General features: G+C 42.0%; 149 protein-coding genes (2 of these 149 running past the window's edge). 73 read left to right on the forward strand and 76 right to left on the reverse strand.

Going from position 1 to position 230,686, the window contains the following annotated elements:
* The 25 genes from QTN47_RS11740 to QTN47_RS11860 form a co-directional block, all read right to left on the reverse strand.
* Nucleotides 1–1,948: the 5' portion of a glycosyltransferase gene (locus tag QTN47_RS11740; RefSeq protein ID WP_369329567.1), read on the reverse strand. 275 nt of this gene lie to the left of the window's left edge; the window shows 1,948 of its 2,223 coding nt (coding positions 1–1,948); its start codon is at nt 1,946–1,948; the stop codon falls past the left edge of the window.
* 777 nt (nt 1,949–2,725) lie between these two features.
* A complete protein-coding gene (locus QTN47_RS11745) occupies nt 2,726–5,539 on the reverse strand; it encodes a DUF6519 domain-containing protein (protein ID WP_369329568.1) in 2,814 nt (937 codons plus the stop codon).
* Between the two features lie 332 nt (nt 5,540–5,871).
* The gene (locus QTN47_RS11750; RefSeq protein ID WP_369329569.1) at nt 5,872–7,923 is read right to left on the reverse strand and encodes a hypothetical protein; all 2,052 of its coding nucleotides are present in this window, start codon (nt 7,921–7,923) and stop codon (nt 5,872–5,874) included.
* Entirely contained in the window at nt 7,920–10,607 is a 2,688-nt protein-coding gene (locus QTN47_RS11755; RefSeq protein ID WP_369329570.1) for a putative baseplate assembly protein, read from the reverse strand. The genes QTN47_RS11750 and QTN47_RS11755 overlap by 4 nt, the downstream gene beginning before the upstream one ends.
* Before the next feature lie 164 nt (nt 10,608–10,771).
* The gene (locus tag QTN47_RS11760; RefSeq protein WP_369329571.1) at nt 10,772–13,342 is read right to left on the reverse strand and encodes a baseplate J/gp47 family protein; all 2,571 of its coding nucleotides are present in this window, start codon (nt 13,340–13,342) and stop codon (nt 10,772–10,774) included.
* Nucleotides 13,343–13,345: 3 nt separating this feature from the next.
* Nucleotides 13,346–13,696, reverse strand: coding sequence for a GPW/gp25 family protein (locus tag QTN47_RS11765; protein ID WP_369329572.1), 351 nt, complete (start codon nt 13,694–13,696; stop codon nt 13,346–13,348).
* A gap of 164 nt (nt 13,697–13,860) precedes the next feature.
* Nucleotides 13,861–14,181, reverse strand: coding sequence for a hypothetical protein (locus QTN47_RS11770; protein WP_369329573.1), 321 nt, complete (start codon nt 14,179–14,181; stop codon nt 13,861–13,863).
* Between the two features lie 211 nt (nt 14,182–14,392).
* Complete coding sequence (locus tag QTN47_RS11775) at nt 14,393–14,905, reverse strand: phage baseplate assembly protein V (RefSeq protein WP_369329574.1); 513 nt, start codon at nt 14,903–14,905, stop codon at nt 14,393–14,395.
* A gap of 15 nt (nt 14,906–14,920) precedes the next feature.
* Entirely contained in the window at nt 14,921–16,048 is a 1,128-nt protein-coding gene (locus QTN47_RS11780; RefSeq protein WP_369329575.1) for a hypothetical protein, read from the reverse strand.
* 1 nt (nt 16,049) lies between these two features.
* Nucleotides 16,050–16,403 (reverse strand): LysM peptidoglycan-binding domain-containing protein, encoded by a 354-nt coding sequence (locus QTN47_RS11785; RefSeq protein ID WP_369329576.1) that lies wholly within the window; start codon nt 16,401–16,403, stop codon nt 16,050–16,052.
* Nucleotides 16,403–17,050 (reverse strand): hypothetical protein, encoded by a 648-nt coding sequence (locus QTN47_RS11790; RefSeq protein WP_369329577.1) that lies wholly within the window; start codon nt 17,048–17,050, stop codon nt 16,403–16,405. Before QTN47_RS11790 ends, QTN47_RS11785 begins: the two co-directional genes overlap by 1 nt.
* Nucleotides 17,051–17,297: 247 nt before the next feature.
* Nucleotides 17,298–17,561: a hypothetical protein gene (locus QTN47_RS11795; RefSeq protein WP_369329578.1), complete on the reverse strand. Its 264-nt coding sequence runs from the start codon at nt 17,559–17,561 to the stop codon at nt 17,298–17,300.
* Nucleotides 17,558–19,573: an ATP-binding protein gene (locus QTN47_RS11800; RefSeq protein ID WP_369329579.1), complete on the reverse strand. Its 2,016-nt coding sequence runs from the start codon at nt 19,571–19,573 to the stop codon at nt 17,558–17,560. Before QTN47_RS11800 ends, QTN47_RS11795 begins: the two co-directional genes overlap by 4 nt.
* Nucleotides 19,570–20,880: a Pvc16 family protein gene (locus QTN47_RS11805; protein ID WP_369329580.1), complete on the reverse strand. Its 1,311-nt coding sequence runs from the start codon at nt 20,878–20,880 to the stop codon at nt 19,570–19,572. The genes QTN47_RS11800 and QTN47_RS11805 overlap by 4 nt, the downstream gene beginning before the upstream one ends.
* The gene (locus QTN47_RS11810; protein WP_369329581.1) at nt 20,880–21,638 is read right to left on the reverse strand and encodes a hypothetical protein; all 759 of its coding nucleotides are present in this window, start codon (nt 21,636–21,638) and stop codon (nt 20,880–20,882) included. The genes QTN47_RS11805 and QTN47_RS11810 overlap by 1 nt, the downstream gene beginning before the upstream one ends.
* Nucleotides 21,635–22,363, reverse strand: coding sequence for a T4 family baseplate hub assembly chaperone (locus QTN47_RS11815; RefSeq protein ID WP_369329582.1), 729 nt, complete (start codon nt 22,361–22,363; stop codon nt 21,635–21,637). Before QTN47_RS11815 ends, QTN47_RS11810 begins: the two co-directional genes overlap by 4 nt.
* 10 nt (nt 22,364–22,373) lie before the next feature.
* Nucleotides 22,374–22,898 (reverse strand): phage tail protein, encoded by a 525-nt coding sequence (locus tag QTN47_RS11820; protein ID WP_369329583.1) that lies wholly within the window; start codon nt 22,896–22,898, stop codon nt 22,374–22,376.
* 11 nt (nt 22,899–22,909) lie between these two features.
* A complete protein-coding gene (locus QTN47_RS11825) occupies nt 22,910–24,508 on the reverse strand; it encodes a phage tail sheath family protein (protein ID WP_369329584.1) in 1,599 nt (532 codons plus the stop codon).
* Between the two features lie 336 nt (nt 24,509–24,844).
* Nucleotides 24,845–25,360, reverse strand: coding sequence for a transcription termination/antitermination protein NusG (gene nusG, locus QTN47_RS11830; protein ID WP_369329585.1), 516 nt, complete (start codon nt 25,358–25,360; stop codon nt 24,845–24,847).
* Between the two features lie 904 nt (nt 25,361–26,264).
* Nucleotides 26,265–26,564, reverse strand: a complete 300-nt coding sequence (locus QTN47_RS11835) for a hypothetical protein (protein WP_369329586.1) — start codon at nt 26,562–26,564, stop codon at nt 26,265–26,267.
* A gap of 92 nt (nt 26,565–26,656) precedes the next feature.
* Entirely contained in the window at nt 26,657–27,319 is a 663-nt protein-coding gene (locus QTN47_RS11840; protein WP_369329587.1) for a zinc ribbon domain-containing protein, read from the reverse strand.
* A 358-nt stretch (nt 27,320–27,677) separates the two neighbouring features.
* Complete coding sequence (locus QTN47_RS11845) at nt 27,678–29,642, reverse strand: OmpA family protein (protein ID WP_369329588.1); 1,965 nt, start codon at nt 29,640–29,642, stop codon at nt 27,678–27,680.
* A gap of 97 nt (nt 29,643–29,739) precedes the next feature.
* Nucleotides 29,740–30,705, reverse strand: a complete 966-nt coding sequence (locus QTN47_RS11850; protein ID WP_369329589.1) for a PorP/SprF family type IX secretion system membrane protein — start codon at nt 30,703–30,705, stop codon at nt 29,740–29,742.
* A gap of 46 nt (nt 30,706–30,751) precedes the next feature.
* Nucleotides 30,752–41,839 (reverse strand): CLIPPER-2 domain-containing protein, encoded by an 11,088-nt coding sequence (locus tag QTN47_RS11855; protein WP_369329590.1) that lies wholly within the window; start codon nt 41,837–41,839, stop codon nt 30,752–30,754.
* Nucleotides 41,840–42,008: 169 nt separating this feature from the next.
* Nucleotides 42,009–42,626 carry an L-type lectin family protein gene (locus QTN47_RS11860; protein WP_369329591.1) on the reverse strand — a complete coding sequence of 206 codons (618 nt, stop codon included), beginning with the start codon at nt 42,624–42,626 and terminating at the stop codon, nt 42,009–42,011.
* A 430-nt stretch (nt 42,627–43,056) separates the two neighbouring features.
* On the opposite strand from QTN47_RS11860, the gene QTN47_RS11865 reads away from it, so the two are divergent.
* The 7 genes from QTN47_RS11865 (at nt 43,057) to QTN47_RS11895 (ending at nt 52,330) form a co-directional block, all read left to right on the forward strand.
* Nucleotides 43,057–43,515: an NUDIX hydrolase gene (locus tag QTN47_RS11865; protein WP_369329592.1), complete on the forward strand. Its 459-nt coding sequence runs from the start codon at nt 43,057–43,059 to the stop codon at nt 43,513–43,515.
* Between the two features lie 174 nt (nt 43,516–43,689).
* Nucleotides 43,690–45,336, forward strand: a complete 1,647-nt coding sequence (locus QTN47_RS11870; protein WP_369329593.1) for a L,D-transpeptidase family protein — start codon at nt 43,690–43,692, stop codon at nt 45,334–45,336.
* 960 nt (nt 45,337–46,296) lie between these two features.
* Nucleotides 46,297–47,607 (forward strand): glycoside hydrolase family 99 protein, encoded by a 1,311-nt coding sequence (locus QTN47_RS11875; RefSeq protein ID WP_369329594.1) that lies wholly within the window; start codon nt 46,297–46,299, stop codon nt 47,605–47,607.
* Nucleotides 47,608–47,786: 179 nt separating this feature from the next.
* A complete protein-coding gene (locus QTN47_RS11880; protein ID WP_369329595.1) occupies nt 47,787–49,865 on the forward strand; it encodes a tetratricopeptide repeat protein in 2,079 nt (692 codons plus the stop codon).
* Complete coding sequence (locus QTN47_RS11885; RefSeq protein ID WP_369329596.1) at nt 49,852–50,250, forward strand: hypothetical protein; 399 nt, start codon at nt 49,852–49,854, stop codon at nt 50,248–50,250. The genes QTN47_RS11880 and QTN47_RS11885 overlap by 14 nt, the downstream gene beginning before the upstream one ends.
* 81 nt (nt 50,251–50,331) lie before the next feature.
* On the forward strand, nt 50,332–50,481 hold the full coding sequence (locus QTN47_RS11890) for a DUF5989 family protein (RefSeq protein WP_369329597.1): 150 nt from the start codon (nt 50,332–50,334) through the stop codon (nt 50,479–50,481).
* A gap of 4 nt (nt 50,482–50,485) precedes the next feature.
* Nucleotides 50,486–52,330, forward strand: coding sequence for a carbamoyltransferase family protein (locus tag QTN47_RS11895; protein WP_369329598.1), 1,845 nt, complete (start codon nt 50,486–50,488; stop codon nt 52,328–52,330).
* A 170-nt stretch (nt 52,331–52,500) separates the two neighbouring features.
* Here QTN47_RS11895 and QTN47_RS11900 read toward each other — a convergent pair whose 3' ends face one another.
* Nucleotides 52,501–55,062 carry a Kelch repeat-containing protein gene (locus QTN47_RS11900; protein WP_369329599.1) on the reverse strand — a complete coding sequence of 854 codons (2,562 nt, stop codon included), beginning with the start codon at nt 55,060–55,062 and terminating at the stop codon, nt 52,501–52,503.
* Between the two features lie 359 nt (nt 55,063–55,421).
* Between QTN47_RS11900 and QTN47_RS11905 the strand changes: the two genes are divergently transcribed.
* From QTN47_RS11905 to QTN47_RS11915, 3 genes are all read left to right on the forward strand, one after another.
* On the forward strand, nt 55,422–58,448 hold the full coding sequence (locus QTN47_RS11905; protein ID WP_369329600.1) for a SusC/RagA family TonB-linked outer membrane protein: 3,027 nt from the start codon (nt 55,422–55,424) through the stop codon (nt 58,446–58,448).
* A 56-nt stretch (nt 58,449–58,504) separates the two neighbouring features.
* Nucleotides 58,505–60,055: a RagB/SusD family nutrient uptake outer membrane protein gene (locus QTN47_RS11910; protein ID WP_369329601.1), complete on the forward strand. Its 1,551-nt coding sequence runs from the start codon at nt 58,505–58,507 to the stop codon at nt 60,053–60,055.
* A gap of 211 nt (nt 60,056–60,266) precedes the next feature.
* The gene (locus QTN47_RS11915) at nt 60,267–62,543 is read left to right on the forward strand and encodes a GH92 family glycosyl hydrolase (RefSeq protein ID WP_369329602.1); all 2,277 of its coding nucleotides are present in this window, start codon (nt 60,267–60,269) and stop codon (nt 62,541–62,543) included.
* Between the two features lie 187 nt (nt 62,544–62,730).
* Here the strand turns inward: QTN47_RS11915 and QTN47_RS11920 are convergent, their stop codons facing one another.
* Complete coding sequence (locus tag QTN47_RS11920; protein ID WP_369329603.1) at nt 62,731–63,111, reverse strand: VOC family protein; 381 nt, start codon at nt 63,109–63,111, stop codon at nt 62,731–62,733.
* 531 nt (nt 63,112–63,642) lie between these two features.
* Here QTN47_RS11920 and QTN47_RS11925 point away from each other — a divergent pair.
* A complete protein-coding gene (locus tag QTN47_RS11925) occupies nt 63,643–64,428 on the forward strand; it encodes an alpha/beta hydrolase (protein ID WP_369329604.1) in 786 nt (261 codons plus the stop codon).
* Between the two features lie 286 nt (nt 64,429–64,714).
* On the opposite strand, the gene QTN47_RS11930 is transcribed toward QTN47_RS11925, so the two are convergent.
* From QTN47_RS11930 to QTN47_RS12000, 15 genes are all read right to left on the reverse strand, one after another.
* On the reverse strand, nt 64,715–66,244 hold the full coding sequence (locus QTN47_RS11930; RefSeq protein WP_369329605.1) for a RagB/SusD family nutrient uptake outer membrane protein: 1,530 nt from the start codon (nt 66,242–66,244) through the stop codon (nt 64,715–64,717).
* Nucleotides 66,245–66,265: 21 nt separating this feature from the next.
* A complete protein-coding gene (locus QTN47_RS11935; protein ID WP_369329606.1) occupies nt 66,266–69,625 on the reverse strand; it encodes a SusC/RagA family TonB-linked outer membrane protein in 3,360 nt (1,119 codons plus the stop codon).
* Between the two features lie 38 nt (nt 69,626–69,663).
* The gene (locus tag QTN47_RS11940; protein WP_369329607.1) at nt 69,664–70,551 is read right to left on the reverse strand and encodes a hypothetical protein; all 888 of its coding nucleotides are present in this window, start codon (nt 70,549–70,551) and stop codon (nt 69,664–69,666) included.
* A gap of 41 nt (nt 70,552–70,592) precedes the next feature.
* Nucleotides 70,593–71,855, reverse strand: a complete 1,263-nt coding sequence (locus QTN47_RS11945) for a YdcF family protein (RefSeq protein WP_369329608.1) — start codon at nt 71,853–71,855, stop codon at nt 70,593–70,595.
* A 297-nt stretch (nt 71,856–72,152) separates the two neighbouring features.
* Nucleotides 72,153–72,596, reverse strand: a complete 444-nt coding sequence (locus QTN47_RS11950; RefSeq protein ID WP_369329609.1) for a carboxymuconolactone decarboxylase family protein — start codon at nt 72,594–72,596, stop codon at nt 72,153–72,155.
* A 1,001-nt stretch (nt 72,597–73,597) separates the two neighbouring features.
* Nucleotides 73,598–75,091, reverse strand: coding sequence for a RagB/SusD family nutrient uptake outer membrane protein (locus QTN47_RS11955; protein ID WP_369329610.1), 1,494 nt, complete (start codon nt 75,089–75,091; stop codon nt 73,598–73,600).
* A gap of 24 nt (nt 75,092–75,115) precedes the next feature.
* Entirely contained in the window at nt 75,116–78,382 is a 3,267-nt protein-coding gene (locus QTN47_RS11960) for a TonB-dependent receptor (protein ID WP_369329611.1), read from the reverse strand.
* A gap of 174 nt (nt 78,383–78,556) precedes the next feature.
* The gene (locus tag QTN47_RS11965; protein WP_369329612.1) at nt 78,557–79,684 is read right to left on the reverse strand and encodes a FecR family protein; all 1,128 of its coding nucleotides are present in this window, start codon (nt 79,682–79,684) and stop codon (nt 78,557–78,559) included.
* 74 nt (nt 79,685–79,758) lie between these two features.
* A complete protein-coding gene (locus QTN47_RS11970; RefSeq protein ID WP_369329613.1) occupies nt 79,759–80,358 on the reverse strand; it encodes an RNA polymerase sigma factor in 600 nt (199 codons plus the stop codon).
* A gap of 396 nt (nt 80,359–80,754) precedes the next feature.
* Nucleotides 80,755–81,675 carry a transporter family protein gene (locus QTN47_RS11975; protein ID WP_369329614.1) on the reverse strand — a complete coding sequence of 307 codons (921 nt, stop codon included), beginning with the start codon at nt 81,673–81,675 and terminating at the stop codon, nt 80,755–80,757.
* Nucleotides 81,676–81,686: 11 nt separating this feature from the next.
* The gene (locus QTN47_RS11980; RefSeq protein ID WP_369329615.1) at nt 81,687–82,715 is read right to left on the reverse strand and encodes a cytochrome-c peroxidase; all 1,029 of its coding nucleotides are present in this window, start codon (nt 82,713–82,715) and stop codon (nt 81,687–81,689) included.
* A gap of 4 nt (nt 82,716–82,719) precedes the next feature.
* Complete coding sequence (locus tag QTN47_RS11985; RefSeq protein WP_369329616.1) at nt 82,720–83,514, reverse strand: MbnP family protein; 795 nt, start codon at nt 83,512–83,514, stop codon at nt 82,720–82,722.
* A 193-nt stretch (nt 83,515–83,707) separates the two neighbouring features.
* Nucleotides 83,708–84,082 (reverse strand): hypothetical protein, encoded by a 375-nt coding sequence (locus QTN47_RS11990; RefSeq protein ID WP_369329617.1) that lies wholly within the window; start codon nt 84,080–84,082, stop codon nt 83,708–83,710.
* 148 nt (nt 84,083–84,230) lie between these two features.
* Nucleotides 84,231–85,574: a hypothetical protein gene (locus QTN47_RS11995; protein WP_369329618.1), complete on the reverse strand. Its 1,344-nt coding sequence runs from the start codon at nt 85,572–85,574 to the stop codon at nt 84,231–84,233.
* Nucleotides 85,575–85,607: 33 nt separating this feature from the next.
* Nucleotides 85,608–86,885: a glycoside hydrolase family 99 protein gene (locus tag QTN47_RS12000; RefSeq protein ID WP_369329619.1), complete on the reverse strand. Its 1,278-nt coding sequence runs from the start codon at nt 86,883–86,885 to the stop codon at nt 85,608–85,610.
* A gap of 291 nt (nt 86,886–87,176) precedes the next feature.
* Here QTN47_RS12000 and QTN47_RS12005 point away from each other — a divergent pair, with 291 nt between their 5' ends.
* From QTN47_RS12005 to QTN47_RS12030, 6 genes are all read left to right on the forward strand, one after another.
* A complete protein-coding gene (locus QTN47_RS12005) occupies nt 87,177–87,764 on the forward strand; it encodes an RNA polymerase sigma factor (protein WP_369329620.1) in 588 nt (195 codons plus the stop codon).
* 391 nt (nt 87,765–88,155) lie between these two features.
* Nucleotides 88,156–89,151: a FecR family protein gene (locus QTN47_RS12010; RefSeq protein WP_369329621.1), complete on the forward strand. Its 996-nt coding sequence runs from the start codon at nt 88,156–88,158 to the stop codon at nt 89,149–89,151.
* A gap of 287 nt (nt 89,152–89,438) precedes the next feature.
* On the forward strand, nt 89,439–92,960 hold the full coding sequence (locus QTN47_RS12015; protein WP_369329622.1) for a TonB-dependent receptor: 3,522 nt from the start codon (nt 89,439–89,441) through the stop codon (nt 92,958–92,960).
* A gap of 22 nt (nt 92,961–92,982) precedes the next feature.
* Nucleotides 92,983–94,776, forward strand: coding sequence for a RagB/SusD family nutrient uptake outer membrane protein (locus QTN47_RS12020; RefSeq protein WP_369329623.1), 1,794 nt, complete (start codon nt 92,983–92,985; stop codon nt 94,774–94,776).
* Nucleotides 94,777–94,944: 168 nt separating this feature from the next.
* A complete protein-coding gene (locus QTN47_RS12025; RefSeq protein ID WP_369329624.1) occupies nt 94,945–95,841 on the forward strand; it encodes a helix-turn-helix domain-containing protein in 897 nt (298 codons plus the stop codon).
* A gap of 35 nt (nt 95,842–95,876) precedes the next feature.
* On the forward strand, nt 95,877–96,335 hold the full coding sequence (locus QTN47_RS12030; RefSeq protein WP_369329625.1) for a DUF983 domain-containing protein: 459 nt from the start codon (nt 95,877–95,879) through the stop codon (nt 96,333–96,335).
* Nucleotides 96,336–96,779: 444 nt separating this feature from the next.
* Here the strand turns inward: QTN47_RS12030 and QTN47_RS12035 are convergent, their stop codons facing one another.
* A complete protein-coding gene (locus QTN47_RS12035; RefSeq protein WP_369329626.1) occupies nt 96,780–97,157 on the reverse strand; it encodes a VOC family protein in 378 nt (125 codons plus the stop codon).
* 227 nt (nt 97,158–97,384) lie between these two features.
* Between QTN47_RS12035 and QTN47_RS12040 the strand changes: the two genes are divergently transcribed.
* Nucleotides 97,385–98,221, forward strand: coding sequence for a universal stress protein (locus tag QTN47_RS12040; protein ID WP_369329627.1), 837 nt, complete (start codon nt 97,385–97,387; stop codon nt 98,219–98,221).
* A gap of 93 nt (nt 98,222–98,314) precedes the next feature.
* On the opposite strand, the gene QTN47_RS12045 is transcribed toward QTN47_RS12040, so the two are convergent.
* Both QTN47_RS12045 and QTN47_RS12050 read right to left on the reverse strand, forming a co-directional pair.
* A complete protein-coding gene (locus tag QTN47_RS12045) occupies nt 98,315–98,548 on the reverse strand; it encodes a hypothetical protein (protein WP_369329628.1) in 234 nt (77 codons plus the stop codon).
* A 27-nt stretch (nt 98,549–98,575) separates the two neighbouring features.
* A complete protein-coding gene (locus QTN47_RS12050; protein WP_369329629.1) occupies nt 98,576–99,112 on the reverse strand; it encodes a DUF892 family protein in 537 nt (178 codons plus the stop codon).
* A gap of 318 nt (nt 99,113–99,430) precedes the next feature.
* On the opposite strand from QTN47_RS12050, the gene QTN47_RS12055 reads away from it, so the two are divergent.
* Together QTN47_RS12055 and QTN47_RS12060 are read left to right on the forward strand one after the other, a co-directional pair.
* Nucleotides 99,431–100,129: a hypothetical protein gene (locus tag QTN47_RS12055; RefSeq protein WP_369329630.1), complete on the forward strand. Its 699-nt coding sequence runs from the start codon at nt 99,431–99,433 to the stop codon at nt 100,127–100,129.
* A gap of 10 nt (nt 100,130–100,139) precedes the next feature.
* Complete coding sequence (locus QTN47_RS12060) at nt 100,140–100,916, forward strand: Fpg/Nei family DNA glycosylase (protein ID WP_369329631.1); 777 nt, start codon at nt 100,140–100,142, stop codon at nt 100,914–100,916.
* On the opposite strand, the gene QTN47_RS12065 is transcribed toward QTN47_RS12060, so the two are convergent.
* On the reverse strand, nt 100,913–101,104 hold the full coding sequence (locus tag QTN47_RS12065; RefSeq protein ID WP_369329632.1) for a hypothetical protein: 192 nt from the start codon (nt 101,102–101,104) through the stop codon (nt 100,913–100,915). The two genes, QTN47_RS12060 and QTN47_RS12065, sit on opposite strands and share 4 nt — an antisense overlap.
* 492 nt (nt 101,105–101,596) lie before the next feature.
* Between QTN47_RS12065 and QTN47_RS12070 the strand changes: the two genes are divergently transcribed.
* Nucleotides 101,597–102,058, forward strand: coding sequence for a YbhB/YbcL family Raf kinase inhibitor-like protein (locus QTN47_RS12070; protein ID WP_369329633.1), 462 nt, complete (start codon nt 101,597–101,599; stop codon nt 102,056–102,058).
* A gap of 41 nt (nt 102,059–102,099) precedes the next feature.
* Here QTN47_RS12070 and QTN47_RS12075 read toward each other — a convergent pair whose 3' ends face one another.
* Both QTN47_RS12075 and QTN47_RS12080 read right to left on the reverse strand, forming a co-directional pair.
* Nucleotides 102,100–102,321: a hypothetical protein gene (locus tag QTN47_RS12075; protein WP_369329634.1), complete on the reverse strand. Its 222-nt coding sequence runs from the start codon at nt 102,319–102,321 to the stop codon at nt 102,100–102,102.
* A gap of 74 nt (nt 102,322–102,395) precedes the next feature.
* Nucleotides 102,396–102,593: a KTSC domain-containing protein gene (locus tag QTN47_RS12080; RefSeq protein WP_369329635.1), complete on the reverse strand. Its 198-nt coding sequence runs from the start codon at nt 102,591–102,593 to the stop codon at nt 102,396–102,398.
* A 240-nt stretch (nt 102,594–102,833) separates the two neighbouring features.
* Between QTN47_RS12080 and QTN47_RS12085 the strand changes: the two genes are divergently transcribed.
* The 3 genes from QTN47_RS12085 (at nt 102,834) to QTN47_RS12095 (ending at nt 107,556) form a co-directional block, all read left to right on the forward strand.
* Nucleotides 102,834–105,260 carry a TonB-dependent siderophore receptor gene (locus tag QTN47_RS12085; RefSeq protein ID WP_369329636.1) on the forward strand — a complete coding sequence of 809 codons (2,427 nt, stop codon included), beginning with the start codon at nt 102,834–102,836 and terminating at the stop codon, nt 105,258–105,260.
* A gap of 134 nt (nt 105,261–105,394) precedes the next feature.
* Nucleotides 105,395–106,369 carry a 2-hydroxyacid dehydrogenase gene (locus tag QTN47_RS12090; RefSeq protein ID WP_369329637.1) on the forward strand — a complete coding sequence of 325 codons (975 nt, stop codon included), beginning with the start codon at nt 105,395–105,397 and terminating at the stop codon, nt 106,367–106,369.
* A 149-nt stretch (nt 106,370–106,518) separates the two neighbouring features.
* Nucleotides 106,519–107,556: an aldo/keto reductase gene (locus QTN47_RS12095; RefSeq protein WP_369329638.1), complete on the forward strand. Its 1,038-nt coding sequence runs from the start codon at nt 106,519–106,521 to the stop codon at nt 107,554–107,556.
* A gap of 127 nt (nt 107,557–107,683) precedes the next feature.
* Here QTN47_RS12095 and QTN47_RS12100 read toward each other — a convergent pair whose 3' ends face one another.
* Both QTN47_RS12100 and QTN47_RS12105 read right to left on the reverse strand, forming a co-directional pair.
* The gene (locus tag QTN47_RS12100) at nt 107,684–107,830 is read right to left on the reverse strand and encodes a DinB family protein (protein WP_369329779.1); all 147 of its coding nucleotides are present in this window, start codon (nt 107,828–107,830) and stop codon (nt 107,684–107,686) included.
* A gap of 137 nt (nt 107,831–107,967) precedes the next feature.
* Nucleotides 107,968–108,486, reverse strand: a complete 519-nt coding sequence (locus QTN47_RS12105; RefSeq protein WP_369329639.1) for a DinB family protein — start codon at nt 108,484–108,486, stop codon at nt 107,968–107,970.
* 206 nt (nt 108,487–108,692) lie between these two features.
* Between QTN47_RS12105 and QTN47_RS12110 the strand changes: the two genes are divergently transcribed.
* Nucleotides 108,693–109,235 carry an SRPBCC family protein gene (locus QTN47_RS12110; protein WP_369329640.1) on the forward strand — a complete coding sequence of 181 codons (543 nt, stop codon included), beginning with the start codon at nt 108,693–108,695 and terminating at the stop codon, nt 109,233–109,235.
* A 432-nt stretch (nt 109,236–109,667) separates the two neighbouring features.
* Here the strand turns inward: QTN47_RS12110 and QTN47_RS12115 are convergent, their stop codons facing one another.
* On the reverse strand, nt 109,668–112,289 hold the full coding sequence (locus QTN47_RS12115) for a PKD domain-containing protein (RefSeq protein ID WP_369329641.1): 2,622 nt from the start codon (nt 112,287–112,289) through the stop codon (nt 109,668–109,670).
* A 629-nt stretch (nt 112,290–112,918) separates the two neighbouring features.
* On the opposite strand from QTN47_RS12115, the gene QTN47_RS12120 reads away from it, so the two are divergent.
* The 12 genes from QTN47_RS12120 to ligD all read left to right on the forward strand — a co-directional run bounded on the left by QTN47_RS12120 (nt 112,919) and on the right by ligD (nt 131,775).
* Nucleotides 112,919–113,503 carry an RNA polymerase sigma factor gene (locus QTN47_RS12120; RefSeq protein ID WP_369329642.1) on the forward strand — a complete coding sequence of 195 codons (585 nt, stop codon included), beginning with the start codon at nt 112,919–112,921 and terminating at the stop codon, nt 113,501–113,503.
* Between the two features lie 107 nt (nt 113,504–113,610).
* Nucleotides 113,611–114,618, forward strand: coding sequence for a FecR family protein (locus QTN47_RS12125; protein ID WP_369329643.1), 1,008 nt, complete (start codon nt 113,611–113,613; stop codon nt 114,616–114,618).
* 178 nt (nt 114,619–114,796) lie between these two features.
* Entirely contained in the window at nt 114,797–118,339 is a 3,543-nt protein-coding gene (locus QTN47_RS12130) for a SusC/RagA family TonB-linked outer membrane protein (protein WP_369329644.1), read from the forward strand.
* 11 nt (nt 118,340–118,350) lie between these two features.
* The gene (locus tag QTN47_RS12135; protein ID WP_369329645.1) at nt 118,351–119,760 is read left to right on the forward strand and encodes a SusD/RagB family nutrient-binding outer membrane lipoprotein; all 1,410 of its coding nucleotides are present in this window, start codon (nt 118,351–118,353) and stop codon (nt 119,758–119,760) included.
* Between the two features lie 224 nt (nt 119,761–119,984).
* Entirely contained in the window at nt 119,985–122,081 is a 2,097-nt protein-coding gene (locus QTN47_RS12140; RefSeq protein WP_369329647.1) for a S9 family peptidase, read from the forward strand.
* Entirely contained in the window at nt 122,078–123,088 is a 1,011-nt protein-coding gene (locus QTN47_RS12145) for an N-acetylmuramoyl-L-alanine amidase family protein (protein WP_369329648.1), read from the forward strand. Before QTN47_RS12140 ends, QTN47_RS12145 begins: the two co-directional genes overlap by 4 nt.
* Before the next feature lie 6 nt (nt 123,089–123,094).
* Entirely contained in the window at nt 123,095–124,666 is a 1,572-nt protein-coding gene (locus QTN47_RS12150) for a serine hydrolase (protein ID WP_369329649.1), read from the forward strand.
* A gap of 25 nt (nt 124,667–124,691) precedes the next feature.
* A complete protein-coding gene (locus QTN47_RS12155) occupies nt 124,692–125,594 on the forward strand; it encodes a serine hydrolase (protein ID WP_369329650.1) in 903 nt (300 codons plus the stop codon).
* An 18-nt stretch (nt 125,595–125,612) separates the two neighbouring features.
* Nucleotides 125,613–126,794, forward strand: coding sequence for a cystathionine gamma-synthase family protein (locus tag QTN47_RS12160; RefSeq protein ID WP_369329651.1), 1,182 nt, complete (start codon nt 125,613–125,615; stop codon nt 126,792–126,794).
* A 41-nt stretch (nt 126,795–126,835) separates the two neighbouring features.
* Complete coding sequence (locus QTN47_RS12165; protein WP_369329652.1) at nt 126,836–128,356, forward strand: serine hydrolase domain-containing protein; 1,521 nt, start codon at nt 126,836–126,838, stop codon at nt 128,354–128,356.
* Between the two features lie 213 nt (nt 128,357–128,569).
* The gene (gene ku, locus QTN47_RS12170; RefSeq protein WP_369329653.1) at nt 128,570–129,346 is read left to right on the forward strand and encodes a non-homologous end joining protein Ku; all 777 of its coding nucleotides are present in this window, start codon (nt 128,570–128,572) and stop codon (nt 129,344–129,346) included.
* Nucleotides 129,343–131,775 (forward strand): DNA ligase D, encoded by a 2,433-nt coding sequence (ligD, locus tag QTN47_RS12175; protein ID WP_369329654.1) that lies wholly within the window; start codon nt 129,343–129,345, stop codon nt 131,773–131,775. The genes ku and ligD overlap by 4 nt, the downstream gene beginning before the upstream one ends.
* Before the next feature lie 486 nt (nt 131,776–132,261).
* Here ligD and QTN47_RS12180 read toward each other — a convergent pair whose 3' ends face one another.
* Both QTN47_RS12180 and QTN47_RS12185 read right to left on the reverse strand, forming a co-directional pair.
* Entirely contained in the window at nt 132,262–134,223 is a 1,962-nt protein-coding gene (locus QTN47_RS12180; protein WP_369329655.1) for an SGNH/GDSL hydrolase family protein, read from the reverse strand.
* A 472-nt stretch (nt 134,224–134,695) separates the two neighbouring features.
* A complete protein-coding gene (locus tag QTN47_RS12185; RefSeq protein WP_369329656.1) occupies nt 134,696–135,874 on the reverse strand; it encodes an acyltransferase family protein in 1,179 nt (392 codons plus the stop codon).
* 1,002 nt (nt 135,875–136,876) lie between these two features.
* On the opposite strand from QTN47_RS12185, the gene QTN47_RS12190 reads away from it, so the two are divergent.
* From QTN47_RS12190 to QTN47_RS12215, 6 genes are all read left to right on the forward strand, one after another.
* A complete protein-coding gene (locus tag QTN47_RS12190) occupies nt 136,877–138,349 on the forward strand; it encodes a patatin-like phospholipase family protein (RefSeq protein WP_369329657.1) in 1,473 nt (490 codons plus the stop codon).
* A 3-nt stretch (nt 138,350–138,352) separates the two neighbouring features.
* Nucleotides 138,353–139,012: a hypothetical protein gene (locus QTN47_RS12195; RefSeq protein WP_369329658.1), complete on the forward strand. Its 660-nt coding sequence runs from the start codon at nt 138,353–138,355 to the stop codon at nt 139,010–139,012.
* Between the two features lie 166 nt (nt 139,013–139,178).
* Nucleotides 139,179–142,514, forward strand: coding sequence for a ThuA domain-containing protein (locus tag QTN47_RS12200; RefSeq protein WP_369329659.1), 3,336 nt, complete (start codon nt 139,179–139,181; stop codon nt 142,512–142,514).
* Nucleotides 142,515–142,563: 49 nt separating this feature from the next.
* Nucleotides 142,564–142,776 (forward strand): hypothetical protein, encoded by a 213-nt coding sequence (locus QTN47_RS12205; RefSeq protein ID WP_369329660.1) that lies wholly within the window; start codon nt 142,564–142,566, stop codon nt 142,774–142,776.
* A 181-nt stretch (nt 142,777–142,957) separates the two neighbouring features.
* The gene (locus tag QTN47_RS12210; RefSeq protein ID WP_369329661.1) at nt 142,958–144,043 is read left to right on the forward strand and encodes a glycoside hydrolase family 76 protein; all 1,086 of its coding nucleotides are present in this window, start codon (nt 142,958–142,960) and stop codon (nt 144,041–144,043) included.
* 10 nt (nt 144,044–144,053) lie between these two features.
* The gene (locus QTN47_RS12215) at nt 144,054–144,581 is read left to right on the forward strand and encodes a class I SAM-dependent methyltransferase (protein WP_369329662.1); all 528 of its coding nucleotides are present in this window, start codon (nt 144,054–144,056) and stop codon (nt 144,579–144,581) included.
* 107 nt (nt 144,582–144,688) lie between these two features.
* Here the strand turns inward: QTN47_RS12215 and QTN47_RS12220 are convergent, their stop codons facing one another.
* Complete coding sequence (locus tag QTN47_RS12220) at nt 144,689–145,387, reverse strand: hemerythrin domain-containing protein (RefSeq protein WP_369329663.1); 699 nt, start codon at nt 145,385–145,387, stop codon at nt 144,689–144,691.
* Between the two features lie 1,008 nt (nt 145,388–146,395).
* Here QTN47_RS12220 and QTN47_RS12225 point away from each other — a divergent pair.
* From QTN47_RS12225 to QTN47_RS12235, 3 genes are all read left to right on the forward strand, one after another.
* Nucleotides 146,396–149,476, forward strand: a complete 3,081-nt coding sequence (locus tag QTN47_RS12225; RefSeq protein WP_369329664.1) for a SusC/RagA family TonB-linked outer membrane protein — start codon at nt 146,396–146,398, stop codon at nt 149,474–149,476.
* Nucleotides 149,477–149,530: 54 nt separating this feature from the next.
* A complete protein-coding gene (locus QTN47_RS12230; RefSeq protein WP_369329665.1) occupies nt 149,531–151,057 on the forward strand; it encodes a RagB/SusD family nutrient uptake outer membrane protein in 1,527 nt (508 codons plus the stop codon).
* Between the two features lie 417 nt (nt 151,058–151,474).
* Complete coding sequence (locus tag QTN47_RS12235; RefSeq protein ID WP_369329666.1) at nt 151,475–153,328, forward strand: arylsulfatase; 1,854 nt, start codon at nt 151,475–151,477, stop codon at nt 153,326–153,328.
* A 579-nt stretch (nt 153,329–153,907) separates the two neighbouring features.
* Here QTN47_RS12235 and QTN47_RS12240 read toward each other — a convergent pair.
* Nucleotides 153,908–156,154 (reverse strand): hypothetical protein, encoded by a 2,247-nt coding sequence (locus QTN47_RS12240; protein ID WP_369329667.1) that lies wholly within the window; start codon nt 156,152–156,154, stop codon nt 153,908–153,910.
* Between the two features lie 206 nt (nt 156,155–156,360).
* Between QTN47_RS12240 and QTN47_RS12245 the strand changes: the two genes are divergently transcribed.
* Nucleotides 156,361–156,615, forward strand: coding sequence for a hypothetical protein (locus QTN47_RS12245; RefSeq protein ID WP_369329668.1), 255 nt, complete (start codon nt 156,361–156,363; stop codon nt 156,613–156,615).
* Nucleotides 156,616–156,830: 215 nt separating this feature from the next.
* A complete protein-coding gene (locus tag QTN47_RS12250; RefSeq protein ID WP_369329669.1) occupies nt 156,831–157,271 on the forward strand; it encodes a nuclear transport factor 2 family protein in 441 nt (146 codons plus the stop codon).
* A gap of 628 nt (nt 157,272–157,899) precedes the next feature.
* Here the strand turns inward: QTN47_RS12250 and QTN47_RS12255 are convergent.
* From QTN47_RS12255 to QTN47_RS12320, 14 genes are all read right to left on the reverse strand, one after another.
* Nucleotides 157,900–158,403, reverse strand: coding sequence for a DinB family protein (locus tag QTN47_RS12255; RefSeq protein WP_369329670.1), 504 nt, complete (start codon nt 158,401–158,403; stop codon nt 157,900–157,902).
* Nucleotides 158,404–158,647: 244 nt separating this feature from the next.
* Nucleotides 158,648–161,140: an alpha/beta hydrolase-fold protein gene (locus QTN47_RS12260; protein ID WP_369329671.1), complete on the reverse strand. Its 2,493-nt coding sequence runs from the start codon at nt 161,138–161,140 to the stop codon at nt 158,648–158,650.
* Between the two features lie 272 nt (nt 161,141–161,412).
* Nucleotides 161,413–162,714: a vanadium-dependent haloperoxidase gene (locus tag QTN47_RS12265; protein WP_369329672.1), complete on the reverse strand. Its 1,302-nt coding sequence runs from the start codon at nt 162,712–162,714 to the stop codon at nt 161,413–161,415.
* 38 nt (nt 162,715–162,752) lie between these two features.
* Nucleotides 162,753–166,115, reverse strand: a complete 3,363-nt coding sequence (locus QTN47_RS12270) for a VCBS repeat-containing protein (protein WP_369329673.1) — start codon at nt 166,113–166,115, stop codon at nt 162,753–162,755.
* A gap of 183 nt (nt 166,116–166,298) precedes the next feature.
* Complete coding sequence (locus QTN47_RS12275; protein WP_369329674.1) at nt 166,299–167,612, reverse strand: c-type cytochrome; 1,314 nt, start codon at nt 167,610–167,612, stop codon at nt 166,299–166,301.
* A gap of 1 nt (nt 167,613) precedes the next feature.
* The gene (locus QTN47_RS12280; RefSeq protein ID WP_369329675.1) at nt 167,614–168,195 is read right to left on the reverse strand and encodes a redoxin domain-containing protein; all 582 of its coding nucleotides are present in this window, start codon (nt 168,193–168,195) and stop codon (nt 167,614–167,616) included.
* A gap of 144 nt (nt 168,196–168,339) precedes the next feature.
* On the reverse strand, nt 168,340–170,001 hold the full coding sequence (locus QTN47_RS12285; protein WP_369329676.1) for a SusD/RagB family nutrient-binding outer membrane lipoprotein: 1,662 nt from the start codon (nt 169,999–170,001) through the stop codon (nt 168,340–168,342).
* Between the two features lie 25 nt (nt 170,002–170,026).
* Nucleotides 170,027–173,359, reverse strand: coding sequence for a SusC/RagA family TonB-linked outer membrane protein (locus tag QTN47_RS12290; RefSeq protein WP_369329677.1), 3,333 nt, complete (start codon nt 173,357–173,359; stop codon nt 170,027–170,029).
* Between the two features lie 80 nt (nt 173,360–173,439).
* Nucleotides 173,440–174,507, reverse strand: a complete 1,068-nt coding sequence (locus tag QTN47_RS12295; RefSeq protein ID WP_369329678.1) for an ROK family protein — start codon at nt 174,505–174,507, stop codon at nt 173,440–173,442.
* Between the two features lie 441 nt (nt 174,508–174,948).
* Nucleotides 174,949–176,538 carry a SusD/RagB family nutrient-binding outer membrane lipoprotein gene (locus QTN47_RS12300; RefSeq protein ID WP_369329679.1) on the reverse strand — a complete coding sequence of 530 codons (1,590 nt, stop codon included), beginning with the start codon at nt 176,536–176,538 and terminating at the stop codon, nt 174,949–174,951.
* Nucleotides 176,539–176,565: 27 nt separating this feature from the next.
* The gene (locus QTN47_RS12305; protein WP_369329680.1) at nt 176,566–179,886 is read right to left on the reverse strand and encodes a SusC/RagA family TonB-linked outer membrane protein; all 3,321 of its coding nucleotides are present in this window, start codon (nt 179,884–179,886) and stop codon (nt 176,566–176,568) included.
* A gap of 471 nt (nt 179,887–180,357) precedes the next feature.
* Nucleotides 180,358–181,425 (reverse strand): ROK family protein, encoded by a 1,068-nt coding sequence (locus QTN47_RS12310; RefSeq protein ID WP_369329681.1) that lies wholly within the window; start codon nt 181,423–181,425, stop codon nt 180,358–180,360.
* A gap of 249 nt (nt 181,426–181,674) precedes the next feature.
* On the reverse strand, nt 181,675–183,252 hold the full coding sequence (locus QTN47_RS12315; protein ID WP_369329682.1) for a SusD/RagB family nutrient-binding outer membrane lipoprotein: 1,578 nt from the start codon (nt 183,250–183,252) through the stop codon (nt 181,675–181,677).
* A gap of 24 nt (nt 183,253–183,276) precedes the next feature.
* Nucleotides 183,277–186,585, reverse strand: coding sequence for a SusC/RagA family TonB-linked outer membrane protein (locus tag QTN47_RS12320; protein WP_369329683.1), 3,309 nt, complete (start codon nt 186,583–186,585; stop codon nt 183,277–183,279).
* Between the two features lie 311 nt (nt 186,586–186,896).
* Here QTN47_RS12320 and QTN47_RS12325 point away from each other — a divergent pair, with 311 nt between their 5' ends.
* Nucleotides 186,897–187,760, forward strand: coding sequence for an AraC family transcriptional regulator (locus QTN47_RS12325; protein WP_369329684.1), 864 nt, complete (start codon nt 186,897–186,899; stop codon nt 187,758–187,760).
* Nucleotides 187,761–188,178: 418 nt separating this feature from the next.
* Here the strand turns inward: QTN47_RS12325 and QTN47_RS12330 are convergent, their stop codons facing one another.
* Complete coding sequence (locus tag QTN47_RS12330; RefSeq protein WP_369329685.1) at nt 188,179–190,482, reverse strand: glycoside hydrolase family 20 protein; 2,304 nt, start codon at nt 190,480–190,482, stop codon at nt 188,179–188,181.
* Between the two features lie 170 nt (nt 190,483–190,652).
* On the opposite strand from QTN47_RS12330, the gene QTN47_RS12335 reads away from it, so the two are divergent.
* From QTN47_RS12335 to QTN47_RS12345, 3 genes are all read left to right on the forward strand, one after another.
* On the forward strand, nt 190,653–192,854 hold the full coding sequence (locus QTN47_RS12335) for an apurinic/apyrimidinic endonuclease family protein (protein ID WP_369329686.1): 2,202 nt from the start codon (nt 190,653–190,655) through the stop codon (nt 192,852–192,854).
* Between the two features lie 372 nt (nt 192,855–193,226).
* Complete coding sequence (gene folB / locus QTN47_RS12340; protein WP_369329687.1) at nt 193,227–193,604, forward strand: dihydroneopterin aldolase; 378 nt, start codon at nt 193,227–193,229, stop codon at nt 193,602–193,604.
* Between the two features lie 55 nt (nt 193,605–193,659).
* Nucleotides 193,660–194,421 (forward strand): tetratricopeptide repeat protein, encoded by a 762-nt coding sequence (locus QTN47_RS12345; protein WP_369329688.1) that lies wholly within the window; start codon nt 193,660–193,662, stop codon nt 194,419–194,421.
* 455 nt (nt 194,422–194,876) lie between these two features.
* On the opposite strand, the gene tpiA is transcribed toward QTN47_RS12345, so the two are convergent.
* Nucleotides 194,877–195,638, reverse strand: coding sequence for a triose-phosphate isomerase (gene tpiA / locus QTN47_RS12350; RefSeq protein ID WP_369329689.1), 762 nt, complete (start codon nt 195,636–195,638; stop codon nt 194,877–194,879).
* Between the two features lie 97 nt (nt 195,639–195,735).
* The gene (locus tag QTN47_RS12355; RefSeq protein WP_369329690.1) at nt 195,736–196,890 is read right to left on the reverse strand and encodes a putative sugar nucleotidyl transferase; all 1,155 of its coding nucleotides are present in this window, start codon (nt 196,888–196,890) and stop codon (nt 195,736–195,738) included.
* Between the two features lie 182 nt (nt 196,891–197,072).
* Between QTN47_RS12355 and QTN47_RS12360 the strand changes: the two genes are divergently transcribed.
* The 6 genes from QTN47_RS12360 (at nt 197,073) to QTN47_RS12385 (ending at nt 206,021) form a co-directional block, all read left to right on the forward strand.
* Nucleotides 197,073–198,233, forward strand: coding sequence for a serine hydrolase domain-containing protein (locus QTN47_RS12360; RefSeq protein ID WP_369329691.1), 1,161 nt, complete (start codon nt 197,073–197,075; stop codon nt 198,231–198,233).
* A gap of 194 nt (nt 198,234–198,427) precedes the next feature.
* The gene (locus QTN47_RS12365) at nt 198,428–199,909 is read left to right on the forward strand and encodes an NAD(P)H-hydrate dehydratase (protein WP_369329692.1); all 1,482 of its coding nucleotides are present in this window, start codon (nt 198,428–198,430) and stop codon (nt 199,907–199,909) included.
* A gap of 168 nt (nt 199,910–200,077) precedes the next feature.
* Entirely contained in the window at nt 200,078–200,647 is a 570-nt protein-coding gene (locus tag QTN47_RS12370; RefSeq protein WP_369329693.1) for an NADPH-dependent FMN reductase, read from the forward strand.
* A 44-nt stretch (nt 200,648–200,691) separates the two neighbouring features.
* The gene (locus tag QTN47_RS12375; protein WP_369329694.1) at nt 200,692–201,987 is read left to right on the forward strand and encodes a flavin monoamine oxidase family protein; all 1,296 of its coding nucleotides are present in this window, start codon (nt 200,692–200,694) and stop codon (nt 201,985–201,987) included.
* 42 nt (nt 201,988–202,029) lie between these two features.
* On the forward strand, nt 202,030–202,617 hold the full coding sequence (locus QTN47_RS12380) for a peptidylprolyl isomerase (protein WP_369329695.1): 588 nt from the start codon (nt 202,030–202,032) through the stop codon (nt 202,615–202,617).
* A 1,190-nt stretch (nt 202,618–203,807) separates the two neighbouring features.
* Complete coding sequence (locus QTN47_RS12385) at nt 203,808–206,021, forward strand: sodium-translocating pyrophosphatase (protein ID WP_369329696.1); 2,214 nt, start codon at nt 203,808–203,810, stop codon at nt 206,019–206,021.
* Nucleotides 206,022–206,093: 72 nt separating this feature from the next.
* Here QTN47_RS12385 and QTN47_RS12390 read toward each other — a convergent pair whose 3' ends face one another.
* Complete coding sequence (locus tag QTN47_RS12390) at nt 206,094–206,291, reverse strand: hypothetical protein (protein ID WP_369329697.1); 198 nt, start codon at nt 206,289–206,291, stop codon at nt 206,094–206,096.
* Nucleotides 206,292–206,529: 238 nt separating this feature from the next.
* Between QTN47_RS12390 and QTN47_RS12395 the strand changes: the two genes are divergently transcribed.
* The 3 genes from QTN47_RS12395 (at nt 206,530) to groL (ending at nt 209,623) form a co-directional block, all read left to right on the forward strand.
* The gene (locus QTN47_RS12395) at nt 206,530–207,261 is read left to right on the forward strand and encodes a DUF4197 domain-containing protein (RefSeq protein ID WP_369329698.1); all 732 of its coding nucleotides are present in this window, start codon (nt 206,530–206,532) and stop codon (nt 207,259–207,261) included.
* A gap of 347 nt (nt 207,262–207,608) precedes the next feature.
* Nucleotides 207,609–207,890 (forward strand): co-chaperone GroES, encoded by a 282-nt coding sequence (locus QTN47_RS12400; RefSeq protein ID WP_369329699.1) that lies wholly within the window; start codon nt 207,609–207,611, stop codon nt 207,888–207,890.
* Between the two features lie 95 nt (nt 207,891–207,985).
* Nucleotides 207,986–209,623: a chaperonin GroEL gene (gene groL, locus QTN47_RS12405; protein WP_369329700.1), complete on the forward strand. Its 1,638-nt coding sequence runs from the start codon at nt 207,986–207,988 to the stop codon at nt 209,621–209,623.
* 481 nt (nt 209,624–210,104) lie between these two features.
* Here the strand turns inward: groL and QTN47_RS12410 are convergent, their stop codons facing one another.
* From QTN47_RS12410 to QTN47_RS12420, 3 genes are all read right to left on the reverse strand, one after another.
* Complete coding sequence (locus QTN47_RS12410) at nt 210,105–210,260, reverse strand: hypothetical protein (protein ID WP_369329701.1); 156 nt, start codon at nt 210,258–210,260, stop codon at nt 210,105–210,107.
* A 482-nt stretch (nt 210,261–210,742) separates the two neighbouring features.
* Nucleotides 210,743–212,740: a glycoside hydrolase family 97 protein gene (locus tag QTN47_RS12415; protein WP_369329702.1), complete on the reverse strand. Its 1,998-nt coding sequence runs from the start codon at nt 212,738–212,740 to the stop codon at nt 210,743–210,745.
* A gap of 319 nt (nt 212,741–213,059) precedes the next feature.
* On the reverse strand, nt 213,060–213,977 hold the full coding sequence (locus tag QTN47_RS12420) for a hypothetical protein (RefSeq protein WP_369329703.1): 918 nt from the start codon (nt 213,975–213,977) through the stop codon (nt 213,060–213,062).
* 80 nt (nt 213,978–214,057) lie between these two features.
* On the opposite strand from QTN47_RS12420, the gene QTN47_RS12425 reads away from it, so the two are divergent.
* The 12 genes from QTN47_RS12425 to QTN47_RS12480 all read left to right on the forward strand — a co-directional run.
* Nucleotides 214,058–214,381: a hypothetical protein gene (locus QTN47_RS12425; protein ID WP_369329704.1), complete on the forward strand. Its 324-nt coding sequence runs from the start codon at nt 214,058–214,060 to the stop codon at nt 214,379–214,381.
* Nucleotides 214,382–214,457: 76 nt separating this feature from the next.
* Nucleotides 214,458–214,952: an FKBP-type peptidyl-prolyl cis-trans isomerase gene (locus QTN47_RS12430; RefSeq protein WP_369329705.1), complete on the forward strand. Its 495-nt coding sequence runs from the start codon at nt 214,458–214,460 to the stop codon at nt 214,950–214,952.
* 66 nt (nt 214,953–215,018) lie between these two features.
* Complete coding sequence (locus QTN47_RS12435; protein WP_369329706.1) at nt 215,019–215,495, forward strand: FKBP-type peptidyl-prolyl cis-trans isomerase; 477 nt, start codon at nt 215,019–215,021, stop codon at nt 215,493–215,495.
* A gap of 200 nt (nt 215,496–215,695) precedes the next feature.
* Nucleotides 215,696–218,824 (forward strand): protein translocase subunit SecDF, encoded by a 3,129-nt coding sequence (secDF, locus tag QTN47_RS12440; RefSeq protein ID WP_369329707.1) that lies wholly within the window; start codon nt 215,696–215,698, stop codon nt 218,822–218,824.
* A gap of 427 nt (nt 218,825–219,251) precedes the next feature.
* Nucleotides 219,252–219,647, forward strand: coding sequence for a hypothetical protein (locus QTN47_RS12445; protein WP_369329708.1), 396 nt, complete (start codon nt 219,252–219,254; stop codon nt 219,645–219,647).
* A 228-nt stretch (nt 219,648–219,875) separates the two neighbouring features.
* On the forward strand, nt 219,876–221,174 hold the full coding sequence (locus tag QTN47_RS12450) for a TolC family protein (RefSeq protein ID WP_369329709.1): 1,299 nt from the start codon (nt 219,876–219,878) through the stop codon (nt 221,172–221,174).
* Between the two features lie 18 nt (nt 221,175–221,192).
* Entirely contained in the window at nt 221,193–222,308 is a 1,116-nt protein-coding gene (locus QTN47_RS12455; protein ID WP_369329710.1) for an efflux RND transporter periplasmic adaptor subunit, read from the forward strand.
* A gap of 340 nt (nt 222,309–222,648) precedes the next feature.
* Nucleotides 222,649–225,783, forward strand: a complete 3,135-nt coding sequence (locus tag QTN47_RS12460) for an efflux RND transporter permease subunit (RefSeq protein ID WP_369329711.1) — start codon at nt 222,649–222,651, stop codon at nt 225,781–225,783.
* A 192-nt stretch (nt 225,784–225,975) separates the two neighbouring features.
* Nucleotides 225,976–226,365 (forward strand): hypothetical protein, encoded by a 390-nt coding sequence (locus QTN47_RS12465; protein WP_369329712.1) that lies wholly within the window; start codon nt 225,976–225,978, stop codon nt 226,363–226,365.
* Nucleotides 226,366–226,529: 164 nt separating this feature from the next.
* On the forward strand, nt 226,530–227,837 hold the full coding sequence (locus QTN47_RS12470; protein ID WP_369329713.1) for a TolC family protein: 1,308 nt from the start codon (nt 226,530–226,532) through the stop codon (nt 227,835–227,837).
* A 23-nt stretch (nt 227,838–227,860) separates the two neighbouring features.
* Nucleotides 227,861–228,955 (forward strand): efflux RND transporter periplasmic adaptor subunit, encoded by a 1,095-nt coding sequence (locus tag QTN47_RS12475; protein WP_369329714.1) that lies wholly within the window; start codon nt 227,861–227,863, stop codon nt 228,953–228,955.
* Nucleotides 228,956–229,012: 57 nt separating this feature from the next.
* On the forward strand, nt 229,013–230,686 hold the 5' portion of the coding sequence (locus QTN47_RS12480) for an efflux RND transporter permease subunit (RefSeq protein ID WP_369329715.1). It continues 1,467 nt past the right edge of the window; 1,674 of the gene's 3,141 nt are visible here — the first part of the coding sequence; it begins with the start codon at nt 229,013–229,015; its stop codon lies beyond the right edge, outside the window.

Raw genomic sequence — 230,686 nt, forward strand, 5'->3', positions numbered from 1 at the left:
TCAAGCCGGCGCCCAAAATGTTCTTCTTAAATTCATTCAACGAAGGGGGATATTTTTTCAATCCCTGATCCACCGCACCCAGTTTCCCATCGTGCGGATCAACACTGGCAATTCTTGCGTTTGGAAAAAGGTCTTTTACAATAGTTCCTAATAATACCGTGGACTTCCCATGATAACAGCCGGTTTCAACTATGTATTGAAGTTGATCAGCGTTCTGCAGGGAATGGATACAACAGTTCGCTAATAACCTTGCTTCAGATTCGCTAAGCCAGCCTTGTGTATTACGCATTTTATCCAGTGCGGCTTGAATATCATAGCCGACATCTGCATGTTGCATTGTAATTGGCTGGCGTTCCGTTTCTGTAACATATTCGTTGAATTTGCCCCGGATAAATTTGCGAATGGGATCATGTGTTGAACGTGGAACAGGATGTACCCAGTACATATCAGGTTTAAGAAAAGCTTTATTAAGTTCATCCGTATGTACATCCTGCCGGTATCTCACCAGATTGTAACTACATGGATTTGCGCAGATATCATAACCGAGTAATTTTACTAAAGTTGGCAGGATCACTTCTTCACTCGCCCAGATCTTCGTATGCCGCATTATTTCCTGCAGCGTTGCATTGGTATTGAAAAGCTGCAGCAGATCCTTGCAGGCATCTTTGGTAAACACAGTTGAAGGCCAGAATGTCCAATGCACGAAATGATCTTCTCCGCCTTCAAATTGAGCTAACAACGGCTTCCATAAATCGAATTCACGAAAGGCCTGTAATGCAACATTATTTGTTTTATTATTTCTATCAACCCGGAGTGGATTGCTTGACAACATACCAGCACGACCATCAAGATTAGAGAAGAAACTACTCATAAATACTGTGTAGCCCGGCTTTATGCTTAGTTGGTCAGAGTCCACAATAGTAAGTATATCATTATCTAAACCCTCCAGCATATACTGCATGCTTCTTAATGCGAAGTCATGCAGGTATCCATGCTTTACTGGTCTGGGCGCGGGATGCCTTACTGCATTATATTTCCGCAATGGAAAATTTTCCGGGACCAGGTTGCTGTTGGTTCCACCGTTATACAGCAATATCGTTGATTCCGGGTCGTTATAATGAAGGTTTTCAACAAGATCAAGAATACAGTCCGGTTGTTCATGAACAAGGCAGGCATAAACATTTTTTATTGCCGGAAGCTCTTTCTTGTACTTCGTCAATTGTAGTCCGTAATCCGGTGCTGAAGGATAAGTGATATGACCATTGGTATAATATTGCCAGTCGTCAGACATTATGCGTTTGATCTTATCCGTACTATACGGATGCCACCACGCGCCGGACGTATTTTTGGGGCTGACATTATCCCTGTGGATCATATGTACGGAAAAATCGTATTGCGAAAGAACTGATACTTTTTCAGCTGGCGTGTTCCATACGAATAACCCATCCATACCCACATTAATGTCGGCAAACTGATTCTTTGCCCACAGTGTTTTTGTAAAACACAAAGAGCTTCCCAGCAGCCAGACACGTTGATTGGAGGGATATATATATTGATAGCCCGCTTTGCTACCCAAATCAAAGTAAAGCAAAGTGTTTATGCCACAAACCTGCGTATTGTTGTCCAGTAATGACTTTATTTGGTATTGTAAACGCCATGGAGCATACCAGTCGTCATCATCCCAATTGGCAATGATGTCACCAGCAGCATAACGACACGCCAGGTTGAGCTTTGCACCTAGTGTAATTTTTTGTGGCAGGCGGTAATAACGTATGCACGGTAAATCGGGTATGAGATCCTGGATATTGTCCTGCCCATCATCAATAACAATGAGTTCCTTGTTCTCATAATCCTGCCTGAGAAAATACCGTATAGCATGTGGTATAAACTCCCGCCGGTTATAGGTGGGCATTATACAGGAGACAAGCGGAACACGCATAGCAGACATTAATGAGAAGGTTTAACCACATTGTACGCAGAGTTGTTTTCACAGAGTTTCGCAGTATTTTTTACACCATGATTGTTACAGCAAATAGCGTTATTTTGCGGAGAATAAACGCTATGAGATAGTTTGCAAGTTTCAATTCTGTGCAACTCTGTGCGAAACTCAATGTAACTCTGTGGTGAAAATTTCAAATCTCAAATCTGAAATTCTTCTCCTTTTTAAAACAAAAAAACGAGGACAGTTAAGACCAACCTCGTTAAATGTGCAACGCGGGATTCGAACCCTTCACCTGTTTCACAAAAGTTACTATCAGAACAAACTTACGCATGCAGAGACCGCAACAACTGCTAACAACTGACCAATACCAAAGGAAAACGTCACACATAGTGAAGTTAGAAAATATTGCTGAAAGATCAAAGCGTAAAATACAATGCCGGCAAGGTTTTTTGATATTTTAATCTTATTATTAATTCAATACAAGTGAAACAATTTTCTTGGTCGGCAAGGTTCTGTTTCGATGACATACTTGCAAAGGACGAATTCACTTTGCAAAACCCTAAGCACCTAAAATGTCAACCCCTCGGGTTTTCGAATACAATTCTTGATAGCCACCATCTATAATAATTTCATCCCTTCGCGATTTACCCCATTGGCAGTTTTTTTTTCTCAACCATGCAAAACTTGTCTAGTATAAATATGACTCCAAAAATATCTGACATGCGATAGCTTAAATGTCACTCCTTACCTCATGCCTGATACCTGATACCTTACACCTCACTCCTAAGTATTATTCTGATAAACAACACCCGCCTTTACTGTCGTACTTGCAATTTTACCGGGCGTTACGTTCCACATTACAACCCACTGAGCAGTCCCTGGTTTAGCTTGCAAGGGATTTACATTGATGCCGAACGAAAAACTTTTTTTCTGATCTCCGTCGAAGCTTGTAGCCATATTCTGAGAGACTATTACTCTGAAGCCGAGGTTTCCCCAAACTCTTATGCCGTCAATATCTGTATTATCGTTGGCAACTAATCTTTCCAGTGTCAGTGTGTTGTTTTCTATCAGGATATTGCTTCCGTTCCCTGCAAAAATTCCATAGCGATCCAGCTTGCCAACGGTAGTTGGTAACGTTACTGCAATTGTATTATTGGAGATAGACAGATTTGAAATGCTATCCGGTTGTACCACCGCCGTTCTGTGACTTACACCCACATGAATACCCTGCAAAACATCTGTTATAACGTTGCCGGATATATGCAGATTCTTTCCCACCTGCCCACCAACAGTGATGCCTTGCGCGGCAATGCTCCTTGTTTGTGTGGCGGCAGCCTGAACAAAGATGCCAAATTGCCTGAACCTGTCCTGCAATACGCTTTCAGTAACAAATCTTGTTGCCAGCTTTTGTACGCGAATCTGCAATTCCTTCTCAGATTTTGCTGGTGCCGGATAAAGTGTTTCCATGGCCCTTTTCCATTCATTCTGTAACGATTGATCGCTTTTGAAGTTGACAGAAAAATTACCTGACGTAATGGTTACGTTGTTCGATCCTGCAGGCGGGCTACCCGCTTTACTTATCTGAAGATTTGAAGAGAGCAACTTGCGCAAGCCCAACTCCAGTTGTTTGTTGAGACCACCGGAAGCAGGTGTTGAATAAACTTTCAGGCTGTTCCGTTCAATCCAGCAGTTGGAAGCATTGATAACAAGTATGCCCTGTTGCAGGTTTCCTATTTGCAAATCGCAATCTTCAATGCGCACCGGGCAAGGAGTTGCAGCATCATTGGTCACTGTAATACAGGTGCAATTACGTGTTGCGCTTGCACCACTTTTTAAACTTAAATGATCAACATTTACAGCCTCACATCCTGTAAAGCTGAAAACGCCATTCAAGTGCACTGCCAATGCTGGTTGATTGGGGCTCACTGCCCCGCCTTCAGCATAAAGGTCACGTACGTTAACTGTCTTGCAATGATCAAAAATAATAGCAGTTTCAGCATTAGCAGAAACAATACGACTCGCAGGACCACATCCCACCATTTTAAGGTTGCCTTTATTTTTAAGCACCACCGGATTCGCAAGAGGATAAAGTCCGGATTGAAAACAGATCTGTGCGTCCATTCCGTCAGCTAGCGTGGTTAATGCGCTTTCCCAGCCTGCACCCGGCTTTACAACAATGGTACAGGAACCCCCGCCACTGCGCTGGCATAGCAAATCCAATGCCTGTTGCACAGTTGTGGCTTGCGGAAAATTACAGTTGGTATTATTAAAGCAAACATCTTCGGCGCAAATGCCGGTTAATGAAGGAAACTTAGGCCGGCAATCTATAAAATTTACCTGGCCGCCTTTAGCAACCAGCAGCCCCAATTTCCCAAAGTGTCTTTTTATTCCTGAAGGCGATTGAGGAATGGAAAACTGTAAATTATCAACAGGCCATTCAATATTTCCGGTAGCTGTTCTGGCAGGGATCAACCAATAGTCACCGGTGCGGTAAGTACCTGCACTGAACAAAACCTGTACCCCACTTTCAATGGTGATCCAGTCGTTCGTCATGGCGATCCCATTATCCATACCTGTTCCTGAAACATCCCATCTGCGGAGCTTTAAACCGGTCTTGCCTGCATACTGCGGGATCGCTGTTTTAAACGTTACTTTCAACAGATCCTGATCGATAGTATCAATCTGAACCAATGTACCTCCTGCCATTGTAGGCTCGATCTCTACAATTTCAACCCATTGACCGTTTGCAAATCCAAGGACATCATCTTTGCCAATATCAGCAACAGTTACTGCGCTGTCAAATACCTGCATAATATTTGTTTCAACAGATGCATTGTCCCGCGACCATGTGAATGTAGCCACGCTACGATCCCCGCCTTTAGCAATTTGAATCCGGTATAACTGATTCTCCAGGCCACTATATCCTGAACTCGGCGGAAGAACACAGGGCGTTTTCTGCGATGTGTTCTTTACGGCCTGCGCATTCATTTTGCCGGTTGTTGCAGCTATTGTATTATCCCATTCGCTGAAACCCGTAGCACATGAAGGAGAAATAACATCTGTTACTTTTAATATTTTTACCTGCCATACATTTTGCAAACGGGTTGTAGTATCTGCTTCTCCCAGTGCAACTTCCTGAATGTGCGGATCATCATGAAAATTTCTTTCCCGCTGCCAGCCTTCAACATACACAATATATGTTCCGTCTTTTAAGGGTGGTTTAACCGGACTTGCAGGCGAGCCGGGGGGGCTCGTTGGAATATTGAAATCAGACAGATCCGGATTGAGATAATACGGCTGTTGCAAATAAGTTGTTGTTCCAGGCTCAAGTTCAAATAACAGTCCATCCAGATATATACGGCCCGGCAATATGGTAAAGTCACTGCCATCAGCAAATGGAACAATAAAGAAACCATTATTCTGCTTAGGTATACCTGTTGCGCCGATAACATCTACCGTTTCAGTTGAAATGCGATATTGCTGAATGTCCACCTGCTCGTTCCAGTCAGCATCAACCTGTACCCTTCCCTGCTGCTCAAGCACTGCACTGTAGTGCTTTTTAGCATCGAATAGTTTTCTTGAATAATCGCCTGGCATAGTTAATAAGGTTTGTGAAATGATGTACGACTTTCTATGTATGATGTTAGATGTACGATGTTAGATGTAGGATGTCAGATGTAGGATGTTAGATGTATGAGGAACGTCTGATTTGCTAATGTCCGATCTCTGATTTTATGAGGACGTTTTGACCTGAATATATGCCTCACTATTTATGAGCATGTATTTAAAGTAAGTTAGACATCTATCAATCAGACATCAGAAATTTAAAAAATATGTTTGAAATATTTGCTGACAGAATTCTGTTACACGCTTGCCACAAAACGAATTCAGAGATCAGCAAATCAGATATCAGCGATATTCCTGATCTGTTACGATGCCAAAAATATCCCTGCCTGCAAGCTGAATCGCAAATATTCATTTAATCGCGTACGCAAGTTGGTCAAGCGTTGAGGTTGATATAAATCGCGGAATACGCCCATTTCGGCTTCGTTGTCTGCGCCTTCGGTTATTTCAACTGCACAAAGCCTGCTCAGTTGGCAATAAGCAGCATCCCCATATTTTAGAGAATTGAACATCGGCCGTATTCTTGTTGCGTCTGTATCATCTGCCGGCTGACAATTAAACCTGCGTGGCAATCTTGAGCCTGGCGGAATATAGGAGTATCTTACGCAGCCTTCCTGCAAACGTTGTGCAGTAACAGGAAGAATATCATTTGCGTCTTTCGCAGATGCAGCGTAAAAGATGACATTTGAAGCCAGCTGCATAATACGGGTGGCTACTTTACCAATGACGGTAGTATTTTCTACCTGCAATACAGCACCATAGCTATCAAGTCCGTTAAGACCACAATAAGCAACTGCGTTATCACTTAATGCATCAACAATTGAATTGGAAATATAAACAGTTGAAGAATCACTGGCCCGGATAGCACCCGTTATCGATTTATTTATTTTAACCGTAACATCGGCCATCTCTACAATTAATCTTGGCTGTTGCGATTGGGTTGCAACTGTTCCTATTTGTGCACTTGGTCCAGGTAATAAAGTACAGTGTGTTACCTGCAATGAATCAAGCTGGTTAACTTTTCCGGAGCCGTCCGTTTCCGGCAATCGTAAACATCCACCGCTTACCAGCAATCCATTCAGGCTAAGAACAGCGTTTTCTCCTCCAAAAATTTCCAGATCATCATCCAGTACCAAAACGGGCCGTTGTTTATCCTGGGCCCTTATTTCAATTTTTTTTCCATCAGCAATTTTTACTGAAGGTGTTTCAATGTAATAAGCATTGTCCGTAATTTCTATTATGCCACCTGTCTGTTCCAATACATTTAATGCCGCTTGTATGGTGGGATGCTGATTGGGTACCTGCACAACCGCTAACTCAGACATAAAACTATCTGAGCGAGCATATTCGCCGCCACCAATCTTATCACTGAATCCGTAATAATAGTTCACAGATACTTTTTGTGGAGGAGGCTGTAGCGCAGGAAATGCGATACGGCCCAGCACAGGATCTACAGCAACTTTACTTTGTGGCATATTAACCCAATCGCCGGATCCATCTGTGGCATCGCTCAGATTACAAATGCTTACAAATTCTTTATCATCAATAAACACACTTCTGTCTACACCATAATAGTCATCCGTATAATTGTACATTACGGTACGGCTAATGGGCATAGGTACATTTACCGGTGTGGACAAATGTGTTATTTCATCTTCAGGTACCGGATGATTGTACAACTGTGTGTCTTTACCCAATGCATCAAATTTGTAGCGGCGGTCATCTACTTTATAAGCTGGTGCGCTTGTAATTGAGTAGCTATCCAGTCTCCAAAGAAATATGCCAACATTGGGAATATTGTATTTCCCCCTGCGCGATTCAATATTACGCACATCGAGTGTACGTGTTAGTTTATCGAAAGGCGTATTTACATATTCCATTTTCTCCCAGTTGCGAAGTGCAGAAACGGAAAGGTTAGTGGGTCTAAGATGGTTAAGATATTGTGTTGTGGCAAGCAATTGAAAATATTCAACCACATTGGCTGTCCATCCGGTAACATCTCTCGCCAGTTGTTCCAGTACGGCTGCTGTTCCTTTACGGCGACGGTAAGATATTGTATTTGCCACCTGCGCCCTTTCGCTGAATGACGCACCGGGAAAAGTTATCAGTCCGCGTGTTCCGACCAGGCCACCAATATATGGAACCACCCATTCGGCGCAGGTTTCAATAAACTGATCATCATATAGCTGGTCGAAATTTTCTTCAAGCACTGCAATCTGCTCTGCAATCAATCCCAGCAACGCCTTTAACGGGCCATCAAATTCTTGTCCGGGAACCAGGCTGTTACCACTCTCCTGGTCGCGCACCTGGTTAAAGAGTGGCAGTAATTTGAATATGGTTTCTTTAGTAAAGCTCATGATATGACTTTAAGATCAACCGGTCGCGGATCGAGCGTTAACAATTCAGCACCCTTTACTGATGTTGTTGTAATAACAGGCATTGCAGCATCAATCACGTCAGGTATATTGGTTGCAGGATCTTCTGATCTTACCAATGAATTAATATTAACAGCTATTACGCCGGGTGTTTGTTGCATACAGGCAACCACTTCGCTATAGGTTACGGATTGCGCAAACTTTCTTGCTTTGAAAGAAAATGTATCACGCAGATTTTTTTCAACTGCAGCTATCACATTTGCAGCTATATAGTCAGGATCAACCACGACGTTAGCGGAGATCTGGAAATATCGCGGACTATATGAAGCAATTTTAATTGCCACACGTGGATCACCAGCTTTATTAATTGCAGCAAGAAGATTGATGCCCAGCTTACTGTCCTCAGGAACTTCAGCGCCATCGGTACCTGCAACAGTTATGTAAACATGTCGTCTTCCATTTACAAGCGTCCATGTTGCAAGTGTTTTTTCAATGCCTGCAAACGCCCTTGCAAAATCTTCGTAGTCTTGTAGCGATACTACGCGACCCAAAGTAAGAATGGTTAAAGACGCATTATTTCTTGCGCTATCCAATTGTTCTGCATCCTGTGCCCCGTTGGCCGAAACAGGGTTTATGGCGGATTTAACGCCTAATGGTTTTGTTTGAAGCTGCGATAACTGATTGGCTTTAACCAAGCCGCCAGTCCCTATTCCTTTTCTGTATGTTGCTTTAATGTTTTGTAAACCGGTAGGCACTCTCGCCCCGTTGATGCCATCGCCAAAGGTTACAATGGTATTGCTATCATTGTCCTGCCTTGTTATATAAATTCGTTCATCCTGACCATGATCTAAAAAGTAGGGCACTTCATGCCATAACAGATCATTTACGCGAATTTCCAAAGTTGATTGAACTCCGCTATCAGTATCTGCAGTGATAAAAGTTAATGGTGGTTGTTTTAATTTGAATGTCTGGAATATTGTACTGGCATCTCCGTTGCCAAGTACTTCCTGAACAGTTTCCCCGTGTGTTGCCATAGCAACATTTGCGTTGATGGCAACGGTTTTCCTGATGTAGGAATATTGAATACCGGGGTCAACAAATGTGAGTTCCGTAAAGCCGCCTATTATCTCAACTGTTTTTATAAAAAGCAATTCACTGCTCGAAACGCCCTGCAGATCACTGCGTTCCCCGCTAATGATAATTGCCTGTCCTTCGCGCAGGCCGGGATAATAACGGTCCAGTGTTAATGTAACGCCGGTTACTTCATCTTCAATCGGCAATTCCGCAAGATCTAATTGCTCGCTTTGTGCATATACAACAATAGAACGTAAGCTTGCCAACGTTGTACCGGATCCCCACCAATCACTCGTTGAATCAATAGATAGTTTTGTCGTTTTGGTACTCATGCCATATTCGGTTCTCGATGTAACGTTAACAGCATTCACTTTGTAAAAAGAAACACTTGGATTGGTAGCATCAGGATTCTGGATGGCAATGTAACTGTCGTCTACGATTTCTTCGTATGCATTGTCAAGATACACAATGTTGTTTTTTTCGATACCGGAAATATCCCATTCTGTCCAGCTGGATGGAGGGTTTGGAATATTGCCGTTATATGTTATCTTCTTTTGAGCGTTGTACCCAAATACCGGGGCACGTTTCCGGAAGACAAAAGCCGAAGATTCTGTTTCAGGAGGAAGACCCGCAGCTTGTGTATTTATACTTTGATAAACATCCTTTGGTACCCATCTGTTTGTATTCACCAGTATATTGAAGTCAGACTCTTTCCACGCAACCTTGTTAACCAGACCGAACACAACGTTCTGATTCAGCAAAACAGGATTCAATATTTGAGCAAGATTACCAAAGGCAAATACAGGCTTGCGATAATTGGGCAGTGTTGTTACCGTCTTAAGATTTAACCTTGTTGTCCTGGCATCATTATCTACAACAATATTGAAAATCGTTTTCAGCTTGATGCCGTTGTCAGGGTAGTTAACACGCAAAATATCGCCCTTCTTCAAATTAAGATTTGTGCCTTTTAAAAGAATTATATTGTCAGTTTCTACCAACGGATCCTGGGGTTGTGTAAGCCGGGGTTTTATATTATTCCATTCTGCTCTTGCAGATATGTTTTCAACCGTTTCAAATGTCTGTGCTTTCTCGCCTGGGCCAGGAATGCTTTGTAGTTTAATTCCTTTGTCAATCGTGATTGGCGGAAGGCTTTGCAATAAGCCAGTCAGATTATTAGATGGAAGCACAGGACCAAGCGCACTGGCAGAATCATCCAATGTAAATGCTATGTATGCAGTTGCCGCTACACCCGGACGCAATTCATAACCGATCAGCCTTGCAAGTTGCAGTATGGAAAATCTTTCAGTTGCGGTAGCGAGATAAGATTCATTGGCAATCCGTTCCTGGTAGAATGTAAGCACATCTGAAACAACAGACCATGCATCCAGCAATGCAATAGAGAAGTCATTGTCTTCTCTTGTTGTGAGATTCTTTAGCGTAGGCTGGTCCGCCAGTGACAACCTTGCTAAAAGACTCTCCTTAAATTGAGGATGCGTACCCACTCTGTAAGCAATAGCATTCAGGCCCGCCCGGTTATAAATTTCAACCGGCGTTTGAACGGATAAACCTTCACAGCAATGACAAGTATCCATGGGAATGTACGATGTTAGGTGTACGATGTTAGATGTGAGGAGGAGTTTTTAGTTGTACGTTTTAGCCTTTTTTTTGTGAAAATTATGTCGCCGGGCTCATTGTCAATTTTCAATTGTCAATTTTCAATTCTTTGTGTTTCTCCGTGCCCTTGTGCCTCCGTGGTTTATTTGCCGCCTTCTAACGTTAAGTTGAAAACGCCGTGTTCCGGAAAATTAGGATCGTTATCCAAACGAGCTATTTCGGTTCGTCCTATTAGCAGTGTGCCACTTAACAAAAACTCGTTCGTGTCTTTACCCTGCCGTTGGAATTTAGTTATGGTAACAGCACCGACTCCTGGCACTTTTTGTAACGCGGTATAAATGGGACTTAGATAAACCGGTTGCCCGAAGCTAAAATTATCAGGGTGAAAAACGCCTAAACTACCGTCAGGCAATTGGCGGTTACTCAGTACGTTTAAGAGTGCACTTTTAACCTGGCTTCTGAAATAATCCCGCAATACGCACACCGTTATATCAATTTGAAGTGATACAAATACCGGATTTTCTACCTCCAGGTCCTGTCCTGCCATGCGATATTTTTCAATGCAGTTCCGGAGCTGTGTTTCAAAATCATCTTTAATTACTGCCCCGCCCAATCTGTCCACAGTGAGAAAAACAGTGCGCCAGCTTCCCGTCCAGCGCAAAGTGGCTGCACTGCGTTGTATGTCTGGAGAACATATTCTGGACACATCTTCATAATCCTGCATGGTCACGGCTCTTTTTTGAGTTCTGAAAGCAATAGGAGCGCGTTTTCTTACCAGCTCTATGGTTTCAGCCTCCAGGCCGCCAGTCGCAGGCAGCGGATTGATAATGCTTAAAATTGAATCGTTTGATATAGCACCGTCGCTGCTTACCAGGTGCTTTAAAGCCTGTGCACCAATATTGCCGTTTAAGCCATTGCCAACGCGATACACAGCATCTAACGGCACATCGCTTGATGGTCTTTTGCCCTGCACATCATTTCCAAACCGCAGGTAAGAGATTCCATTTCCTTCCACTTCAGCAACAAAGTTTTTGTCATTGGCGTTGCTGCTTATCAGATCACGCAAAGGCAACCACCGGCTGTTATTGGCTTGTTCTTCCAATTTAATTGCAGGGAGCACATCTTTCATTTCCCACCGCAAGGCAGCGGTGGCAGACGCTGGTGGAGCATCCATATTATATGACGCAGCCTGGGTAAGCGGGCCTTTTTTCAACGCGGGATGGTAACGGGGAGCAACAGGTGTGATCGTTGTTTTTTCACAGGCATTGCAGCCTGGTTCTACTATATTTAATTCAACCTCACTATTGGTAGCATCGGGCACTGCCGGAAGTGGCTCATTTGGCAATGTAAGGCCATGATCTACTAAAACATTGTTACCTAAAACAACACTTACCACAACATCATTTCCGTCATCATCATCAGATGTGATACACAGGGGAAATGGCAGCGCATCAGCATCGCTCCATGTTATTTCAGTTACCAGTCTCGGCGCATATTGAGGTGGTGAGCTATTTACAAATCCGATGGGATCTGATGACAAGGCTACTTCTGTGAGCCGCACCGCATGCCTGTGCTTTGGGTCAGCATCGCCAGCCTTTCCCGTTCCTGGTCCAAGCACTTCCTGGAAGATCAGGATCTGGCCAACCTGTAATGCAGGCAGATGTGTATCCAATGTAGCACTGGTTGCACCTTTGGGCAGACAACAATTCTTTTGAGCCCATGTGTAGAAATACATTGTATTGTGCCGGGCATCGAGAACGGTGTCATGCATCAGCTCAAATATTTCTACTGAGCCATCATTAACCACATTATTGAATTCTTTATTGTCGGGCTTTAATACGTTCGGTAATTTAAAGGACTTAGTCAGTACCTTGGTTATAATGCCATTCGCTTCCTTTAGCAAAGGCAGGCCCGCTATGCCTTCAGCCACTTCTATATGCGCCCATGTGCGTGCATTACATCCGTCATGCATGTAGTAATCAACCAACCTGGCATGTCTGCGCACAGATATTCTTTTTCGCGCCGTACCAAGATAAGCTTCGGTAGCAATTGCATCCTGCCGGTAGCTAAGGTAGTCCCCCACCCACGCCAGCAACTCAACCAGCATTACACCAGGATCGGCAGCATTGTTTTCCCGCCATTGAGGAAACAACAACGCCATCCTGTCGAGCATTAACTGCCGGAATCCTTCATAATCCTTGGCCAGGTAATTGATATCCGGCGCCTGCTGTACCTCCGGAGAGCAGTTGCAGGAAGAATTACAATCAAAATCAGAAGGACATAAAACTTTAAACGAAAAGTCAACAGACGAGAGAATCGGATCAAAACCTGCAGGTGGATCCAAATGACCAATATCCTGAACTACCTTAAGTGTGTAAGTGGAAAAATCACCAGCTTGATCCACCTGTACGACCAGAATATTGTTATTGCTTTCCGGTGGAGACGCTGGCGGAGAAAGTGGTGAAGTGATCAGACCTACTGATACATTTTTAACTGAAATATGCTGAATACGCTCACCGCCTTGTATAATAATATTTGGGACAGAAAGTTCACCCGGAGCCAGGTCCTTCAGGAAATGTACCATCAGAACAGTCTGGCGCACATCATCCGGGTCGGACGGATTGTCAACCACTTCAAGGAAATCAATTCCATTCAGTAACGGATGATTGATTACCGCAGTACGACGTTCATCTGTACAACAAGAAAATTTCATACACTATCGGGTAAAAGTTGCCTGAGTTGTTTGTTGCGTCAGGCGAACAGTATAAACAACTGTTACAGTCAGCGTACCTTCATCATTGTCGACCCGGACCTCGTTCACGTCAATCAGGTTTCCCAGCCATTGCTGTAGTGAGCTTTGTACCAGGAATTGAGTCGTTGCAACGAGTTCATCGCTATTGGGCTCAAACACAAGCTGCATTAACCCACTACCAAAGGTTGGGCGGTTAACACGTTCGCCCGGAGATGTAAACAATACCTGCTCAATCATGCTGCGGATGTGCTTATCATCAGTGGTGCCGGCTGTTTTGCCGTTGTGTTCAAACTGTATGGGAAATTTGAGGTTCACGATGGAAAGTCAAAATTTAAAAGTAAAAAGTCAAAACCTTGCGTTGGGTAGACTTCGTTATCGTTTAAGCCAATGCAAATTCAAAGTCAAAAATTCAAAAAGCTAACTCCTAACCTTCGCTTCAATAAACGTACAACGTAAAACTTACAACTTACAACCCGTTTTCAGCTTCCAATCACCCTCACCTGTGTAGCCACAATCAACAAGGGTGTACCGTTAGGAATGCAGGTAGCCTGGCTATCCATCAACAGAACGGGCATGCCATTAGACAATATTCTTGCTGCAGCTGTCACCCATTGCCCCGTAACACATGGAACGGGTGCACCTGATACGTTAAAGGGGCAACCTGCTATAACATAAGGTGCAGGCTGCATCACAATCGGCTGTCCGCTTACCAATACCCGCGGATTGGGAGTGGTTGGCTGTGCTTGCCCACCGTGTGCACATAGTACTGTTGCTCCTACGTGAAGTAATGGTCCTGGCATGGGGTGAATGTTAGATGTACGATTTTAGATGCCCGCCCGAACGTTCCGTCGGAACGGGCGGGTACGATGTTGGAGGCAGGATGTCTGATACCTGATTTGATGATGTCTGATTTATTAAATACCCCTCCATGCATTTTCCCATTTGCATATTTGCAAATTTGCTCATTCGCACATTTAACTCCATTTTCAATTTTCAATTGTCAATTATCCATTAAGTAACAGTTAATGCTCCATTGTTGATCGTAATCATCGGCCCAACCATATAAATACTGGCGCCCTTGCCGTTATCGATGTAAATTCCGGTATCGTTGACAGTAAGGAAAGCTCCTGTGGGTGATTTAAGCATGATGCCCCCGACAGGGCCCGCTATTAAATCACTGATCACAAATGTATTCTGACTGGTAGATTGCATTACAATATTCGGCAGTCCCGGTACACCAGCCAGCGCCAATGCCGGTACTTCTGCAGCTGACCCCCAAAAGCCGCCGGTCCATATGGGATAGTCAGGATCCCCCCCTTCAAATTCAACCCATACACCAGCGCCGATAATGGGCAACACATACACGCCCATTTGCGGACCTGCTATTGGTACGCAAGGCATCGCCCAGCTTGAAACTGCAAGTCCTAATACATCCGGAACCTGGATAAGAAGTCTTGCTTTTTGCAAGGGATCGATATTATTTAGAACAAGGCCGCGGTATTTACCATAATATTTATCACTCATAAAAAATACAATTTATTAAGCAGGAACTTTTGGAACTGTAGATACCAGTCCGTTCCTTGTTAACGTAAAATCCTGTGTATATGTGCCACGCTGAATTTTATGCTTAACGCTTTTTACAAAATACAATCCGTCAAATGCATCACCAGCACCTCTTACACCAACAAGCCCCCGCGATTTAAGAACATGTCCGTAACGGACTACGTTTAATGTACCGTTGGCTGTCACCACATCCGATGTGCGTGATGATTGCGCTACGCCCAATGCCAATGCCTGCATCGGGCTAAGTTTGGCAGTATCTTTTAACTTGTCTAATTGAACGTCTATCGGCGGAATTAATCCTAATGGAGGCTGCAATGGATTAAGATCAGGAATTGGAATTGGTATCGGTGTTCTTGTTTCCTGTATCTGAATGAACACTAACGGAATACCCTTTGACGAAGCATCGAAGGTAAAATTCAATGATTCAATATTTGTATGTGCATCCATGTTTATGTTTAGTGCTGGTTGCGGCACACCAACTTTTATCTCAGGCCCCCAATATGCTACGCTTGTGCCTACAGCAGGTCCCGGTTCAAGATAAAACACGTAGCCATTATCATTTGCCAGCTGCTGAATGTAGGCGAGATCTTTTCCTTTTTGCGTTGGTATTTTATCTGTAACGATGGGTATATCCATAAACAGTGTTGGGATCACCAATGGGATAATTCCAAACACTGCATATTTTGCCAGGATTAACAGCACCCGCGCTTCTGCCGGCATGCAGGGAAACGGGAAACCGGAAAAGTCGATATAACCCATCAGGCTGGTGAGATCCGTCCCCATCACCGTAAATGTTGATTCACCTGTTTGCACATTTGGTGTTAACTGGTGATTGACGATCATGCCGTCCATCAACACATTTGGTGTTCCATTTATATTGACTGCGACGATTGTTCGTACAAAAGGACCGGCCTGTCCCACCAGCAAAAGCAACGTGTTTAAAGGCGACTTACTGCTGAAATTAAACACGAGCGAGAAGCCGCTTGCCTGCCCCGCAGAGGATGTTACTTCAATGCTGGACAACGCATCAACAATTGGTTTGGGAACCGGTATAGGTACACCAACTCCTATATATAACGAAACACTAATTTTCCCTTTAAGCATCTTAAAAAGTACGTATACCTGCAGGTTGTGTAATCCTTAAAACGGAACCGGGATGATCAGTCAGCTCCTCAGGCGCAATGGTTACATTGGCATCGGCAATTTGCCAGAACTGTCCCGGATCTCCAATAGTTGCAGTGGCTATATTGTCCAGCCTGTCTCCTTCTTTTACCACATAGATCTGCATTAACTCAAGTGATTCAGGCGGAGGGATAACGCGCCTCCGCAGATAAGCAACATTTGTACCGTCAGACTTCTGAAACGTTGCCGTACCTACCGGATAATAACGGCTTGTAGGCGACAGGTTATTGATTGGCTGGCTGCTTGCCTGCAACAATGTTTGAAGTGGATCTGCCATCAGATAGTATTTATGCCAAGGTCACTTAATGAACCTGCGCGGGCCAGCCCTGCAAGTTTTTCTTTATTCTGTTGATAGCTTAGATACAAGCTGGAGCCTTTGTGATCAAAGCCAAGATCATCAACACTCAGTACCCGAAGTCCCATACTCACTTTAGCACGTATGGGGTTAAGGTTCGCATCAAATGCTTCTTCTGTAACACTGAAATCTGTTATGCGCACAGGTATAATGCGATTTTTGTTCCAGACAAATAATGTTAATGGCGTTTCCATCGGAACAATTTCCAAAGTTCCTGATGATGCCTGGCTGTTATTGGAGATCAGTTGTGTGCTTGTCGGGTAAATTATTGTTTCCAATGCAGCCAACTGCGGATGAATACCGCTTTGCGCAGTAACACTGTCACCATTTTGCATCTGATCGGTCGCATCAATTTCCGCATCAAGCTTTATGGTTTCAACCGGCGGGCCGGTTAAGCGCAAGGGTTGCGACCTGTTATTGGCATCATGCAAGCTCTGCGCCTGTAATGTTCTGGTTAGCGTATCAGGGTTGTATTGAAGCGTAATGATCCTTATTACTTTTGAAGTAGTTGGATCGATAAGCACTAACCCTCCCCTGATAAGCTTGGGTGAACCGGGAAATGAAGACATTTGATGTTAGATGTTAGATGTACGATGTACGATGTAGTTGATGGCTGATATTAGATTTCTGATTTCTGATTTGAAGATCGCTGATTTATTAACACTTAGCCCGCTGTTTTTAGTTCTGTTGTCTGGTCAATAAAACCATGACACGAACGATACTGGTAGTGCTTCTCCGCAGTTTTTACTTTTTACTTTTGAATTTTTACTTCCTCCAAACCTGATACCTGAAACCTGATACCTTACACCTCACACCTCACCCCTTCCCCTTCAGCGTTGCGTGCACAGAATTTGCAACTGCTGCACCAACGCTAGCCGGCTTGCTGTTGGTTTGAAGTGAGAAAGTTCCGGCATTTACATAAGGAATATCTATCGAATGCTTTAGTAATGGTGTAATTCCCTGTTTGGCAAGCGCTTCAGTAAGTGCTGTCTGGAGCGCCTCTCCTATTTGAAGTTTGTCTCCGTGGGCAAAGCCGTGCAGGACAATTTGATCAATATTGATTTCAATATTTTGGTTCATTTCAGCAAACCTATTTCTGTATTGGTCAACGATTTTTCGATCTTTTCATATTCGCTGCGTAAGGCACGTTGCACATGTTGCATACTAACTGCGTCACCTTCGCTCGCCGCAATAAAAGCAGCATTCATAGCGATGTTTTTTATATTTCCGCCGGCAATGTTTAGTCTGGCGAGCTTGGCAATATCAAGATTATTTAATGGTGTTGCCGAAGGAAAAATGCGTTTCCATATTTCAGCACGCTGTTCAATATCAGGAAACGGAAATTGTACAACAAAACGGATCCTTCTCATCCATGCCTTGTCCATCACATTCTTCATATTCGTGGTTAAAATGGCAAGGCCGCGATAGGCTTCCATACGCTGCAGTAAATAGCTTATCTCAACATTGGCATAACGGTCGTGACTATCCTTAACTTCGCTTCTTTTGCCAAAGAGTGCATCGGCTTCATCAAACAATAAGATGGCACCACCATCCTCGGCAGCATCAAATATTCTTTTGAGATTCTTTTCAGTTTCCCCGATGTATTTATTTACTACCTGGCTTAGATCAATCCTGTAGAGGTCCAGCTTAAGCTCTTTCGCCAGCACCTCTGAAGCCATTGTTTTACCTGTACCGCTTTCTCCCGCAAATATGGCAGTAATGCCCAATCCGCGGTTATTACGTTGCGCAAAGCCCCAATCGTTATATACCTGTGCGCGGTACTTTGTGTGAATGATGAGATCTCTTAGTATTTCTTTTTGCGCTTCGGGAAGAATAAGATCATCCATTTGTGCAATTGCTTCAATACGATGGGCAAGCTCTCCTATATCAGGTCTTGAATGAATGCAACAGGTCTTCCATAAATCATTCAGTAGATCTTTAGCGTGATCGCCGTTTAAAGGTGTTTCGTTTTGAGTTACCAATTGTCTGCTGGCGTCTGTTATTGTTTTTGCACTGAAATTAAACTGAGCAACCAGCCTGTTCAATTCCCTGTCTGATATATTGGTACTTTCTTCAAGACTTTTTTTCCACAGATCAAGCTGTTCGGCTGATGTAGGTTTCGCCACCTCAAACAGACCATACCTGGTATTGTTACTCAGGGTTGCCCGGCTTACATTCACTATCATCGGGCTTTGTATGTTACCGATGAAACTATTCACTACCTGCATACGTTGCCTGTCTGATGTATCCACATCACTATTATCAATCATTAATGCATAGGATTTTAGTGCAGCTTCCCTGTTCCACAGCCTCGCCAACTCAACAATATCTTTGGTCGCCGAAGGAATTGCATGTACGGGTATTGTATAGGGGTAAAAACCAAGTTGCCGGCACACATATACAGCGATGTTATTTTTATCAGGTTTGTTATCACCACTTAGTTGTATTGGCTGAAATCCGCTGGTATTGAATTTCTCAAGACAAGTCTGAATTATATTTTTTGCAAGCTCAATATGTGAGGGTACGAGATCCTGCTGTAAAGATGCTGGCTCTATAATTCCTGTAAGCCTTTCATCAAGATGATTTACACCAGCAAGATAGTGGAGAATATGTTCATCAATCCTGATCGGTGCTTTTGAAATAAGCTGATCGGTATTTAACTCGATCAATCGCCAGTAACGCAACGGTGCATTGGGCGACAATGCGCTCCAATGTGCACCGGGAAGACTTGCGAGCACAAGACTGAAAGTGGGAAGACAGGCATTTACATTTCCCTGTAAACCGGCTATTAAAGATGCAAAACTGCTATCCAGTTCAACAGCGGCACATGTTACCAGCAGATCCTTCTCAAATGAAGACAATCCAAAGACATTTACAATGTTGTCCAACGCCGCAGGCACCTTCATTTCTACCGCCAATATGTTGAGTTGTTCCTGAAGATTATTGACAGCAGAAGTATTTTCTTCAATACCCACTCCGTTATCTTCCAGGGTTGCTTTGTACAAACTTAAGCGTGCATACAACAATGACATGGTCGCAGACAGATATTTCTGATTGCCGCTCACCCACTGCGTATTCGCACTATCTGTCATGGCACTATTACTTTAGGACTTTTGTAAACACCTGTACCTGGATCAGCAACCAGTTGGCTTTCCGCACCGTCCACTTGCAAACGCATCAGGTATCCGCCGGATGCAACACCTGCAACAGGAATATTAATTGTTTCCGCCGGAGGTCCGGCCACAGTCATTTTTTCCACCTCAAAAACATAGGATCCTGTAGTAGGCGTCAACCCGTTTAGCAACAAACGGACATTTTGTTTATTAACGATGCCCGGCTTTACTTTCACCTGTATGTTGCCGCCAAAAAAACCGCCTATCGTACTTCCTGATGCTGTTCCATCTGCAGTAACAAAAGGACTTAATATGAATGACTGCATGGGCGAAGCCTGACCGTTGTGTAGTTTTTGTGGCTGATCAATTCCCATTGGTATGGGATGTATCACCTGTACACCTTGCATGCCGGCTTTTAAACCTGCGGGCAAAGCTAGTTGGATGGTTGTATCTGTAACATCATCATCTGCAGGCGTTATTTCATTACCGCCTACAACCACCTTCAAATTCTCATCAAAAAGTCTTCTTCCTTCCAATACAAGTGTAGAGGATGAGAAGATCAATTGATTGGGTAATGTTGGTTCAGGCGGCGTTGGGATAGATATTATGTTTTCAATTATTGGTTGATTAAATGGCACTACATATACCCTTCTGTCCTGTACGGGCAATGCAGTCTTGGTTGGCCTTGTACTTTGTATCAACACAACAGTTACCCTGTACGCCGCAGTAGGCCTGTACTTGGCGCCAAAAGCCGTCCACAGTTTAGACATCTCTTCTGCATTCAACAACTCCGGTGTTATTTTCAGCATCTCCACCTGGTCGGCCAAACCGGTTGAAGCAAGCGCCTGTAAAGTTGGCGGCAGACTTGACAGATTTACATCATCGGGAGGAGTAAGCGATTTGTTGATTGCGTCACGTGATAATACCGGGTTCTCATGAAACAACTGCATTCCATAGCCTAGCAGTATCTCAGTATGCAATTGTGGCCCACTTGTGTAGGCCGAAAGAAGATAGTGCAGATCTAACGCAAGCGGTGGATTGCTTATACGATGACCATTTGTATTGAATGAGGGAAACCCCTCATTGCGCCATCCCTGGTTGGGTGTAGCCTGGTACATATACAGGTTTAACTGGGTTCCTTCTCCTGCAGTATCAATGCGATCAGGGGGAAGTGATGTAACAGTTACAGCAGCACCTACCGCTGTGGTAATGTTATTGATCACCCCGTCATTCAACAAGTCCTTCAGTACCTGTGTTACACCAGCTATGGCAAGCGCAGTACTCATTAATTACTGCCATTTTTCTTCTTTAAAAAATCATCCAGCGACATGCCCGCTTTTGGGCGTTGCATTTCTTTGGAGGGCGTTTGCTGGGTAACGGCCCGCACATCTATGCGGCCAATGTTCACTTTTATGGTAGGTGATGGTTGTGCTGTTATATTATCATCCGGCGGTTCATTTTTATACAACTGTTTGAATGCGTTGATAACTGCCATATTTATCTCTAACTGCGGCGTAAGCTGTATATTTTGTTGTAAGGAAAAAATATCCGGTTGATGCTCCGGTTTTTTGTCATCAATATTTGTCTGGTTATATCTCAGTAAAACCTGATCTGTCTGATCAGATTTGTCAACGAAAGTTGTAAGGCGCTTTTCAACAGGCTGTGTTACGTCTACATCTCTTGAAAATGGCCCGGGACTCTTTATATCTGCAACTGCTTCATTTATTTGGTCGTTGTTTATGCCAGATAATAATGGCTTTGCAAGCAATGAGCCTTCACTCGTTGCATCATTTTCGCGCAGGTCATCTGTAAACAGATCCGGTTGTTTTGGCAAACGTCCTTCCTGAATATTTGCAGAATCGTTTTTATCCGGATATACCGACTTGTTTGCCGACGGCGTTGCGCTTTCTTTTTCTGCTGCGACCTCATTAATTGATGACTGCTGAAAACCTGAAAAAGATTCAAATCTGCCCTTGAGCCTCGGAGAAATATTGGCTGCGGGATTTGTTTGTTTGCTAATCAGATGATTAAAAAAACCGTTCATGCAAAGATCATTTGAAGATAAAGCTGACGCCGTTGAGGACTCATGTTCAATATATCATGCTCTGACCATCCAAAATGTCTTGCCAGAACATACACTTCCTGCACCATATTTTTTGCCCAGGCATTTATTTCCGTCCATAGATAGCTTTGGATATCGAAATGAGAAAGCCATTCATGCGCACATGCAGGGCATGTAAGCAGAACAGTTATATCAGCCTGCGCATCTTCTTTGCTGATCCTTTCTTCCAATGCATCTAACACATATCGCGGCAAATCTTCAACAAGGCAGGGTTCGTTATCTCTTTTTATTTCAAGCAGGCATTGCCGCAATAAGATCAATTCATTTTCTTCATCCGTACAACCCTTTTGCACCTGCTTTATATCTGCACTTACAGGAAGACGGAAACGTAATTCAAAATCGTCGACTTTGATTTGAAAGTCAGAAGTAGCATGTGAATGCTGCAACATAAAATCATTGACATCATTCTCCCATTCAACTTTTTCACCGCACGATGGGCAGACCGCTGTGTTCAGCAATTTTGATCCGAACATCCACTTGCGAAGCTGCAGCAACCTGGCATCACGCTGACCAATACTTAACGTTGCCGGATTGGTATCATCCTTTGAAGACGCATATTGCAGCAGCGCCAATGACCTGTCCGTTTGCGAATGTTGCAAACCATTTTCCCAAACCTGCAATAATTCAGGAGCTGTAAGTGATCGCATGATCAGTTAATCAGGAAGGTTCAGTGAAAGATGGTTCGGAAGGTTCAGTTACCGCGTAGTCTCTTTCCCATCCTTCATTTTCCAGTTTAATGTGCTGTATGGCAACGGCATTGGCATTGGCATCAAGGTCAGACAATGCCTGGAATTCAGATACCCAGCATCTGAAAACGTTATATGCAATTACCAGCTGGCCTGCTTCATTATACAGCTCAATTGTAATGTCTTTCCGGAAATCCTTGAGTGATGTTTCTGCGCCCAGGCCGGATCCGAAGTTCCAAACCTTGTTGGCCCATTTTTCAAACTCAGTGTCGTGAGTAACACCCCGTTCAAGTGTTATTGCATCAAACTCTGTGCGTCCGGGACTTTTGCGGCTGCTGCTGGGATCGCCACCATCACGGTGTTTTACAACTTCAGTTGTCTTTTTCAACATACTTACTTTGCTTACACCTGCAACGTACCTGCCATCCCACTTAACCCTGAACTTAAAATTTTTGTACGGATCAAACCGTTGTGCATTTACTGTAAACTGTGGCATAACTTAATTTTTTAGGTGTCGATTTGTCCAGCTAGTTGCTGAATTTTTATAATTACAAATTCGGCTGGTTTCAGTGGTGCAAAAGCTACCAGTATATTTACAATGCCGAGATCAATATCGTTTTGCGTAGTTGTTTCCTTATCACATTTTACCAGGTATGCTTCTTTGGGTGTTTTGCCCTGGAAAGCTCCCTGGCGGAAAAGGTTCTGCATAAAGGCTCCTACGTTAAGTCTTATCTGCGCCCACAATGGTTCGTCGTTCGGTTCAAACACCACCCATTTTGTCCCCCTGAATAATGATTCTTCGATAAATAATGCAGTCCTTCTTACGGCAACGTATTTGTATTCATCCGCCAACTGATCTGCACCGCGCATGGTTCTGGCACCCCATATCACGCGGCCTATTACCGGGAATGTGCGGAAGCAGTTAATGCCCAGCGGATTTAATTGTCCATTCTCTTTATCTGATAAATTTATCTGAAGGCTTTGCACGCCATTCAATGCAACATCAATGCCTGCGGGAGATTTCCACACACCACGATTGGTGTCCGTTGTAGCCATTAACCCTGCAACAATTCCTGAGGGCGCAAAAAGATCAGGTTGATTCTCTCTTAACGGATCAGCCTTTACAACCAGCGGATAGTACAAAGCAGCATTCCTTGCATCAATGCCTGAAACACCAAGTGAACCCAGGTTTTGAATAGGATTGCTTACCGCCTTGTCTACATTTGCACCCCATGCAGCGGGCGGATCAACGATCAACATCGCTCTTTTTTCCACACATAATTTTACGGCTTTGGAATAAGTTGAGGCAGCGGTATCAACACCCCTTACGGGAGGTGGGATGCACAGCAGATTAAACAGGTCTGTTTTCAACAGCGCGTAGATGCCGGTTTTCAGGTTTTCATCGCCCTCATATTCTGCAAAAGTTAATTCATCTCCATCCGTAACTTCTGATGCGGCAACCGGACTGGTTGTTTCCAACGGGCGAACATTTGGCACAACCCATTTGCCATCACTGTCTTTTATTACGCCAACAACGGTTGAGTTCTGATCTAATACGCGTGGCAAAAAACGGGAAGAATCTTTCTTAAGTGAAACAAGCAGATATTCCTCCAGCTTTTGATTTTGCTGTGTTTCTTCATTTTTTTGATAGATCACCAGGTTGAAGAGATCCGGATCAGGTGCAGGTGGCGACAATGGAGAGGCCGTTGGGTCCTGTGTATTATAATTAACTTCAGCAAGAAGCGAGCTTCCCCACGCACCGGGGCTAGACGCTTCAAGGATCAGCATATCATTTGGAGATGCGGCACCGGTTGGCAAAGCGATCTGCGCCGTCCCTGCATTGTTATCAATGCGTACTATTACAGCCTGGCTACCACCATTAAGATAGAAATCCTGAACGGCGTAGCTCATGGTACTTTCTGTCCATAAACCTCCGAACTGCCGGTCATAATCTGCAAAACTGTTGATAATTGTCGGCTCATCTACCGGCCCCATTAAAGCTCTGCCAATAAACGCCGTTATGGAGGTAGCTACACCTGTAATTGTTCGTACGCCACTGGGAATCTCTTCGATATAAACGCCGGGATAAGTTGTTTGTACTGGCATAGCTGTAGGTTTTATTTAGTTATGTACGATGTTAGATGTACGGTGTATGGTGTTAGATGTACGATGTTAAGATGTTTGATGTTGGTGTGCGATGTACGATGTAGGAAATCGCTGATCGCTGATTTTAGGATGTCTGATCAAAATGTACGATGTGCGATTTTAGATGCCCGCCCGAACGTTCCGTCGGAACGGGCGGGTACGATGTCAAAAATCGCTGATGTCTGATTTTGGGATTTCTGATTTGAAATGCAGGCAGCACCTAAATCCTTATGCCTTACGCCTCAAACCTGATACCTGATACCTTAAAGCTCACGACCGATAGCTGATAGCCCACAGCTAAACAGCATTTACCTCCAAACAATACGAAGGCATATCAACCAATATATTCCGCTGAAGCAATTCGATCCTTACAAGTATCTTGTTCTTGCCGCGGTGTTCAATCACTTCACAGGAAAAACCTTTGAACGGGCCTGCGTGAATGTTTACTGTTGCTCCGGGATTAAAATGCCCGGAAAGAACTTCTATATCATCCAGCTTGTTGGAAATGATCGCCTGAAGTTTATGAATGATTGATTCCTTTATACTGGCTATCTGGTTACCAATTTTTACAAAGTATAACACACCCGGAATTTGCAGGCTATCAAAATAATGTTGAAGATTTTCCAGCTTAACAAATACATAGGAAGGAAAAAGCGGCATCTGCACGTATTTCTTTTTTGTGGGCCAGATCCTTAAAATTCTTGTCGTAGGCAGAAAATACTGGAGTTCCATTCCACCAAGTTGTTGCGCTACTTTTTTTTCGTGACGGGACTTCGTATAAATAACGTACCACCCGGTGCTGAAATCGTGCATAAGGCAAAGCAATTTTTAGGTGATGATAAGCCTTCCGCGTTTATCCTGGAACGGAAAGAATGCAGTTTGGTGGTGAGGGAGTAAAGCTATCGCTACTGCAACGTACTTGCAGCCATCCAAATAGTAAAATAAATTTCGAAAAACAATGCTTATACGAGACTTTAGCGGATCTGTATAAAGCTTTTGTTGTAATAGGTCTAACGTGTCATTCCATTGTGGGGGAAGAATGATACTTATAACTAAAACTAAACTAATAAAGTTTTTTTTAAAATTCAAGTAGCCGGAGCAGTTTTGTCAAATAATTAATTAGCGTTTGTACTTGCTTATCATGCGATAATGATGGATTTTGCGAAAGAGAATACAAGTAAAGAATGAAGTAAGGAAGGTTGTATTTTTTGAAAATAATTCGTAGAGATGAAAAGCCCTGCGCCCCACGTTGATGCCTGACGTGACAAAGGATCGAAACTTATTAAGGAGTTTAATTAATACCAGGATGTGGATAGTGCTTTCATTTGCGCTCGCCCTTACAGGGCTTATTTACATTTAGCTCTCAGAACCACAGGGCGTTGCCCAGTGCTAATGCCTGCGCCCTTTCAGGGCTTCTTAAATGCAATATTTATCGTGCCTGTTTCATAAAGAATGAGCGCTTTGGAGCAGGTGACCGATATTATATTGCATAATTTAATGTATGAAACGGCAATTCTCGTGTTACGCACAAGGCTGAAGGCCTTGGAGCATTAGCATGGGGCAACGCCCTATGGACAAAATAACAAATAACCATCAAGCCCTGAAAGGGCGCAAGCAAATTCTCACAATATTGTTTTTAGGTCGTTGTAAATGATATGGATACGTTTTTCTGCTGAAAATCACGCGTCATAATAGGTTTAGGGTTAAACAGTTCTTTTTACTCCTTACAGTATTTACCTATCAAACCTCCGCCATCCAAACATCCATCTTTATCTATTGTAAACACATGGTTCTCTCCCGCTATTGATATTGTTACTTTGTCTCCATCTTTTTTAAAAGTGCCGGATTGAGTAATACCCATCGCGGATATTTCAACGCCGTTTTTTGAGGTGAAAGCAATTTTTTCAAGAAATGCATCACCTTTGGCAACATAGGTACCAGACAATCCTTTACACCCTGCGATATATATTATCAGGATTAACAGACAGATAAATACGAGTAAATTTATCCTTTTCATAATCAGAACGACTTGAGGGGTTATGTATGATTTTACAGTGAAACTGACGCATTCGGTTCAAACGCATTATCAGTTTGTAGCCTGGCTATGTATCATTCTTTCCTTCCAAAATAAAAACTGGCGATTGTTCCGATCAGCGTGACATAAAAACCGAATCCCACCGACATCATGCTCCTTGCTTCCTTTGCCATTGCTTCTCCAAAGCCAAAAGCATCATTGCCGGCTTTAGGTACAGACGGATTGGCTGTTTTATACAAACCAATGCCGGCATAGATCACAAGTATCAGCGCGCCCACCAACAATGCCCTCTTATATTTTGCCAGTTGCGGAATGAATTGTGAAGCGATGATCGCAGCGAGACTTAACGGGATAAGGTAAAGCAGGAAAGGCACCAGTATACTATCAGGAGTCATGTCCAGCATTTTCGACAGTCCGAAACAAGAAAAACTTTGACTTGCAACGAACGCATTTAGTTTAAACCATGGCAGAAAACACCCCAGCAATGCCAAAGCTGCAAACAAAATGGATTTGTTCTTTAGTGCTGCGTTAATATCAATTTTTTGAAGCGCACTTGCGTCGAAAGAAAATGCAGGTGTAGAAAGCGCTGCGTTACACTTTGTACACATGACCTGGTTGGATGCAGTCGGAGAGCCACATGAGGGACAAAAACTTTTTTCGGTACGTGGATTAACTCCGCATTTGGGGCAGGCGATAGCTTTATCACTTACCTCGTTTCCACAATTTCTGCAATACATGATGATTGATTTTAATTGCTTGTTTTAATTATTGTTGCAACAGGCCGGCGAAGCTTTGTTTCGTGCTTCGCCATCATGCATCAAATGTATTCGCGCAGTCAGCGGATATCAATCTTGATTTATTTTTTGCGGCTGGTAATTTATTTTTTGATTTAAAATTTTTTTGTGTACTGCGGGCAGACCTGGATGCAAACAAATGCCCTGTGGTCCTCTGTGTCTGCTTTGTGCCCTTTGTGTAACTTTTTTTGTTACACAGAGAAACAGCCGGAGAAAGCACGGAGGACCACAGCGCTTGCGCCGAAGATTGTCCATCAGCTGAAGCAAACGGCAATGAAACGGAATTGCTGGACAACAATGCTTATTTATCCAATACTGTAAATTCAGTTCTCCGGTTCAGTTGATGTTCTTCTTCAGTACAAGGCACTCCGTTGCTACACTTGTTTACAAGCCTTGTTTCTCCATATCCTTTAGCAATCAGCCGTTCTGCATCAATCCCATGATCAACAAGATACTTCACAGTAGATTCAGCTCTTCTTTGAGAAAGCTTCATATTGTACGCATCAGGTGCGCGTGAGTCTGTGTGTGAAGACATTTCTATTTCCCATGTTGGATTGTCCTTCAAAAGCTTAACCAGTTTATCCAGTTCTTCCGCAGCGTCGGGACGAATATTCCATTTATCTAAATCGAAGTATATATTTTCCAGTTTAACCGGTTTCTTCACTTCAATCTTATCCAGGTAAACATCTTTTCTCAGCGTTTGCGATTCTGTGAGCCCTTTTGTCGTAAGTGCAATTCCCGTTACTGTAGTATATTCTGTTTTAACGGTGCTTAGATCGTAATCTGTTACGCTGTCCAACTTAAATATATAGCGGCCCTGATCGTCTGTAATTGTTTTCAGCGGAGTGTTGGTGATCTTATTTTGCAGGGTGATCACCGCCTCACGCAACGGCTCATTTGTTTTCCTGTCTCTGACTGTACCTTCCAGGGTAAAAAGAAGCATCTTTGCAACATCAAAGCGGTAAATATCGTCACTGCCTTTTCCTGCCAGCCTGTTGCTGGAAAAGTAAATAACAGAAGTTGATTTAAAGACCGGTGCAAAATCATCTTGCGGACTATTTACCGGCGCGCCAAGATTAACAACAAGCCACTCTCCGTTAGCGGACTTAACTGCTTTATAAATATCCAGTCCACCCATGCCCGCTCGCCCGTCGCTTGCAAAATAGAAGTTCCCTGCTTCATCAAAATACGGTGTGCGTTCATTTCCCTCCGTATTGATAGATGGCCCCATGTTCTTAGGTGCCTGCCATTTGCCATCCATATCTTTCTGTGTATAAAAAATATCGGTACCTCCTTTAATTTCATCACCATGATCGGCAGTGAAATAGAGTGTTTGTCCGTCTGGTGCTATCCATGGATCGCCGACAGAATATTTAAACACTTCATTATAGGGAAAATTAACCGCCTGCCCCCAGGCTTGCCTGGCCGTATCCCAACCGCTTTTGCGTATTTCAATATTCAAAGTATAAGGCTGATCCTTTCCTAAAAAACTGCCCCCTTTTTTCACCAGCGTAGTAACCGCATAGTACATTTCTTTACCATCAGCGGTATAAGTTGCGTTGGCGCTATGGTAATCGCCGTTAATTCCTTTGTTTAATAACCTTGCACTCATACTATCCTTCCCATTGCTTTGATAAAGATGCAGGTAGCTGTTTCCTGTCATACCATAGTAACGTCTTTTAATATTAGAAGTACTAAAGAATGGCTGGCGTCTGACAGAATCATAGGGTCTGTCTGATGCAAAAATGAATTGATTGTTATAGAATGCCGTGCCCCAATCTGAATACTGGCTATTCAGCGCCTGCATATTTTCCAGGTTTCCTTTAAGCGGATGCGCCATCCATGTCTGTGCTGAGTCGCAACCTGCCAACAGGTTTGCCGCACGCTTATCATCATTTTTTTTGCCCAGGTAAGCTTGTAATTGTTGTTTTGCTTCGCTGTATTTGCTGTTGTTCATCAATACCTCAGCATAATTCAATTCATCCTCAGCAGTATGATTGGGCATGGCTACAACCTTCGCGTACCAGGACTCAGCAAATACGTAATCTTTTGTTTCCGTATAAATCCCTGCCAGCCCGCGTGCAGCTTCAATCGTGTTCTTCCTTTTATAAGCTTTAGAGTATAGAGGTTTGGCAGCTGTATAATTGAACAGGCTGGCCTGTGTTTCTGCCTGCTTCAGCACATATTGTGCGTGCAGCTCTCCTCCCGGCATAAACACAGCAACCACAAGTAAAATCAAACTTATCCGTAGAATTAATTTATACATGAGTGGCGAGGTTTAAGTAATAATGATCACGTAGTGTTTCTTCATTGTCAATTATCCCCGCCTGAATGACGCTCAGTCGGGCAGGCGTTATCAATTGTCAAAAGTATCTCGGCGACATCATTCTTGCTCTTTGTGCCGGGAAGAAATAACTGAGCGATATTTCATGCGTAGTGTAATTGTTTGCGGCGGTACCGTTAATAGTTTGGTCGTAGGCGTAGCCAATCCTCAGTTTATCATTAACAAACACTTCCAGCATTCCGACGATGGCTCCAGATTTTGTTAGTGAATTATCGATAGCTGTTTTATTGAAAACTGCGGTACGGTAAGATGCACCGATCCAGATCATTTTATTGATCAGTAGAAACGCATTCAGATCAAAACTTGTTGGCCCGGCAAAGTCTTCTTTCAGCAAAAAGGATGGCTTTAACAACAACACGTCAGATAAAGGAACCAACCCTCCTACTGTAAAGTATAAATGAGGTTTTAACGGAAGATAAGTTCTTAATGCATCTCCTTTCTGAAAAACGTTTGTAATGAGATTATCAGCGGACAACCCCGCATACAGACGCTCGCTATTGTAAAATATGCCGAACCTTGCATCAGGCATAAGCGCAGTCTTCTTTGCATTCATCAGGAGCGGATCATCGTGATCCACCGGATCCAGTGCGGTTACATCCAGGCGTTGCTGAACAAAGCCCCCGCTGATGCCCAGTGCTAAAGTTTTATTGTTGTAATCGTCAAGTGGAATGCGATATGCATATGTTGCGTAAAAAGATGTGTTGTTTTGAGCACCGAGTTTATCGTTCATTACCTGCACGCCAAGGCCGACACGCTCATCGTTAGCAGACCCGTCGGCGGCGATAGAAAATGTTTTCGGCGCACCCGGAAAGCCAACCCATTGCGTACGATAGAACATATTTACGTTCCATTGCTGCCTATAACCCGCATAGGCGGGATTTATATACAGCCCGTTAAACATATACTGGCTAAACTGAGCGTCCTGCTGCGCAAAGGCAATCACAGTTGGAAAGCCAAGTAGTAATAAGATGAGTAAACGTTTCATGGTTAGTTCCTTCCTTTTAAATAAACACTATAAAACGGTTTCTGGTTTAATGCTTATCCTTCAACAGGGTGATATATCCCTTATAACTGTGCCATTGATTATTCCTGTCCTTCAGTTTGAGTTCATAGTAGTAAGTACCGGCGTTCAGGGTTGATCCATCCCAGTCGTTTGTGTAGCCCTTCTTTTCATATATTTTGTTATTCCAGCGGTTAAAGATGAGCAGTTGATTATCAGGATATAATTCGAGACCTTGTATTACAAATTTGTCATTGTGACCATCACCGTTTGGTGTAACCACATTCGGAATCTTAAGTTCCAGTACATCGGTGACGACAGAACTGATATTATCGAGTGGATTTGAATCCTGTTCCATGCTGGTCACAACAACCCTGTTGGCAACGATGCCGGATTGCTGCGAGCTGACAGTCACAATAAGATTACCCTGCTCACTTCCTGCAAGTGAATCAATTGTCCAGGTGATTACCCTCGAAGCCTGCTTAAAGGCTGCCGTACCTTTATCTGCACTGCTTTCACGGTAAGTTAGTACTGAAGCAAGCGTATCTGTAACAACCACATTGTGCGCTGTAACAGCACTATTGTTTGTTACTGCGATCTGATAATAGAAAGGATCATTCACGCCTATGATATTATTTCCCACTCCGGTGCTTGTATTGGTTGCGCGTTTAGTAATCTTTAAATCAACAAGGTTCAATACCGGGATCGCTGTCGAATCTCCGCCCGTGCATCCTGACGGAGTGCTGCAAGTCGGCTTATCGGGCCCTTCGCTGTTATCATGTATGTAACCGATATTCTTTATAACCCCGGCATTACCCAAATTGGTGCCGACATTTACTTTGAACGATAACAATGCCGAGTCACCAACAGGCACATTCACATTGCTGAATTCAACTCTTCCATTGCTGAGTGTTCCGCCACTTCCCTGCACATAAGTCGTAAGTGCCGGTATTGCATCATATACCAACAGACCTGTTAGCGCCACATTACCTGTATTATGTAAATGAATGATGTACGTAAGTGTTTCACCGGGTTCAGCCTTACCATCGTTGTCAGCATCTGAAACAGTCTTCCATGCAATATATGCGGAGTTACCAACAGGGATAATTGTAGTATCCCCGTTCGGACAAGCAACAGGAGCTGTACAGGTTGGCACATCTTTACCGCCCTGGTCGCGTACAAATGCGATATTCCTGATTGAGCTGGCATTGCTTAAATCTGCATCGGTTGTCACCTTAAACGATAGCAAAACAGAATCGTTAGCAGGCACATTAATATTACTGAATTCAACCCTTCCGCCATTCAATATACCACCACTACCGGCAACATAAGTTGTATAAGCCGGTAGCCTGTCATAAACCATCAGGCCTGTCAGAGCTGTGGCACTCATATTTGTGAGATGAATGGTGTATGTCAGTATTTCCCCCGGTTGCGCTTTGCCGTCGCCAGATGCATCAGAAACAGTTTTCCATGCTTCATATGTGATCGGTTGGGTAATGGGTATAACCATAGTATCACCACCCACACAGCCGTCCGGAGCAGTACAGGTTGGCTTGTCTTCACCACCGCCATTGTCATGCACAAAAGCAATATTCTTAATGGACGGAATATTCAAAAGACTGGCTGCTGCTGTTACTTTAAACTGTACTGTCACAGAATCTCCTATAGCTACATTTACATTACTGAACTCAACCCTTGATCCATTTAAAACGCCACCACTGCCTGCTACATAAGTAGTAAACATTGGGATGGTGTCATAAATAAGCAAACCATTCAACACTGCATTTCCTGTATTTTTAACATGAATGGAATAAGTGAGTTGTTCGTTCGCCTGAACACTACCGTTGCCATTGGCATCGGCAACAGTTTTCCATGCAATGAAAGAAAGTGGTTTAACAGGAATAATTGTACTGTCTCCATTGATGCATCCCGAAGGATCATTGCAGGTTGGTTTATCACCGCCATCACCAGGGATGTGTATAAAGGCAATATTGCTGATATGAAGCACATCTGCTGATAAGCCTGTACCTACCGTAACCTTAAATGACAACAATGCAGAATCACCAACAGGTATATTCACGTTGCTGAAGTCAACCCTTGCTCCGTTAAGTGTACCACCACTACCTGTTACATAAGTGGTATGATCCGGAATAGTATCATATATCAACAGGTTTTGTAACGGTACTACATCTGTGTTCCTGACATGGATGGTGTAAGTAAGTACTTCTCCCGGCTGGGCGCTTCCATCGCCACTGGCGTCATCAACTGTTTTCCATGCTATGTAATTAAATACCTTGGTCGGTATAGCAGTAGTATCACCACCCACACAGCCATCCGGAGCAGTACAGGTAGGCTTGTCTTCACCACCGCCATTGTCATGCACAAAAGCAATATTCTTAATAGCCGGAACACTCATAAGATCCACTGCTGCCGTTACTTTGAACTGAACAGTAACAGAATCACCTACAGCAATATTGATATTGCTGAACTCAACTCTCGGTCCGTTTAAGACTCCGCCACTGCCTGTGACATAGCTAGTATAAGCCGGAATGGTGTCGTAGATCAATAGTCCGGTTAATGCTGCTGTACCTGTATTCCTGACATGAATGGAATAAGTAAGTTGCTCATTTGCCTGAACACTACCGTCACCATTGGCATCGGTAACAGTTTTCCACGCAATGTAAGAAAGCCGTTTAACAGGTATAATTGTGCTATCTCCATTGATGCATCCCGAAGGATCATTGCAGGTTGGTTTATCACCGCCATCGCCAGGGATGTGTATAAAGGCAATATTGCTGATATGAAGCACATCTGCTGATAAACCTGTACCTACCGTAACCTTAAATGACAACAATGCAGAATCACCAACAGGTATATTCACGTTGCTGAAGTCAACCCTTGCTCCGTTAAGTGTACCACCGCTACCTGTTACATAAGTGGTATGAACCGGAATAGTATCATAGATCAACAAACCGGATAACGGAACCACATCTGTGTTTCTGACATGAATCGTATAAGTAAGTACTTCTCCCGGCTGGGCGCTTCCATCGCCACTGGCGTCATCAACTGTTTTCCATGCTATGTAATTAAATACCTTGGTTGGAATGATTGTAGTATCACCACCTATACAACCATCCGGAGCAGTACAGGTCGGCTTGTCTTCTCCACCGCCATTGTCATGTACAAAAGCAATATTCTTAATGGACGGAATATTCATAAGACTGGCTGCTGCCGTTACTTTAAACTGTACTGTCACAGAATCTCCTATAGCTACATTTATATTACTGAACTCAACTCTTGATCCGTTTAAAACGCCACCACTACCTGCTACATAAGTAGTATACATTGGTATGGTATCATAAATGAGCAGACCATTCAACACTGCATTTCCTGTATTTTTAACATGAATGGAATAAGTGAGTTGTTCGTTCGCCTGAACACTACCATCGCCATTGGCATCTGCAACTGTTTTCCATGCAATGTAAGAAAGCGGTTTAACTTGTATCTCAGTACTATCACCGCTGGGACACCCTGCAGGATTATTACATGTTGGCTGATCAGGCGTGCCCGGCTCATGTACATATCCGATATTTCTGATGGATGTAACACTGGCAGGCAGGTTTGTTCCGACTGTAACATTGAATGAAACAGACACAGAATCTCCAACAGGAATAGTGATATTGTTAAAGAATATTTTTCCACCGGACAAAATACCACTACTTCCACCCGCATATGTGGTGTATGCAGGTATGGTGTCAAACACCTGCACACCTGCAATGGTTACGGATCCGGTGTTCTTTACGTAAATTGTGTACGTCAATACTTCTCCCGGCTGGGCGCTACCATCATTGTTAGCGTCAGCAACTATCTTCCATGCGGTAAATTGGGTCGGTCCAACCGGGATCTTTGTTGTATCACCTCCAACACAATTATCCGGATTCGTGCAGGTTGGTGTATTTCCGTTTCCATTATTTGTGAATGCAATATTGCGAATCGAATCCTTGTTTGTAACGCTCGAATCTACCTGAACGTTAAATACAAATTGCGAAGTAGCGCCAACCGGAACAGTTATATTATTGAACTCAACTCTTGATCCGTTTATTGTTCCTCCACTTCCCGGCACATAACTGGTCAAGTGTGGTATAGTGTCAAAAACCTGGAGACCGGTAACAGCAACTTTACCAGTATTTCGAACATTTATTCTATAGACCAATTGTTCTCCTGCCGATGCAAATCCATCAGCGGACAAGCCATTGACTGTCTTCCATGCGATGTATGATTGAACGGCAACCGGAATAAATGTAGTGTCGCCGGTTTCAGGCGGACATCCATCGGGTCTGTTACAGGTTGGGATGTCCGGACCACTATTTGGAACATGCACATAGGCGATGTTTGCTATTGTATCCCGTCCTGTAGAGTTTTCCGTTATGTGTACCTTAAACTGTAACAATACGGAATCTCCAACTGCAATATTCAGTCCACCGAATTCAACTCTGTTGCCATTTACAACACCGCCGCTGCCCGCAACATATGTTGTTCTGACCGGAACAGTGTCATAAACAAGCAAATTGCTCAATGCCAGGTTACCTGTATTCCTCACATGTATCGAATAGGTCAGATCTTCTCCTGGTTGACCGAAACCATCGCCATCGGCATCAGCAACAGTTTTCCATGCGCTGAATGCATAAATAGTATCAGTCGGTATAATTGTTTCGCAATTACTGTTGGCAGTGGACTCACTGCATCCTGTTGGATGTGTTACCGTGTCGCCGGTCACAACACCCTTATTGCGTATTGTGTCGGCTGCTGTGATGTCATGATCAATCTTCACCTGGAACTGAACGGAAGTATCTTTATGAACGCCCAGATTCAGTATTCTGAAAATAACGGTGTTTGTTGCTATATCATATATTCCTCCGCTGTTGGCAACATAAGTTGTATGCGCAGGAATTGAATCTCTGACCGTAGTATTATTCAGGATAACATTGCCTGTATTCTTAACATGAATGGTATAAGTGAGTATTTCATCAGCCCCCGGTAGTCCATTACCACTGGCATCGGATACAAATTTCCATGTTTTGAAATCTTTAATGGCGTCAACCGGAATATCCGTCCTGCATACCCCATTGGCTTTATCTTCACTGCAACCGGTATTATATGTAAGTGTATCCCCATTAACCCTTGCTACGTTGCTTATAATACGTGCTCCTGTGAGATCATCCGCCACACGTACAGTAAATGTAAAAGATGTGTCCCGACCTACACCAAGATGAACTCCCGTAAATGTGATACTCTTTGATGCGCTGTCAAAAAGTCCATTTCCTGATAAGAATGAAGTATATGCAGGCATTGTATCACGAATCGTAATGTTGTTAATAAGTACATTTCCTGTATTCTTAATAAAAATGGTATACGTTAGCACTTCCCCGCTTTGTGCAAGGCCATCGCCGCTGGCATCTGCAACCAACTTCCAGGTCTTGAAGGATTTCACCTGATATGTTGGCATAACTGTCGGGCAGGCGCCATTGGGTGTAGCTTCAGAACAACCGGTTTCATGTGTAATGGTATCACCGGTAACGCTGGCCTGGTTGTGAATGGTGTCAACACTTGTGATATCAGCATTTACAGTAACTATAAATGTAACAGTGGTATCCTGCGCAACTTTGAGGTTAGTCCAGCTAAATGAAACCGTATTGGACACAGCGTTGTAGATTCCGCCGCTTCCTGCCAGGTAAGTAGTATGTAAAGGAATGGTATCAACCAAAGTGACATTATTAATAGCAACGTTACCTGTATTTTTAACGTGGATGGTATATGTCAGTTTTTCTCCGGCTGTAGCTTTCAAATCCCCGCTTTCATCACTCAGCAGCTTCCACGTGTCAAAGCTTTTTACGCGGGTCAGCGGTATTTCCGTTACGCAGCTATCGATTGCTGTTGCTTCTGCGCATCCTGTCGGGTGTCTCACTGTATCACTGGTCACAACAGCCTGGTTAAACAGCGCCGTATCAGCTCCTGTAAGATCATTGTTTACCCGTACAACAAAACTTACGGATGTATCTCTTCCTGTCAGCAGCCTGGTTATTGTAAAGTTGATGGCGCGGTTAGCCGGGTTGTATATGCCTCCATCTCCATTAACAAGCGTTGTATACGGCGGCAATGTATCCTGTACTACTATTCCTGTTAATATAATGCTTCCTGTATTTTTAATATGAATAGAATAAGTGAGTAGCTCGTTCGCCTCCGCACGGCCGTTCCCGCTGGCATCTCTAACACTCTTCCATGTGATAAATGCTTTCGTTTTCTGAACAGGAATAGTTGTTGTACAACTATCTTTTGCAGAGGCCTCGCTACAAGCGGTGTAACGCGTTAACGTGTCTGCACTTATAATTCCTCTGTTGCGAATAGAATCTACTCCTGTAAGATCCGCGTCTACCTTAACTCTAAAGCTAAAGCTGGTATCCTGCCCCACACGAAGGATACTCCATACAAAATTGACCGTATTCCTGAATGAATTGTGACTACCGCCGAGAAGGCCTGGAATGAAGGTGGTGTATTCAGGAATTGTGTCTGAAAGTATTAAATTGAATATATCAACATTCCCTGTATTCTTTACATGTACTGTATAAGTAAGCGTGTCGCCTGCGGATGCTTTTCCATCGCCATCACTATCGGCAACAGTCTTCCATGTAAAGAAATCTTTGATTTTATTAGCGGGAATGTCCGTATTGCAGCTATCACTGGCCGTTGCTTCGCTACAACCGGTAGGATGAGATACAGAGTCACCGGTAACAAATACCCGGTTCCTCACTGTATCAACGCCAGTGATATTACTATCAAGCCTTACAGCGAAACTTACAGCAGTATCAATACCCACTCCAAGGTTGCGGATAAGGAAGCTTACACTGCTGTCTAATGTATTGTATATACCGTTTCCTGCACTGCCGTCAACAAATCTTGTTCGTGAAGGTATAGTATCTTTTATTGTAACGCTGTCGATACTTCTGTTACCCGTATTCTTTACATGGATGGTGTACGTGATAAGCTCACCTGCATCTGCCAGACCATTGTTGCTACTGTCTGATACAGTTTTCCACGCTATAAAGTTCTTCGCAGCATCAACCGGTACACTTGTATTGCAACTATCTGCCGCAGTTGCTTCGCTGCAACCTGTAGGATGAGATATTGTATCTCCCGTTACCCTGGCATGATTAGAAATTGAATCGGCGCCGGTGAGATCTGTTGCAACATCTGCTGCAAACCTGACTGTGGTATCCTGTCCTACTTTCAGGTTCGTCCAGCTATATGTAATGGTTTTGTCTGTCGCGTTATATACACCATTTCCTGCACTGCCTGCCACGTAACTTGTATAAGCGGGAATAGTATCGGTTATACTAATATTTGCTATGTTAACACTACCGGTATTTTTAACGTGAATGGTGTAAATAAGCCTTTCACCAGGCTGTGCTTTACCATCGGGATTTTCCGCAGTAACAGTCTTCCATGTGTCAAAACTCTTTGTTCCAATGGTGGGTATATCGGTAGTGCAATTGCCATTGGCCTCAGATTCACTGCACCCGGTGCTATGTGTGGTTGTATCTCCTGTAATGGTGCCCTGGTTACTGATTAATGGCACGCCTGTTATGTTGTTGTCGACTCTTACCTGGAAACTTACAGTTGTATCCTGTGCCACTTTCAGGTTTTGCCAGGAGTAGGTTACGGTATTTGTGCCACCGTTATAATTGCCGTTGCCCGCGCTTCCGGTTATAAACGTAGTGTGCGCTGGAACTATATCTGTTACCGTAACATTATCGACGCTAACACTTCCAATATTTTTAATGTGAATTGTGTAAGTAAGTATTTCATTGGCGGCGGCTTTATTATCTCCGTCGGTATCCGTTACTGCTTTCCATGTGATGAATGCTTTATTGGGCTGTGTCGGAATGGTTGTCGGACATTCACCGTTTGTTCTGTCTTCCGCACATCCAGTGAGATGGCTGGTCGTATCTGTCTGAACAAGCGCCTGGTTGTAAATCGTATCTACACCGGTTATATCCGGGTCTATCTGCACAGTGAATACCTCATTTTCAGTAGCCCCCGGAGCGATCCCAGGAATTGTAAAACTTACAGTATTATCGGTCACATTGTGTATGCCTCCCGAAAGGTAAGTCGTGTGACCAGGGATAGTGTCCTTGATTTGTACATTAGTGAGGGGTACCGTTCCGGTATTCTTTACATAGATCGTATAGGTCAGTATTTCATTTGCCTGTGGTTTAAAATCTCCGTTAGCATCTGTTACAAGCTTCCACGTTTCAAATCGTTCTACATCAGGCAGTGTCACCGATCCCTGCGCATTGCTTTGACATCCTTTACTATTATAAGCAGCAACGGTGTAAGTTCCGGTATCAGCATGCGAGTATGAAGGTATAGTATAAGTAGCCGCAGTTGCACCAGGTATCAGCACGCCACTCTTATACCACTGGTATGAAGTTGCTCCCGCGGCATTTGCTGTAAGTGTAACAACTTTCTGATAACCCAGTTCACTCACAGGCCTGGAAAGAGAGATGGTTGGCGTAGCAGCGGATGGATCCACGGTAACTGTAAATACCTTCGCAACACCATTACATCCGTTTGCAATTGGCGTAACGGTAATATTGGCAACAATTGCCGTTGTTCCCGCATTTATAGCTGTGAATGAAGGTATGGTTGTACCTGTGCCATCGGGCATTCCTATTGTGGTCCCGCCGGTCCAGCTAAACGTTACCCCGGCCGGTGACCCTGAAAGAATTATTGGCGCTACGGCAGATGCATTACAGATGTTGATATTAACAGGCTGATTGACTATTGCACGCGGACTAACGGTAACCGCAAGGCTTACTGTAGTTGAACAAGCGCCGGCAACAGCAACTGTGTAAGTTATGTTTACAGTGCCTGTGCCAACCCCCTTAACCTTTCCGGTATTATCAACAGTAGCAATGGAAGCATTTGCGGAAGCCCAGGTACCGCCGGCTGTGGTATTGCTCAATTGTGTTGAGTCCCCTACGCAGGTAGCAGCGGTTCCGGTAATGTTATTAACAGTGGGCGCCGGATTTACGGATGTTACCTGAACGGCATTTGAAACTGCGCAACAATAAAACTTCTGCGCCGCAATATTAGCAGGGTTACCCACAACTACGCGGTAATATCCAACTGCCGAAGGTATACTTAATGTGTTGGTTGTGGCTCCGTTTACAGGCGTCCACGAATTCCACGACGTCAGGTCTCCTGAAGTACTATAGAACCATTGGTACACATATCCTGCTCCTAATGTACCATCGTCTGTATAAGCAGCTACCAGATTCAGGTTTTCTCCCTGGCAATAAATGCCTCCGCTTTTTAAACCTGTAACCGTTACAGGTGGAGTACAGGCATATACAGTAATATCATCTAAAGCCACGTCATTTCCGGTGCCCCCGGGGGCGTTATTCTTAATACTTAATGCAATGGATGAAAGTCCGGCGGGAACGGTAAAGTTCATGCCGTATTGCCGCCATACTTTATCTCCGTTAATGATGTCCCCGGCAAAGAATTTCGACACAGTGTCTCCGGTAACGGGATTGGTTAATGCAAAAGTCAGGTTTGGATTAATGCCTCCGGTTGCGTTTCTAAATAAGCTAATGGCCCATGCTGAAAAAAACAGCTGGGTTCCGGGACAAAGGTTTCTCAATGTATCGGTGAAAAATGTTCCGGGTTGAAGATCTGCATTAAAAACAGCCATATAGCCGCTGCCGGTATGGTCTGTGAGGTTTGTATACCATTGGGCAAAGCCATTCCCGTTAGGATTCTTTGTAAGTGAGTATTGATTTGTTTGGGGTGGAAAATTAGCGGCCCCCGAAGCAAATGTGTAAGTAGTAGTTCCATTGGGCAAGCGTGTGCTGCTGTAGTTTGGATCGGACGCGTTATTTCCGCCAAAATCATTCTTGATCAACAACGACCCGTTTGCCGAACAACCAGACGGCACATCGCTTCCACATGTACCGCTGATAGTTACGTCTACCCGTTTTGCTGTTCCTGGCTTATTCTCGCATGTAAAGGCGTTTTGAACAGTTACATAATAGGACGTACTTCCGGTAAGTTTTGGAGTTGTATAGGTTGGCCCGGTTGCTAACAGCGTGGTTAGACCACTATTTGAATACCATTTATACACAGGATTTCCGACCGTACTTGTTGCGGTTAATGTAGCGCTTACATTATTACACACAACAACATCTGCGGAATTGATAGGAATATTGGTTATAAACGGATTTACCGTCACAATAACTGTTGAATCAGGTCCGGTTGCAACTATCTGACCACCATCATTGGTTGTATAGATATACGATGGCGTTATTTTGTACGATACGGTTGCGGGTGCTGTTCCTGTATTTGTAAGCGTTTGGGGCAGTGTATACTGACCGGCTGCATTTGCAACAGCGCTGCCGCTTGTTGCGCCGGTTGCACTGCCTGCTGTAACCGTGGCGGTCCATGTAAGCGTCGCGTTCGCCATTGTGGTAAGCGCTATATCCGTTGAAGTACCACTGCAAATGGTTTTACTGGTCCCTTTCACTATAGGAATCCGGAAGGTAGTGGTACGGGACGTATCATTGGTTATATCAGGGTCCGTAAATCCTGATGGTGCTTTCGCTATCGCGGTATTCTTTAACTGCAAGGCCAGGCTATCAGTAAACTTTGCTTTTCCATAAACCGTAAGAATAGCATAGCTGTTGGGTTGTAAGGTGAGTGTGTTGTTTTTCAGCACGCCCTGGGCCATTGTTGTGCTTCCTTTTGTAAATGTATTGCCAGTCGTTCCGGCATTAGAAAAACCAATTGAGTCGTATTGAAAATTTGCCGGAAGCGTATCAGTAAACGGTATATTGGTAAGCGCTGAAGCACCATCATTGTATATGTTGATATTGTAGCTTAACCTGCTACCATTTGCAACGGTTAACGGTCCGTTTTTTTGTATACGCAGACCACCTGGTGTGGTAATTTGCAGATTTCTGATACCATGTACTCCCATGAATGTTCCTGTTGATGCAGCAAATCCCAGCTTTAAAAATTCCGGCGGCTTGGGCAGGGCATTGTATTCCATAACTTTTTGCATAGGGCCGGTTTGTGAAACCTGCATAAATAACGTAAAGGTGTAGGATGAACCTTTGGGGACCATTTGAATGCGGACCTTCCGGTAGAATTGTGAAGGGGATGGCCGTGATGTTGTGGCTGTCCCGTAACTGATTTTCGTTCCTGCTAAAGCTGTTCCTCCCAGGTCCGCATTAGTTCCCGTAAGGTAGCGGGTGTGATCGCTTATAGGCCCCCCGAAGTGTTATAGCATTCGCCCTGGCGCCAGGGGCGCTATTATCAACAGTGTTAAGTTGGGCGGCAAAGTTGCCAAGTTCGTCAAAACCAACACCAAAATAGCCTCCGGTTAATCCCGGGCCCATGGTATAGGCTGCCGGAGGTTTTGAGTTAGCGTCAACTTCAGCATAGCCAAGTGCTGCGCCACTTGGCCCCAATTTGAAGGTTCCGGGTCCGTAAGATGCATCAAATAAAAAAACAGAAAACCCATCCCCGTCCGGTAACTCACTCGACCAGTCAGAATATTCAAAATCGATTAACACACCCAGCGACGAAGGAAAGCGTTGATTTAAATATGCATAGCCCAGCTGGTTTGGCTGGTCATCAGTTAATCTTAACCAGCCCTGGCCCGGAGGATCAATGCCCCGCTCGGCTGTGAGAAATGCTGTGTCACCCAAAATAATATCCGGCGTAACTACAGTACCCGTAAATGTTTCGCTTATGGTGAACTGCGCGTGCAATTCGCGCAAACTAAACACACAAACCACAGTTATCAGGCAGGTGATCTTTTTTAATGTCTTTAAGGTTGGCAACATACTATTATGATATATGTATTTACAATATCATCATAGGGAACGCGCTCTGCATTCTGCTGCAAAATGGTTCCATGTTTGCTGTAGTAAGGGGTACCCGTTTTCCGGGTTATTATGTTTTTGATTTCTTTACCGAGGGCAGGACTTTGGAAGCTTAACACGTTGAGCCCACTAATTTTTAAAGATGTCCGTTGTCAGTTAATTTTTGGCATAACGGTTAGCAAAAAACTGGTATAAAAAAAATGATTTATACAAAAACTACAAATCTTTGGTTAGTTTGTTCAGTTAGTTTACAAAAATTTGAACAAATCAACGTCTTTTTAATGGCAATTTTGTAGTTATTAAACAGTTTGCAACAACCTTTGATTTTGTAGATCAATTACATAGACAAGAGATATCACAGCCTTCATTAAAACGATTAAACAAAAATTTTATGTCCCGTAAAAGTGCAGGATTACTTTGTTACAGGTTTGCGTCGGATGAGTTACAGGTACTATTATTGCATCCCGGAGGGCCTTTTTGGGCAAAGAAAGATCTTGGTTCATGGAGCATTCCCAAAGGCGAATTTGATGATAGCGAGTCTCCATTAGAAGCCGCTAAGCGTGAAGCTTTTGAAGAAACAGGGATCCGGATAGACGGCGCATTTATTGAACTGTTACCTGTTAAACAAAAAAGTGGAAAACAGGTTTTTGCGTGGGCACTTGAATATGACATCGATCCCGCGGCCATTAAGAGCAATCTGTTTGAGATGGAATGGCCTCCGCATTCGGGGAAGAAAGCTGAGTTCCCCGAAATTGATAAGGCCGGATGGTTTTCGATTGACGAAGCCAGGCAAAAGATTATTGAAGGTCAAAAACCTTTGATAGATGAACTGATTGAAAAGCTGCAATAGCAAAGTACCGGACTGATCAATCTAAATTCATAGCAGATATTATTTTTCAATTGCATTATACACTTGCGATTTTGCTTTCAATTATTCTTTGCTATTTTTAAAACCAGATTTATTTAATTGCATTAGGGCTGACAAGCAGAATATTCGCGGCCTTTTTACCGGAAAAAGCTTTCAATGAAAAACGTTTCATCTCGTATAACCAACTTTACTGCAAGCCAATTCATTAAAGTGGTAACCATACTCATTTTCATAAGTTGTAATGGGCAAACAAGTAACAAACAGCAACAACATCCAAAAGCAAAAACGACACATACAGATTCTCTTATCATTGGGAATTTCAATCCGGCATCCGGAATTCCGCTTGACAGTACACGTATAAGTGGGTTTGTGGCAGGCAGGCCCTTATTCAAAGAGTTCACGCCGGACATTTATAAATTCTATTCGTCCAATCATTACAACTATGTATGGTATGACAAGAAAGGGTTGTCCGAGCTTTCCAACATTCTGATCGGCCGGTTAATGAAAACGGATGAGGATGGCATCACTGACACTATTCCTTATAAAGAAGATTTCTTAAAGCTCATTCACTATAATGATACTTCGGGTTTGAAAAACGACAGCGCTCCGGATATTACAACAGAGCTGATGCTCACCGCACAATATTTTAATTATGCAAAGAACATTTGGGGAGGAAAGCTGAATAACCAGGCGGAGAACTTAAACTGGTATTTACCGCGCAAAAAGCTCTCTTACCCGGAACTGCTTGAAAAGAATCTTACAGCTGGTGCTATGACCCCTGATACGAACAATATAGTTATTGTACAGTACCGCGGTTTAAAAGATGCATTACAACGTTACCGTGATATTGAAAAACAAAATGCAGCGGTTACCATACCATCACTGAAAAAGCCGGCCACATTAAAACTTAATGACACATCAACTACAATAACACTCATCAGGCAGCAATTAACTTTATATGGATATGCAGGCGCACTACCTGGGGGAAATAAATTTGATACAGCTCTTGCCACCGCAGTAAATAAATTCAGGGTAACGCACGGATTAAAAAAGAGTGCAGTTATCGACAACAGCCTGATAAAAGAAATGAACGTGCCAGTTACTAAAAGAATTGAGCAGATCATAGTTAACATGGAGCGTCTTCGCTGGATTCCGGCGGACAGTATTTCGGATGAATTTATTTTAGTGAACATACCTGCATTTACACTTAGCTACTATGAAGACAAAAAGATAGCCTGGGGCTGCAACGTAGTTGTAGGCACGCCTATGAATAAAACAGTGATCTTTAGTGGCATGATGCAATACGTAGTATTCAGCCCTTACTGGTATGTGCCGCCAAGCATTATCAGGAAAGAAATTTTGCCGGGCATGAAACGCAATTCCAATTACCTTGCCAACCACAGGATGGAATGGAACGGTGGCAACGTAAGACAAAAGCCGGGAAAAAACAATTCTTTGGGACTGGTTAAATTCCTTTTTCCCAATGCCAATAACATTTACCTTCACGATACTCCGTCAAAATCGTTATTTGGAGAAGATAAGAGAGCGTTCAGTCATGGATGCGTCCGCGTGAGCGAACCGCGACAACTCGCTATCCGCCTGCTCCGTTATGATTCATCATGGACGCCTGAAAAAATTGATAAAGCAATGAATGCAGGCACTGAAAAATATGTAACGCTGAAAAAAAAGATCCCGGTTTACATTGGTTATTTCACCTGTTTTATGGATGCGAACGGCATGGTAAATTTCAGGGATGATGTGTATAAGAGAGATGACAGGTTGATGGAAATGTTGGTTAAATAAGTGACAATGGAAAATTCCTGCCCAACTGACGTCATTCAGGCGGGGATAATTGAAAATGGAGGGCAGGTCTCTGTGAAAAAAAACTATTTCATTCTTTTTACGACAGAAACCACAGAGTTTTTTTTCACAGAGACACGGAAGAAACTGCTTCTGTGCTTTGGTGGCAAAAAACGGTGAAACTCTGTGCATCAAATTCCCTTCACTCTGTGGTTAAAAAAAATGTAGTTGCTAAACAACTTTCAGAAGCTCTTTTTTACCACAGAAACCACAGAGTTTTTTTTCACAGAGGACACGGAAAGAAACTCAAGAAACCATCCCACAACAAACTCAGTGCTTCTGTGCCTCAGTGGCAAAAAACCGTGAAACTCTGTGCTCAAACTCCTTTCACTCTGTGGTTAAAAAAAAATGTAGTTGCTAAACAACTTTCAGAAGCTCTTTTTTACCATAGAAACCACAGAGTTTTTTTCACAAAAGACACGGAAAGAAACTGCTTCTGTGCTTCAGTGGCAAAAAACCGTGAAACTCTGTGCCTCAAACTCCCTTCACTCTGTGGTTTAAAAAAATGTAGTTGCTAAACAACTTTCAGAAGCTCTTTTTTACCACAGAAACCACAGAGTTTTTTTTCACAGAGGACACGGAAAGAAACTCGAGAAACATCCCGCAACAAACTCAGTGCTTCTGTGCTTCAGTGGCAAAAAAACGGTGAAACTCTGTGCTCAAACTCCTTTCACTCTGTGGTTTAAAAAAACATACAGTTGTTTAAACATCCTCCAAAAACCATACTTCTTCTTTCTTTTTCCTCTTTATTTTCAACATTTTTCGCCATTAACCGCTTATTAATTCTTTCATTAACCCTTCCGTTAAGGCCAAAAATTAGTTTTACAACCTGATTGCTTGTCCCACGCTTTAGTCAATTCCGGCTAACACTTTTTCCGGGACGGCTGTTTAAAACGATCTGCTATGAGCTTTAATGGTTACAAAACATTCTTCAGTTGTCTTTTACTTTTAGTTATTTCCGCAATTTCATCGGCGCAAAGCAAACACAGTTCCTCCACTTTGTATCCAACTTACGATGGACTCGTAATGGCAGGCTACCAGGGTTGGTTCCGGGCACAAGGTGACGGAAGCATGGGCAAGCGTTTTGTCTATGGCGATGAAAACAGATCCGGAATTGATGCATGGCCGGATGTTAGCGAATACGAAAAAACATATGAAACACCCTTTGTGCTGGCCGACGGCAAAAAAGCCCGTTTCTTCAGCTCATTGGACCAAAGCACCGTAGACCTCCATTTTAAATGGATGCAGCAATATGGTGTTGACGGCGTATTTATGCAGCGCTTTTTCAATAGTACAAAAGAAGGCGAGGGCAAAAAGGAATCAACTACGATACTCAAATATGCACTTGATGCAGCCTCTAAGTACAAAAGAGCCATTGCTGTTATGTATGACCTTTCCGGCTTAAAGGGAAGTGGAGAGGATTGCTCAGCTATTATCGAGGACTGGAAATACCTGGTTGACCAGTTAAAAGTCACCAACCAGCCAGGCGAGAAAACATACCTGCACCATCGCGGCAAGCCGGTGGTCGTTATATGGGGTGTTGGCTTTCCTGATCGCCCTTACGACATCAGAAATATTGGTTTGGAAAGGCTCATCAGCTTTCTGAAAAATGACCCGGTATATGGCAATTGCACTGTTATGCTCGGTGTGCCGACCTTTTGGAGGGATCTGAACTCAGATTGCGTACACGATGCTTACCTGCATGAACTGATTAAGCAGGCCGATATGATCATGCCCTGGGCTGTGCAAAGGTTCTCTCCGCTCCTGCACAATGATATGGATCGTTATCGGGACGTAATGTCCGATGACATGAAATGGTGCAGGCAAAACAATATCGACTATGTGCCGTGTGTATATCCCGGTTTTAGCTGGCATAACCTGAGTGTCCATGCCTTTCCCGATGATATAAAACCTGTTGGCAGCATCCCACGCCAGGGCGGACGCTTCTACTGGCAATTAATTACAACAGCAATAAAAACAGGCGCTAAAAGCCTGTATGTCGCCATGTTTGACGAGGTGAATGAAGGTACGGCCATCTTTAAATGTACAGATGCACCACCGGTGACAAAAGGTGGCACTGTTTCATTTTTATCGATGGATGGTAAACCTTCTGACCAGTATCTCTGGCTTACAGGTCAGGCAGCGAAAACTTTGCGGGGAGAAATTCCGCTAAACTTTGCGCTGCCGGAAAGGAAGCAGTCTGCGGTAAAATGATGTAAATGAGTGAATGTGCGAATGTGCAGATGTGCAAATAATAGACACTCTGTGTAACTCTGTGTCTTCTCCGTGGCTCTCTGTGTAACTGTATTTTTTGTTACACAGAGAAAAGACAAAAGAAGACACAGAGTTTATAATACCGTACTTAAATAACACAATAATAACCGGTTGCTTGCATGCATAACAATAACCATACTAATAAAAAAAATATTTCCCGAAAGAAATTGATAGCGTTTAAAGCCATCGGCATACTAATGCCATTTCTTATTTTAATGGTGTTAGAGCTTATACTGCGGCTGGCTGGTTATGGCTATAATCCGGATCTGTTTATTGAGTACAAAGCTGATAACAATTACCTTGTTTTAAATCCGGAAGCTTCTAAAAGATATTTCAGCAACCAGACAATTGCCACCACAGGCAATATCGAACCGTTTAAGAAAGAAAAAGATGAAAATACCATGCGCATTTTTGTGCTGGGTGAATCCACAACCATTGGCTATCCCTATTTTCACAATGGCTCATTCCACCGTTGGCTGCAATACCGCTTGATGCGCAGCTTTCCTGAAAAGAATTTCGAGATCATCAATCTCTCATTAACCGCTGTCAACTCATATACGGTGCTTGGCTTTGCGAAAGAGCTTGTAAACTATCAACCCGATGCTGTATTGATCTACTCAGGCCATAATGAATACTATGGCGCATTGGGAGTTGGCTCCACTGACAAGGCCGGCGGCTCACCGTTGCTTGTTTACTTAACACTTGCACTACGGTCCTTAAAAGTTGTACAACTTTTTACCAATACGTATGAAAAATTAGCCGGCACTTTTAAAAGCAAGGATATTCCTGCGCGTAAAACCCGCATGGAATTCATGGTTGCTGATCAGCAGATCCCCTATGGATCTGCACTTTATACCCGCGGAATAAAGCAATTTGAAACCAATATGGATGCAACGCTGGATGTGTTGAACCAGCACAACATCCCGGTATTCATCAGCACGTTGGTCAGCAACGAAAAAGACATGAAACCATTTATCAGCATTACGCCTGACAGCCTTAAACTTCCGGCTTTTCAACAACTGTTTAATGACGGCTTGAAAGCATTTGAAAAGAATGATTCTGCTGTTGCGTTCGCATCCTTCAGCCAGGCTGCCAAATTGTTTCCTGGTAATGCCGACTGTTCATTTTTTCTCGGAAGACTTGCCTATCAACAACAAAACTTCAATACGGCTGGCGCTAATTTCAACAAAGCAACCGACCTGGATGCATTGCGATTCAGAGCACCACAGCAAATAAACAATATCATCAGGCAATTGTGTAAGAAACATCCGAATACATTCCTCGTAGATGCACAGGCTGCTTTTAAGAACAGATCGCAAGGCAATATAATTGGAAATGAGTTTGTGCTGGAACATGTGCACCCCAATCTTCGTGGTTATGCATTGTTATCTGATGCACTCTATGAAGTGATGAAAAAACAAAGATTCATCACCGTTCAACAGCAAAACGAAATCAGCTTCGATCAGTTATTACAGTCGATGCCGGTAAGCCAGGTAGATTCTTTAGCCGGGCTTTATAAAATTGAACATTTAAAAAGAACCTGGCCCTTTAAAGGCACAGAAGTGCTGAATAGTACAGCAACCGGTGACTCATTACCCGTTAAAACTTTTGAAGAAAGACTTGCATATGATGTCGCCGGCAACACGCTGACCTGGCCTGATGCAAATGAAAAATTGTACGAACACTACATACAAATCAAGGACCTGGCAAAAGCCAGGCTTGTTATGGAAGGCCAGGTGCTTGAACATCCAACTGAAGAATTGTATTACACCAGCACCGCAAATTTGTGCGGGCAGTTAAATGACGAAGCTGCTGCAGCCTATTATTTTAAACGGTCGTTTGCGTTGTCGCCTACAGTGGACAAAGCCCGCTACCTGTTTGTTTTATATTTTAAACAGGACAGGCCCGCAGAAGCAATCCCATATCTTGATTTTGCAATACGCAACGGTGGCGGCAATGCACTTATGCCCATCAAAAATCTCGCGACAGATATTATCGGTCTCCAGAATAAATTTAACCGCGATTCCGTAAATGTCGAAGCGTTAAATCAAATTGCCGGTAATTACTATAAAATGGGCAATAAAGATGTGGCATCAAAATACGTGGAGAAAGTTTTGCGGGCCGATAGTAAAAATAAAGACGCCTTATTGTTACTTTCACAACTCCAAAACGTGCAGACACATCATGAAATCCATTAAGAAAATATTCGAACCTGTCACAAAAAAACAGTGTATTGAGTTCGGCGTTGTTGCCATACTCGTTATGGCGATGCTGGCTTTATTCAACAAACAAAATGGTTATGTAATAGTCATCATGCTGCTCTGTCTTGTCTCGCTTATTGTTCCATTAGCATTTTATCCGTTTACGGTTATTTGGTTTGGACTGGCTAAAATATTAAGCAGCATCAGCTCGCAGGTTATATTGACCATTATTTATTTTCTTGTAGTAACACCTGTTGGCCTGATCCGGAAATTACGTGGAGCAGACGGCATGAAAATAAAGGCGTTTAAGAAAAGTGGAGACTCTGTAATGTTAACAAGAGATCATGCTTATTCAGCCAAAGACTTTGAACATACTTTTTAGACTAATTAAATGAGTGTTCAAATCAAAAAAACAATTGCTGCAATATTTATTAACTTTCAGCATACATTTTAAGCTTGCGTTATGGAATTTGTAAAGGAGCTTTTATACTTTTTGAGAACAAGGAAGAAATTCTGGCTGTTGCCATTATTCATTATTCTTCTTTTACTCGCAGTTTTAACTGTCATGACAAGCGTGCCTGCCCTGGCTCCATTTATTTACACATTATTTTAAAGAATTGGGAAAAGCGATACTTGGCATTTCGGCATTTTATCATGATAGTGCAGCGGCATTGATTGTTGATGGAGAAATAATTGCCGCAGCCCAGGAAGAACGTTTTACACGCATCAAACATGATGCTTCCTTCCCCAAAAATGCTGTTGAATATGTGTTGCAAGAGGCTGGACTTGTTGCGGAAGATTTATACGCAATTGCTTTCTATGACAAGCCGTTGCTGAAATTTGAACGATTACTTGAAACATACCATGCATTTGCGCCGAAAGGACTTTCAAGCTTTCTTAAAGCAATGCGGGTTTGGATCAAAGAAAAATTATTCATAAAAAAAGCGTTACGAAAAGAATTAAAGCAGATCAGCAACAAAGTGCCGGTTCTGTTTCCAGAACATCATTTATCGCATGCCGCCAGTGCCTTTTATCCGTCTCCGTTTGAAGATGCTGCGATTCTTACGATTGACGGTGTGGGAGAATGGGCAACAACAACAATTTCCCATGGCAGTGGAAAATCCATTAAAATACTGCGTGAGCTGCAATTTCCTCATTCAATAGGTTTGTTGTATTCAGCATTCACCTACTACCTTGGTTTTAAGGTGAACAGCGGTGAGTATAAATTAATGGGACTCGCCCCTTACGGTAATGCGGCATCACTGGAAACGGAAAACTTTAAGAAAAAAATTTTTGAGGAGATTGTCGACCTGCGTCAAGATGGCTCCGTTATTCTTAATATGGATTACTTCAATTATGCAGCGGGGCTAACCATGACAAATGATGCCAAATGGGAGTCCGCTCTGCGTTTAGCAAGACGAGCACCGGAAGCCGCATTGAATCAATCTCACATGAACCTGGCACTTGCAGCTCAGCAAGCCCTTGAGGAGATTATAATAAGATTAGCACGTACGGCGAAAGAGATCACCGGAAGTAAAAACCTGGTAATGGCCGGTGGTGTTGCACTTAACTGTGTATCCAACAGTAAACTTGTAAATGAAAAGATATTCGAAAATGTCTGGATCCAGCCGGCAGCGGGTGATGCTGGCGGAGCTTTAGGAGCAGCGTTTGCTGCATGGCACATCTGGGCGAATGAAGAAAGAAAATATATTTCTACTGACAAGATGCAGGCTGCGTATCTCGGGCCTCAATTTGATGTTGCAAATATCAGCCGCATAATGCATAAGTATGGTGCGACTGCAGAACGCTATGATTCTTTCGAACAACTTACTTCCGCAATTAGTAAAAAAATAGCTGATGGCAAAGTTGTTGGATGGTTCCAGGGGAGAATGGAATTCGGGCCGCGCGCACTTGGCAACAGGAGTATTCTCGCCGACCCGAGAAATCCGGCCATGCAAAAACAGTTGAACCTGAAAATAAAATCACGCGAGGGTTTCAGACCTTTTGCACCAAGCGTTTTGGCCGAGGATGCTTCATGTTATTTCGAAAATGCATTTCCATCGCCTTACATGCTTTTTGTTGCTTACTTAAAGGAGCATCTGCGTAAGCCGTTGGTGTCATTTGACGAACAAACAGATATGTACGCAAGATTAAATTCTTTACGATCGGATGTTCCTGCTATTACTCATCTTGATTTTTCCGCGCGCGTACAAACGGTAGATAAAACCAGCAATCCAAAATTCTGGCAACTGATCCATGATTTTAAAAAGCTGACTGGCTGTAGTATGCTGATCAATACTTCATTCAATGTTCGCGGCGAGCCAATTGTATGCACTCCCATTGATGCTTACCGTTGTTTTATGCGAACCGAAATGGATTACCTGGTTATTGAAAATTATGTTTTCGATAAAACAACACAACCGGAATTTGTGGAGAGAACTTCGCTGTTTGAGCCGGATTAAGAAGTCAAAATTCAAAAGTAAACACTCAAGGAGAAATACAGTTACACAGAGTGCCACGGAGAACTAACAGAGTTACACAGAGATCACCCGGAAAGGTAATCGCAAATACATTTACTCTGCACATCCGGTGAGGATTTTTTTGAATTTTGACTTTTGAATTTTGACTTTCTCTACGCAATTACATCATGAAACGACTTACTAAAATCTTCTCCATAAATATCCTTATAATCCTTAATAAATTTCAGGTAACTGTTGTTGGCCAGCGTATGACGTTTTAGTTGGATAAAGCACTTGCATTTATAGATCAGCGCATCTTCATTCAGCTGATCAAAATGGAAAATGTAGTTGGTTACTTCAATAATAAATTCAGGCTCTTTGGAAATATCCTGTGTCTTAATAAAGCCAACACAAATATCAATAACAGAGTTAGAGATATCTGACTTAATATTATCCAGCCAGTTATATTCTGTTTGCGACAGGAATGAACCTCGTTTTATGATGTCGCTCACAAGTGCCATATACTCTTTTGGAGGCAACGATGTATTTTGGAGCAGCGCAGCATACTGTTCATAATCTATATGGACAGTTTTATTATCGTTTTGAATCTGCCAGTAACCCGATTCCTTATTGATTACACAGTCACCAATTTTCTCAAGTATCCCTTTCAGTTTCGCAATATTTACAGAACGGTTGTTTTTTGCATCCTTGATGGATTTATCATACCAAAGTATTTCATTTAATCCCTGTGATGAGATACCTCTTCCATTGTGAATGGTATATATTGATATGATGAGGAAAAGCTCTTTCAACAAAGGTGTGAACAATTTTGTAACATCATTTCCTTCTTTATCAAAAACCTGGAATTGCCCGAACAGATAAATAGTTGAGGTAATTTTTTTTCCGTTATGACTTTGCCCCTGTGGCAGGCTAATTGCCGGCAGTGTTTCTTCCCGGGTAACAACGGGCGGCGTATCTGTGTTTTGAGCTTGCGGTTGGGTTGTTACGCGTCTACGTTTCAGGATTGCTATTAACCCAAGTGCAATAATCAAAGCTCCTGCCAATATCCAGATCCATTTGGAACTACCCTTTGCAGCATTCTGTAATTCTACAGCATCCAATGGTTCAGGCGGAAAATTTAACGTATAGATCTTTACTTCCGTACGTTGCTCTTTCACATCTTCGGGTGTATAGAACATTGTCACCGCGATCAGCCTGTTATTAACAGGAGAATAGTACAGATCTGCAAACGATTGTACATCGTGAAAACTATATGGAATGGATGTACCTAATATAGTAAAGCTCGAATCTTTTAGCGAGCCGCGCAGCAGTTGAAGTTTTGAATTAAAACTGTCGTTGGGAAATAGCAGGCCATAGTAACTATTCGTCTCCTCATCAATCACAAGGCTATTCGCAAAAGTGAAGGGTTCACCGGAAGGCTTGAATGTATATAGCTTTTTAAACGATTTATCGCGCACATCAAATCTGAAAAAATCATAGTAATATTTAGGATCAAGCATTTGATCACCGGTCTGGCTGCCATATCCTCCTATTATATAGGCGTGTTTCCCAGCCGCATCTGTTCCAAGCGCTGCGAGATACCTCGGTGTAAAATAATCACCGCCCGGCACTATACTGTCCCACTGCTTTGTATTGAAATCATATTTTTTTACGAGGTTTTTATATCTGAGATAGCCATACCCGCCAATCATGTACAACGAGCTATCAGCAGGCGATATAAATTTATTGGCGTGCCAGTACCGGGTGATCGCCACATGTCCCGATGGAAAATTGGCACTCCAGTGCTGTCCGTTAAAATCATAGGAGGTCACTTTCTGAGAATCGAGGTAAACATCAAGCAACCGGTTATTTAAAGTATCATAAATTTCCTGGTGACCAACGAGGAAATTCTGGTGCTTGCTCGCCGAACCGTCAATTTGTATTCCACTTTTGAATGAGTAAGTGTACACAGAATCGGAACCTGTTATATAAAGTTTATCCGTTTTTGCGTCGTAAGCGACGCCGGCATAACCATTCATAGTTAATGAGCCTGCATTTTCCCAACGCTGGTAGCGTGGTTTTATCCATACAGGATTCTTGACGGTGGCGGCTTTGTGATTGATCTTATCATAACAGATGTCCCCCGAAGTTTCGTCCAATGGCCAGAAGTATTTTTGTGTATTGTTTTCGGAGATCCGAATATCTTTTACCTGCATCGGCGGAATATCCCGCGTTTTGAATTTCAGATAATCATTGGCTCCCCACAGGAATTTAAAACAGCTCCCCAACTGAGGAAGCTTACCACTACCAACTGTTTTATTGTTGACCGAACATTGCAGTATATGCTTTTCCCGGTCAAAATTCATGGCAATCTTGTTCCACTTTTTATATAGCAACAAGCTGTCAATGGTAAAAGTGATCCCCGCAAAATTTTCACCGGCAATTAACCGGAAAGAAGAGGAAGGCTGATCGTATATCAGATCAACATTCTGGCTGTTGTTGCTGATAAGGCGGAAGATATAACCGAAATAAATGGCGTGATTGGGTATGAAATTAAACTGGAATTCCAGTTGAAAATTCTTATCAAGACATATTGAATCTCCGGGCGAAACGTCGAGTGAGGTCCTTTTTTCCAATACAACTTCGTGACTGTTGAACAACAATCCATAAGACTGTCCAAAACAGCTCAACTTTAAAGCCAGTAAGATCAGAGTACAAAAAATATATCTCGCCATAAGCAGCCATAAAAGTAAAGGTCTTTTAGCTCACTATATTTCATTATAACAGGAAACAATCGCCAAAAAACTCGAAAACAATCAAAAATTTCCGTGAAAATAGGGCTTTAGGAAAAACTGAGGCGAGGAAATTTACAAACACATCTTGAAAACCAGTATTCATGTATTGCATATCAGGATTGATTTAGCAAATCCACCCCCGTTATAGCCGGTTAACAAGGTTAATTAAGCGGTTAACAGCAGAAAATCTTCAAAAAAAACATTTATTAACCCTTTCATTAATCGTTTATTAGCCGGCCTATTAAGACCCTCACATCTACTTTTAGCCCCATTACAAACCAAAAAACAATTGCTTGTGTATGAAAAAAATTCTATTGCTCCCGTTGTTGATAGTCAGCTTTATTGTTGGTTATTCACAGGGCAAAGTTGTGACAGGTAAAATAGCAGACCAGGCGAACAAACCTCTCGCCGGTGCCACTGTCACACTCAAGGGAACCACAGTCAATACCGTGTCGGATGAATCCGGGAACTTCGAGATCAATACCGGCACCCAGGTAAATCCCGTGCTAACAATAACTTTTGTTGGCTATCTCCCGCAGGAATATTCAGTCAGGAACCGTTCGGGCCTTTCCATTCAATTGCAGCAGGATGTGCAGGCGTTGAATGATGTTGTTGTTATAGGCTACGGCGTTCAACGAAAAAAAGATGTAACTGGTGCCAGCAGCACAGTGAAAGCCGGAGAAATCGCCAAACGTCCTTTGGTTAGAATAGAGCAGGCATTACAAGGTACCACGCCAGGCGTTGCGGTAATCAGTCCCAATGGCCAGCCCGGACAAGGACTTAAGGTTAAGATAAGAGGTGCGAATTCAATTACCGGCTCTACTGAACCATTGTATGTTATTGATGGCGACATTGGCGGCGGATCTGATGTAAATGTGAATGACGTTGAAAATATAGAAATTCTTAAAGATGCTGCGTCCACTGCAATTTACGGTTCACGGGGTTCTAATGGCGTTGTTCTGATCACGACAAAATCCGGCGCATCAGGAAAACCGAAACTTGGATTTGGCGCATGGGTGCAGAAAAACAAAATTCCAAAAGAGCTTGACCTGATGGGGCCCTATGATTTTGCCCGTTCGGTAAATGCGCAGTTTGTAGCACAGGGAAGTGCGCCTGCATTTACCGACCAGGAACTTGCCGATTTCAAAAGCGGAGCAAAACAAGGCACAGATTGGCAGAGAGCTTTGCATACAGAACCATGGGTGCAGAACTATCAGCTGGATCTTTCCGGCGGAACAGATATTGCACGCTACCGTTTTTCTATGGGTTATCTTGATCAACCTGGTATTATTCTTAACCAATGGTACAAGAGAACTTCATTCAGATCAAATGTTGATGTTAAGGTGAGCAACAAGATCAACCTGAAAGTTATTGCGGTGGCAACCATTCCGCAGAGCCACAATAATGATTATGGCGGAGGACTTGGCGATCCGTTTAACCAGGCAGTAGAATGGGATCCTACCTCCCCTATTCGTGATGCCAATGGCAACTATATCACACACTCCAAGTATGCTTCAATCCAATTTAATCCGATAGCACAGGCTGAAAGCCAGGCGCATGATAACATTAACACCAATCTTTCAGGTACAGGTGTAATTACCTATCGCATGCTGAATGACCTGACTTTTACTTCAACCAACGTGTATTCACTTGGTATGGGTTACGGACAGCGGGTTGACGGCCCGGGCACCAGCGCCTACGACGGCAAGACAGATAATGCACAGGTAAACTCTAACAGGTTCAGGAGTTTCTTAACCAGTAACTATCTTACCTACAAACACAACTTTGGCGATCATGCGATTACAGTAACAGGTCTGTATGAATTTTCATCAGGACAGAATACTTCAGTAAATGCAACTGCAAAAAATCTTTCAACTTATTCTCTGGGCTATTACAACCTCGGCCTTGGTTCTACTCAGAACACAAGCTCAGGGTATACCGCAGACGCGTTGATCTCTTATATGGGCCGTTTGTTCTATTCATATAAAGACAAGTATATGTTGTCTGCAAGCGTTCGAACTGACGGATCTTCACATCTTGCCCAGAAATACAGTACGTTCCCATCCATTGGTGTAGCATGGAACGTCAAGAAAGAAAACTTTATGCAGAAGTCTGATTTCTTTTCAGACTTAAAGGTCCGTGCGACATATGGCCAAACAGGTAACCAGGCCGTGGCGCCTTACTCAACCATACCAGTTATTAATATTGGCGGTGGAAACGGCCAAAATGCTTACTACTATAATGGCGGCAACAGCACACCAAGTGTTGCAGTTTCATTAGGCACACCGGTATCTACTTCATTAAGATGGGAAAATAAAGCAACTTACGATGCAGGGATTGACGCTGCTTTCCTGAAAGGACGTTTAACGTTTACAGTTGATGCGTATAGCAGCAAAGTAACTAACCTCTTATACAATAACCAGGCGCCGCAATACCTTGGTGGCGGAAGCTATGCTGCAAACGTGGGAAGCCTTTCCAATAAAGGGATAGAGTTTGGCATAGGAGGAACACCAATAAGCACCAAAAACCTAAGATGGAACACAAACCTGAATGTATCTATCAACAGGAATAAGGTGATCGATCTTGGTGGATTGGATAATATACTTGCAATAGGTGGTAACAACACGTTCAACTCAGTCATCAAGATCGGACAGCCACTGGGTGAATTTATTGGCTACAAATTCCTTGGCACATGGAAAGCTGATGAAGCTACAGAAGCATCTAAATTCGGAATGAAACCCGGTGATGCTAAGTACCAGGATTTAAACGGTGATCATGCATACACTGCCGACGACTGGATGCCGCTAGGTAATGCAACGCCCAGCTACACGTATGGCTTCATAAACGACATAAGCTACAAAGATTTTACTTTGACCTTTATGTTCCAGGGCCAGCAAGGCAGCCAGGTATTCTCTCAAACACTTGCTTATTTGTGGGGCGGTCTTGGCGACATGAAGAATGCAACAACCATTGAAGCTGTTCCGGAGAATTTATGGACGCCACATAACGAAACCAACAATCCTGCATGGAGCGGCTCCAGTCACAACTATAACAACAGCAGCCGTTACGTATATAATTCAAGCTATACAAAACTGAAAAATATTTCCCTTTCCTATCACCTGCCTCCAGGCGTTTTAAGAAGCCTGCATTTGACAAGCCTCGAAGTTTATATAAGCGGACAAAACCTTTGGGTGATGACTCCTTACAAAGGATATGATCCTGAGATTGACCAACAGCCTACAGGCAACGCGATTTCGCAGGGACAGGAGTTTGGCGTTATTCCCAATCCTAAATCGTACACATTCGGCGTAAGAATGTCATTGTAATCGTGCGCCTCTGTAAACGTCAAATAAAATAAGGGTAATAGTAAAAAGTATAAAAAATGAAAACAACATATTCCATACTAACTTTCTTTGTAATGGCCGTTTGCGCATTGCAGATAACTGCATGCAAAAAATACATGGAAGAGGATCCCAAGGCAAGCATTACACCGGTCACCTATTTCAAATCACAAAGTGACCTTGATGCAGCAGTATCAGGCATGTACATACAACTTGCAAGAGATGGCGCATGGGGCTTTACAAGTAAAATGACATCATACTTCGGATCCGATGATCTTACAACTGACCCTGGTTTGAATAAGGGTGATTTTCGTGAGTTTGACAAATTAACAGGTAGTGCAACCAACAGCAGTCTTCCTGCAGAGTGGAACGGCCCATGGCAAACGATCTATAATGCGAACAACATTATTGAGAACTATGCAAAAGTAAATTCAACAGAACAGCAAAAGAATGAATCTGCAGGACAGGCGTATTTCCTTCGCGGCCTGTGTTATTATTATCTTGTAAGAACATTTGGTCCTTTACCAATCGTACTGGGATCAATAGATGTGTCTACACGTCCGGCAAGAAGTTCTGTTGATTCTGTCTATGCTGCAATTATCAGCGATTTGCAACAGGCCAAAACAATGCTCGGAACAGATAAGGTACAGGGAAAGCCCAACCGTTACGCTGCAAGTGCAGTGTTGGCTGATGTGTATTTAACAATGGCGGGATGGCCGTTGAACAAAACGGAAAATTATGCACTCGCTGCATCCGAAGCCAAGATAGTAATGCAGTCAGGTGTGTACAATACCAACACCTCTTACGACCAGGTGTTCACTACCAACAACAATGCAGAAAGCATATTTGCTTTGCAATACAGTGTTGCCGGAAACCTGCCCAACAGAAGCTTTGGTTCAACCAGTGTACCGTTAGAAGAAGTGGCGCTGGACGGATCCAGCGGCTGGGATGATTTTTACCCTGAGATTAATTTTTATAAAAATGCACCTGTGTGTAAGAGAACAGACCTGACTTTCTACACTACAATAAAGCTGAGAAATGCAGACAACACAACTTACACACTTGTTCCATGGAATTCAGATAAAACGCATGCTCAGCATCCTTACTACAAAAAATTCAGACAAGGCTTAATCTCTAATGGAACAGCAGATGGTGTAAGTGAAGGAGATAATTCCATTGCAACCATGCAGCCCAGTACAAACAAGGAGACCATCATTGTTCGTTATCCACAGGTGTTGCTAGGCTTTGCAGAAGCATCAGCAATGGCTGGCGGTGCGCCTACAGCTGAGAGTTATGCGGCAATTAATGAAGTGAGAAAACGTGCAGGAGAAAACCCATTAACGCCGGGCCTTTCACAAACTGCGTTCAGAGATTCAGTAGTATACGAACGTGCATACGAATTTGCAGGCGAATTTGGTATGCGGTGGTTTGATATTGTGCGATTACAACTGCTGCCAAAAGTTATTGCCGCAAGGGATAAGAAAGAAAACGAAATTCCTGGTGGCACAAATGTGAGTCAAAAATATCTTGCTCCCATTCCTTTCTCGGAGATGACATTGAACCCCTCCTGGAAACAGAATGACGGATATTAATTTATACGATCAAAGTAATGCCGGTGCGAAAGCACCAGGCATTGCTTTGTGTATTAAAGAAATATTACCAGTACTAAGTAAAAAGTCAAAATTCAAAATTATCAAGCATTCCTTTTGGCTGTCTTAAATCAGGCTACATAATCTTCGGTTTATTGCTAAAATTTTATTCAGCTAATTTTAATGTTGATACATTATTATTAAAATGATTGTCATGAAAAAAATATCATGCCTGTATTTGTTTGGTTTGCTGTTGCAATCGTCTCTTTTTTCACAATCACCAACGCAAACGTTTACAGGTGCAGACAACCTTAAGTATATTGATCCAACTATTGGTAATATTGGGCAATTGCTTGAACCAACCCGCCCAACAGTTCAAATACCCAATCAGGTAATACGCATGTATCCCATGCGAAAAGATTATTTGGATGATCAGATCTCAAGCTTTCCTTTAACCATTGTATCACATAGACTGGGAGAAGTTTTTTCAATTAAGCCATCAATTGGCGTTCCATTTGTAGATCAATGGAGACAACGCATGCCCTATGATCATAACCTGGAGATAACACGCCCATGGTATTATTCCACTTACCTGTTGAATGATGAAATTACTGTAGAATTTACGCCGGGTAAGAAAACAGGCTTTTATCGTTTTTCTTTTCCAAAGAATACACCGGGAAATCTCTTGTTCACCAATTATAACAATGGAGAATCAACATGGAAATTTATTGCCGGTAATGAAATTGAGGGTGTAGAGACCTACCATGATGATATAAAAGTTTACGTATATGGCGTATTTAATTCAAAGGGAACAACGGGTATTGTAGACAACGGCCAGTTAAAAAATGGAACAGACGTTTCAGGAAAATTTGCAAAGGCTTATATCAGTTTTCCTGCGGGTATTAATGCTGTCGAACTTAAATATGCTATCAGTTTTGTAAGTGCTGAACAGGCCAGAAAAAATTTTGATAGAGAAATAAAAGGCAAAGACTTTTCAGCAGTAAAAAAAAATGCTGAAAAGGCATGGGCTTCCATCGCGTCTCAAATACAGGTGGAGGGGGGAACTGAAGCGCAAAAACGTTCTTTCTATACTGCACTATACAGAACGCACGAGCGTATGGTAGATATTAGCGAAGATTCTTTCTACTATAGCGGCTACAACAAACAGATCAACAAAGATCCGCGTCCGTTTTATGTGGATGATTGGTCATGGGACACTTATCTTGCATTGCATCCTTTGCGCATGATACTTCATCCTGCGCAGGAAGAAGACATGCTACAGTCATACGTTCGCATGTACAAACAGAGCGGATGGATGCCAACGTTTCCTGTCCTGTTTGGCGATCATGCTTGCATGAATGGTTTTCATTCTTCGGTCATATTTCTTGATGCGTATAGAAAAGGTCTGAAAAATTACGACATACAAACGGCGTTTGAGGGCATTAAAAAGAATGCCACGGATGCAACGCTTCTCCCCTGGCGCAACGGTCCGAAAACTATACTGGATGACTACTATCATACCAACGGATACTACCCTGCACTTGCCCCTGGTGTAAAAGATACTGTTGCGGAGGTACATCCTTTTGAGAGCCGCCAGGCTGTAGCCGTTACGCTTGGCGCGAGTTATGATGATTGGGCTGCAGCGCAGCTGGCAAAAGAATTGGGTAAAAATGATGACTACGTACAATTCTCCAAACGCGGGTTTAATTACAAAACGCTTTGGAACAATGATCGCAAATTCTTTTTACCAAAAGATGATAAGGGAGAGTGGATCAATATCGATCCAAAATTTGACGGTGGCCCGGGTGGCAGGGATTATTACGATGAAAACAATGGATGGACATATATGTGGCAGGTACAGGAAGATATCCCCGGACTTATCAATTTAATGGGCGGTGCCAAATCTTTTGAGGCCAGGTTAGACCAGTTATTCCGCGAAGATCTCGGGCGATCCAAACATGATTTCTGGTATAAATTTCCGGACGCAACAGGCCTCGTAGGACAATACTCAATGGGTAATGAGCCCAGCTTTCACATACCGTATTTGTACAATTATGCAGGTGCACCGTGGAAGACACAGAATGCAGTAAGACAGTTATTGGATCTATGGTTCAAGGATAATGTATTTGGCATTCCCGGCGATGAAGATGGTGGTGGTATGACAGCTTTTGTTGTATTCTCGAGCATGGGCTTTTATCCTGTGACACCCGGCATCCCTGTCTACACTATAGGCAGCCCGGTATTTAGTAAAGTGACCATTCGTTTAGATAATGGAAAACAATTTAAACTTATCGCAAACAATTGTTCTGTGGTGAATAAATACATACAACGCGCAACCATGAACGGCAAAGAATTAACTACACCCTGGTTTACACATGAGCAACTGATTAACGGAGGTACACTTGTGTTGGAGATGGGGCCCAAGCCAAACAAGCAATGGGGCGCAACCACGAATGCTTCAACTATAACAGCAGCACTTAACAATAAATGATGTCTTATAGCAGGCCCTGAAACCCTTTGTTTTTCACAACATCAGCCGGAGTTTTTGTAGCAGTCACAAAAAGCTTCGGCTGTATTTTTTGAGCAAAGCTATTATTCTCTGTGTAACTCTGTGCCACCTCCGTGCAACTCTGTGTAACCATATTTTGGATTTCAAACAAGAAACACCCGGTGAAAGTCTAACTACTAACATCTTCATTTATCGAAAGTAAATTTCCGTCCGGATCTTTAAACCATGCCACTTTAAAACCGGCAGGTGAAATCCAGACTCCAAGGTCGTCCTGTTCAAAAAACTCATATTTTTCACAGAACACTCCCCTTGTATTCAACTCTTCAATGGTAGCAAAAATATCGTCCACAACCCATCCAAGCACCGTAAACGGCTGCGGCGTAAAGGTCTCAACAGATATTATCCTCAACAGACTTCCGTGTGCATTGAAATCCAGGAAATACTTCTGTTCGGATAATAGTTTTAGCCCGATAATATCTTTATAAAAGTGTTTAGCCCGTTCCGCATCAACTGTTGGAATAAAGGCCTTGAGTTTTCTGTCGGCAAGCATCTTATAAATTTTATGACTGGCAGGCTGGTGTTCCTGTCAAATGTAAACAGAATAAACTTGCATAAGTTGTGAGTTCGAAGTTATACTTCACACGTTTAAGGTGTTTTTAAGGATGGCAGATGAAACGAGGGCCACGCTATTGCACCCGTAATATGTACAAATGATTCCGCATCATATACATTGAACAGAGCTGATCTAAAAAATAAATTTGAACAAAATGCGCTGATGTTTGCAGAGTTAAAAACTACAGGCAATACAAAAAAATAATGATGCAATCGCCAGGGATCACTTGACAATACGGCTGAAAAGCGATAGATTTATTATCATATTTTTTTCGAGGCGTCAGCAAATATTTCCCGGAACTGGTGCGGATAAATTTTCCGCAAAACAGTACTTTATTTAACAGCTACACGTAATACACAGCCATCAAAGTCTTTCGTAAAGGAGATCCAGTGAAGAAGTAGCCGGCATACAAAAGTCAGATGGTCATCTTTTGAATACCAGGCATCATATCTTTTAAAATCATACTCAATGGCAACACTTAAAACCAAACAAATTGTTTTTGTCACCGGCGCATTTGTTACAAATGGCTGCTGGGACGAATGGCGTACCTACTTTGAAAACAGAGGGTATTCAACAGTCGCTCCGCCCTGGCCATATAAAAACGGAACCGCCGCAGAATTAAGAAACAGACAGCCGGATGATGTAGACCTGGCGCTGCTTACACTGGATGAAGTAATTAACTCCTATGTTGATGTGGTTAACAGTTTCCCCGACAAGCCTATTGTTATTGGTCATTCACTTGGTGGCCTGATCACCCAGATTATCGTGAACAGGGGACTTGCTGCCGCAGGAGTTGCCATACATCCGGTTCCGCCGCTTGGTGTATTCCCTTATGAGTTTTCGTTTCTTAAAGGCGGGTGGAAATCCCTGGGATTATTTACATCTTTAAAAAAGACTTACCTGATGTCTTTTAAAGACTGGCAATATGCTTTTGTAAACACCATGCCTTTGGAAGAACAAAAAACAGCTTATGAACAATTTACTATCCCGGAATCAAAAACAGTTGCCAGAGGTGGTTTGAGCAAGGCGGCAAAAGTTGATTTCAAAAAGAGCCACCCACCATTGCTGATAACAGCAGGCAGCACCGATAATATTATTCCTGCTCATCTGAACCGCAGGAACTACAATGCATACAAAAAGAACGGCTCAATCCTTGAATACAAAGAATTTCCTAACCGAAATCACTTTGTGCTAGGACAACCCGGGTGGCAAGGCGATGCGGATTTTGTTTACGACTGGCTGCAAAAACTTTAGAATGTACGGTGTACGGTGTACGATGTACGATGTATCAGGTGCGGGTTACAAAGTTTTAGGTAAACAGGTTTCATTATTAGTTTTCTTTTTAAAAAAAATACAAAAGCCGCCGGAAAATTTCCAGCAGCTTTTTCTATTAACAACAAACTGCTTTATCACACTATTCCTGCGCTTAAACCAGCGGGTGTCCCAAACATCGTACATCGTACACCGTACATCTAACATATTCATAACGCTGCCACACTTATGTACTTGTAATCCGTACTTCTAACTTCGTACTTACACCCTAGTATCCCGGATTCTGATACATCTTCACCGGATCGAGAATTGTTTCATAGTACGGAATGGGATAATATCTGTCTTTTGTTCCGAAGTTGGATACTTGCGCAAGTCCCCAGTCCGCCTGGTTTTTAGTGTGCATATATGCTACCAGTTCGTCTATTGTGAAGAAACGCAACAGATCAAACAGGCGGTGATGTTCAAATGCAAGCTCCACTCTTCTTTCATGCAGGATTGCCAGTTTAAGCGTTGGAAACTTCTGCTTGTAAGTTGGATCAGTCATTGATACCGCATAAGATGGCATGCCGGCTCTTTCTCTTACCATGTCAACATACCGGATAGCTGCAGTTGTATTTCCTTTGTAGAAATTCACTTCCGCAAGCATCAATATAACATCAGCATAGCGGATCAGGATCCAGTCATTGCCACCGTAACCGGTTTTTCCTGCAGTAGAACTGGCATCTCTAAACTTGGTAATAAACCAGTCTTTAACAATAGGATCGTTCGCATACTTAACAGAGAAATCTTTACGCGGGTCATTTACTTCATACTCATTCACCAGGTCATGAGTAACGTTGTAGCCAGTACCTGATGCCGTCTTTTGAGAGTTAATCGTTTCGCCCTTAGCCTGCGCATCAGCAGCAATGTTGGAATGATAGTTAATATCACCCTGGATGTTAACGATCTGCCAGATTAACTCAGGGCAAGTCGCTTTCTTATTTACATCAAACACATCGGCATAAGGGATGTCTGACAGGGAAGAAAATCCACGCATGTTGTAACAAGCTGTCAAATAATAATCGGCGCTATCAAGATCTGAGGTTTTATTCGCACCGGTAACAGTAATTGCGCGTGTTAAATATGCCTGTCCCAAAATGGCTGTAACCGCCTGCATAGAAACTCTTCCCCTGTTAGCTGCTGGCTGAACCTTAGGCAGATTGCTCACTGCAGCGTCATGAAGGTCTGCAATGATCTGTGCAAATACGTCCGGAGTTTTTGCACGAAACGTAGAAGCAGTTACTTGTTCAGGTGTACTTAATGCCTCTGTGGTCATAGGGATATCACCCCATTTTCTCACCAGTTGAAAATAAATATATGCCCTGATGAACTTTGCTTCAGCAATGTATTGTTTTTTGGTTGAGTCTGATGCAAATTGCACCTTATCAATATTGCTCAGCAATACGTTGCATCTTGAAATTGACTGATATAAGGCTATCCAGTGGCTTTTCAAATATGTGTTTGTAGGTAGCAGAGAGAAATTGTTGAACTGGAACGGTTCACCTGCATTTGACTGGTTGTCATTCGTACCGGTATCGTCCGAACGCTGATCTGTATAAAGATCACTTTCTTCACCAATACAACTATTGCTTCTTAGTGATTGGTAACAACCATTTAAAGCGAGTAGAACATCTGTTTCAGAAGTAAAAAACTGGGGGATTGTAACAGAGTTTGGATTCGTTTGTTCAAGAAAGCTTTTCTTACATGAGCTCAGCAGTATAAGCATCAGGCAAGCAAGCTGCAAAAATTTATGTCGCATCTTCATTTCGTTTAATGGTTATTAAAATGTCAGGTGAATGCCCACATTATATGATCTTACAAGCGGATACACACCATAGTCTACACCAGGGGTAAGATTGGCTGCGCCGCTGTTTACGCTGTAGTTATAATCTACTTCCGGATTATAGCCTTTGTATTTAGTAATAGTAAATGCATTGTTCACTGTTCCGTAAATCCTTATACCACTAATGCCTGCTCTCTTTAAAGCAATTATCTGGGGCAATGAGTAACCAACAGAAATATTGGTGCATCTGAAGAAACTTCCATCCTGCAAATAGAATGTAGACAATCTTGTGCTATTACTTTGCGTGCCGGCTCTTGACGCGCGATATACTTTTCCCAGACCTGGCTGTGATTCTGAGCGGTAACGGTCAGCAACATCTGCATATTGGTTGCCGGATCCTTCCATATTGTACAGGTAATAGTCCTGACCATCCAATACCTGGTTGCCATAAGAACCTGCGAAAGATGCACTCAAATCAACATTGTTATATGCCATTGATAAATTAAATCCGTATGTGAATTTTGGATAAGGCGATCCGATTATACTAAGATCACTTGAGTTTACTACCCCATCTCCATTAACATCCTTAAAGTAGAGATCACCAGGCCTCAATGGATTTGTCTGTGCAGTTGAACGCGGTGGACCTACGATCTTATAATCTTTAGGAAATGATTGTGTGGTCTTGTTGTATTGAGCATCATCCTGGGCAATGTTGGCCATGTCACTTTCACGTACCATTCCTGCTACTTTATAACCATAGAACATACCGATCGGTTGTCCGGCCATTGTAATATGTGTTAAATAAGATCTTTCAGCACCTGCTGTAATAATGGTGCTTGCCCCACCAAGATCCAGCACTTTATTTCTGTTAATTGAAATATTACCGGCAAGATTCAGGTTAAAGTCTTTTGACTTGATTACTTTTCCATCAACCTGGAAATCGAAGCCTTTGTTTTCTATTTTAGAATTTCTCAGGTTGGTGAGATACGAAGAACTTCCTGAGATTGCTGAGATATTGTTATTGAACAGCAGGTTAAACGTACGGCTGTTATAATAGTTGGCAATAACAAACAATCTGTCATGGAAAAGACCTAAGTCAAGGCCAAAGTTGTATTGAGAAGTAGATTCCCAACCAAGTTTGTTATCGGCAATATTACCCGCATAATAAGCAGTAGAAATAACGTTATTGCCAAACACTACGCCGGTTGGACTGTTGAATGTCTGCAATGCATTATAGTTACCGATATTGTTGTTTCCACTAAGACCCCAGCTGGCACGCAGTTTCATAGTTGTGTTTTCAGCTAACCATCCTTTGTAGAAAGATTCCTTTGAGATGGCCCAGCCGCCTGATACAGAAGGGAACACACCCCAGCGATTGTCAGGACCAAACCTTGACGAACCATCTGTTCTTATTGAAGCTGTAAGAAAATAACGGTTGGCGTAAGCATATTGCGCTCTGCCAAGATAGGAAAGCAATGTATTCACAGACTTTCCGGTTGACCCCGTGTTTACGGTAACCTGCCCAATTGTACCAGCGGTTATTTCAGGAATAAGATCATTCTGGAAACCTTTAACAGTAATATTTACAACATCTGAATTTGTTTGCTGCGCAGTATAACCAGCCAGTAAATTGATGCTGTGCAGGCCGAATTGCTTATTGTAATTCAGCGTAAACTCAGCCAGTTGATCTTTCTGTGAAATGGTTTGTGCCTGTGCATAAGCCGCTGCGATTGATTGTGTAGAATATGGAGGATTCACACCATTACTCAGGCTCGTGGGCAAATAGTAATCATACTTTTCATTGTAAGTCTGTAACCCGAGGTTTGCTTTGAAAATAAGGTGAGGTATTATTTCGTAAGAAGCAAAGCCATTGTAGGTACCGCGATTCCCTTTCCTTGATATTTTAATGCGTTCCGCAGTAGCTATAGGATTCTCTATGCTTTGGTAGCCGTATGCACTTGATTGCGCAGCAGCCAGATTGGTTGCGATTGAGCCATCCGCATTATAAGCCGGAAGATTAGGCATGTAGATCAAAGCACCAAATGCAGGGCTGTGATCCCAACGGCCTTCCTGTGTTTCGCTGTTGTTAATACCTGTATATGCAATGCTTGCGCCTACTTTTAGCTTTTCAGAAACGTCGCCATCCACATTCGCACGGAAGTTTAAGCGATTCTGTCCGGTATTCAGCATAATACCATCCTGCGTTTGGTAACCTCCGCTTAATGCATAACGCACAGTTTTGGAACCACCGGTAAAAGAAAGGTTATGCCTCATAAATGCGGCATTTCTGTATAACTCATCCTGCCAGTCAGTGTTATACTTTTGCGGAAGTACTTTTTGATTCGCAAAATCATATAAGTCTGTTGGTATACTAACGGAGCCAGCATTGCCGACTTTTGAAACACGCGTTGCATTGTCGTCGGAATACATTGCATCGTTCCATGTACCGCCGGTATTTTCAACCAGGTCTTTGTAACTATTGTTTCTGCCATCCACCACCAACTGAGCGAATTGATCGCTGTTTAGCAGTTTTACTTTTTTCGCTAACTGGTTAACACCGTATTGAAAATCGTACTCGAGTTTTCCTTTACCTTCCTTACCTCTTTTTGTTGTGATAAGCACAACACCACCAGAAGCTCTTGAACCATAAATGGCTGCTGAAGCTGCATCTTTAAGGATGTCTATTGATTCAATATCATTTGGATTGATGAAAACATCGTTACCTGCCGGATAGCCATCAATAACGTACAGCGGATCTGTGCCTGCATTGATAGATCCAACACCACGCACCCTTATTTTTGGTGATGCATATGGAGAACCATCAGTTTGAGAAACAACCACACCAGCTACTTTACCAACCAATGCCTGCCCAGCTGTAGGTGCAGACACGTTTAATTCTTTCGCCTTAACGCTTGAAATTGCGCCGGTAAAATCGCTCTTGCGCACTTTCTGATAACCTACGGCAACAACTTCTGCAAGATCATTTAACTGACCTTTTAAACGGACGCGCAGTTGTTCGCTCAGCGTTGAAGCTATAGTATCTACGCCTGTTAAGCCAACAAATGAAAAGTGAAGCGCATTACCAGCTTCGCCTTTTATCGTAAAAGAACCACTGGTACCTGTGATAGTGCGCTGACCATTGGCGTCATTAACAATCACAACTCCGGATAATGGCTGTCCGTTTTCATCAACAACCGATCCGTTGATCTTTTTCTCGGTACCGCGCTTGTTTTGCGCCGATACGGAAGATATGCCTGCGACCAGTATAAACACCAGCACGCGGCACTTTCTCTTTACATGCTTCCCTCTGAATAGCAAAGGGACATGCAATCCTAATTTTAACTTAGTAAGCTTCATAATCAATTTATTTAATAAAAGCAGCCCGATTTAAAATTTTAGTCCCATTGAATGTTCATGAAATTGGCGTTGTCTTTGCGGGAAGAGGTAACCGCAATGCCCTTTTTAACCTGTGGGAGGAAGGTGAATCCTTCGAGTTCGTCAGTACGCTGATCTACGTCGACGGTCTTCAATATATATTCTTTACCACTATTCAGCGACTTTTCAAAATCAAGATAAGTGAAGCGCCAGCCCCGTCCCTCTGTTCTGTTCTGAATCAACAGCAATATCTTTTTGTCGTTTAACCAAACCATGTTCTGCACCCATGGGCCACAAATGAATTTCTTGTACACAATGCCCGCCTCCGTTGTCTTTTTGGCTTTTGCCAAAAGAGCCGGATCGTATAATCTGACTTCATTTTGTTTATTGCCATAATCGGCAGTGGCAACATACCATTTACCATCAGCCTGAACATATTCGGGTCGGCATCCCTGTATACATGCATCGTCTTCAATAGTATTTAACAGGTTACCATCGAGTGTCTTTGTTTTTAGAAAACCATCCCAGTTAATGGAGTAGATAATTGCTTTCCATGCTGTGCCTTCCTTGTTTAAGCGAACGCTGTTACCGATGAAGGTTGGCATGCCTTTATGATAAGCAATGCCGGTAGGGTGATTGATTACGTCCTTACCATTTTCTGTAAACAGGCACTCCTGTTGTGTATATACAAGAGAATCATGTTGAAGTTTGTAACGGCGCAACATTCCTACTTCTCTGTCACCATACAAATACACATCTCCGTCAAGAAATTTTGCACCCTGGCAGGCGCCGAGAGAGTCAATTGTTGAAGGCTTTTCCAGCTTCATTGATATATTGTCTTTACCCATCATAGAGCAAAGGCATAGCAGTATCACTCCCTGCAAGGAAGTAAGTAAGATCTTTTTCATGATGTACTAGTCAGGTTGTTTAAATAGCCAAATCCTTTTTGTTATGGATCCATTATTTCATAAGGATTGATCTGAAGGGCCTCCAACGAGGGATAAAACACTGATTCCGTTTCTGACAAACGATCTCCCTGCCTGTATGGTAGTTCATTTAGTTCTTTCTTACAGCGATCATCAAGAACCGTGGTTATATATATGCTCTGAAATTTATCTGTAGATGCTATGCAAGGCTTATCAAAGGGAATATGATAACGGAAGATCAGCCTGACACTGTTGCGCATGTTGGTAGTTGTATGCCTTGCATGAGGCTCAATAATGATGGCACTTTCAGGTATCATCATTGCTTCCATTAAATACCGCTTCATTTCCGTTGCTTCGCAATATTTGGTTTTGTATGGGTGTACCTTGCCGCCGGAAACTATAATAAAAGGAGCTAATCCTTCTTTATACCTGTAAGCAGCCACACGGCATCTAAGCATACCTTCACCACTAAGAGCAACGCCAGCAATATCTGGTCCCGCGCCAGGCACCATGATTGTACGATATTTATAATTGCTCCACTTAACTGAAGCTACTTTTTTAAAGGCAGCAGCATTTTCCTTTTCAGTCATCGGTTCATAGTCGGCAGCATTCAGTCGTTCGTTTATTTCTATAAAACGCAATGCATAAGTAAGTGAGGGTTCAAAAAATAATGCAGCATTTTTACACTCTTCGCGAACTGTATTTGTTACAACATTCACAAGGTCCGGATACCTTTTGGATTGCGTATTGTAGCCGATTGAGTCGATGTTCGGGTAACGCGCTTTATCGCCTTCAGCGTACACACCGATAGCAAAATTGACACCGCGTGCGTCTTGCTGCCAGGCTTTGACCAGTAAAGAATCGGGGGAAGAGTGCTGATAGATATAATAAGCTCCTGAACGAAGCAGATGTTCTTTTACAAGACGTCCCAAAGCATTGCCAGGTTTATATAACTTAAACAAGCGTTCGCCAATTGCAAAAATTTCATCCTCTGAAAATTTCATTTTAGTTGTATAGCAACGAAAGTCTTTACAATTATTAAGAGAAGATGCAAGGTGATCTGTTTTTGCTTTTGCAATTCTCATTAGCGTTGTGTCTTCAGATAATATTTTACTTACTTCAGGAATGTTATGAAACAGGGACAACAAGTAGTAATTTTTGGCGACAACTATATCTTCCGTTGTTTTTCCAAATATTAGTTTATACGCAGGATCCGGAGATTGAGATAACGTTTGCAGTGGTAGCAGGATAACGGATAACAAGTATAGAAGCGTGTTTCTTTTCATGCAGTCTCATTCTTAAAATGCGATGCAAATAGACTAAGTTTTTTTTAACAACGCGCCCCTTGCTGTATGATGGAATTGTTAAGAAAAAGGTTTTAGCAACAAATCAATTGTCACTTTCAACATCTGCAATTACTAAGTAAAATATTAGTAGGCTTATTATGCAATCAACTAAAAAAGATAGAGGCAACATTAAACTTTTCCCTTAAAAACATGTCAAACGTTGCAAGCTCAAATAGTTTCTCTTACAACAACCGAAGAGGATGATCAAATGATCATCCTCTTTTTGTTTCTGCATTATTATAATACAGGATGCATATTTAAGCTAACGCCAATTCTGTTCCAGGCATTGATAGTAATGATCGCCATGATTATTTGTGCAGTCTTTGTTTCGCCAAAGCGGCTCACAGCCTGATCATATAATTCAGTGCTAAGCCCGTGCTGATGGATCAATGTTATTTCTTCTGTCATTGCAAGAAGCAATTGTTCATCCTCGGAAAATACATTGGGAGCTTCGCGCCATACACTCACCAGGTAAATTCTTTGTTCCGATTCACCAAGTTTGCGCGCATCTTTGGAATGATGATTAACACAGTAGGCACATCCATTTATTTGTGACGCCCTGATCTTAATCATTTCACGATGCAACGGATCAATTTCAGATGATGTGATAAAACTATCAAGTGCGTTCATCGCTTTGTATGCATCAGGTTGCACTTTGCCCATAACAAGTCTGGAGCTCATATTTGTAGTTTTAATTTTAATGCAAGGTATGATGCAGCTATCAACTTTTCCATATCACGGTAAATAAACAACATCCCAATGCTGTCTAATCGATTAACAATTTAGCTGATTGAATTAGAGTCATTGGCTTCGTGCCTGCCGCGGGGCTTCAGCCGGGCAATACATTTATCCGGCAGAAAACAACATTGATGAGAGAGAGACCTCGCACTCCTGATGATAATTGATTTTCAAACAAAAATACTTTTCAATTATTATTACAGTTTTGATTGTTTCTGATTGCGAAAAATATTTTGATTAAGGTATTGACAAAACATTCATATTGTCGTACTTTTCAAAAGCTTGTGTTTTTACCAGAAAACACAGGGATATATCCTCAAACATCCAATGGCAAAATATTGTTTTGTTAGCTGGTGTGGTTGGCTGTTCAAGCACACAGGCTGGGTAGTATTGTTGCATTAAACCGACGATTCAATGAATGTGAACTATACGCCATTGTTCTTGTTATGGCTATATCCAAAGCATTTTTCTGATACAATTATTTTATCCAGGGATTGAAAACCTTACTGTGTACATGCAAAGCCGCACTGAATCTGGCGTTCACAGTACACTCATCCCTTCCTCCGTAATCATCTATGAACCCGATAACATGATAGCACATTGTTAAGAGTGATGCGTATGCTTGTATTTCGATGTTTGTGGCTACCATTTCAAAGATGCTCTCCCTTATAGTGTATGATAAAAAACATCCCCTCAAAGTGTATGGTAAGTAAGGGCCGTTGATTTCAATCAGCGGCCCTTTAACATTATATCAATGAAACATATTTGAATAAACAAATTCAATGCAACTTGCATCGAAATAAAAAATTACATCTGGTTCTTTTTTTTAAATCCACCGCCCTCAAAACCAGGCAGCACATGAATTCCGGATCCGTTGCAAAAAAGGGGCGGCCAAAAGGCCACCCCGCAATCCATACTATATACTGCTAAAATTAGTACTGATCTTAATAACCAGGGTTCTGAATGAGGTCTGGCTGATTGCGATCAATCTCTGTCTGCGGTAACGGCCAGAAATCATATTTATCTTCGTACTTTGTCTTAACGTCAGGAGCAAGCGGGTTCGGTACAAATCCATTGAGTTTTTGTTTTGCTATATGCCATCTCCTCAAATCATGATAACGTAATCCTTCCATGGCAAACTCAACCCTTCTTTCATGCCTGATGCGTTCGCGCATTTGGTCTTTGGTAAGTCCTGCGGGTAACGCAGCCATATTTACACCTGGCCTTGCACGCACTTCATTGATCTGTTGATAAACCGTCGCGTCTGCACCTGCAGCTTCGTTCTGCGCTTCGGCATACATCAGCTTTATATCTGCAAAACGTAACAGTACATAATCATTGTCATCCAGCGCGCCATAATCGGGATTTACCATGCCGGGCGTGAGCCATTTCTTCACGCAATAATATCCCGTGATCCAGCTATCCTTACCAGGCGTAGCTACAGCAAGATCGCCGGTAAATGGCCATCCCTGTGCTTCGGTATCACCCGGAAAAAAGAATGTCATCGTTTTTCTTGGATCTCCTGCTTCATATTCATTAATAAGATCCTGCGTAGCAAGCTCTCCTTTCCAACGCTGTAATGATACGGCAAGGGCCACATCCTGGTGCTGAATATTCGGCAACTGATATTTAACGGAGAACATAATCTCCTTGCTTGCATTCTGACCTGACTTATAGAAGTTAGCTGAATAATCCGGATTTAGTGAATACAGGTTATCACTGATAACTTGTTTAGCAAGACTCGCTGCATCTGCCCATTTTTCCTGCACTAATAACGCTCTTACTTTATAACCCTGGGCGGTTGATTTAACTGCATGACCATCACCATACGCCGACGCAGGCAAAGATGCAATAGCAGAATCGAGATCTGCTACTGCCTGCTTCAGCACATCAGCTTTGTCCGATTTAGCTTTGGTACTTTTAAAATCAATGGAAAATGGATCTTCTGTAGTTATAATAGTATTGCCATATAGCTGGGCCAGCCATAAGTAATAAAATCCTCTTAAGAAAAATGCTTCGCCCTTGTATTGTTTCAGTTTATCACCAGACAATACTTTTCCAACATTGGCAAGGAAAGAATTGATGGCTGCAATTGCCTGGTATGAGTTGGCATAATATGCATAGACAAAATCGCCGGACTGTGGCGTAATGCCAGCAGTAAGCGCTGAAGTGCCTCCACCATAATTGTATTGTCCGTATGAATCGTCGCTGAAATTGTCCCAGGCTACTACCTGGAATTGAGAAGTTGCATACCCTCCGCTACTTGCGTACATGTAGTTATATAAGCCTGTTAATGCGAGGTCTGCATCGGACTCGGTCTTCCAGAATGTTGTAGTAGCAAGCTTGTCAGGTGGCGTACGATCGAGAAATGATTTGTTACAGGATGCAGTAACAATCAAAACAATGACTAAAGGTATATATCGAAAAAACTTTTTCATATTCATCTTGTTAAGGTCAAACAATTAAAATTGAACAGATGCGCCGAATGTGAATGTCCTGTTTTGCGGATAACTTAAATAGTTACCGCTCACATTGGTGCGCTCAGGATCCAGGCCCGGGAACTTACTTGCAGTAAACACATTGTCTGCTGTGAAATAAACACGCAATGATTTCATACCAATCTTCCTGATGGTTTGTACCGGAAGCGTGTAGCCCACCTGGATATTCTTCAACCTGATATATGTTGCATCTTTCAGAAAATAAGTAGACGCATAGTTCTGCACTGCAGGATAGCTGTCCGCCACATATATTTTAGGCATCGTATTGGTATGATGATCCGGTGTCCATCTGTTGCGCCAATCTGTTGTTGGCACTGATCCCTGGCGGAATGGTTCTATACCCCAACCGGTAACATAGATCTTCTGCCCTTCTGATCCGTAGAACTGTGCATTGAAATCAAATCCTTTCCATGCTGCACCAAGGTTGAATGAATACTGGAATGATGGGTAACGGCCCGGGGTATATGTACGATCCTTATCATTAATAACGCCGTCACCATTTATGTCTTTTATTTTTAAATCGCCAGGCGTTGGTGTAACAGGTTGTTTTGGCGAATTGTCAATCTCTTTCTGATCCTGGAAAATACCATCCCACTGATACAGGTAAAATTCATCCAGCGGCTTTCCTTCTTCGCGAATGCTATTTCCGGAAATTTCTGTTTTGCCAAAACTTTCGAGCTTGTTTTTGTATGCCTGTATGTTACCGCCAACATACCATGAAAAATCCTTCCCGATCATGTCTTTATACTGGGCACTGACTTCAAAACCTTTGTTACGTAGTGCGCCATTGTTAATGGTTGGCGCGTTAAGACCAAGCCACAAAGGCACTTGCGAGCCTCTCAAAATGTCGAAAGTGTATTTATTGAACCAATCCGCAGTAAGTGTAAGTCTGTTGTTTAAAACAGTAAAATCTACCCCAACGTCAACCACACGCGTGGTCTCCCATGTTAATGAAGGATCAACCAGCGTGCTTGCAGAATAACCTGTAGAAACGCTTCCGCCAAATGCATAGTTGCGGTTATCCAGCACCGGTTGATAAGGATATGTTCCTATATTCTGGTTACCGAGCTGTCCCCACGAACCACGTATTTTTAAATCGTTCAACCAGGATACATCTCTTAGAAAAGCTTCCTGGCTTAAGCGCCAGCCACCGGAGAATGAATAAAACAAACCCCATCTGCTATCTTCCGGCAAACGAGAAGTACCATCATAACGCAAACTTCCACTTAACAGATATCTGTCTTTATAGTCATAGTTCGCATTACCATAAAATGAACGGATGGCCCATTGTGAAGACGTACCGCTGTTGGTTTGACCGTTGGTGGGGCCGGCATTCAACTCCCTCAATTCGTTAGTTGGAAATTGCGTACGGGACGCGTACAAATTGCTTCCTCCATTATATTCCTGCTGATAACCTGCCAGTGCGGAAATGTTATGATCTCCAAATCCTTTTCTGTACGTGAACTGGCTGTAGTAAACTGTATAAATATTATCTGTTCTTCCTACATTCAAACCAGGAGTCCCCACGTCCAGCAAACCTGCTGAACTCATATCATTATAATAGTAAGTTTGAACTGTTGGTCTGAAGTCATTGTACTTATAAGCATCGAAGTTCATACCTGCCCTATTCTCCCATTTTAAACCATCAATGATATCCACATCAAGTGACAGGTTACCCTGAGCATAATAATCGTCGGCCCTGATCCTTACATCTTCTTCCACAATTGCTACAGTATTTTTGTTGCCCAGCTCATTCGGATAAGCGCGTTTGATCCATCTGCCATCCGGGCTTTTCGGAGGATATAACGGAGACTGTGCTAATGTTGAAAGGAACATATCTACGCCGCCGTTTTCAGGATATAACCTGTGGCTGTAACGCATCTGAATATTTGTTCCAATGGTAACGCGTTTATTTACTTTGGAAGACAAACCAAAGTCCATGGTATATTTCTTTTCATTGAAGCCGATAACAACGCCATTCTGATCAGAATAACCAAGACCAAGGCTGTAATTGGTATTCTCCTTACCACCACTCATATTCAGATAGTGGTTTTGAATAGTGGCAGTTTTAAACACATCATTCAGCCAGTTATGATTGGGATATTTAACCCGGTCCGTCGCATTGCGGTAAAGGTCTATCTGGTCTTGCGTGTATAAACCCTGTAGACCTGAGTTAGCGCGGGCCTCATTTGAAAGCTCCATAAACTCGGCAGAATTGGTGATCAGGTCCGGCAGCTTGGTTGCTTTAGAGGAGCCAATGTTGTAGTTATAATTAACAGTAAAGCCGCCTCCTTTACCTTTTTTTGTTTTAATAACGATCACGCCATTTGCACCGCGTGAACCGTAAATTGCGGCAGAGGCTGCATCTTTTAACAGTGACACAGATTCAATGTCGTTAGGATTGAGTACTGTCATGCTTCCCGGAAGTCCATCTACTATAACAAGCGGATCATTTCCGGCGCCGCTGAATGTTCCAATGCCCCTTATGCGCAGTTGAACACCTTCGTTACCGGGTTCACCGGAGCTTTGTACAACCTGTAAACCGGGTAATTGTCCCTGCAATAACGTGGCCGGATTTGTGGCAACGCGCTTATTCAATTCATCACCGCTTACTGTTGCAACAGCACTTGTAAGTTTGCGTTTGTTTTGTGTGTTATAGCCGACAACCACTATCTCGTTCAATTGAGCGGAAGTGGATTGAAGCACAACATTTATTTCGGATTTACCACCCACGCTGATATCCTGCGAGGAAAACCCCACAGATGAAAATGAAAGAACAGCATCATCATCAGCATTTACTGAATACTCACCTTTAGCATCGGTTACACTAACGGACGATGGCTTGTTGACAACAATGGTTACACTTTCCAGCGGTTCACCTTTTGCAGAGGTAACTTTTCCATGTACAACATGTCTTTGCTTTTCTTCCGCCGCCTGCATAATCACAACAATGTCATCTCCCATCAGCTTATAAGTAAAACCCGTGTTAGTTAATACTTCTGTTAATACATCAGCTACGGCCTTGTCTTTTACATTAATGCTCGTTACAATATCCCCGGGAAAGATATTAGATGAATACACGAACTTGTAGTTTGTCTTTTGTTCGATCGTTCGCAAGATCTTAACCAATGGGGCTTGTTTCATCTGAAGGGTTATTCTTGCATCCTGACCAAAACCAGCAGCAGAAACATGCAGGCAGGAAACAAGAATAATGAATGCTGTCAATTTCATAAGCAGTAAAATTTTGGCAACATGCCGCAAAGGCGGAATTGCCACGGGCAATCGTTTTTTTTGCATAGATTTACTTTGTTAATAATGAATAATAGTAAGGGGCCCGGTCCAATGGAACCCTTGCTGTTAGCATTTTTCAAGGGAGCGCCATTCCACTGGCGCTCCTCTTTTATGTTAGTTGTCTTTATTTCTGCTGATCCTGATCTTTTTATTCTGAGCGATAGTGTACTCAAAATACCTGGAGAGCTGTAATGCGTTCAGAATTTCCTCAATGCTTTTTCTATCAAATGTTCCTGTATAACGGAAAGTTTTAACATCATCAGAAAGTTCGATCGTTACATCGTACGATCTTTCAAGCATCGCTGCTATCTCAACAAAACTGTCATCTTCAAAAACCAGCTTGGCTTTGGTCCAGAGGATTTCATTAACCGCACTGTCCGCTCCCGATTCTTCCAGCGGCCGGATAACATAGTTGCTATCCTTTGTATTTATTCCTGTTCGCGCGTCACCAGGCTTGATTTGGTAACCATCTTTTTCAATTACTATTTTTTGATTGGGACGAAGAATGATCTTTTGCTTACCCGGCTGTTTTAACGTTACTTCCACCATGCCTTTTATCAGGGAAGTTTCAGACTTGTGATCTGAAGAATAGGCTTTAATATTTAATACAGTTCCAAGAACACGCACATCCATGGACGGCGTATGTATGATGAAGGGTTTATTACGGTTGTGCGCCACGTCCAGCAGGGCTTCTCCATCAAGTGTTATTTCACGGAGATTCTTGTTGAAATCGGGTGATACAGTCAGCTTACTGCCTGCATTTAAGGTGATTTTAGTGCCGTCTGGCAGCTTGAAGGATTTATGTTCCCCATAAGCTGTCTGATTGGTGTATGCCGGTTTACCTTCCTGTTCAGTACGGTCATTTCTGGAAATAAACAGCAGTACAGTACAAACAATAATAAATACAGGAAGCCCATATAGCACAGTCCTTCTTACTGCCTGGCGCCATGAGGTATATGTGTACTGCTGAGCCGATCTGTTCTGCTTGCCAGCTTCCAGGTGCTGTTGAAATTGTTGCCTGAAGTCGGCCTCATGCCTGCGGAGTTGCGCTGGTTTATTGTTGCCGTTTAGTAAAAAGTATAAACGTTTTGCATTTTCAACAATTGTTTTTTTGTCTGGATTTTTTTCAAGCCATTCCTTCCAGAATTTTATGGCAACCGCATCTGTCCCTAAACAGTAACGGATAAATGATTCATCCAGCAAGAAATCTTCTTCTTTGTAATCGTTATAGTGGCTGTGCATTCTGATAAGTAATTAGCCTTTGCACTATTGATTACAGGAACAGATTTTTTTACTATGAAAATTTCAACTTTTTTTTATTGAAATAAAGTACTGAGAAAAACAATGAGGATCGGGTACAGTTCAATCACATTAACACCATCCTGGTGAAGCTCTTTTTTCATGCGCTTGAGGGCGCCATGTATTATATTATATGCAGTGCGTTTGGTTATCTGGCAGCGTTCGGCAATTTCGTCATAATCAAGGTCGTCATAAAACTTCATCTTCAGTAGCTCTTTCTCGCGCTCCGTAAGGCATTGAAAGGCTTTCAACAGTTTCTTTTGCAGTTCTACGTTAGATTGTAGCGCAATGATCATTTCTTCATAAGGCTGCTCTACACTTTCAGTTTCTGACGCATACGCATTTATGTTTGCCTGATGACGGTTCGCGGTTTTTAAGTGCTGCAAAATTTCATTCCGTACGCATGTCATTAAATAAGATCGTGTATTTTTTACATGAGGCAGATGCGCTCTGTCATCCCAAAGCCGCAATAAAACCTTGATGAAACAGTCATTCGCAGTTTCTTTATTTCCGCAGATCTTAAATCCGTAATTAATGAGGCCGATATAATGATGTTGATATAATGCAAGCAATGCACCCTGGTCTCCGGAGCGGAGTTGATCCCAGCCGTCTCCCATATAGCAGTAGTTAGAAAGCATGTAGCTCTAAAATAACTTAAATCCCGTCTTGTTGCTACGCGATTATTATCTTTTTATCCAACAATATTAGCAACCGGATACATTGCTTGTTGAAACAATGCATTGTAACCGATTGCTATTATCCAAATCAAATGTCCTGTTCAGCGAAATGTTTCTGCTATTCTATTTTTTATTGTCCTTCCACTTTAGCCCAAAAACATTTAATTAAGGATATTATAGTTTATTTATGGCGAAGTCCAAAGCTCCAGTGGAGCTTCCTGTTTAAGGCATTCCAGATTAACTAACATCGCGCTTTGGCCGCTGTTGTTGGTATGAGGCGCAGCGGTGTGCAATAGCTACCAACAACAAATTAGCCTGTTCCCGTTTTTTCCTCAGCTAAAACGCAAATGCAACGTGCAACATCATCCTGTTGTTTGCTTTCACTATTCCATCTGCAAGATTCTGAGACAATGGCGTTTGCCAGTTTCCGCCGATGGCAATCTTTTTTACTGAAGCCTCTACTCCTACTGTTCCCATTAAAAGACGGCCGCCGGAAATATCTACAGACATTTCATGATCCAGATCTTTTTCTGCATTTTCATACAGGATACCTGTGTTGGGTGCAATGGTGACAATATTCTTAATCCTGAACTTATAATAAACCTGTGCATTGGTGCTGAATTTATTACCGTAAGAATATTCATACTTATTAGTGGTATTCATTTTATAACTGGCAGCGAGGTTTACACCAACATCCTGCAAGCGGATATCATACATGCCATTTACAGAAAAATCCACGCTTCCTGTTCCTAATTGAAAAAGGTTTGCATTTTCATTTGTCGCTGATTTGTCCAACGGATTATAATCACCCGTAGGCAACTTAACGCTTCCACCCAACCATAAGCTTTGCACCAGCAGTTTATTTGTCAGTACCGCTTTTCTGCTGTTGATTAACTGATAGAATCCTGATACAGAAATATCTCCGATGCCGTTCTTCTTCGTGGTACTTCCCTGGTTAAGGCGTTCATTAAAGTTGTATGGCAGAGAAGCCATCAGTCTGAATTTTCCGATATCCCAACCGCCCCATGCCTCTGCTGTGCGATATGTTTCATCGGTTGTAAGGTATGTGGTTGTGCCATCAACCCCAACATGCGTAAGCAGGGAGTTGTAGCGATAACGTATGCCGAATATATGTTTATTAAACTCAGGCAAAATACCGATGTAAGAATTTCCTACGCCGCAACCGCAAATATCGCAGGCCCTAACCTCTACCAGCATGCCAATAACTGATAGTATAAAAAGGATAATTTTTTTCATATCAAAAAAGATTATTGTTCGGCAAAACGTTTGTCAGTAACAAACGTTCTGTCATTTAATGTTTTAAGAAAAGCTATGATCTTCAATTTCTGGTCTGCCGTCAGGACGATGCCCTTTATACCATTCTTTTGCAGCAACGGATCAAGGTTTGGCGTTTGCTGAACATCATCACTGTAATGATCCAACACACCTTCAATCGTCAGCAATCTGCCGTCATGCATATATGGCGGTGTATAATCCAGGTTACGCAGGCTTGGCACTTTAAACGTGTATTTGTCCGCCGCGTTTAAAGTAACCGCGTACCTCCCTTCATCATTCACCATGCTAATACGAAGACCGTTGTTTCTGAACGATTGATCCGTAAACAAGGGTTCTTTGTGGCAGTCGCTGCATTCTTCTTTGAAAAGCATATATCCTTCCTGCTCTGCTGTTGTAAAGGAGGATTGATTCCTCATTACACTATCATACTTTGAATTGCTACTTACACACATTACCATGAACTGAGACAACGCTTTCAAAAACCTGGCGCTGTTTATTTCTTCTGTGCCAAATGCTTTTGTAAATAAACCGGGATACACACTACTGTTGCGTAAACGGCCAAGCACATTCTCTACACTGTCATCCATCTCTACGTGATTTGTAATGGGAGCCACCGGTTGCAGGTCAAGATCAAATATGCCACCATCCCACATAAAGCTTTTGTTCCACGCAAGGTTCATGATCGGCGGACTATTTCGTGTGCCGAGCCTGTCGAATATACCATGACTTACACTGTGGCCATGGTGTGTGAAGGCTGAAGTTTGGATATGGCAACTGCCACAGCTAATGGTGTTATTGGCAGACAACAACGGATCATAGAACAACTTTCTTCCCAGCTCGAAGCCTGCACTTGTAACCGGGTTTGTCGAAAAATGATAGACCGGATCAGGAAAATCCGAAGGCTGTTGAAAGCCTGCAAAATACTCTGCAGCATCTTTATTACAGGCCAGCAGACCTGTAATAAAGACAAGAAGCAGTACAATATATTTTTTCCTGATCATGCAACTAGTTTTCTGTATGATCGTGGCGGAACATTGCAGTGTAGTTGTTGGCAATTCCAACACTTGCGCCACTGAACATAACCATCGGAGTTGTTGCAATGCTTATATTGGTCGTGCCGGTAAACATTTTCAACACATCCACCATCAGGTGAATATTGGTCTCCTTTCCGCTTTTTACTTTTGGTGTGCCTCTGGCAGTTAAATCCAGTGTAATGGTCTTGATATTGTTGATGGTAGCTGAAGAGTATCCGCCAAAGCCACCTATGTGATAAGCAAACGTATTGCCCATTGACGTAGATGCCGGTGAACTACCTTCCATTTTAAAGAAAATATAGCCGCTGTTCCAGCCCCAATACATGTCACCGCCATCGCTTGTTGGATCAAGCACGCCCGTGCGGCGGCTTATATCCATTGTACTTCTCAGGCTATCGACTCCTACAGTGAAAGTTAACGACTTGTATTCTCCTTCCGGCACGCGCAGTATTGGCTCATGCGTTTCTTCGTTGCTTTCATCAATCAGAAAATAACAGCTATCCTGCGGTACTGTATACACAGAACCATCTGTATTGGTAAGCACAAAATTGCTCACATAATATTTAAGCTTGGTAATAGTAAGCTTTTCACCTGATGCATTGGTATAAACACCCGTATTCAACTGAAGATCAGAAGAGCCGGCAATATTGTCAAACTCGACAGACAATTCAGCTTTTTCAGATGCATTATACGGAGCAGTGTTTTCTTTTTTACAGGCAGTAAAGAACAGGCCGATCACAGCAGCCAGCGCAAATGTGTATTTCATGTTAGATCAGTATTAGTGTGTTTTTGGGGTATGTACATGAACGATAGCATGCGGGCATGCGTGTACCGAAACATTTCTGTTATGTTATTTGGACGTAACGCACGTATGAACGTGCGTAGAGACGTTGCATTGTGTAGAGACGTTGCAATGCGTAGAGACGTTGCAATGCAACGTCTCTACGTTCCGTGGGAAATTAAACACATGGCGGATGAAAAAACGCACGCGGCATGTTGCAAACCCGGGTATCGTTTATTGCGTTATAAACGATCCTGGTTTTATGTATATGTATAATGGGAATTCCCGAAAAGAATGATTTTGAAGAAATGATCTGTTCCGGGGCAGATGATCTGTGATCTGAGTTTTGTGAATCTTTGCTTTCTTCCTGTTTAAGCTTTTTCACCATCTGGCATTGACCATTACAATGCAATTCGGGCCTGGCTTTGTTTTCACAATTAACAGCAAAAGATTCAGTATTCACGTAGTAATCATAAACAATAAACGCCTTGTTATATGTCTGAACCATTACGGTCAGCAATATTACAAATGCGACTATTTGTTTGGTGATCAAGTTGGTGAATTTTCTGCAAAAGTAACATCGAAAAGTCAAAAGTCAAAAGTAAAAATTCAAAAGGGTTGACATGCACTTAACGTGCGAGTGAACACATTTAGCCGGGCAACACTCCTTTTTTACTTTTGACTTTTGAATTTTGAACTTGCTACTTCCCGGGAGGAACCGCAATCACCTCCCACCTGTTTCCTGCTTTAAAACCTGTAGGCCCCGGCTTGTCACGCATTATTCCGCTGAGCTTGTAATAGTTTTCCAATTGACGTATTATGATCGCTTCTCCTGCCCCGGTCTGAATTAAGTTGTCACCCTGATCAGCTCCATAACCACCCAATGCGGCAGATCTTATATCAGCTATATATCCCGGCCATTTACCGCCGCTCCATGTGTAACCAAACAGGAAAGGCTTTACGCCGGCGAGCCGCATCTTATCTTTCCATTCAAGTTGCAACTGCACAAACAATTCACCCGGACAGGCTGCAATTACAACGTCCTTATTAATAATAATCGTGGAAATATTCACATTAACATTCAGCGATTTATTAAACCGGCCTGTGAATACAAGCGAATCTATTTTCAAACCGATTGAACCGCTGTTTTCTGAAGCAACCAGAGACCTGGCTAATTTAATTGTTTGAAAAGCCAGCAATTCGCCTGTCCGTTCCATTGGTCGATAATCCGTTTTAAAAGGATCATCCGGCCCTGTTCTTCTTGAACTGATCTGCAATGACTCAATATTGCCTCCTGCTCCCTGGATAAACAGGCAGGTTAAATTATTACCGAAAGCCTCTTCCACTTTTCGTGAAGCGACACCCGGATAATCTGCCGAGATCGCATAGTTAAAACAAACAATGTCTGCATGACAAGCATAATTCATCATGATCGCACGAGGCGCTCCATTCATGTCTTCAATCTTGATTACACCAACTTCCGGGTCTACGGGACCAAAGGGAATCCTTTCCGGGTTTTCTGAAGTGTATACACTATCGCCAAACCATGATTCACGTGCATGTCCATCCTCCCGTTGAATAAGCCTGTTAAAACCGAGTTGAGGGAAACTTTTATGGCCTGCTGCAATTTTTGCCGGAAACTTACGGGCGACGGCTTGTCCTACAGCGTCTATAATCTTGTCTTCATAAAATGATACAAACTCGTTACCCTGAAATGTCCACTTACCTCCGGGCTGTGGTTCGGAATGGGTATGAGATGCACTGAGCATTAGTTGAGTTATGCCATACTTCTCCTTACATGCTTTAACAATGCGCTCGCTGGTAATGATGGCCAGATCAACCGCAACAAAGGCAAGCCGCACGCCGTTACCTTCCAGAACAAGTACTCTTGCGTAAATCGAATCATGTATTGGAAGAGATGTGGAAGGTGTAATATTGACTTTTGCGGTACCAGCCATTATTGTATTTTCTTCGGCCAGGACATATTGGGGCCAATAACATAACATCAGGATAATTAAAGTAAAAACAGAAGTCAATCGTTGCATATTGTCTTTTTATTAGAGATGATAAGATGGCTTTTACTGATGGGTACTTTTATTCCGCGTCATTTGCGGTAAAGCAGCACTCAGTGGTATTTCTTTGCGAAGCATTTTACCAGCCGTTCCGGCGAGATACAGATAATAGTCACCAGGGACATCTTCCTCGAAGTGCACAAAATTGCTTTCACCTACAGGCGGGTTTTTACTGACCTTAAAGATGGCAGTACCTTCATCTATTTCGTCAAACATTGCTATGTAAAGCATTTCTGCTCCATTCTTAAGGGCTCCATTCACCTGTTTCCAGAAAAAATTACCACGGTTTCTTGGAATCTGATTTTGCGGCGATGGATTGTACATATTGTGCCAGCTAAATCCCGGATACAAAGTCGGCACATAGTCAAGATGATTGGTTTTGCACCAGGTAATATCGTCTTTTATCAGTTGCTCAAACGATGGGTAAGATGTTTCATTAAATCTGCCGACAAACCACGGATGAATAATATCGGCCTTGCGGAGTACATCATGGAGATGCGAATCCTTTTCTGTATCATTCCCAAATGTTCTCCAATAAGTTGGTACACCCAGCATAACCGCACATCCTCCGTATACCGGATCGTTCCTGAAAAAATCCAGCAGTTTATCTACAGCAGCCAGACCATAGCGCCTTCCATCAGAAAAACCAACACCCCATATAACGACCAGCGGCTTGCTGTTGTGATACAGGTACGTTTGCTGAGTACCGCGGTTGGTTAACTTCAAACTGTCCACCAGGAATTTCCAATCCCGGATCAACACAGTATAATCGCTATCATGCATTCCCGACAAATCGTACATTACAGCGATAGCTCTGTTATATTTTTCAGATGCATTCAACGCATTCTTTAAAACAGTATTGTTGTGGTTTAATCCTGCCGGCCGTTTTATATCCTGCACAAAGCGCTGCATAAAAACACCATCGATACCATATTCCTTCATCCATTTAAAATGCAGGTCGACTGTTGTGGCATCATAGGAACTAAACAGGTAAGCCGGCTTTCCATCAGGCAATTTGAATGTTGTTTCGTACGTCTTGCTGTACTCACTCACATCAGGCCATAAATCAATTTTACAATTACCCGGCGCAAACCCGCCCCTGGCAACATAATGATTCCATCCTCTTCCGGCGCCATCCTGCGGCGCATTAAACCATCCCTGGTAACCGGCCATCACCAAACCTTTGTAACTCATAAATTGTGAAGCAGCACTATGTTTTGTCTGCGACCATCCACTTAACCCAAGCGTCGCTAAATAAAGAATAAACAAACAGATCTTTTTCATGTGGCGTTTTAATATTATGCAAAACAAATAACGTGTGGTTAATAAGAGGATTAATTAATTGGTTAACGGGGAAAAAAGACAGGAAGATAGTAAGACCTTAAGACGTGTAAGACCGTAAGACGTGTAAGATAGTAAGACAGTAAGATGGTAAGGCTGTTAAGATAATCAGAAGAATAACAAAGAAGAGTAAAATAAATCCCGCTAATCCACTAATCCCAAAAATCCCGGTCAAGACAAACCCCAGTCCTTAAGCTTTCTTTAATCCATTTTTTTCTAAATCGTTTTCACTTATTGGATATTTCATCTATATTTATAATTGTAACCGATTGCATTATTAGCCAATTTACTACTTATACCGACGCTAGCCTTTGGGAATTAATTACTTATGATTCTGTTGAAGCCTTTGATGCGCTATATGAAAGGTATTGGCAAAAATTATACTCCACAGCCATAAAAAGGCTGAAAAATGAGCAGGCCGCAGAGGAAATTGTGCAGGATACTTTCATCATTTTATGGCAGAAAAGAAAGTTGCTCAAAATTGATTGCGTGGGCAAATATCTTACCGGTATAACTAAATATGCAGTCTTTCATTATTGCGCAAAACAAAGCAAAATGAGTATAAGGCTTAAAGCAGTACCATTTTCACCGGTCGACAAAGACCTTGAAGAATGTATCTATCGCAAACAACTGCTTCAATTTATTGAAGAATGCTCCAACGAATTACCGGAAAAGTGCCGCATGGTATTTAAGCTAAACAAACAAATGGGTTATACCGTAAATCAAACTGCCACTGAACTACAGATATCACCCAAAACTGTAGAAGCACATATTACCCGCGCACTGAAGCATTTGAAGCTTAAGCTGGGAAGCCTGTTGTGAAGAAGTGAATAGTGAATGGTCAATAGTGAAAGGTGCAGGCAGACAAACTGTTGGATATAACGCGTTTTGATCATTTCATACTTCCTTAGACAAATCACAGCCGTTAACCTATACTAATCTTTTGTAAAGAGGTGAACAGTGAATAGTCAATAGTCAAAGATGCAGGCAGGTAGACTATTTGATACTTGCACATTTTAATCATTTCATATTCTCCTACATAAATACTACTCCGTTAATCTGTTTAAAAATCGATTTCGAGCGTTGCAAATCCAATAATCCAACGAATCCTTAAAATCCTGGTCAAAATCCTGGTCAAAAATCTTTATCCAAATTATAGGGGGTATTCTCTTTTTTCTACTCTAATACATACCCATGATAACAAATTATACAAATGCTTAGTCGCCATATAAAAAAAATCGCTAAGAAGTATATAGCAGGAAAAGCATCAAGGCAGGAGATCGATATCCTTTTTCGATGGTATGATAAAGCAGATCAGGAAGAAGAGACCCGTGCAACAGAGAATGATCCTTTATCGCAGGATTTAAAGGAACGAATGAGCGGAAAGATCCACGCGGCGATTGATCATCCACCACAACAATCCGTAGCAATTAAAGGTAACCGAAGTAGAAAATACTTAATGGCTGCTGCATTGTTAGGAGCCGTTGTTGCGGGCACATGGTTTTGGTTTCATGAGCATAACGGCAAGGCGGGATCCGTTAATAAGTTATGTAAATATAGTGTGCCAAAAAAACAGCGGAGCAGGATAATATTGCCGGATAGCTCGGTAGTGTGGCTTAATTCAGATAGTTATATTCAATATAACGAGAATGAAAAAAGCAATACACGTGAAGTAGTTTTAAAAGGAGAAGCTTTTTTTGACGTAAGGCACAATCCTTCAAAACCCTTTGCTGTTATTGCAAACGGAACTGTGACAAAAGTTTTGGGAACAGCCTTTAACATTAAGGCGTACGATGATAACAAAAACGTACAAGTGACAGTAACCAGGGGGAAAGTGCAGGTGCAGAAGCAGGGCAAAACGCTGGCTGTTCTTACGCCAAATGAACAAATAACGGTGCAGACAGAAACAGGCGTTGCCACACTACAATTGGTAAAGACAGATGCATTTACATCCTGGGCAAAAGGCGCCATTGAATTCAATAACGACACATTTGAAGAGATTGCGTCTATTTTAAACAGGCGCTTTAATGTGCCTATTGTTTTTGCATCGGAGAAACTAAAGGCCTGCCGGTTTATAGCCGGTTTTGACGAAGGTGTGCCGGTCGAAAAAATAATTACGTTGTTGTGCAAAACGAATAGTAACACATACTGGAGCTATAGTGAAGACGGAAAAACGATTATTATAGGAGAAGTCAACATTCAAAAGTAAAAATTAAAAAAGCTGTTGATTCTCCAAATTACCAATTAACAGATAACCTCATAGTAAGGCAACTCATTTTTTGACTTTTGAATTTTGAATTTTGACGTTTGAATTAATGTAATCAAACAATTGCTTATGCCATACACAGAACCGCCATTTAATAACAGCACATAAAAAATCCTTCCCCCGGAAGGGGAAGGATATGTTTGTTCCCACTGCATGATGAGTCGCCAAACCTGCAAGCAGAAAGGGAACTGCTTTGTACATTATTACCTAATACAAAACTTATTAAAGGTATGAAATACTCCTGTAGTTTTCATGGCACGGGCATGCCCTCTATGCCCCATTTTAATCAACTTTTTAATCTCCTCTGCAAAACAATGCGCATTGTAACGTTAACTGTAACAATATTATGCACCACTGCATTTATGTTATTGGCACGGGATACCAATGCCCAGAAACTGAATGAAGTGAGGCTTTCGCTCAAAGTAAAAGGCGAAAGACTGGATAAGATTTTGAAGAAAATAGAAAGCGAGACCACGTTTAGATTCGTTGTAGATGCAGCCGTTGCACAGAGTGTGCAAAACATTACAGTATCCGCCAACGAGGCCACATTAACAGATGTACTGGATAATATTCTTACACCCAATCACCTTTCGTATGAACAGGATGGTAATAACATCATCATCAAAAAAGACCCGCAACACATATCAGGCAACAAGTCCTACGACCTTACTCAATTTAATGGCTTTTTAAAGTTCAAAGAAGTTGTAAAGGGTACTGTTGTAGATGAAAAAAATGTTCCGCTGGCCAATGTCACCGTACAGGAAAAAGGCACCAGCAACGGTACCGTAACTAAAGAAGATGGATCGTTCAGCATTTCGGTAGAAGATGCCAACGCCATACTCTCTTTTAGTTTTGTCGGCTACCAAACACGGGAAATAAAAGTGCAGCGCAACAAGCCGGTACAGGCAACGCTGATCTCAGAAACTTCACGCCTGAATGATGTGATTGTGGTAGGTTATGCTACACAAAAGAAAACTTCATCTACAGCAGCTGTTTCTTCTGTAAAAGGTGATGAGATCGCCAAATCCCCCGTCGCAAATATTTCCAATTCACTTGCAGGAAATGTAGCTGGTATAAGTATGCGTCCCAACGGATCACAACCTGGCTATGATAATCCTGACATTCACATTCGTGGTATTGCAACAACCGGAAATAACGGTCCGCTGATTGTTGTTGATGGCGTTATCCGCAATAATATAAATGAAATTGCGCCTTCATCCATCGCGTCTGTTACTGTATTAAAAGACGCGGCAGCGGTGGCGCCCTATGGTCTTGGCGGTGCGAATGGAGTAATACTTATCACAACCAAACGCGGACAAACCGGCGCTCCCTCCCTTTCATTAAATGCCTACTACGGCCAGCAGACGCCTACCTACTACCCTTCCATGCTAAATGCGCAAGACTACATGAAGCTGCGCAATGAAGCATATTTGAATGAAAATCCCGGCAGTACAAATATTCCGTTTTCAGAAGATCTGATCCGTGACTATGCCAGTTTAAATGCTAAGGATCCTGACAAATACCCTGTCAGCAATACCAAAGACATTATGCGTATGCATGCGCCCGTTCAACAATATTCAGTGCAGTTGAGCGGTGGTAGCAAAGGCGTGAAATATTTTGCAGGTATGGGTTACCTGCAGCAGGACGGCATGTTTGATCCTGTAAGTTATAAGCGCTATGATTATACATTGAATGTAGATGTAGAAGCCACTAAAACAACCACCGTGTCGCTATCAGTCATCGGTGCACTTCAAAATACGCACAGTGTTGATGCTGCAGTAAGCACAGGCCAGCTTTTCAGAAGCTCTTATAAATTAATTCCTATCACCAATTTGTATTATAGCAATGGCCTTTGGGGAGAGTTTGCGGGTAATACGCCTGTCGGTATCTTAAAAGCCGGCTATTATCAAAAGAATGGCAACACTTTACTGACCACCATTGCCGTAGAACAAAAATTGCCTTTCATTCGCGGACTTAGTCTTAAGGGAACTTTTAGTTACGATCCCAATCAATACACGGAAAAGAAATGGCACACTCCTTTCTATTTCTACTCACAGGATCTCACCACTAATCCTTATACATACACCAAACAGATCTCCACATCTGAAGGCGGTGCGGCAACATACACATGGCTGGAACAGGTGTATTCGCAAAACCAGATCTTCACTTACCAGGCTTACCTGAACTATCATAATTCATGGGGCAAACATGATGTAACAGGCTTGTTGGTTGCTGAAGCAAGGAACAATGATATGTCTGGCTTTTCTGCACGCAGAAACAATTTCGCGGTAAATATTGACGAGTTGAATATGGGTAGCTCGAACAAGAACGACTTTGATAATTCAGGTACATCCTCAACAGGAAGCCAGGTTGGTTACGTGTACAGGGTTGGATACAGTTACGATAACAAATATCTTTTTGAAGCATCCGGAAGATATGACGGCCACTACTATTTTGCTCCGGATAAAAGATGGGGTTATTTCCCGGCTTTTTCTGCGGGCTGGGTACTGTCGAAGGAAAACTTCATGAGCCAGAATTCATCATTCATTAACTATTTGAAGTTACGTGGTTCGTGGGGTAAATCAGGAAATCTTGCTGGTACTGCATTCCAGTATTTAAACGGATATGACTTATATGGCAATGCTTATGCGTTTGGTGATGGAAACATGGTGCAGGGAGCCATTATGAGAACAGAAGCCAATCCAAATATCACCTGGGAAATATCCACTAAAACAGATCTGGGTTTTGAAGCTACTATGTTTAAAAACCTTTTGCGGTTAGAAGTCGATTATTTTCATGAGAAAAGAACCGGCATGCTGTTGCCTCCTGCCGTTACTGTTCCGGTTGAATATGGTTTAAGTCTTTCTGACGAAAACCAGGGCGTTATGGAAAATAATGGTGTTGAAGTTACAGCAGGAACTCAGTATAGATTTAGTAATGGTCTGCAGCTGGGCCTGACCGGCAACTTTAGTTACGCTAAGAATAAAATGCTCCAGATCTTTGAAACATCCGCAACAAAAGACAACCCCAACCGCAGCAGAACAGGCAGGCCATTTGGTACGCAGTTCGGTTATAAATCAATGGGATTATTCAAAACCAGTGATGATAAAAATAACGATGGCATCATTGACGCTGCTGACGGATATAATGTAACACAGTTTGGCATTCTTCACCCTGGCGATATTCGTTATGCAGACCTGAGTGGCCCTGATGGTAAGCCGGACGGCAAGATTGATTCTTATGACGAAACCGTATCAGGCAATCCTGTTTATCCGTTCATAACATATGGATTTACACCAACTGCTTCATGGAAAGGTTTTGATCTTAGCCTGTTCTTCCAGGGAGCTGCGTTGGAAAGCATTGATATCAAAGGATTTCAGACTATTCCATTCAACAACAACAACAGTAATTCAGCATACGAATATTACAATCACCGCTGGACACCGACCACACAGGATGCAAGATATCCGAGAGCAAACCAGGCCCCGTACGCCAACAATACACAGGCATCAGATTTCTGGATAATGAAAACAGGTTACCTCAGGTTAAAAACTGCAGTTTTGGGTTACACCATTCCTTCAAGAATAACACAGTCATGGAAAATGCAGCAGGTGCGTTTTTATGTATCAGGCCAAAATGTATTTACCATCAGCAAGCTGAAATACATGGATCCTGAAGTTGGTTATTCCAACCTGGAAACAGCATACCCAACACAGAAAGTGTTCATTTTCGGACTTAACGTAACCTTTTAGTTTTTACATTAAACATCAAACCATGATCAACATACAAAAATATTCCTGTGGTCTTTTGCTTGCGGCATTCTTACTAAGTTTAGCGGCCTGTAAAAAAGACTTCCTGGATAACACCAATAAAGGAAAGCTCACAGATGAAACGCAATGGAGCACCGAAAGCAATGCGGATATTTTCCTGAATGATATTTACGGCAGCCTGCCCAACTACTGGAACCAGCCGGAAAATCTCGACAATTTTACAGATGACAACGACGCCGGTTTCTATTATACATCTTACAACTGGAAACAAGGTATCGTACAACCTTCGTCCAGCGATTACACCGTATGGGGAGGAATAACCGGTTCAGGAGATTTGGTTAACTGGCCAACTACTTATACCAACATTCGCAAATGCAACACCTTCCTCCAAAATGTAAAAGCCAATGCAGCCAATTTCTCGGCGGCATGGGTTCAAAAAAGAGTTGATGAAGCCAGGTTTCTTCGTGCATTCTATTACAGCGAATTGTTTAAACATCTCGGAGGACTTCCGATCATTACAGATGTCCCTGATAGAAGAACAATGGACAGTTCTGAAATTTATCATTCAAGAAACACTTTTGAAGAAACGTTCAATTTTATTACCAATGAATTTGATACGATCGCAAAAAACGGCTATCTCGCAGTTAAGTACAATCACGGTGACGCAAATGCAGGCAGGCCAACAATTGCTGCAGCATTGGCAATAAAAGGATGGCTTGAGTTATACGCCGCAAGTCCGGCATATAACGCAGCAACACCAGCTGCAGGAAATGATCCTTATAAGATAGCAGGCTTCAACAATTTCAAAGCCGAAAGATGGAGTAAGGCTGCTGCTACATTTAAAGAACTGATAGATAAGTACGGAAATGGTAAACCATACGATCTGTTTACTGATCCGTCTGCTATTTGGTATGAAGCGAATGAATATCATTCTGAAGTACTATGGGACAGACAGGTGGTTGCCAATATTATGGGTTCTTCTTTTGAACAATATGGCGGCCCTGTGTGGATACTCGGTGCATACTACACGTGGGGTAACTATTGCCCAACACAGGAGCTTGTTGACCAGTTTGCCATGGCTAATGGCAAGCGTATTACAGATCCCTCTTCCGGCTACGATCCGCAACACCCATATGTAAACAGGGAACCGAGATTTTACGACTGGATAGTGTATGACGGAGCCCCTTACAAGATGGATTGGATGGATAGGCAGGACACCATCTACACGCGCATTGACAAAGTGCGCCCCTCAAAAAACCAGATTGATTTTGGTACCGATGATGTGGGAAACACCGGTTATTATTTCAAGAAGAAACTGAATCCGCTTGTGAGACCAGGCGGAGGTGCCGTTAGCGGAGCCAATTTTATTTATTATCGTTATGCTGAAGTATTGCTTGGCTATGCTGAAGCACAAAACGAAGCTGTGGGTCCTGATGCATCGGTGTATAATGCTGTTAATCTGATAAGAAAGCGCGGCGGCGTACCAGATTTACCAATGGGTTTGAATCAGACGCAAATGCGTGAAGCCATTCATCATGAAAGAAGAGTTGAATTATGTTTTGAACAGAAGCGCTTTTATGACCTGATCCGTTGGAAAGAAATGGACAATGCGATGAACGTTGATAAGCATGGCATGAAAATTACCAACACTTCTCCGGATAACAATAGTGGTGTATGGAAATACGAACCCGTGCCGTTGAATCACCCGCATGTGTTTACGCAGAAAATGTATTTAAATCCAATACCTCAGGCTGTTATTGATCAGAATTCCAGGATTGTTCAAAATCCGGGATACTAACCGCCTCAGTGAAACAAATAAATGTAAAAGCCGCATCTTTCCGGATGCGGCTTTCTATTTTAAAAAGGATCGCGTTTTTCCTGAATCAGTAAAAAGTACCACAAACGAGCTAAAAACTGATACTACATTTCGCAAGGCCTTTTTACCTTTGTGAAGCTAATTACAGAGATGAAAAACGCCATCCCGGTATATGATATTTGCAGATTGTCTGATGCGCCTTCGGGTCAGAAAAACCAGGAATTCCATGTTGAAAGATTTGGTAGTTATGTGAGCCGCCATCCAAAAAGCCTGCATCTCTCCCACGGACATTCATTTTACCATATGGTTTTGTTTACTAAAGGAAGTGGTAAACATACAATCGACTTCACACAGTTCACCGTCAAGCCGGGTCAGTTATACTGCATGATTCCGGGGCAGGTGCATAGCTGGAATTTTAGCGGAGATGTAGATGGTTATATCATCAATTTTTCCGACAACTTTTTCAGGTCATTACTATTGCGTCCCGATTACCTGGAACAATTTATCTTTTTTAGCGGCGTCAGCAATGATGGTGTTATTCAGCTAAAAAATTCCGTTTTGGAAAGAGTTGTTTCGCTTTTTGAAGAGTTGCTTTCTCAAAGTGAGCTTGTTAAGACCAATGGCAATACGGATATCTTAAGAGTAATTCTCTTGCATACATTCTTGCTGATAGATGAAACCACAGCGAAAGTGCATAGCAGTGCCGTTGCAGGTTCCAGGCAAATGCTGATGAAGAATTTCAGAAGATTGATAGAACAACATTATAAAACGATACGTCTGCCAAAAGAATATGCAGACCTGCTGTACATTACGCCCAACCATCTGAATGCATTGTGCCAGGAAATGGTTAATACTACAGCCGGAGAGTTAATCCGGGAGCGGGTTTTACTCGAAGCAAAGCGCCTGCTAATTAATGCAGATCTGAATATCTCAGAAATTGCTTACACGCTGAATTTTAAAGACAACTCTTATTTTTCGAGATTCTTTCGAAAGTATGAAAAAATCTCGCCGGAGGATTTCAGGGCAAGATTCGTAACAACAAAGTAGAAGAAGTACAATATAACAACATTAAATAGTTTAGTATGGCAAACCATAAAGAACATGTTCACACATCTCCGTTGCAATTATTTAAGTGTAAATGTCCACGTTGCCGGCAGGGCAATATGTTCCAGGAGAAAAACCCTTATAAGCTGCGCAGTTTTATGAAGATGAATGATCAGTGCCCGGTATGCGGACAATACTTTGATCTGGAAGTAGGGTTTTATTACGGTTCCAGCTATGTAAGCTATGCTTTGACGGTAGCATTCAGTGGTTTTACATTTGCCGCATGGTGGTTCACAATAGGATTTTCACTTACCGATTCACGCATATTCTACTGGATGGCTGTTAATGCAGTTTTATTGATCCTGCTTCAACCAGTTTTTATGCGTGTAGCCAGAACACTCTGGCTGGCCTTTTTCATTCGATATGATAAGAACTGGTCCGATCATGCAATTAACAAACCCGAGCGGCAGAATGAAGCATGGAAGAATGCTTGGTAAATGTGCGAATTAGTAAATGTGCAAATATGCAAATGTGATGCGGCTACTATTCGGACATTTACCCATTTGCAAACTTGCAAATAAGAACTGGTCCGATCATGCAATTAACAAACCCGAGCGGCAGAATGAAGCATGGAAGAATGCGTGGTAAATGTGCAAATGTGCGAATGTGCAAATGGGTAGATGTGCGAATGACTTGCATACTTTGTGCAACGTTTATTCTCCTGTATTTCTCCGTGTAATAATAACTGCCATTAAGCAGTGTCAACAATTAGTGCACGACAGCACACATCTCCCAAAATTGAAGATGCATGCTTAAAATAAACGACAATATAAAATTGAGCCAGACAGCTAATTCGCACATTCGCACATCTTCTCATTTACACATTTGCACATTCACTCATTTGCACATTCACACATTTACCCATTTGCACATTCGCACATTCACTCCGGTTCCTGGTACAGCCCCAATATATTTCCCGCGGGATCTTTGAACCTGGCAGTAATTTCCGGCGCATCTGCACCTACTTCCTGAACTATAGATCCATTGTTTTCTTTTATCTTACCAATTGATTCATGAATATCATCAACCATAATGTAGATTAAAATACCGGGCCCTTCTATGGGTTTTCTGCCGGTAACCCATGCGCCGCTAACTTCACCAACCCCGTCATCAAAAGCAGTAGCTCCATCCCCTCTTTTTCTTATGTTCCAACCGAATACGTTTTTGTAGAAATCAGCGGATTCTTCAACACTAGAAGCAGGGATCTCCAGGTAGCAAACTTTTCCGTTGCCCGTAGTTGGGCGTGTTTGATTTGCCATAGTAAACAAATTTTGTTCTGAAATAATCGGGCTGTCCAAACCAATTATGCATTACGACAAGCCATGTCCATTAATATATGAATTATCTTCAACATTATATACCCTCAGTTTCATATTCCCGCTATTTTGATCAGTCTTGTTCCTGATGTTTGTCATTCTTTTAGGTAGTATTTGATAATAACTTAGCGCTGTTCCATCCAATATTTCTTCATCTAAAGATTTGCACCATGAAAAAATTTATTTCAGTTTTTGATGGATTAAGAATGTCGCAAAGTACATTGGATTATACGATACAACTGGCCAAATCAACCGGAGCACATGTAACAGGTGTATTTCTCGACGATCTTCTGTATCGGAGTTATAGTGTATATGACGTGTTAACCACATCTTCACAACCTGAGATTACCATTAAAAAAATGGATGAAAAAGATAAGGAGAAAAGAGACAATGCCGTAAAGCAGTTTAAATGGGCTTGCGCAAGTGCAGGGATTCTTTTTTCTGTTCACAGGGATGTATGTATTGCAGTACAGGAATTGAAGCATGAAACCATGTTTGCAGATCTTGTCATCATAAACAAATCAGAGAGTTTCAGTTTCTATGAAGAAAAATATCCCACCCGTTTTATCAAAGATGTTTTGACTGGCGTACAATGTCCGGTGCTCATTTTGCCAACCGAGTTCAAACAGATAGACAATATTGTTTTGCTGTATGATGGAGCACCGTCTTCTGTGTACGCAACAAAAATGTTCAGCTATTTACTGGGCAATCTGGAGACCTTACCTATTGAAGTATTTTCGGTTAAAGAAACAAAAAACAATACGCTTCTTTCAAGTGACACGCTGATGCGTGAGTTTATGCACAGACATTTTTCTACGGTAACATATACACTTGTAACCGGCCAGGCTGAAGAAGAGATTGCAAACCACCTGTGTCAAAAGAAAAATACACTTGTGGTGTTGGGAGCTTATAACCGTGGCGAAGTATCCAGATGGTTTAAACCCAGTATGGCCGACATTCTCATGGATAAAATTGAATCCCCGTTATTCATTGCGCATAATAAGTAAATAAGTAGTAATAGGCCCTAATGAAACAAAAAGCCGGTGATCTGTGTGATTATCCGGCTTTACTTTTTTTTGCAGATAAGCTATTTGATAAAACTATTCATACCACTCCTTAAGATAGGAACCGATAGCCTCAACTAGTTGCAAATCTTCCATTTCCTCACTTTTCCAGCCCTTATCCGTGCATTCAATTGTTCCATCAAACAAATCATCTATGGCTACGGAGAATCGTTTGGGAACGCCGTCTGTTTTATTAGGTTCCAATGGTACAGCTTTTCCAATTAGCTCCATGTTGCGAAAATTCAATTTAATAGGAATTTGCTTTTCCATTATCTCTGTATTTATGATCAACCACAATTAGTCTTCTGCCGGTTCTTTGCTGGCTTCGAAGTATATTTCCCTTCTTGCCATATTTACCAGCATATCATCCGCACGCTTTTCTTCTTCCAGATTTTCTTCCAGTAAACCGGCAATCTCTTCAAAATTTAATGTTCTGGCCATTTCAATAAGCGAACTGTAAGATGCTATTTCATAGTGCTCAATTTTTTGGAGCCCAGCGATAATACCAGCATCCCGCTGAGCCGAACACTCTTCCGTTTCGTCAACTATTTCATCAGCCTGGCTCAGTATTCCTGCTATGGCTTTGCATTTGCCATCACCCGCTTCCTGCTTCAACAAGGAAAATATGTTCCTGAGCCTGTAAACATGTCCGGTGGTTTGCTGAAGCACCTGGGCGAGTTCCATCTTCAATTCGCCTGAATCAACAAGCTCCATCAGGTCGGGCATTGCCTTAACCTGTTTCTTTTCCGCCGTGTACATTTCCCGCAATAAAAAATAAAATAACTGCAGAAGTTTTGAATCATTTTTGATCTCTTCAACTGTTCTTATTTCCATAATCTCAACTTTAAGGATGAATTAGTCATGCAATAATTTGTCGCAACTTATATGCCATTGAAGCCTTGTAACAATCAGGACAAAACCTTGCATAACACCTTAAAATCCGTACAACAACCGGCTTCTCAATTTCACAAAATTGAGCCTGCGTAGAATTTTCGCCACTATTTGAGGTTTATTTATCTATAACGATGCCGGATCTATGTTCAGGCGAGAGAATCTGCTTCTTTTGAACGCCTTCAACTGATATGCGATACTGGCAGAATCTTTGAACCTGTTATAGCGGCACAATAGATTTAACATATTACATGCATGTTTATGACCACACAGACAAAACCCATCAAAAAATCAGTGAAGCGTAATGATGCAGCAAAAGACATTGCAGCTTCTTATAATGCTTTCAAAGATTACAAGGGTCAGTTTTACACAGGAATGAAAGTTGGGAGAAGCCACAAATGGAATTACGATAAAGGCATCTGGAAGGAGACAAAAGTAACACCCGAGAGATGGGAACTGGTATACGATGTGATCAAGCGCCGCGCAGGACATGCACCTGAAGGCTCCGGCGTTCCGGTTGGCACTGCATATCACTGGTTTATACTTTCTCATCAATATGTTGAAAAACTGAACGCAGATGATTACACTACATCAATGATTGGACTTAAATTCAAGCTTGCGCATAAACGCGCGGTCACCAATAAATGGAGTACATCCGATGCAACTCAGCGAAAACATCTTATCCAAATACTGAAAGATTTTATTGATGAGCTTGAAAGAGAACCAGAAAAAACCGTTCCCATCCAACTTGATTTTGAATATAAAGGCAAAAGATACGGAGGTGTAGCTGTGCCGGTTATGTCGAGCTGTAACGAAGGAACCTGTTTACAACTGGATATACGGCTAAACAACAAACACCTTGGCGTAATAAGATCCACCAAAGATGGCTGGCGCATGACAGGCATGAAGCAGGGCCTGATAAGCGCTATCGGTGAACAAATTAATAAATGGTACGAGTAAATATTTTATTATGCCTGAACTACCCGATCTTGAAGTATTTAGCCGGAACCTGACCAAACATTTGAAAGGCAAGCGTATAGCTAAAGTTGTGTGCAACAGTAAAAAGCTAAACGTTTCGCCGGCCAGGCTGAATAAAGACCTGCAGGATAATACGGTCAAAAACTTTACACGCGAGGGAAAAGAACTGTACCTCAATACGAGAGAAGGAAATATACTTGCCTTACATTTAATGCTTCACGGACAATTAGCCTTATCCGATAATGATGAAAAACCCAGGCATGTGATTCTTCAACTTGTTTTTAGCGATGGTAGCAGTCTTTCGCTTACAGATTATCAGGGTGCGGCGAAACCAACATTAAACCCGGACGAAAAAGAGGCTCCCGACGCTCTTGATAAGAAAGCGAATGCAGCTTACTTTTCAAAAGAATTTACCGGCAAAAGAACAAGCGTGAAGAATATGCTGATGGATCAGTCGTTTATCAGAGGTATTGGAAATGCATATGCAGATGAAATTTTATGGAAGTCAGGTATCTCACCTTTTTCAATAGCGGGAAAAATTCCGCCCGATAAAATAAAAGCGCTTGTTAAAGCCATTAAATCTGTGGTAAAGCAAGCCGAGAAACAGATTCTGAAGGCAGATCCCGATATTATAAGTGGAGAAATAAGAGATTTTCTTTCAGTGCATAACGCAAAAAAATCCAACACTCCGACCGGCACCCCCATTAAGAAAAAAGCTACCGGCGGGCGAAAAACATACTATACAGATGAACAAAAACTATACGCCTAATCGTCCTGGTTATCTTTCTTTTGATTTGGCTCAGGTTCAATAAACTCGGGCTGATCCTTAAATTGTTTATCACTAAGACTTGGTTCAGGGTAATTGTATTTTTCATGGGCCTTCCGATCATGCCTGATGGATTTATCTTCGGAACCTTTTTTAACCTCTTCAGGATGTTTTTTATCTGTGTTTTTCATGATCTGTTTTTTTATAAAATTTCAAAAATTATGCCTTTGCTTTTTATCGATCATACACTGGATCTGCATCTTTGTCCGCTTGAGTCATTACTTTGTTATAAGTAGTCGAAATCTAAAATATGCCCGGACGCAAATAAGCGACCGCCCCAGGAAGCGTTACAACACTAAATACAAGATTGAAATCTTGCGTAGGCATAGTAATGAGTTTTGAGGGAATAGGTCGCATAATCCGTGCCTCTAAATCTTCTCCACATTACTTTTATGGGATTTATAAAATAACAAGTCCTGCCGATAAAAGACGTTAATCATTCATCCTCCGGACAAAACAACCTACACAATTTGAGTTCAACATTGGCACAGTTGTGGTGGCTATATAGGCGATATTAAAGGGTAATCTGCAAACAAGGAATCAAAAGGCTTCGGATATGACGTTCCGAAGCCTTTTGACATCTTACACGATACCCACTTTCAACTACGCCAAAAATTGTTGATATGATAAACTCCAAACAGAAAGTTTTAACTATTTCCAGTACGGCATTCAACAACGAAACCAACATTCCGGTTAAATACACTTGTGATGGAGATGATACTAATCCGCCGTTAACAATAACCGACATTCCTGAGGAAGCGCATTCACTGGCGATCATAATGGAAGATCCTGACGCCCCTAAAGGCACGTTTACACATTGGCTCGTATGGAACATTCCCGTATCTCACCACATAAAAGAACATGCGAATCCGGGCATCAGCGGAAATAACAGTGCAGGAAAAACCGGCTACCACGGCCCTTGCCCTCCATCCGGATCACACCGCTATTACTTTCATGTATATGCGTTAAATGACAAATTGGATTTACCCGTGGGTGCAGACAGGGCTTCACTTGAAAAATCTATGACAGATCATATTTTGGCCCAGGGTTCCATTATGGCGCATTATCAAAGAGCAGGCAAATAAAAAAAGCCTTTGAAGATTTTATTTCCAAAGGCTTTACAATTTTAATAATGCTTGCTTGCCGTGTCTTTATGTTTTTTCTTGGTAGAATCTTTCCATTTATTAGTTGAATCTTTCATCTTCTTTTTGTTCTTGTGCATCATTGTGTCCTGATCGTCCGCATAAGTAGCGGCCAGTAAGCTGTTACTGTGCTGCGTGTATGAGCCGCCGATTGAAATAGCGGCCAAAGACGCGATAAGCACGAGTGAAAACATTAGTTTTTTCATGGTAAATGTTTTTGATAAAGCTTCAACTAGTATGCCACGCGGATAGTAGTTGCCCTAAATAAGAAGAGCTCATTTCAGGAGACTTTTTTATAGTCAAATTTTCCTTTTATATGCGTGTTTAAATAGGTTCCCTTTGAACGGGCATTCTTAAGATCCACGTAAACAGACGCCGGCACATGCAGGTAATCATAAACGGAGCCTGACACGTAAATGACACGCAATATTTCCGTCGGTGCGTCATAGCTATATTTGGCAATTACAGATGATGGCATAAAATTCTGCTATCGGTGCATATTTGTTGACTGTTAACCCACCTCAAACATTATACTAAAACGAATTTCCGGTCTTTCCCAAAAAAAACAACGAGACTCATGCCGGATCGTCCAATGCCGTACAATTGTCATTCCTACACTTAGAGTTAAACGATTTCCGATTCCGTAAACTGATTTCCTGATTTGATAAATGCAAGTTTTAACAGCGGCCCATTTTTGCAAAAAATTCAGAGAGAAAATATGAACTACAGCTTTAGAATCAGACGACTACTCAGCCTTCCTGTACTCATTGTTCTTACCTTAAACAGCTTTGCTTTTACGGGTGGTGAGGGAGATGACGAAGGCAATGGAAGCATTAGAGGCAAAGTAAGTACAACAGATAATAAACCTGCAGCCATGGTGAATGTGATACTCAAGAACTCGAGGAAACGTGTATTGACTGCTGATGACGGATCTTTCACACTGCGTAATATTAAACCCGGGGAATATCAACTTGAAATTTCACTGGTAGGCTACGAAACGCTTGAACAAAGTGTTTTGGTTGAAGCAGGCAAAAGCGCTCAACTAAATTTGCAGCTAAAAATATCCGAAAAAGAGCTGGATGAAATTGTAGTAAAAAGTGGAATCAAGGGCTACAAAAGCAGCAATATTTCTCCATCACTTCGTTTGCAGGAACCTTTACTGGATGTATCTCAGAATATTCAGATTGTAACCGGTAAAGCGTTAGCTGACCAACAGGTGGTAAGCATGAGCGATGGCGTGATCAGGAATGTCAGCGGTGCTACAAGACTTGAACACTGGGCTGACATGTACACAAATATTACCATGCGCGGATCTCAGATACAGGCATTCCGCAACGGTTTTAATTTTGTAAACTCTTATTGGGGGCCCCTTACAGAAGACATGAGCTACGTAGACCATATTGAGTTTGTAAAAGGTCCTGCCGGTTTTATGCTTGCAAACGGCGACCCCAGCGGTTTATATGATGTTGTTACTAAAAAACCGACGGGACAGACCAAAGGTGAAATCGCATTAACCTTGGGCAGCTTTGATATGTATCGCGCTTCATTAGACCTCGACGGAAAACTTAGTAAAGACTCCAAAGTGCTGTACCGCCTGAATGTTGCTGCTCAAAATAAAAATTCTTTCAGGCAGTTTGAATACAACGACAGGTATAGTATAGCTCCTGTAATTTCATATCAAATTGATGACAAAACAAAATTAACCGCAGAATATACCTGGCAACATGCAAAGATGTCTGATGTAGGTTCTTACTACGTATTTTCCACAGACGGTTATGCTACCCTGCCACGTGAGTTTACCACAATGCCTCCAGGCCTTGCTCCTACTGTTATTGACGATCACAGCGTATTTCTGAACCTGCAGCACCAGATCAGCAGCAACTGGAAGTTTACGGCCCAGGCTGCATATTCCAAATACAAGCAACAGGGGTCTGATCTTTGGCCTGCAGCGGTAAATCCTGATGGCACAATGCTAAGAAGCATGAGCATCTGGGATGCACAAAGCCACATGTCATTAGGCCAGGCTTTTATTAATGGAAACGTAAAAACAGGAAAAATTCAACACCGTATACTGGGTGGCATTGATGTTGGCACCAAAGCATATATGGCAGATTGGAGCCAATACCACATGCTGGATACTGCAGGCGCTGAATTTAATACAAAGAATCCTGTATACGGTGTGCCTGTAAACGGCTACCCAACTTTTGACAGAACGCTTAACCTGGAAGCAAGGTCTGTAGCATCGGGCGGAAACATCGATCAGAGCTACACAGGTCTTTATGCGCAGGATGAACTTGGATTTTTTGATAATGTACTCAGACTTACTTTAGCCGGGCGTTATACATTTGTAAAACAGGATGAATGGGGCGGCTCACGCTATTCTGCAAAACATTTTACACCACGCATAGGCCTGAGTGTATCTGTTGATAAACAAACTTCTGTATATGGGTTATACGATCAGGCATTTATTCCCCAGTCAGGAAAATTAGCAGATGGCGGCAAAGTAAAACCGATCACCGGCAATAATATCGAGTTCGGAATTAAAAGAGATTGGTCCGGTGGCAAATGGAACACATCTGTATCAGTTTACAGAATATTAAAAGAAAACGAATTAACCACAGACCCGAACAGCCCACCTACTTCTGGCCTCAGCATTGTGATGGGTCAAAAAAGAGCACAGGGCGTCGAGTTTGATCTCAAAGGTTCTATTGCCAGCGGACTTAACCTGATTGCCAACTATGCTTATACCGATTCAAGAGTAACCAAAGTGGCTGATGGTGTAACCGGTATGAAAGTCGGCGATGTTGTTCCCGGTTATGCAAAACATACGGCAAACGCATGGTTAAGTTACCAGGTGCAAAACGGTGCACTTAAAGGCATTGGCGTTGGCGGCGGCGCTACCTGGATGGGTGACAGGGCTACAGGCACATGGAGCAAAACCAATCCGCAATTCAACCTGCCAAATTATTTCAGACTGGATGGAAGCATTTTCTGGGAGAAAGAAAAGATCAGGCTTTCATTGAACATGCAAAACATGCTGGATGAATACCTGTACAGCGGAAGCTATTACGATTATTTAAAAGCATACTACTGGCAGGCCGAAGCACCAAGAAATTTGAGATTTAATATCACCTATAGATTCTAAAAGTAACCCTGGCAATTAGCGACAAAATATACAGGTCATACAATGCATTTTGTATGACCTGTTTGCTTTTTAAAAAATTGGTTACCTGCTCCGTTCTGATTATTTATTAATTTGGCTACTTATATAAATCAGGCATGAAGGTTTTTATCACAAAGGTTATACCAGAGCAGGGTTTGGAAGTACTGCGCACAGCGGGCGTTTCAATTACACAGTTCTCAGAGAAAAGAGAATTAAGCACAGAGGAAATTATAGATGCCTGCATAAAGCATGATGCGTTATTGAGTGCTGGCAAGAACATTATTGATGAAGCATTTCTTGAAAAATGCGGTCATTTAAAAGGCATCTCACTATTATCAGTGGGGTATGACAATGTAGATATCCCGGCAGCGACAAAACACAAAATACCGGTAAGCAACACACCCGGTGTTTTAAGCGGGGCTACATCCGATATTGCATTGCTGCTTATGCTTTCAGTTTCGCGAAAAGCTTTTTACTGGCACAGCATCATCGGAAAAGGTGAATGGGATTTTTTTGAACCTACTGCTGGCCTGGGCGTTGAGATAACAGGAAAAACACTGGGTATTTTCGGCATGGGACAAATTGGCTCTGCGCTTGCGCGAAAATGTAAGTCAGCGTATGGCATGAAGATTATTTATCACAACAGGTCACGCAATGCAGAGGCTGAGAAAGAATTAGACGCCACTTATGTTAGCTGGCACGAACTGTTGGAACAAAGTGATATATTATCTGTTCACGCAAATCTGAGTAGTGAAACACAAGGTTTATTCAATATGGACGCATTCACCAAAATGAAACCATCCGGGATTTTTATTAATACAGCAAGAGGCGCAATACATAACGAGGGGCACCTTATTGAAGCACTTGAAAAAGGAATGATCTGGGGAGCAGGCCTTGATGTTACCAATCCCGAACCGATGGCGAAAGACAATCCTTTGCTTGATATGCCCACGGTTTGCGTATTGCCGCATATTGGTTCAGCAACTTTAGAAACAAGAAGCGTTATGTCTGTAATTGCAGCGAGGAATATTGTCGCAGCCTTGCAGGGAAAACAAATGCCACAGGTTATTAACCCGGAAGCTTATAGGTAGTAGACCGTAAGATAGTAAGACAGTAAGACAGTAAGACCGTAAGACGTGTAAGATAGTGGGAGCGGTTTTCGACAATACAACGTTTTCATCATAAGTCATAAATTTGAGCTTACGGTGGATCATCACATAAAATACTAAAACCTTTCTTTATGGAGTACAGACAACTGGGTGCATCTGGTTTACAGGTTCCTGTTCTAAGTTTTGGAACGGCCACATTTGGCGGTGGTAATGACTTCTTTAAAGCCTGGGGAAGTACGCAGGCAGAAGAGGCTACCAGGCTTGTTGATCTTTGCCTGGATGCAGGCGTTAACCTGTTTGATACGGCTGACGTTTATTCACAGGGTTTGGCAGAAGAAATATTGGGCAAAGCAATCAGCGGCAAAAGAGACAAGGTAATCATTTCAACAAAAGCAACTTTCCCTTTTGGCGAAGGCCCGAACAGTATGGGTGCATCACGCTTCCGCTTGATGAAACAAATAGAGGGAAGCCTTAAAAGATTGAATACGGATTATATAGACATCTATCACATGCATGGCTTTGACGCCAATACACCTGTTGAAGAAACACTGCGGACACTGGACGATCTTATTCAAAGCGGAAAAATAAGATATATCGCTGCTTCCAATTTTTCAGGCTGGCACATGATGAAATCACTGGCAATCTCTGAAAAACACGGATGGAACAGATATGTGGCCCACCAGGTTTATTATTCCCTTGCCAACCGCGAATACGAATGGGAACTGATGCCGCTGGGCGTTGATCAAAAAGTGGGCGCAATTATATGGTCACCGCTTGCGGCAGGAAGGCTTGGTGGCAAATACCGCAGGGACAAACCAATACCACAGGAGAGCCGCGTGGCACAAGGCGGAAGTCCGGTTCCTCAATTTGCCGTGAATGAAGCAATATTTTATAATACGATAGACGCAATGGATGATATTGCAAAAGAGACGGGCAAAACGCTTGCCCAGATAGCACTTAACTGGCTGTTACAAAGACCAACTGTGTCAAGCATTATCATTGGTGCACGCAACGAAGAACAACTTCATCAAAACCTCGGAGCAGTTGGATGGAACCTCACCGTAGATCAGCTAAAAAAGCTGGATGCGGCAAGTGAAATACCTACTATCTACCCATACTGGCATCAGAATGAAAGACCATCTCTTGTGCCGGCACCGAAATTTTATTAGCTGTCAGCTATTAGTCAAATAACGGCTGCATGAAACAAATCAGGCAGCCGTTACATTTCCAGTATTCGCACATTTGCATTTCAATCTCTAATCCCTTAATCCTCCAAATCCAGGCTAAGAATCCTGGTTAAAACTCCCGATCCCAAAAGAACGGCGGCTGAATTCCCAATGAACGCAGATACACATATCCCTGCGCCCGATGGTGTATTTCATTATCGATAAAATACAATAGGCTGCTGTAAGCAGGACCTTCATATTGTTCATTAGCTATCAGCTATCAGCTCTTAGCTATTAGCCAAGGGTATGGCTGCACTGAAACAAATCAGGCAGCCATTACATTTCCAGTATTCGCATATTTGCATTTCAATCCTCCAATCCCTTAATCCTCCAAATCCAGGTTAAGAATCCTGGTTAAAACTCCCGATCCCAAAAGAACGGCGGCTGAATTCCCAATGAACGCAGATACACATATCCCTGCGCGCGATGGTGTATTTCATTGTCGATAAAATACAATAGGCTGCTGTAAGCAGGACCTTCATATTGTTCAAATGATTTGATCACTTCCTGGAAGCGTTGTGGTGGTATCAGCGGCCACAGAGAATTGATCTGGGCTGTTATTTCATCCCAGCGATGAAGTACCTCTTTCTTTGTTTTTGCGAACGAGTTTACGGAATGATCACCTTCGGGCAGGCGGCTCCATTCATTGGTGACGATACCATGAATGCCGGGACCCGCAATATCAATCAGCTCAATAACCATTTCATAAAAAGGACGCATCCCTCCTATCGAGTAGCTGAAAAATTCATTTTCAGGAAAGGCTTCTATTACGCGACGGGTTAAACTGCGATGTCCCTGCCAGTGACGCAAAAGCTCTTCGGGAGTAATTACAACTGTTGTAGCTGCTGCTGTGGTGTTAAGTAAGTTGCTCATAAGAAAGTATTAATTTGTTTGGAATATTAGTTCCCTACAAAGAGAATACGGGTAAGTGACAACAGTATGTCAGCATGTTTTAGTCTAAATTTTTTTTCTTTCAAAGAATTTGATTCGTGATCAAATAGCCGGGCATGCCTTAAATAAAGATTGATTATTAGCGCTTTTCGTTATTTATTTGTACTTTTTAACAAACAAAGCCTATTATGAAAAGAGTTCTCAAAATCATTGGAGTCATATTTCTGCTGATCATCGCTATCGTGCTCATCGGCGGGATATTCACGGCAAAAAAATATCATTTCGAAAAGAGCATCAGCATTAATGCACCGCAAAGCGTTGTATGGCCTTACATTGGCAACCTGCAGGCAACCACTAAATGGATGCCATGGATGAAAATGGATCCAAACATACAATCAGGCATTGAAGGCACTGACGGAACTCCCGGCGCAAAATATTGGTGGAAGGGAAACGATAAAGTTGGAGAAGGCAACATGGTGATCAACTCTGTTAATCCACCACAAGAAACAGTAATTGATCTTCATTTCATAAAACCGTTTGACAGCAAAGCCGTTACCAGGCTTACGGCTCAAAATGAAGGAAGCGCAACAAAAGTTACCTGGTCAATGGATGGAACCAATCCATACCCGTTAAACTTCATCAGCAAAGTCATTTTCAATATGGATGCAATGCTTGATAAAGATTTTGGAACTGGCTTAAATAATTTAAAAGCGATGTGCGAGAAACAGTGAACTTCAGACAGTATGTATAAGTAAGGTGTCGACCGCGCCAACGTTTCGTTATAAACAACAGGCCTAAAGCCTAAAGCAAAGCCAAAAGCTGACCGAAGTAAAGTTTTTTAAACCTTATAAGGCATATAAGAGCAAATAAGTATTTTGCCTACAATAATATTGCACTTTGATGGATTTATATTTACTTAGCCAGACCGGACTTTCACCATTGACTATTGACTATTCACTAGTTGTATAAAAGTTGATGAGTAGTTAGTAATAAATAAAAGGAAACAAAACATTATTATAGTCAGTTTTCTTAGCCAAAGATCCATCATTCAAAAAAGACTGAATAAGGTAAAACACATTGATCTCACAAAAAAGGAAGGGCAGCAATGAAACGCATTTCATTACGGCCCTTTGCTTTTTATATTAATTCCGGTTTATAATAAACTAGCTGCCGGCCTTCACAAATTTCCCTGTGAATTTTTCATTGCCGACAAAAATTTCAACGAAATACACGCCTGACATAAACCCTGCTACGTTAATATTATCCTGCCAGCTTGCAAATTGTTTGGTGGCAGCATTTTTTAACAGCATGGTTCTTCCGCTCATATCAGTCACGCGGATTGAAACTCTGCCGGATGAACTATTATTCAGCATCAGCTGCAGGTTATCTCTTGTTGGCACAGGAGCCAACTTCAACGTAGCCTGTTGTTTTGCTGATTCAGCAACGCTGCCGGGCGTAGCAAAAGATGATGATGTTACTGTTGCGGAAGCTATAGAAGATGCAGCTGTGTCCGTAGCCGCCACACGTGCTGTTGAAGAAGCTACAGTAAATATGATTCTTGCGGTGGCAGAAGCTTTACTATCGCTTATCTTAACCTGGTAAGTGTATGTACCGGCTACAAGCTTGCTTAAAGTAATTGCCGGCTTTGTAGAATCTGTATACACAGCACCCTTAGGTCCCGCTATATAACGCCAGTCATATTTTGTGATCGTTCTTCCCGGTACAGTGTAAGATGCAGATGCATCTAAAATAACCGAGGTAGCAGAAACGGTTACCGGCGCCTTGAATACCACTACCGGACCTGTAGCATCATCATTGGTTACAGCAATGTTTGCCGTTGTGGAAGCCTTAACCCCGCTGCTGTTGGTCACCGCTAATTGTACGGTATAAGTGCCTGCTGCCAGATTGGAAAGCGTTGCTTTTGATGAGCTGCTGTTTACCAGGGTATATCCTGTAGGCGCTGAGCTTACACTCCAGGAATAATTGGTAATAGTAGCACCACTGCTTGTTGTGGAGCCTGTTCCGTCAAGTGTTACAGAAGATGTTGGCAGAACAACACTCGATGGTGCGCTGATTTTTGCAGATACCGTTGTAGATGCAACTGTTGCCGCAAAACTTACTGTTCCGGACACACTGGTTGTACCATCAGAGATTTTTAGCGCATAGGTATATGTTCCGGTCTTTAGATTGCTCACCGTTATTACTGGTTTTGTAGAATCAGTATACGTAGCGCCTTTTGGTCCGGAAATATAGCGCCAGTCATATTTTGTTATAGTTCTGCCAGCTGCTGTATAAGATCCGGATGCGTCCAGTGTAATTGATGAGGTTGTTACACTGGATGGTGCTTTGAAAACGATTACCGGCCCGGTTACTGTTGGATTACTTACAGTAAAGGCAGCTGTGTCAGCAGATGTTGCTCCCTTATCATCTTTAATCGTCAGCTTGAATTTATAAGTTCCTGCACTAAGCTTGGTAACACGTGTAGTTGCCGAGCTGGGAGAAACTATCGTATAACCTGTAGGCCCGGACAAACATGACCATGTATAAGTTGTTACAGTTCCACTGGCATCAGTAGACTTAGTTCCATCCAGCGTAACCGAATCTTTGGGTAATGTAATATTTGATGCCCCATTGATAACAGCCACAGGTCCCTGCGTTGCCGCATTCACAACAAGTGAAGCACTGGCTGTCGCAGTTACACCATAATTATTTGTAACGGTAAGTTGCAAACTATACGTTCCTGCCGCTACGTTTGACAATGTGGCTTTTGAACTTGTGCTGCTGCCAAGCGTATAGCCAGACGGACCAGATACAACTTTCCACAGATAAGAAGATATAGTAGCTCCATTGTTTGTTGTGGAACCTGTTCCATCAAGGGTAACAGAGGTAACTGGTAGTGTTACTGATGCGGGCACCGTTATTTTAGGATATACATTTGTTGTTGGAGTTGTTGGTGCTGTCGTAGATGTGCCCCTCGTGTACTGAAGCATCCACTCGTACACATTCAATCCTCTCGGACGAAAATTGGGATCGAATGTTTGTGTCCATGAGTCATGACCGCTTGCATCAAACACATCCAATAATGGTTGAGTAGGCATTTTAGGTACGTACTTTGCGAGGCTGTCGTGCCAGCTTATAGAATAGGATGGCGGAACAGTCGGATCGATCTTGTTTGTACAAAGCCAAACAGGAACGTTAGCCGTAGCAAGCGTTCTTACAGTGTAGCTGTTGGGCCTGGAAGCTTCAGATGCTGTAACTGTAGCCGCAATTGTTTTTGAAACGTTTCCATCGTTTGAAGAATAGTACATGGCATTACCTCCGCCCATGCTAAGTCCCGAAAGGTAAATACGCGTTGTATCAATACGATACTTGCTTTTCATGTATGCTATCAGGGCCTTGTAATCGCTCATTATCCATTGACTATTTTTCATTTGCGGACAAATCACAATAAATGAAAACGTTTTGCCATTTACAGTAAAAGTCTTTGGAAACGTACCGTTGTTGATCAATTTTGGGGGGCCATTTTTTAATACAAGCTGTAGTGCGCTTGTTGACCCATCACCCTGCTCTCCTACACCGTGAAAAAAGAAGAGGACCGGATATTTTTTTCCGGAAGTTGCGTAATCAGCCGGAAGATATTCCCAATAGCCGCCAATGTTACTTGAGATGGAAACTGTTCTGGGGGTGTTTGTTTGTGCATCTGCCTTATTTAGGTTGGCCAGGCTGAGCAAAAAAATAGCCATCGCGAACAGCGTTCGCATTGAAATTGTAAAATTTCGGTGCATGTGACTAGTTGTTTTAGAATAATTGGAATTTGTTGGTTACAAAATCTAAAGGAATGGCTTGATGTGTAATCATGTGGTACCGATTTCTCTTTTTAATGCTGACTCCCCTTGGAAACAAATTTTTTGCCAACGACGACCTATCGTAATCGGTTACACAACGGACATTCCGTACTTAGCCATGATTATATGTATTAAAGCGAATTGTTTAGACAATAATGTTATTTTTTTTGTCTTTTTGGGTTACATATTAATTTAAGATATATTCTTTTGTTTTTCTATGTTAATTATTGTTAGTATCTTACATTATCATTTTTTATCATGCCAGTTCTGTTTTCATAAATCGGAATAAAGGATTGATAATCGCAAGAGAAAACCGGCCTTCATATCGTTATTAAAAAAATATTAAAGCAGAAAATAACACATTAAATATTTTGTAATGTTTTACATTTTTCTAGTATGTTGCATAGAACAGGCTAAAACAATCATTTACGATACAAGTGGCAGAAATGGATACTCAAGTTGGTGTCTAATCGTCAATATCTCAATATGATTATTAAAAAATATTATATCATAAGGAGTTTTACTTTTGAAATCATTTTTTCTTATTTTTAAGCAATAAACAACACTAATTGCTGACTAATCGGGATTCTACTAACCAAACGTTCGTTCATACCATAGACGAAAAAACATCGCAACATTTTGAGGCTTTGTATGAAAAACATGCAGACTCATTGTTTGCACTTGCGTTCAAAACAACCAAATCTTCAGATCTGTCTCAGGATATAGTTCAGGAAGTATTCTTAACATTATGGTCACATCGCACTGAACTCCATACAATTAAAAACATAGATGCCTGGCTGTACACAGTGACCGAAAACAAACTGATCGATTTTCTCCGGAAAACAGCAGCTGACAATCGTTTACGTGAAATCCTTTGGAAAAGATCCCAATCCACATTAAACGAAACCGAAGAATTTATCAACGCCAAAGAGTGCAGGCGTTCCATACAACAGGCAATAAAAAGCCTGCCTCCGCAGCGCCAGCTTATTTACCGGCTTAACCGCGACGCCGGTATGAATTACAAAGAAATAGCGGATGCACTTTCCATATCCAGGCATACAGTTAAAAACCAGCTTTCGAGTGCCTTACAGGCAATCCAACGCTTTATCTCAGGCAGTATTGGATTAATGTTTATCCTCCTTTCAGTTTTATAATTTTTTTTTGATTGGAATAGGAACATTCGTTTCCTCCTTCGTCATTGTCTGATAGTAGCTATGCAGTCATGTTCATCAGCTGCAGAAAGAAAAACATTATCATACGAATGGAAGAAAGGATCAAATACCTGTTTCGAAAATATCTGAATAACACCTGCTCGAAAGAGGAGTTTGATGAGTTGTTTGCACATATGCAGATAGAAGATAACGACAGTTTTATCCGGGAAGTACTACGGGAAGAAACCTACCATAATAAAACCAACCAGGCATCCGCTGCTTATGTAGATGAGTTTGGTAATCTATCAGGATTGATAAATAACAAGACCAATGCAGCACATTTATTTACAAATAAGAAACGGAGAAAACGGATGCTTGTGCAGGCATGTACCGCTGTTCTTATTATTGCGGCGTCTTTATTTGGAATGACTTATCAACATAAAGACACTTCCGTTAGTAACCATGTTCCGGCGGCTGTTTCGCACATCAAAAAAACAACTGAGCGATCAGAATATAAATACCTGCTACTGCCTGATAGCACACAAGTATGGCTGAATGCAGCAAGCAGCCTGGATTTTCCCGAAAATTTCAACCCGGCTAAACGGGAAGTAACGTTACAGGGAGAAGCGTATTTTGATGTGAAGCATGCAGATAAGATTCCCTTTATCATTTACACGGGCAAAGTAAGCACTGTTGTAATGGGCACTGCATTTAATATAAAAGCATATCCTGATCTCGAACGAATAACAGTTTCGGTACAAAGAGGAAAAGTGCAGGTAAGATACAGCAACAAGCAGATTGCCATGTTAACCAGGGGTGAAGAGGTAAGTATTGGCAACACCACACGTATAATTAAGGAGAAGAAGTTTAAAGAAGATGAACCGATAGCATGGCATGAAGGTAATCTTGTGTATGATGACTACACCATTGGCGATATACTTGCTGATCTCGAAAGGGTGTATAATGTAACCATTCGTGTAGAAAGCCCGCAGCTTAAAACCCTGCGCGTTTCTACCTCTTTTAAGAGAACACAGGGCGTCGATAAAGCATTGCAGATCCTTTGCAGGCTTACAGACACAGAATTAAAACAGGAAAATGGCACCTATGCCATCAAATAATATTCAATAAATAGTACTGACAATTATAATGATATCAGAAAACTGACTAATAACCAAAACAATAAAAAAGCAATGTCACCACCCGGTTAAAAAAAAAATGGACCGAACCAGTTGCGACCTGGAACGGCCCTCGTTTAAAGTAAATACTTTTTGAGAATTTTTTAAACTAACCAAAGCTATGAATTTGTATCTAAAAATACATGGCATTGCCGTGCTGTGTATTGAGAACCTTCGATCCCGTTACAGCAATGTGACCGGATGGAAACTGAAAGTGTTACTCATGAGAATTGTTATCCTTGCTTTTTTTCTAACGCTGAACGGAATGTTGATTGCGGGTCCTACCACCGGCCAGGATCTCAGCAAGATCAGGATTTCCGTCGATCTTAAAAACGTATCGCTTAAAACGGCTCTTCGCAAAATTGAAACGGAAACACGTCTTCCATTTTCTTACAAAACCAGCGATGTTGAGTCTTTTGAGAACATCAGCCTGGAAGCTGATGATGTTAGCGTAGACAAAGTTCTTAACGAAGTGCTGACCAACACGGGACTTCAATACGAGCTTGTTAATGCAAATGTCATCATCAAAAAGAAGCTGGCTGGTTCTGCCGGTTATCAAATGATACTCTCCTCTCCCACGCGTTTTGCCACCGGCGGAATAAAAGGAAAGGTGACCAATCAAAATGGTGATCCGTTATCCAATGCTTCAGTTGTTCTATTGAAGACAAGCATTGCAAAAGCAGCAGATGCAGATGGCTCATTTTCATTAACAGATGTTAAACCCGGAACCTATCAGTTGCAGATCTCTGCAGTAGGCTATCTTCCGGAAACAAGAAATGTTACTGTTTCGGATAATGCTGTTACTGAAGCTAACTTTCTGCTGGCAGAAGACAAAAGCAATATGTCTGAAGTAACGGTGACAGCTTTAGGCATCCGCAAGGAAAAAAGATCATTAGGTTACTCCGCCCAGGAAGTAACCGGCGAAGCCATTGCATCCAGCCATCAGCCTAATATTGTGAACGCGTTGCAGGGACAGGCAGCTGGCTTGCAGATCAACTCTGGAGGCGGGGCTCCCGGCCAGGGTGCAAAGATCGTTCTGCGTGGCATCAACTCGCTTGATCCTAACCGCGACTTTCAGCCGCTGTTCGTAATTGACGGCATCCCTATCGATAATACCACGGATACAAAAGATGGTTCCAGCTTAAACGGAATGGGTAACCGCGCAGCAGACATCAACCCGGACGATATAGAATCAATCAATATTTTAAAAGGTGGCGCGGCCACAGCGCTTTACGGATTACGTGCAGCAACAGGTGCAATTGTTATCACAACCAAGTCCGGTAAAACCGGCAAACTGAGAGCCAGCTTTACCAGTACGTTGAGTTTGGATAACATTAATAAATATCCGGAAACGCAAACCACTTACACACAGGGTTGGTTTAACGAGTATGATTCCACAAGTTTCTGGCCGGCTTACGGTCCTACAGTTAAGGAAGCAAAGGCGATCGATCCGAATCACCCTGATCAGTTGCACAACAACTACAAATATGGATACGAAGGCGGAATGTCTTTCAGGAATAGCCTGAATATTTCCGGTGGTACTGAAAAGGCAGTTTTCTCCGGAGCCTTCTCTCAATTCAGCCAGGATGGTATCATGCCTTTCACCAATTACAAGAATTTTTCAGCTAAGGCTGGCGGAGAATTTAAGTTCTCAGAAAAAGTGCGGATGGGGACTTCACTCAATTATATAAACTCCGGCGGACGGCATGGCAACTCTGATCGTTACAATGAGAACCTCACTTACTTCGCGCCAAACCACGACATCTGGGATTATATGAAGCCGGATGGCACACAAAAAACCATCGTTGGTTCAGATAATTACAATCCTATTTACCTATTGTGGGCAAAAGATTATGAAGACAATGTAGACAGGGTTATTTCCAACACACACTTTACGTATTCTCCGTTTAAATGGGTGGATATTAATTATCGTTTCGGCGCTGATGTGTACAATGATTCACGTTCACAAACAACACCCGGTCCGTTAGGTGTTCCTGATGAGATCTATGCACCGGATGATCTTGGTTACGGAACCATCATGGAATACAAGATCAAAAACACAGTGCTGAACTCTACTTTAATGCTCAATTTCAAAAATGATATCGGCAGCCATATCAAATCATCCTTCAAAGTGGGACATGATCTTTACCAGACTAAAAGGACATCTGTCTACACAGAAGGCGACACACTGGTGGTTCCTACATTTTATAATCTGAGCAACGCGAAAAGAGTAATTGGTAACAACTATTTGCGCGAATACCGGATCGTTGGTGTATTTGCTGACTGGACACTGAGCTGGGATAATTATTTATACCTGACGTTAACGGGAAGAAACGACTGGACATCTACGTTATCCAAAGAAAACAGGTCATTCTTTTATCCTTCAGCCAGCTTAAGCTGGGTGTTTTCAGAAAATCTTCGTTTACCACAATGGTGGTCTTACGCAAAGGCACGTTTTTCAGTAGCTAAAATTGGTAAAGATGCTGTTGCTTATGCAACATCTTCAGGCTACAACATAGGCACACCGTTAACCAATGGCGTATTGCCTTTTAGTCTTTCTACACAGACAGGAGATGCAAATCTTCGACCCGAGTTCACAACTTCCTATGAAGGTGGCGTTGAATTAAAGTTCGCCAATAACCGCATAGGATTGGATTTTACATACTACAACAATACAAGTAAAGATCTGATCATCCCTGTAAAAGTACCGGTTACAAGCGGTTATGATCAGATCTATCTTAATTCAGGAAGCATTCGCAACCAGGGCGTTGAAGTGAGTGTTTCTGCCACACCCATCCGCAGCAAAAATTTCACATGGGATGTGCGCGTGAATTACACCATGAACAGGAACAAAGTGCTTTCCATCTATCCTGATCTCACTGAGATCACTATGGGCAGTCAGTTCGGCTATTTAAGTTCAACTGTAACACAAAAGTATATTCCGGGTTATCCCGTAGGCGCATTATTCGGACGTACTTACCAACGTTACTTTGGCAGTGATACAGAAGATCCGATGAGACTTGATAAAAGCCGTCCTATTGTTATAGGAAGCAACGGATTCCCCGTTTTAAACCCAGCATCTAAACAGCAATATATTGCTAACTCGCAACCAAAATGGATCGGAAGTTTAGGTAGTACTTTACGCTACAAGAGTTTTTCACTGGGCTTTTTATTTGATGCACAGCAAGGCGTGTACCGTTATAACCAGTTAGCCAACTTTATGGGGTCATTTGCATTGCAAAAAGGTTCAGAAAACCGCAATGATGTGATCGTATTCCAGGGGGTTACTGCCGACGGAAAAGCCAATACAAAACCGGTTTGGCTCGGCCAGGGCACAGGGCCGGATGGCGTGGATTATGGTAACGGTTATTATCGTAACGTATACAGAGGCGCTTCTGAAACATTTATTGAAGACGCATCCTGGATCCGTTTACGTTCGCTTAGCCTTGGCTATACATTACCTCCGCAATTTGTTCAACGCTCACGGTTCATTAGCGGCGCCACGTTTACCGTGTCAGGAAACAACCTGTGGTTAAAAACCAAATTTACAGGCTTTGATCCGGAATCAAGCTCTACCAGTTCAGGTGATGTGGCTGATGGATTTGCAGGTTTTACTTATCCTGCCGTACGCAGTTTTATCTTCTCTTTAAACCTCACCTTCTAAAACCTGTAATCATGAAAAGAAATCTCATCATATGTTTAGCTGCGGGGTTGTTACTATTTACAGGCGGATGCAGCAAATATCTTGACAAACTGGATAACCCCAACCTTGTTACAGATCCTCCGTTAAATGGTTTGTTGGCTGAAGCCACATTTCAATCCGGCATGGATGTGTATCGCATGGGTGATATTGTATCTTATTACACACAATACCTTGCATCTAACTCCAAAGGGAGCGATGCTGATATTTATAATGAAGTAGATTATTCTACTACATGGACAAATTTTTATAACACCATGATGAACATTCAGCAAATGATCACACTTGCTGAAAAGCAGGGAGCATCAAAACACCTGGGTGTTGGCAAAATTCTAATGGCGCTTAACCTCAATATGCTTGTTAACTCATTCGGAGATGTGCCATACAGTGAAGCTTTAAAAGGACAGGAATTGTTGGTGCCAAAATTCGACGATCAGGCTACGTTGCTGGCAACATGCATGCAATTGGTTGACGATGGTATTGCAGCATTAAAACAGACTGACGCCACCCTGGATCTGAATGCAGCAAGCGATGTAATTCACGGTGGAAGCGCAGACGCATGGATCAAAACAGGCTATGCTTTAAAAGCAAGATTCCTGAATCAATGGTCAAAAACCAGCGATTATAAGCCTGCAGATATTCTTACAGCATTAGGTACTGCTTATTCATCTAACGCTGACGACGCCCAGCTTACTGCTTTCAGCGGAAGAAGCCCGTGGAACCAGGTTGCATACGATAACTCTGTCCTTGATCTGGACGGCTGGATGAGCACTCAATTCATAGATGCAACCAATGGCAAAACCTACGGCATATTCGATCCCCGTCTTCCAAAAATCGCTACACTTACCAAATTCGGTGACTATAGAGGAACACCTAATGGAGCAGGAAGAATAGGCACAGGAACAGACAATGAAGAATCATATTTATCTCTTGATGGCTTCTATTCAAAAAGCGCGGCACCGTTGCTTGTGATCACTTACGCAGAAACAAAGTTCATTGAAGCTGAAGTTGCATTCAGAACAAATGACAAAACAAGAGCATACGATGCTTACCTAGCCGGCATTTCTGCAAATATGGATAAACTTGGTGTTAGCGGAACAGACAAAGCCACATACATGAATAATCCTGCAGTAAGTGTTGGTGCGGCTAACCTTACACTTGATCTTATCTTTAAGGAAAAGTATGTTGCCATGGTGCTGAATCCTGAATCATGGGTTGACGCCCGCCGGTATGACTATAAGTACAAAGATTTTGGTCTTCCTGTAGGTGCAGTTATGAATACTTTTATAAGGCGCGTTGCTTATCCAACTGTTGAAACCAGCCGCAACGGAGCGAATGTACCTACCATTTCAGGTCTTGATGAAAAATTGATCTGGGATAAATAATTTTGAACCAAACAAGTTTTTTTGATTTGAACCATATAAGGCATATAAGAAAATATAAGGATCTTAGCGAGTATACAACACGTTAATAAAAGTCCTTATAATCTCTTATATGCCTGATTTAAAAGACCGAACCATATACGAAACAAGCATACATTAGATCTGTCAGCATAAAATCTTATATTCCCTTATATGCCTTATATGGTTCAAAAAATCATTATACAGTTATGAAAAATTGTTTCCTGCTTCTTCTGGTTTCCTTCATTTTTCATGACTGTTTACACGCACAACGATTCACACTGGAAGCGGCACTTGCTTATCCTTTTCCCAACGAGTTGACAACATCTGAAAAAGGATCTTCAATTGCGATGGCTGTTAATGAAAAAGGTAAAAGAAACGTGTATGTGGCTAACGGGCCGGACTTTGTGTTACGGAAGCTCACGGATTACAATGAAGACGACGGGCAGGAAATAACAAGTATAAAAATATCACCAGACGGCAAATGGGTTGTTTACGTAAGAGGCGGAGATCATGGGGCATTTGATGAAACCATCCCAAGAAATCCCGCATCCCTTCCAACTGCGCCAAAAATTCAACTGTATAGTATTCCTTTTGCAGGCGGCAAGCCGGTTTTACTGTCTGATGGCGAATTTCCGGTAATATCGCCGCAAAGTGACAAAGTAGTTTTTATTAAGAATGGCCAGGCATGGAGTGTTCCCATAGATGGCTCTCAGCCTGCAAAGATGTTGTTTTATGCCAGAGGTGAAACAAACTCACTTCAATGGTCGCCGGATGGCAAACAACTCGCTTTTGTTTCATCGAGAAACGATCATTCTTTCATTGGCATTTTTACGGACAGCCTGTCTCCTATTCAATGGCTCGATGCTTCAATAGCAAAGGATCAGTCACCCAGGTGGTCACCTGATGGGAAAAAGATTGTATTTATCAGGAGAGCTGCAAGCGGGGGAGCTATAGATTCTCTCACTGTAGATAAACATGTCCCCTGGTCAATATGCGTTGCAGACGCTGCCTCAGGCAAAGCACAAGAGATCTGGAAAGCTCCGGAAACATTAAGAGGTTCTGTCCCTGAAACACAAGGCAGATTTAATTTAAACTGGGCGGCTAACGAACGGATCATTTTTGTGTCGTACATGGATGGCTGGCCACATATTTACTCGATAGCGGCAACAGGCGGTCAACCAGTGTTACTAACGGATGGTGCCTTTGCGGTAGAGCATGTAAAGTTAAGCCCGGACAAAAAATGGGTTCTCTTTAGCACCAACACAGGACCGGACAAATACGATTACGACCGGAGGCATATCGCCCGAGTTCCCGTAGACAAGCCAGCAATGGAAATACTGACGCCAGGCACAGGCATTGAGACTTTTCCGATGCTTACCGGCGATGGCACAACACTCGTATTAATGAGTGCAACAGCACAGCAGCCACCGCTTCCGGCGATCATGAAGTTTGCGCCGGGCAAACCTGTATCGATCGGTGGACAATTACTACCTAAAGATTATCCTTCCGGCAAAATGGTAGCACCCACATCTGTTCAATTCAAAGCTGCCGATGGCAAAACTGTATATGGACAGTTGTATATGCCAAAAGAAGGTCCGGCAAAGAAGCCAGCAGTATTATTCATACATGGCGGGCCTGAAAGACAAATGTTGCTGGGATGGCACTATGGCGACTATTACGCAAATACTTATGCGCTGAATCAATATCTTGTATCGCAGGGATTTATTGTGCTTTCGGTAAATTATCGTCTTGGCATTGGCTATGGCTTTGAATTTCAGCAGCCGGGAAATACATGGAACAACGGCGCATCTGAATATTTAGATATAAAAGCTGCAGGCGAATGGTTATCAAAACAACCAGCGGTTGATGCAAAAAAGATTGGTGTATATGGCGGTTCATACGGCGGATTTTTAACAGCACTGGCACTGGCAAAAGATTCAAAATTATTTGCGGCCGGTGTAGATATTCACGGCGAACATAACCTGATGGTATTTGCACCGGATTACTCAAATGTTCAACAGGCACCTGATGCAGAACTATCCCGTAAATTAAGCTGGCAATCATCGCCGGTTTCTTCACTGGACACATGGACATCCCCGGTTTTGTTAATTCATGGTGATGATGACGGCAATGTACCATTTCATCAGACTGTAGATCTGGCTAAACGTTTTATGGAAAAGAAATTTCCTTTTGAAAGTCTTATCATTCCCGATGAAACACACCACTGGATGAAACATTCCAATGCATTAAAAGTTGACGAAGCCGTAGCCGATTTTCTCAAGCGAAAACTGATGACCCCATGAAACCCATTGTGATTGTAATATTTCTGTCGCTTTTTTTTAGCAGACTATTTGCAGCGGACACAACTGTGCTTCGCGGAAAGATCATTTGTGTAGACGCCGGGCACGGCGGCACTGCACTTACAGATCTCTACAGACAGGGGCCTACGGGCGAAAGAGAAGAATGGATCAACCTTCGCGTTGCAAAACTACTTCAGGAAAAACTGCAACAACAAGGCGCAACCGTTATAATGACACGGATCTCTGATGATACAATCGCGCTTGAAAGACGTGCACAAATTGCTGTTGAAAATAAAGCCGACATTTTTATATCCATACATCATAATGCAACGGCTGATTCTTCGGTTAATTTTCCCATTGTATTTTTTCACGGGGCGGTTTCAGAAAACAAAGCCAGTGTTGCTTTGGGAAAAAGCCTGATCACCGCATTGCAAAAAACACTGTATAAACGACCGGCACAGGCAATGGTGGTTTCTGATTATACCATCTTTCCTACTAAAGGGGCCAATGTGTTACGCAACACTTACGGCATACCGGGCATAATTGGTGAGGCTTCTTTTTTTACCAATCCGCGGGAAGAGGACCGGCTCAAACAGGACGAGCACAATCAGAATGAAGCGACAGCCTATGTTGATGCGCTTGTTAATTATTTCAACCAGCCGAAAGAGGAGATCCTGCCCATGCAGATCATGCAACAACTTCCTCCGTTTATTGTGTATGAAGAATCAAGCAGAATGAATGTTGACGCGCGTAAATGGCTCACAGACTATAAAAACGCGATCAAACTTGCTAAATCAGAAAACAGTAAAAAAATAAAACAGGCATACCTGTTATTCAAACGGTCCGCAAGTTCTTTTCCTGATTCATATGTGGCAGGAGAATGTCATCGCAACATTTCGATACTGGCAGCGAAGCTGGGAAACAAGCTTGAATCAGAACAGGAAAAACTGCGTTGGAAGGAATGTTATGTACAGCTAAAAAACGGAGTAGCAGCCTCCATTTCAAAATAACCTTCAATGAAATACAAAAGCATTTTCCAGCTTGTAATTGTAACACTTTTGTGTACATCAGTGTTCGCTCAAAATGGCGATGATCTGCCACCGAAACTGGACGAGTATATCACAAAAGTGCTGCAAACATTCAACGTTCCCGGGATGAGTGTGTCCATTGTTAAAGATGGAAAAGTTGTGCTGGCAAAAGGATTTGGCGTAAAAAAATTGGGCGAAGCAGCTCCCGTAGATGAACATACATTGTTCTCCATTGCCTCTAACTCGAAAGCATTCACAGCAACAGCTCTGGCTTTGCTTGTTGAAGATGGTAAGCTGAAATGGGATGATCCTGTAATCAATTACCTTCCCTGGTTCAGAATGTCTGATCCTTATATTACGATGCATTTAACTGTTCGCGACTTGTTGGTGCATCACAGCGGTATTGGCGCTTACGCAGGTGATTACCTCATCTTCCCGCCATCAAATTATACGAGGAAAGAAATTGTTGGCAAAGTGGCCAGGCTCCCTATGGCGCATGATTTCAGAACCACTTATGCTTATGACAACATCTTGTACCTGGCTGCAGGAGAAGTGATATCAGCGGTATCCAATGTGGAATGGGAAGATTTTGTAAAGACAAGAATACTTGATAAAATAGGAATGAACGAAACGACTACCCGGTTCTCTCAAATGAAATTACAACCCAACGTTTCGTCAGCTCACATCCGTTATAAGGATTCTGTGCGTGTGCTCGAACATTATAGTGAACAGGCTATCGGCGATGCGGGAGATCCGGCAGGCGGCATTGCTTCAAACGCTACAGATATTGCCAAATGGATGATAACGCAACTCGACTCTGGTAAAACGCAGCAGAAGGTTCAACTTTTTAAACCAACAACAACAAAAGAATTGTGGAAGATCGTTCGCCCCATCCCAATAGAAAAAATCTCCCCGGACATTTCACCAGCCCAAATGGATTTCTGGGGATATGCACTTGGATTTAGGTCATACAATTACCAGCGATACAAAATTGTTGGTCATGGCGGCAAACTCGATGGCTTTGTCTCGCAAGTTGTTATGGTGCCCGATCTTAAAATGGGTATTACCGTACTGACCAACCAGGAATCAACCGGCGCATATTGGTCCGTAATCTATCATGTGCTTGATTATTACATGCACAATAAACCTTTTGACTGGATCGCAGGCTACAAAAAAATAATGGATTCAAGCATTGCTAAGTCAAAATCTGAGCAGGTTCCCATTACGCTTCCCGATGAGTCAATCGGAAAACCACCATTGCCTTATGAAAAATATGAAGGGGTATACCGGGATGCGGTGTATGGCGATCTGTCAGTCACCAAAGAACCAACGGGTCTGGTTTTGCGTTTCACACACACGCCGCAATTTACAGCGGACCTAAAGTATTTTCAGCACGATACATTTATTGCAAAGTTTCGCAATCCAGACCTGCGATCGGATTCATACGTAACATTCGCATTAAATCCCGATGGAAGCATTGACCAGGTTAAGCTAAAGATCATTGATCCGGATTCTGATTCAAACTTTAATGATCTGTTGTTCAGATCGACAAAAAAATAATACATCAACCTTTAAAACAATCTTCATGAAAGTTTTCAGATATATTGTTTGCATGCTTTTTTCCATCAGCATGTGTTCTGTATATGCGGCGATGGATACCACTCGGCTAAGACAACAAATAATGGCGGAATTTGCCAAAGAGCCATCCGGAACGTTTGCGGTTGCGTTTAAGGACCTCAGCACCGGACAACAATTCTTTATTAACGGGCATGACAATTTTCATGCAGCCAGTACCATGAAAACACCTGTTTTAATTGAGACTTTCCGCCAGGCAGCCCTGGGAAAATTTGCAATAACAGATTCCATATTGGTGAAAAATACCTTCTCAAGTATAGTTGACGGAAGCCCGTATTCACTCGACTCAATGGATGATAGTGAAAAAGATCTTTACACGCTTATCGGAACAAAATTGCCTATCTCTGATTTGTTGTACAGAATGATTACAAAGAGTAGTAATCTTTCAACCAATATTATCATTGATCTTGTTGACGCAAAAAATGTAACAAGCACCATGCGCAAATTGGGTGCCAATGATATACAGGTATTGCGCGGTGTAGAAGATGATAAAGCTTTTGAAAAGGGCCTTAATAATACAACCACAGCCTATGACCTGATGGTTATTATGGAGCATATCGCGAACGGAAGTGCAGTGAGTAAAAAAGCCTGTGATGATATGATCAGGATCCTGATGGATCAGCACTTCAGAGATATCATTCCAGCCAAACTTCCGCCAAGCGTTAAAGTTGCCAGCAAAAGCGGATCTATAACAGCGATATGTCACGATTCCGGCATTGTATTTCTTCCCAACGGAAAAAAGTATGTTATAGTCTTGCTTTCAAGAGGCGTGCAGAACCAGGCCGCATCAACAGAAGTACTTGCAACGGTGTCCAGGATAATTTATGATCATGTAACCCAGGCATCAAAATAAACAAGCAAACACTTATTTATGCAACAGGAAAATTTAAAAAATGGAACAAAGGCTGTATGGGGCGGAGAAAGTGATCCTTTTGTGCATGATGCTGCAACAACGCCGATAGTGAACAGTGTAACATTTGCTTACAAAGATCTTGATGAATGGTATGATGTGGCAACCGGTAAAAGCAAAGGCTATATCTATAGCCGGAACACGAACCCTACAGTGACTGTTCTTGAGGAAAAGATCCGGATGCTGGAAGATGCTGAAGCCGCCATCTCTTTTTCAACTGGTATGGGCGCAATCAGTAATACATTGTTTACTTTTCTTACGCCGGGCAAAAGAGTTGTTTCGATTAAAGATACTTACGGTGGAACAAGTAAGATTTTTTTGGATTTCCTGCCGATATACAATGTTGATGTTCATTTATGTGACACGACAGATCATGATGAACTTGAAATGCAGATTGCAAAAGGTTGTGACCTTGTATACCTGGAAACACCAACAAATCCAACACTTAAGATTGTTGACATAGCCCGCATTGCAAATGCGGCAAAGAAAGCCGGCGCTATTGTTGTTGTTGATAACACATTTGCAACGCCCATTAATCAACATCCATTGCAATTAGGTGCAGATCTTGTTATACATAGCGCAACAAAATTCCTGTGCGGTCATTCTGATGCATTGGGCGGATTACTTTGTGGCAAAAAAGAACTTGTTCAGAAAGTATTTCAATTCAGGGAGATCAACGGCGCCAGCCTGCAGGCAGAACCAGCCTATTTGATTGCGCGCGGAATGAAAACACTGGAACTGCGCATTGAAAGGCAAAATGCGTCTGCACAGAAAATTGCCAACTATTTAAAGGCACATCCAAAAGTAAAAGACGTTTTTTACCCGGGCCTGGAATCACATAACGGACATGCGATTGCTGCCCGGCAAATGAGTGGTTTTGGTGGCATTCTGAGCTTTTCACTGGATGGCGGTTACGAACTTGTAAAACAGCTATTGCCTAAATTAAAACTGGTGCATCTTGCAGCAAGCCTGGGCTCCGTTAGTACACTTGCCGGGCCGCCAAGAACAACAAGCCATGTGGAACTAACAGAGGAACAACGCAGGTTGCTGGGAATACCTGAAAGCCTTATCAGGTATTCTGTTGGCATTGAAAATGTGGAAGACTTGCTGGCAGACCTTGAACAGGCACTTGCTTCTTTGTAAGATGTGCGGTTAAATTAATTCTGATCTACTTTTTTGTTACTATGATGAAATATCGTAAACCACTTCGCATACTAAAAACAGCTGTATTGCTGTGCACGTTATGTGCAAGCAAAGTCTTGTCACAGGAAACACAGGATTTTGAAAAAGCGTTTCCTGTTGTTGAAAAAGTATTCAATGATTTTGCAACACAAAATCATTATCCGGGGCTTGTATACGGCATCGTAAAAGATGGAAAACTGGTTTACACAGGTGCCACGGGTTTTATCAATATCGAAAAGAAATATCCTGCAACAGCGAAATCTGATTTTCGCATAGCGTCTATGACAAAAAGCTTTGTCTCTGTCGCCATTCTACAGTTACGCGATGCGGGAAAACTAAGATTAGACGATCCAGCCAGCATGTATATTCCCGAATTGAAGGATCAGAAATATCTTGCAACAGATGCACCGGTGATCACCATCAGGCATCTGCTCACGCATTCTGCAGGATTTCCTGAAGACAATCCCTGGGGTGATCGTCAGCTAGCCATCACAAACGAGCAATTTAAAAACATGCTGAAGAAAGGTATTTCTTTTTCTAACGTACCCGGCATTGCGTATGAATACAGCAACATGGGCTTTGCAATGCTTGGTTATATAGTGCAGAAAGTTTCGGGAGAAACCTATGCCGCCTATATTACCAATCACATTCTAAAACCACTCGGCATGAGCCATACATACTTTGAATACAGCAAAGTTCCGGAAGAGCAGCTGGCTCATGGTTACCGTTGGCTCAATAATAACTGGGTAGAGCAACCAATGCTGCATGACGGCGCTTATGGAGCAATGGGTGGCATGATCACAACTATGGAAGATTTTGCAAAATATGTTGCATTTCAATTATCGGCATGGCCTCCACGCAATGACCATGAAGATGGCACCCTAAAAAGAAGTTCACTCAGAGAAATGCAACAGCCCTGGCGTTTTAATAATCTTAATTCCTTTTCAAACAGCAGCAAGCCATGCCCCGTTGTTTCTGCATATGGCTATGGATTGCGTTGGAGCAAGGATTGTAAAGGCATCGTTAGCGTTGGTCACACTGGCGGACTTCCCGGTTTCGGCAGCAATTGGGTTATTCTTCCTGATTATGGAATCGGCATTATTTCATTTAGTAATCTTACCTATGCCTCCGCAAGCTATATTAACGGAAAGGTTATCGATACGCTTCTCAAGCTTACCGGTTTAAAGCCCAGGCCAATACCTGTTTCACCCATACTTGAACGGCGAAAGAACGAGCTGATAAAGCTGTTGCCTGATTGGCGAAACAGTGCTTCACAAAAGATCTTTGCCGAAAACTTTTTCATGGATTATTTTGAAGATTCATTGAGAAATGAAGCGCAGCAGATCTTTAAAAAAGCAGGAAAAATAATCAACATAAGGGAACTAATTCCTGAAAACAATTTACGCGGCACTTTTATAATGGAAGGTGAAAATGCAGATATCCGGGTTAGTTTCACGCTTACGCCTGAGACGCCGGCACTCATTCAGGCTTATGATATTGAAGCAATTGAAAAAACGCATTAACGAACAAGAGCGCTTTATTGTTTGAACCTTTTTCACAACGCTTTAAAAATTAATAATTTAATGAAGAGTGTTTAAATTTCTTTTAACCAATATCAGCACATCAATGAATATTTTGTTTATCTGCTAAAGAACGACTTCCTATTTGCGCTTTCTTTTCGCTTTCTTCTGCAATTGCTTTTGGCATCGTTTTTTGGTAGCTTGTAGAAAAAAACCATGAAATCAATATGGACGGGTTCAATCGGTTTTGGCCTGGTAAACATTCCCGTAAAAATGTACAGCGCCGTTGAAGAGAGCACGCTCGATCTTGATATGCTTGACAAAAAAGATTATGCCAATATCAAATTCAAAAGAGTAAATGAAAATACCGGCAAAGAAGTCCCATGGGCAAATATTGTAAAAGGATATTTGGTGAACGAAAAGTACGTGGTGCTGGATGAAAGCGATTTTGAGAAAGCGAGCCCGGAAAAAACAAAGCACATTGAAATAATGCAGTTTGTGAATGAATCTGAAATAGACAGCATATATTTTGAAGTGCCTTATTACCTGGAGCCTGAAAAAACAGGTGCAAGAGCCTATGCGCTGCTAAGAGAAGCCCTCGCTAAAACCGGAAAAGCAGGCGTTGGCATGTTTGTAATGCGCAATCGCGAACATGTTTGCCTGATCAAAGCTTCAGGGGATGTAATTGTTTTGAACCGCATACGATTTGCACAAGAGATCAGGGATACATCAAGCCTTAACTTACCCGGAAAAACCAGCAAACCGGCAGAGGTTAAAATGGCCATCAACTTAATTGATCAACTAACCGAAGCTTATGATCCATCAAAGTATAAGGACGATTATACAGATAAATTATTAAAGATCATTCATGCAAAAGCAAAGGGCAAGACGTTGCCATACAAGCCTATGAAAGTCGTTCATTCCACATCCAAGGATTTGATGGAACAATTGAAAGCCAGTCTTTCATCACCTGCTAAAAAGAGAGCCTCATGAGTTTAGCGCTCTATAAAAAGAAACGAGATTTTAAGCAAACAAAAGAACCGGAGGGAGCACAAGGGAAGCAAAATAAATTCCGTTTCGTAGTTCAGCGTCATGAAGCAACACGCCTTCACTATGATTTCAGGCTTGAGCTTGGTGGCGTGTTGAAAAGCTGGGCCGTGCCCAAAGGCCCTTCGCTTAATCCTACCCAAAAGCGCCTGGCAGTAATGGTAGAGGATCACCCTGTTGACTACATTACATTCAAAGGAAAAATTCCGGAAGGCAACTATGGCGCAGGCAATGTAGACATTTGGGATCATGGTACATTTGTTCCGGTAACCGAGGACCACGAGCCAATTACAGAAAAACAAGCACTTGCTGCAATAAAAAGAGGTCAATTGAAATTTGCCCTGAAAGGGAAAAAACTGAAGGGTGAATTTGCTTTGGTAAGATTAAAAGATGACGATAAAAACTGGTTGCTGATAAAACACAAGGATGATTACGCGGTAAATACCATATATAGCGCAGAGAATGATCTTGATGATGCTCCTGCTAAAAAGAACGTTGCCTCTATTCGTCATGGTAAAGCCAAACATGTAACAAAATACATTAAGCCGATGTTGGCTTCTATCACGAAGACACCATTTGATGATAAGGAATGGCTATTTGAAATAAAATGGGACGGATACAGGGCTATAGCAGAATGGAAAGACGAAAAACTCAGGTTTTATTCCCGCAACGGAATAGATTTTACCGAACGTTTTCCATCCATCGCGAAAGAACTTGCAAAGCTCAAACATGATGTGGTTCTTGATGGTGAAGTTGTACTAATTAATGACAAGAATTTGCCTGATTTTCAAAAACTGCAGCATTATGAAAACCATCTTAATTATCCTTTGATCTATTATGTATTTGATATCCTTGAACTGGAAGGAAAAGATACAAGAAAGCTGCCATTGACAGACAGAAAGCAGCTTGCAAAAAAGCTTCTGCAGAAAAATAAAGTAATTTGTTATTGTGACCATGTTGAGGATGCCGGTGTTGCCTTCTTCAACACCGCCAGGGAAAAAGGACTGGAAGGCATTATAGCCAAGAAAAAAGACAGTACATACTCTGAAGGATACAGAAGCAGGGAATGGCTGAAAATAAAGAACGTGCAAAGCACAGAAGCTGTGATCGCAGGATATACAGCACCACGTGGCAGCAGAAAGAATTTCGGATCACTGATACTGGCTTCAAAGAAAGGGAAAGGCTGGCAGTATCGGGGTCACGTTGGTACAGGCTTCAGCATTGAGTTATTGAAAGCCCTGAAAAAAACAATGGAACCATTGGAAACTGATGAGTCGCCCTTTGCTGAAAAGGTTCCGGTGAACGATGCAGTAACATGGCTAAAACCTAAGCTTGTAGCAGACATTGCCTATACAGAAGTTACAAGGGACGGTATCTTCAGACATCCTGCTTTTTTACGTTTACGTGATGAGAAAAAAGTTAAAAATATGAATGACGAAAGCGAAGCCGCAATTGAACCGCCGCAGAAAGATGAAGTCATCAAGGCCGGCGCGCAGAAAATAACCATCAGCAATTATCGCAAAATATTCTGGCCGGACGAGGGCTATACAAAGGGCGATGTAGCACATTATTATGAGCGTATGTCAAACTACATTCTTCCTCATTTGAAGAACAGGCCGTTGTCGTTGAAACGCAACCCCAATGGTATTCGTGACGAAGGATTTTTTCACAAGGATGCCGGGGAGAATGCTCCCTCCTATGCAAAAGTATTTCCTGTTGAAAGTGCGAGCACCAACAAGACGATCGATTATATCGTCTGCAACAACCTCGCGACGCTGTTATATCTCGCTAACCTTGGCTGTATTGAGATAAATCCATGGAATTCTACTATCCTGAAACCGGATGCCCCTACGTGGATGGTAATAGATATTGATCCTTCACCTAAGAGTAAGTTTACGGAAGTTGTTGATGTTGCTTTGGCAACGAAGGAAGTTATGGACAAACTTAAGATGGAGTGTTTTTGTAAAACATCCGGCGCAAGCGGATTACATGTGTATACTCCTTTGAAAAACAAATATGATTACAAGCAGGTCAGAGATTTTGCGCAGATCATCGCAGGCATGGTAGTAGAAATGCTGCCTGATACATCCAGCATTGAAAGATCACTAAGTAAGCGTGGCTCCAAGATCTATGTTGATTATCTTCAAAACAGCCAGGGGCAAACGCTTGCTTGTGCATATAGCTTGCGGCCAAAAAAAGGCGCAACAGTTTCAACTCCACTGGAATGGAAAGAAGTCAATCACGATTTGCATCCATCGCAATTCACCATCGACAATATTTTTGAACGTGTAGAAAAGAAAGGCGATCTGTTTAGCAAGGTAATTACGGGAAGTAATGATATGCTGAAAGCCTTAAAACTAATTGATAAGGGATAATTGACAATTGAAAATGAAGGCCTCTGTGGTTGTAGCGCTAAAGCTTATGAAAAGGCAAGTCGTCTGCAAGTAGCAACGTTAACGGCGTTTAATTTTATTAAGGAGATAAGCAGAAGTTATGCAATCCCGAAGGGATGGAATTATTATAGAGGAGAAGATACATCTTTATTTAACCCCGACGGGGTGACATAATAAAATGTCACCCCGTCGGGGTTTGATGGCGTGGGTCCGGACTTTGCTATAATAATTCCATCCCTTCGGGATTAGGATTAGTTCGGCAAAAGTCAGCCCTAACTTTTATCCGACAAGGATCGCGACCCAACCTGTTTAGATTTAGTGTAACAATAATGATTGAAAATTGAAAATGAAAGGCCTTCTTGTTGTTGCCTTTGGGTCTCACTAATAATTCGATCGTGCACCGAAGCATCTATTCATTCGCATATCTGCACATTTCCCATTTGCACATTTTCAATTTTCCCTTTCCAATTATCCATTAACTAAAAAGTGTACGATCCTGCACGCATTGCCTTTGCTTTTAGCGTCTTTGCTGTCAGCGATTTTTATATGCAAAGTGTGATTCGTATTCTTTAACTCACTTCCGAGTAATAAGTACCACGGCAAATGAAGCAAATTACTCCATTGCGTATAAAGGTTGATGGTTTTGGGAGCGCCATTATCAATTGAATAAGTGATCATTCCTGCATCGCTTCCTGAGACTATCGCAATACCAACAGCATTGCCCTTGAATTTAAAAGACAAAACTGCACCTGGCTTGTCGCCAACCAAAACAGGCATATGCGCAAAGCCATCACGAGTGGACAGACCATCAGAAGGTTCCCAATTTTCATCAATCTTCCAGCCGTTGTCTGTACCTGCTTTGTGTATATCCACATATCCTCCGTTATCAATGCTCTGTTTAGTTAACGGAGCTGCCATTGTTGTTTGAGAGGACTGTTTGTTCAAATTGTTATCATTAAAGCAATTATTCAGCAGCGTTTTAATGGTAGCAGCGTAAAGCTCCTGTCCGTAAGGTGATGGATGCACATCTTTAAAATCATACGTCCAGGTAAATTCTTTATTACGGATCTTATCATGCACTTCTTTCGCCATATTTAAAGACGGCAGTCCATAATGTGCTGCAACCCGTTCCAGGTTTGCAATTTCAACAGGCGTAATGCCTTTGCCATAATCATCATTCTTCTGTTCATCAGCAAATGACATCAGCACAATATCCATTTGAGGATTGGTTCTCCTAGCGTGTCTCACAATCCCTTCCAGCGCCAGCATTTGTGTCAGACTATCAGTTCCGTTAACACGATCATTTACAGCTGTCTCAACAAACAACAGATCAACCTTACCGGAGTCCAGCACATCTCTTTGTAAACGGAATGAATGAGGAAGGCTGCCCAGCGAAGGAATACCGGCAGCAATAAAATGAAACTTTGTATCCGGATAGTGCTCCTTCAGGTACCTGCATATTTTATCGCGCCATCCCGGGTTGTAGGTAATAGATCCGCCGAGAAAGGCAACGGTTGCCTCCTTGTTGTTGTGGATGGCATTAAAGCTGTTTTGTAGCCCATTTCTTTTGTTCACATAAGGCCCATACGGCAATCTGTCATTTGCAGGATATGCGTTTTGTGCAATAAAATCAGCCCATTTGCCCGCGTGTTCAATAGGGAAATGATGCCCGCTCAGCTCCTGCGGTCCCATTGTTACCGGGTAAATGGACATTGGCCCACCGAGGGCTGTATAACGTTGTGCAAGCATATAAGTATTCTCGTCAGATGGCAATAACCTGTCATCGTAACCTATAACGTGCAGCACTGGAATTTTGAAAGCGGCCATTCCCTCAAGATTATCAACAGGGTTATCTTTAAATAGCAACGCCTGCTGTTCCGTTAAAGAAAATATCTGCAGGAACTGATTCCAGCATGTGCTGTCGCCTGGGCCTTTCCCTTTGCCGCCGGGCCAGCTTTTGATATCGCAGACAGGAGCTTCAGCATAAATACAATTAACCTTATCAGGATTTCTTTTTGCCCACGCATAAGCATACAATCCACCTCTGCTAACAGCTTCCAGGGCAACAGTATGGGCAAATGAAACTGAATCGGTCAGATATTGATATAGCTTATTGTACAGGCGCATTGCCGAAGGACTTCCATATTGATTGTCAACATTCAGAAAAACAATGTGAAATCCTTTTGCCAGTAAGAGGCTGTCCATTTCCGTGTGCCAGTCAGGAAAAGACGTTCTCCAAACCCAGGGATTGCCCGGTAATGCTTTTGCAGGCTTTACATAATAAGCAGCATGATCTTCCAGCAGAAAATTTACTCTTGCAAAACCTTTCCATTTGTCAGTGTGAAAACTTACCGGATGTTGGCAGAACGAGAAAAAAGATACGCATGCTAAAAAAATAACGCAACAAAATCTTGCGACAGTATATTTCATGCAGATTGATATTTATTCAGGTATGATGCTTTAAAAGCAATATGGCGAAGCGAATTTAAATCCAATCCGATAAAAAATATAAACAAGGGTGAAGTAAATTTGACTGAATTTCCGGAACTACTGTCAATATCTTCTTAAAAATTATCACTCATGGAAATCAACGAGCAACTTGCTAATCGCGTGAGAGCATTAATTGCAGCCAAAGAAAACAATATTGAGGAATGTACGATGTTAGATGTACGATGTTAGATGTCAGGACACGACAAAGTTTTGACTAATTATGTGCATATAATAAATTATACCTCAACAAATCAGGCATCCGGCATCCTTTACATCGTACATCGTACATCTAACATCGTACATCTAACATCGTACATCTTACATCTTACATCTTACATCTTACATCGTACATCTTACATCGTACATCTTACATCGTACATCTAAAATCGTACATCGTACATCTTACATTACCTCACACCCTCAAGAACACTTTCTTCCTATACATAAAATACAGGAACAGCCATTTAAGAAGCACGTAAGTAATTGCTAAGACTACAGCGTTAAACGGATTTCCTACCAGTTGTCCCAGCCATTTAAAGAAGCCGTTGTTGGAGTATTCCCAGTTAATAAAATGCTCGGACATATATATCAAAATAGAGTTCATTCCGATTATGCGGAAAAAGAATGCCCAGTTTTTATAACCCTTTACATCTATAATAAAATAAAAGATTGACAGAAACAGCAGGCTTATGCCACCTACGTGAAACACAAATGAGCTGGTCCAAAGATTTTTATTAATCGGGAAATCAAGGTTCCAGATTTGTGCAATAACAAGACATATGACCCCGGCAATGGCTAACCGTAAGGCCTTTGTGTTGCCGCTAACATCTTTTCTTTTCAGATAATTACCAGCCATTATTCCCAGTAATCCGGTGCCAATGGCAGGAATAGTTGACGTTAAACCTTCGGGATCATGAATCCCCAGGTATAGTTTGCCCGGCATCAGCAGGCGGTCAATGTATGAAGCAAAATTTCCCTCCATCGTCAGGTCGCCTGTGGGAAAACCAGGTGCGGAGTTGAATTTGAGCAATAGCCAGTAACCTGTTACCAGCGAGAAAAACCAGATCAGCTGGCCTCTTTGCTTGGTATACAGGTATATTATGTTCGCAAACATATATGCCAGCCCGATGCGTCCCAATACGCTTCCGAACCGCACTTCTGCAATGGGCTTTATCTGCAGGCCGTTGTTATAAATAATACCGAGTAGTACAAGTAACAAACCTCTTCTTATTACGCGCCACAACAACTGTTGCCGGCTTTTGCCTTTTTCAAGTTCCTTGCCGACAGAAAAAGGTGTTGCTACGCCCGCAAGGAAAAGAAATAGCGGAAATATAAGGTCATACATGTGAAAACCGTTCCACGCGGGATGTGTAAGCTGGTTAGCAACTGCACCCCAAAATGGTGAACCTGTTGCTTTTGAGAGTTCATGAAAAATGCTTTCCGCACCCATTATCCAAAACATGTCGAAGCCACGTAATGCATCCAACGAATAAAGGCGCTGATTAATAAAATTGCTTGCTGAAGAAGGTTGTGTTGATACGGGTGGTGCCTTCATTTCGGCCATGGAAATGTCAGCTTGTCTTGGTTCCATTGTTGTTTGTTTAGTGTTCTTATTCGGTTACAGTAGCAGGGTTCTTAAAGATAACTATTTTGACCACCCAAATAACGGGAAAACATTTTTTTGAATAAAAAAAGTTAATGGAGGAACGGGTGAAGATTCGGAATAGGGTGTAAGGTGAAATGTAGAACATCCGGCATCTAAAGTGCAATAACTGGTGCTATTTGGCAATCCGGTACATAACGGCCAGCCATATAAGACCCTTAACAAGGAAAAACATAAAGCCCCAGAACCCGAGCTTTTTCAGCCACAACAGTAATTTGTTCTTATGTTTTTTATCCTGAATCAATAGCTGATTATTTGGAAAGCAAAGCTACTCTTTACTTCTGATTGTCGTTTTCCGTATAGGAAATTTATCAGTGCAGCATAAATTGACAAAGCATAAAAACGGGCGATAAAGAACCATTATTGTCCGATTAACAGTGAAACAGTATTTTAATTAACAACGGAGAGATTAATCAATCTAATTTTATTCGGAAGAATAAGCTCAATTTATTCAATCCCGAAGGGATGAAATTATTATAGTAATGCGTAAATTATTTATTCAAACCCTGAAAGGGTGGCATAGTATAATGTCAACCCCTGCCCGTCCGGTCAGGCGGGCTTTGGGTTTTAAATACCGCCGTCTATTTCATTCTATAATAATTTCATCCCTCCGGGATTGGGTTAACCAGCGCTAAAATGTTTCTTCGTATGGGTTATTATTAATCACGTCTGTTCACTAAAAGCCCACGTGCCAGGATCGGATATTTTTTCTCTTGGCAACCCCTGATTTTGAAACATCGGATACTCTTCTTATTTAGATGTAGCTTAAGCTCATCTGCTACTGTGATCTAAGAAGGTTTTAGACTCATTTTGTTCAAATTTTAATCGGACAATAATGATAAAGAACGCTTGACGATTCCTCTAATTGTAATCTAAAAGGTTGACATTTCAATATTTATCTATTACATTTAAACTGCTAACCATAACCTTATGCTTAAAATTGAAGATTTCACAAACAACCCTGATGTAAAAGAATGCGTTGAACGGCTAGAACGGGAGTTCGGCAGCAATGGACGGCCATTTGTTGTTTCTGATGTGTTGGACAGTGAGAACCATCAATACGTTAACCTGGTACAAAAAGGCGGTGGCGTATTGGGCGTGGCACTTGTAGGTTATACTTATATACTTGAATACATGGGTATAAGGTTTATGCGCCTGGCAGGTACGAGCGCCGGAGCCATCAACACATCGCTAATGACTGTGATAGGCCGGAAAGAAGAAGCCAAATCCGACAAGGTTTTGGATGCCATCTGCAAACTCAATTTTTTTAACCTGGTAGACGGCCACCCGGTCGCAAGAATGCTCATCAAAAATTTTATCACTAACACAGATTTTAACAGCAACGTAAAAAAATGGATAGCGGGGATCGTGATTACGCTGCTCTTTTTTGTTACCGGTGATTTCGTGTGCCTGGGCCTGCAAAAGGCTGTACCCTGGGTATCCGTTCTTACCAAAACATTTTTTATTCTTACAGGTTTCTTCTTATTGATCCTTGCGGTCTTGCTTGTTTATATTTCAACTTTATTGAAGCGTTTAAAGAACTCAGGTTTTGGGATCAACCCGGGCGATTACTTTTATGACTGGATAAAACAACAATTGCAGGCAAATGGAGTTCATACCGTTGATGACCTGAACAAAAAAGCTGCCCAGGAAATAAATGGATTGTATTTGCGTGTGCCGCACGAGGAAGGAATAGCCGATCTTAAAGGGGATGTTACCTTTATTACCTCTGAGCTGGTTACTGAAAACAAAATACAGTTCCCGGCAATGTGCAACCTGTTTAGGAAAGCGGGCGACATAAACAGTTTACAACCTGCAGGCTTTATCAGAGCCTCAATGTCTATTCCGGTGTTCTTCGAATCTTATTTTATTAACGATATACCGTGTACTGATCAGGATATAAAAGATGTCTGGTTGAAAACCTTTGGAGAAACTGATCCTCCTTCAACTGCAAGATTTGTTGACGGCGGCATTCTATCCAACTTTCCGATAAACCTGTTTTACAATCCAAAAGTGCTTTTTCCCAGGCTGCCCTCATTCGGTATAGACCTGGATGATACTAAACCGGATGACAGCGCAAAAACGGCTGAGAACTGGAGTTTGGCGGGTTATTTCGGCCGCATGTTCAACACGATCAGGTTTTACTACGACAAAGATTTCCTGATAAAGAATCAGTTTTTCAAAAAAGGGATCGGAACAATACAGCTGGCCGATTTCAACTGGCTTAATTTCTTTATTACGGATAAAGATAAGATTGAGATGTTTGTTCGCGGAGCAAAAGCTGCGACTGATTTTTTAATACAGTTTGACTGGGATGCGTATAAGAATGAACGCTCAGATATGCAGCAAAAATTGCTTAGCGAACAAAAAACTTCTGAAAGTAAATCACGTGTAATTATTTAACATATGTACACAATTAACTGGCAATTATTCTGTATATTTTTTGGAATCATGTTGCTGATATCGTTCCTGATGGCTTTACAAGGGAGGCACTTTTATACTAAAGATGTTGTTATTCGCAAATTCAGCATAATGGATCTGGAGATACCGGCCACACCACTCGAGTTGAAGAATGTGCTTGCCGGCCTGTATGATTTGCCGCCTGAACAATCCCGCAAATCAATTGGTGCATTAAAAGGTCAATTGTACCTGGACTTTTTATACATGCCTTTTGCTTATGGTTGCATTTATATTGCCTGTGCGCTTATATCCGGAAAAATGGAACATGACGCAGGCAAAGCTGTATTTACCGCCCTTGCTTTCCTGCAATTTTTACCCTGGTTGTTTGACATAATAGAAAACATTTATCTTCTCTCAAAGATCAAACCTGATGTTAAGGCATCCAGCAACCCGGTTCACAAGGCCTATCTTGCTATGGAAGCTGCTAAATGGGGTATTGCCCTTACCGGTGCCATTTGCGCAATTGCTGCCCTCTGTTACTTCTGGCTCTCCGGTAGCTATGCATCTGATTCCGTGAGATACTTCGTTTTTATAGTTGCGGAAATAATAATATTTGCAGCCTTACTGAAATTTTTTATTAAAACACCTCCTCCTCAAAAAGCTTAAAACGCTGCTTTATCAACCATCGTTAGCATCTTCCCGGCAGGAATAAAAATAAAATATAATAGGTAAAAATTACCGACAATACGCTCCATTCACAGAAAACCACGGGCTTAAAAGGCATTTTTTTTTATCTTTCGCCCTTTATTCATAATAACGTCACTTTCACCACATGAAAAATGCCTCGAAACTTGTACTCCTGGCTTTATGGAGTATTGTATTTACTAACTGTACCAACAACAAACCCAAAGTACTCGTTTTTACAAAATCAAAGGGATATCATCATGAATCAATTCCGGCGGGAGCTGCTGCCATTATTAAACTGGGAGAAGAGCACCAGTTTAATGTAGACACCACTTCTGATGCTACGTACTTCAATGATGATAAGCTGAAAAAATATTCTGCAGTCGTTTTCTTAAGCACGACCGGAAATATTCTGAATTCAGACCAGAAAGTTGCGCTTCAACGCTATATTGAAGCTGGCGGCGGATTTGTAGGGATACATGCCGCGGCAGATGCTGAATACAACTGGCCCTGGTACAATAAGCTTGTAGGAGCCTATTTTATGAGTCATCCGGGCGATCCCAATGTTAGAAAAGCAAACGTAATCGTTACTGATACAACTAATCCTGCCTCCAAAGGTTTGCCCCAAACATGGGAAAGAACGGATGAGTGGTATAATTACAAAAGCATTAGTCCGGCAATAAAAGTGATTGCGAAGCTGGATGAAGATTCTTATGAGGGCGGTGAAAACGGAGACAATCATCCTATTGCGTGGTACCAGGATTTTGACGGCGGCCGGTCATTCTATACCGGTGGCGGCCACACAGCAGAAAGCTTTAGCGAGCCATTGTTTTTGCAACATTTAGCGGGCGGTATTCAATACGCAATGGGTAATGGCGTAAAACTCGATTACGCCAAATCATATGCTACAAAAGCGCCTGAAGAAAACAGGTTTAATAAAGTAATCCTCTCTAACGACCTAAATGAACCAATGGAACTTGCTGTTGCGCATGATGGACGCGTGTTCTTTGCCGAACGTTCAGGTAAGTTCTATATGTACGATCCTACCAATAACAGCACAAAAGTTCTGTACAACTTCCAGGTACTTCCGGATACAAAGACCGCCTTCGGCAATGGTGTACTGGGTATGACAATTGATCCTGACTTTGATACCAACAACTTTGTTTATGTGTTTTATTCTCCCAACAAAACGCCGGCAAGGCAGAATATTTCAAGGTTTAAGATCATTGGAAGGGATTCACTTGATGTCTCTTCAGAAAAAGTATTGATTGAAGTACCGATCGATCTGGAAGTAAGTGCCCATACCGGCGGATCACTGGCATGGGATAAGGATAAAAACCTGTTTATTTCTACCGGCGACAATACTGTACCGTTTGCTTCTGATGGCTACGCGCCAATTGACGAAACACCAGGTCGCCTGACATATGATGCGCAACGCTCAGCATCCAATACAAATGATTTGCGTGGTAAAGTTTTACGTATTCATCCTGAACCGAACGGAACTTACACTATACCTGATGGCAACCTGTTTGCAAAAGGTACTGCAGATACAAAACCAGAGATCTATACAATGGGTTGTAGAAACCCCTACCGTATCTCTGTTGACCAGGCTACCTCTATTTTGTATTGGGGTGAGGTTGGACCAGATGCCGGTGAAGATGGCGACAAAGGTCCGCGTGGTTATGATGAGATCAACCAGGCAAAGAAACCCGGAAACTATGGCTGGCCTTACTTTGTGGGTGATAGCAAAGCCTACCCCCGTTATGATTTTGTGACGAAGGTGATCAGCGAAAAATTTGATGCAAAAGCGCCTGCAAATAATTCAGTATATAACACAGGTCTTAAAACACTGCCTCCGACAACAAGCGCAATGATCTGGTATCCATATGCATACTACGATCAATTCCCTGATCTTGCACAAGGCGGCCGTTGTGCTATTGCTGGTCCTGTATATCATTATAACAAAGACAAGCACAACAAGATCGGTCTTCCCGAATATTACGACAAGGCATTGTTTATTGCTGACTGGATGCGTAACTGGGTATTCGCAGTAAGATTGGATGAGAACAACAATTACAAGCGCATGGAACCGTTTATGCCGTTGACAGGTAATTTCAAACGCCCGATCGACTTTGAAATAACACCTGATGGCGTAATGTATATGCTCGAATATGGTTCAGTATATGGTGCGGATAATGACGATGCAAGACTGGTTCGTCTTGAGTTTAATGGTGGCAACCGTGCTCCGGTGGCGGCCATCAAAACAAAAGACAGCATAGGCCTGGCTCCGTTAAAGGTAAAATTGGATGGTAGCAGCAGCTCAGATAATGATGAAGATGATGAGTTGACTTACGAGTGGAATTTTGGTGATGGTTCTGCTACCTCTAAGGAAGTTGCACCAGAGCACCAGTACACAAAAAATGGCGTATACAAAGCAACGCTTACAGTTACCGATCCTAAAGGTGAAAAGAATACGCAGTCAATCGACATTAAAGTAGGAAACACACTGGCTGCTGTAAACGTACAGGTAGCTTCAAACAGCACTTTCTACTTCCCCGGTCAGCCGATTAATTATGATGTAGCGGTTACGGACAAAGAAGATCAGACAATCGATCAGCAAAAGATTATTGTAGATCTTAAATACGTGCCTAAAGAAGCAGCTTCATTTTCAGTTCTGGGTCATCAGCAACCCGGTACCGTTATCGTAAGCCCGGGCAAGGCGTTAATGGACGGAAGTGATTGTAAAGCCTGCCATACATTAAATGAAAAATCAGTTGGCCCGGCATTTATGGAAGTATCCAAACGTTATAGCGGCAAACCCGGTGAAGCTGACAGGCTGGTAAACAAGATCATCTCAGGTGGTGCTGGTGTTTGGGGCGACCACGCGATGAGTGCGCACCCACAGCTTTCAAAAGAAAACACACGCAAAATTGTTGATTATATTCTTTCTCTGTCAAGTCAAAAATCTTATGACAGTCTTCCTGCAAAAGGTTCTGTAGCATTGAAAGCCGATGATGCAAAAACAGGTGGTAGTTATGTATTAAGTGCATCTTATACAGATCAGGGTAACGGCATTGTTCCGCTTACTGCACACAACCAGGTTGTATTGCGTCCTGCTCGTGTGCAGGCTGAAGATGCCGATGTGTTGCATAACATTAACCGGAGCAGGGAACAGTTAGGTGCTATTCATAACAAATCTTACTTCGTTTTGAAGAATATAGATCTGAAAGATATCAAACAACTGACTTATCGTTATTCGTCAAAAGAAATAGCAGCCACACTTGAAGTACATGTTGGTTCTGCAAAAGGTCCGGTTATCAGCACGCTTGATTATAAAGCTACCGGCGACTGGCAGAAGTTTGTAGAAGTGACTGCTCCTGTAAAAGATCCGGGCGGAAAAAATGACCTGTATTTTGTATTTAAGAAAGATACACCACCCAATCAGCATATGTTTACGCTGGATTGGGTAGAGTTTAAAAAATAAGCACTGATCCTGGTGGCACAGTAATTGAACCAACTACAATAAACATTATATGAAAACATTCGGTATAATACTTATTGTAGTTGGTATTGTAATGATACTCTTCAAAGGTTTTACGTATCATACAGAAAAAAATGTCGTTGATCTGGGCAATGTGGAGATAAACAAAAAGGAAAATAAGTGGGTCGGATGGCCAACTTACACTGGCGTGGCAGTGGCAGCTGTAGGCATTGTGCTTACCATTAGCGGCAATAAAAACAGATAATTGTGTTGAATATTGCGGAGTTTTTTCCGCAGATGGATATTTTTCTTTCAGTGAAAAGGTAATTCTTACATTAAAGGAGCAATCTTTTATTAAGAATTACCTTTTTATTTAATTGGCTGATTTAAATGAGCATTGAACTCCATCCCGCGTTTTTCGTTATTTTCGAAAGCAAAAAAATCTGATGATTCTGCAATCCCGGCGCTTTTTTGCTTTTATAGTACTGATCTCCCTGTCTTTTTGTGGCAACAGCCAGTCAATCACTCAGCAATTCCGCCAATATGCTGATAGCACTTACAAGAATATCTACACTTTCTTTTACGATCCATCCTCTCAGCTTTTCAGAGAAACAACCGATTATTCTAAAGATGATCATCCTTATTCCTATTTATGGCCGCTTTGCGCATTGATACAGGCAGGCAATGAGATGGAGATAATGAATACGCACAAAAGTTATATGGAAGGGATTACTACTGCGATTAAAAAATACTACACAACCAAATCTCCGGCGCCCGGATATAAAGCCTATTTAGGCGAAAATGATGACCGGTATATTGATGACAACCAGTGGGTAGGATTGGCATACATGGATGCGTACAAAAGAACATCAAATAAAAACTACCTGACACTGGCCGAAGAAATTTACCGGTTTATGATGACGGGTTTTGATCTTAAGCTGGGTGGCGGACTTTATTGGCGCGAAAATGATACCACAACAAAAAACACCTGTTCTAACGGTCCGGGCATTGTGCTGGCACTCAAGCTTTATAATGCAACTGGCAACAAAAAATTCTTCGATACTGCAATGCTTTTATATAACTGGACGAACAAGCATTTACAAGCGGCCGACGGACTTTTTTATGATGCAATAAAAATTCCGGGAGGAAAAATTGATTCAGCAAAGTACACCTATAACACAGGAACCATGTTACAGGCAAATGCAATGCTTTACAACATAACCAAAGACAAAAAGTATTTAACTGAGGCGCAAAGAATAGCTTCAGCATCAGCAACGCAATTTTATAAGAACGGGCACTTCCCGGGCAACGACTGGTTCAACGCAGTGCTGCTTCGGGGATACGAAGAACTCTTTCTTATTGACAAGAACAAAGCTTATGTTGTGTTAATGATGAAAGATGCTGATAGAAAATGGCAACAAAGAGATAGCAACACGGGACTGATGGGTAAAGAGGTAAGGAAAAAACTGCTGGACCAGGCAGGAATACTGGAAATATTTGCACGCCTTGCAAATATCGAAGCAATGTTGTAAAACAATTTTAATGGAGTTACAAGAAGCTATAAGATTATTACACCAGGAGGTATATCCTTTCAATGCACCTGAAACATGGGTTGACGCTGGATGCGGGTCCGGTTTATTCACTCTCGCATTGGCCTCATTACTTCCCAAGGGTAGTCATATTTATGCAGTTGACAAAAACAAAAGCGTTTTACAGAACATTCCTGACTCGTATAACAATGTTTCCATTCAAACAAAAGTTGCTGATTTTTCATCTGAAGGCATGCCGTTCAATAACCTCGACGGTATGCTTATGGCCAATTCTCTACATTATATAATGGATAAAATAAGCTTTATTAAACAAACACAGCGATCATTGAAACAACGGCACAGCCTGCTGATTGTTGAATATGATACCGACACAGCTGTTTCTTCATGGGTTCCTTATCCTGTCAGTTTCGCATCGCTCGAAAAACTTTTCACCAAACTTGGCTATCAACATATCCATAAGATAACAGAGACCGCATCACGTTATAACAGAAAAGGGATATATGCGGCAATTGCCTTCTGAAAGACAGTTCCGGATAGATTTCCCAATGCTCATTACCGCTATATTCTGAATAGTAAAAGCCTCTTAATACAAGCATAAAACAGCCCGGTAGAACCGGGCTGTTTTAATTATCCATAAATGTCAGAGACCACAGCTTTTCCTCTTATTGCATCCTTTAGATAACTCCACCTTTCCGCGGGCAGCTCGGACTCAGCCATCTGCAGAAATGCTTTAAATGCATGTTCCGGTGCGCTATTCCTGATCCCATTGATCCATTGTGTTAACTCTGCATCATTTATCGAACGGATTATCCATTTGCTTTGCTCAGCAAGCACAGCTGGTTCAATGGACTGTACAAGCGCCTGGTGAATCTGGAGAATTTCAAGGTCACTATAATGCTCCCACAATACCTTGTTCAGAAGATCTTCTTCCTTATTCATATGATAAAGATTAAAAGCAATAAACTCATTGAACTCATAAAAAATCTGCGTACCGAGATCAATCATTTCTTCTTCATCATAAGTTACTTTCCAGTCAATAATGTAATCATTGATATTTTTCGACAAGGCGTGGTCCGTAACGTGCTCACGTTCAAAATCATCAACCAGCTTTGCATTGTAACGTTGAATAGCCGGGAGAATAAAATTATTTTCATGCTTCGCATGTTCATCAAAGTAGAACAATACACGTTCAACTTTCCTTATCGCGTTCCATCCTTGTTCACGGCTGCTGAAATCCGTCCGCTGTAATGTGTTTGCCGCATCATACAGACTTGCTCTAAGGGCTTTGTGGATCAGGTTAAAGGTGTTATACCTTGTCTGTTTCATTTTTTAAGTGATTTATAGGTTATGCAATTTGAGATTTGAATTTTAAGATTTGAAATTGACAGGTGCGGGATCACCGGGAAAACTCATTCACCTCTTTGGCTGGTATTATATATTGCCTTAGGATGTGATAAAGTCTTTTAAGGATCGGGGCTTCAATTTCGAAGTGCAATGTTCCACGATTTTAACGAGACAAAAAAATTGATATTGGATGAACGGTGAAAAAAGCGGGATGGATTGGAGAATTTGAAATTTCAAATTTGAGATTTATGATAATCTAACTGCGCACGCTCAGGTCAACCTACCTGAATACGAAGCAATATTTATATTCCACTCAAACCAACAGCAAGTACCTGAATTAAGAACGCGCTCGCACCCGAATAATTTTAAATCTCAAATTTCAATCTCTCAAATTTTATATCCTATTAATTTGGTAGACTAATAAAATTCTACTACATTTGTTTTGTTGCTCATTTTAAGGGGGTAACAAATACCGGAAACTAATAGCAAAGAAAATGTTCACTGAAACACAAAGCAGACAAGTAATACTAACAAATTCCTTCTGCAAGCAGGCTTTAACTGAATGCTGTCCTTCATGTTGTTGTTGCTAAGACCAACATCGCTCTAACTGTTTGCCCGCCGCCATTTCAGCATTTTTAAAAATTATCAAACATGGTTTTACGATGTCGTTTCTAAAAAACAACATTGCCAGAAGACCTGGTTTACTGGTGATGTACTATGTCTGTGGGTTAAAAAATTGAATGGATTAAAGAAATTCTATAAAAACATAGCACCAGAATAAAAGATCTTTAGACTAGAAAATTTGCATAAGTTCTATTTGACAGCAGCATCATTTTCAATTATCAATTTTCAACTATCAATTTTCAATTAAAAAAAGTGGCCGGCAACTGCTCGCAACAGTCCCGGCCCGAACTAAACAAGGCTCGTTAAACAGCACTGCGACATAAAGCCGCAGGCCGTTACCATTATTTAATTACTAAATCAAATGTAATGAAAAAACATTTCCGCAATGGAGTGTGGTTTTTACTGCTTTTTCCTATCCTCACTTTTGCTCAGCAAACGCCTGAGCCATTAATTAACTCAACACTTACAGGAACCATTATTGACAGCAGGGCAAAGACTCCGCTGGATGGCGCTACCGTACACATAAAAGGCACTACACATGAAGTGTTAACCGATAGCAAGGGCAAGTTTAGTTTTCGCACAGGACAAAAGCTTCCCTTTACTTTACTCATTAATTATGTTGGCTACCAGCCTTTGGAAATAATTGTCAATGATCCGGTAGTAACTATCACGTTACAGGAATCTCAAACTCAGTTAAACGAAGTAGTTGTAGTAGGTTATGGAACGCAACGGAAAAGTGACATATCCGGTTCCGTAGCAAGTGTTCCAAAAAACGTCTTATCTCAACCGACAGCATCTTTTGACAATCTTTTGCAAGGTGCAGTTTCCGGCGTTTCTGTAACGCAGAGTTCAGGACAGCCGGGAAGCACAGCTACCATCCGGGTGCGCGGCGGCAACTCCATCAGCTTTGGTAACGACCCCTTGTATGTAATTGATGGATTTATTGTTTACAATAACAATAGCTATACAAATTCCGGTGCAACAAGCGGAGCCACTGTAAATGCGCTTTCCACCATTAACCCGTCTGACATCGAGTCTATTGAGGTATTGAAAGACGCATCTGCAACGGCTATCTATGGTTCACGTGGTGCTAATGGAGTAGTACTTATCACCACGAAGCGAGGCAAAAAAGGCCGGGATGAAATCTCCTATAGTGGTTATTATGGCGTACAGCAGGCAACTAATAAAAAGAAATTGCTGAACGCTTCGCAGTGGGCGTCATTGGTGAATGACATCAACATTAGCGATAATGTTCCGAAAACTTATACTGATTCAGCAATCGCTGCACTTGGCGAAGGATATGACTGGCAAAGCGCCGGCTTGCGGGATGGTGCTATCCAGAATCATGAGCTTTCCTTCTCCGGCGGCGATGACAAAACACGCTACCTTGTTTCCGGAAATTATTTCAACCAGGAAGGGATTGTGCTTAATACCGGTTTTAAAAGGTATTCCGGCAGGGTGAACTACGAGCGCAATTTATCCGACAGGTTTAAGATCTCGGTAAACATTTTCGGCAGCAGCTCTACACAGGATGAAACTTCCAATGCTAACGGTCCTGCATTTGCGACGCTTTTACAAACTGTTCCCCTCGTGCCGATCAAAAATGCAGATGGCAGCTACAACACAAACAATCCGTATATCAGCGTGCCCACCAATCCGCTGCAGGATATAACTGCAACAACTAATCGCAGTTATATAACACGTACACTCGGCAACTTTTCAGCAGAGTATAAAATATTGCAGGATCTGAAATTAAAAATCAGTGCAGGCGCAGATCTTATCAATACCAAACAAAACTATTATGCGCCATCTTATACAACAGCCGGCTACACACCTCAAGGTTACGGCTCTGTAGGCAACATAAAGGCGACTACGTGGTTGAATGAAAATACGCTCACATACGATCATATTTTCGGCAACGATCATTTTTTGAATGTTATCGTTGGCTATACCACTCAGTCAGGCAACGACGAATCATCTGTTGCATCAGCACAAAAATTCCCCAATGACCTGACTACATACAACAGCCTGGGATCTGCCAGCACGCCATTACTTGCCAGCTCGAATGCACATAGCTGGACATTAAATTCCTGGCTGGCACGAGCAAGTTATTCTTACAAGCATAAATATAATGCAACTATTTCCGCACGTGCCGACGGATCTTCTGTGTTGGGAACAAATAACAAGTGGGGCTACTTCCCTTCTATCGGTTTGTCATGGAACATATCAGAGGAAGATTTTCTAAAATCAAACAATACCATCAGCAACCTGAAACTCCGTTTATCTGCAGGACAAACGGGTAACTCAGGCGTACCTCCTTACAGCTCGTTATCAACCCTGGCCCCTGTTAACTATTATTTCGGAAATCCGCTCACACTTGTAACAGGTATCGCACCCACCCAACTGGCCAACCCGGATCTCAAATGGGAAACAACCACACAATACAACGCAGGTATTGATCTTTCCATTATCCGCAATCGCGTAAACTTCAGTGTTGATGCTTATTACAAGAAAACAACAGACCTCTTGTTGAACGTTCCATTCCCGGTATATACGGGTTATGTCAATATAGTGAAGAATGTCGGCAGTGTTGAAAACAAGGGCTTTGAGTTTTCTATCAATTCGGAAAACATCAAAACGCAGAACTTTGTATGGCGGTCCACATTGGTCTTTGCTAAAAACCTGAACAAGGTGCTTAGTCTTGGCCCTGGCATACTTAACTTTTTCCCGACAGCGCCCATCGGACAGCAGTCACCCGTAATTGTACAAACCGGTTTACCCGTAGGAACATTCTGGGGATATACAACTGATGGATTACTGACAGGCGAAGACATCGCAAAGGGTACTCCGTTATTAACGGGTGTTCCTCAACAAGAGGGCGACAGGAAATATGTGCCCATCAATGGTCATACCAGTGTAACCAATGCAGATAAACACGAGCTGGGTAACGCTCAGCCTAAGTTTACTTTTGGCTTCTCAAACAACATCTCCTGGAAAAAATTTGATCTCTCATTCCTGTTGCAGGGTTCTTATGGCAACAAAATATTCAACCAGTATCAGCAGTTGCTGGAAAAACCAACACTATCGTTAAATGCTTCAGCAACATTGCTCGACAGATGGAGCGCATCAAATCCCAACGGCACTGTGCCAAGGGCTACCAATTCTCCGGTTCCCCAGATCATCGACCGTTATGTTGAGGATGGTTCTTATCTCCGCCTGAAAAATATTTCACTTGGTTACAGTCTGCCACAATCAGTGCTTTCGAGGATCAGGATTAAACAAGTGCGGGTTTATGTATCAGCACAAAATCTTTTCACCATAACGAGTTATACAGGATTTGATCCGGAAGTTAATTTCTATGACGGCGATAACACTAAACAGGGAATTGACATGGGCTTATATCCATCAGTTAAAAATTTTACTGCAGGACTTAATGTAACGTTCTAGCGCAATCAGTTCATCATTTATATAATTTATTCAGTCATTGTAAACACAAAAACAATGAAAACAATCTTCATAAAAAAATCCATCAATAAACGTAGGCTTATTACTGCGTTAATTATCACATCAATACTCGGCACTGTCACTATTCTTGAATCATGCAACAAGCTTGTTGAAGATCCCACATCTGTGGTTGTTTCAACACAATTTTACAAAACACAGTCCGACGCAATTGCTGCTGTCAATGCAGTTTACAACACATTGAATGCTTCACCGGGAGATTTCCCTATGTACGGCAGACAGTTAAACCTGCTAACAGATAACGCCAGCGATAATCACAATTTTAGCCCGAGCAATACCAACCCGGATGTTAGAGCAATGGGAACTGTTACCTATGTATCTTCTAACGGAAGAATATTAAAGAACTGGCAACAACATTATTTTGGCATTAACAGGGCAAACATTGCGATTGATAATATAGCACTCATCGATGCATCTCAATTCAGCAATGCCGCATTGAAAGACAGGTTGATCAACGAAGCCAAATTCATCAGAGGATTGTTGTATTTCAACCTCGTAAGGCTGTTCGGTGACGTGCCCCTGGCACTGCACAATCCAACATCTACGGATTTGCGCAGTATCCAGGTGCCCAGAACATCAAAAGACAGCGTGTACGCCCAGATTATCCAGGATCTTAAAGATGCCACCAATTTGCCGAAATCTTATTCCGGTAGCGATATAGGCCGGATAACCAGCGGAGCTGCACATTCGTTGCTGGCGAAAGTGTATGTAACCCGCAGGCAATGGAGCAATGCTTTAACCGAGTTACAGGCGGTACTGAATGGGGGTTATAATTATGCGTTGATTCCAAACTTTAAAGATGTTTTTCAAAAAGCAACGAAGAATGGTGTTGAGCATATCTTCTCTGTTCAGTTTAATGGCAATGGCGGGGAAGCGAACAGCGTTCAATATCTCAGCTCAAGCTTTACTTCTTTCAATACGGGCACTTTTCCGATTGACATCATCTCAGACAGCAGTGTTGTAAAAATATTTGCGGATGACGATACCCGTAAAGCCGTTACTTTCTATACAACACAATACAATCCTGCGAATGGCCAAACAGTTGTATTCAACAACCCTTACACACCCTACTTGAATAAATTTGTTGATTATAGTGTAACTCCGCTTAATTCTCAAAATTTAAGCAGCATTAATTTCCCTGTGATACGTTTTGCTGAAATACTGTTATTGCAGGCTGAAGTCTTAAATGAGATCAACGGAGGCCCCACTGCTGAAGCTTACACCGCAATTAACCAGGTGCGCCACAGAGCCAATGTACCCGAACTTACTAAAGGTTTAAACCAGGCAGCCTTCAGGGATTCTGTATTTCTCGAAAGAAGAAAGGAATTTATACAGGAAGGTCAGCGCTGGTTTGATCTTGTAAGAAAGGGCGGAAATTCTCTTGTTGATGCGCTTCATAAGATAGCGGCCAAGTCTGCGGCAAGTCCAAAGGATACGTTGTTCCCAATTCCGCTTACAGAAATTCAGTTAAATCCATTGTTAAAACAAAATCCCGGATGGGAATAGCCGGGGCTGTCAGCTTTCAGCTATGAGCTATGAGCTAGTGATCACTAACACTGAAGTATTGACACAAAATGTTCACGGCTCACACCTGATACCTGACACCTGAAACCTCAATTAAATTTCACACAAATATGAAAAGGCTGTCAGCTATCAGCATTCAGCTATGAGCTATAGATTACGAACATTGAAGTATTGACACAAAATATCCACAGCTCACACCTGATACCTGACACCTGAAACCTCAATTAAATTTCACACAAATATGAAAAGGCTGTCAGCTATCAGCATTCAGCTATGAGCTATTGTCACTAACATTGAAGTATTTACACAAAATGTTCACAGCTCATACCTGATACCTGACACCTGACACCTGACACCTGATACCTGACACCTGAAACCTCAATTAAATTCCACACAAATATGAAAAGATCAATAGTCACCATTGCACTAACGGGGGGCAGCTTAATGCTGTCAACGGTACAAGCACAAACCAATGGTCAGCAAACCTACCAGGGTGTTGTTGGCAAAACACTCGCCGAATCAAAAGAATGGTGGCCCGAGCCGGTGAAAGCTCCGGCAAATGCGCCCAACGTTATCTGGATCTTGCTGGATGATGTTGGTTTTGGTGCGGCCAGCACTTTTGGCGGCGTGATCAGCACACCTACATTTGATAGCCTTGCCAATAACGGCCTGCGTTATACCAACTTTCACACGGCAGGCATTTGTGCACCTACACGCGCATCACTGTTAACAGGCCGTAATCATCACTACGTGCATGAAGGTGGTTTCTCTCACGTATTTGCGTCCGCAGGATTTCCCGGCTGGGACGGCCGTATTCCTTCTGATAAAGGAACAGTTGCTGAGATACTCAGGGACAGAGGTTATAATACTTTCGCCGTGGGTAAGTATGGCGTTACTCCTGATGAAGAAGCAACTGATGCTGGTCCGTTTGACAGATGGCCCTCTGGCAAAGGATTTGAACACTTCTTCGGATTTCTTGGTTCTGAAACGGACCAGTACAAACCTGATCTTGTTGAAGATAATGCACATGTAACACCTGATGGCAGACATTTCAGCGAACAGCTTACAGACAAAGCCATCGGCTATATCTCCAAACAAAAAAAAGCGGCGCCCAACAAACCTTTCTTCCTGTACTATGCGCCTGCTGCTACGCATTCACCGCACCAGGTTGCCAAAGAATGGAGCGACAAATACAAGGGCCAATTTGATGATGGCTGGGATGTGTTCAGAGAAAAAGTATTCGCAAGACAAAAGCAACAGGGTATTATACCGGCCAATGCCGTTTTGCCTGAACGCAATCCGGAGATAAAAGCATGGAACACACTGGATGCTGAGCAAAAGAAATTGTATGCACGATTTATGGAAGTATACGCCGGCTACCTTACTTACACCGATTATGAAGTAGGTAGGTTGATCAATCATTTAAAGTCGATCAATCAACTTGACAACACGCTCATCTTTGTCATCATCGGTGACAATGGCGCCAGTAAAGAAGGGACACTTCACGGCACCGTAAGAGGCAAAGGAACAGGCGGGCAAACCCAGGGCATCACGGAAAAAGAATTCCTGCAGCTGAACGAAAACGGTATTGAACAAATCGGAACACCAGCCTCATGGACAAACTATCCGCTTGGATGGGCACAGGCAGCGAATACGCCATTTAAATACTGGAAGCAGGATGCCAATGCTGAAGGGGGCACCAGAAATCCGCTGATCGTATTTTACCCCAAAGGCATACAGGACAAAGGAAGCATACGAACACAATACGGACACGTTAATGATATTCTGCCGACGACGCTTGAAGTAACGGGCATTAGTGCACCTGAATCTATCAGGGGAATTAAACAGGATACATTGCAGGGAACTTCACTTGCTTATTCTTTTGCAGACGCAAAAGCTCCATCGAGACACAGAGAACAATACTACTACATCTTTGGCTCACGCGCTATTTACAAAGATGGCTGGAAGGCAGCAACACTGCACCATCCGGACTACATTGACGAAAATTCTTTTTCAGATGTCAGGAAGACGATCAATTCGAATTACGACGATGACAAATGGGAACTTTACAATCTGAACGAAGATTTCAACGAAACAGTTGATCTGGCTAAAAAATATCCAGAGAAATTAGCTGAACTAAAAGGTGTGTTTGATGAAACTGCAAAGAAAAACAACATCTATCCGTTTATAGATTGGGATGATGTGTTTAAAAGAAGAATACATAATGCACCGAAGACGGTGAGCAGCAAGTGATGTACGGTGTTAGATGTACGGTGTATGATGTACGATGTACGGTGTATGATGTACGATGTATGATGTATGATGTATGATGTATGATGTGCGATGTGTGATTTACGATGTATGAGAGCGCTGATGTAGGATTTGATGATGTCTGATTTTTTTATGTGCGATAACCTGATTTAATTGTGTCAGGGGATGCAAAGAGATCGCTGATGTAAGATTTTTTTGACGTCTGATTTCTTTATGTGCGATAACCTGATTTAATTGTGTCAGGGGATGTAAAGAGATTGCTGATGTAAGATTTTTTGACGTCTGATTTCTTTAAGTGCTACAGCTGAATTAATCTGAAGAAGCACATTAGCCAGATAGCTTTTGTTAAGCCCTGAAAGGGCGGCTGGCAATAGCACAGGGCAACGCCCTGTGAGATAGATCGATTAACATACTCAAGCCCTGAAAGGGCGCAAGCAAATCACTATCCGAACAGGCAAAAAAAAAATTCCGTTGATCTTTTGGTATCAACGGAACTTTTTTTTTGTAGAATAATTATGTAGCAAGCCAACAACAGCTAATAGCTAACAGCCCACATCTCCCCTATCTCCTGCCACGGAATCCACCACCACCTCTAAATCCACCACCCTGCGAACGGAAATTCTGAAAACGTTGCGTGTTCATTTGTCCGCGTTGCCTTGCTTCGGCGGAGTGATTAAGCCCTTGCCAGGTGTGTTGTGTTTCACCACTCAGATTGTTATTTGGTCTTTGCACCTGGTTCCAGCTACCATTATTGTATTTGCTCCAACCACCACCTTCATTCTTGCGGTACACATTTCCATCGTGGCCCGCATAAGTTCCATTCGTAGTGTGCGCGACTGTTCCGTTTGCTCCATGTGTAATTACACCTTGTTGGCCAGTAGAAGTTCTATACCCAAAGGCGGTACCGTTAGCAGTAGTCACATGACCAGTTTGCGCCCACTGGCCATTCCTTGTGGCAACCGAGCTTCCCCATTGCGAATAAGCGTTATGTCCCTGTGATGTTGCAGCATAGCCGCCTGTCCATGGATTATATGCGCTCGCGGCTGTTCTTCCTCCGTACCAGCCCTGTACGCTTGCAGAACGGCCATATCTGCCCGTCGCAGGATTGTACCATGCCGCAGATTGTGCGGCGCCATACGGTCCATATACACCACGTCCAACAGCATATCCTCCTGTCCACGGATTATAAACAGCTCCCGCTCCATAAGTGCAGGGCCACGGGCGGTAAATTGGATATAGTGCACCCGGCCCCCAATAGAAGTAAGGCGGATAATAATAACCGGTTCCATAAGTAAGGATGGCTCCGGCTGTAAGCCCTAATACAAACATACCAAAGTAACCAGCGGAAGTACTGCTTTCCACTGTTGTTTCGGTCGCATTGGTTTGTGTTACATACGTAACATTATACAAAGGTGAACTGGGTGGAATTGTGTAAATTTCTTTCGGCACTGCCTCTGCTGTTAACCACGGTCCGTTAGGCGTAGAGGACATAAACCAAACACCCTGAAAACACAGGTAATACAAGTCGCCATCTTTGATGATCTTCTCCTGTGTATTTGTTGCATACTGCAGATTAGTACTGTCAATCGGCTTAAACTCAGGGGCACCATCATAACTTACTTTCACTTTCTTTTCTGCTTCTTTTTTATTTACAACTACGGTAGTCGGAATCTGTGCAAGCATGATCGCATCTGAAGCTTCAATTGTTCCGGGGACCGATGCCAGTACATTAGCCTTTGGCGAACCAGAAGGAATTTTAGCGAATGATTCAGGAAGATCATTTCCAGCATAAGTCCAGCTGCCGTTAAGTGACTTTGAACGGAACCATCTGCCAGAAAACAACACATAAAAAGTTTCATCTGTGTTATCAAGAAAAACATCATTATCGGTATTTGTCACATACAACAACCGTGTATCCGGAATAGTAGCATATACAGGTGATCCTTTGATTAAAATGAGTTCCGCAGGATTACTACTGTAAAATACTTTGGGTGCTGCAGCGGATGTTGAAGGCGGTGGCACCGCTTTTTTGACATCATCAAAATTTTGACCCGATGGCAGTTTAGACATATCTTTTGGTAATGTCTTCGTTGCGGTCCATTGGCCCTTTAAGTCATCAGTTGTATACCAATATTTATCAGCCAACAGGTAATAATACTTTTTTGACTTGTCATAAAATACATCCCAGTTTGTATTCACAACAAATTGCAGATCCGTTTTCTCAACAGGAGCCAGTGCAGGTTCTCCCTGAATCATTAACAATATCGCCGGCGTTGTACTGTAAAATATTTCGGGCGGATCATTTTTTACGGCGACAGGCACTGCCTTAACATTACTCTTATCTACATCAGCAATAAGGCGATCTACAGCGATTGGTTCACCACTTTGCGGAAGCAATTCTTTCACCAGTGTTTCCATTGCGGGGATCGCAGATTGATCCAGCGAAGGAAAGCGGGTACTTTCAATAACTACATCATGAAAATATACGGTGCGACTGTCATTATCTACCGAAGTGCCGCACTTAAAAGAAGCAACACCAGGTGTTTCCTTCCCTCCTTTTGGAGTGAGCGCAAATGCAAATCTTCCCGATATTTCTTTGTAATCCTTCCATTCATCTATTTGAGGTTGGTAGTAGATCATTTTATTGCCATCCTTTGTTGCCTGCCTCGGCCAGCCAATATCTGTTGCAGGCGAACTTGTATCTCCCGACGGTTTGGTTTGCGCCGACAATGTATTAACTACAAAAAGAAAGATGGCAAAAGCAACTATAGCCCGATGTCTTAAAAGTTGAAAATACAAGTACCTCATCCTGATGGAAATTATCTGGTTATCAAATTATTTTATCAATTGTAACAACTAAGTATACGAATGGTTCAGATAGGTCTATTTTTGTGATAATGACGATGTTGTTCCTACAATATGCATCAGGTGTGTTAAGGCATTTTAACAGCCCCCTCTCCATTCTGGCACCGTTGTTGAAAAAATGAGTAAGTAAATCATTAAAAAGGAATAGTATGAAATTGAAAACAGACACATTTGAATTAACACACGACAACAAATTAGTCACTGTAAAGGCAACTGCGTTCCAGACAGCAACAAGTGAAACACGCTATAGAGTGAGCATAAACAATAGTCCTGTTCACATATTCGCATTAAACAATTCAATTAACCGTTACCAGGATATTGATAGTGGCGCAGCAGCAAAAAACATTCCATTGGAAATCGAGGAAGCCATTGGTAAGAGACTATACAACAGCATAGCTGCATAAATAAAGTTTACTTTTCATTTTCCAGGAAACGAGCCGGCATTCACCCGCCGGCTCTGTTGTTTCTGATCCGCTTCGATTCTCCGTCCTCTGCAACTGCCGTTCATCAATTAGTAAACACTGAATATGTTTTCAGAAGTTGGCATTTGTATATTTATCGATCAAATGGGCCGGAAAGAAAATCACCGCCCGGTTTAATTAACATTAGTCATACAGTTATGCATAAGCTTGAAATCATCGAGACAATTCAGAACATCTTTATTGGGGCTGACGAAAAGAACTGGAAGCAATCCAGGTCTGCTTTTGCTGATAAGGTGTACTTAGATTACACATCAATGGCAGGCGGAGATCCCCTGGTATTGAACGCAGATCAAATTATTGAATCATGGAGCTCATTTCTTCCCAAATTCAAGGCAACACATCATCAACTGGGCAATTTCATGGTCAATGTGGAAGATGAAAAAGCCAACGCATTTTTTTACGGAACAGCAACGCATTACTTTCCCAATACAAGTGGTAAAAACATCTGGACAGTAGTTGCAACATACAACGCTTCACTCGTGCATGAAAACGATTCATGGAAAGTTATATCGCTCAGGATGAATCTAAAATATCAGGACGGGAATCTTGATTTGCCGAAAATTGTTCAAAATCCATAGTTGCGGAAAGTTGATATCGGTAGTAAAATTTTTATTGGCTGGAGAAGTGCATTTGAAGTAAAAAATGCCTGTCTTTCTTTATAAAGACAAGCATCGCAATCACCATTAACTTCCAATTTAATATCGTTTAGTTAAGCAACCATCGTCAACTTTGTGAGATATCTACTGTCGTCGACCATGATGATCCTGGCTTATCAGAAAAAGTGACCACAACAACACTAATAGCAAGTGCAATAATTATGAGCAAGCCTGCAGCCGCATCGTTTCATGTCGACTGGGGAATTTGGTTAACCACAATCAAAAAGAAATGACATATCATTTATCAAGAGCTGATCGCCATCGATTCATTACCGTCTGCTTTAGCTGCCGGACAGCGGTTCGTCTTTAGAACCGGGCTTTAGCCCAAAATTGGATTGTGTGGCTAAAGCCATATTCAATTACTTTCATTTTCCGTCAGCTAAAGCAGACGGCAATGAAGAAAAACAGCCCTGATCTGTCATTGGTACCACAGGAGAGGTCTCCCGAATACAGGCTTGATCGTGATATTTTGGCGTTTATCATGGACAACTCTTAACTAAAAGACATTGAATTTCCATTTTCAATTTTCAATTTTCCATTTTCAATTGAGTTATTCCATTGGCTGCATATTAAACACTGCCCATTCTTCTTTAGAGGGGCCGTAAATACCCGGCACTTTTATATCCAGCACCCGCATTAACATTGTCATCTGTCCGCGATGATGTGTCTGGTGCGCAATCAGCGCATTTATCACTTTACCTTTTGTCCATCTTTCGCCGTACATATTAACTTCATCGGTCAGCGCAGCATCAGTCAGGCTCTGTACTATTGCAGTTTTAAGATTACCACTGTATTTTTTGTATGCCGCAATTATCTCAGCAAATGTTGCAGGCAGTGGCTCCTGCGCTAAAGCATCCGAATCTATAAAGCCGGCACGGTGGGGCATTTCCGTGAAGGTCTGTGTAATGTGCCACGCAAGACGCTCTAATGAACGGGTGTTGTCATTAAACTGTATGGCTTTTTTTGTCTCATCAACTGCTGAAAATATTTTCAATGTCAGATCTGCTTCCTGTTGCAGATCGTTGATAAAATTGCAGGTCATTCTATTGTCCATAGTATAGAATTGAGAGGGTTTTGTAAATCCCACAATAATAAAACAGGACTTTAACAGTAGACATGAGAATTATCAGCTATACTATTATTCAATCCGTATACAACGTTCTGCAAAGAAAAAAGCAAGTGTATTCTACAAAAAAAAGAACCTTAATGATTTCCTGCATTATAGGATATCATAAAGGTTCTTGCTTTTAATGAGTTATTGCAGCAAATCAATTTCCGCTCTTTAGTGGCCCCTGTCTTTACCTGGAAACTGCATCATTATTAGTCAACTTCCATTCATTATCATAAAATCCTGCTAACTGAATGCCTTTAGAACCGTCACGAAGCATGTCCAGCTTATAGATCATAAAATCAGGAAAACCACTTGCGCCAGCGAAATACTGGTTGGCGTTTGCAGCGTTCATACCTTTTATCCCGCTACCTGCAATTACTGCTACAGATGTTACAGGCGAGTTTTTTAACGGCCATACAAAACAGGCACTTAAATCATCTCCGCTCCATGTGTTACCGCCTGCAGTAACTTTATTGCGCTGCACCTGGATAGGACAATCATTCAATAACTGTCCCCATGCACTATTTGTTGTAGCGTTTCCATAAATTATTACACCTCTGCCCACATATTTATCCGCAGAAAAATCTTTATCAGCTACTATATCAATAGCCCCGTTACCACGATAGTACCATGTTTCTGCGTCATATTTTGCTTTATTCAGACTCCAGGTATTTTCAGCTTCAGTGCCTTTTGTACTATAAACAAATACCATCCTGTAATTAAATGCATCTTTCAAAGTACCATAACGGTGTGGGCCTTTTTGAAGCACGCCGGGGTTTGTACCAAACGCCCATTGATCATTTTGTCTCAACAGGTAAACCGTATCATTAGTGCCTTTCGCATTATATGATAAAGTCTGTCCGTCCAGTTTAAGATCAACTGATGATCCTTGCTTGAAATCGGACATCGCAATTTGAAGCACCCGAACGTTTTCTGTAGTTCCCGAAACAAGTCTTTTTGCTTTGTTCCTATCAAGCACAATCCTACTGTACTTCAATGGATGTTGTTGCTGTATAATTGCTACCCAGTGATATTTTGCCGAAATACCAGGATTAGATGTAGTGAAGTCCACCTTTTCAACAGTACTGTCAGGCGGAAGGGCATGCCACCTAAAATAATCAAACATAGGTTTCCAGTCTACGCTCTGATCACCAAACCAATGCTCACCTTTGGGGTATTCATAGTAACTGAAATCACTTTGGAATTCGCCTAATATTTTCCGCATTTGCCTTGCATACATTACAGGAACAACTTTATCTGAGTCCCCATGCAAAATATAAACACCTAATGGCTTATAGTTAAAAGCAAGTTTAGGCACATCACTCTGATTGCTTGCACGCAATAATACCTGCTCAATCGGATCATTGCTGCTATCGGGTATTACACCATCAGCCGAACCATAGGCTTTTAATGTGGGATAACCGGAACAGGCACCTATTGCGGCCCATTTATCAGGATATGTTGCACCAAGAAACCATGTGCCGTGGCCTCCCATTGAATGGCCCGTTAAATAAATATGCTGCGGATCCGGATTAAATGTATTCGTAGCGTTTTGTAATACTTCCAGGGCATCCAGTCTTCCCCAATCTTCCCAGTTAAAACCACGCGGACGGCGGTTAGTAGCAGCAACCAATGTGCCCCAGCTTTTTGAACGATAAGCCTTTGCCTGGCCGATGGCTTCAACACCTGCACCATGAACGGAAAGGAACAATGCATTGTGCTCTTTAACCGAATCTTTAGTTTGGGGAGTTACGGCATAATATTGAAGACTGCCATCTATGTTGCTCGTAAACGTAACACTGTATTGCTCACCCGGGTTAACGGACTCTATCTTAATGTTTGCTTCATCAATAGCACGACCGTTGTCCAGCAAAGTTATACGGCACTCATTCATTCCTTTAACTGTAACATCACTGCCATCAAAATCAAAACTTACCTTACGCGTAGACATTGCAGGAACTGCAGGAACAGGAACAGTCTGCTGTTTACTGCCAACAATCGCCTTTAGCTGATAGTTATTTAGTACTTTGTTGCTTGTATTCACAACAACCAAAGCGCCTTTTAGTTTGCTATTATCCTGACCGATAACGATGTGAGGCAACGTAGGATCCTCTGCTTTCAGCAGTACCGGCTTATCCGGAAAAATAAGATCCGCAGTAACATTACTTCCACGAACATATAATTCATTCAACCCTTTCTTTAACTGAACGGGAATGTATAACCAGCCAGAATAATAAGGGTCGCCGGTATGTGGCACGCCGTTAAAAAACAAACTGCTGTTGCCTTTTATATTAAGCAAAGCCGCCTGTTCCTTTGGCGAATTATAGGTAAGATATAAGTAACTGCCACCTCTGTCCACGCGACCTGGATTACCAGGATTATTTACGCGGGGAATATTTCCCCAGTCAACGGTTCTGAAGCGATGAGCAGTATCTGCTTTTGCGGACCTCCATCGTAATGTATCGCCTTTAGCTGTAACATCAAAGACTGCGTTAACCGCAGGCGTTTGCAAAGTGCCGTTATATAGCTTGTATGCAAGCAGGTCCGTATAGATCGCTTCGCGACCATAGCGGCTCCCCGCAGCCACTAATAAACCTTCAGAAAAATGGAATACCTGTTGTGCCAAAGCTGAAGTACTCACAACAAGAAATAAACATACAGAAGAAAGATATCTATGCATATCGACAGTTTAATAAAATCTGCATAATCAAACCGGGCACAACATGTACCTGTAAGTAGTTTACTGGTAACTGACACGATGTAGTGCACGGACAAACTAAGTTTTAAAGAACGCTGTTAAGCAGTTTCATCTATTCCTTGTAATTACCAGATGATAACTTATACTTATCCTGAAAAAAAGTTTGGAGCAGCCAGCAAAACAACTAAACAAAAGCTGTTCAACCAGACAGAATCGGCAGAAGGGATAAGGCTTTCGGTTGACGGAATACATATCTATCGCAACAATCTTCCTGCAACATATTCGCCCAGCAACAAGCCTTCTTTCCTGCCATTTTCAATAGCTACGCGGTAATGAATGCCGCCGTATAAACGTGAAATAGCAGCCTCTTTGCATGCTTCTTCAAAGGAAGTAAAATGACGTACAGGCAGGCCAAACTCAACTTCCGTATCATCATCAAATGATACATCCTTACCAAACAATCCGGTTAAAACAATTGACGCTACGGTAGACGCTACGCTATGGCCACTTGTATACTCAGGAAAGGGCGGCGTTTGCAACAATGGACGCCATGATTCATCAATATAAGCGTTGATATAGGTCTCCGGGCGAATGACGTTGCTTCTGAATTTTTCATCCCAGCAACTGATAAACGCATCAAACAATGCAATTGAAGTGTAGGTATAAGCTTTAGAGGTCTTCATGAGATCAGCCCCCGTGTTACGTGCCACGAGTCCTGCAATTGAGATCCAATGACCGCCGGGCGATATTTTTTTTGTCGCATAATTCAGATGTCCCTCCACATTCAGAAAAAAAGGATTGCAATCCCAAAAGCTGGCAATATCATACTGGTGCTTAGTCAGATTTTTTCCGGCAACATACACTTCATAAGCCTGCTTGTAAAAAGCACTGGCGGTATCCTTGCTGAATGGCAATGGCTTTTCCGGCATAAACTGGTTGCAGGAATCAAGCACCATTGTCCTGATCTGGTTCCAGTAAGGTTCTACTGCTGCCATGTAACCGGGTGGCGTTGGTATCCACTTGCCTTCTTCTTTCAAATAGTTATAACGACGGATCTTTCTTGTCTCTTTATATTTGTCAGTACCAGCCCAGTTCAAAATAACGGACGCGACTGTTTCTCCATAAGCCATTGAAGAATTGAATTCTTCATCAGAAATTTTCATCGACTTATAATAAGCTAATATATTCTGCAGGGAATCATGCAATAACGGCTCAGAAAAAACCAGCTTTTCGCCGGTAAGCATAAAGGCACAAACAGCAGCTAAGGAGGGCAAAACTTCTTTTCCCGGATTTGGCACCTGGGGTAATGATTTTAGTTTTCCGTACAGCGATTCGCGCTGATCTGTCGCAGCAGCCAATGCCTCATGCGCCGCGATATTTGCGTATGCATAAATACGGCTGGCAACAGGCGGTGAAAAAATATCATGAATAATTACGTCTGTCAACGCCTTTTCGCAACGGTGCAAGGGATAAGCATCCGTATTCCTGTCCGGTGGCAGTGCGAAAGTGCTTTGGCACAACACGATTAACAATATCAATAAAAAATTTCTTTTCATCAGTTAGTTTTCATTTTTCATGAAAATTAAAAAAGAAGTTACATATTCAATTTCAGCACCTGCATGTTGTCGTCATTTTTCGCAGCGATGATTAGTGTTTCGCCCGAAGCGGTTTTCAAACTCACCATTTTCCGGCAATCTCCGTCCATGAACATACCTGCTTGCCCGGGTTCTACACTTTCAAATGTTTTGTTTCCTTTTCCTTTCAATAACACGCCATAGCCCGCATCATTTCTACCAGCTGTTGTGCGGTAAGGATAAAAGTTTCCACTTAGGAGTATGTCGTTGATACCGTCTTTATCAAAATCCTGAACAACGGCTGCAGATATTCGTGAGAACTGCGCGACCAAAGGAAGGGGCGAAAATGAAAATTTCATATTCCCATTGTTGTACAGAATACCAGAAGCAAGTTCATCACAGTGATAATATCCTGCTTTTTTCACTTTATCTTTTGAGAATATGTCATTGACGGTGGCATCAGCATAATCCTTATACTTTATATATTTTCTTTTCAAGGGAACAATCTGATCAAGCAGCTCATCTCTTGAAGCAACAGGATAGCTGGTTCCCTGTATATAATAACACATGATGGGATCTATTGTACCGTTATCGTCAAAATCAGCAGCATATAAGGTTACAGGCTGATCTTTGGATGCTTTGAACTGATTGTTGTATCCACAGTTACCCAAAATAAAATCAGTATCGCCATCACCATCAACATCAGCTGCATTGATGGAAGCCCACATACCATTAAGGTTTTGCACGCCTGATGCAGCGGAAATATTCGTCAACTTGCCAGCATTGTTCTTAAACAGCATTACATTCATCCAGTCTCCCGCAATCAATAACTCAGGAAAATGATCGTTATCAAGATCGGCCCAGGCAGCAGCGGTTACCATACCGGGTTTGCGCCATGCATCCTCAGTTACATCAGTGAAATGAACACTTCCATTTTTTGTATCATTGCGTAACAAATAACTTCTTGCGGCCATTGGAAAGGATCCGGGAACAACGCGACCACCAATAAAAAGATCAAGATCACCATCATTATCAAAATCACCCACAGCGACGGCCTGCTTATCACTTAACATTGCAGGCAACGCATTCGGTTCTTTAATAAAGTTTCCTTTACCGTCGTTAAGGTATAGTCTGTCGTTATATTCAGGAGAACCGTCAGCATATTCGTTGCCTCCACTCACCACATAAAGATCCATGTCACCATCATTGTCCGCATCAAAAAAAACTGCATTCACATCTTCGCTCGCTGCATCAACGGTCCATGGTTGCGAGCCGGCCGCCATAAACGTTCCTTGCGATGTTTGAAGATATAATACACCTGATTGTCCTATAGCACCACCAACAAAAACGTCTTCCAATTTATCGCCGTTTACATCGGCCTTTGCGAGCGCGGGACCTTCACGGGACAACTGGTAGGGCAGCAGTACTTCATCTTTAAAATCAATAAAATCATTTTCCGTGTGCCTGAACGTCAAGCCGGACTGCGCTGTAATATCTGTAAACAGCTTTGTGCTTGCCGTTTGCACAACCTCCTTCGGTCTCGCATCGGCTTGTGCTAGTTCGATTGTTTTGCCTGACGATATACTGGTAAGAACAGTTTGTTTTCCATTGGGCCATGTAAGTTCCAGCTTCGCAGGTTGTGAACCCGAAGGATATCCAAATATAATTTCAGGTGATATGGAGGATTGGTAACCACGTACGGGATACAATTCCTGGTACTGCTGAAGACCATCGTCGGTTGTAAAAGTAATTTTGGTACCGAATGCGGCTGTATTCAATCCTTCACCCTTCAGTTTTAATTTGATAAATGCAGTTGGGCTTACTTCATTTTGATTATTACGGTACACAAAGGCCGGTTCGTTATTGTTACATACAATCAGGTCCAGATCTCCATCATTATCCAGGTCAGCATAAGCTGCCGCATTTGAAACACCTGGTTTGTAAAGTCCCCAATCTTTTGTCTTGTTAGCGAATGTGAGGTCCCGTTTATTTTGAAAAATGTAGTTACTAAGTTTATTGGAAGCCATTTTCTTTACCAGGTCGTAGGTTTTGAAGTTTACAATTCCTTCTTTCAATGAAGTCTTCTGTGCATCGGCTACGGTGTATTTTAGAAAATCCATGTCCGTGTAATCTCTCAGGTAGCCGTTGCTTACAAACAAATCCTTCCAGCCATCGTTGTCGAAATCTGCAAATAAGCCAGCCCAGCTCCAATCTGTATTAGATATACCGGCCAATTGCCCTATCTCACTAAAACGGACATTACCCTTTGCATCAGTACCACGATTTAATTGTAACATGTTGCGCATTTGCTGATGATAATATCCGCTATCGAGCAGGAGATGATATTGATCGTATTCGTCAGGACCTTTTAACAGCTTCTGACGATGATTATCTTCAGGCAGCATATCCAGCGTAAACACATCCGGCAGGCCGTCATTATTATAATCTGCAATATCTGCACCCATCGAAAATTTCGAGACATGTGCAAAAGATTTGCTTAAAGACTCTGTGAAAGTGCCATCATGATTGTTGACGTAAAAACAGTCCACTTCAGTGTAATCGCTGGTTGTATAAATATCAGGCCACCCATCTTTATTTACATCACTCACTGTAACACTTAATCCAAAGTTGAGTGCATTATTGATGATACCTGCTTTTAATGTAACGTCGGTAAAATGGATCTGTCCGTTTGCATCTTTATCATTACGGAACAGCCTGTTTCCAAAATGCATATCAGGCGTTGCTCTTACTTTCTTTGTATTCAGCAATGGATTGTAAGTGTGGTTAGAATGGTTGAGCAGGAACATGTCGAGATCACCATCATTATCATAATCAAAAAAAGCAGCTTGCGTAGATTGCGTTCCGGGCGCATCAAGACCATATTCTTTGGCCATTTCTTTAAAAACCGGGACACCATCTTTTACTCCCTGATTGATAAAAAGCTCATTGCTTAATTGCTCAGGATCTTTGAACTTGCCTGAATGACAAACGTAGATATCGGGCAAACCATCGCCGTTAATATCAGCAATACTTACGCCTGTGCTCCATGTGCCATTTCCTTTTACATTCGCCTTTCGGGTAATATCTTCAAAATGAAAACCACCTTTATTTAAAAACAATTTGTTAGCTGCAGTGTTACCAGAAAAGAAAACATCGGTTAAGCCATCATTATTAAAATCTGCAATACCAACCCCTGCCCCGTTATAGAGATATTCATAACTAAACACGTTCAGTGAATCATCTTCTGTAATAGTATTTAAGTACGAGATACCACTTTCCTTTTCCGGCACCAGCGTAAACTGGGTTGGCGCAGATGTAGTTTGTGCCTGCGCATTCATCACGCAGGCCAAACAAAAAATGAGGTATGGATAGATACGGGTCATTGTTTAAGAGAGTCAATCGGTGAATAGTGAATGGTCAATAGTGAAAGGTGTAACAACCTGACATTATTTTCATCATTATCATTTGTATTTTTTAGTTCGCTTGTTTTTTGCATTCGCATTCGCACATTTTCATATCCGCACATTCGCACCTTTTCAATTGTCAATTATCAACTTTCAATTAATTCACTGCAAACTAATTGCTTCGTCTCCCGGTTTATACGGAAGAAACACCATCATTAATGTAAGCATCTCGTCAGTCGACCTCATGTCGCCAAAAGAAAAAACAGTCTGCGGAGGATTGTGCGGATTGAATGGATTTTCTGCTGTATTATCATAGGTTCCTTCAATATGGATCACAGACCCTTTTGGCACGCGAACCAATTTTTTAAATTTATAGATTTCCTGCCAACGGAAATCCCAGTCAGGAATGTGCACCAATCTGGTGGTATCTCCAGCCGGTGTTAAAAGATATGCTTTAAAATCTTTACCAATGTAGTGCATATGCGGCCACACATACATAATGGAAAAATCTTCACTCGGATTTTTTACATCCAGTGTAAATGTTTTCTTTTCATTTGCCTTTATATAAAATGAAGGAGTGATACTCTTCTCTCCTATTCCACGGGAACCAAAACTGATTACTTTGATAGGTCTTTTTACCGGTATTTTCTTGAAGAACAGATTTACTCCAACAATACTTTTTTCATCTTTAGTTGTTGGTGCATAGTGTACTGTAAAAAGCACAACGCCACGCTTTGGCAAGATCCATCCAAAATCTTTAGGATAGGCTTCATAGCTTGCGCCAGGAATCCAACCGCCATAATAAGTAATGGTCTTGCGATACGGTTGGTACTGATCAAACTTTTTCCTGTCATCCTCTGTCAGGTTAATATAGCTATCCGTATTACTCAAACTGACCAAAGTGTCAGCAACCGGATGGATAGCATAGTTTACGTGATGGATCAATTTTTTATTGTTGCTTACAAATTCAATAGCCTCAATGTTAGCAGAATCTGCTAACTCAAACGGCACTTTAAATATGATAAATCTTTCACCACCATCGCCTTTAACTAAAAAACTATCCGTCGTTTTTAAAACGAGATCGGGCTTCCTGTTATATAATGTTCCTTCGTTCAAATCTTTTTTCACCGCCGGCGTTGCCAGTGTTTTACCTTCCGGGCTTTTATTGTCAATCCATTTTACGATGAGATCAATTTCTTTTTTACTGAGTGACCGGTCATTGGCAAAATGAACATATTTGTTATCCGGTTTCCATGGTGGCATGTAGCCCTGTTGCACCACATCTTTTATGAAAGAAGTACGTTTTGCTACGTCCTCATAAGTGATCAGCGAAAATGGCGCGGTTTCGCCCGGTTTGTGACATGAAGCACATTTCCGAATGATGAGGGGTTGTATATCTTTATAGAATGTTACTTCCTGGGAATGACCATATACAGCAGCGAAAAAAAGACAAAATGCCAATAAATAATGCTTCATGTTAGTACTCATTAATTTTACAACCAACGGCTTTTATACTCTTTATAACCACCGTTTTGTTATTTAAAGATTGTTCGAGCGCATCCTGCAAATAAAATGCAGTTGCTTTTATTTTCCGTTTACCCAAACCTTCCAACAGATTATCAATAGCACCCTTATAAACCAATTCATTTTTGTCATTCAACAACACAGCTTCAGGCGTTACAGCAGCATTTAAATAGTGAGTCAATGACATGGCGGAATCAATATACAATGGAATATGAACACTGTATTCACTTGCAAAACTTTGGATATCTGAGGTGGAGTAAGCCTTACCAGGAAAAACGCCATAAATATTTACGTGTTCTTTGTACTGATTATAAATGCTATCGAACAATTTCATATAACCTTTACAAAGGGGGCATTCGGGAGATAAAAACACGAACAGCGAAGATCTGTTATCCATCTTGATCTGATCATCCTGCACCTTTTGCAGATTAAAGTCTGCAACCCTGAATTTGAGAAATGACGAATCAACCTGGGACGATACAGATCTGGCAATAAAGAGAAATAATATAATAAGCAGTATTCTCACTAAAAACATGCATTGTATTCAACAATCAATTTACACCTTTCACTTAAATCTCTGCACATTAAACACAAACTGTTTTATAAAACCGGAAAACAATAGTACGGAATGGAAAAAAGCAATAGAGTAATTCGCATTACTCTATTGCTTAGGTAAGAACTATTTTTTATCCCACCAGATTCTTCCAAACATATCAGAAGGTCCCTGTCCGAAGTCAGGATCTTTTGACATTTCGGCTATTGCTGCTGTTTTTGTTTCGTAGTTCGCATCTGTAGAAACCGGAACTGAAATAGCTGCACGGCGAGGAATGTCTTTTGCAACACCGTCGATCATGATATCTTCATTTGCCAGAGCAGTGTTTTTATTTGGCATACCTGTGCGTTTGAATACGGCCCAGGCTTCGTTTGGCTGCTTGTAATCGTTCAGATAAGCTTGAATTGAAATCTGCTCCAGTGCTTTTGCTGCATTGAACTTAATGTCAGGCATATTCAAATAGTCGCTTATTTCATTCGCGCCTAACGCGGCGTAATCAGGAAGTTTTGCTTTATTGCCAGCATCATCGTAGAAAGTGATTGATGCGGTTACCCCATTGTTGTACCAGGTTCCTGCGTCACCTGCAGCTAATCCACGGGCAATCAATTCAGCTCTCATAAAACAGTAGTCAGCATACGTGATCACTGTGAACACATTCAATCCTGTACCATTGTTGTTGGCTGGCTGCCACATGCGCCATTGCAGGTAAGAAACTGTATCCAGAGAAAGATCATCACTAACCTTCTTGGCAGTAAACCATGACTTATATTTTCCCTGAGATGAATCCGGACTGATGTGTGCACCTACATACTGACGAGGATTCCAGGTAGTACCGGCAGGGTAAACCCCTGCAGCAATAGCAGCATTCAGATTATCCTGTGTATAGTTATTCTTCTGATAGAAAATTCTGATCCTTGGATCGCTATTCTTCCACATGAAGTCAACTGTAGGTTTTGGCGCCCGGAATTCTGTTGGGTTCCAGTTACCACCAGCGGTAAAGTCCTGGTTAGCCCACATTACCCAGCCATCTGCATTGCTTGCCATCTGCGAAGCATCGGCCAGAACATCATCTGCTATGGCTTTTGCGGCTGCAGCATCTCTTTTTACCAAGCGTAAAGCAATACGTAAACGGAGCGCATTAGCGGCCTTGATCCACTTCGTTACATCACCGCCAAAATACAGGTCATTTTTTCCGAGAGAAGTCTGCGCAACAGGCTGAGCTGTTTTTAGTGTAGTAACAATCTCTTTAAGGCGAGTATTAAACACAGTAAATAACTCCTGTTGAGAATCATACTTCGGCGTAAATGTTCCACCGTAACGCGCCTGGAATGCTTCGGTATAAGGAATACTTCCGTTTACATCCGATACATAAAATGCATAGCTGATTTTCGGTATATCTGCAATTGCTGACATATACACGTACTTCGGTTTGTCTGCATCAGATTTTTTATTGATCAAATTCTGTAAATCTGCAACCTGACTGCCCATTGTTGGAAAAAATACGCCATAACGCTGATTAAAATTTCCTATATCATTGAGGAAGTTTTTTGGATTACCAGCATTTGCTGTATTCATTTGCATCCAGGGCATCATCCTGCGATAGATATCGTAATACGCTTCAAAGTCACTGCTATGCGCCTGAATACATACATTTAAAAATTCTTCTTCAGGCTCAATTGAATAAATAACAGTGGGATCTGTATTTGTTTTTACAAATTGCTCCTTTTTGCAGCCTGTGCCGGCTACAACAAGGGCTAGTATATAAGGTAAATATTTTGTTTTTTTCATAATAAGTAGCTATTACGGTTTAAAATTAAAATCCTGCACTTACGGTAAAACCAAAGCTTCTGATAAATGGAAGGCCACCATATTCTGCAAATGCACCAGCTCTGCTGCTGAAAATGCTTTCAGGATTTATATTATCCTTAGCTGTGTTGTACAGATAGAACAGATTGCGACCAACAGCACTCACTCTTAAGTTGTTCATCTTAATTTTTGAAGCAACTTTTTTAGGCAGGTTGTATCCAAGAGAAACTTCTCTTACAGCTACCCATGAGTTTTCAAATACGGAATATTCACGAATACCTGTACCCCAGCTTGCCAACCCTTCGTAGTAGTTAAGAGCAGTCATTGGCTGAGCTAATCCTTTGGCTACCGCATCAGCGTATGTTGTACCGCTAACATCAACTCCATTTATGATTGTACCGGAAGCAAAAACGCCATCAGGATTAATACCATCATTACGCTCTTTGCCGGTAGTAGGATCTGTGAATTTAATACCGCCATGAGCAGCATCGCGGCCAGGTAAGGTGCTTTTAAAGCTACCGAACTCAGAACCATATTGGTGTGTGGCAGAAGCCATCTTTCCACCGAACTTAGAATCAAGCTGGAAGCCCAGGTTGAAGTTCTTATAAGTAAATTCATTCACGTTGCTCAACAGGAAGTTCTCCATCATTGTACCAAGTTCTTTTGTGCCTTGTCCAGCATCGCCAGAACGCCAGAAAGTTCCGTCTTGTTTCAACAGTTTCTTGCCATAGCCAGGAGCGCTTTTATCATTCTGATAAGCATATGCATAGCTGGTTACGATAGTTCCGTATGGTTTACCAACAGCAGCTACCGATTTCACGTCAGCACCAAAAGCCAGATCAAGATCAACAGATGTAACACCATGCGCAGCATCTACATCAATAACTGTATTTCTGTTTCTTGTAAAGTTGAATGTAGTTGTCCATTGAAAGTCTCTGCTACGAACTGGCTGTGCAGTAAGCATAACTTCGATACCCTGGTTTTGAACGTTACCAGCGTTGATCACACGGCTGCTTGCACCGCTTTCTGATGGAACACCTAAATTAATAACCTGGTTGAATGTGTTCTTTTTATACCATGCAACGTCCAGTCCAATCCTGTTTTTTAAGAATTTCAACTCAGTACCAAATTCAATTTCCCTGGTGCTTTGAGGTTTCAAATCAGGATTTCCCAAAGAATTACCCAATGTATATCTGGGAATCAGGTTGCCATTAATGTCAGTATAGTTACCATTCAGCGTATAGCCTAAACCGGTGCTGGTAGTGTAAACTGCAGGACCGCCACCAGTATAGCCAAGACTTGCTCTTAATTTACCAAAGGACAAGAAATCGAAATGAGAATTAGATTTCAGCATCTCTGTAAAAATCCATGACAAACCTACTGACGGGTAGAAATAGCTATAATCTCCGTGACCGTCAGGATAAGTCAAGGTTGAGTTCCAGTCATTTCTTGCACTAACGTTCAATGTCAGCATGTTTTTGTAAGTCAGGTCACCGTAAGCATAAAGGGCATCCAATCTGCCAAACGGATAAGTTGAACCGTTACCAGAAATTGCATTAACAGAATTTGACAGTGAATACATGTCCGCAACCTTCAAACCACCATTAGTATTAAGGTTTGTTCTGTAACCTTTGATTCCCCGGTTTGTTTCTCCTCCAATTGACACGCTTCCTTCCAAATCCTGGTTGAATTGTCTGTTAGCAGTTAGCAAAGCCTGGATACGGCCATAGATATTACTGCTCTGTGCCAGGCTGTAATAACCATTCGGGCCTAAGAAGCCCGGGCCATCTCCTCTGTTCTTAGTCTCATCTGTAGTACCAAGGCTATTGATGTTACCTCTAACCAACAGGTTCAACCATGGAGTGATAGTAGCATTGATATCCAGGTTAGCGCGAAGGTTATCTTCTCTTCTGGAAACATTGTTCTGGTAATAGTTCCAGAATACAGACGTCATAGAACCACGTGTATATGGATTGCTGTTGGGGTTTCCACTAGCACCAATTCTTCCACCTCTTACAGTGTCGATATAGTGATTGGTGTAATAGTCTATATCGTAATGACGTGAGTTAGAATAAGCAAGCCTGAACAGCGGGTTGGAGTTACCACCTTGCAAAATCGGGTTCAAAGTAGTTGAACTTGCGTAAGTAACCATCGCATCCATGTTGATAAAGCTTCCCACTTTTTGTGTTGCTCTTAATGTAAACACATCTCTTTTGAATGAGTTGTTAGGCATTACACTGTTGTTCTTTGTATTGGTATAAGAAAAACGTACAGTTGTTCTGTCACCACCGCCCTCTACGGCGACATTTGTATTGATGAATCTTCCGGTTTGGAAAAGATCAAGCAAATTGTTTGCCTTCCAGGGAATCAATCTTCCATCAGCATCGCGAACAATGTGGTTATCGAATTTTGGACCGAAACTATAATAAGGGCCATTGGCTGGATCTACTTCATCCTTACCATCTGCACCCTGATTAAACCAGGGATCAGCGCCACCACCGAATTCATTTTGGAAATCCGGCAACTTATAAGCCTTTTCCCAGGTTTCAGTGTGTGATACGCTAACACCAAGTCCTTTTTGACTTTTACCTTTCTTTGTGGTAATAAGTACTACACCGTATTGCGCTTCAGAACCATATAAAGCGGTTGCCGCAGAACCTTTCAATACAGTTAAGCTCTCATAATCATCCGGATTCAGGTTCTTAAGCTGATTACCAAAGTCCCTGTTATCACCCCATGAATCCGCACCCGAAACATCAGGTCTGATCAGTACACCATCAATCACGAACAAAGGCTGTGTGTTGTTTGATGTGATTGAGGCATTACCTCTGATTCTGATTCTTGAACTGGATGAAGGTCCGCCTGCGCCCTGGTTAATCATTACACCGGCAACCTTTCCTTGCAGCGCATTTACAATGTTGGGGGTATTTGCTCTTGAAAGCTCGTCACCCTTTACTTCTGTTACCGCATAGCTTAACTTTTTTGTACTTTTCCTGGTACCGAAACCGGTAACCACAACTTCATTCAGTTCACCACTTGCACTTAATAAAGTCACAGGGAAAAACGTTTCAGAACCAACAGTAAGTTCTGTTTCTTTAAAACCAATACTTGAGATCACTAAAACATCGTTAGGCCCACTAACAGGGATCCTGAAATTTCCCTGCGCATCCGTGGCGCCTCTTGTTTTGGTTCCTTTAATAGAGACCGTTACTCCGGGGATAGCAATTCCAGCGCTGTCTTTCACTACGCCAGACACCGTTCTTTTTTCTTGCCCAAAGGCAAAAACACTTCCTATGCAGAATAGCATAAAAAGCAACAGACGTGTTGTTTTTTTCTTCATAGCAGTTTTTAATTTAATTGAATAGTACAGATTTAAAATTCTTTATGAAAGGAAGACATCTATTCATACTGTTTCTCAGTCTATTTCAGTTTGGTTTCTGTTTTCTCATAATTTTCCATCACTAATGCTGCTGCACCTATCAGTTCTGCCTGGTGTCCTAATGATGATATTTCGATAAATGTTTTATCCGCTAACCGGGGAATACAGTGCTCATTGATTGCCTGTTGGACCGGCGCCTGCCATACTTTGCCCGCTGAAGACCCCCTGCCGCTAAGAATAATTACTTCGGGATTGAGGATGTGAATCAGAATGGCTGCACCGCGACCAATGTTGTAGCCTGCTTCAGATAAAAGTTCGATTGAAAACTTATCACCTCTCGTTGCTGCGTTGATTATAGCATCACTTGCCTGTTCGTAGTTTTCAGGAATTTTTTTCAGGATGGAGATCTTGCCTGTATTAAGTCCTGCCTCTGCTTTTTCTGCTACCACAGCAAGTGAAGCTTCTGTTTCCAGGCAACCGGTTTTACCACAGCTACAGATCTTGCCGTTTGAAAAAAGTGGTATGTGACTAAATTCACCCGCAAAGCCGTTGTTTCCTCTAAAGAGCCCTGCATTTAAAATCAATCCCAACCCTATTCCCCAGCCAATGTTTATCACCATCGCGTTTCTCTTGTTCCGCGCCGCACCAAAGCGCAATTCTGCAAGGGCTATAAGACTGCTGTCATTGTCTATGAAAACAGCCATATCCACTCTTTCCTCTATATATTCAGTTATGCTTTTTTGCTTTGTCTCAAAGAACGAGTAATTAACGCCTTTCTGAATATCGATAAAGCCAGGCATTCCGATGCCAACACCACTGATACTGTTCTTATCGATCCCTGATTCTTCAACCAGTTCATTTATTTTTCCCGAAAGCTGATCCAATGCGTCATGTGTATTCGCCAAAGGCAGGTCAAACTTCACTACAGGCGTAACCAATCTGTTATGCATATCCAAAATGGCGATCCGGCTTACAAACTGATCCATTGCCACAGATACTACATAACTGATATCTGGCTTAATAGCATACATTAAAGGTCTTCTGCCACCAGTCGACGGCGCAAGGCCTGTCTCAAGCACGGCTCCTTCACTAATAAGCTCATTCAACATCCTGGTTGTTAAAGGGATACTTTTTTCGATTCTCTCACTTATGTCCGAGCACGATAGTACATTCTCAAAATATAGCTGACGTATTATTTTTCTACGGTAATGGAGGCTTTTGCCAGACATAAGGCTACGTTAGTTGGTGTTTTCTGTTAAATTTAAACTAAGATATAGTGACTTTTTAAAAAATATAAAAAGCTAGGCTTAAAAAAACATTAACCTTAACTTAATACGGAAAACATTTGTGGAAGTATAAATTCATTTTTGCTAAAAATTTTTTTTAGGGCCTGTTTGGACCGAAGATTTCGAAAAAGTAAATAGGCTGGTTTTGCGGCTATATAAGAGATTGAAGAAATGCAGTTGCTTTTTCTCAGAAGTGTTAAAGGGCAATAAAAAAGCCGGCCCCATCAACAGAGCCGGCTCACTTTGCTATTTATAAATCCTGCCTTATCTCACATCCCAGAAGATCTTTGTATATGGCTGATCTTGCTTTTCTACAGCGGAATAATTATCCGTGTTATATAATTTCTCCCTTGAAGGATATAGCAACCTGAAGGCTGGCACTTTCAAAGTGCTTGCACTTGGCTCGGGCGCAAAATACAGGGAAGGATATTTGGTTCTGCGCATTTCGGCCCATGCCTGGTCTGCACGGATGATACCAAAATCAACCCATTTCTGGATCGCTATCTTTTTCAACCTATCATCTTTTGTTCCTCCGTCGTAAGAAACCAAAGGACTCGCGAGCAAGCCTGCAATTTCAGTAGCTGTTGCCGGAGTTGCAGGTGATCCAAACTCAGTATTAAGTGCATTTATATTATAATAGTATTGTACTGACTGACGGATACCATTTTCGTATGATTGTTTGGCATCTCCTCCACCCCATCTTTCAAAAGCTTCGGCTTTGCAGAAACTAACTTCCGAAGCAGTAAGAATGATACCGGGGAAATAGTTGTTCATCACGAATGTTACGGAGTCAATATAAGAGAAATAATATTTCCCTATAGAGTCATTCTGACGGCCTCCATCCCAGTTCACAGGCATTCCGTGAAAGTCGTTATCACGTTTGTTCTTTGTAAAATAAACACGGAGACGAGGATCGCCTGAAGGCTTCATCAAACTATCCAGCATATAACCCGGAGCCGGATTATTACCCAAACCATCACGGATGTCATTCATCGCATTCAGGTTTGGTTTAGCTGCCGTGATCTGAACGTTCTCGGTTACATTGTCAATCAGCGGATACTTTGCAGGATTGCCCAGCATCTCTGTTACAATCGCTTTTGCTTTTGCCTCATTTACATAAGAAATGCGCATGGCCAAACGAAGTCTTAATGAGTTGGCATATTTTCTCCATGCACTAAAGCTTCCGTGCAAAGCAATATCCGCCTGCGTAAACTGGTTGGTATAGAAGCTGCTCACATTTGCTGTATCAAAGTAATTGTTGATCCTTTGGAGCTCTGTCAGTACTGAATCATACAAACCACTTGCATCATCAAATTTAGGTTTAACTGCATCTCCGGTTGCATTGATCATGCCTGCCTGGGAGAAAGGTATATCACCAAAAAAGTCAACCATTTGTATTGCCTGATCATACAAAAAGATACGTGAAGCCTCTACAAACGGCCTGTAACCTGCCTTATCTCCTGCTGTTGAATAAGTATTATATGCTTTTTCGATTTCCCTGTACTGGGAAACCGGTCCTGAATACTGATCATTTGCTGTTGAACCCGAACTAATATAAAATGCATCCCAACGATCTGAAATATAGTTCAGCGGCTGATCGTACATTCTCTGGCCATTTACATAACCTACAGTTTGTGTGTTCTTGCCGAGGTAAGGAACTACAAATGTGTACAGGTTCCAGTAACGGGGCAATACAGTTCTGTTGCGGTACAAACCCGAAAACAAGCTGGAAATATTAGCACCTGTTGATTTATCGGGATTATAATATTTACTATCGAAATCAGACTTCTTACAGCTGATAAAGCTACCTGCTGCTAAAGCGATTGTTGTTATTGAAAGAAGTATTTTTTTCATTACTGTTTTTTTTACTGATCAATGTGATTAGAAGCTTAATCTCAGGTTAACACCGTAAGAACGTGAAGCTGCAGTGGAACCTGCGTCAATTGCCTGTTTTACGTAGTTGGTACTGATACCTGCTTCAGGATCCAGGTTAGGAATTGATTTGTAGAAGTAGAACAGGTTTCTGCCATACAGCCCTAATGAAAGATTCTGTGCTTTTACAGCGTTTTTCAATTTTACCGGGAACGTATAGCTTAGTGTTATTTCTCTCAACTTAATGTAGTTATTATCATACACTGCACTTTCATAAGAAGTACTTGTACCACTACCAGGATAACCACCCCAGCTATAACTGTTCAGGTAATAGTTAGCAGCTTCAAGAACCTGCTCGTTCGCCTTTCCGTCAGCAGTTACGCCTTTCAGAATGATACCATCGTGGTAAACTGTTGCTCCGTTGGGTGCAGCGCTGGTATGTGAAGGCAGCAATACATTCTTTCCGTTCGCGTCCACATAATAAGGCAAACCACCATGCGCTTCATCTCTTCCTGCCAAAGTGCTTTTGTACATACCGGCACCTGTTCCGTAAAGATTTGTTGTAGACAACATCTGGCCACCCCAGCGAAAATCAACCAGGAAGTCCATTGTCCAGTTTTTGTAGTTAAACGTATTACCAAGACCGCCAACAAGGAACGGTTGAATGTTACCTACTTTCTGGTATTTATCATAATCAATCTGGTAATATCCATCAGAAGTAATGATATAGTTACCATTTGCATCAGTAGCACGTTTGTACGTCATGATATCGCCGCTTGCACTTCCAGGTCTTGCAACGACCAATGCAGAACCGTTGTCAACGTTTGCCAGTACCAATTGATCAACGCCATCAACCAGCCTGATCACTTTATTTTTATTGTAGGCAGCATTTGCTCTAACGCGCCATTCAAAGTTTCTGCCCTGTACAGGTATACCGTTCAATGATACTTCCACACCCTGGTTCCTCATGTCGCCAACGTTCACAATGCGTTTGCTTGCTCCGGTGCTTGATGCAATATCCAATTGAGTGATCTGGTTGTTGATGGTTGCATTGTAGTAACCGACATCAAATCCAAAACGGCCTTTGAACATTCTCATTTCCAAACCAAACTCATATTCATGTTTGCGCTCATTCTGCAATCCTTCATTACCAAAAGAAGCATTAGGATATGCACTTGGCGTTCCGTTAATGGAACCGCCCATGTAAACAACGTTTGACAAATATGCTGCAGGCGGATTACCTGTAACACCAAATGAAGAACGGAACTTGCTATAGTCAATAAATGAAGGCAGGTTAAGTAATTTGTTCAATTCAACTGAAGCACTTACTGAAGGATACACGAAAGTATTATTACCCGGAGCAAGTGTTGAAGTACGCTCGTATCTTAAAGATCCTTCAACAAACAGGAAGTTTTTGAACTCAGCACCAACAATACCAAACAGACCATCTTTAGTTAAGTATTGGCTTGTTGCATTGACCGCCAGTGTAGGATTTTTTGATGCAGCTATACTGAACCAGTTTTCCTGGATCAAGCCATCAACAGTTCCAATACTGTTATAGCGATATCTTTCGTTACGGGCCTGGTAACCTGCAGTTGCATTCAGTACGATGTCTTTGCTTACGCTCTTGTTGTAGGTCAACAAAAGGTCACCGTAAAAAATGTTGGACAAATTAGAATTTACCTTGTAGCTGCCGCTTGTACCGAAGGCTAGCGGATAAGTTGCATACTCTTGTGTTGATGCATCATATCCTGTATAGTCATTACCAAATCTTCCGCGGAATTTCAGGCCTTTCGCAATTTCATAGTTCAAAGTAAAGCTGCTCATTAAACGATTACTCTTCTCATCGAAATTGTTTTTTAATTGCGTCCACAGAAAATCCATGTAGTTATAAGCTCTTATCGGGAACTGGATCTTTTCTGCATCATCATAACTCTCATTGTATTTTACATACTTGTAACCATGAGATGTCTGGAATTTATTCATATACACATCCATGTAATCAGCAGGGCTAAAGAATCCATCGTAGCTTCCCATCACCTGGCCTAATTGCATCGGCCTGTTGTGTACCAATTCATTTACATAGTTAATCACGATGTCTGTGCTTAACTTGTTATTGATCTTGTAAGAAGTATTCAGGTTGAATGTATTCTTTTGTTGTTTACCTCCTACCTGGATACCCTTATAATCATTTCTTGTATAAGAGAAACGGTATTTAAACTTATCGGTGGAGTTATACATTGCTAAACTCGCCACGTCGTTAGAACCTGTGCGGTAAACACTTTTCCAGTTATTGGAGTGTGGCACATAGTTTCTGAACTGACCATCCCACCAATAAACTTCACGACCATCGAGTTTAGGACCAAACTGTCCGTAGGCACGGAAATAAGGTCTTACGTCTTGTGTACCATCACCGTTAAAATCGCCATGAAACCAGCCGGTTTCATCAGCACCATTGGCAATATTGGTAGCTCTGTCGTAACCCGGGCCGTATTCAGTCTGAACATCCGGAACAACACCTACTGATTCCAGGCCATAAGTAAGATTCAGATCTACACCAATACCTTTAGCTTTTGAGCCGCTTTTGGTGGTGATCACTACTACGCCATTTGTCGCGTCAGAACCATATAAGGAAGATGCGGCAGAACCTTTCAAAATGCTGATATCGGCAATGTTCTCAGGATTGATATCCAGTAAACCGTTACCATTGATACGTGGGTTGGTCCAATAGTCTTCGGTGTTGGCATCTCCGTTCCTGATAGGCACACCATCCACTACAATTAGCGGCTGGCTGCTACCAAAAAGAGAATTGATCCCCCTGATCTGGATAGAAACCGCACTGGTACCGCCGCCAGGAGCAGACTGGATTTTTACACCGGCAGCCTTACCGTACAATGCAGAAGCAAAGTTGGTGGGTGCAGACTTTACGATATCTGAGCCGGATACAGAAGATACTGCATAACCCAGTTTACGTTTGTCTTTTTTGATACCCATCGCAGTAACTACTACTTCTCCGCCTGCTTCCTGAACGCTGGCTTCAAGTGTTACCTGCATAGAAGAAGCGGCTTCAGCTTCTTTGCCAGCAAAACCAATAGCTGAAAAAACAAGAACGGAACCTTGAGGTACGTTCTTAAAAGCAAAGTTGCCATCTGCGTCGGCAGCAACGGCCTTACTTGTATTTTTTATGGAAATTGAAACTCCTGGCAGAGGATGGCCAAGATTGTCCTTCACCTGGCCTGAGACATTTATTGCCTCCTGTGCAAAGGTGAATGCGCTGAACATGCAGAGCAAAAAGCTCATGACAATGCGTGTAGCTGTCTTTCTCATCATAGTGTGTTTAGTTCACAAAAAGTTCCCGTATCGTAGAAATACTTTTTTTAGTCATCAATCCCCATCAGCTTTGCACAAACAAATGGGTTAATAATGCCGTTTAAGGCAATTTTTTCCTGGTTGATGTTAAATGAAAAAACATACCGGTTAGCTTCGAAACATATTTTCAGCAATCATTTTCATAAGCCCGGTTGTAAATAATAACTTAAACAAACATTAATTTTGTATTAAATCGGGAGCTAAAGTAGGTAAACTTTTTAAATATTTTATGAACGAAAGTTATTTTTTATAGGAATTCTACGACTAATTAAATTATTAGATAAAGGTGTGCAACCTTCAATCAGAAAAAGGCTTCATGGTGCACGTTAAAGAATGGCACGGGTTAAGGCAAATTCCCGGGAATAAAAAAGGCCTGGCGACTATTCACCAGGCCTTTTTTATTTTATAAAATGTGCATCAAAACGACCGGACTCAGTTCATACTTATCTTGTGTTTTGAATAATTATCCATTACAAGTGCTGCTGCACCTATCAGCTCTGCCTGATGGCCGAGCTCAGAGATTTCAATTACCGTATTATCCGCCAAACGCGGTATACAATGCTCGTTGATGGCTTGTTGAATGGGTGCCTGCCAGATTTTTCCGGCAGCCGATCCACGTCCGCTTAAAATGATCACTTCCGGGTTTAAAATATGAATTAAAATTGCCGCACCACGACCTATATTATATCCAGCTTCCGACAATAGTTCAATTGAAAACTTATCACCACGTTTTGCAGCCTGTATAATAGCATCCGTGGCCTGCTCGTAGTTGGAAGAGATCTCCTGAAGTGAAGAAACTTTACCCTCTTTTAAAGCAGCCTTGGCTTTCTCCGCAACCATTGCCAGTGATGATTCAGTTTCGAGACAACCTGACTTTCCGCAGCTACAAATTTTTCCGTTTGAAAAAAGTGGGATGTGGCTAAACTCACCCGCAAATCCATTATTTCCTCTGAATAATTCCGAATCCAGTACCAGGCCCAATCCAATTCCCCAACCGATATTGATCACCATCGCATTACGACGGTTGCGTGCCGCACCAAACCGCAGTTCTGCGAGTGCTATCAGGCGACTGTCATTATCTATCCAAACAGGTATACCGATCACATTTTCTATGTACTCGGAAATATTTTTTTGCCCGCTTTCGAGAAAAGAATAATTAAGGCCTTTCTGCATATCAACAAAACCCGGCATACCAATGCCAACTCCAGCAATCTTTTTTGCATCAACACCCGATTCTTTTATGGCTGTTTTGATAGCTTCTGAGAGTATTTGAAGTGCTGCCGGATTGTTAGCCAATGGAAGATCAATCGTTTGCACCGACGAGATGAATGTATTCTGCATATCCATAATGGCTATGCGCGTAACAAACTGATCCATTGCCACTGATACGATGTATAAAATATCTGGCTTTATACTATACATCAATGGTCGTCTGCCGCCGGTAGAAGGCGCCAGACCCGTTTCAACTACCGACCCTTCACTAATTAGTTCGTTCAGCATTTTAGTTGTTAAGGGTATACTTTTTTCGATCCGTTCACTCAGATCCGAACAAGAAAGAACGTTTTCAAAGTATAGTTGTCGCAGGATTTTTTTTCTGTAAAAATGTTTTTTTCCCGACATGCAATCCGCTTTAATGTGAAAATAATTATGTAAGATAGCATAACTTTTTAAAAAAATAGAAAGGTCCGGCCAACCGGATATTTAGTTCGCCGGATTTCTATTTTTTATAACCGCTGAATTGTACCACGACTAATCTTCATCCCACCACACTTTGTTAGTATATAAATCCTTCGCTTTAATATCATCCGACATACCTATCGTGTTATTAATTGTCTCGGCACTTGGATATTTGATCCGTTTCGGCACATTCGGCACAGCTCCGTTATCCGGCACGAAAGAAAAATGAGGATGATCGAATCGCCTGATATCAGCCCATGCTTCGTACATTTGAAGATGTCCAAAGTGAATCCAGCGCTGAATTCCAATTGCTTCAGCTGCTCCAACATCTAAATTGTTAAAATAATTGTCTACATAATATTGTATGGTATTAGTAACTTCCTGAGAGCTTGGCGGATCAAGATGCCCAACTACTGTTGATTCAATTTTCTCGTTTAAGTTTCTAATGTAGTAATACCATTCAATTGACAGTTTAATTCCCTTTCTAAAAGCGTCTTCGGCCCGGCTACCGGAACGCAACTCTGCTTTCAAAAAATGCACCTCCGACGCAGTAAATAAAACTGCCGGTAAAAAGTCATTATATCTGTAAGTAGCTGAGTCAACATAAGAATAAAGGTGATCTCTCAAGGAGTCAGCTATACTACTGGTACTTGGAATTAACGGATCAATACCTGCATACTCTCCGTTGGAATTTTTTGAAAATATTGTTTGAAGTCGTGGATCTTGAAAACTACCATGTTTTAAAATATCAAGCATTTTTTTACCTGCAGGCACTTCTGCAAACCCTCCTTTTGGGCCACCTTCATGTTGATTTGTTATAGCCAACAAATTGGGAGCTTTTGATGAAAAGATAGCATTGTCATCATTTGATTCAATCAGCGGGTATTTCGCAGGATTATTTAGTATCTCGTTAATTTGCTCAATAGCCTGGGAGCTCAGTTCAGTATTTTTAACCCGAACCAACCATCGTAGTCTTAGCGAGTTTATGAACTTCTGCCACTTAAGCAAATCACCCTTGTTCACAAAATCATAAGTTGTGAGAAACTTCGTTTCCGTGGCTGTCGCCGCTGTGGAAACAGCCAGCGTGTCTGCAAAATCCTTTAAATCACTCAGCATTCGAGTGTAAATCGATTTCTGACTTTCATATTTCGGGTAAATTATTTGATTGTCGGAAGACCTGATTAAGCCTCCTTCGCTATAAGGCACATCGCCCCACAAATCGGTAACCTTCGACATTTCATTGGCCATGACAGCCTCTCCAATTCCCATTATGTATTTATAATCTTTCTTCTCGCTATCAGGGAGTTGCTTATAAATGGCCTCCATTTGCCTGTAAAGAGGAAGGATATCGGTATAAAATTTATTCCAACGGTCATTAACATATGAGTCGGACGGTTGGTACCGGCCGGGGTCATTCGTATATCCAACCATCTGGGTGTACCTCGCCAGGGTAGTTCCGGTAAACGTGTAAAGGTCCCAATATTGCATATGATATCTTGTCATTATAAGCATGTTCGCAAATAATGATTCAATTTTACCATTTGAATTTTTATCTGGGTCAGGGTATAACTCAGCAAATTCTGACTTTTTACAGCCCCAGATAACAGACAATACAAGCACTAACGATATATATCTATATAGGATTTTCATAAATAACAAATTGAGATGATTAAATTAAAGCCCAACCTTAAGAGCAATGCCATACGATCTTGTGGATGGAATGCCATATCGGTCAAGCCCCATCTCCTTCGCAGTTGTACCAACAGCAGATTCCGGATCGCTATTAGGCAAGTTTTTAAAAATATAAAAGAGATTGCGGCCAATAAGCGATAGCATTACGGACTGCATTCCTGTTTTCTTCAAAAATACCTGGGGTATAGAATAGTTTATTGTAAGCTCTCTAAACTTTAAATAAGAGTTATCGTAGATCGCGTTATCATAAATTCCGTAATACCAATAATTATTATTCATGTAATATTCCGCAGCACTGATTATTAAACTATTGGGCTTGCCATCATTCGTATATCCCGGAGTAATAATACCATCCTCAAAAATCTTCCCATTGTATTTTGCGTCAGCAGGCACCATGGCTCCGTCATAGGCCACTCTGTCGCCTTTTGCTGAAACGTAGTATTTCAATCCGCCTCTGCTTGCATCTCTATACTTTAACGTTGACTTTAGCTTGCCGGCTGCTGTATTCTGATAATTTGCCAAAGAGAACATATCACCACCAATGCGATAATCAAACATTGCATCCAATGAAAACGTACCAGCTTTTGTATTCCATAAGAGAGAACTTGCAAACCCACCAATACCTTTTGGCGTGGTATTGCCGTGCACAGATGGCTTATCATCCTTAATGTATGTCCCCTCATCATCAACCAACCGATGTCCATTTGCATCTAATTTATAAGAATAGGTCATGATATCACCAAATGGTCTACCTGCTTCGGCAACTATCATCAACGCATTATTATCGATATCAGCCAGCTTCAAATAGTTAACACCTTTTGGTAACTCTTTAATCGAATTGCGATTATATGCAAAGTTAAAGCGGACATCCCACCTCCATTTCCGTGACTGTACAGGCGTTCCGTTTAACGCAACTTCAATCCCTGAGTTACCGATTTTTCCTAAATTAGAAAGTATTGTTTTTGCACCTGAGCTAGACGGCACGTCAAGATTAATTATCTGATCGATGATTGTATTTGAGTAATAGGTTATGTCGACACCAAATCTATTCTTGAACATTTTGGTTTCTAGTCCAAATTCAACTTCACGCTTCTTTTCCGGCCTTATCTGGTCATTTCCATAATTTGAGGGAATACCATTAATTGCAACTCCATTAACTGTTGATTGCGAATATGCGTTATTTGCGGCGTAAATAGCTGGCTCGTTTCCCACTACACCAAATGATCCTCTCAACTTACCATAGTTCAACCAGGATGGCAGGGTGTTTTTAAATGATTCAGTAAAAAGCCAACTAAGACTGGCTGAAGGGTAAGTAAAATTGTTGTTTTGCGGGGGAAGCGTCGACGCTTTTTCCATGCGTACCGAAACTTCGACAAACAACATATTTCTAAATGAACCGTTGACAATGCCGAAAAAACCATTTTTTAGTTTCTTTTGCCTTGTCATGCTATTTATGAGTGGATTGATAGAGTTTTTTAAACTAAACCAACCTTCCTGTACCAGTCCACCATCTGTATTGGTAGCATTCGTAGTGTATTCTTCCTGCTTCGCCAGGTAACCTGCTGTTGCTCCTAAATCAAAGTCATTTACCTTTTTTGTAAAGATGGCCATAATGTCTCCGTAACTTATCCTTTGCCTGTTGTCTACTACCCCATAATACCCACCATTTGTAAACACTGAAGGCTGTTGATTATAATTTTTAGTTTCCGTGAACCCGCTACTGAAGTCATTACCAATTCTGCCACGTATATTGAGAAAACTAGCAATTTTATAATTTATCGTGGCACTAGCAATCATCCTGTTGATTTTTTCTTCGTCGTTATTCACCAATTGGGTCCATAAAATATTATTCATATAATTGGTAGACGGTGTATAAAGAATGTATTCATCCGGATTTATCTTTTTATCGCTCGTATACAAATAGCCCTGCGATGTCCGGAACTTTTGTTGCATGACATCTGTTTTCTCGGCACGACTAAAACCATAAGCGTTGATGTTATTTATAAGATAGGGTCTGTTTGTCGTTATGTTATTAATATAATTAACAACTAAATTAAGCGACAGTCTATCAGAAGCCTTCAGATTGCCGTTAAAGCTAAAGTTGTTTTTCACCTGCTTACCGCCAGGCATCATACTTTTGTAGTCATTCCTATTATAGGAAAACCTAAAAGATCCTAAAGCGCCACTATTTGAAATCGAAATGTTATAATTACTATTTCGACCGGTCCCGTAAATATCCTTTACGTTATTCGGCTGGGCATCATACTTTCTCATAATACCATCCCACCACATAACATCCCGACCGTCAAACTTGGGTCCGAAATTCCCCCAGTTACTCAAGGAAGGGCGAATATATTCCAATCCGTCACGACCGGTTATCTTCATAAAACCATCCATATCTGATCCCCTGGTCAACAGGCCGTTAACGCCCGTAAAACCATATCCTGGTCCAAACTCATTTTGAAAATCAGGTAATGCACCGACTTTTTCTATTATTTGGTTTACACCAAAATCAACTCCCAAGCCTTTCTTCCTGTTTTTTCCCGATTTTGTTGTGATTACGACAACGCCGTTGATTGCTTCGGAACCATAAAGCGCCGAAGCCGCAGCTCCCCTTAAAATTGAAAGACTTTCAATATCATCTGGATTTAAATCAAGCAAACCATTTCCCTGAATCCTTGACTCTGACCACATATCCTTCGTATTGGCTTCGCCATTTCGAATCGGTACCCCATCCAATATATATAAGGGCTGGGTATTAAAATTCAAGGAATTTACCCCTCGAACGGTCATGCTAACCGCCCCTGTTTGCCCACCGGGTGATGATTGCACTTTCACGCCAACTGCTTTACCATACAAAGCAGATGCGATATTGGGAGTGGCAACCTGAATATCCTTTGCAGTAACTGTACTTACGGCATAACCCAGGGCCTTTTGTTCTTTTTTGATACCCATGGCCGTTACAACCACTTCGTCACCCGCAGTTTTTATGTCTGGCTGCAAAACGACATTTAATACAACTGAAGGTTTTCCCTCAAACGGCAGGTGACCCACCGCAGAGAAGACAAGCGTAGCATTTTTGGGCACATTTTCAATCTTGAAATTTCCGTCTGCATCTGAAGATACCCCCCTGGAAGTGCCCTTTATCACAATTGATACTCCAGGTATGGGATTACTTGAACTGTCTTTTACCGTACCGGCGACGGTAATCTTGTCCTGAGCAGCTACAAACAGACTTGTAAGGCTGAGTAGCAAGACGCATATGGAAATGCGTATCGTTGTTTTTCTCATTTTTTCAATGGTTTAGTTTAAAAAAAGCGGATTGATTTCATTTGATTATCTTTGGGTTAGGTCACTTGTATATATCTCAAACAGAGGACAAGGGTTCCCCTGGGATCGTTTTTTGAAGGCGGCTAAAGTAGAAGTAGCTGTTACCAAAGCCTATGATTTATGTCATTTATTTAAAAAGTCATCTCATCTTATTAAAATTTCGCTTTAAAAATCCCTTAAGTTTTCACATTAAAGCTTAATATTGTTATTTTAACCTTAGAAGTTTATATTTTTCATCAAAGTTTTGATCATTAGACATTCTAATCGCCAGTATGAAAATTCTACAGACTGAAATAACTCCCAGGCAGAACAGTTACATATCTGTATCGGAAAGAAATGAGGCCTATTTTGAATCTCCCTTTCACTTTCATCCGGAAATTGAGCTGGTTTATATTAAAGAAAGCTTTGGTAAAAGAATTATCGGCGATAAAATAGAATCTTTTGAGGCAGGAGATCTTGTGTTGATAGGTCCTAATCTACCGCATGTGTGGCTGAATGATGAATGCTTCTACAAAGGCGAAACAGACCACCGCGCTCAATCCATCGTTATCTACTTTAATAAAGATATTTTCGGTAAGGGCTTTTATGATCTCCGTGAAGCAGAAAAGATCAATGCATTATTTGACAGGGCGAGAAGAGGTATAAAAATAAACGGCACCACTTTTACCGAAGTGTCTACCCGGATGGAAAAGCTGCTCACCATTACCGGCTTTGAAAGAATTATTATTCTGCTTGAGATCATGCACCTGATTTCTACATCGCAGGAAACAGAGTATATTAATAAGGAAGAGTATTCCGGCGTAATGTATAAGGCTGATGGAGACCGTTTGTCTGAAGTATTCAAATACATTACAACTAACTACAAAAATGATATATCGCTGAAAGATGTGGCAACCATGGCGAACCTTACACCGCAATCTTTCTGCAGGCTCTTTAAAAAGAGAATGAATAAAAACTTTGTTGATTACCTGCATGAAGTGCGCATATCACATGCATGTCGCTACCTGATGGATACAGACTGGACAATCTCTGAAATAGCCTATTCGACCGGCTTTAAAACTGTTTCCAATTTCAACAAATTATTTAAAGAAAGTACCGGCCTCTGCCCTACTGACTATAGAATGAAAATAGCGTAAAGCTGTGAGCTATTAGCTTTGAGCTATCAGCTTTAGGAGCACTGTCAGACTTACATTTTTTTGTCGATAAAGAAAGCACTCTACCGTGAGTGCTTTTTTATTTGAAATTCTGAATGTTTACGAGGATAGCAGGAAATGAAGCCGACCATCCTTTCGAGATTTGAAATGCAGTTATACGGAGGTGCACCGAGAAGTACGGAGATTCACAGAGAATTGCAAAGGCTGGTGGCATTAAATGTCAGAGCCCTATCTGTCCTACACTTTGAAAGTGTAGGACAGATAGGGCTCAAACAATATACTCCTCTAACAAAATTTTCGGGTTTAATAGCAATTTTACCGCTGCACCTTTCACTATTCACCTTTCACTATTCACCTTTCACTATTCACCTTTATTCACTATTCACCATTCACTGCCCCCCTACTCAATCACCACCTCATCCACAAACAACCACGAAGCATCTCCCGCGCCAACATTTCCCGGGGCAATTTTGCCATGCGGCTCAGCAGTTACGCGGAAATATCTTGCATTAACCTGATCAAAAGTTAGCTCAACGGGAATAGCGCCTTCATTAGCCGGAACCTGCAACTCTTTCTTTGCAATAGTTCTAAAATTTGTTCCGTCATCAGACACTTCAATAATTATAGACTTTGGCATCCAAATCCAGCTACTCGGTTTATGGAAAAATCTTGTTTTAACGGAATTGAATTTTACCGCCTTGCCAAAATCCAGGGTTCCTTCAAAAACTTCGTCGTTCCAACCCAACCACTCATCATTGCTGAATTGTTCGTCGCTTCCCTTGCTGCCATTGTGCCATGCATCGTTACCACCTCTGTTGTAGTTTTTGTTGGGAGCGTTCTTTAACGTGGCTCTTTTGCCAACTCCTTTGTGAATCGCAAACGCTTTTTGCAATCTGTCGGTCACAATACCATCGTTCAGCAACGCTGCGGTAATTACACAATCATGCTTCACAAGAACGCGCTGCTTGTATACAGGTGATTTTTCAGAAGGAGTAGTTCCATCCAGCGTATAATAAATGTTTTTGCCGTTTGCAACTCCGCCTAATTGCATAAACACATTGCCCTTCCCATCAACAGAATTAACCAACTTCAGATCGTACATGTGTTTTGAGTAATTAACGCCGTGCAAATCGAGACGCTTCAAATAGCTTGATGAAAGCCTGCGTGCAAAATCCTCATAATTTTTTTGTTGAGGCTGAGACCATCCAACTTCGGCCAGTGCTATCGCACGTGGAAAAATCATGTACTCCGCCTTCTTTGCATAGGGAATATGCTCTGTCCATAAATTGCCCTGAACACCATTTATAAACGCGCCCTGAGCTGCATTCAATTCCGCGGGAACAGGCTCATAACTATAAGCTTTTGACAAAGTAGTTAATCCTCCAAATGCAACAGGTTCACCAGGTGCATCAGACTGGTAATGATCCAGGTAGCAATATCCGCCCGGCGTCATTACAACATTGTGTTCCTGCTTCGCAGCCTTAATACCATTCTCCACGCCAGTCCAGCTCATCACTGCTGCTCCGGGAGCCAAACCACCCTGCATAATTTCATCCCAGCCAATCACCTTTCTTCCTTTACTGTTTACAAACTGTGCAATACGTTTTATAAAATAACTTTGAAGCTCTTCTACATCTTTCAGATTTTCGTCTTTCATACGTTGCTGGTCAAATTTGCACTTCTTCCAATTGGCTTTACCAGCTTCGTCCCCGGCGATATGAATATATTCAGAAGGAAAAATATCCATCACTTCTTCCAATATTCCGTCAAGAAAAGTAAAAGTTTCATCTTTTGTGCAATACTCATCCTGGATATCAGACGGATACGCAAATGCATGTCCGTTACTATCAAGACAAGCCAGTTCAGGATAAGCTGCCAATGCAGACTTTGAGTGCGCAGGCATTTCTATTTCAGGCACAACCGTTATGAACCTGTCAGCAGCATATTTTACAATTTCCCGCATTTGATCCTCTGTATAGAAGCCACCGTATAGCGTGTCATTAGGTCTGCTGTTATAATCATAAGTGGTGTTGAGAGGCGTACCCTTTCTAAAAGCTCCGATCTTTGTAAGCTTAGGGAACTTCTTGCTTTCAAAGCGCCAGCCCTGGCTGTCCGTTAAATGCCAGTGAAAACGATTCATTTTTTGCATGGCGATCAGATCGATGATCCTTTTAACAGAATCTAATGCCATATAGTGACGTGCAACATCCAGCATTACACCCCTGTAAGCAAATCGTGGCGCATCTTCAACTTCAACGCAAGAAATTTTCCATTGTTCATTTTTAACCGGAACAGGAGATTCGATATTAACAGGAAGCAGCTGCAGCAAGGTTTGCACTGCATAAAAAACGCCCGAAGGTTGTTGTGCCTTAATGTCAATCACGGAAGGTTTTACTACAATCTGGTATCCTTCCGGGCTCTTGATCGTGTTATCCAATGCGATCCGGACAACGTTGCCTGTCTTGCATTTTTTTGCAGACAACAGGTCTATGCCCGCTGCTATTCTTAGCTTTGAAACCAATGGCCTTACAGCTTTCAAAAGATCCTCGTTCTTTTCATCCACACGAATAGCGGAACAATTTGAAAAAACGAAACTGCCCTGGCTATACACCACCTTCTGCGGTGCCGGAACAATATTATTCTTTTGGGAAAAACAGGTAATTGCAAACAGGGAACAGAAAAATAAAGCGATGGTTCTTTTCATGATAAACATTTTGTAAGGCCGGCTAAAACAGCCGTCAAATTTATTGATTAATCGTCTGCACCTGCATGACTAGGTTTTACCCGATGTTTCAGATATATTAACCTACGCTTTATGCCTGATTTTTTTAGCTGTTTAACACTTAAAATTGTAATTCATAAACCTTTATTACGATGCTTAAACGACACTTGCTTTCAGCCATCCTTTTCTCTGTACCCTTTTATATGCAGGCACAGACAACCTTGTCATCCTTGCCTGAATGGAAGAACACCGGGAACAAATTGCAACAGGACTGGCTGATACATCCATCTGCCGAAAAAGCGAATGTATTCCGCAGTAGCGATAATAAGGCCATAATACTGTCTAACGGGCTTACCAAAAGAGTCTTTAGATTAACTCCTAACGTTGCCTGCACTGATTACTCCAACCCGGTTACCGGCGAACAACTATTGCGCGCTGTTAAGCCGGAAGCAGTTGTTACGTTAAATGATGTTAGCTACAATGTGGGCGGATTGTACGGACAAAAAGAAAAAGCCTACATTCAACCTCAATGGGTAGATGGCTTTACTGCACATGACAGCGATTTTGTGTTTTCGCACTTTAAAGTGAAAGAGCTTCAGCCTTACATAAACTGGAAAAGGAATACCTGGGCCTACAACCAAAAACAGCCTGCCGGAAAAACACTGTCGTTTTATTTCACCTCAAAACTTGCAGCATTAAAAGGCGTTACTGTTGCTGTTCATTATGATATCTACGATGGAATTCCGCTTATCTGCAAATCGCTGAGCATTGAAAACAATGGCGCAGTCAAAATCAAAATAAATAAGGTTGTAAATGAAGTATTGGCAGTTGTTGAAGAAGAAAGTGCTGTTGTGGGTTCTCCGGCTCAAATGAAGAAACCACACGGACTTTATATAGAAAGCAATTATGCATTCAATAACTCCATGCGTGCGGATATCTCAGACCAGACAACACACTGGCTGCCAGATCCGTCGTACACATCCCAGGTGAACTACGATTATCTTACTCCATGCCTGCTGGAAATTTATCCGGCAGTGGGTCCCGGTGTTGAACTTGGAAACGGAGATGCATTCAATTCCATCAGGACTTTTGAACTTTTGCAGGATAGCTATGACAGAGAAAGGAATGGTCTGGCAAGAAAAAAAATGTATATCACGATAGCACCGTGGACCACGCAGAACCCGATTTTTATGCACCTGGTAAGCAAGAATGATGAACAGGTACGCACTGCAATTGACCAGTGTGCAGCAACGGGCTATGAGGCTTTGATCTTAAGCTTTGGCAGCCATTGCAATATTGAAGATACATCAGCTAAAAACGTAGAACACTGGAAGGAACTGGCTGACTATGCACATAGTAAAGGCATCCAGATAGGCGGCTATTCTTTATTCAGCAGCAGGCGCATCAGTGATGAAGATGATGTGATAGATCCGAAAACCGGCAAACCGGATGCGGCGGCATTCTTCGGTCACGCGCCCTGCCTTGGAAGTAAATGGGGACTGGCTTACATCAACAAGTTAAAATACTTTTTTGCCAATACGGGCTTTAACATTTTTGAAAACGATGGGCCTTATCCGGGTGACGTCTGTGCGTCAACTACGCATCCGGGGCATATGGGCTTAGATGATTCACAATGGAAGCAAATGGAGTTGCAAAAAGAATTGTATCACTGGTGCAATGAAAGAGGCATCTACATCAATGCGCCGGACTGGTATTTCCTGGACGGAACCAATAAAATTGCATTGGGATACAGGGAAGTGAATTTCTCCTTACCGAGAGAACAGCAAATGATCCTGAACCGTCAGAATATTTATGACGGTACATGGGATAAAACACCTTCCATGGGCTGGGGATTTGTACCACTGACAAAATACCAGGGCGGTGGCCCAGAAGCGGTGCTTGAACCGCTTTCTGACCATTTAGCTGATTATGAAAAACTGATGGTTCAGTATTACGGATCGGGTGTGCAGGCTTGCTACAGAGGGCCCAGGTTGTACGATACAGACAAAACAAAAGCATTGGTTCAAAATACAGTCAACTGGTACAAAAAATACCGTGACATTATGAACAGCGACATGGTTCATTTAAGGCGTGCAGATGGCCGCGATTGGGATGGCATGATGCATGTAAATCCCCAACTTAAACAAAAAGCTTTTGTGCTTGTTTATAATCCATTAAAACAGACCATAACAAGAACAGTCAAACTGCCGCTGTATTATGCGGGGCTTACCAAATCTGCTGTTGTAAAAGAAAAAGATGGCAATCCTAAAATATTTCAGTTAAAAAGAGATTTCTCCATCGATGTGCCGGTAACTATAGGACCGGAAAGCTACAACTGGCTGGTCATTGAGTAATTGAGAATTGAAAGTTGACAATTGAAAATGAATTGGAGCGAAATAAAATTGTGAACCTCCATGGTTCTTCTAAGATCTATGTGTTTTGTTACACAGAGAAAAAGCCTGAGTCTATATGTAAAAGGTTTCGGCGGGCAGCAGTCCAAATGAATGGCTGCAAGGAAGGCACGGAGGGCCACAGAGATGACGCACGAATTTTCAATTGTCAATTTTCCCTTTTCAATTAATGGCTTGTTATTGAATAATTGACAGGGGAGAATATGCAAATGTGCGGATGTGCGAATATGCAAATGGGGGGCGCTACCTGATCTTTTTCGAAAAATCCCCCACATTTACACATTTGCATATTTACACATTTGCATATTTTCGTTCATGCTTAGTATTGAATTAAAAAATCTCCGCTTTCACGCATATCACGGCCTTTATAAAGAGGAAAAAGTAATTGGCGCCGAGTTTGAGCTTGACGTAACGGTGCTGCACTACCCAAATACGGTTCCGGTATTACACATAAAGGACACCATTGACTACACCATCATTTACGAAATTGTAAAAAAGCACATGGAGCAGCCGGCGGAACTGCTCGAAACGCTCGCTACCCGCATTGCCCACGAAATATTCGCCGAATTTTCTCACGTCGAAGAAATCAATATTTACATCCGGAAGGTCAGCCCGCCCATCATCTCTTTCAGGGGTAGTATTGGTGTTAGATATACTTTGACCAAAGAAAATTATATTGCAACCAATAAATAAAGTTGTACGTTATACGTTGTAAGTTTTACGTAAGCTTATCCCTAAAATCATGACCATGAAATGGAAAAAATATAGCCTGCTCTGTTGCACTTTCTTTTTTGCGGCACTGATGAATGCACAAGACATAAACGCCGTTTTAAAAGATGCGGACAATCTTGAAAAACAGCTCAAGGAAGCTGCCGCACTGGACAAATACAAGCAAGCCGCTTTGATGGATCCCAACAACATCAACGCATTGATCAAATGCGCAGAACTCAATGCCAGCATCGGCGGAAGATTAGCTGACAAAAACAGCAAAAATTATTCTTACCTCGCGTGCCGCGACTACGCGCAAAAAGCATACGCGCTTGATAGCAACAATGCCTCGGCTAATTATGTAATGTCTCTCGCTTCCTCTAAAATGCAGGAAGTTGAAACAGACAAAAAGAAAATTACCGAGTTTACAAGACAAACCAAATGGTACGCAGACAAAGCACTTGCTTTAAATCCTAACCTTGCCAAGGCCAATTATGCGGAAGGCAAATGGCACATGGACATGCTGAATGTTTCCTGGCTGAAAAAGACGCAGATAAAAACATTTTATGGAGGTGTTCAATCAGCTAACATTGACTCCGCTATCTATTACCTGGATAAGGCCAAAACGCTTGATATGTACTCTGCCACAACCTATATGGAACTGGCAAAAGCCTATCAGATGAACAATAAGCCAGCCCAGGCTATAGAAGTCCTGAATAAACTTGTAAAACTTCCTACCCGCACAGAAAACGATGCCGCAATTAAAGCTGAGGGACAGAAGATGCTTTCAGCAGTACAGTAGTTAATTGAAAAGGGAGAATTGAAAATTGACAACGAAGACAAGTCAATAGTGAATGGTGAATAGTGAAATGTGTAGCAGTACAAGTTATGGTGAGAAGTGAATGGTGAATAGTGAATAGTGAATGGTGTAGCAGTACAAGTTATGGTGAGAAGTGAATGGTGAATAGTGAATAGTGAATGGTGTAGCAGTACAAGTTATGGTGAGAAGTGAAAGGTGAATAGTAAAATGTGCGGCAGTAAAAGTTTCTTAAATAGCACACCAATGTTCTATTTAAGTGCTATTAACACCTGGTTACTTTTAAACATCGCTGACAGCTGATTGCTGACAGCTGATAGCTACCTCAAAAAGGCAAACGAGTAAATGTTTAATATTACTGTTTGCCTTTTATATTTAAGTGCGATCAACACTTAGCTAGTTTTGAACATTGCTAAAAGCTGATTGCTGACAGCTGATAGCTATTTCAGCGCGTTGATGATCGCCACGAATTCGTCAACAATCAACGAAGCGCCGCCCACAAGACCTCCGTCAACATCCGGTTGAGAGAAGATCTCTTTAGCGTTTGCCGCTTTAACGCTTCCACCGTAAAGAATAGAAATATTGTCAGCTACTTCCTGGCCATATTTGGTTGCCAGTTGAGCGCGGAGAGCAGCATGCATTTCCTGAGCCTGTGCGCTGGTAGCAGTTTTTCCTGTACCTATTGCCCAGATTGGTTCATAGGCAATCACTATTTTCTGGATTTGTTCTGCGGATAAATGGTACAATGACTCTTCTAACTGTTTTGCAACAAATTCATTCTGTGTATTTGCTTCGCGGATGCTCAAGGGCTCACCGCAACAAAAAATAGGTGTGATGTTGTACTCAAGACAGATGTTCACTTTATCAGCCAGTAACTGGTTGCTTTCGTTAAAGTATTCCCTTCTTTCAGAGTGACCCAACACTACGTATTGAATACCCAAAGATTGTAGCATTTCAACAGAAACTTCTCCTGTATATGCACCGGATTTTTTGCTGTAGCAATTCTGCGCTGCTACAAACACATTCTTTTTGCCTTCAATTTTTTGCTGAGCCATCGCCAGGTAGGGAAACGGCACTGCAAAAACTGCTAGCTGATCTTCTTTTAAATCATGCGGTTTTGCAATAATATCATCCAGTAACTGTGCACCCTGTTGCAGGGTTAAATTCATTTTCCAATTGGCGGCTGCTATTTGCTTTCTCATATGTTGAATTTTGTTTAATATGCCGGCGTTGCTGCCAGGTTATCGCTTAATGTTTATCTTTTTTAATGATCAGGGGTTTAAGCTGAACGTTGGCTGCTTATAAAAAGTTGTCAAAGATATATTTCAAAACATCAGCTTCCGCATTTGACAAAGATTGCTGCTTAAATTTTTTCCAGTTTTCAATGTCGGCCAATGCTCTGTCAAATTGATAAACCTTTTCTCCATCCATCCCCCAGCAGAAAGAGGGAATGAAATGAGGTGTCAGTCCGGCGCCAAAAACATTACAGCTCACGCCTGTTAAAGTACCGGTATTGATAGATGTATTGATTGCTGTGCGCGTATAATCACCCATGATTACACCGCATTTTAGCCCGGCGTTCAAAAAACTATCATTCGTTTGGCTGGGCATTTTTATCGCAGATGCATTATTTTTTACGTTACTATTGCTTGTTCCGGCTCCCATGTTGCACCAGGCGCCAATAACAGAGTCACCAAGATAACCGTCGTGCGCCTTGTTGCTGTACGAATGCATAACAGCATTTTTAATCTCCCCTCCTGCCACACAATGCGGCCCAACTGTTGAAGCGCCATAAATTTTCGATCCCATTTTAAGCACCGCGTTTTCTCCCAGCGCAAATGGACCGCGGATCAGCGAGCCTTCCATTACAAGCGCATCTTTCCCGATATAAATAGGCCCTTCTGAGGCGTTCAACACCGAGCATTCAACGACGGCGCCTTCTTCTATAAAGATATTTTCGGCTTTTATCAGATGATTTGTCGGAGAAACGGTCGCACTTTTCCTGCCTTTTGTCAACAAGGCAAAATCAAATGCAATCATTTCGCCATTCCATTGGAATATGTTCCAGGGATGCTCTATCCGTTTTATTGCCAGGCTTTGTATTGCATGTCCATCAGGCTTCACAGCGTTTATGCTGGTTCCGTAATGCTTTATCGCTATGATCTGGCCGGACTGGTCAGAGAGATAATTTCCGGTATTCAACGATAAAGCCAATTCTACAAAAGCGGCGTCAGGCAAAACAGCAGCGTCAATAAACAAATTGTTCCTGTCAGGTACAGCCTCATACAAAGCAGAAAGATATCCTTCTGTCTGCACATATATTTTTTCTCCTGTGATCCGCTCCCACCGTTCCTGCATGGTAAATGCCCCCATACGGATCCCTGCTACACTGCGGGTATAAGTAAGTGGTAACAAACCTTTGTGTGCATTTCCGTCGAAGAGAACTATCGGCATATTCTTATTGAATTTGATTTTTGGGTCGGGAAATCAAGTATAAAATCATTGCAAAACACATTATCAATATCAGATATATTTCAACAATGCGTTAATAATGTAAATGTATAGGTAAATCTTTTCACAATATGTCTTGTTAATATAAATCCGCCCTTATTTTTGCCGACTTTCCTGTAAAAAATATGAAACACCTCAACATCTATATATCATTGTTTCTTGCGCTAACCTTCTCCAATTGCACGTCGGGAGCCAAGAACAAAAAGAAAGAAATTGTGAAGAAGGGTATTGCAGCGGACTCTCTTAAATCAAACATGTCCCCTGCAGTAGTCAAGGCTTACCATGATGCCATAGAAGCATACTATCAAAAGAATCTTGCTTCCAGGGGTTTTAATGGAAGCATACTGGTCGCTAAGGACGGTGTTATTCTTTTTGAGGCATACCGCGGTTTTGTAAACGTTCCCGCTAAAAAAGATTCGATTACGCAATACACCCCCTTCCATCTCGCTTCCATCTCAAAGACATTTACAGGAACTACAGTACTGAAGCTTTGGGAACAAGGAAGGATTTCGTTGTATGATTCTGTTCAAAAATTTTTTCCGCAGTTTCCTTACCATGGCATTACTGTAAAAACATTGCTGGATCACAGGAGTGGCCTGCCCAATTATCTCCATTTTCTTGATAAAGGCTGGGACAGAAAGAAAAAAGCAACCAACCAGGATGTGTTGGATTACATGATTGCGAATAAGCCCCCTGTTTCCAATTTGCCCAACAGGCATTTTCAATATTGCAACACGAATTACGTACTACTTGCATTAATTATTGAAAAAGTAACGGGGACACCTTATCCGCAGTACATGAGAGATAGTGTATTTACGCCGCTTGGCATGACCAGCACGTTTGTGTTCTCTGCGCCTGATACGGCTAAGTATGTACCGACTTATAGCGCGGGCAACAGGCCATTCCCTATGGACCACTGCGATATTACCTACGGCGATAAAAATATCTATAGCACGGTGCGTGACATGCTTTTGTGGGATAAAGCATTATATGAGCATCGTTTCGTTTCCCAGAGCACACTGGATTCTGCTTTTACGGCAACAAGCAACGAACGAAAATCCATGCACAACTACGGTATGGGCTGGCGTTTATTTTATGATAAAGGCGATACCATTGTTTATCACAACGGCAAATGGCATGGAAGCAATACAGCTTTTACCAGGCTTGTTCAGCAGAAAGCCACGATCATTGCGCTCGGCAACAAGATCAATGGCAATATTTACCAGGTGAAGAATATGTCATATATTTTTAGCGGCGTGGTAAATGAAAGCGCCCTTGAGGAGTAGACCGTAAGACGTGTAAGACATGTAAGACCGTAAGACGTGTAAGAGAGTAAGACAGTAAGAGGAGCGCTGTATGCGACTTTTTACTGTCTTATTTTTTTTATTATCTTACAAGGATTTATATTTTAAACGATCTTACGATCTTACGATCTTACGATCTTACGATCTTACGATCTTACTGTCTTACGCGTCTTATTATGAAATTGCTTTCTGCTCAACAGATCCATCAGTGGGATGCATTCACCATAATGCATGAACCGGTCGCTTCGATTGACCTTATGGAGCGCGCGGCGCAAAGTTGTACGGACTGGATAATTGAGAACAATCTTCATTCAAAAACAATCAGGATCTTTTGTGGTAAAGGCAACAATGGCGGAGACGGGCTGGCAATAGCAAGACAGTTGATTGAAAGAGGCGTCAATCCATCTGTATTTATATTAGAATTTGGTGCAAAGGGTACAGATGATTTTCAGACAAATCTTAACCGGCTTCATCCACTCACAACGGAGATCTACTTTCTTCAATCAGAAGATTTTTTTCCTGAAATACAAAAAGAGGACCTGACGATAGATGCCTTATTCGGTTCGGGCCTGAACAGACCACTTACAGGTTTAAGTGCATCTTTGGTTGACCATATTAATAATTCAGGAGCTGAGGTTATAGCGATTGATGTACCGAGCGGAATGTTTATTGATAAAAGCTCGTTGGGTAATCGCCTTATTAAGGCGACTTACACGCTTACCTTTCAATCCCTAAAACTCAATTTCCTTCTTGCAGAAAATGCAGTGTGGTTTGGATATGTGGAAGTGTTGGATATTAGATTGCACCATGCATTTTTGCAGGAAATTGATGCAGATTTTAATTTGCTTGACAAACATTTTATATCCCGGCACCTTATCGATCGAAAACCTTTTTCGCACAAAGGCACTTTTGGACATGCGCTGCTAGTTGCTGGCAATAAAGGTAAAATGGGAGCTGCTGTATTAGCAGCAAGATCCTGTTTACGCACGGGCGTTGGCTTGTTGACTACTTTTATTCCAGAGGAAGCCTTGTCAATTATGCAGACGGCTGTTCCCGAAGCGATGGTATTGGTAAGAGGTGAAAATCCGGACCTGGATAAATACAACACATTAGGTATTGGCCCGGGATTAGGTACTGCTGACGATGCAGTGTCGCTTCTTAAAACAATGCTTGAAAAATATAGCCAGCCGGTCGTACTTGACGCTGATGCACTGAATATTATTTCAGGTAACAAGCAGCTGCTAAAGCAAGTTCCCCAAGGTTCCGTCTTAACACCGCACCCAAAAGAATTTGACCGTCTTTTTGGTGAAAGTCCAAATGATTTTGAGCGCCTTCAAAAAGCCATTGATGCGAGCAAAGAATATCCGTTGATCATCATTTTAAAAGGCCATTATTCTCTTGTTGCTCACAATGGCAAAGGTTGGTTCAATACCACAGGAAATGCAGGCATGGCCACAGGAGGAACAGGTGATGTGTTAACAGGAATTATAACTTCTCTCCTTGCTCAAAAATATACCCCGTTTATTGCCGCATGCATTGGCGTGTATGTGCATGGAATGGCGGGAGATCTTGCACTGGCGTATCAATCCGAAGAAAGCCTGTTGCCTTCTGACATTATTGAGGCATTGGGAACCGCATTTAATCAACTCCGTTCCTGATCAGGCATTAAGGAATCAATGCCGGTTCCTTAAAAAGAATTAAAATTTATCAAGTACGATTTACGAAGTACGAAGTACCTCATTCCAGGTTGCTTTGTTTATCGTAACCTCTTAAGGAAACGACATTGATTAAGGAATAGTATTTGCAGCTCCAGACATAAACTTTGTATGGCTGATATATTAATTGCAGGTATTTCAGGAAGTCTTAGAAAAGATTCTTACAACACTTTATTGCTGCACGCGGTGCAAAAATTATTACCGGACAATGTTGAAATGGAAATTTTGTCGGTGGCAGATCTTCCGCTCTACAATGCAGATCTGGATGTTCCCTCGGCGAAAGAAAGACCCGCTGCCGCAGCCGCATTCAGAGACGGCCTGACAAGAGCTAATGGTATTTTGTTTGTTTCACCTGAATACAATTATTCTATACCCGGCGGGCTAAAAAATGCAATCGACTGGGCCTCACGTGGGGAAGATTCTCCCATGATACGCAAGCCGGTGTCCGTTATGGGTGCAACGCCCGGCATGTGGGGCACGGTAAGAATGCAGCTTGCATTTCATGCTGTTTTTCAATATCTGAATATGATCCCTGTATATAAGCCGGAAATACTGGTTGCGCAGGCAAATAAAAAGTTTACAGATAAAGGTGAATTTACCGATGAAGTAGCGAAAGAGCTTATTAAAAAGAATCTTGAAAATCTAAAAGCACTCATTCTGAAGTCGGCACAAACGCTGTAATTTACACTGCTAACCAATCGGCACTTTAGTCTTTGGTTCTTTGTATGAAGGAAGAAACGATCATAATAATCGGCGCGGGAGCTGCAGGGCTTCTCGCCGCTAAGGAATTGTCCTCATCCGGTTTTAAAGTGATTATACTTGAGGCTGCGGGATATGTTGGTGGAAGGATAAAAACTACAACCGATGTTTCATTTGAACACCTGCTTGAAGAGGGAGCCGAATTTGTTCATGGCAAACTGCCGTTGACACTGCAGTTGTTGAAAGAAGCAAAAATTTCATTTCACCGTACTAAAGGGAAAATGCTCCGCAACACTAATGGAAGATGGCACGAACAGCATGAAATAATTGAAGGATCGGACCGGCTAATGGCAAAGATGCACGAATACAAACATGATGTAACACTTTCCACATTTCTTGAAGAAAACTTCAGGGATGCGAAGTACGAGCCGCTAAGAAGATCAGTTCAAAAATTTGCTGAAGGGTTTGATCTTGCCGACATACAACAGGTCAGCATGTTTGCCTTAAGAGATGAATGGGAAAAGGAAGAAGGTGATCAATACAGAATTGAAAACGGCTACGCTCAATTAACAGATTTCCTGGCAAAACAGTGTATAGCTAATGGGGCGACTATCCACATATCATCTGTAGCAAACAAAATTTCATGGAAGAAAGATGAAGTGCTGATCACTACCACTACCGGTGAATATTTTACAGCGTCAAAAGTAATTGTAACTGTTTCCCTGGGTGTATTGTCTGCCACCGGAGAAAAACATAACGTACTGGCATTTATGCCGGCAATCGATAACTACCTTAAAGCTGCACAGGAAATAGGTTTCGGTTCAGTCACAAAAATATTTCTGCGGTTTAGCGAGCCGTTCTGGAACAAAGACACCGGCTTTATACTAAGTGAGGAAGCTGTTCCAACCTGGTGGACGCAATTGCCCCGCACAGATGCTTTGCTTACCGGCTGGCTACCTTCAACATCTGCAGTTGCTTTAAATAAATTAACAGAGCCGGAGTTGATCGAGTTGTCCATGCAGTCTTTAGCGAATATTTTTTCGCTTGAAGTTTCTTTTTTAAAACAGCGGCTGATAAGTCATAAAGTAAGCCGCTGGCAGACTTTCCCATTTACCAAAGGAGCTTATAGCTATGCTAAAGTGCAAAGTATTCAGGCAAGACAATTATTGAATACACCTTTGGAGAACACTGTCTTCTTTGCAGGTGAAGGTGTGTATGACGGCGAGTATCCCGGTACTGTAGAAGCGGCCCTTGTAAGCGGACAAAATGTTGCTGACAAAATAAGAGCCCTTAAGCTTTCAGCTTTGGGCTTTCAGCTTTGAGCTTTTCCCTAACTTCACGTCATTCATTTACCTGGTCTTAATATGAAAAAAATATTTGCATTCATCATCGTCATTCAATGCATCATCTCCTGTTCTTCACCCAAACACAAATATCCCCTCATAGTTATTCAAACAAATGCAGGAGATATTGAGGCTGAACTTTACCAGGATAAGGCACCTCAAAGTGTGAATGCTTTTCTTTCGTATGTTGACAAACAATATTATAAAGCAAGTTCTTTTTACAGGATACTGAATGATGACAATCAACCCTCCAATGCGCCTAAATCGGAACTAATACAGGGAGGTCTCTGGCAATCAAATTATACAAAAGCCAGAAGCCTTCCAGGCATTCCTCATGAAACCACAAAACAAACCGGCCTTTTGCACAAAGATGGGACCCTGTCGCTTGCCCGCAGAGAACCCGGCACAGCTACCACCGAATTTTTTATTTGTGTAGGTGATCAACCCGGCTTCGATTTTGGCGGTGAAAATAATCCTGACGGCCAGGGATATGCTGCGTTTGGCAAAGTGATCAAAGGAATGGATGTTGTAAAAAAAATCTATAACCGCCCCGAAAATGACCAGATCTTTACGCCACCGGTTACGATTTTCAATATCGTCAGAAAATAAATTCAGATCGCTGATTTGATGATCGCTGATGGCTGATTTAAGATCGCTGATCTGAGGATGTCAGATGGCTGATCTAATGAAGTCTGCCTGTGCTTTCATGATCAGAAGTGAGCGTCTCGTAACTGGTAGTCTCTTCCTTACTGATAGCTAATAGCTAATAGCTGATGGCTGATATTTAATAGATAAAGCCTGTCTGTGCATTCATGATGGGGGAGTAATTATTTCTTATTTAGCAGTTTTTTTTCTTGCTGATAGCTCATAGCTGACAGCTGACGGCTGCTTTAAGAATGGCTGATATTTAATTGATAAAGCCTGTCTGTGCATTCATGATGGGGAAGTAATTATTTCTTATTTAGCAGTTTTTTTTCTTGCTGATAGCTCATAGCTGACAGCTGACGGCTGCTTTAAGAATGGCTGATATTTAATAGATAAAGCCCGTCTGTGCATTCATGATGGGGAAGTAATTATTTCTTATTTAACAGTTTTTTTCTTGCTGATAGCTCATAGCTGACAGCTGATGGCTGCTTTAAGAATGGCTGATGTTTAATAGATAAAGCCTGTCTGTGCATTCATAATGGGGAAGTAATTATTTCTTATTTAGCAGTTTTTTTTCTTGCTGATAGCTCATAGCTGACAGCTCATAGCTACTCGCTGATGTCTGATTTGACGAAGCCTGTTTATGATTTCCTAATAGAAAGTGAGATTTGAATTTCGAAGATACCTTACACCTTACACCTGATACCTTACACCTTACACCTTACACCTGATACCTTACACCTTACACCTGATACCTGATACCTTATGCCTGAGCGCTGATAGCTCACAGCTGACAGCTAAAAAAAAAGAGGCTCAAGAATAAGCCTCTCTGTAACCCTTCATAAACAATCCATACCCCTATGGATAGTACTTTTAGTAACTTTGATGATTTAAAATTAAAAAACAATTAAAAGCAAAACGCATTTTATTTGGTCTTTAAGCATTTAAAATCGGTAGACCAAAGATTATCATCGCTTAGTGATACCAAACAACTCGGCCAGTACAATTTATATACCCCTGAAAGCACTTATCAAGACTTTATTCCCAAAAAAATTGGTCATACATCAAAATAATATCATTTTTAACATTTATTGGTTTTCCCCCTTATTTTTGTCGACCTTATAATTTTTTTTAAAACTCTTATGTACTTGCTTATGAACAATTTGTTTTACGCTGTACCGGCAATGGGTGTCATCGGACTTATCTATACCCTCGCCAAATATAAATGGGTATCAAAACAGGATGCCGGAAACGACCGTATGAAAGAAATCAGCAAATACATAGCTGAAGGAGCCATGGCCTTTTTGAGGGCTGAGTGGAAAATTCTGTCTTACTTCGTAATCATCGTCGCAATATTATTAGGCGTAATGGCCAGCAGCAATCCTTCTTCTCACTGGATGATCGCAGTTGCCTTTGTACTCGGCGCCGTTTTAAGTGCTACCGCGGGCTATATCGGGATGAGTGTAGCAACAAAAGCCAATGTTCGCACCGCACATGCAGCGCGCACCAGTCTTTCCAACGCTTTAAAAGTTTCTTTTACTGGCGGATCAGTAATGGGATTAGGCGTTGCCGGTCTTGCAGTATTAGGATTGGGCGGTTTATTCATCGTTCTTAAACAAATCTTTGCTCCTGAATCTGCTGCTAATTCGGAAGATATGATCAGAACCATCGAGGTGCTTACCGGCTTTTCTTTAGGAGCTGAATCAATCGCTTTGTTTGCGCGTGTGGGTGGTGGTATATATACCAAAGCTGCGGACGTTGGAGCTGACCTTGTTGGTAAAGTTGAAGCTGGTATTCCGGAAGATGATCCGCGTAACCCGGCAACTATTGCTGACAACGTGGGAGATAACGTAGGTGACGTTGCGGGTATGGGCGCCGACTTGTTTGGCTCTTATGTAGCAACAGTTCTGGCCACAATGGTATTAGGCCAGGAAACACAATCTACTGATAGCTTCGGAGGTTTTGCTCCTATCCTTCTTCCAATGTTAATCGCTGGTGTTGGTATCATATTTTCAATTATCGGGACCTTGTTTGTAAAAATCAGCGAATCTGCAGGTATCCATACTGGTGTTGTTCAAAAAGCATTGAACATGGGTAACTGGGGATCGATTATTCTTACTGCACTTGCATGTATTGGCCTGGTTAACTACGTTCTTCCGGAAACGATGACCCTGCGTGGCGTTGAGTTTACTAAATGGGGTGTTCTGGGTGCAATTGCGGTGGGTTTGGCAGTAGGTACCTTAATGAGCATTATTACAGAATTCTATACAGCAATGGGCAAACGCCCCGTACTTTCAATCATTCGTCAGTCCGGCACCGGTCATGCAACAAACGTAATCGGAGGTCTTGCGGTTGGTATGGAATCTACATTCCTGCCAATTCTTGTATTAGCTGCGGGTATCTGGGGTTCTTACGAGTGTGCAGGTTTATACGGTGTATCTATAGCAGCAGCAGGTATGATGGCCACAACGGCAATGCAGCTTGCAATTGATGCGTTCGGTCCTATTGCTGATAACGCAGGTGGTATTGCAGAAATGAGTGAGCTTCCAAAAGAAGTTCGTGAAAAAACTGACGTACTTGATGCGGTAGGAAACACTACGGCTGCTACAGGTAAAGGTTTTGCAATTGCCTCTGCAGCATTAACTGCGCTGGCTTTGTTCGCTGCATTTGTTGGTGTTGCAGGTATCCAGGGCATTGATATTTACAAGGCAAAAGTATTGGCCAGCTTATTTGTTGGTGGTATGATTCCTTTTATATTTTCTTCTCTTGCTATTCGCGCCGTAGGACAGGCTGCCATGGCAATGGTTGAAGAAGTTCGCCGCCAGTTCCGCACAATTCCGGGTATTATGGAAGGCACCGGAAAACCAGAATATGATAAATGCGTTGCCATCTCTACAGATGCTTCCATCAAAAAAATGATGTTGCCAGGCGCTATTGCAATCATTTCCCCATTATTGGTTGGCTTCTTATTAGGTCCTGAAGCACTGGGCGGTTTCCTTGCCGGTGCAACCGTGTCTGGTGTATTGATGGGCATTTTCCAGAACAACGCTGGTGGTGCATGGGATAATGCGAAAAAATCATTTGAAAAGGGCGTTGACATCAACGGCGTGATGCACTACAAAAAATCAGATCCGCACAAAGCTTCTGTAACAGGTGATACTGTTGGTGATCCGTTTAAAGATACATCCGGCCCATCAATGAATATCCTGATCAAATTAATGTCAATTGTTTCACTGGTTATCGCTCCTACCCTGGCTCAGATCCATCATACAAAAGAAGGAATGGCAGGAAAGCAATCAGAAACAAAGTCGCACAACACATCTGCCACACAAAAGAAAGCGGCGGATAATACAGTTGTATTCAAATAGACTCGAACATATCAATGAAAAAAAGCTGCTATAAGCAGCTTTTTTTATGCATGTTGCCTGTTCATCAATAGTTTACAGAACAAACTTCTTTCTCGAAATCCTTGGTCTTCTTAACCGGTGTACTTGCCATAGATCTGCTGGTCCGAAGATCTTCATTGTTTTCACTACATCGTCTAATGCGATTGTTTCTTCTACCATTGGCCTTGAAGCCAGTTCTTTCAGGGTTTCATTTTCCATGAATAACACGGAAAGGTTAGCGTTGCTTTTCATTTTTTAAAGTGTTTAGATTGAAAAATAATACGGCGATCCCGGCAAATTCACAGGGTTTGTTTGTGTTTTCTCCCGCACATTTTACGATGTTTCACATCAACCTCAAATCCTGATTCCGTATTTCGAGCGCAAAGATAATGTCCTGTTTTTTTTCCACTCAAACCCTTTGGTACAAACGGTTTTAAAAAAGTACGACCGGATTATACAGATGATATTACTTTGCGGCAAATTTTTTGATATGCACCATAAAATGGCTATGATGAAAAATACGCTGATTCTTTTAGTATTATTTGCGTTTTCAGGTTGCGATACTGTTCAGCAGGTAATCAACGCTTCTCAAACCACATCACCCGGATTGTCCAACCAGGATATCATTAATGGTTTAAAACAAGCACTTACAATAGGTACACAAAATACTACCAGCAAATTGTCTGCTGTCGACGGGTTCTTCGCAAATGCAGCGGTAAAAATATTAATGCCTCCGGAAGCTCAGAAAGTGGAAAGCACATTGCGCAGCCTGGGGTTAGGTAGCGTAGTAGACAAAGCTGTTCTTTCTATGAACCGCGCTGCGGAAGACGCAGCAAAATCGGCTACACCCATTTTTGTTGACGCGATTAAACAGATGACAATACCAGATGCATTGGGAATACTGAAAGGCAGCAATACTGCGGCTACAGATTACTTCAAAAACAAAACCACACAGGCACTTACCAACGCTTTCAAACCTCATATTGACGCTGCCCTGGCCAAAGTAAATGCTACAAAGTACTGGAGTGACGTCTTTACACTTTACAATAAGTTCAGCAACAAACCGGTGAACACAGATCTCAGCGCTTATGTAACCGGAAAGGCTATTGACGGCATTTTTTACCAGGTAGCACAGGAAGAAACCGCCATCCGTAAAGATCCCGCAGCGCGGGTAACAGATCTGCTGAAAAAGGTATTCGGCAGCACTTCTGCCCAAAAATAACCGGCAGCAGGATCAGAATTTAAAAAATATTCTATTATAGCAAATACCGACAGGGTAGCGTTTCGAAACTCTTTATTCGCGGATTACACTTGTAAATATTGTTATATAACTTTAAAAGAGTCTGCTCATTCTGTCAGTTCTTTTAAAGTTGACAAATGTAATTTTGTCACGGAATGCAAAAGTACTTTATTTGCAACTCGATTTGTTATGCCAAGTCTTCCATTTAGGTCTCTGTAACGATTCAATAAAGTGAAATTTTGACCTTTCTGTGTGCAATGGCATAATAATCGTTAAGAAAAGTGTTCTGAATTTTCAATCATTAGTTAACTAAAAAAAACAATACAGCTATGGCAAAAAAACTCAATGTTACCCCTCTTCATGACAGGGTGATAGTAAAACCGGCTGCTGCGGAAGAGAAAACTGCAGGTGGAATTATTATCCCTGACACAGCCAAAGAAAAACCTCAACGCGGAACAATTGTGGCTGCAGGTCCTGGTAAAAAAGAAGAACCGGTTACAGTTAAAGTGGGTGATACAGTTTTATACGGAAAATACGCCGGAACAGAGATTCAGATTGACGGCGGTGACTACCTGATCATGAGAGAAAGCGATATTCTCGCAATAGTTTAATTCAAAATTCTAAAACGCAGATCATACATTAATGATCGGCCTTATTAGAAATTGTTTTAACCATTTCAAATCAAAAATTTCAAATTATTAATATTATGGCTAAGCAACTCTTCTTCGATATTGAAGCAAGAAACAGAATGAAAAAAGGCGTTGATACACTGGCTAACGCTGTTAAAGTAACATTAGGTCCTAAAGGCCGTAACGTTGTTATCGAGAAAAAATTCGGTGCACCTGCAATCACAAAAGATGGTGTTACTGTTGCTAAAGAAATTGAACTGGAAGATTCTATCGAGAACATGGGTGCTCAGATGGTTAAAGAAGTAGCTTCTAAAACTGCAGACATTGCAGGTGACGGTACTACTACAGCAACTGTATTGGCTCAGGCTATCATAGCTGAAGGTTTGAAAATGGTTGCTGCCGGTGCAAATCCAATGGATTTGAAACGCGGTATCGACAAAGCGGTTGCGCTTGTAGTTGAGAACCTGAAAACACAAAGCCAGACTGTAGGCAGCGACGCTAAAAAAATTCAGCAGGTTGCTACTATCTCTGCTAACAACGACGAAACAGTTGGTAAACTGATCGCTGAAGCTTTCACTAAAGTTGGTAAAGAAGGCGTTATCACTGTTGAAGAAGCTAAAGGAACTGAAACTTACAACGATGTAGTTGAAGGTATGCAGTTTGACCGTGGTTACATCTCTCCATATTTCGTTACAAACAGCGAAAAAATGGAAGCTGAATTACAGAATCCTTACATCCTGATCTATGATAAAAAGATCAGCAACATGAAGGATATCCTGCACATTCTTGAGAAAGTTGCTCAGAGTGGCCGTCCTCTGTTGATCATTTCAGAAGATCTGGAAGGTGAAGCACTGGCTACACTGGTAGTAAACAAATTACGTGGTACATTGAAAGTTGCAGCTGTTAAAGCTCCAGGTTTCGGTGACCGTCGTAAAGAAATGCTTACTGACATCGCTATCCTGACTGCAGGTACTGTTGTTAGCGAAGAACAAGGCTTTAAATTAGAGAATGCAGACCTTTCTTACTTAGGTCAGGCTGCCTCTGTATCTATTGATAAAGACAATACCGTTATCGTTGGTGGTAAAGGTAAAAAAGCAGATATCACTGCTCGCGTTAGTCAGATCAAAGCTCAGATCGAGACTACAACTTCTGACTACGATAAAGAAAAATTACAGGAGCGCCTTGCTAAATTAGCTGGTGGTGTTGCTGTGCTTTACGTAGGTGCTACTACTGAAGTTGAAATGAAAGAGAAGAAAGACCGCGTAGACGATGCTTTACATGCAACACGCGCTGCGGTTGAAGAAGGTATCGTACCTGGTGGTGGTGTTGCTTACATCCGCGCTATTGAAAGCCTGGAAGCTAAAGTAAAAGGCCAGATCGCTGATGAGCAAACTGGTATGGCAATCGTTCGCCGTGCTTTGGAAGAGCCTCTGCGCACTTTAACTGCTAACGCTGGTATCGACGGTTCTATCGTTGTTCAGAAAATCAAAGAAGGTAAAGGTGACTTTGGCTTCAATGCAAGAACTGAAGTTTACGAAAACCTGTTCAAAGCTGGTGTTATCGATCCTACTAAAGTAACTCGTATTGCTTTGGAAAATGCAGCTTCAATCGCTGGTATGTTATTAACTACTGAGTGTGTTGTTGCTGACAAACCAGAACCTAAAGCTGCTGCGGCTCCAATGCCTCACGGTGGTGGAATGGGTATGGATTACTAAGAGAACAAGTTATCTCAATAAAAAAAGTCCCGGCTTGCGAATGCGAGACCGGGATTTTTTTTAAAGCTTAAAGCCTGGAGCATAAAGCCTAAAACTTATTATGGAGAAGGGATTGATGCTGGCTATCTGAATCGCCCCACGCCTCTGGAAGTTAATCTCCAATGTTTACGCAGCTATGTAATCAATCGGGTCAACTATTTTCATTAAGACATTTTTTTGTTGTCTTCTGAGTCTTCAGAATTATTATCGATCGAATAAAATTTGTTAAAATGCATCCTCCCCAGATCCGATATTTGGGTCAAAATCCATTAGCATTCATCGACAACAATTTGTCATCCTGAATTTTACCGATAATTTTTTAGCCCCCAATAGTGTAATTGTTTTATAAAAGTTGCGTTTTTACAAAACAGATCTGAGATTACTTTTACATCCGATCAGGAAGATTACTGCATGCAAAAGAAATGACAAAACAAAAGGCTAATTAGTTCTTCTGTCCTTTGAAAAACTGCACTTCTTTTTCATGCTGCTTTGCAGCATCCAATGTATCGAAGGTTCCCAGGTTCCTGCGCTTATTTGTCCTGGGATCTATTTTTCGGGAATAAAGTCTGTATTTCCCTGATTTTAATTTTCGTATCATTTTAGAATAAAGATTTTAGTGCTAAACAGATATATTATACTCACTGTCCGAAAATATCACGCCAAAAACACCCTTATCATTTTACATTATAAAACCGATTTACTGAAGCGGCTTTCGAGCGCAGATTACGCATGGCATTGTAGAAAAAAATCCCTCTTATAATGGATAGCAGAACAATAAAATCCATTTAATACATAATAAGATGCGCAAGGGCTTAAAATGGCACGTTATTTAATGTAGTAATAACGGATGTTTCCGGAAGGAGGTGGTTTGCACGGCAGATCTGAGATTAAACTCCCATTACTTGATCTGGACAATGCCAGCGTAAGGAAAATGGAAATAACAGGGGCTCCGGTATCACCGGAGCCTTTTTTTGGTTTCTGTTGATGCTAAGCCACTTAAAATAATGCATCTGTAATGCATACTGCCAGGTTTAATTAATTACTGAATTTCATTTTTGCAACCTTTACAATTTTATCGCATCAATGCACTGCCTGGCCTGATGCTTTTATTTGCATAACCGCGCCGCCGCTACCGGCAACATGTATGTTGATAACATCTTTTGCTGTAACGCTTTCTATCCTTTTTTGAAGATGATTGGGTTCGGCATCACTATCTGCGGCATCTTCATAAACTGTCATTTCATAATTTCCATTACCTAAAAATGACAACGGAATTGATACATCACGAGCCTTTGTATTGTTAAGTGTTCCTACATACCATTCGTTATTTTTCCTTCTTGCAATGGTAATATATTCACCAACTTCAGCGTGTAACGTTACTGTAGAATCCCAGGTTACAGGAACTTCCTGCAGGAACTCAAACCCCGGGGCATCCCTGTATGCTTCAGGTGCATCAGCAACCATTTGCAAAGCACTTTCCATCACTACATACATTGCCAGCATGTGGGCTCTCGTACCTGTTACATAGGGATTGGTAAAATGAATGATGTGTTTACCCTGCGGCAAAGAGCGAAATCCCCCGAGATGATAGTCGGTTGCACCTGCAATTAATCGCGTGAATGCGACATCCAAATCGTGATTAGCATTCATTACATCGCTGCTCCATTTATAGTTTTCATAATTGAGTGTTCCTTCCCGGGTAAATTCGTTGGGATAAGTACGTGATAAGCCAGTGGGCTTACATACCCCGTGAAATTGGATAAAAAGATGATGTTTTGCAGCGGTCTTCAATATTTCTTCCTGCATTTGTATCATTTGCTGGTCATCCCTGTCAATAAAATCTACCATCATACCTGAAACACCCCATTGTTCATACAGCGCAAAAATTGAATCAACAGGATGCTGCTTGTACAGCACTTTCCAATTCACCCAAAGATGGATACCCACACCTTTGCTGTGAGCATAATCACAAATATGTTTCATATCCAGCGATGCAACAGGTTTGGTAGCATCAGCTTCACTGCCGGGTTGGCCAAAGTCGGAGCCGTCGTCAAAATACCAGGGTTGCTGGCCATATCCGTAAATGTCATGATATTGAATGTGATTAGCCGCGGCAAAATCAATATAATATTTATGTGTTTCGAAATTGCTGCCGGGACAAAAGTTAGTATCCGGTACTATATTCCCATTCCACCATGGAAAAGTGGTTTTTCCCGGCCTGATCCAGGAGATATCTTTCAACACGCACGGTTCATTCAGATTTGTAATCATATTGGACGTAAATAAATCGCCCATACGGTCGCTAATTAAAAATACACGCCAGGGAGAATGATGTGGTAGTGTAGCCTCAACCTTTATATCGGGATCGTCAATATGTGGAGAGAGGGCTGTTCGTAAAATGCCTTTTTCTTTTATCAGATACATGCCTGCATAATTGCGCAGTGCAGCTTCCGTAATTGCCATATGCACCCCATTATCAAACTGGAATAATGCAGGCACGTCCATCAGTGTGTCGTTTTTTATATCAGCATAACGCAAGTGCGTGTATAATGGCTCATGCGAAGTTTGAAAGTTCTCCAAAAGTCCGGTAATCACTTTGGGATTTCCTGCAATATTCATTTCCGTATGTTCATCAGTAAGCTTAAGGGTTTTCCAATTTGTTTGCGTTGGGAACTCATATCTGAACGCAATTCCCTCATCATAAGCACGGACGATAAAATTTATACTGTGAAAAGGGGCTTGTGTTTGAGATAACCCAATTACCATCTGCCGGCAATGGTCATGAGCGATCTTCGATTTTCCGACTACAAGTGTATAGGAGGTATCAATAACAGAAAATACAGGTTTGTTCATTTTCAGATGCGATGCAAATGCATCATCCGGAAATATTAATCTTATCGCAGAATTGTCTACTATTTTATTCTTTCTGTAAGTAACCGTATAAGTTATTTGTTCTGATGTGCACTGCAATGAAAAATGCAGATTACCATCAGGAGATGTAACGCTGTATGTTTTATCCCCGGCATACAACGATAAGGTTACTAACAGGGTGATGATAAAAAGAACAGGCTTCTGCATCTTCGTTATTTTTTATTGGTATTGTGTACAGATATTTTTTATTACTTATGAAAAACAACACACAACCTTTAGCACTCTTATCAAGCGGACAACACCACTCAATGTGCTACTTTCACTAACCCTGATAAGTCATCTGACTTAGGTCCGGTTCCACTTAATGGCAAGGTTTTTAGGATTATATGTCGTTGGTTACATAATCTTTTACACAAAAAAAGACGCATTAGCGTCTTAAACATTTTTAGTCTCTGCGCCGCGGCTTCTTCGCGTCCGCCGCGTGAAACCCTTCGCTTAGATCAGTTTTAAGCTTTAAGCTTTAGGCTTACTGAAACCTTCTCATATAAACGGTTCTTCCGAAATATTTTGTAAGCGAATCAATGGCACGCAGGGTATCCGCCTGTAATACTGTAGCATCAATGTACAATCTGTATCGCATTGCTGTATCAGTTTTAAGACTGTCAAAGCCGGCGTGATCGCCATATTCACGCAATTTAGCAGTCCGGGCAACTGCACGGTCACGGCTGCCTGTTACTTCAAAAATAAATTTAAACCTTGCGCTGTCAGTTGCAGGCGGTGCAATTGTGGTAACTGTGGCGGTAGTGTCAACAGTCGCTGGTTTTCTTACAATTGCAGTATCTACCGGAGTAGCTGGCTTTTCTGCGCCTTCTGTTGCATTGTTGCCTGAAGACATTTCTGTCGATTTGCTTGCTTCATGTGAATTTATGTAATTATAGATGCCATAACCGATGCCAGCGACTATTAAAAGCACAATTATGATGGCAAGGGCAAATACTCCTGTTCTTCTTGACTGCCTGTTTTCTATGGTGCCGGCTTCGGCTGCATAACCTCTTTTTCTTTTGAACTCTTCTTCCCTCGCGGACAGGTGGGCCATCTGCCTGAATTGCAGGTTAGCCGAATTATCCATGATTATTTCGCCTATACCTTCAAAAGAATAAGATTTTCCTATATTGATCCATTGCTTGGCTTCAATAAGGTAAGATTCAACGCCACTGCCCGCAATGCTTCTGTTTTTACCAAGTTTGGTTGCTATATATTCAATTAGTTCCGGAGAGGTTTCTGCATACTTGTTAAAGGTGAACTCTATCTTAGGCTGACTGGTGGTGGTACCGCTTTCTGTAACAAAAGGTTCGCCGGTGATAACAAATTCGCCTAATTTTTCTAAGGACACATGTTTGTTTTCCAATAAAAACTCATGTATAAGTGCATCATATTTAGTCACAGAAATTGAATTTTAAGGCAAAATAAGAAATTAAACTTTTAACTGGAAACATTTTAAAATTAAGCAAAGTATTTTTGCGGATGCTTACGAAGGAAGAAGAGAGTTTTCTCAAATATTGGGAGGGTTACCGCCAGAATAAGCGGCGCATATTTCGTCAATTTGTTATCGGACTTTCGATGGGACTTACAATTGGCGTTTGCATTATCGTATCAGTAGGAACCGGCTGGTATGAAAGGGCAAGCATGGTGGCAAATGCCAGCTTTAACCCGAACGTACTCATCGTTGCCATATTGGGTATCAGTCTTTTCCTCGCGTTTTTCTACAAAAAATATAAGTGGGAAATGAATGAGCAACGCTATAAAGAACTAATGATAAAAAAAAATAAAGAGAATAAAAGTCTGTAAGCAGCGTTTTAATTTCTCTCAGGCTCTTGATAACAATCTTTAAATGCACCCAGCGTGCTGCAAATTAAAATAACGAATGAAAAAAACTGCATTTGCACTACTTGCCGGATTAATGGTATTGGCTTCCTGTATGAAAAATAACAATAACTATTGCACCAACGTGGCTCCTTCTGAAGAAGCGGACGATATAAGAGCATTTTGTATGTCCAACGGAATTACCCCTCAGATAGATGACACGACAGGAATTTTTTATCAGATAACTTCTCCTGGAAGTCCCGACAGGCTTAGCAATCAATATGATACAGTTAAAATGGCTGTGGTAACAAAATTGCTTAATGGGACACAACTTCAAAAAAATGATTCTGTTGTTGCTCTAATGCAGAACGTACCAGCTCTGTTGTTATTTGGTCTAAACAAGATTGGGATAAGCGGTCAGATTAAAATGGTTTCCCCATCGGCTTATGCATATGGTTGTAATGGAGCAAAAGATAACAGCGGCAACCAGGTTGTTCCGCCTAACTCACCATTATATTATGAAATAAGAGTGCTCAACATCGGAAAATATAAATAATTTTTCAACCCTAAACACCAAAGAACCTCAACAATAGCATTGAAAAAAATCTTAAAAGTTAACCTAATGAAGAAAATTTTGGGGCTTTCAATAGCCGCTGTGATTGGATTGGCTGCATGTGTTAAAACCAGCACTCCCTGTCAGGATCAAAACCCAACAAGTGAAGTAAGTGAAATGCAGGCTTTTTGCCTGGCAAACGGAATTAATTATACAACAGATTCAAGCTCCATTTTGTATGAAATAATTGAGCCGGGTACCACACCTGCGATTACCAATAAATATGACACTGTTACTATTAAGTATGAAGGAAAATTATTGAATGGAACAACATTTGACAAATCAGACTCATTGGTGGCCTACGCAGGCGGATTTGTATCGGGTTTTGCTTACACCTTACAGAAAATAAAACAAGGTGGCCGCATTAAAATGGTGATTCCTTCGGCCTATGCCTATGGTTGCAACGGAAGCGGAACAGCGATCCCAGCTAACTCCCCTATTTATTTTGATGTTACACTACTCAAAGTGAGACCTTATAAGCAATAATTCTGAATATTTTCTTTTTTTCTGGCCTTCTATTAACAAAATAGAGGGCTGGAAAAACTACCGAAACTCATTATCCAGGCTGCATTCAGGGCAGTAAACTTGCATAAAAATAGCGGGAAATATATCCGCTTTTTTTTCATTTTACTATTTCACCTCCAATCCCCTATCTTTGCCGCCACTCAAAAATTGAAAACCATAGTATGCAACTTAAAGGTTTGGTGCGTTTTTTTACGATTGCACTGATATTGATCTGCTTATACCAGTTATCTTTTACATGGATCGTAAAGAGCCATGAAGGTAAAATGGATGATAGAGCTGCCAAATGGCTGAAGGCGAATTACCCCCTTACTCCGGACCAAAAGTATCCTGGTAACAAAGAATTACAGGAAGCTTATGCTGACACCCTTGACCAAATTAAAGACCAGCATAAACACCGTTTGCTGGACAGCACCAACGATACAAAGATTGGGCCGTTTGGTTTGGTAACTTACCAATCAGCTAAAGACAATGAATTGAAATTAGGTCTTGACCTGCAGGGTGGTATGAGCGTAACCATGGCTGTGGGCCTTGATGGTTTAATGCACTCATTAAGCAACTACACTAAAGATCCGGCTTTCAATAAAGCTTTGAATACTGCGATAGAAAGAAAAGCAAACAGCGGTGCAGACCTGATCACTTTATTTTATGATGAATTTCAGAAAAGTGGCAACGGTGCTAAACTTGCTCCTTTCTTTGCACAACGCAGCAATGGTAAAATTAAATTTGATGCATCCGACAACACCGTGATCAGCTACTTGCGTGATCAGGCTACTATTGCATTCAACAATACTTACAGAATCCTGAGAACGAGGATCGACCGTTTTGGTGTGGCTTCTCCTACCATTAACCCCGATCCTGCAAAAGGAATTATCACTATTGAACTTGCTGGTGTTAACGATCCTGAAAGAGTTCGCCGTTATTTACAGTCAACTGCAAACCTGCAATTCTTTGAATTGTACAACATCGGCGATCTGCAGGAAGCTGTATTAAATGCTGACAAAGCGTTGTCTGATTACCTGACAGGTACAAAAACTGACACAACTGCAAAAGCCAAGGTTGATACAACTGCAACAGCAGCTCATTCAACTGATACTACACAAACAGCAACTTTAGGTGGTGTTTCTGATACCAATGCAACCGCAAAAACTGCAACTGCTGGTAAAGATTCTACTCAAATTAAATTCAATCAGGCTCCTTTAAGAAACCTGATCGGTTTTTCTCAGCCACGCCGCAATGCACAGGGTGCGGCTCAGTTCCCTGCTGAATTGGGTTATGTACTGACTAAAGACACTGCTCAGATCAACGACTTTTTGAATATGGAGATCGTTAAACACAACTTCCCATCTAACATGGTGTTCATGTATGGAAAGGCTGATGTGAGCGATCCTAAGACAAAAAATATTCTGCCTTTGTACGCTATCAAAACGCTTGATAACGGCACTGCAGAACTGGAAGGAGAACACGTAAGTGAAGCGCGCCAGGACTATGATGAAAAAGGCCGCGTCGCCATTAAAATGAACATGGATGCTATCGGAACTTCTATCTGGGCTAAAATGACAGAAAGAAACTCTCCTGCAGCAAACAACGGCGTTTCTAAACCAATCGCTATTGTTCTGGATAACATCGTTTACAGCGCTCCGTTTGTAAATGGTCCTATTCCGAATGGTTCTTCAGAAATTTCCGGTAACTATTCCATTAATGATGCCCAGGATCTTGCTGACATCCTTCAGTCTGGTAAACTGGATGCTCCTGCCAAAATTGTACAGGAACAACTTGTTGGACCAACGCTTGGACAAGAAGCTGTTAAAGGCGGTTCTTTATCGTTCCTGATCTCTTTCATAGTGATCTTCGCTTTAATGCTGCTTTACTTTAACACAGCAGGTTGGGTTGCCAATATCGCACTTATCCTGAACTTACTGTTTACCATCGGTATACTAAGTGCATTAGGATTTACGCTGACTGCTCCTGGTATCGCCGGTCTGGTATTAACCATCGGTATGGCCGTGGATACGAACGTAATCATCTTTGAAAGAATTAAGGAAGAATTGACGAAAGGTAAGAGCTACGCAAATGCTGTGGCAGACGGTTACAAACGTTCTTATGCTCCTGTACTGGATGCGCACGTAACAACCTTGTTGACCGCCATCATCCTGTTCTCCTTCGGATTGGGTCCTGTACTTGGTTTCGCTACAACTCAGATCATCGGTATCCTGTTGTCTTTGTTCTGCGGCATCCTGGTATCAAGACTTATATCTGATGTGTATATGAGCAAAGGCCGTCACTTTGAATACTTTACCAATATTTCAAGAAAAGTATTCAAACACGCAGCCATCAAGTTTGTTGAATACAGAAAAGTAGCTTACGGAATCTCTATCGTAGTAACACTTTTAGGTATTTCTTCTTTCTTCTACGGATTTGATTATGGCGTTGACTTTGAAGGTGGTCGCAGTTATACTGTTAAGTTTGGTAAAGACATGACCAAAGAAGTAACCAGCCTGACAGATGATTTGAAAAAAGTATTTGGTGAAGCTCCGGTTATCAAAACAGTGAGCACGCACGATCAACTGAATATCACTACATCTTACAAGATCCATGAAACAGGAAATACAGTGGATTCTGCAGTTGAACGCACTTTATATGATGGTTTGAAGAGTCATTTGCCTCAAAATGTAAGCTTTAACGAGTTCAGTACTAAATACAAACAAAGCTCTCAGACCGTGTTGCCAACCATTTCTGACGACCTGAAAAAAGGCGCAAGAAATGCCACAATCCTGGCAATTTTCGCGATCTGTCTGTACATCTTTATACGTTTCCGCGACTGGAGGTATTCCGTTGGTACAATTGTATCATTGTTGCATGACGTCTTTGTAACACTCGCAGTATTCAGCTTCTTCAGAAAGATAGTTCCGTTCCCGCTTGAGATTGACCAGCACTTTATTGCGGCCATCTTAACGGTGATAGGCTTCTCAATGAACGATACCGTGATCGTGTATGACCGTATCCGTGAGGATAGCAGGTTGTACCCAACGATGCCTAAAGCCCAGGTGATCAATACAGCGATCAACCAGACTTTAAGCCGTACCATCATGACTTCATTGACGGTGTTCTTAACCATCCTCATCCTCTTCATCTTTGGTGGTGAAGTAACCCGCGGATTTGCATTTGCGATGTTGATTGGTGTGATCACCGGTACCTACTCTTCTATCTTTGTTGCCGCTCCTGTATTACTGGAGTTTGCAAAAGACAAGCCTTTAGGCAAAAAAGTTGAGCCTAGGAAGCAAACAGCATAATAACACAGGGTAACCTGTTAATATAGAAAATGCATCAATCGAAAGGTTGGTGCATTTTTTTTGTTGTTATAAACGAAGAGTTGATGCCTGACTTCTTTGCCTACTTCTGCTTTTATGTGAGGAATAAATAAATACAGTTATATAGGAGATTCACGGAAATAAAACTGAGTTGCACAGAGCGTGTATTTTAACATTTAACCTTTTGATGAAATTCAAGTCATACGAACGCTTTGATCAGAAATATGAGAACAGGGTTCATAATTAGAGAACACAAAGTGATGTCGGGAATTTTCACATGTTTCAAGGCGACAAAAAATTGAAAAGAGTAATTTTCACTTTTTTTTAGAAACCCGGACTAAACAGGACATAATTTAAAAATTAACCTTTGCCCGGATTTTAATTCAATCATACCCCAATATTTACCCCGTTGAATACAAGACGGTTCATATCGAAATTTATATTTTTTATTGTAGCGATCCAGATTATCAATCTGAGCGTCTATGGTAACGATATGGATTATTATGCTTTGAATCATCATTATGAAGATATAGGAACGAACAGCATTGACAGTGCCATTGAATATGTAGCAGAGATCCTGCTGAATTACCAGGATGCCTTCCCCGAATATGGCAAGCACCAGAACTCAAGCAGCCATACTTACCAGATCAAACATGCCCTCTTTAAACAAATAGACTCTTTTGAAGACATCACGATCCCCAAAATAACTTGCTCGGTTACTTATATTTCTTCGCTTAACGAAGATTACAAACATCTTTTCTTTAAGGAAATAACTCCTCCTCCGCCTAAGCAACTCATCGCTTAAGGCAATAATTGAATTTGTCAATACAGCATCTCAATTATTGTATCTGTCAAAACCTCCGCGAGAGCTTTGGCAACGTGTGCGCGTATTAAAAAATTCACGCACCGGCATATTCATGTAGCTGAACATTCCCCTGCTACCGGAACGTCGCTTATAGTAATAAGGCACACCAGTACTGCAGGTTTATTGGCAAACGGCTATACTCAGTCTCATCTCATATTTATTTTTTGTATGGAAATATTTACAGGTAGAGCATGCAAATCGCTTATACCGTATATAACTGTAGCAGCAATGCTTGTAAGTGCTGTAGCAACCGCGCAATTACCCGATACATTATCGCTTACAATAAACCAGGCCGAAAAAAGATTTATTGACAGCAATCTGCAGCTACTTGCGGCGCATTATAATGTAGACGCGCAAAAAGCATTGATAGAACAGGCGAAAGTGTGGGACAACCCTGTTCTGAATACGGACCATGTGATAGCGGCTAATGGCTCATTCATGCCGCACGGCAAATTGCCCGACGGATCATTAAATAATCAGTATTTCATTCAGATGGAGCAGCTCATCAAAACCGCCGGCAAACGTGGCAAACTGATCAATATTGCTACCACCAACAGCAAACTAAGCGAACTGCAATTGCAGGATGTATTAAGAAACCTCAGGTATCAGCTACATATAGATTATTACACAATCGCCCGGCAGCTAATGAATCTTTCTACATTGCAGGAACAGCAGAAGCAACTCTCAATCTTGTTGAATGGTATGCAGGCTCAATTCTCCGCTGGAAATATTGCACAAAAGGAATTGCTTCGCGTGCAGGAATTGCAAATCTCACTCCAACAGGATATAACAGACCTCCACAAGGCAATCGCTGACAACCAGGCTGACCTGAAGTCTTTATTACAAATAAAAGACCCAGTGTTTGTGAAACCGTCAGATCCACTTGCTGTTTATTTGGACCTGCCAGACAACCTGGAGAATATTATAAAAACGGGGATCCAAAGCAATCCCAATTATCTTTTGCAGCAAACTACCATTTTGTATCAGCAACAGAACCTGGCTTATCAAAAGGCATTAAGGGTCCCCGATGTTACGCTGTCGCCCAATTTTGATCGCAATTCTAATTATGCACCTAACTATTGGGGACTCGGATTGTCATTGCCGTTGCCTGTTTTTGACAAGAATAAAGGCAACATTAAAGCTGTTGAATTTTCCATCAAACAACAGCAGGCCATCACAAGCGATGCGGAGACTGGTCTCACCAATGACATTAGTAATGCCTATAACAAACTGTCGTTAACCATTGCTCAAAACAACGCAACACAAAAGGATTTTTATGAAAAGTATCAAACCATGTTCAGAAATATGTTTGATAGCTATCAGCACAAACAAATAAGCCTCCTGGAGTTCCTTGATTTCTTTAACGATTATACGGAGATACGCCAAAGACTTGCGCAACAGCTGCTCAATCTCGCTCTTGCAAAAGAGGAGCTTAACTACAATGTAGGCAGCGACGTAATTAAATAATCAACAAACAAACTAACAATGAAACAGTTACTATACATAATTTTTGCGGCCATCTTCCTTTGCAGTTTTGGAAGCTGTACAAGCGATAATGCGCAAAAACATGAAGACCTTGATTCGGCCTTTACCCTTACACCGGCAATGAAAGGCATGATCAAAATAGATACAGCAAAAATCTCTGACATTGCTGATGAATTAAAGCTCAGCGGTGAGATAAGTTTTGATGAAAATGCTGTCGTGAAAGTATTTCCATCAATCAGCGGGGTTATTACAGAAACAAAAGTATCCTTAGGCGACAAAGTAAGCAAAGGACAGGTTTTGGCTGTTTTACACAGTGCAGATATTGCCGGTAATTATAGCGATCTAACCAGCAGCAAAGCTGATGTTGCCATTGCAAAAAGAGAGTTGGATAACGCAAAACTTCTTTATGACAAAGGAATAGCAAGCGAAAAAGATCTTACTGAGGCGCAAAACAACTACACAAAGGCAATGGCGGCGCAGGATAAACTAAATTCCGTGATTAATATTAATGGTTTGGGCGGCGCGAAAGAAGGCGGAACAATTCTTATCACGGCACCGATTGACGGTTACATAGTTGAGAAAAAAGCCAACACCGGAAGTTTTATAAGGCCGGATATGGGCGACAATATTTTCACCATCTCCAACCTTAAAGACATATGGGTATATGCCAACGCCTACGAGGCGGATATTCCTCGCATAAAACCGGGATATAAAGCTTCGGTTACCGTATTGGCCTACCCGGATAAAGTTTTCAATACAACTGTTGACAACACAAGCAATGTGCTTGATCCGGATAACAAGGTTGAGAAAGTGCGCCTTAAACTACCTAATCCTGATATGCTTCTAAAACCGGAGATGTTCAGCACTGTAACGATCTACAACGAGAGCGGTGCAAAAGCAATAAGCATTCCGTCTTCATCAATCATTTTTGACAACTCCAAAAATTATGTGCTGATCTACAAGAGTGACTGCGACATTGAGATTCGCGAAGTGAGCATTTTAAAGAAGGTTGAAGATACCGCTTATATTCAAAGCGGTGTTGCGGAAGGTGAGCGCATCATTTCACAAAAAGGGCTGCTCATTTTTAATGCGCTTCTTCAAAAGCAAAACAACTAATGAATGATCGATTCGATGCCAAATGCTCATAAGTATCACGATCAGGCTAATATTCGAGAGACCTCTCCTATCGTCGAGGTGACGATGCGGTTGCGGTCCTGCATAATATTATGCACTTATTGTTAGTGCTGTTGAGATTACTTATTCTGATAAGCCAGGATCGTCATGTCGACGACAGGAGAAATCTCCCAAAGTTGACGAAGCCTGCTTAACTAAACGACATTGGATTACAAACTACCGGATTAAAACACCACGTTCTGAAATTTCTTTAACAATCAGAGTCAATATGCAGCCAATGCAAAGGCCTAACCGTTGCGTATTGACGTAACAATAAATTGTCATGAATAAGCTCATCAAAAGAATTATATATTTCTCTCTTCGTCATCGCCTGCTGATCTTCTTTTTTACGGCAGTCATGGCCGTGATCGGTGTGTGGAGTTATATTAAAACGCCGATCGACACTTTCCCAGACGTCACCAATACACAGATCATCGTTATCACCCAATGGTCCGGACGAAGCGCCGAAGAGGTCGAAAAATTCATCACTATCCCACTTGAAACAGAATTAAATTCCGTTCAGAAAAAAGTTAACCTCAGGACTATTTCATCCTTCGGACTCTCTTATGTCCGCATCATTTTTGAAGACGATGTGGATGATGCATTCGGGCGGCAGCAAGTGCTCACCCGTATTATGAATGCCGATCTGCCAGACGGCGTTAAACCGGAAATTGAGCCGCCTTACGGCCCTACAGATGAGATCTATCGCTACACACTAAAAAGCAATACAAAATCAATCAGGGATCTGACTACTGTTCAGGAGTGGTACCTGGACAGACAGTTTAAATCTGTTCCCGGCATTGCAGATGTAAACACTTTTGGTGGTGAAGAAAAGACGTTTGAAATAAGTGTTAATCCCAACATGCTTACCAAATATGGATTGACTGCAATGGATGTGTATAATGCGGTTGAAAAAAGCAACGTGAATGTTGGTGGTGATGTAATTGAAAAGAACGACCAGGCGTATGTAGTGCGCGGTATCGGGTTATTAAACAACATTGAAGAGATAAGGAACATCATCGTAACAAATATTCATAACGTACCCATCCTTGTTCGAAATCTTGCCACAGTGCAGGAATCAGGCAAACCACGTTTGGGCAAGGTGAGCCTGAATGACCAAAGCGATGTCATAGAGGGAATTGTGGTGATGAGAAAAGGAGAGAATCCAAGGCAGGTGCTGGACCTCATCCATAAAAAAGTAGATCAGTTAAATAATACGCTAGCCAAACAGGATGTGAAAATTGTACCCTTCTATGACCGTACCACGTTGATGGATTTTTGTACGGAAACAGTGATCCATAACCTGCTGGAAGGTATTATTCTTGTAACTGTGGTTGTATTCTTATTTATGGCTGACTGGCGCACAACGCTGATAGTGGCGTTGATCATTCCGCTGGCGCTGTTGTTTGCATTTACCTGTATGCGCCTAAAAGGGATGACAGCCAATTTGCTTTCCATGGGTGCTGTAGACTTCGGGATCATTATAGATGGCGCCGTCGTGATGGTAGAAGGAATTTTTGTGGCGATGGATGCGATGGCGAGAGATATCGGAATGGAAAAATACAACAAGCTCATCAAGCTTGGCGCATTTAAAAACGTGGCGACAGAAAAGGCCAAAGCCATCTTCTTTTCCAAACTGATCATTATTACCTGCTTGTTGCCCATCTTCGCGTTCCAAAAGGTTGAAGGCAAAATGTTCTCTCCGCTTGCCTACACGTTGGGCTTTGCTTTACTTGGTGCCCTGATCTATACACTCACATTTGTACCTGCATTGTCAAGCATTCTTCTAAAGAAAAATGTTCGCGAAAAGCACAATATCCTGGTGATCGGTCTTGAAAAGATCGTTGACAGGTTGGCCAAAATAACACTGGGTGCGCCGAAGAAAAGCCTGTTCATTGCCTTTACACTTATGGCATTGACCTTTTTCTCTACACGCTTCCTGGGAACAGAATTCATTCCAAAGTTGAATGAAGGTGCATTGTGGATCACTGCTCAACTGCCGATCAGTTCTTCATTGAATAACTCTGTCGATATCTCGCAAAAAATGTATCACATTTTAAAGCAATATCCTGAAGTAAGACAGGTGATGGTACAGGTTGGCCGGACGAATGATGGCACCGATCCCAAGGGCTTTGCCAACGTGCAAATCGCCGTTGATCTTTATCCGAAGAAGCAATGGAAGACGTTCAAGAACATGGATGACCTGGTAGCTGATATGAACAAAAAACTATCGACATTCCCCGGTGTGGGATTGAACTTCGCTCAGCCAATCAGCGACAACGTGGCCGAAGCAGTTGCCGGTATTCCTGCTGAAAATGCCATGAAGATCTTCGGTCCTGACATAAAAATGCTGGAACAAAAATCGGCCGAAGCACAGGCGATTCTTAAAAATATTCCCGGAGTAACTGACCTTGGTGAATTTAAAAACATGGGACAACCCGAGTTCAGGATAGAACTGGATCAGCAAAAAATGGCGCTTTATGGTGTAAACGTGTCCGATGCCAATGCCGTAATTGAAATGGCCCTTGGCGGAAAAGCAGCGACCATTTTGTATGACAATGAAAAACGCTTTGAAATACGCATCAGGTATCCTAAAGAATTCCGCGACGATGAGGATAAGGTTCAAAACCTGATGGTTCCGGCAGGAAATGGAAATAAGGTCCCTATCAAGAATATAGCAGAAATTCAGAAAATAACGGGGCCTGCCTTTATCTATCGCGACAATAACAGCCGTTATATCGGCATCAAATTCAGCGTGCGCGACAGAGATCTTGGAAGTACCATCGCGGATGCCCAAAAAGCCATCAGCAAAAATCTGCATCTGACGGATGAGTATTCCATTGCCTGGAACGGCGAATTTGAGAATCAGCAAAGAGCGGAGCATACACTGGCTACAGTGGTTCCTATCTGTTTGCTAATGATCTTTATTTTGTTGTTTGTTGCTTTTGGTAACGTGAAAGATGCGCTGATAGTACTTATGGACGTACCGTTTGCATTAATTGGCGGCATTCTTGCCTTGCACCTGAGGGGGATGAATTTTAGTATATCTGCAGGAATAGGTTTTATTGCACTGGCCGGGATCTGCGTGCAGGACGGTGTGATCCTCATTTCCCAGTTCAAAGCAAACCTTGAAGCAAAAATGCCGTTGGACAGAGCCATTCATGAGGGAGTTGTATCAAGAGTCAGGCCGGTTGTAATGACAGCTTTAATGGCGGCCATTGGTCTATCTCCGGCTGCTTTCAGTACAGGAATTGGCTCAGAGTCACAAAAACCGCTGGCTACGGTTGTTATAGGGGGATTGGTTACTTCTACTATCCTTACCCTACTTATTCTGCCAATTATTTACAGTGTGATTCATAAATTCATACACAACCGCGAGAACAGGAGATTATTAAGAAAGTCAGGACTAATTAATTGATCACATCGAAGGTTGCCCGGTAAATGCCGGGCAGCCTTACATAATAACAAAAACAACCATTTGTTCTCCGGGTTAGGTACTGCCCGGTGGCTATTGTATTTCTAAAATGTCAAAACTTCCATATTGTGCACGTTATATATCGCTTGATGCTTAACTTTACGCCCTTCTTTCTCAAACAGGAAGAAAAATGCATTGGGCCTGATAAAAACAACCATATTAAAGTTTATACTATTTATTGTCGCGGTACAAATACTCAACCTGAGTGTATACGCCAATGAACTGGACCATTACGCATACAACCATAACTACGAAGATCTTGGAGGCAACAGAATTGACAGTGCCATTGAGTATATTTCCGAGATTATTTTCGATTACCATAATGCTTTTCCGGAGTACAGTAATCATCACACAAACAGCCACTCCCTTCAGCTAAAGCATTTTTCCTTTAAATTAATTCATTCTTCTACTGTTGCAGAACTCCCTTACAGCACAACATCGCATGTGTACACAAATGTGTTAAAGGAAGACTACCAGTATCTTTTCTTTAAGGAGATTAATCCTCCTCCGCCTAAAATGTGCTAAACAAGTGCGGATGGCAAGGTCGTTTCCATTAAACGGTTACAGCTCTTTCACATACGCCCCGCCTATGATGCACCAACAAATATGATGCTTTTTGAACAGTACCTATTGTCTGCTGTTTTGCATTGTATTATACCCTTATTGATTTAATCAACTTAAATAATATTATGACTGAACGTATGCACCTTGCTAAAGGGCGGCTGATTTGGATTGCCGCATGTATGCTGGGCATTAACCTGGGTTTTACAACGACGGTTTTTTCGCAACAAACAGACACGCTTGCCTTATCAATAGAGCAGGCCGAAAAAATGTTTATAGACAGCAACCTGCAGGTGTTGGCCGCGCACTATAATACGGACGCACAAAAAGCCCTGATTCAACAGGCTAAGTTGTGGGATAACCCTGTGCTGGTAACGGACCAGGTTATTCATGCAGACGGCAAACTCTTTCCTTACAGCAAAAATCCGGACGGGTCTTTCAATGGCCAGTATTATATACAGGTACAACAACTGATAAAGACGGCCAGGAAACGTGGTAAACTTATTGATCTGGCTACTACCAATGCGCAGCTAAGTGAACTGCAATTACAGGATCTGCTGCGCAATCTGAGATTCCAGCTTCGTTCCGACTATTATACCATCGCCCAGCAACTAACCAACCGGTCCATTTACCAGGCCCAGCAACAACAACTTACGCGCCTGATGGATGGGATGAAAGCTCAACTGGCCGCCGGCAACATCGCACAGAAAGAATATTTGCGCGTGCAGGCACTGGTGATATCCCTCCAACAAGACATTACGCAGCTAAACAGGGATATTGCAGACACGCAGGCAGACATTAAAACGCTCCTGCAGATTAAGTCGGCAGTTTTTATAAAACCGTCTGGCGCACTTTCAACTGACGTCTCAATTAATGAAACTTTGGATTCAATGGTTAACAAGGGTAAAGAAAACAACCCTTTCTACCAGTTACAGCAAACACAAACAACTTATCAGCAACAGAACCTGGCCTATCAAAAAGCATTGCGTGTGCCGGATGTGACGCTTGGTCCCAACTTTGACAGAAACTCAAATTACACTCCCAACTATGTTGGCCTGGGAATTTCGTTACCGTTACCTGTATTCAATACTAACAAAGGCAATATCAGGTCTGCAGAATTCGGGGTTAAGCAACAACAGGCAATTACTCAAAGTGCTGAAACAGATTTACAGAACAGCATTACCAATGCCTACAACAAGTTGCAGCTAACTATTCAGCAGAACAATGCAACGCAGAAGGATTTCTACGATCAATATCAACGCATGTATGAGAATGTATTGAAGAGCTATCAGCAAAAACAAATAAGCCTGCTTGAGTTTATTGATTTCTTTGATAATTATACCGAATCACAGCAAAGACTCACGCAACAACAATTAAATCTTCAACTGGCGAAAGAGGAGTTGAACTTTAACATAGGAACAGATATTATTAAATAAAAGTGCACTTAAACCGACATATAATGAACAGATTTTCTATAGCAGGTATTTTAACAGGTTTTGTTTTATTTGTTTCCTGCAAAGAAAAAAAAGAACAGAAGGATGACCCTGTAAAAAAGTTTGTCCTGAGCAGTACAATGCCCGTTACTATTGACACTGTGAAAACCTGCAATATTGATAACGCTATAACCCTTAGTGGCGAAGTAAGCTTCAATGAAAACAGTGTGGTAAAGATATTTCCACGCAGCAGCGGACAGATCATAGAATCAAAAGTTACGCTGGGAGATAAAGTTCAGGCCGGGCAGGTACTGGCTGTTATTAAGAGTGCAGATGTTGCAGGCAATTATGCAGATTTAAGCAGTGCCGAAGCTGATATCGCAATAGCTAAAAGACAGTTGGACAACCAGGAATCTTTATATAAGAGCGGTATATCAAGCGAAAAAGATTATACTGAGGCAAAACAGAATTACCAGAAAACACTGGCTGCTAAACAAAAAATTGAATCAGTCCTGAATATTAATACCGGCTCTAACGCTACGTCCGGAGGCACATATTCCATCACCTCTCCCATTAACGGTTACATTGTTGAAAAAAGAGTGAACACCGGGAACTTCATCAGGCAGGATATGGGTGAAAATCTGTTCACCATATCTAACCTCAAAAACGTATGGGTTTGGGCAAATGTATTTGAAGCAGACATTCCGAAAGTAAAGGAAGGTGTTAGTGTGCAGGTTACAACACTTGCTTATCCCAATAAATACTTCTCCGGAAAAATTGATAAAGTAAGCGAGGTGCTCGATCCCGCCAACAAAGCTTTACGTGTACGCATAAGCCTGGACAATAGCGAACTGCTGCTGAAGCCTGAAATGTTTGCGCAGGTGTTGGTTTCAAATCAACTTGATCAAAAAGCTATTTGTGTACCAACAAAAGCGTTGATATCGCAAAATGGTAAAGAGTATGTGATAGTCTACAACAGCAACAGCGACATGAAAATTGCAGAGGTTGACATACTGAAAACAACCGGCGATAAAACCTATGTAAACAGCGGCGTAACAGAAGGACAAAGAGTTATAACCCAGAACCAGTTACTGGTTTTCCAGCAACTGCTTTCTCAATAAGCATCCGACAAGCTGGCTGCAGTTATAACATTTCTATTTTACCATTGAGCATTTACTATGAATAAGTTTATAAAACGAATTATACATTTCTCATTACGCCACAGATACCTGGTGTTCTTTTTAACAGGAATACTCGCCGTAATTGGGTTTGTAAGCTATAAGAACACACCTATTGAAACATTTCCGGATGTTACCAATACACAGATCATTATCATTACACAGTGGCCCGGACGTAGCGCCGAAGAGGTGGAGAAATTTGTGACCATCCCACTGGAAACGGTGTTGAACTCCGTGCAGAAAAAGATTAACCTTCGCACAACATCATCATTTGGTTTATCCTACGTGCGGTTAATTTTTGATGATGACGTAGATGATGCCTTTGCAAGACAACAGGTATTAAGCCGCCTTTCCAACGTTGATCTTCCGGATGAAATTAAACCCGACGTTCAGCCGCCATATGGCCCGACCGGTGAAATTTACCGTTACACACTGAAAAGTCCGACACGCAATATCCGCGACCTGTATACCATACAGGACTGGGTACTTGACAGGCAATTTAAATCCGTTCCCGGAGTAGCCGATGTGAATAGTTTTGGCGGCGAGGAAAGAAGTTTTGAAATAAGCGTGAACCCCAATTACCTGATAAAGTACGGCCTGACATCTCTTGATGTCTACAACGCCGTCGCAAGAAGTAATATCAACGTAGGTGGTGATGTTATTGAAAGAAACGGGCAGGCATATGTTGTTCGCGGTATTGGCCTGCTAAACAACATTGATGAGATTGAAAATATCATCGTTACAAAATTAAATGGCGTGCCCATTCTTGTGAAAAACCTGGCGCGCGTTGTAGAAGCCGGAAAGCCAAGACTCGGGCTGGTTTCAAGAGACACGGTAGGCGATGTGCTGGAAGGGATTGTTGTAATGCGGAAGGGCGAGAATCCTGCGGAAGTACTTTCAAGAATTCATGATAAAGTAAAAGAACTGAATGAAACCATTTTGCCGAAGGATGTTCATATCGATACATTTTATGACCGTACCACACTGATGGATTATGCAACGCACACGGTAATACACAACCTGATTGAAGGTATTGTCCTTGTGACCTGCATTGTATTGATCTTTATGGCTGACTGGCGAACCACAGTCACAGTAAGCATTATAATTCCGCTGGCGTTGTTGTTTGCCTTTATGTGCATGCGCATTAAAGGCATGACGGCAAACCTGCTTTCGATGGGTGCCGTCGACTTTGGTATTATCATTGACGGGGCCGTGGTGATGGTCGAAGGATTGTTTGTAGCGCTCGACAGTAAAGCCAGGGAAGTGGGCATGGAGAAGTTTAACAAGCTGGCCAAGATGGGTTTATTTAAACAGGTTGGTACGGAAATGGGTAAGGCGATCTTCTTTTCCAAAGTCATTATCATTACCTGTTTGATTCCCATTTTCGCCTTCCAGAAAGTGGAAGGTAAGATGTTCTCGCCTCTGGCTTACACGCTCAGCTTTGCTTTATTAGGCGCCTTGATTCTTACACTAACGCTGGTACCGGCATTATCAAGTATCCTGCTAAAAAAGAATGTGAGGGAAAAGCACAACCCGGTTGTAACATTCTTTGAGAATGGTGTGAAATTTCTTTTCGAGCGTGCGTACAAAGTTCCTAAGCTAAGCTTATTGATCGCTGTATCGATAATGGCTGTTACCTTTTTCTCTGCCAAATTTCTCGGTTCCGAGTTTTTG

Source organism: Danxiaibacter flavus (genome assembly GCF_041060425.1).
GTDB classification, from domain to species: domain Bacteria; phylum Bacteroidota; class Bacteroidia; order Chitinophagales; family Chitinophagaceae; genus Danxiaibacter; species Danxiaibacter flavus.

Coding starts and splice junctions, on each gene's coding strand:
- QTN47_RS12380 (WP_369329695.1), top strand. CDS start 202,030: ATGAAAAAAATATTTGCATTCATCATCGTCATTCAATGCATCATCTCC.
- QTN47_RS12195 (WP_369329658.1), top strand. CDS start 138,353: ATGTACACAATTAACTGGCAATTATTCTGTATATTTTTTGGAATCATG.
- QTN47_RS12050 (WP_369329629.1), bottom strand. CDS start 99,112: ATGGAAATAAGAACAGTTGAAGAGATCAAAAATGATTCAAAACTTCTG.
- QTN47_RS12330 (WP_369329685.1), bottom strand. CDS start 190,482: ATGAAAAGAACCATCGCTTTATTTTTCTGTTCCCTGTTTGCAATTACC.
- QTN47_RS11850 (WP_369329589.1), bottom strand. CDS start 30,705: ATGAAACGTTTACTCATCTTATTACTACTTGGCTTTCCAACTGTGATT.
- QTN47_RS11875 (WP_369329594.1), top strand. CDS start 46,297: ATGAGCTTTAATGGTTACAAAACATTCTTCAGTTGTCTTTTACTTTTA.
- QTN47_RS12315 (WP_369329682.1), bottom strand. CDS start 183,252: ATGAAAATCCTATATAGATATATATCGTTAGTGCTTGTATTGTCTGTT.
- QTN47_RS11760 (WP_369329571.1), bottom strand. CDS start 13,342: ATGAAATTTTCTTGTTGTACAGATGAACGTCGTACTGCGGTAATCAAT.
- QTN47_RS11755 (WP_369329570.1), bottom strand. CDS start 10,607: ATGGATACTTGTCATTGCTGTGAAGGTTTATCCGTTCAAACGCCGGTT.
- QTN47_RS12325 (WP_369329684.1), top strand. CDS start 186,897: ATGAAAATTCTACAGACTGAAATAACTCCCAGGCAGAACAGTTACATA.
- QTN47_RS11945 (WP_369329608.1), bottom strand. CDS start 71,855: ATGAAAAGAAACACGCTTCTATACTTGTTATCCGTTATCCTGCTACCA.
- QTN47_RS11835 (WP_369329586.1), bottom strand. CDS start 26,564: ATGAAAAGGATAAATTTACTCGTATTTATCTGTCTGTTAATCCTGATA.
- QTN47_RS12130 (WP_369329644.1), top strand. CDS start 114,797: ATGAATTTGTATCTAAAAATACATGGCATTGCCGTGCTGTGTATTGAG.
- QTN47_RS12375 (WP_369329694.1), top strand. CDS start 200,692: ATGAAGGAAGAAACGATCATAATAATCGGCGCGGGAGCTGCAGGGCTT.
- QTN47_RS12335 (WP_369329686.1), top strand. CDS start 190,653: ATGCTTAAACGACACTTGCTTTCAGCCATCCTTTTCTCTGTACCCTTT.
- QTN47_RS12370 (WP_369329693.1), top strand. CDS start 200,078: ATGGCTGATATATTAATTGCAGGTATTTCAGGAAGTCTTAGAAAAGAT.
- QTN47_RS12030 (WP_369329625.1), top strand. CDS start 95,877: ATGGCAAACCATAAAGAACATGTTCACACATCTCCGTTGCAATTATTT.
- QTN47_RS12245 (WP_369329668.1), top strand. CDS start 156,361: ATGAAATTGAAAACAGACACATTTGAATTAACACACGACAACAAATTA.
- QTN47_RS12035 (WP_369329626.1), bottom strand. CDS start 97,157: ATGGCAAATCAAACACGCCCAACTACGGGCAACGGAAAAGTTTGCTAC.
- QTN47_RS12300 (WP_369329679.1), bottom strand. CDS start 176,538: ATGAAAAAAATACTTCTTTCAATAACAACAATCGCTTTAGCAGCAGGT.
- QTN47_RS11925 (WP_369329604.1), top strand. CDS start 63,643: ATGGCAACACTTAAAACCAAACAAATTGTTTTTGTCACCGGCGCATTT.
- QTN47_RS11770 (WP_369329573.1), bottom strand. CDS start 14,181: ATGCCAGGACCATTACTTCACGTAGGAGCAACAGTACTATGTGCACAC.
- QTN47_RS11785 (WP_369329576.1), bottom strand. CDS start 16,403: ATGGCAGATCCACTTCAAACATTGTTGCAGGCAAGCAGCCAGCCAATC.
- groL (WP_369329700.1), top strand. CDS start 207,986: ATGGCTAAGCAACTCTTCTTCGATATTGAAGCAAGAAACAGAATGAAA.
- QTN47_RS12215 (WP_369329662.1), top strand. CDS start 144,054: ATGGAGTTACAAGAAGCTATAAGATTATTACACCAGGAGGTATATCCT.
- QTN47_RS12475 (WP_369329714.1), top strand. CDS start 227,861: ATGAACAGATTTTCTATAGCAGGTATTTTAACAGGTTTTGTTTTATTT.
- QTN47_RS12385 (WP_369329696.1), top strand. CDS start 203,808: ATGAACAATTTGTTTTACGCTGTACCGGCAATGGGTGTCATCGGACTT.
- QTN47_RS12260 (WP_369329671.1), bottom strand. CDS start 161,140: ATGCATAGATATCTTTCTTCTGTATGTTTATTTCTTGTTGTGAGTACT.
- QTN47_RS12250 (WP_369329669.1), top strand. CDS start 156,831: ATGCATAAGCTTGAAATCATCGAGACAATTCAGAACATCTTTATTGGG.
- QTN47_RS12020 (WP_369329623.1), top strand. CDS start 92,983: ATGATCAACATACAAAAATATTCCTGTGGTCTTTTGCTTGCGGCATTC.
- QTN47_RS12015 (WP_369329622.1), top strand. CDS start 89,439: ATGAAATACTCCTGTAGTTTTCATGGCACGGGCATGCCCTCTATGCCC.
- QTN47_RS12090 (WP_369329637.1), top strand. CDS start 105,395: ATGAAGGTTTTTATCACAAAGGTTATACCAGAGCAGGGTTTGGAAGTA.
- QTN47_RS12310 (WP_369329681.1), bottom strand. CDS start 181,425: ATGCTGAACGAACTAATTAGTGAAGGGTCGGTAGTTGAAACGGGTCTG.
- QTN47_RS12085 (WP_369329636.1), top strand. CDS start 102,834: ATGAACTACAGCTTTAGAATCAGACGACTACTCAGCCTTCCTGTACTC.
- QTN47_RS12155 (WP_369329650.1), top strand. CDS start 124,692: ATGAAAGTTTTCAGATATATTGTTTGCATGCTTTTTTCCATCAGCATG.
- QTN47_RS11820 (WP_369329583.1), bottom strand. CDS start 22,898: ATGCCACAGTTTACAGTAAATGCACAACGGTTTGATCCGTACAAAAAT.
- QTN47_RS12295 (WP_369329678.1), bottom strand. CDS start 174,507: ATGTTGAATGAGCTTATTAGTGAAGGAGCCGTGCTTGAGACAGGCCTT.
- QTN47_RS12055 (WP_369329630.1), top strand. CDS start 99,431: ATGACCACACAGACAAAACCCATCAAAAAATCAGTGAAGCGTAATGAT.
- QTN47_RS12390 (WP_369329697.1), bottom strand. CDS start 206,291: ATGAAAAGCAACGCTAACCTTTCCGTGTTATTCATGGAAAATGAAACC.
- QTN47_RS11960 (WP_369329611.1), bottom strand. CDS start 78,382: ATGAAATTGACAGCATTCATTATTCTTGTTTCCTGCCTGCATGTTTCT.
- QTN47_RS12435 (WP_369329706.1), top strand. CDS start 215,019: ATGAAGAAAATTTTGGGGCTTTCAATAGCCGCTGTGATTGGATTGGCT.
- QTN47_RS11920 (WP_369329603.1), bottom strand. CDS start 63,111: ATGCTTGCCGACAGAAAACTCAAGGCCTTTATTCCAACAGTTGATGCG.
- QTN47_RS12275 (WP_369329674.1), bottom strand. CDS start 167,612: ATGAAGCATTATTTATTGGCATTTTGTCTTTTTTTCGCTGCTGTATAT.
- QTN47_RS12395 (WP_369329698.1), top strand. CDS start 206,530: ATGCACCATAAAATGGCTATGATGAAAAATACGCTGATTCTTTTAGTA.
- QTN47_RS12185 (WP_369329656.1), bottom strand. CDS start 135,874: ATGGAACCAAGACAAGCTGACATTTCCATGGCCGAAATGAAGGCACCA.
- QTN47_RS11985 (WP_369329616.1), bottom strand. CDS start 83,514: ATGAAATACACATTTGCGCTGGCTGCTGTGATCGGCCTGTTCTTTACT.
- QTN47_RS11935 (WP_369329606.1), bottom strand. CDS start 69,625: ATGAAGCTTACTAAGTTAAAATTAGGATTGCATGTCCCTTTGCTATTC.
- QTN47_RS12425 (WP_369329704.1), top strand. CDS start 214,058: ATGCTTACGAAGGAAGAAGAGAGTTTTCTCAAATATTGGGAGGGTTAC.
- QTN47_RS12140 (WP_369329647.1), top strand. CDS start 119,985: ATGAAAAATTGTTTCCTGCTTCTTCTGGTTTCCTTCATTTTTCATGAC.
- nusG (WP_369329585.1), bottom strand. CDS start 25,360: ATGCACGATTTCAGCACCGGGTGGTACGTTATTTATACGAAGTCCCGT.
- QTN47_RS12045 (WP_369329628.1), bottom strand. CDS start 98,548: ATGGAAAAGCAAATTCCTATTAAATTGAATTTTCGCAACATGGAGCTA.
- QTN47_RS11750 (WP_369329569.1), bottom strand. CDS start 7,923: ATGAGCTTTACTAAAGAAACCATATTCAAATTACTGCCACTCTTTAAC.
- QTN47_RS11890 (WP_369329597.1), top strand. CDS start 50,332: ATGGAATTTGTAAAGGAGCTTTTATACTTTTTGAGAACAAGGAAGAAA.
- QTN47_RS11910 (WP_369329601.1), top strand. CDS start 58,505: ATGAAAACAACATATTCCATACTAACTTTCTTTGTAATGGCCGTTTGC.
- QTN47_RS12190 (WP_369329657.1), top strand. CDS start 136,877: ATGCTTAAAATTGAAGATTTCACAAACAACCCTGATGTAAAAGAATGC.
- QTN47_RS12210 (WP_369329661.1), top strand. CDS start 142,958: ATGATTCTGCAATCCCGGCGCTTTTTTGCTTTTATAGTACTGATCTCC.
- QTN47_RS12115 (WP_369329641.1), bottom strand. CDS start 112,289: ATGCACCGAAATTTTACAATTTCAATGCGAACGCTGTTCGCGATGGCT.
- QTN47_RS12285 (WP_369329676.1), bottom strand. CDS start 170,001: ATGAAAAAAACAAAATATTTACCTTATATACTAGCCCTTGTTGTAGCC.
- QTN47_RS11815 (WP_369329582.1), bottom strand. CDS start 22,363: ATGCGATCACTTACAGCTCCTGAATTATTGCAGGTTTGGGAAAATGGT.
- QTN47_RS11915 (WP_369329602.1), top strand. CDS start 60,267: ATGAAAAAAATATCATGCCTGTATTTGTTTGGTTTGCTGTTGCAATCG.
- QTN47_RS11805 (WP_369329580.1), bottom strand. CDS start 20,880: ATGAGTACTGCGCTTGCCATAGCTGGTGTAACACAGGTACTGAAGGAC.
- QTN47_RS12415 (WP_369329702.1), bottom strand. CDS start 212,740: ATGCAGAAGCCTGTTCTTTTTATCATCACCCTGTTAGTAACCTTATCG.
- QTN47_RS12080 (WP_369329635.1), bottom strand. CDS start 102,593: ATGCCATCATCTGTAATTGCCAAATATAGCTATGACGCACCGACGGAA.
- QTN47_RS12320 (WP_369329683.1), bottom strand. CDS start 186,585: ATGAGAAAAACAACGATACGCATTTCCATATGCGTCTTGCTACTCAGC.
- secDF (WP_369329707.1), top strand. CDS start 215,696: ATGCAACTTAAAGGTTTGGTGCGTTTTTTTACGATTGCACTGATATTG.
- QTN47_RS11870 (WP_369329593.1), top strand. CDS start 43,690: ATGAAAAACGTTTCATCTCGTATAACCAACTTTACTGCAAGCCAATTC.
- QTN47_RS11885 (WP_369329596.1), top strand. CDS start 49,852: ATGAAATCCATTAAGAAAATATTCGAACCTGTCACAAAAAAACAGTGT.
- QTN47_RS11860 (WP_369329591.1), bottom strand. CDS start 42,626: ATGTTGCCAACCTTAAAGACATTAAAAAAGATCACCTGCCTGATAACT.
- QTN47_RS12365 (WP_369329692.1), top strand. CDS start 198,428: ATGAAATTGCTTTCTGCTCAACAGATCCATCAGTGGGATGCATTCACC.
- folB (WP_369329687.1), top strand. CDS start 193,227: ATGCTTAGTATTGAATTAAAAAATCTCCGCTTTCACGCATATCACGGC.
- QTN47_RS12160 (WP_369329651.1), top strand. CDS start 125,613: ATGCAACAGGAAAATTTAAAAAATGGAACAAAGGCTGTATGGGGCGGA.
- QTN47_RS11965 (WP_369329612.1), bottom strand. CDS start 79,684: ATGCACAGCCACTATAACGATTACAAAGAAGAAGATTTCTTGCTGGAT.
- QTN47_RS11930 (WP_369329605.1), bottom strand. CDS start 66,244: ATGCGACATAAATTTTTGCAGCTTGCTTGCCTGATGCTTATACTGCTG.
- QTN47_RS12240 (WP_369329667.1), bottom strand. CDS start 156,154: ATGAGGTACTTGTATTTTCAACTTTTAAGACATCGGGCTATAGTTGCT.
- QTN47_RS12135 (WP_369329645.1), top strand. CDS start 118,351: ATGAAAAGAAATCTCATCATATGTTTAGCTGCGGGGTTGTTACTATTT.
- QTN47_RS12150 (WP_369329649.1), top strand. CDS start 123,095: ATGAAATACAAAAGCATTTTCCAGCTTGTAATTGTAACACTTTTGTGT.
- QTN47_RS11880 (WP_369329595.1), top strand. CDS start 47,787: ATGCATAACAATAACCATACTAATAAAAAAAATATTTCCCGAAAGAAA.
- QTN47_RS12235 (WP_369329666.1), top strand. CDS start 151,475: ATGAAAAGATCAATAGTCACCATTGCACTAACGGGGGGCAGCTTAATG.
- QTN47_RS12075 (WP_369329634.1), bottom strand. CDS start 102,321: ATGAAAAAACTAATGTTTTCACTCGTGCTTATCGCGTCTTTGGCCGCT.
- QTN47_RS11800 (WP_369329579.1), bottom strand. CDS start 19,573: ATGACAGATAGTGCGAATACGCAGTGGGTGAGCGGCAATCAGAAATAT.
- QTN47_RS12305 (WP_369329680.1), bottom strand. CDS start 179,886: ATGATGAGAAAGACAGCTACACGCATTGTCATGAGCTTTTTGCTCTGC.
- QTN47_RS12225 (WP_369329664.1), top strand. CDS start 146,396: ATGAAAAAACATTTCCGCAATGGAGTGTGGTTTTTACTGCTTTTTCCT.
- QTN47_RS12105 (WP_369329639.1), bottom strand. CDS start 108,486: ATGAGCAACTTACTTAACACCACAGCAGCAGCTACAACAGTTGTAATT.
- QTN47_RS11775 (WP_369329574.1), bottom strand. CDS start 14,905: ATGAGTGATAAATATTATGGTAAATACCGCGGCCTTGTTCTAAATAAT.
- QTN47_RS12220 (WP_369329663.1), bottom strand. CDS start 145,387: ATGAAACAGACAAGGTATAACACCTTTAACCTGATCCACAAAGCCCTT.
- QTN47_RS12110 (WP_369329640.1), top strand. CDS start 108,693: ATGAAAAGAGTTCTCAAAATCATTGGAGTCATATTTCTGCTGATCATC.
- QTN47_RS11975 (WP_369329614.1), bottom strand. CDS start 81,675: ATGAAAAAAATTATCCTTTTTATACTATCAGTTATTGGCATGCTGGTA.
- QTN47_RS12450 (WP_369329709.1), top strand. CDS start 219,876: ATGGAAATATTTACAGGTAGAGCATGCAAATCGCTTATACCGTATATA.
- QTN47_RS12125 (WP_369329643.1), top strand. CDS start 113,611: ATGGAAGAAAGGATCAAATACCTGTTTCGAAAATATCTGAATAACACC.
- QTN47_RS12000 (WP_369329619.1), bottom strand. CDS start 86,885: ATGAAAAAGATCTGTTTGTTTATTCTTTATTTAGCGACGCTTGGGTTA.
- QTN47_RS11970 (WP_369329613.1), bottom strand. CDS start 80,358: ATGGGAGACGGCTGGGATCAACTCCGCTCCGGAGACCAGGGTGCATTG.
- QTN47_RS11905 (WP_369329600.1), top strand. CDS start 55,422: ATGAAAAAAATTCTATTGCTCCCGTTGTTGATAGTCAGCTTTATTGTT.
- QTN47_RS11845 (WP_369329588.1), bottom strand. CDS start 29,642: ATGTATAAATTAATTCTACGGATAAGTTTGATTTTACTTGTGGTTGCT.
- QTN47_RS11840 (WP_369329587.1), bottom strand. CDS start 27,319: ATGTATTGCAGAAATTGTGGAAACGAGGTAAGTGATAAAGCTATCGCC.
- QTN47_RS12010 (WP_369329621.1), top strand. CDS start 88,156: ATGCTTAGTCGCCATATAAAAAAAATCGCTAAGAAGTATATAGCAGGA.
- QTN47_RS12180 (WP_369329655.1), bottom strand. CDS start 134,223: ATGAAATATACTGTCGCAAGATTTTGTTGCGTTATTTTTTTAGCATGC.
- QTN47_RS11865 (WP_369329592.1), top strand. CDS start 43,057: ATGTCCCGTAAAAGTGCAGGATTACTTTGTTACAGGTTTGCGTCGGAT.
- ligD (WP_369329654.1), top strand. CDS start 129,343: ATGAGTTTAGCGCTCTATAAAAAGAAACGAGATTTTAAGCAAACAAAA.
- QTN47_RS12070 (WP_369329633.1), top strand. CDS start 101,597: ATGATAAACTCCAAACAGAAAGTTTTAACTATTTCCAGTACGGCATTC.
- QTN47_RS11855 (WP_369329590.1), bottom strand. CDS start 41,839: ATGCAAAAAGTTATGGAATACAATGCCCTGCCCAAGCCGCCGGAATTT.
- QTN47_RS11950 (WP_369329609.1), bottom strand. CDS start 72,596: ATGAGCTCCAGACTTGTTATGGGCAAAGTGCAACCTGATGCATACAAA.
- QTN47_RS11795 (WP_369329578.1), bottom strand. CDS start 17,561: ATGAACCAAAATATTGAAATCAATATTGATCAAATTGTCCTGCACGGC.
- QTN47_RS12270 (WP_369329673.1), bottom strand. CDS start 166,115: ATGACCCGTATCTATCCATACCTCATTTTTTGTTTGGCCTGCGTGATG.
- QTN47_RS11995 (WP_369329618.1), bottom strand. CDS start 85,574: ATGCAACGATTGACTTCTGTTTTTACTTTAATTATCCTGATGTTATGT.
- QTN47_RS12200 (WP_369329659.1), top strand. CDS start 139,179: ATGAAAAATGCCTCGAAACTTGTACTCCTGGCTTTATGGAGTATTGTA.
- QTN47_RS12165 (WP_369329652.1), top strand. CDS start 126,836: ATGATGAAATATCGTAAACCACTTCGCATACTAAAAACAGCTGTATTG.
- QTN47_RS11940 (WP_369329607.1), bottom strand. CDS start 70,551: ATGAAAAAGATCTTACTTACTTCCTTGCAGGGAGTGATACTGCTATGC.
- QTN47_RS11790 (WP_369329577.1), bottom strand. CDS start 17,050: ATGTCTTCATTTCCCGGTTCACCCAAGCTTATCAGGGGAGGGTTAGTG.
- QTN47_RS12470 (WP_369329713.1), top strand. CDS start 226,530: ATGACTGAACGTATGCACCTTGCTAAAGGGCGGCTGATTTGGATTGCC.
- QTN47_RS11900 (WP_369329599.1), bottom strand. CDS start 55,062: ATGGCGAGATATATTTTTTGTACTCTGATCTTACTGGCTTTAAAGTTG.
- QTN47_RS11825 (WP_369329584.1), bottom strand. CDS start 24,508: ATGCCAGTACAAACAACTTATCCCGGCGTTTATATCGAAGAGATTCCC.
- QTN47_RS11745 (WP_369329568.1), bottom strand. CDS start 5,539: ATGCCAGGCGATTATTCAAGAAAACTATTCGATGCTAAAAAGCACTAC.
- QTN47_RS12430 (WP_369329705.1), top strand. CDS start 214,458: ATGAAAAAAACTGCATTTGCACTACTTGCCGGATTAATGGTATTGGCT.
- QTN47_RS12460 (WP_369329711.1), top strand. CDS start 222,649: ATGAATAAGCTCATCAAAAGAATTATATATTTCTCTCTTCGTCATCGC.
- QTN47_RS12360 (WP_369329691.1), top strand. CDS start 197,073: ATGAAACACCTCAACATCTATATATCATTGTTTCTTGCGCTAACCTTC.
- ku (WP_369329653.1), top strand. CDS start 128,570: ATGAAATCAATATGGACGGGTTCAATCGGTTTTGGCCTGGTAAACATT.
- QTN47_RS12040 (WP_369329627.1), top strand. CDS start 97,385: ATGAAAAAATTTATTTCAGTTTTTGATGGATTAAGAATGTCGCAAAGT.
- QTN47_RS12025 (WP_369329624.1), top strand. CDS start 94,945: ATGAAAAACGCCATCCCGGTATATGATATTTGCAGATTGTCTGATGCG.
- QTN47_RS12280 (WP_369329675.1), bottom strand. CDS start 168,195: ATGTTTTTAGTGAGAATACTGCTTATTATATTATTTCTCTTTATTGCC.
- QTN47_RS12400 (WP_369329699.1), top strand. CDS start 207,609: ATGGCAAAAAAACTCAATGTTACCCCTCTTCATGACAGGGTGATAGTA.
- QTN47_RS11980 (WP_369329615.1), bottom strand. CDS start 82,715: ATGATCAGGAAAAAATATATTGTACTGCTTCTTGTCTTTATTACAGGT.
- QTN47_RS12255 (WP_369329670.1), bottom strand. CDS start 158,403: ATGGACAATAGAATGACCTGCAATTTTATCAACGATCTGCAACAGGAA.
- QTN47_RS12205 (WP_369329660.1), top strand. CDS start 142,564: ATGAAAACATTCGGTATAATACTTATTGTAGTTGGTATTGTAATGATA.
- QTN47_RS12355 (WP_369329690.1), bottom strand. CDS start 196,890: ATGCCGATAGTTCTCTTCGACGGAAATGCACACAAAGGTTTGTTACCA.
- QTN47_RS12410 (WP_369329701.1), bottom strand. CDS start 210,260: ATGATACGAAAATTAAAATCAGGGAAATACAGACTTTATTCCCGAAAA.
- QTN47_RS11810 (WP_369329581.1), bottom strand. CDS start 21,638: ATGAACGGTTTTTTTAATCATCTGATTAGCAAACAAACAAATCCCGCA.
- QTN47_RS12095 (WP_369329638.1), top strand. CDS start 106,519: ATGGAGTACAGACAACTGGGTGCATCTGGTTTACAGGTTCCTGTTCTA.
- QTN47_RS12060 (WP_369329631.1), top strand. CDS start 100,140: ATGCCTGAACTACCCGATCTTGAAGTATTTAGCCGGAACCTGACCAAA.
- tpiA (WP_369329689.1), bottom strand. CDS start 195,638: ATGAGAAAGCAAATAGCAGCCGCCAATTGGAAAATGAATTTAACCCTG.
- QTN47_RS11780 (WP_369329575.1), bottom strand. CDS start 16,048: ATGCTTAAAGGGAAAATTAGTGTTTCGTTATATATAGGAGTTGGTGTA.
- QTN47_RS12145 (WP_369329648.1), top strand. CDS start 122,078: ATGAAACCCATTGTGATTGTAATATTTCTGTCGCTTTTTTTTAGCAGA.
- QTN47_RS12065 (WP_369329632.1), bottom strand. CDS start 101,104: ATGAAAAACACAGATAAAAAACATCCTGAAGAGGTTAAAAAAGGTTCC.
- QTN47_RS11955 (WP_369329610.1), bottom strand. CDS start 75,091: ATGAAAAAGTTTTTTCGATATATACCTTTAGTCATTGTTTTGATTGTT.
- QTN47_RS12230 (WP_369329665.1), top strand. CDS start 149,531: ATGAAAACAATCTTCATAAAAAAATCCATCAATAAACGTAGGCTTATT.
- QTN47_RS12455 (WP_369329710.1), top strand. CDS start 221,193: ATGAAACAGTTACTATACATAATTTTTGCGGCCATCTTCCTTTGCAGT.
- QTN47_RS12290 (WP_369329677.1), bottom strand. CDS start 173,359: ATGAAGAAAAAAACAACACGTCTGTTGCTTTTTATGCTATTCTGCATA.
- QTN47_RS12265 (WP_369329672.1), bottom strand. CDS start 162,714: ATGAAAAGAAATTTTTTATTGATATTGTTAATCGTGTTGTGCCAAAGC.
- QTN47_RS12345 (WP_369329688.1), top strand. CDS start 193,660: ATGAAATGGAAAAAATATAGCCTGCTCTGTTGCACTTTCTTTTTTGCG.